Below are 227,546 nucleotides of genomic sequence, written 5' to 3'. Positions count from 1 at the left end.
TACCTGGTTCCCAACACGCTGGGAACGACCGAGCTTGCTGCCGACCCCGGCGCAGTGCATCCGCTGGAGTCCATCATCCCGCGCCAGGTGCAGGCCATCGCGGCGCGCCTGGATTATTTTGTGGCCGAGAACGCCAAGACCACGCGCGCCTTCTTGAAGCTGCTGGGCAGCAGCACCGCACTGGCCAAGCCCATCCAGGAAATCCAGATCAGCGAACTCAACGTCAACACGCCCCCGGCCGCCCTGCCCGCCTTGCTGGCACCGCTGCTGGAAGGCCGCGACGGTGGCCTGATCTCGGAAGCCGGTGTGCCGGCGGTGGCCGACCCCGGCGCCAACCTGGTGCGCCTGGCGCATCAGCACGGGATCACCGTGCGGCCGCTGGTGGGACCGTCGTCCCTGCTGCTGGCGGTGATGGCCAGCGGACTGAACGGCCAGAGCTTCGCCTTCAACGGCTACCTGCCCACCGACGCCGAAGCCCGCAGCAAGCGCATCCGCCAGTTGGAGGACCGCTCCCGCAAGGAGAAGCAGACCCAGCTGCTGATCGAAACGCCCTATCGCAACGGTGCCATGCTGGAAGCGCTGGCGCAGTCCTGCCAGCCGGGCACGCTGATCTGCGTGGCGACCGATCTTTCGCTGCCCACCGAAACGGTACGCACGCAGAGCGCCGCGCAATGGAAGGCCGCGCTGGCGGCCAACAAGGCACCGGACTTCCACAAGAAGCCGACGGTGTTCCTGCTGCTGGCTGAATAAGCATCACAAAAAAAACAAAGGCCGGTTGCATCAGCAACCGGCCTTTTGCTTGAATGCTGCGGAATCGCTCAGCGCAACTGCGACAACGGCGCCGACATCAAGGTCTTGGCAAAGCCCGCACCGAAGGCCACACCGAATTTCTTCAACACGCGTTCGGAGAGATTCTCGGTCTGGGTGTAGTCCACCACATCCTCGGCCTTGATCACATCGCGCGCCACGCTGTCGACCGTCCCATAGCCATCGGCCAGGCCCAGTTCGACTGCCTTGGAGCCGGTCCACACCAGGCCCGAGAAGGTGTCCGGCGTTTCCTTCAGGCGCGTGCCGCGGCCCTGGCGCACCACTTCGATGAACTGCTGGTGGATCTCCTGCAGCATCGATTGCGCGTATTCACGCTGCTTGGGGCTCTGCGGGCTGAAGGGATCAAGGAAGCTCTTGTTCTCGCCCGCCGTCAGCAGGCGGCGCTCCACGCCCAGCTTGTCCATCAGGCCGGTGAAGCCGAAGCCATCCATCAGCACGCCCACCGAACCGATCAGGCTGGCCTTGTTGACGTAGATCTTGTCGGCCGCCACGGCGATGTAATAGCCGCCCGAAGCGCACATCTCTTCGACCACCACATAGATCGGCTTCTTGGGATAGGCCTTGCGCAGGCGGGTGATCTCGTCGTTGATCATGCCGGCCTGCACGGGGCTGCCGCCGGGGCTGTTGATCTTCAGGATCACGCCTACCGAGTCGCTGGCCGCAAAGGCTTTATCCAGCGCCGGAATGACCACCCCGGCCGAACCCTGGCCTTCGGATTCGATGGTGCCGCGAATCTCGACCAGGGCGGTATGGGTGCCCAGCGGTTCGCTCTCGATCTTGTTGTAGGTGAAGGCCATCCAGCCGCCCAGCACGATCACCACCAGGATGGCGATGCGGAAGAAGATGCCCCAGCGGCGGCGGGCGCGCTGTTCCTTGACGGCGAACAGGGCCAGCTTTTCCAGGACGTCGCGCTCCCAGCCGCTCTTCTTGTCCTCGCGCACGCTGGCGGGGATGGAGGAAGACGGTGCTGCGGGCGGCGGGGAAGCCGGGGAAGAAGACTGGGGGGGACGGTCTTGCGGGTTGTCAGATTCGTTGTTGCTCATAGGCTCACTCTGGGCAGCGCCATCGCGCTACGCTGGTTTTTCCGCGAAGCTCATGCCTCGACGGGCTGGACGATGTCATCCGGACGCCAGAACACCTGGCCGTCGCGTTCCACCGCCATGATCTTACGCAAATGCGCACCGGTACAAGGTCCGCCTGCGCATTTTCCGGTATCGGGCGCATAAACCGCGCCATGTGTTGCGCACATGAGATACAGGCCGCTGGATTCAAAGAATTCCCCTTCCGCCCAATCCAGTTCGATGGGCACATGGGCGCAACGATTCAGGTAGCCGTACACCACGCCGCCATAGCGCACCACGAAGCCGGTGGTCTCATCCCCGTGTACCTGCACCGGGAAGCGCTTGCCCAGGCCGCCCTCCTGGAGGGCGGCTGAGGGGCAGATGAAGATTTCTTCAGGCGTCGTCATGGCAAGCCGCCTCAGGCGTGCTCATTGAGCCATTGATGCAGCTCGCGGATGGAACGGGCTGAATAAAGCGGCGCCAAGGTCTGCAGCTGCTGCGGCGGATGCGCGCCGAACTCCACGGCCACGCCCTTGGCTCCGGCGTTGATGGCCATCTGCAGGTCGTGGGTGGTGTCGCCGATCATGACGGTGCGGTGCATGTCCTGGCCCAGTTCGCGGGTCAGTTCCTGCAACATGGCCGGATGCGGCTTGGAGAAGGTTTCATCGGCGCAGCGCGTGGCATCGAATTTGGAGAGCAGGCCGGTGCTGTTCATGGCCCGGTTCAGCCCCACCCGGCTCTTGCCGGTGGCCACGGCCAGGAAATAGCCCTGCTGCGACAGGTCGGCCAGCATCTCGGGCACGCCCTCGAAGAGCGTGAGGTCCTTGTCCTGGCCGAGATAGTGATGGCGGTAGCGCTCCACGATGCGCGGATAGTACTTCGGGTCCACATCGGGAATGGCGGCCTGCATTGCGTCCTGCAAGCCCAGGCCGATCACGTAGGACGCCGCGCTCTTGTCGGGAATGGGCAGCCCGAGGTCGCGCGCGGCCGCCTGGATGCAGCGCACGATGGTCGAGGTGCTGTCCATGAGGGTGCCGTCCCAGTCGAAGACGATCAGGTCGAATTGCTTTCTTGCCATGTGCTGAGCTCTTTCCGCTGGCATGCTGCCGGTTCGATTGCCATGATGGCAATTGCCAGATGAGCATGCGTTTCTGTTAATGCCGGGCAGAAAGTATCACATCCCGGCCGTCTGCGCGCATCCCTTCACTCTTCGGTTCCGGCCAACATGTTGTGGGGCAGCAGGTCACCCTCGGCACCGCCTTCGAGGCTGCGCAGGAAGCGCGCGCATTCCTCGGGCAGGCCGGCCTTGAGGGTGACGGTCTCGCCGCTTTCCGGATGGCGGAAACTGATGCGCCAGGCATGCAGGAACATGCGCTTGAAGGCCACGCGATTGCCATCGGCCTTCTGCAGCGACTTGTTCAACGTGAAATCGCCGTACTTGTCATCGCCCACGATGGGAAAACCGCTGGAAGACAGGTGCACCCGGATCTGATGGGTGCGACCGGTCTTGAGTTCAGCTTCCAGCAAGGCAAATTCACCGAAACGGCGCAACAGCGAGAAGATCGTATGCGAAGGCTGGCCATCGGCCTGCACCCGCACGCGGCGCTCGCCATCCGGGGTGCTGTACTTGAAGAGCGGCAACTTCACGTGCTGGCGGGCATTCTTCCAGTCGCCCTGCACCAGCGTGAAATACCGCTTGTCGGTGGTACCTTCGCGCATCTGGTCGTGCAGGTTGGTCAGGGCCGAACGCTTCTTGGCGATCAGCAGCACGCCCGAGGTATCGCGGTCCAGGCGGTGCACCAACTCCAGGAACTTGGCCTGCGGGCGCGCTGCGCGCAACTGTTCGATCACGCCATAGCTCACGCCCGAGCCGCCATGCACGGCCACGCCGGCCGGCTTGTCGATGACCAGCATGTGGCTGTCTTCCAGCAGGATGCGGAATTCGGCCCCGGGGACCACCTGTTCTTGTTTCTCGGCAACTCGTATTGGCGGCACGCGCACCACATCGCCTTCGGCCAGGCGATAGGTCTGGTCGATGCGGCCCTTGTTGACGCGCACCTCGCCCGAACGCAGGACACGGTAGATATGGCTCTTGGGAACACCCTTGCAGATACGCAGCAGGAAATTGTCAATCCGCTGCCCGGCTTCTTCGTCGGAAATGGTCAGCAACTGCACCTGGGGAAGGTTCTGCGAGGCGGCTTCGCTCCGGGAGGCAGGCGCGGTTGCGGCGCTTTCAGAAGCCCCCCTAGAAAATCTCGCTAAGTCCTTCATTTTGAATATATAATCGTTCGACGCTGAACAAAAAATCAGCGTCAGTAGAATAAAAAGGAACATTCTACACAAGAGGAGACTTCGTCAGCCTCGCTCATTTGCAAAATAGACGGAGGGGGCCCCGAAAACCACGACGCGCGGCATCGCAGACGCAATAAAAGCGCTGCAACGGTTGACAATACAGCCGATCATGCCGCTTGCCTGGTCCACGTAAAGGCCTCGAAACGAGTACGCACCTTCCCTGCGCGATTCCAGTTTGCACCGCAGTTGCAATCGGACAGCGCGCCTGGAAGTGGAACAGAATTGTTTGGATCATCAGGATAAAAGTCTGGCAAGACTCGCATCCGGTGTTCCGGTTCAGGTCCGCAGCGCACAGCCCCCGGCAAAGCAGTATCTTGCAGCGCAACCGGCGGCAGGCTCATCCGCCCGCCCCTCTTGCAGCGCATTGCCCGGGCCAATGCCGCAGTCCTGGCCGAAGCACCGCGAAGCTTGCCGGTTGATGCAACAGAACCCGATCGCCGTCGCCAACCCATCACCATGTTACGTTTGGCTCCACAGACCAGCTTACCGTCCGCAGTTGCCTGCGCGACCGCCTATGGCGGAGCGCGCGGCGCGGATACGGTGCTGCCCGGCGTTCCCGTCTGCCGCATCCGCGCCCCCTTGTGCTGGAGCGCCCGCTAAGGCGCACTCACACAATCAAGGCAATTCCCTCCCCAATCACTTCGTTCTCGCGTACATCCCCTGTACTTTTGGCCCGCTACCACATACGGACGGGCCATTTGAAGGATCTTCGGATCCCGGAGTGAAAACATGAAACGTATGTTGTTCAACGCCACGCAGCAGGAAGAACTGCGCGTAGCGATCGTTGACGGTCAGAAGCTGATCGACATCGACATCGAAACCACCGGACGCGAGCAGCGCAAGTCCAACATCTACAAGGGCGTCATCACCCGCATCGAGCCCTCGCTGGAAGCCTGCTTCGTCAACTACGGCGAAGAGCGCCACGGCTTCCTGCCCTTCAAGGAAGTGGCCCGCACCTATTTCAAGGAAGGCATTGACGTCCGCAACGCCAGCATCAAGGAAGCGCTGCGCGAAGGCCAGGAAATCATCGTCCAGGTCGAGAAGGAAGAACGCGGCAACAAGGGCGCGGCCCTGACCTCGTTCATCTCCCTGGCCGGCCGCTACCTGGTGCTCATGCCCAACAACCCGCGCGGCGGTGGCGTCTCGCGCCGCGTCGAAGGCGAAGACCGCCAGGAACTGCGCGAAACCATGGACAAGCTGGACCTGCCCAGCGGCATGTCCGTCATCGCCCGTACCGCCGGCATCGGCCGCAACGTCGATGAACTGCAGTGGGACCTGAACTACCTGATGCAACTCTGGCGCGCCATCGAAGGCGCCGGCCAGTCCGGCTCGGGTGCCTTCCTGATCTACCAGGAATCGTCACTGGTCATCCGCGCCATCCGCGACTACTTCCAGCCCGACATCGGCGAAATCCTGATCGATACCGACGACATCCACGACCAGGCCCAGCAGTTCATGGCCCACGTGATGCCGGACATGGTCCATCGCGTCAAGCGCTACCGCGACGACGTGCCGCTGTTCTCGCGCTTCCAGATCGAACACCAGATCGAGACCGCCTACTCGCGTACGGTCCCGCTGCCTTCCGGCGGCGCCATCGTCATCGACCACACTGAAGCGCTGGTGTCGGTGGACGTGAACTCGGCGCGCGCCACCCGTGGCAGCGACATCGAGACCACCGCCTTCAACACCAACCTCGAAGCCGCCGATGAAGTGGCCCGCCAGTTGCGCCTGCGCGACCTGGGCGGCCTGATCGTGATCGACTTCATCGACATGGAGAACTCCAAGAACCAGCGCGAAGTGGAAGGCCGCCTCAAGGACGCCCTGCACCACGACCGCGCCCGCGTTCAGATGGGCAAGATCTCCCGCTTTGGCCTGATGGAACTGTCGCGCCAGCGCCTGCGTCCGTCGCTGTCCGAGGGCAGCCACGTGACCTGCCCGCGTTGCAACGGCACCGGCCACATCCGCGATACCGAATCCTCCGCCCTGCAGGTGCTGCGCATCATCCAGGAAGAGGCGATGAAGGAAAATTCAGCCGCCATCCACGTGCAAGCGCCGGTGGACGTAGCCGCCTTCCTGTTGAACGAGAAGCGTGGCGAAATCCTGAAGATCGAGACGCGCCATCGCGTCACGGTCATCATGATCCCCAACAAGCACCTGGAAACCCCGCACTACAAGATGGAACGGATCAAGCACGACGATCCGCGCCTGGACGACGCCCAAGCCAGCTACACCATGGCCGAGCAAGCCGATACCGATATCGGCTACAGCAAGCGCCAGAAGGAAGAAGTGCGTCCGCGCCAGGAAGCCGTGGTCAAGGGCATCACCCCCGACCAGCCGGCCCCGATCGTCGAGCGCAAGGCCCCGGAACCGGTGGCTGCCCCCGTACCACCGCCGACCCTGGCCCCGGAATCGGGCCTGCTGGGCAAGATCTTCGCCTTCTTCCGCAAGAAGCCGGTCGCACCGGTGGAAGTGCCTGCGCCGGTGGAAGCCAAGGCCCCGGCCAAGCGCGAAGGTGATCGCAATGGCCGTGGTGGCGACCGCAATGGCCGCAACCGCAACCGTGGTGAACGCGGCGAGCGCAATGCTGAGCAGCGTGCCCCGCGTGGCCCGGCTGCCGTCGAACTGAAGACCGGCGACGCCGCTGAAGCCAAGCAAGCCCGTGCACCGCGTGGTCCGCGCGAGCCCAAGGAAGGCCGCGAACCGCGTGAAGGCCGTGAAGTGCGCGAGGGCCGCGAGCCGCGCGAAGCCCGCGAAGGCCAGGAACCGAAGGAAGCCCGCCGCAACGAGCCGCGTGAAGCCCGTGAGCCCCGCGAACCGCGCGAAGGCCGCGAGCCGCGCGAGGGTCGTGAAGGCCGTGAACCGCGCCAGCCGCGTGAACCGCGCGCCCCGCGTGCTGAACGCAAGGACCTGAAGGCCGAGGAAGGCCTGCCGCTGGAAGTCGCACTGGCTGCCGGCGCAGCCACCGCAGGCGTAGCAGTTGCCGCCGGTGCCGTGGCCCTGTCCAATGACGAGCAAGCCGCCCAGGTGGAAGCTGCGCAAGTCGAAGGCTCCGAAGCCACTGAAGGCGTCGAGGGCGCGGAAGCTGCCGAAGGCGGCACCGAACCCCGTCGTCGTCGCCGTCGTGGCGGCCGCAACCGTCATCGTCGCGAACGTGATGAAAACGGCAATGTGATCGACAACGGCGAAGGTGAAGGATCGGAGCAATCCGAAGCCGCCGAAGGCGTAGAGACGGTGGTCGTGGCCAGCGCCGCTGCTGCCAGCGTGAACGTCGAGACCGTCGCCGAGACCCCGGCTGCTCCCGTGGAGGTGGCGCAAGCCGCTGTGGCGCAGGCCTCCTTCGCTACCTCCCCGGTGCCGGAACAAGCCCCGTCTGAGGCTGCCGTGCACGTGGAAAGCGGCGTGAACTCGGTCGAAGCCGTGGCCGCAGCCGCTGCTGAAGCGACCCAGGCCGTGTTCTCGAACCAGCCGGCCATCGAACCGGCGGCCCCGTCGATCGATGCCAGCTTCGCCCCGACCCCGGCCTTCGAGCCGGTGCAAGCCCCCGCTGCGGCTCCTGCCGCATCGGAAGCCCCGGTCGAGGTGGTGCATGCTGCTCCTGCAGCACCGGCCGTGCCGCAACAGATCAGCCTGCTCGACGCCGTTGAATCCAGCCCGGCACCGGTGGCCGTCGAACCGGCTCCGGTCGTGGCGCAAGCCGCACCGGCAGCCGCTGCAGCCCCTGCACCCGCAGCGGCAGCCAGCACCGGCAACGGCGCCCGCTCGGAGTCGCTGGAGCAGATGCTGTCGCAAGCCGGCCTGACCCTGGCCACGACCGATCCGGTCAAGCTGCGCGCTGCCCAGGAAGCCGCGGCTGCCTTCGTCCCGGCACCGCGCGTGCCGCGCGAACGCAAGCCGCTGCCGCCGCAGTCGACCGAACCGCTGGTGCAGGTCGAAACCCGCCGTTGATAAAGCATCCGGCCACCCTGCCGCAGGGTGGCCCGGAAGCTGGACATCGTGGCAATGATCAAGGGAGCTCAGGCTCCCTTTTTCATGTCTACAGGTTTTCGAATGAAGCCTTTGCCTTCACCGTCCATCGGCAACAGACCTCCTATTTCGGCACAGTTGCCACCTCGCCGCCGCGATACAGTCACGGCAGTCCACGACCACGCTGCAAGCCAGACGCCAGCGGGGCCGCACGGCGGGCGGCAGCTGGCGCGAGATTCAGTCGTACGCATACACTATATGCATGATCGTGCATCTGCGCGCCAGCCGCAGGCGTGCTATCGTTACACACCTTTTATCGCCAGATCGTATGAACAAGCGCGTCATCCCCATCGTCGATGTCCGGCAAGCCCCGACTGCTATTGCGGCCGGCCTGCTGACGCCGGTCGCGGTCGAGCCGACCGGCTGGCTGGGCGACAGCCTGGGACGTCCGCTGCACGACCTGCGCATTTCGGTAACTGACCGCTGCAATTTCCGCTGTGTCTATTGCATGCCCAAGGATGTCTTCGACAAGCAATACCAGTTCCTCCCGCACTCCGACCTGCTGACCTTCGAAGAGCTGACCCGCGTGGCGGCCCAGTTCGTGGCGCATGGCGTGCGCAAGATCCGCCTGACCGGTGGCGAGCCGCTGCTGCGCAAGAACATCGAGACCCTGATCGCCATGCTGGCCGCCCTGCGCACCCCGGACGGCGAAGAAATCGACCTGACCCTCACCACCAACGGCACGCTGTTGAAGCAGAAGGCCCAGGCGCTCAAGGCGGCCGGGCTCAGGCGCGTGACGGTGTCGCTGGATTCGCTGGATGACGAGAGCTTCCGCCGCATGAACGACGTCGACTTCCCGGTGGCGCGCGTGCTGGAAGGGATCGAAGCGGCCCACGCCGCCGGCCTCGGCCCGATCAAGATCAACATGGTGGTCAAGAAGGGCGTCAACGACGACCAGATCCTGCCCATGGCGCGCTACTTCAAGGGCAGCCCGGCCATCCTGCGCTTCATCGAATACATGGACGTGGGCTCTTCCAACGGCTGGCGCATGGATGAAGTGCTGCCCTCGCGCGAAGTGGTCCGCCGCATCGCCGCCGAGATGCCCTTGGAAGTGGCCGACCCCAACTACACCGGCGAGACCGCCGAGCGCTGGCGCTATGTGGATGGCAGCGGCGAGATCGGCGTGATCTCCAGCGTGACCCAGGCTTTCTGCCAGGATTGTTCACGCGCGCGCCTCTCTACCGAAGGCAAGGTCTACACCTGCCTCTTCGCCAGCGAAGGCCATGACCTGCGCAGCCTGGTGCGCAATGGCAGCAGCGATGCCGAGATTGCCGGTGCCATCGCCGCCCTCTGGGGCCAGCGCGGCGACCGTTATTCCGAGCTGCGCAGCGCCATGCAGGCGACCCCGGCGCGCAAGGTCGAGATGTCTTACATCGGCGGCTGATCAGGCACGCCTGCCCTGCTCCTTCATTTTCCGTCCCATGTCTTCCCCCGCCACCGCCGCCAGCCACATCACCGGCCTGGTCCTATCAGGCGGGCGTGGCACGCGCATGGGCGGCGTGGACAAGGGCCTGCAAGTCCTGCATGGCAAGCCGCTGGTGCAGCATGTGCTGGAACGCCTGGCCCCGCAGGTCGGCACCCTGGCGATCAACGCCAACCGCTCCCAACTGGAATACGCGCGCTTCGGCTATCCGGTCTGGCACGACCTGCAGGGGGATTTCCCCGGCCCGCTGGCGGGTCTGCAATGCGGCCTGGCCCATTGCCATACGCCGCTGCTGGCCACCGTTCCGTGCGACTCGCCGCTGATCCCCTATGACCTGGTGGCACACCTGTACGACGCCCTCAGCGCCAGCGGCGCACAGGCCGCCATCGCGGTTACCGAGGGCGTACACGGACGCCAGCGCCATCCTGTCTGCTCGCTGCTCCAGGCGACGACGCGCGCGTCGCTGGACGCCTTCCTGGCCGCCGGCGGCCGCAAGATGGACCGCTGGTTTGCCAGCCTTGATTGCATCGAAGTGGATTTCCCCGACGAGCGCGCCTTCAGCAACATCAATACCGGGCTGGATTTGCAACAGCTCGAAGCAGAACAATGACCGAGACCCACACCGCCACACTCCACGACATCGTCAGCTGCATCAGCGGCTATGACCCCAACGCCATGACGGTGGCGCGCGCGCAAGCCGTGATCCAGGAATTCATCACGCCCATCGAGGCCGTGGAAAAGCTGGCCATCCGCAGCGCCCTCTCGCGCGTGCTGGCACGCGACATCATTTCCCGCATCGACGTCCCGGCGCACGACAACTCGGCCATGGATGGCTATGCCCTGCGTGGCGAGGACGTGGCCGCGGGCCAGCAAGTGCGCCTGCAGATCGTGGGCGCCGTACATGCCGGCGAACAATTCGCCGGCAGCGTCGGCCCCGGCCAGTGCGTGCGCATCATGACCGGCGCACCCATGCCCGAGGGCTGCGACACCGTGATCCCGCAGGAACTGACCACCGACGCCGACGCGCAAGGCGTGACCCTGCCTGCCGGCCGCGTGCGTCCCGGCGACAATCGCCGCCTGCGGGGCGAAGACCTGGCCCTGGGCAGCGTGGCGCTGCCGCGCGGGCGCGTGCTACGCCCCTCCGACATCGGCCTGCTGGCCTCGCTGGGCATCGCCGAAGTGCCGGTGCAGCGCCGTTTGCGCGTGGCCTTCTTCTCCACCGGCGACGAATTGCGTTCGGTCGGCGAGCCGCTCGATGCCGGCTGCGTCTATGACTCCAATCGCTACACCCTGCACGGCATGCTCACGCGCCTCGGTTGCGAGGTGCTGGACATGGGCGTGGTGCCGGACGATCCGGCCGCCCTGGAAGCGGCTTTCCGCAGTGCCTGCGAAGAAGCCGATGCGGTCATCACCTCCGGTGGCGTCTCCGTTGGTGCGGCGGATTACACCAAGCAGATCATGGCCAGCCTGGGCGAGATGACGTTCTGGAAGATCGCCATGCGCCCCGGCCGTCCGCTGGCCTTTGGCCGCATCCGCTCGCGCGGGCGGGAGGCTTACCTGTTCGGTTTGCCGGGCAATCCGGTGGCGGTGCAGGTGAGTTTTTCCTTCTTCGTGCGCGATGCACTGCTGCGCCTGGCCGGTGCTGAAGCCAGGCCGCTGCCGCGCCTGCGGGTGAAGACGGCCACGGCCATTCGCAAGAAGGCCGGCCGCACCGAATACCAGCGCGGCATCCTGGCCCCGGACGAGAATGGTCAGTGGCAAGTGCGGCTGACCGGCATGCAGGGTTCGGGCATCCTGCGCTCGATGTCGGACGCCAACTGCATCATCGAACTGGAACACGAACGCAGTGATGTGGCTGCCGGCGAAGAGGTGGCGGTGGTGCTGTTCGACGGCCTGGTGTGATGGTTTTTCAGGCGCAGATGAAGAAAAAGGGACGGCAAGCCGTCCCTTTGTGTTTTCCAGCCTCCTGAGCCTCGTCCGCTAGTGAAGGAAAAGGCCAAAAAGGCCAATCAGACGCCCTCGGCATCCTCACCCAGATCCAGCTCCCCGGTACCCAGCAGCTTCTGCGCATTTTCCACCGGCAGCGCCTCCACCGACTTGAGCTTGCGCGTCATCTGGCGGGTGCGGGTCTCGGCCTGGTCGATGTTCTTGGCCGCGCGCTCCAGCGCCGTCTTGGTGGCCGCCAGCACTTCGCCAAACTTGCCGAACTCGGTCTTGACCGCGCCCAGCACCTGCCACACCTCCGACGAACGCTTTTCCAGTGCCAGCGTGCGGAAGCCCATCTGCAAGCTGTTGAGCAGCGCCGACAAGGTCGACGGGCCCGCAATGGTGACCCGGCAGGTGCGCTGCAATTCATCCGACAGACCTGGTCGGCGCATCACTTCCGCATACAGCCCCTCGGTGGGCAGGAAGAGGATGGCGAAGTCGGTCGTCAACGGCGGCGACAGGTATTTCTCGGCAATCGTCTTGGCCTCGCCGCGCACGGCCCGCTCCAGCTCGCGGCCGGCCGTGGCCACGCCCTCGGCATCGGCGCGCTCGGCGGCATCGACCAGGCGTTCGTACTGTTCCTTGGGGAATTTGGCGTCGATGGGCATCCAGACTTGGCCGGCGTCTTCCTTGGCACCCGGCAGGCGGATGGCGAACTCCACCCGCTCGCCGCTGGCCGGGACGGTTTCAACGTTCTTGGCGTACTGGTCCGGAGTCAACATCTGCTCCAGCAGGATTTCCAGCTGCACTTCGCCCCAGGTGCCGCGCGTCTTGACGTTGGTCAGCACACGCTTCAAGTCGCCCACGCCGGTGGCCAGCTGCTGCATTTCGCCCAGGCCCTGGTGCACCTTGTCCAGCCGGTCCGAGACCAGCTTGAAGGATTCACCCAGCCGCTGCTCCAGCGTGGCATGCAGTTTCTCGTCCACGGTCTTGCGCATCTCTTCCAGCTTTTGCGCGTTGTCGTTCTGCAGGTCCTTGATCCTGGCTTCCAGCGTGGCACGTACCTCGGCCATGCGCTGGGCGTTCGACTCGGTCAGCGCCGAGAGTTGCTGGTGCAAGGTATCGCCGAAACGCTTGAGCGAGACCGCCTGCTCTTCACGGTTCACCTGGGCCTGCAGCGTGATGGACTGGCGCATGCTTTCCAGCTGCTGCGTGTTGCTTTCGTTGAGCTTGACCAGCTGCTGCGCAAAGCCATCGATCTGCTGGTTCTGCAAACCCGCCACGCTGGTCAGTTGCGTGGCCAGCGTCTGCTGCAGGTGGGCAAAGTTCGCGCCCAGTTCCTGGCGCGTGTTCTGGGCACTGGCCTGCACCTGGCTGCGCAGCTCGCGCTCGATGCGCTCGCCGGTGTCCTGCTGGTGGCGTTGCAGGTCCTGCTTGACCTGCAGCAGCGCGTCTTCGATCACCAGCGCAGTGTCGTCCTCCTGACGCTGGCTGCCGCGCAGCAGGATCAGCACTTGCAGCACGACGCCGACCACGACCAGGCCGGTGAGGATCATTTCAAAAAGGGACATGGAACCCATCCAGTGCGTGTTACTCGGGCTTGTTACTCGGGCTTGTTGCGCATCCAGTCGGCCGTCTGGTAGAGCGCGGCCAGCAGGCGCTTCATCAGGTCTTCCGGCAGGCCGACGTCCTGCATGGCCCAGGTCATGCAGCGCAGCCACTGGTCGCGCTCGGAGATGCCGATGGGGAAAGGCAGGTGGCGTGCCCGCAGGCGCGGATGGCCGAATTTTTCCATGTACAGGCTGGGACCGCCGGTCCAGCCGGAGAGGAACATGTAGGTCTTCTCGCGCGAGCCCTCCAGCGAAGGCGGATGCAGTGCGCGGATGCCGGCGAACTCCGGTTCCAGGTCCATCAGGTCATAGAAACGGTCGACCATCTCGCGCAGCTTTTCTGCGCCGCCGATGAGTTCGAACGTGGTCGGTTGGTTGGGATCTTCGATTTGCATAAGACCGCCATGATACCGCAGCCGGCCTGCCGCGTCGGGCCGCCCGGCTGCGATTGCCAGCCTTGTTTGACCTGGATCGGATCAGGCCTCGCGCAAGGTCTGCAGCGGCGGACGGCGCAACACGTGGCGCAATCCGGCCCAGCCCCCAAGGGCCGAGCAAGCCGCGCCCAGTCCCATGCCCGCTACCCACACCAGCGGACTGAAGCTCCACTCGAAATTGAAGACGTAATGCGCCAGCGCCCAGCCGATGCCCGCCGCGCCGCTGGCGGCCAGCAGCCCGGCCAGCGAACCCACCAGCAGCACCTCGATGCGCTGGGCGCGGGAGAGCTCCTGGCGGGTCGCACCAAGGGCACGCAACAGGCCAGCTTCCCGTACACGTTCATCCTGGGACCCTGCCAGTGCAGCGTACAGTACCAGTACACCTGAACACAAAGTGAACAGGAACAGGAACTCTACAGCTGCAATCACTTGACCGACCACTTCCTGGATCTGTGCCAGTACACTTCCTATGTCCACAACGGTCAGATTGGGGAAGTCGCGCGCCAGCGTATTGCCCAAGGCCTCCTGCTGTGGCGTCAGGTGTACCGCCGTGATCCAGCTTTGCGGCGTATCGCGCATGAGCGTCGGGTTGAGGATGACGAAGAAATTCACCCGCAGCGATCCCCACTCCAGCTTGCGCAGGCTGGTCACGGGGGCCTCCACCAGTTGTCCGGCGATGTCGAATTGCAGCTTGTCCCCCAGCTTGATGCCCAGGGTCTGTGCCAGTCCGCGTTCCACCGAGGCTTCGGGTTGGCGGTCGTCGTACCAGCGCCCGGCCACGATGCCATTGCCGGGCGGGATGTCACGCATGGTCGAGAGATTGAATTCGCGATCCACCAGCCGCTTGGCACGGTCTTCCTGATAATCCGCCGCCGAGATCGCACGGCCATTGATCTGCACCAGCCGCCCGCGAATCATCGGATACAGCGCCGCATCCTGCACCCCGCCCTGGCGCAGCGCCTGTTGCACGGCGTCGCGCTGGTCCGGCTGGATGTTGATGATGAAGCGGTTGGGGGCATCGGCCGGCGTGGCCTGCTGCCATGCGCCCACCAGGTCGCCGCGGATCACGGTCAGCAACAGCAGCGCCATCAACCCCAGGCCCAGCGCCACCACCTGCATGACGGCCGCCGCCGGACGACGCTGCAAGCCGTCGATGGCAAAGCGCCAGCTCTGGCGATCCACCATGCCGCGCAGCGAACGCAGCGCGCGCAGGCACAGCCAGGCCACCAGCGCGAAGAGACCAAAGCCGCCGAGGAAGCCGGCGATGGTCAGCAGCCCCAGCTTGAGATCGCCCGCCTGCCACAGCAGCAGCCCGGAAAACACCAGCGTGCCCAGCACATAAGTGCCCACCGTGAGCGCCTGCGGTGCACCCTGGTCGCGGCGGATCACGCGGTTGTGCGGCACGTTGCGCAATTGCAGGATGGGGGGCAAGGCAAAACCGACCAGCAGCAGCAAACCGGTGGCCACGCCCTGCAGCGCGGGCGCCCAGCCCGGTGGCGGCAAGGCGGTCGGGAGGAAGTTGCCCAGCCATTGCAGCAGGGCGAAGTGGGCGGCAAAGCCGACCAGCATGCCGATGAAGCTGGCCGCCAGTCCGATCAGAATGAATTCGGTCAGGTAGAGCGTGGTCACCTGCGCCTGGGTCATGCCGAAACAACGCAGCATGGCGCAGGCATCCAGGTGGCGCAGCATGAAGCGGCGCGCTGCCATGGCCACTGCGAGCGCAGCCAGCATGGCCGACAGCAGCCCGACCAGCGACAGGAATTGCTCGGCACGGTCCAGCGTGGCGCGCATTTCCGGACGGCCGTTTTCCAGCGATTCCAGGCGCACGCCGCGCAGCTTGTCAGTCTCGATCTGGCCTTCGATCTGCTGCTGGTAGCGCTGCACGGCCTCGGGCGGCCCGGCGATCAACAGGCGGTAGGTCACGCGCGAACCCACCTGCACCAGGTGCGTGGCGGCCAGGTCGCCGTCATTGAGCATCACGCGCGGCGCGAAATTGACGAAGGCGCTGCCGCGATCCGGTTCCATGGCGATGACGGCGGCGATCTTCAGGGGCAGGTCACCGAGCTGCAGGGTGTCGCCGACCTGCACGCCCAGTTGCGACAGGATCTGCGGATCCACCCAGACCGTACCCGCTTGGGGGATGCCCTGGGCGGGCCGGTCGCGGCCATCGCCGCCCTGCAGGCGCAACTGGCCGCGCAAGGGATAGCCGGTGGTCACGGCCTTGATGGAGGCCAGTACCGAGCGCGCCGCATCGCCCTGCCCGGCTTGCGCCATGCTGGGAAAGACCTGGGTCTGCGCCTGCTGCAGGCCTTGCGTAGCGGCCTGTTGCAGCCATTGCGGCGCCAGCGGCTGGTCGGCCGCAATCAGGAGGTCGGCCCCCAGCAGCTGGTGCGCATCGCGCGTCATGCCGGCGCGCATGCGGTCGACGAAGAAACCGACCGAGGACAATGCCGCTACCGCCACGATCAGTGCGATCAGCAGGAAACGGAGTTCACCGGTGCGCCAGTCGCGCAGGGTCATGCGCAATGCTTGTTGGAACATGCAGGGCCAGTCGTCAAGAAATCAGGAATCAGGGATCAGGAAAAACCAAACGCGACGTTCAGCGCAGCCACAGCGCCGCCACGCCCACCGCCAGCAGCACGCAGAAGGCCCCCAGCATGCGCAGGCGGCGGCGCATGGCATCCATGGTGGCAACCAGTTGTGCGTTCTGCTCGGCCAGGGTGTTGATCAACTGGCTGGCTTCGAGCTGCTCGGCTTCCAGCTGGACGATGCGCTGGGCCAGCTGGCCGACGTCGCCGGTGACCGGCGCGGGCGGCGCGGCATCGACTGCGGTCTTGGCCTTGCGGGTGCGCGACCACAGGTCACACGCGCCCTTGACGATGCCGGGGGTGGCCTGGACCACGTCGCCCCAGGGAATCAGTTTGATGGCGGACAGCCAGCTCAATCCCATCTGCGCTACTCCTGAAAAAGATTTGGATAAGGAAAATCAGATACGGCTTGTTGCAATTTCGTTGCAGAAACGGGCGAACCGGCCTGCTCCGTCTTCTTCTAAGACAGGCAAAATGTCATTTTATCCCGACAAGCTGCAAGCCCTCCGCAAGTCGCCACGATGACCCTGCCGACCGGGAGCATGCAGCCTCGTCCCCTGAGAAACCGGAGTCCTGTCCCATGAAAGCCCCCCTGTCCCTGCTGGCGGCCGCCCTGCTACTGTGTGCCGGCAGCGCCTTCGCCGCCGATTGCACCAAGGCTGCCACCCAGGCCGAAATGAATGCCTGCGCCTCGCAGACCCTGACCCAGAACGATGCCGATCTCAATGCCACCTACATGGCCTATCGCGACAAGCTCAACAAGGCGCAGCAGAACCAGTTGCGCGAAGTGCAGCTGGCCTGGCTGAAGTATCGCGACCTGTCCTGCCGCTTTGAGAGTTCGGCCAGCGCCGGCGGGTCCGCCGCTTCACTTGCGCTGCAAACCTGCCTGGCCGACAAGACCCGCCAGCGTGCGGACGAACTGAAGAATCTGGCGGGCTGCCAGGAAGGCGACCTCAACTGCGTGCGCTAGTCAGAACATTAACTTTCATGCTGTAATGCTCGCGTCTGAAGAATCAGACCGATCAGACCCACGAATCCACCTTGCCCCAGGGAGTCTCTCATGAAAAAAATGTTCTTCGCCATGACCTCGTTCGCACTGGCCGCCCCGCTGCTGCTGGGTTCCCCCGCCATGGCCCAGAATGCGCAGCAGGACAAGATGAAGCAATGCAACGCCGACGCCGCCGGCAAGAAAGGCGATGAGCGCAAGGCCTTCATGTCCTCCTGCCTGAAGAAGGAACAGCCCAAGCCGGCCACCCAGCAAGACAAGATGAAGCAATGTAACGCCGACGCCGCCGGCAAGAAGGGCGATGAGCGCAAAGCCTTCATGTCGTCCTGCCTGAAGAAGGACAAGTAATTTCCCTTCACCTCCCCGCCAGGCCGGTGGGGATGCCCAACAAAAAACCCGCAAGCTGCCTTGCGGGTTTTTTGTTGTCTGCGGGCGGGCCGGAGACTGTTCAGTGCTGTGTGCGCTTGAAGAAGAACAGCCCGGCACCCACCAGCATCAGCACACCGCCGAAGAAACGGTTCTGCGCCTTGATCGCCTTCTGGCTGCGGAAGAAGCGTTGCAGGCGGCTGGCCGCAAAGGCGTAGCCGTGCATGACCACCAGGTCCACCGCCACCATGGTCACGGCCAGCACCAGCAGCTGCAGCCACAGCGGGCGTTCGTGATCGATGAATTGCGGCAGCACCGCCACCATGAAGACGATGCCCTTGGGGTTGGTGGCATTGGTGAGGAAACCCGTCATGCAACGCTGCCACCAGTGCTGGCCGCGCTGCGCGCGCGCCACGGCGTTGGCGTTGTCGAGGGCTTCGCCTTCCTGCTCCGAAGGCACGCGCGCACGCCACTGCGAGAAGCCCAGGTAGATCAGGTACAGGGCACCGGCAATCTTGACCACGTTGAAGGCGGTTTCAGAAGCCACCAGCAGCGAACCCACACCGGCACCGGCGATGATGAGGACGACCACCAGGGCAATCTCCAGGCCCAGGATGGTGGCGGTAGTACGGCGCAGGCCGTAATTGAGACCGTGGCTCATGGAGAGCACCGCACCCGATCCGGGCGAGATGGCGATGACACAGGCGGCGAGGAAAAATGCAAACCAGGTTTGATAGGCCATGAGAAAACTCGATGAGGCAACAGGAAAGAAGGAACGGCAAAGACCACCGGCAAGGCACGCGGTGCAGCGGAGAAGCCCGCAAGCAGCGCTGAAACACCGCTGCACCAACGTGCCAACCATTATAAGCAAAGCAGCAACGAATGCTTACAAATCCACGATGAATTGAAACACTTTCACGTCGTCTTTCACGTCGACGGCTCGTTATAGGAAGCAAGGCGACACGACATGATGAAGCGATTACGCAAAATCAAGCGCCGAGCGTAACAACCACTTTCTAAAGGAAATTGCCATGAAAACCAAATCCGTCATCGTCGCTTCCCTGCTGAGCGCACTGGCCCTGCCGGTGTTCGCACAGACCGGCAGCGCTGCGCCGGCCGCGCCAGCAGCAGCTACGGCCAAGGCGGAAGCCGGCAAGACCGACACCGCGCCCAAGGCCAAGACCACCCATCACGCCAAGCACAAGAAGTCCGAAAAGTCGGAGAAGAAGGCTGGCGCCAAGAGCGAAGCCAAGACCGACACCAAGGCCGCCACCGATACAGCGACCAAGAGCAAGTAAGACCGTACCGGGCCAGTCCCGGTACAGATAGCAGATACAAAGCAGTAACGTAGCAGACACGCAGCACACACCGTACGCACCGTACTACTGACGCAAACAGACACTTGTCTCTGAAAGGACATCACCATGAATACCAAGACCATCATCGTTGCCTCCCTGCTGTCGGCCCTGACCCTGCCGGTGTTCGCCCAGACTGGCGCAGCAGCCGCGCCGGCCGCCCCGGCCACCACCGCAACCGCCCCGGCCAAGGCGGAAGCCGCCAAGACCGAGACCGCACCGAAGGCCAAGGCCAAGGCCACGCATCACGCCAAGCACAAGAAGTCCGAGAAGTCGGAGAAGTCGGAGAAAAAGGCTGACACCAAGACGGAAGCCAAGGCTGAGAAGAAGGAAGCCGGCACTGCCGACACCAAGACAGCCGCCACCGACACGGCCGCCAAGACCAAGTAATCAAGGCCAGACCGTACCGGGCCAGCGCCCGGTACAGATAGCAAACACTTGGCAGACACATCGCACACACCGTGCACACGTATTACTGACACTGACCAGACACCCGTCGTTGAAAGGACATCACCATGAAGACCAAGACCATCATCGTTGCCTCCCTGCTGTCGGCCCTGACCCTGCCGGTATTCGCCCAGACCGGCGCCGCCGCTGCCTCGGCCGCTCCGGCTGCCACCACCGCTGCTCCGGCCAAGGCGGAAGCTGCCAAGACCGAGACCGCGCCGAAGGCCAAGTCGGAACATCACGCCAAGCACAAGAAGTCGGAAAAGAAGGCTGAAGGCAAGACCGAGAAGAAGGCCGCCAAGAAGGAAGCCGCAGGCACCGAAAAGCCGGCCGCTGACGCCGCCGCCAAGTAAGACGTCCGCAAGGAGCAGCAACCCGGGCATCGGATCGATCTGCTGCCCGGACATGTCAGGGATGACAGGGATATCGCCCCCGCACCTTCAGGTCCGGGGGCGATATTTTTTATATCATTTAAATTGTTTGCATCGCTTCGGCTACCGAGCCAGGCCGATACGCCCGATGCGGATCAATCCTGCTGCCACCGCAAGGCGACGCGTTCTCCCGCATGCGCAAAGTGCGCACAGTCCATGCCCACGCCCGCCGCGAACAGCAAGTCTTCTCCCGCCCACACCAGCGGCAGGTAAGGCCGCTCCCACGCAGGTACATCCGCGCTCTGGTACTGCTGCTTGAGGCTGCGCGCCGGACGATTCTGCGCCAGCTTGATGCGCTCTCCCCCGCTGCGTCCACACACCAGCAGCGATTGCGCACGCAGCCACGCGGCATCAAAGCCGGGCCGCGCATCGCCAGCGGAAACGGGCTCGAACTGCAGGGTGCCGTGGAAGACCGGTACATGGACCTGCGCCTGCCCGCTCCAGCGCAGCGACAGTGACGCGCCCTCATCAGGCAGGCTGCGGCGCGGGGCCAGGAAGACGCGCTCGCGGTAGCGATGCACTTCGCCGTCAGGGTGGGAGACGCACAGCTGCGCCTCCACATCGGCTTCCAGCAACTGGCTGCGCATCTCCTGCATCCACGCGGCCGATGGCATGCGCATGCCGCGCAGTGCGAACCAGTGACGCATCAGGTTCAGGAAACGCTGCTCGCTCAGGGCGCGCAGCGCAGGCATGCGCAGATGATCGTCTTCACGGCATTGGGCCAGATCCTGTTCGGCCACTTCGCGCAGCAGTTCCTGCGCGCCCTGCGCATGCCCGGCCGCACGCGCCAGGCGCTGCTGGTAGCCCGGGAAGACCTGGCCCAGCGCTGGCATTACCTGATGGCGCAAGGCATTGCGGGTATAGCGCGGATCACTGTTGGATTCATCCTCGATCCAGGCGAGCGACCAGGCGCGTGCGCCTTCTTCCAACTGGGCGCGCGGGATGGCCAGGAAAGGCCGTGCGACCAGCGTATCGGCATCGCCCAGCAAACCGGGCGCGGCATTGCATTGATCCATGCCGGACATGCCCGCCAGCCCGCTGCCGCGCAGCAGTTGCAGCAGCACCGTTTCGGCCTGGTCATCGAGGTGATGTGCGGTCAGCAGCAGGCGCGCGCCGTGCGCCCGGCACAGCCGTCCCAGCGCGGCATAACGCGCCAGCCTTGCCGCTTCTTCCACGCCGCTGTCGGCCACCCGTTCCAGTTGCACGCGCTCGTGCGCGCAGGTGAGGCCGCGCTGCGCACATACCTGCTCGGCGTGCGCCAGCCAGGCATCCGCATTGGGTGACAGCCCATGATGCACATGCAGCGCCACCACGCGGGCGCCGCTTTCACGCTGCCACTGAGCGGCCGCTTCCAGCAGCACCGTGGAATCGAGTCCACCGCTGAAGGCTACGGCCAGCGTGTCCTGTGCGGGATCGAAACCGGTTGCGGCCAGCGTGGCCTGCAGTGCCTGCAGCAGCTTGCCGGTGATCTTGCCGGAGGAAGGAGAAGAAGGATGTTCGGACATGGGAAACCGGCGCCAGAAAAGACAAACGCCAGCGAAGCTATCGCTGGCGCCTGGGAGGACAGGAATGCGAACCGGAAATTATTCGGCCGAATTCAATTCCTTGAACTTGCCATAGGCCATCAGCTTTTCGTGACGCGCGGCCAGCAGGTCCTTGGTCTTCATGCCCTGGAACTGGCGCAGCGAATCCGACAGCGCGCGCTTGAGCAAACCGGCCATCTGCTTGGGATCACGATGGGCGCCGCCCAGCGGTTCGTTGACGATCTTGTCGATCAGGCCGATGGCCTTCAAGCGATGGGCGGTCAGGCCCAGCGCTTCGGCCGCATCGGCGGCGCGGTCGGCGGTCTTCCACAGGATGGAAGCGCAGCCTTCCGGCGAGATCACCGAGTAGGTCGCATATTGCAGCATCAGCACCGAGTCACCCACGGCGATGGCCAGCGCGCCGCCGGAACCGCCTTCACCGATGATGGTGGCGATCAGCGGCACCTTCAGTTCGGCCATCACGTACAGGTTGTGGCCGATGGCTTCGGACTGGCCGCGCTCTTCGGCATCGATGCCGGGGAAGGCGCCTGGGGTGTCAACGAAGGTAAAAATCGGCAAACCGAACTTTTCGGCCACTTTCATCAGGCGCATCGCCTTGCGATAGCCTTCCGGCTTGGGCATGCCGAAGTTGCGCATGGCGCGTTCCTTGGTGTCGCGCCCCTTCTGGTGACCGATCACCATGCAAGCCTGGCCGTTGAAACGGGCCAGGCCGCCGACGATGGACTGGTCGTCCGCAAAGGTGCGGTCGCCATGCAGTTCGTGGAAATCGGTGAAGATCTCGCGCACGTAGTCCATGGTGTAGGGACGCTGCGGATGGCGCGCAATCTGCGAGACCTGCCAGGGCGTGAGCTTGGCGTAGATGTCCTTGGTCAGCTGCTGGCTCTTCTTGACCAGGCGCTCGATCTCTTCGGAGATGTCGACGGCCGAGTCATCCTGTACAAAACGCAACTCTTCGATCTTGGCATCCAGCTCGGCGATGGCCTGCTCGAAGCCCAGAAAAGTCGTTGTCGATTTACTCATTGTGTTCCTTTTTCAACAAGTCCGATCATCTGACAGGGACGCCGGCCCGGTGCGGGTTGCGGCTCGATGATCCCCGGATGCATCGGTTTGCCTTCAAATCTTGGGAGGTGCGGAGTATACACCAGCACGGCGCCAGCGCAGCAGCGCCGGACGCACCCTCTTCCCCTTGGATCAATAATCGGAGGGCAGCGGGTCCAGGCTGCGCCACAGATACCAGGTCGCCACGGTGCGCCACGGTTCCCAGTTCGCGGCGACTTCCCGCGCATCGCTGCGCGAGACGGGCTCGCCCGAGAAATAGCTGATGCTGATGCCCTTGAGCAATCCCAGGTCATCCAGCGGCAGCACGTTCGGGCGCAGCAGATTAAATATCAAAAACATCTCGGCTGTCCAGCGGCCGATCCCACGGATCTGGATCATCTCGGCAATGACGGCTTCGTCTTCCATCTCCGCCCATTTGTCGGGATGTACCGTCTTGGCCTTGAAGTGGGCCGCCAGATCGAGGATGTATTCGGCCTTGCGCTTGGACAGGCCGCAGGCCGCCAGCCCTTCCGGACCGGTGCGCATCACCTGGCCCGGCGTACAACGCGGACAGGCTTCCAGGAAGCGCTGCCAGACCGCATTGGCGGCCTTGGTCGAGATCTGCTGGCCGATCACCGAACGCGCCAGCGTGGTGAAGGCGTCGCCACGCACCGTCAGTTGCAGATCCCCGAACTGCGGGATGATCTTGCGCATGATGCGGTCGCGCTTCATCAGCTCGGCCTTGGCCTCTTCCCAGTAGGCCGGCACGATCATGCCGGGATCGGCCTCGCTGGCTTTTCGGTTGGTATTCAAATCAAGCTCTCCGCCATTCGGTCAGGCCGCCCGGTTTGTCTTCCAGAATGATGCCGGCCGCGGTCAGCTCGGCACGCAGGCGGTCGGCTTCGGCGAAGTTCTTGCCCGCCTTGGCCGCCTTGCGCGCTTCGATCAAGGCTTCGATCTCGGCTTCGCCCAGACCGTCTGCCGCTGCCACGCCGCCCTTGAGGTACTCGCCCGGCTCGCGCTGCAGCAGGCCGAGGATGCCGGCCAGCGCCTTCAACTGGCGCGCCTGCGCCGGGGAACGGTCGCGATTGACTTCATTGGCCAGCTCGAAGAGCACCGATATCGCCACCGGCGTGTTGAAGTCATCGTTCAAGGCCTCTGTGAACCTTTGTGCATGGGCTTCATCGGCCAGCAGCGCGCCCGCTTCCGGCGGCACATCCTTCAAGGCCGTGTACAGGCGGGTGAGCGCCTGGCGGGCATCGTCCAGATGGGCATCCGAGTAGTTCAGCGGGCTGCGATAATGCGCGCGCAAGATGAAGAAACGCAGCACTTCCGGATCGTACTTCTTGAGCACGTCGCGAATCGTGAAGAAGTTGCCCAGGGACTTGGACATCTTCTCGTTGTCGATGCGCACGAAGCCGTTGTGCATCCAGTAGTTCACGAAGGTGTGCTGGTGCGCACCCTCCGACTGGGCGATCTCGTTTTCATGATGCGGGAACTGCAGATCCTGTCCGCCGCCGTGGATGTCGAAATGGTCGCCCAGCAGGTCGCTGGACATGGCCGAGCACTCGATGTGCCAGCCCGGACGACCACAGCCCCAGGGCGAGTCCCACTTGGCTTCGTCCGGCTCGCTGGGCTTGGCGGCTTTCCAGAGCACGAAGTCCAGCGGATAGCGCTTGCCGGTGTTCACATCCACCCGTTCGCCGGCGCGCAGGTCGTCCAGCGACTTGCCGGAGAGCTTGCCGTAGCCGGGGAAATCGCGCACGGAGTAATTGACGTCGCCATCGCTGGCCTTGTAGGCCAGGCCGTTCTTTTCCAGCTTGCCGATCAGGTCCAGCATCTTCGGCACGTACTTCGTCGCACGCGGTTCATGGTCGGGACGCTGCACGCCCAGGGCGGCGGCATCCTCGTTCATGGCATCGATGAAGCGATTGGTCAGCTGGGCGATGGTCTCGCCGTTCTCGGCGGCACGATGGATGATCTTGTCGTCAATATCGGTGATGTTGCGCACGTAGGTCACGGCATAGCCGGAGGCGCGCAGCCAGCGCTGCACCATGTCGAACACCACCAGCACGCGCGCATGGCCAATATGGCAATAGTCATACACGGTCATGCCGCACACGTACAAGCGCACCTTGCCGGGTTCGATCGGGGAAAAGGTCTGCTTATCACGCGCCAGCGTGTTGTAAATCTTGAGCTCGCTCATGGGATGGGAATTCTGGGGTTGGCGTTGCCGCTGTGGGCGACGGGTTCATGCACTACCTGGGGCCGGCACCGTGTAAAAGCGTGGCGCTGGCAGGCCCCTGCCTGGGTTTCATTGTTCTAGCAGCAGTTGCAACATGAACGGGTCACGGTAGCCAAACCTCTTTTTGTCTTACTTGTTTGATATAAAATGCCAGCTTTCTTCGAATTTCTTCGAGTATAGCATCGATAAAACCATGGCCCCAGAATCACAAGAAGAGACATCCATTCATGGTTTGCGCGGTTTGATCAGCAAGACTGCCCACAAGACGGCAGTGTTGTCGAGCCTGGTGGCAGCCCTCTTCGGGGTGCCCGCCACGCTTGCGCATGCCAGTGAAATGTCTGACATCAACAAGCTGATGCGGGCCGGACAGTATGCCGAAGCACTGACCAAGACCGATGCCGTGCTGGCCAAACACCCGCGCGATGCGCAACTGCGTTTCACGAAGGGCCTGATCTTAGCAGAACAAAACCGTTCTGCCGAGGCCATCGCGGTGTTCACCAAGCTCACCGAGGACTTCCCCGACCTGCCTGAGCCGTACAACAACCTGGCCGTGCTGTATGCGGCCGACGGCCAGTACGACAAGGCGCGCGCGGCGCTGGACATGGCCATGCGCACCAATCCGACCTATGCCACCGCACTGGAAAACCTGGGCGACGTCTATGCCAAGCTGGCCAGCCAGGCTTATGACAAGGCGCTGCAGATCGATCCGGGCGCCAACGTGCCGCAGCCCAAGCTGACCCTGCTGCGCTCGCTCAACGGCAACACCACCGGTGGCACCGTGCCGCGCCTGGCGTCGGCCGCAGCAGCCCAGCGCGACGCCAAGGCCAAGGCCGAAGCGGCAGCGGCAGAACAGCAGGAACGCAATCGCGCCCTGGCGGCCGAAAAACTGGCGCAGCAGGCAGCGGCCGACAAGGCCGAAGCGGAAAAGACGGCCATCTCCAAGGCCACCAGCGAGAAGGAAAAGGCCGCAGCCGACAAGGCGGCCGCCGAGAAAGCCGCTGCCGACAAGGCTGCCGCGGACAAGGCCGCCACCGAGAAGGCGGCAGCAGACCGCGCCGCCGCCGAGCGTGCCAAGGCCGAGAAGGCGCGCGCCGAACAGCTGGCAGCCGAACAGGCGCGTGCGCAGAAGGCCGCCGCCGACAAGGCCGCCGCCGAGCAGAAGCAGAAGGAACTGCAAGCGCAGAAGGACAAGGAACACGCCGACAAGCTGGCCCGCGAACAAGCCGCCCGCGCCGAGAAGGACAAGGCCGCCCAGGCGGCCGCCGAGAAGGCGCAAGCCGACAAGCTGGCTGCGGCCGAGAAGGCCAAGGCGGAGAAACTGGCGGCTGCAGAGAAGGCCAAGGCCGAGAAACTGGCGGCAGCAGAAAAGGCCAAGGCCGACAAGGCCCGTGCCGACAAGGAAAAGGCCAAGGCCGAAGCCAGCGCCGAACAGGACAAGGCCACCGTGCTGGCGGCCTTGAATGGCTGGGCCAAGGCCTGGAGCGACAAGGACGTGCGCAGCTACCTGGGCCATTACGCCAGCGACTTCGACACGCCCCGTGGTGCCTCCCGCAAGGAATGGGCCGAAGAGCGCCGTGCCCGCATCGAGGACAAGGGCCGCATCAGTGTCAAGGTCAGCAACGCCACGGTGAGCATCAATGGCAACATCGCGACCGTGCGCTATCGCCAGATATATAATTCGGATCGGCTGACGGTGGACAGCCGCAAGACCCTGATTTTCGTCAAACAGGGCAATCGATGGCTGATCAAACAGGAACGATCGGGAGGGTAATTGGTGGCTAGCGCTTTGCAAGGGCGTCCCGCGCGCATGCTGGGACGCCTGTTGATGTTGTGCCTGGCGGGTGTGCCTGCAATGGGCAGCGTGGCATCCTCGTCTTCCATCCCGCCGCCGGCCAATACGGCCGGCGCGCCTGTGGCCAAGCCGGATCCGGAAGCCCTGCTCATCGATATCTACAAGGACCTGGGTGCCAACCGCCTGCGCGAAGCCCAGGCCAAGGCCGACGCGCTGGTGGCGGCCTATCCCACCTTCCGCCTGGGCCACCTGGTACGCGGCGACCTGCTGTTGATGCATGCCCGTCCAGTGCGCAATTTCGGCGCCATGGCCGACGGCCCCAGCGACAAGCTCAAGGAACTGCGCGATGAAGCCATGGTGCGCATCCGCTCCCTGCAGGAAAAGCCGGACCCCAAGCTGATCCCCAAGGCGGTGCTGCAAGTGGGCGAGGACCAGAAGAACGTGCTGGTGGTCGACACCACCCGTTCGCGCATGTACGTCTACGAGAACCAGGGCGGCGAACTGAAGTTCCAGAACGACTTCTACATTTCCCAAGGCCGCTTCGGCGCCAACAAGACCAAGTCCGGCGACCAGCGCACGCCCATCGGCGTGTATTACGTGAACAATCGCATCCCCGGCCCCAAGCTGCCCGATTTCTATGGCACCGGCGCCCTGCCGCTGTCCTATCCCAATGAATGGGACAAGCGCAACGGCCGCAGCGGCTATGGCATCTGGCTGCATGGCACGCCCTCGGACAATTTCAGCCGTCCACCGCTGTCCTCCGATGGCTGCGTGGTACTGGCCAATCCGGACCTGCAAAACCTCTATTCCACCGCCGAGGTCGGCAAGACCGTGGTGGTCATCAGCCAGCACGTGCAGTTCGTCGACAAAAACGAATGGGCCCGCCAGCGCGACGCCGCCTCCTCCATGCTGGAACAGTGGGGCCAGTCGCTGGAGAATGCGGATGCCGACAAGGTGCTGTCGTATTACTCTCCGGAATTCCGCTCGGCCCAGGGCGAGAACCTGGCCACCTGGTTCGGCCGCCAGCAGAAGAGCCTGAACGGTGCGCGCTATACCAGTGTCAAACTGCGCGATGTCAGCCTGTTCCGCTATCCCGGCACACCGGAAGACATGATCGTCAGCACTTTCACCCAGGAAAGTGCGGTCGGCAAGAGCAAGAACGCGATCCGCAAGCGCCAGTACTGGGTGCGTGAAGGATCGCAATGGAAAATCATTTACGAAGGCAACGCATGATCCTCTCCCGTCGTCATCTGCTGCGCATGGCCGCAGCATTCTCCCTGTCGGCCACGCTGGCCGCCCCTGTGCTGGCGGCCGATGCACCGCGCGTGCTGCTCAAGACCAGCATGGGTGACATCACCCTGGAACTGAACCCCGAAAAGGCCCCGGTCTCGGTCGACAATTTCCTGAAATACGTCAAGAAGGGCCAGTACAACGGCACCGTCTTCCACCGCATCATCAACGGCTTCATGATCCAGGGCGGCGGCTACGACCAGAACATGCGCGAGAAGGCCACCGAGGCGCCCATCAAGAACGAGGCCAATAACGGATTGAAGAACGAGGTTTATACTGTGGCCATGGCGCGCACGTCGGCACCGCATTCGGCAACGGCCCAGTTCTTCATCAACGTGGCGGACAACCGCTTCCTGAACTACCCCGGCCAGGACGGCTGGGGCTACGCCGTGTTCGGCCGGGTCATCGCCGGTACCGACGTGGTCGACAAGATCAAGCAGGTGCGCACCGGCGCCGGCGACGTGCCGGCCACGCCCGTGGTGATCGAATCGGCCACCCTGGTCAAGTAAGGCCGGCCTGCCGTCACGCAGCCAAGGCGGGCCCAAGTCGCCCGCCGGTTTTTTTCATTCCCCCACAAGCAAAGGATTCATCATGGCAGTTCTGCTCACCACCAACCACGGCACGATCAAGATCGAACTGGATGCCGAGAAGGCCCCCAAGACCGTTGAGAACTTCCTGGCCTACGTCAACGCCGGCCACTACAACGGCACCATCTTCCACCGCGTCATCGACGGTTTCATGATCCAGGGCGGCGGCTTCGAACCCGGCATGAAGCAGAAGGAAACCCGCGAGCCGATCGAGAACGAAGCCAAGAACGGCTTGAAGAACGAGCCCTACACCCTGGCCATGGCCCGCACCGCCGCGCCGCACTCGGCCTCGGCGCAGTTCTTCATCAACGTCAAGAACAACAGCTTCCTGGACTACCCGGGCCAGGACGGCTGGGGCTACTGCGTCTTCGGCAAGGTCGTCGAAGGCACTGAAGTGGTCGACAAGATCAAGGGCGTCAAGACCACCCGCGCCGGCATGTTCGCCGACGTGCCTGCTGAAGATGTGGTGATCGAGAAGGCAGAAGTGGTCTGAGCCTGATCCGGACCGCTGACTTCACCGACCATGACTGATTTCCAGTTCATGCAGAAAGCGCAACCGACGGTTGCGCTTTTTGTTTCCGACCTCCATTTGCAAGCCGCCCTGCCCCGCACCACGCAAGCCTTTCTCTCCTTCCTGCAGAGCCATGCAGTATGGACGCAGCAACTGTACTTGCTGGGTGACGTGTTCGAGTACTGGGCCGGTGACGACGACCGTACTGCTCCCTACAACCAACTGATTGCTGACGCATTGAGAACTGTACAGGCGCAAGGCGTGCAACTGTACTGGATGGCGGGCAACCGCGATTTCCTGGTCGGCCAGGCATTTGCCGATGCCGCCGGGCTGACGCTGCTCGACGACCCGCACGTCATCACCGCCGCCGGCCGTACGCTGGCCCTGGCCCATGGCGACGCGCAATGCACCGATGACCATGCCTACATGGCCTTCCGCGCCCAGGTGCGGCAACCGGCCTACCAGCAGCAGTTCCTGGCCATGCCGCTGGCGCAGCGCAAGGCCATCATTGAAGGTATCCGCAAGAACAGCCAGGACGCCAACCAGAGCAAGGACATGGCGATCATGGATGTGAATGCCGGTGCCATTGATGCGCTCTTCGCGCAGACCGGGACCGATATCCTGATCCACGGCCATACGCACCGCCCTGCCCTGCATCGCCTGGACGGCGGCAAGCTGCGCTATGTGCTGCCGGATTGGGAATACGACGTGGAAACGCCGCGTGGCGGCTGGATCAGCCTGACGGCCGACGGCGCGCTGCACCGGCATGATGTCAACGGCGACGAGATCGCCTGATCCCGCACAGTTCACTGTCTCATCACCTCATCGCTGCGGCACAGGCCGTGGCGAACGACGCAGCCGGTTTGACCCCGGCTGCGTCCCTGCTCCTCAATCGACCAGCCGGTTCAGTTGCGCGGCGTCGAATTGTCCGGCCTCTTCAAGGCGTCGACACCCTATCCCCGCACCCTGCAAGGCGGCCAGCACGGCTTCCAGTTGCTGCTCCTGGGTGGCGACCTGGTTGATGAGCCCATGCAAGGCCTTCGACAGCGGATCATCGCCATTGGGCATGACGCCATAGGCCGCAAACAGGCGCGCTGCGGCCTGCTCACGCCCGGACGGTACGACATTGCGCTCGACGATGCGCGCCGGGTTGCCCACGGCGGTGGCGCCGGCCGGCACTTCCTTGGTGACCACCGCATTGGAGCCGACCTTGGCGCCATCCCCGACCGTAAATCCGCCCAGCACCTTGGCGCCGGCACCGATGATGACACCGCGTCCCAGCGTCGGATGACGCTTGGCTCCCTTGGCCAGCGACGTACCGCCCAGGGTCACGCCCTGGTAGATGGTGGAATCGTCACCAACAATGGCAGTCTCGCCGATCACCACGCCCATGCCGTGATCGATGAACACACGGCGGCCGATGGTCGCACCGGGATGGATCTCGATGCCGGTCAGCGTGCGGCCGACCTGCGAGATGAAGCGGCCCAGCCACTTCAGGTCGGCCTTCCAGCAAGCCTGGGCCCAGCGATGCAGGATCACCGCATGCAGGCCCGGATAACAGGTCAGCACCTCCCAGCTGTTGCGTGCGGCGGGGTCGCGCTCGCGGATGCTGGCGATGTCTTCTCTGAGTCGGTTGAACATGGTGTGCTTCCTGAAACGTTGAATGAAAACGGCTACTGAAGTGAAATTGAAGTGATCCAACAATGGAACGGCAAAAAAAATCGCCGGACGCGAAGTCCGGCGATGGTGTCATGCGGGATGACCGGACTTACTTGGGCAAGCGCTGGCGTCGCGCCTCGTACAGACAGACGCCGGACGCCACGGAGACGTTGAGGCTCTCGACCGAACCGAACATGGGGATGTTGACCAGCACATCGCAGGTCTCACGGGTGAGACGGCGCATGCCTTCGCCTTCGGAACCCATCACCAGTGCGGTGGGACCGGTGAAGTCGCCTTCGTAGAGGCCCTTCTCCGCATCATCGGAAGTGCCGATGATCCATACACCGCGCTCCTTGAGGTCGCGCATGGTGCGGGCCAGGTTGGTGACGGTGATGTAGGGCACGGTGTCGGAGGCACCGCTGGAGACCTTCATGGCCGTGGCATTCAGGCCCACGGCGCGATCCTTGGGAGCGATCACGGCATGCGCGCCGGCACCATCGGCCACGCGCAGGCAGGCGCCCAGGTTGTGCGGATCGGTGATGCCGTCGAGGATCAGCAGCAGCGGCGGACCGACCACCGCATCCAGCAGTTCATCGAGGGTGCGCGCCAGCGACAGCGCAGCGGCCTTGGCTACCACGCCCTGGTGACGGCGCGTACCGACCATCGCGGCCAGGCGCTGGTCGTCGGCCTGGATGATGCGTACATTGGCTTCCTTGGCGGCATGCAGCAAATCCAGCATGCGGCGGTCGCGGCGCTCGGCATCCACGTAAATCTCGTCCACCGAGGAAGCCTCGTGGCGGATACGGGAGGTCACGGCATGGAAGCCGAAAATCATTTTGCTCTTCATAGATCCTGCTTGTGTCTTTCGTCTTGCTTGGTGGGGCATGTGCCCCGCGTTCCATCAAACCCGGCCTGCGCAAACCGCAGGTCCGGGGACATGCTCATCGCTTCTTCTTGCCCTTGGTGTAGCCCTTGGATGCCGCGCGCTTGCGGTCGGCTTCGCCGGGGCGTGCCGTGGCGGCGCGCGCGGCACCAGCCTTGGCCTTGGCGCCACCCTTGGGCTTGCTGCCCGCTGCAGCCGCAGCTGGCTTGGCGGCAGCGCCCTTCTTGCCGCGCGCGGCAGGCTGAACTTCAGCCTGGGCTTGCCTGCCACCACCGGACTTGCCACGCGCGGCGTTTTCAGCGCGCTTGGCTTCATTCTTGATGAGGGTGCGGATGCCCGGCTCGTTGACCAGTGCCAGGTCGATCTTGCGTGCATCCAGGTCCACGCGGCTGACCTGCACGGTGACGCGATCGGTCAGCTGGTAGCGGATGCCGGTGCGCTCGCCGCGCAGCTCGTGGCGCGCTTCGTCGTACTGGAAGTAATCGGCACCCAGTTCGGTGACGTGCACCAGGCCTTCGATGTACAGGGCATCCAGTTGAACGAAGATGCCGAAGGTGGCCACGCCGGCGATGGTGCCGGTGAATTCCTCGCCCAGCTTGTCGCGGATGAAGTAGCACTTGAGCCAGGCTTCCACATCGCGCGAAGCCTCATCGGCACGGCGCTCATTGGCCGAACAGTGCAGGCCCAATGCTTCCCAGATCGCCAGGGCGCTCTCGCCACGCGGCTTCTTGCCGGCGGCCTTGTCGGCGGCACGCTGCTGCGCCTGCGCCTTGCGGGCGGCGGGCGAGATCGAGGTGTTCAGCGCCGTGCTGTCGATGCCCTTGGGCTCATAGCGCTTGCCCTGCAGCACGGCCTTGATGGCGCGGTGCGTCAGCAGGTCGGGATAGCGGCGGATCGGGCTGGTGAAGTGCGCATAGGATTCATAGGACAGGCCGAAGTGGCCGATGTTGTCGGGGCTGTAGACCGCCTGCTGCATCGAGCGCAGCAGCATGGTCTGGATCAGCACCGCATCGGGACGCGCCTTGACCTTGGGCATGAGCTCGGCGTAATCGGACGCGCTGGGGGTGTCGCCACCGCCCAGGGTCAGGCCGATCTGCTTGAGGAAGGTGCGCAGCTGCGTCAGCTTTTCCTTGGTCGGACCGGCGTGGATGCGGTAGAGCGCCGGATGATCGTGGCGCTTCAACAGGTCGGCCGCGCAGACGTTGGCGGCCAGCATGCATTCCTCGATCAGGCGGTGCGCATCATTGCGGGTGCGCGGCAGGATCTTCTCGATCTTGCCGGCGGCGTTGCAGACGATGTAGGTCTCGGTGGTCTCGAAGTCGATGGCACCGCGTGCCTGGCGTGCCGTCAGCAGCGCCTGGAAAACTTCGTAGAGGTGCGTCAGGTGCGGCACCAGGCCGATGCGGCGCGCCGCTTCCGGGCCCTTGGTATTGGCCAGGATCGAGGCCACTTCGGTATAGGTCAGGCGGGCTGCCGAGTGGATCACGGCCGGATAGAACTGGTAGGCCTTGATCTCGCCCTTGGCGGTGATGACGGCATCGCACACCAGGGTCAGGCGGTCCACGTCCGGGTTCAGCGAGCACAGGCCGTTGGAGAGTTTTTCCGGCAGCATCGGGATCACCCGGCGCGGGAAATACACCGAGGTGCTGCGCTCGAGCGCATCCACGTCCAAGGCGTCGTTGGGCTTGACGTAGTGGCTCACGTCGGCAATGGCAACGATCAGGCGATAGCCCTTGGTGCGGCCGATCTTGACCGGTTCGCAGTAGACGGCATCATCGAAGTCGCGTGCGTCTTCGCCGTCGATGGTGACCAGCGGCACGTCGCGCAGGTCGACGCGATCCTTGAGGTCGGCGGCCTTGACTTCGCTGGGCAGCTTGGAAGAGAGCTTCTTGGCGGCTTCCGAGAATTCGTGCGGCACGCCGTACTTGCGCACGGCGATTTCGATTTCCATGCCGGGGTCGTCGATGTCACCGAGGATCTCGACGATCTTGCCCACCGGCTGCGTGTAGCGGGAAGGATGTTCGGTCAGCTCCACACTGACCACCTGCCCGGCCTTGGCCTTGCCCGGGGGGCCTGCCAGCAGCACGTCGTGGCCGATGCGCTTGTCTTCGGGGGCGACCACCCAGACGCCGTTTTCATTGAGCAGACGGCCGATCACGTGGGTGTTGGCGCGCTCCACCACTTCGACGATGGTCCCTTCGGGGCGGCCACGGCGGTCGGTGCCGGTGATGCGGGCCTGCACGCGGTCGCCGTGCATGACCTTCTGCATTTCCTTCTCGGGCAGGAACAGGTCATCGGTGCCTTCATCGGGCAGCAGGAAACCGAAGCCATCGCGGTGGGCCGAAACACGGCCCAGGATGAAGTCCGGCGAATGGGTCAGCTTGTAGTGTCCGGCGCGATCCGGCTTGATCTGGCCGTCGCGTTCCATGGCGTTGAGGCGGCGCGTGAGGCCATCCATTTCTTCAGGCTTGACGCCGAGCGCGGCGGCCAGCGCGGCAGCATTTTGCGCGCCCGAGGAAGTACGCAGGATGCCGAGGATCTCTTCCCGGCTGGGAATGGAATAGGGGAATTGGCTCAAAAGTTTCGTTTCGCGCAATTGTTATAAATGCCAAGGCGAAAGTCGCCCAGGCGGACGGATGTGCCTAGTGTAACGGAGTTGCGGCCATTTACCTAACCGCAATACGAAGCTTAAAAAGGGGCGAAGCATCGTATTGCAACGAAAATGATGGAACGGCATCAAAAAAGTTGTTGACATCGCCTTCAGACCAACTATAATCACGGTCTTCGCTTTACAGCGCAGCCCACGTGGCGGAATTGGTAGACGCGCATGGTTCAGGTCCATGTGCCGCGAGGTGTGGGGGTTCGAGTCCCTCCGTGGGCACCAAAATAGAAAAGGTCGATTGACGAAAGTCAGTCGGCCTTTTGTATTTTGGGGTCCACGAGCAAGGCGCTTGCGCGCCTTGCGGGAGGGACGAGAAAGTCCGGCCTTGCAAGGCCGGACGGGGTCGCGGAACGTGACCGAGGTCCTCCGTGCGCAGCAAAACAAAAAAGGCCGATTGACGAAAGTCAGTCGGCCTTTAGTTTTTTGGGGACCGCGAGCAAGGCGCCTGCGCGCCCTGCCCTGGTTTTCTTATCCCTTCAAACGAAACACGCTCACGGTCTCACTCAAGCCCGCCGCCTGCTCCTGCATCTGCCGCGCCGCCGCAGCCGCCTGTTCCACCAGCGCCGCATTCTGCTGGGTCGCTTCGTCCATCAGGTTGATGGCCTGGTTGACCTGCTCGATCCCGTCACTCTGCTCCTGCGAAGCCGAGGTGATTTCGGCCACGATGTCGGTCACGCGGCGCACGCTGGCCACCACTTCTTCCATCGTCGAACCAGCCTGCTCGACCAGCTTGCTGCCCGCCTCCACCTTGCCCACCGAGTCACCGATGAGTTCCTTGATCTCCTTGGCGGCACTGGCCGAACGCTGCGCCAGGGTACGCACCTCGGAGGCCACCACCGCAAAGCCGCGCCCCTGCTCGCCTGCGCGCGCTGCTTCCACGGCGGCATTGAGGGCGAGGATATTGGTCTGGAAAGCGATGCCATCGATGACCGCAATGATGTCCACGATCTTGCGCGAGGAATCGTTGATCGAGCCCATGGTGGCCACCACCTCCGACACCACCGAACCGCCCTGCACCGCCACCTCCGATGCCGACACCGCCAACTGGTTGGCCTGGCGCGCGTTATCAGCGTTCTGCTTCACGGTCGAGGTCAGTTCTTCCATGGCCGAGGCGGTCTCTTCCAGCGAACTGGCTTGCTGCTCGGTGCGATTGGACAGGTCCAGGTTGCCATCGGCGATCTCGCTGGAGGCCGTGGCGATGGTATCGGTGCCTTGGCGCACCCGGGTGACGATGCCCACCAAATTGTCATTCATTTCCTTGAGTGCGCGCATGAGCTGGCCGGTTTCATCCTGGCCGCGCACCTCGATATGGTTGTCCAGCTGCCCCTTGGCCACGCGGCTGGCCACGTCCACCGCCTTGTGCAGCGGTGCCGTGATCGAACGCGTGATGGCCCACGCCAGGGCCACGCCCAGCAGCAGCGCGACTACGCCCAGCACGATCATGAGCGTACGCGCATTGCGGAAGAGACTATCGATTTCTGCGGTCTGGTTCTTGATGCGGTCGGACTGCATCACGGCCAGCTTGTCGATGGCAGCCAGGTAGACGCGCGTACTCGGCAGCAGCAGCTCGTCCACCGCCTTGCGCGCCCCCTCTTCGTTGCCTGCGTCTTTTTCCTTGAAGACCTGCGCATTGGCCGCCAGCACCACCTTGCGGCGTTCGTTGATCTCGGCCAGGGCAGCACGCCCGGCATCATCGGTGATCAGTTCTTCCATCCGCTTGACCAGCTCATTGTTCTTGCTGATGGTGGCACCGATCTCCTGCTTGTAGAACTTCTGCTGTTCGACATCCGGATTCTTGGCCGCGGCCACGATGCGGCCGACGTTGAGCTCGATGGAGCGATAGAACGTGATGACCAGCCTTTCCTTGACCAGCGCGTCATTGACCATCGTGTCATTGAGGTTTCCCACCGCTTGCAGCCGCCCCACGCCAATGGCGGCAATCACCAGCATCAAACCCAGAATCGCGGCAAAACCCAGCCCCAGCCGGGTGCCGATCGTCATGTTCTTCATTGTTTCCCCATCTCCCATTGCACGAGACGCATGCGGATCGCAGCGCCTTCCCTCGTTCTCCGCATCGTATGCGGATACGTGATTATCGGCCAGACGATAGCCTCCTTGAGATGCGACGGGTCAAATCCATGAAAATCTTTTATCATTCACCAAAAACGCTACCAACCAGTAGCCACCGCCGCAACGTGATTCCGTTTGCGCGGGCCGAAGTCAAACCCATTGAAGAAGAACAGCAACGCAATGCCCCAATTCGACAAGTCCCTGGTCTGGTTCCGCCGCGACCTGCGCCACACCGATCATGCTGCCCTCTACTACGCGCTCACGCAGAGCCAGTCCGTGTGGTGCGTGTTCGTCTTCGATACCAACATCCTCGATGCCTTGAAGGCCGATGGAGTGGAGCAGGATCGCCGCGTCGACTTCCTGCTGGCCAGCGTGGCCGAGCTGGATGAGGCCTTGCGCAAGGCCGGCGGCGGGCTGATCGTGCTGCACGGATCGGCCGCCACATGCATTCCGGACCTGGCCGCCGAGCTGGGCGTGCAGGCGGTCTTTGCCAACACCGACTATGAGCCTGCGGCCATCGCGCGGGATGCGGCCGTAGACAAGGCCCTCAAGAAACACGGCGCACAACTGCTGAGCTACAAGGACCAGGTGATCTTTGAAAAGGACGAAGTACTGACCCAGTCGGCCAAGCCCTTCTCGGTCTTCACGCCCTACAAGAATGCGTGGATGGCCAGGCTGGCGGCCGCCGGTGGCGACTTCTACCTCAAACCCTATCCGGTCGAGAAATACTTCAGGGCCTTGGCCAAGCCGCCAGGCAAGGCGCATCACGGACTACCTTCGCACAAGGCCCTGGGCTTCCAACCCAGCAACCTGCAGGAACTGAACATTCCGACCGGCATGTCCGGTGCCCAGTCCCTGCTGGAGGACTTCCTGGGCCGTATCGGCGCCTACGGCACGGCGCGTGATTTTCCGGCAGTGAAGGGGCCATCCTACCTGTCGATCCACCTGCGCTTCGGCACGGTCTCCATCCGCACGCTCGCGCGGGCCGCGATGCAGGCCATGCATGCCGGACAAGGCGCGGCGGGTGCGGCGGTCTGGCTGTCGGAGCTGACCTGGCGCGATTTCTACTTCATGATCCTGCACCACCATCCGCGCGTGACGGCCAAGGCCTTCAAGCCCGAGTACGATGCGATCAAATGGGAGCACGGCAAGCACGCCGAAGAACTCTTTGCCGCCTGGTGCGAGGGACGCACCGGCTATCCGCTGGTAGATGCCGCCATGGCGCAGATCAACCAGACCGGCTACATGCACAACCGCCTGCGCATGGTGGTGGCCAGTTTCCTCACCAAGGACCTGGGGATCGACTGGCGCTGGGGTGAGAAATATTTTGCGCTCCATCTCAACGACTTCGACCTCTCGGCCAACAATGGCGGCTGGCAGTGGGCGTCGTCTTCAGGCTGTGATGCGCAGCCCTACTTCCGCATCTTCAATCCGGTCACGCAATCGGAGAAGTTTGATCCGGAAGGCAAGTTCATACGCCGCTACCTGCCGCAACTGGCCAAGCTCTCGGACAAGCGCATCCATGCACCGTGGACGGCCACACCCGATGAGCGCATGTCGGCCGGCGTGACGCTGGGAACGAACTATCCGCGCCCCATCGTGGATCACGCCGAGGCGCGCGAACGCACGCTGGAACGCTATGCCGTGGTCAAGAAAACGGAAAAGGCCGAATAAGCGCGCCGCGCTACTTCAAGCACCACAAGCATGGCAAGCATCACAAGCACGGCAAGCAAAAAAAAACGGACCTGCGGGTCCGTTTTTGCATGCGGCCGGCCCATGCCAGTCATTCCGACATCACCGGCTCGACCTTCTTGTCCTGGTCAAAGCGGATGGGTGGCACGCGCCGCACCATCCACAGCCCTGCCAGCGCGGCCACGATGGCAATGGCGATGCCCATGTGAATGGCCCCGACCAGCGCCTCGCGCGCCGCTTCCAGCAAGGCCGAGCCATCATGTCCGGCCTGCATCAGCTGGGCCAGCAGCACCGACTGGATGTCATGGTTGACCAGCACTTCCGGATCACTGAAGTCCTTGAGCCATTGCGCCGCGTGGTCTCCTTCCAGGGCCTTCTGCACGCCTGCGCCATACATCTGGCTCACCAGCGTGCCGGTGATGGCCGTCCCCAGCATGCCGCCGATCATGCGCAGTGACTGCAGCAAGGCAGTGGCGATGCCCAGGTGCTCGCGTGCGGCAGCCTGCTGGGCAAACACGGTGAGATTGGGCAAGACCAGGCCCAGCCCGAAACCACCGGCCAGCATCACTGCCAGCAGGAAGCCATTGCCGGTCGTGCGATCACACAGCACCACACCCAGGCAGGACGCAGCGATCAGTGCAAAGCCCAGGTTCATCATCAGGTTGGGATTGGGAATGCGCGTGATGATGCGGCCATTGACGATGCTGGCCACGGTAATACAGGCCACCAGCGGCGTGATGAGCAGCCCGGCTTCACGCGGGCTCAAACCGAATCCGCCCTGGAACAGCAGCGGCGCATACATCAGCAGAGAGAACATGGCAAAGCCGGCCAGTACCGACAGCAGGAACAGGCTGGCCAGCGCACGGTCACGCAGCATTTCAAAGGGCAGGATGGGCTGCGCGGCGCGCTGCTCCCACTTCCAGAGCGCATAAAAGGCCGCCACCGAAAGCGCCAGCAAGAGCAGCATGCTGCCGGTGATGCCGCGCTTGGGCAGCAGTTCGACCAGCAATTGCAGGCTGCCCAGCGAAAGCGAGATCAACAGCGCACCCGGCCAGTCCAGCCGCATCTTGCCCGCGTGCTGCATGTGGCGGATGTGGGGTACGAAGCGCCAGACGAAAAACAGCGACAGCACGCCGATGGGCAGGTTGCAATAGAACACCCAGCGCCAGCCCAGCCCTTGCGTGAGGAAGCCGCCCAGCGAAGGACCGACTGCCGTGGCGATGCCGAAGGAGGCCGACAGGATGATCTGCCAGCGCAAGCGCACGCGCGGATCGGGAAACAGGTCAGCGATGGAAGCGAAACAGGTGCCCACCAGCATGCCCCCGCCAATGCCCTGCAGCCCGCGCGCGAGCACCAGGAACAGCATGCTGTTGGCCATGCCGCACAAGGCGGAAGCACCGACGAAGACGATGATGGAGGCAATCACGAAAGGCTTGCGCCCGAAATAATCGCCGAGCCGTCCGAAGATGGGCACGGTGATGACCGAGGTCAGCAGATAGGCCGTGGCGACCCAGGCATAGAGTTCAAAGCCCTTGAGTTCGGCCACGATGGTCGGCAGCGCAGTGCCGACGATAGTCTGGTCCAGGGCCACCAGCATGATGACGAAGCAGATGCCCAGCGTGGCCAGCAGGGATTCGCGGAACGGCAGGACTTGGCCGCTGGAGTGGGCGGCGTCGGTGTGTAGGGCCATGTGCGGAGAACGAATGTCCGAAGTTGCGCGCGTGCGCCAATCCGACATTCTAGCGCTGAGCGGCATGGCCTGCCTTGCGTGCTACAGCAGCAGTTCGTAGCGCTGCTCGTTGAGCTTGACGCCCCAATGCGAGCCGATGCGCTCCTCGGTGAGGATGAATCCGTGACGCTGGTAGAGGTTGTGCGCGGCGTGCAGGCCCTCGAAGGTCCACAGGTAGATCGAGGGGAAATCGCACTGCGCGCAGAAGCGGATGGCCTCGCTCAGCAGGGCATCGCCCACGCCGCGTCCACGCAATTTTTCGGAAGAGATGAACCAGCGCAGCCAGGCGCCCTGCTGCTGCCCATGCTGGCCGTCGATGGTCAGCGAACCTTCGACGCGGCCATGCACGGTGGCCGTCCAGAAGCCGTCACGGCTGTCGTCGTAGCGGCTCATGAAGGCCGCCAGTTCAGTGGCGATGCGGGCTTCGAAATACACGCCGAAGCTCCAGTTTTCGGTGTAATACGCCGCGTGCAGCTCGGCTACACGCCCGATGGCGCCTGGCAGATAGCCGCGCCGGATGTGGATGTCGTCCATGGCTTGCCTCCCCAAGATGGGCGGCGCTGGCCGTGGCACCACCCGGTGCGCCAACGGCGGCCGGGCGGCGTGCTGCACGATCAGTCGCCAGCGATGGTCATGTTTTCCAGCAGGATGGAACCCGTTTCCTTGCTGCCGCGAATGAGCGTGTCGTTACCCACGCCCACGATCTGGCGCAGCATGTCCTTCATGTTGCCGGCGATGGTGATTTCTTCCACCGGATACTGGATCACGCCATTCTCGACCCAGTAACCCGAAGCGCCACGCGAATAGTCGCCGGTCACGTAGTTCACGCCCTGCCCCATCAGCTCGGTCACCAGCAGACCTGTGCCCATCTTCTTCAACATGCCCTTGAAGGTATCGGCCTTGGTGGTCAGGTCCGAGCGCAGCGTCAGGTTGTGCGAGCCACCGGAGTTGCCGGTGGTCTGCATGCCCAGCTTGCGGGCCGAATACGTCGACAGGAAGTAGCCCTGCACCACGCCATCCTTGATGACCTCGCGCTTGACGGTACGCACGCCCTCTTCATCGAAGGGCGCCGAACCGACACCGCCGACCACGTGCGGATCTTCCAGGATCTGGATGTGCTCGGGGAAGACCTGCTGGCCCAGCGAATCGAGCAGGAAGGTCGACTTGCGGTACAACGCACCGCCCGACACCGCCTGCACGAAAGCCCCCAGGAGACCCGCTGCCAGCGGCGCTTCGAACAGCACCGGGCACTTGCGGGTCGTGAGCTTGCGCGCGTTCAGGCGGGCCAGCGCGCGCTCGGCGGCGTAACGGCCGATGGCTTCGGGCTTGGCGAGTTTCTTCGGATCGCGTTTGGAGGAATACCAGTCATCGCGCTGCATGCCCGCGCCCTTGCCGGCGATGGGGGCCACCGAGATGGTATGGCGCGAGAACGGATAGCCGCCCATGAAACCACGGCTGTTGGCCGCGACGAAATGCGAGTGCTGGACGTAGACGCCGGCCCCTTCGCTGTTGGTGATGCGCGGGTCGGTCTCGAGGGCTGCGGTCTCGCAGCGTTGGGCCAGCGCCACAGCTTCTTCGGCGGAAATGTTCCATGGCGAAAACAGTTTCAGGTCGCGCGGGGCCATTTCCAGCATCTCGGCGTCGGGCAGGCCGGCGCAATCATCGATGGCGGTGAAGCGGGCGATGTTGTAGGCGGCCTCGACCGTTTCCTTCAGCGCCTGCTGCGAAAAATCCGAGGTGCTGGCATTGCCGCGCCGCACCTGGCGGCCTTCTCCGAGGAACACCGTCACGCCGATGCCCTTGTCCTTGTTCTGCTCGATGGTCTCGATCTTGCCCTTGCGCACCGCTACCGAGAGGCCACTGCCTTCGCTGATGTCGACGGCGGCGTCCGAGGCGCCCTTGTCCCGGGCATAACGCAAGACATCCTGCGCCAACTGCTTCAACTGGTCCTGACTGTGCGTGAATGGGGTATCGCTCATGAGCCTGTTTTCTCTGAAATGCGGGTAAAGCGGTTATCATAGCAGTCGTTAAGCTTTATTTCTCGAAGTCACGATATGCCCAATGCCAACCGCGGTGCTGTCGGATTCCAATCCAGCGAATTCGAACAGGAATACGACCGCCCCTCCAAGTCCCAGCTCAAGCGCGAGATGGATGCCCTGCAAAAGCTGGGCGAATCGCTGGTCAATGAACCGCGCGACCGCGTCAAGCGCGTCCCCATGCCCGAAGACGTGCGCGACGCCATCCTCGAATGCCAGCAGATCAAGGATCACGAAGGCCGTCGCCGCCAGATGCAGTACGTGGGCAAGAAAATGCGCACGCTGGAAGCCGACGAGATCGCCATCATCCAGAAGACCATCGACAGCTGGCACGGCGCCTCCAAGGCTGAAACCGCCGCCATGCACGCCCTGGAACGCCGCCGCGAAAAGCTGCTGGCCGATGACCAGGCGTTGACCGAACTGCTGAACCGCCATCCCGAAGTTGACGTGCAGCACATGCGCACGCTCATCCGCAATGCCCGCAAGGAGCAGGCGGAAAACAAGCCGCCCAAGGCCTACCGCGAAATCTTCCAGATCCTCAAGCAGTTGCAGGCCGACGCCGCGCGCGCCAAGAACGAAGCCGCCGAGGATGAGGCCGGCGAGCAGGATGACGATGAACGTTGAGGCCGTCACGCCCGTCGTCCGTGAGGTGCTGCGGGTCGGGCTGGTCTCCATCTCCGACCGCGCCTCGGGTGGCGTCTACCAGGACCAGGGCATCCCCGCCCTGCAGGAATGGCTCAGCAAAGCGCTCACCAGCGCTTTCGAAGTCGAGACCCGCCTGATCCCCGATGAACGTGCACAGATCGAACAGACCCTGGTGGAGCTGGTCGATGTGGCCCGATGCGACCTGGTGCTGACCACTGGCGGCACCGGCCCGTCGCGCCGCGACGTCACGCCCGAAGCCACGCTGGCCATCGGTACCAAGGAAATGCCGGGCTTTGGCGAACAGATGCGCCAGATCAGCCTGCAGTTCGTGCCCACCGCCATTCTCTCGCGCCAGGTTGCCGTCATCCGCGAGACCGACGGCCATGCCGCGCTGGTCCTGAACCTGCCCGGCCAGCCCAAGTCCATCCGCGAAACACTGGAAGGGTTGAAGGACCAGGACGGCAAGGTCAAGGTGCCCGGCATCTTCGCCGCCATCCCCTACTGCATCGACCTCATCGGTGGTCCTTACATCGACACTGATGAGAGCGTCTGCAAGGCCTTCCGGCCCAAGTCGGCAATCCGCCCTGCCAGCAAGTAACAGCAGCCCGGCGGCCCGCACGACCATGCGGGCCCGCCTTCCCCTCAGTTAGGACACTTCCCCTCCTCCGGCCCACCGCACAGCGTGGCCGCATTGAGCAGATCCAGATACTGCTGCAGCCCGGCCGGCGAGATCCGGTACGGATATTGTTTCAGCGCATTTTCGGTCGGCGGACGCCAGCTGAACTGCACGACAAACAGTTGCTGCTTGCCCTGGTACACCGCCAGTACAGTTCCCTCGCCATAGGGCGCAACTGGCCCGGTACGGTCGCAGAAGCCGCCGCTGACAGAGACGGGAATATTGTTGGTGCTGCCATCCTTCTGCGCCATCGCCACGAAGCGGCCCGGGCAATTGCGCTGGGCGCCCTGCATTACTTCAGTCAAGGCCACCTGCGCCACGGTGAGGTTGCGCGCCTGGATGTTGGCCACGAGGCCGGCATCGGGATAGCCACGGCGCTGCACGCCCATGTAGCCCTCGCGCCAGGAGTCATGGGCTTCGTTGGGCGGCAGGAAGTCGACGACATAATTGCCGTCCGGGTCGCCGTCCATGTAGGCCAGGCGCCAGCCCGGCGGGGGCGAGATCATCAGGTTTTCGCCGCGTGGCTGGAACAGCCGGCCTTCGGCTTCGGCATGTCCGGCCAGGGGCACCATGGCCAGCAGGGAGGCCAGCAGCGGGGCCAGCAGGCGGCGCGATGGGATGCACTTCATGGGTTTTCCTTTTGCAGCGCCGCCATCGCAGCGGCGTTCATCGTATGATGTGAGCCCATTGCAGCGCAGACGCTGCGCATGACAAGGGGCAAGGCCGTATTGTGCTCCCGTGCAGGGACAGACACAAATGCCGCGCCCCGCCCTTTCATCCACCGACCGCAACAGGAACCGCACGCTTATGTCCGCCCCCCTTGAGACGATACAGATCGATACCGCCCCCAACCCCACTGCCTCCGTCATCTGGCTGCACGGCCTGGGTGCCGATGGTTCGGACTTCGTACCCATCGTGCGCGAGCTGGACCTGTCCGGCTGCCCACCCATCCGCTTCATCTTCCCAACCGCGCCGACCATGCCGGTGACCATCAACGGCGGCTACGTGATGCGCGCCTGGTACGACATCTTCGCGCCCGACCTGGTCCGCCGTGAAGACGAACCCGGCCTGCGCGCCTCGCAGGCCGCCATCGAAGCGCTGATCGCCCAGGAACGCGCGCGCGGCATCCCCGCCGAGCGCATCGTGCTGGCCGGTTTCTCGCAGGGCTGCGCAATGACCTTGCAGACCGGCCTGCGCCATCCGGAGCGCCTGGCCGGCCTGATGTGCCTGTCCGGCTACCTGCCGCTGGCCGCCACCATCGAAGCCGAACGCCAGGCTGCCAACCACGACACGCCCATCTTCATGGCCCACGGCACCATGGATCCGGTGGTGGTGCTGGAACGCGCCGTCAAGTCGCGCGAATTGCTGACCCAGCTGGGCCACAAGGTCGAGTGGCATGACTATCCGATGCAGCATTCGGTGTGCGGTGAGGAAGTCGAGGATATTGGCGCGTGGCTGGCCAAGGTCCTGGCCTGAGTCCGATCACGCAGCACCTGCACCTGCAATGACAACGCCCCCGCACGATGCACTCGTGCGGGGGCGTTGTCGTTTTCCCTGCGCGGTGTCAAGCGCAGGGCAGCCTTGCAATTACTTCAGGCGGAACTTCAGTTCTTCGCCAGCCTGGCGCATCGCGGTCTGCACGGCCGGGACCTTGGCCAGCACGTTCAACAGACCGAAGTCGTGGATCATGCCGTTGTAACGCACGCTGGTCACGGCCACGCCGGCGGCTTGCAGCTTGCGGCCATAGGCTTCGCCTTCGTCACGCAGCACGTCGTTTTCGGCGGTCTGGATCAGGGTCGGCGGCAGGCCGGCCAGTTGCGCCGGGGTCGCATTCAAGGGCGAGGCGGTGATTTCCTTGCGCTTGGCGGCATCGGTGGTGTAGCTGTCCCAGAACCACTTCATCATGTTCTTGGTGAGGAAGTAGCCATTGGCGAACTGGTTGTAGGAAGCAGTCTCGAAGTTGGCATCGGTCACCGGCCACAGCAGCACTTCCGAACGCAGCGCGGGGCCACCCTTGTCCTTGGCCATCAGGGCCACGACAGCGGCCATGTTGCCACCGACGCTGTTGCCGGCCACGGCCAGGCGCTTGCCGTCAACCTTGATTTCCTTGCCGTGCTCGGCCACCCACTTGGTGGCGGCATAGGCCTGGTTGATGGCCACGCCGTAGCCGGCTTCCGGCGACGGGGTGTAGTTCACGAACACGGCCACGGCACCCGAGTTGGCCACCAGGTCACGCACCAGGCGTTCGTGGGTCGGGAAGTCGCCCAGCACCCAGCCGCCGCCGTGGAAGAACATGAAGGCCGGCAAGGTCTTGGTCACGCCCGCCGGACGCACGATGGTCAGCTTGATCTGCTGGCCGTCGGCGGTGATGGTCTTTTCCGAGACGTCTGCCTTGGGCAGCTCCAGCTTCACGCTAGCTTGCGCACCCACCAGCACGGCACGTGCATCCTGCGGCGAGAGCTGTTCCAGGGGCTTGCCACCGCCGGCTTCCAGCGCCTGCAAGAAGGATTGGGTGGTCGGTTCCACGCCGGCATCACCGGCGGCATAGGCGTTGCCAAAAACGAGGCCAATGGCGGCGACGGCGGCGAGTTGCTTGAACGAGGTCATGATCTTCTTCCTTTTCTCTAATCTCAGATGAGCGAATCGGTGGGGTTCACCGGGTAAGTGCTGCGAGGGAACTGCATGTTTGTTGCTTTGCTACCGGGTACTGCTGTACTGCTGTCCTGCTGTACTGCTCCGGCCGTTGCCGGCCAGGAAAACTGTCAATGCGAGAAAAACATAAATACCTATTAAATAGCAAACTACTTAGTTGGCGCTATTGGCTCTGGGTATAACTGCGGCTCCACGAATGATGCGATTGCACCACTTCCGTTGCCTGGCGACTGCCGATGCCAGTTGCCAGCGATTTTTCCCGAGCGACCTGCCAACAATATACTGAACTATTTAATAGTGCACTATATATTTAACTTTCAAAAAGGGACTTGGCATCGTCGCCGCGTCCCTCGGACCTGCCCTGCTCACTCGCCCGTATTCTTGTGCAAGCGGGCCCGCAAGGCCATCAACTCTTCCTTCATGGCGGTCAGTTCCGCCGCCGTCGACTCGGTCGCCCGCAATACTTCACGGGGCAGCTCGACCGCCTGTTCGCGCAGCTTGTCACCGTCTGCGGTGAGCGAGACGACCACTTGCCGTTCGTCGCTGGCCGCACGTTCCCGGGTCACCAGGCCTTGTGCCTCCATGCGCTTGAGCAGCGGGGTCAGCGTGGCCGAATCCAGTACCAGGCGTTCACCGATGTCCGACACCGTCAACTGGTCCTGCTCCCACAACACCATCAGCACCAGGTACTGCGAATAGGTGATGCCCATGTTGCGCAACAGCTTGCGATAGAGCTTGCTCATCGACAGCGAGGTCGAGTACAGCGCAAAACACAACTGGGCATCCAGCAGCGGGGCCGACTTGCGTTTGTCTGTTTTCGAATTCATGCAGCGCAGTTTAACGAGGCCAAAATTAAATAGCAAGCGATTTAATAAAAAAATTTACGCATTGTCGTCGCAGCTTTGCCACGCCCCTTCCTCGCACAAACAGCAGCGCGATTGCGCACCATCGCGAAGCACGCCTGCACAAGGAGGAAGGACGGGTGCGCGACGTCGCACGCCATCGCCCGCTTCGCAGCCATCCGGCGGGAGGCCTGCCCCGCCTGCTTTCCCGGCCCGTGATAGGAGTTTTCCGACCGACGCGAAGCTGCCGCCATGGCACGCTTCCTGCATGTCTTCGTCGTTGTATACATTGACGTATCCGTGCTTGCCTTCACCGTATCCATCGCCCAAGCTGGCCCGATGGCCATGGCAGGCGGGCTTGCCGCCCAAGCCGGTTGCGCTCGATCCGTGATGACTTCTGAAAGGAAAAACGAATGAACCAGCGTGTCTCCCGTTTCCTGCTGTCCGCAATGTCCTCGGCCGTGCTGGCCGCCTGCAGCCTGCCCGCATGGGCGGTGACGCTCAACATCTCCCTGGATGCCGACCCCGGCAAGCTCGATCCCACGCAGTCTTCCATGCTCAACGAACGCATCGTCTACCAGAGCATCTTCGACAAGCTGGTGGACCTGGATGGCGAGGGCAAGATCATCCCCATGCTGGCCGAGCGCTGGACCGTGTCCGAGGATCAGAAGACCTACACGCTGTTCCTGCGCAAGGGAGTCAAGTTCCAGGACGGCACGCCCTTCGATGCCAAGGCGGTGGAATTCAACCTGTTGCGCGGCCAGGAAAAAACCTCCCTGCGCCGCAATGAACTGAAATACGTCAGCAAGATCACGGTGGTGGATGACCACACCATCAAGCTGGACCTGTCCACGCCCTTCGCGCCCTTCCTCTCCATCCTCACCGACCGCGCGGGCATGATGTCGTCACCCGCAGCAGTGAAGAAATACGGCGAAGACTACGTCAACCATCCGGTCGGCACCGGGCCCTTCGTCTACGAAGGCCGCCTCAAGGGGGCCACCATCACGCTCAAGAAGAATCCCGACTACTGGCGCGCCGGCCTGCCCAAGGTGGATGAAGTGGTCTACAAGATCATGCCGGACGTCAATGTGGCCTTCAACAACCTGCGCAGCGGCCAGGTCGACATCAGCAACCGCTTCCCCTACAAGGAAATCACCAACGTCCCCGCCAACGCCAGCTACACCGTGCTCAACAAGCCGTCGCTGGGCTTCCGCGGCTTCTACATGAACACCGGCAAGCCCCCCTTCGACAAGAAGGAAGTGCGCGAAGCCGTCGACATCCTGATCGACCGCAACGCCATCGCCAAGGTGGTCTACAACAATGCCGTGGCGGCCGGCCATTCGCCCTTCTCCAAGGCGCAGTTTGCCAATGGCCCCAGCGACGTGCCGCCCAAGGTCGACCTGGCCCGCGCCAAGGCCCTGCTCAAGGCGGCCGGCAAAGAAAATGGCTTCAGCTTCAAGCTGACCCTGCCGACCACGCCCGATGAATTGCAGGTCGGCCAGATGATCCAGGGCATGCTGCGCCCGGCCGGCATCACCGTCACGCTGGAGAAGACCGAACTGGCCACCCAGATCGAGGCCGGCAAGGCGGGCAACTTTGAAGGCCTGTTCGTGGGCTGGAGCGGGCGTCCCGATCCGGACCAGAACATCTACGACTTCGTCACCACCAATGGCTCGCTGAACTACTCGCACTTCGGCGCCAAGGAAGTGGACGACCTGCTGCACCAGGCCCGCGTGGAAGGCGACCAGGCCAAGCGCAAGTCGCTCTACGACCAGGCCATGGCGATCCTGGTCAAGGAAGTGCCCTACATCTACACCGTGCATGACAACGTGCTCTTCGGCATTGCCAAGTCGGTCAAGGGCTTCCAGTACGTGCCGGATGGCGTGATCCGCACTGCGACCGTTTCCAAGTAAGCCACATGGCCACGACGATCAAGCTGCCCAAGCTGGCCCGGCGATTGCTGCTGTCGATCCCCACCCTGCTGCTGGTGAGCATGGTGGTGTTCTCTCTGCTGGCGGTGCTCCCGGGCGACCCGGTGGCCGCCATCCTCGGCATGGAAGCCACGCCGGAAGCGGCGGCCGCGCTGCGCCTGAAACTGGGCCTGGATGATCCGCTGCTGGTGCAGTACGGGCGCTGGCTGTGGGCGGTGCTGCATGGCGACCTGGGCCGCTCCTTCATCGACAACACCCCGGTGGCCGATGCCTTGTGGCAGCGCCTGCCGGTGACCATCGAACTGGCCATCGGCAGTTTCCTGGTGGCCGTCATCATTGCGGTGCCGGCCGGCATCCTCTCGGCGGCACGCCCACGCGGCTGGGCCAATGCCATCGGTACCCTGGTCGCGCTGTTCGGCATGTCGGTGCCGCACTTCTGGCTGGGCATGCTGTTCATCATCCTCTTTGCGGTCAAGCTGGGCTGGCTGCCGGCCTCGGGCTTCGTGCCGCTGTCGGTGGACTGGCACGCCAACCTGATCGCCATGATCATGCCCATGGTCGTGACCGGCCTGCGTGAATCGGCCATCCTCATGCGCATGGTGCGCAGCAGTTTGCTGGAAGTGCTCAACGAGGATTACATCCGCACCGCCTTCTCCAAGGGCCTGCGCGACTGGCAGGTGGTGCTGGGCCATGCGCTGCGCAATGCCATGATCCCGGTGGTCACGGCCAGCGGCCTGATGGTCTCCGGCATGCTGGGCGGACTGGTCATCACCGAAAGCATCTTTGGCATTCCCGGCATGGGCAAGATGATCGTCGACGCCATCTTCCAGCGCGACTACGTGACTGTACAGGCCGGTGTACTGGCCGCCACCGTGATGGTGGTCATCGTCAACCTGTGCGTGGACCTGCTCTACAGCGTGATCGACCCGCGCATCGCCCGCTGATTGCCCGTCCAGCGCATCCAACCATGACGTCTCCCGACATGAACCCTCCCTCCCCTGCGCAGGCCCTGCCGGCGCTGCCCCGCTGGCGTACCCTGCGCCGCTTCAGCCGCAACCGTCTGGCGGTGATCGGTGCGGTGATCATCGCTGTACTGGTACTGTTGGCCATCACTGCACCGGTACTGGCCCGGTACGATCCGATTTTTGATCAGGACTACGGCAACCTGCTGTCTGGTCCCAGTGCCGAGCACTGGCTCGGTACCGATGACCTGGGCCGCGACATCTATACCCGCATGCTCTACGGTTCGCGCATCTCCCTGCAGGCCGCGCTGATCTCGGTCGGGCTGGCCTTTTCATTGGGCGTGCCCATCGGCATCGTCAGCGGCTACTATCGCGGCGCGGTCGATGCCATCGTCATGCGCGTGGTCGATGCGCTGCAGGCCTTTCCTTCGCTGATCCTGGCGCTGGCGCTGGCGGCGGCGCTGGGGGGCGGTTTCTACAATGCCATGGTGGCCGTCGGCATCGGCTTCACCTCGTCCTTCGTGCGGCTGGCGCGCGGGCAGGCCATGACCATCCGCAACCTCGACTACGTGATGGCGGCACGCTCCATCGGTGCCGGGCACCTGCGCATCATGTGGCGCTACATCCTGCCCAATTCCCTGGCGCCCCTGGTGATCCAGGCCACCTTCGCCATGGGCACGGCCATCATCGCCGAAGCCGGGCTGTCCTATCTCGGCCTGGGCGCCAAGCCGGAAGACCCGAGCTGGGGTTCCATGCTGCACATTGCCCAGGGCTACCTGAACACCACGCCGATGCTGGCCATGTGGCCGGGACTGGCGATCTTCCTGGTGGTGCTGGGCTTCAACCTGCTGGGCGATGGCATCCGCGAAGTGTTCGACCCCAAACTGAGCCGCTGAGGAACCACCATGCTCACCATCGAAAATCTCAAGATCGAATTCAAGAGCCACGGCCGCCGCGTTGCACCCGTCGATGGCGTCTCCTTTTCGCTGGGCCAGGATGAAACCGTGGGCCTCTTGGGTGAATCCGGCTGCGGCAAGAGCGTCACCGCCCTGTCCATCCTGCGCCTGTTCCCCATGGCCAGCCAGGCCAGGCTGTCGGGCGCGATCCGCTTTGGCGAGCGCGACCTGCTGCAGGCCGATGACGCCACCCTGCGCAGCATCCGCGGCAAGGAGATCGCCATGATCTTCCAGGAGCCGATGACCTCGCTGAACCCGCTGCATCGCATCGGCGACCAATTGGGCGAGATGCTGCGCATCCACACCTCGCTGTCGCGCCAGGCGATCGACGCCAAGGTCATCGCCATGCTGGAACGCGTGGGCCTCTCGCGTGCGGCGCAGCTGGTGGACGAATATCCGCACAGCCTTTCCGGCGGCATGCGCCAGCGCGTCATGATTGCCATGGCCCTGCTGTGCCAGCCGCGCCTGCTGGTGTGCGATGAACCGACGACCGCGCTGGACGTGACCATCCAGGCGCAGATCCTCGACCTGATGCGCGACCTCAAGCGCGAGCAGAAGACTTCCATCCTCATGATCACCCACGACTTGGGCGTGGTGGCCGAGATGTGCCAGCGCGTGGTGGTGATGTATGCCGGCCAGGTGGTGGAGCAGAGCAGCGTGGAAGACCTGTTCGACCGCCCCGCCCATCCTTACACGCATGCCCTGATGCGCGCGCGCCCGGCGCTGGACGCCACGCCCGGTGCGTCCTTGACCGCCATCCCCGGCAGCGTGCCACCGCCCGGCACCATCGCGCAGGGCTGCCGCTTCGCCGCCCGCTGCACCCGCGCCCAGGACATCTGCCGCCAGGAGATGCCGGTACTGGAAAACCTGGGCGATGGCCACAGCGTGCGCTGCTGGTATCCGCATTGAAGGCCTGATCATGACGACACTACCTCCCCTGCTCGAAGTCCACGGGCTGAAAAAATATTTCGCTTCCGGCAGCAGCACCGTCAAGGCCGTTGACGATGTCTCCTTCAGCCTGGCCGAAGGACAGACCCTGGGCCTGGTCGGCGAATCCGGCTGCGGCAAGTCCACCACCGGTCGCAGCGTGCTGCGCCTGATCGAACCCAGCGAAGGCAGCGTGCGCTTCATGGGCCAGGAACTGACCTTGCTTCCCGAGGGCCAGTTGCGTGCCATGCGCCGGCACATGCAGATGGTGTTCCAGGATCCGTATGCCTCGCTGAACCCGCGCATGACCATCGGCGAAGTGCTGGAAGAACCGCTGATCGTGCACAAGCTGCACGACCGCGCCACCCGCAAGCGCGGGGTAGCCGAAGCGCTGGACATGGTCGGCCTCAACCCGGCCTATGCAGCACGCCATCCGCATGAGTTCTCCGGTGGCCAGCGCCAGCGCGTGGGCATCGCCCGCGCCATCATCACGCGGCCCAAGCTGGTGGTGGCCGATGAAGCCGTGTCGGCCCTCGATGTCTCGATCCAGGCGCAGATCCTGAACCTCCTGCGCGAGCTGCAGCAGGAGCTGGGGCTGACCTATCTTTTCGTCTCGCACGACCTGGCCGTAATCCGTCATGTCAGCGACACCATCGGCGTGATGTACCTCGGACGCATGGTCGAATCGGGCAGATGTGAAGAGGTCTACACCCAGCCGCGCCATCCCTATACGCAGGCGCTGCTGTCAGCCATCCCACGTGAACATCCACGCCAACATCGTGAACGCATCATCCTGCAGGGCAGCATCCCCAATCCGGCCGCCCCGCCTTCGGGCTGTCATTTTCATCCACGCTGCCCGTCCTGCATGGAAATATGCAAGACCGAAGCGCCAGCGGCCGTCAAGGTCAGCGCTACCCATACTGTGGCCTGCCACCTGAGCCGCCCTGAGCTGAAGCTGCACCCCACGTAATACGCAAGCCAAACGATAAAATACGCCCCTGAACCAAGAACGAGAGACCGCCATGCCCGCCTTCCCCGACTTCAGCAGCAACCACTATCCCTACTTTTCGCGCCGCAGCGCCGTCTATGCCCGGCGCGGCATGGTAGCGACCTCGCAGCCACTGGCCGCGCAGGCCGGGCTGGAAGTCCTGCAGCGCGGCGGCAACGCCATCGATGCGGCCATCGCAGCAGCTGCGGCATTGACCGTGGTGGAGCCGACCGCCAACGGTATCGGCGGCGATGCCTTCGCCTTGGTCTGGCATGGCGGCAAGCTGCATGGTTTGAATGCCAGCGGCCCGGCGCCGCAATCGATCTCCGCCGACAAGCTCACCAGCGCCGGCCTGAAGGACGTACCCAAGTACGGTGCCCTGCCGGTCACCGTGCCCGGCACGCCCAGTGCCTGGGCCGCCATGGCCAAGCGCTTCGGCAAGCTGGCGCTGACCGATTCCATGGCCGGCGCCATCACCCTGGCGCGTGAGGGCTTCCCGGTCTCGCCGATGGTGGCGCATGCCTGGCAGGTCGCGCAGCAGAACTTCAAGCGCGAGTTCAAGGAGCCGCATTTCCAGTCCTGGTTCGATACCTTCTGCATCGAAGGCCAGGCACCGCAAGCCGGCCAGCTGTGGCGCTCGGCCGGCCATGCCGCCACCCTGCAGGCCATTGCCGAGGACAATGCCGAGGGCTTCTATCGCGGTGCCCTGGCGGAGAAGATTGCCGCCTTCCTGCAGCAGGCCGGCGGCTACATGCAGGCCTCCGACCTGGCGGCGTTCCAGCCGGAATGGGTGGACCCCATCGGCGTGAATTATCGCGGATATGACGTTTGGGAAATCCCGCCCAATGGCCACGGCATGGTGGCCCTGATGGCGCTGAACCTGCTGAAGGCCTACGACTTCTCCGAGCGCGACACGCTGGCGACCTACCATCGCCAGATCGAAGCCATCAAGCTGGCCTATGCCGATGGCCTGGCCCATATCGCCGACCCGGCGCACATGAAGGTGACGGTGGAGCAGTTGCTCTCGGACGCCTATGCCGATGAACGCCGCAAGCTGATCGGCCCGCGCGCCACGCTGCCGGTGGCGGGCGACCCTTCGCGCGGCGGCACGGTGTACCTGTGCACCGCCGATGCCGAGGGCAACATGGTGTCCTTCATCCAGAGCAACTACATGGGCTTCGGCTCGGGCCTTGTAGTACCGGGCACCGGCATCGCGCTCCACAATCGCGGCAACAATTTCACGCTGCAAGCCGGGCATCCCAATGTGCTGGCCGCGGGCAAGCGTCCGTACCACACCATCATCCCCGGCTTCATGACGCGCAATGGGCAGGCAGTCGGTCCCTTCGGCGTGATGGGTGGCTTCATGCAGCCGCAGGGACACGTGCAGGTGGTGATGAACACCGTCGACTTCGGCCTCAATCCACAAGCCGCGCTGGATGCACCGCGCTGGGAATGGGAGAAAGGAAACAAGGTCAGCATCGAGCACACCACGGCCGAACATCTCTTCCGTGGCCTGGGCGGGCTGGGACACGAAGTGTCGTGGTCGGGCAACCAGCTCGGCTTCGGTCGCGGCCAGATCATCTGGCGCAATGACGAAGGCGTGCTCTGCGGCGGGACCGAACCGCGTACCGATGGCAGTGTGGCAGCCTGGTAAAGAAAGCCCATCGTGAAAAGCCTGGCCGCTCCCTCCCCCGCCGCTGACGCCGTTGCGCTCGCCCCTGATGCCGAGGGCGAGGACGCGCTGGTGCGCAATGGCTCCCTGCCCGAGTATGTCTATGCCCAATTGCGGCAGGACATCTTCGACATGCGCCTCTTGCCTGGCGACCAGATCACCGAGACCGAGATTGCGGCGCATTTCAAGGTCTCGCGCACGCCGGTGCGGCAGGCGCTGCAACGCCTGCAGAACGATGGCCTGATGCAGGGCTATGTGCGCGGGGGCTGGGAGGTAGTGCCGATCGATTTCAAGCGTTTTTCCGATCTTTATGAAATGCGCAAGCTCATCGAGACGCACGCCGTGCGCCGCCTCTGCGCCCAGGGCGCAGACCAGTCCGTGCTGGCCGGGCTGCGCGCGACCTGGTGTGTGGCCGCCGAGGCACGGGAACCGGACGGGCCCAAGGCAGCCCAGCTCGATGAGGTCTTCCACCAGAGCCTGGTGCGCGCGGCCGGCAACCAGGAGATGGCCGAGTCATTCGACCGTCTTACCGACCGTATCCGCATCGTGCGGCGGCTGGATTTCCTGTATGGCGATTGCCTGCACTCGACCTACGAGGAACATGCCGCCATCCTCGACAGCATCGCCGCCGGCGACGCCGAGGGCGCGATGCGCCTGATGGGCGAGCACATCGATGGCAGCCATGCGGAGGTCAACCAGATCACCTTGCATCGGCTGCATAGCGCGCGGGCCACCGCGACCACCAAGCCGCCAGCGTATGTGTCGGTGCGGGTGCGGCGGTCGTTCTGAGGGTATTGTAGATTCAATGTGCGACTGTCAAGCTGCGTCGCACGCCTTCTGCATCGGCGCAGTACCGCCTCGCATTGGTCGACTTCAACCGATTAATACGACGGCATGCAAAATTTTCGACTTCTTCTGGCGTATTACCTCTCGATTGTGAGCAGGACCTTGAGACAGTAGTAAAGTCACCGGTCTCGCCAATCGGAGGCGAGACTTGGGCACAAAACGAGTTTCCTGACACCAGAGGTCAAGATCATGTCGGCAGATGAAAAGAGCAAGACCATCAATGACGAATTGTTCGAGCTCTGTGAGAAGCTGTATTTCCACGAAGTAGATACTCGCGACAAGGTGAACGCGCGGCTCCAAATGCCATTCGCCATCGGAGTCGCAATGGCGGGCATCCTGAGCTTCATGCTGCAGAACCTTGACCGGGCGGCCTCGGGAACTTGGCTGTATGTATTTTACGGATGCTATTTCTTCTCGGGCTCCTTCATCTTTCTTGGCACCTGGTATTTCATCAAAGCCGCATGGAGTACCGAGTATCAATTTGTAGCGCCTGGCGTGTTCTGGACGAACTACAAAGCAGAGTGTTACTACTCCTATGAGCATCTCGAAAACGCCGACGAGCTTGCCAGGAACGCGTTTCGTTCGATGTTATCCGACCAATACGGCCGCACATCATCAGCGAATGCGATTGCCAACGACATGAGGGCTTACCATCTGCATCTCACGCTGAAATTTCTCATTCATGCCGGAATGTATGCCATGTTTGCCTTGATGGTGTTTTACTTTTCCGGATTGAACAAGCAGGAAAAAGACTCACCTGTACGGGTATTGATCACCGCGCCCATCACACTGGAGAAGTAAATGAGCGAAACCAAAAAGATTCCACCGCCCCCACCGCCGCCTCCCATTCGATACGTTCAAGATAATCGCCCCCCTGCTCCACTCAAACCGGTGCCGTCCAAGCCATCTTCGGCGCCTCGATAGCCCGCCGTCGGATGCCTCCTCGCTCTGATCAGGCGAAGGTCAGCCCGAGCTTTATCGATGCAAGCTCAGCTGTCCCCGGCACGCCGGCTCTCTCCTGTCCAATGCTGACCTGCGCTGAAAGCGCGCCGACGCTGTGTTAGGCTTCCCGCCTGACTTCAATTTGCCAAGCGGGGAGACACACATGAAAGTTGCCGTGATGGGCGCAGGTGCCGTGGGATGTTATTTCGCCGGGATGCTGGCGCGGGCCGGACACGAGGTGGTCCTGGTGGGCCGGCCACAACACGTGGAGGCCTTCAATACCAAGGGCCTGCGGCTGGAAGCCAAAACCTTCGATGCGACCATCCCCGTCAAGGCCAGCACCGATCCGGCCATCGTGGCAGGTGCCGACCTGGTGCTCTTCTGCGTCAAATCCCCCGATACCGAAACCGCCGGCGCGCAACTGCGTGCGCATCTTGCCCCCGATACGCTGGTGCTGACGCTGCAGAACGGCACTGACAATGCCGAGCGCCTGCGCACGGTGATCCCGCAACCGGTCTCGGCGGCCGTGGTCTACGTCGCCACGGAAATGGCCGGACCCGGACACGTCAAGCACCACGGCCGTGGCGAGCTGGTGATCGAACCGGCCGCACGCAGCCAGCAAGCCGCCGAGGCGCTGATTGCGGCCGGCGTGCCGACCGAGATTTCCGACAACGTGCGCGGCGCGCTGTGGTTGAAACTCATCATCAACTGCGCCTACAACGCTCTCTCTGCCATCACGCAGCTGCCCTACGGCAAGCTGGTCGAAGGCGTGGGTGTGCCGGAAGTGATGGGCCACCTGGTCAGCGAATGCAAGGCCGTAGCCGCCGCCGAGGGCGTGACCCTGGCCGGGGATGTGGATGTGGCCATCCGCAAGATCATCGAGACCATGCCCACGCAATTCTCTTCCACTGCGCAGGACGTGGCGCGCGGCAAGCCCAGCGAAATCGATCACCTCAACGGCTACATCGTGCGGCGTGGACAGGCGCATGGCATCGCAACGCCGGTCAACCTGACCGTGCATGCGCTGGTCAAGCTGATCGAGAGCAAGGCGCGCTGAAAGCGGGCCATGGGTTCAACCGAAGAGCCGGGCGTCGAAACGGAAGAGCTTTTTTTCCAGCACCTTGACGCTGGCCATCTGCGCATGCAGCGGATTGAGCAAGAGATTGAAATCGGTCGGGCTCACCACCGATGGCACCTTCATCACCAGTTGCTTGCCCTGTTCAATCCAGTGCTGGCCGATGGCGGCGGTGCTGGCCGGGTCGCGCGCGATGTCGGACCAGTCCGGCGGCAAGCCAGGCACATAGGCCTTGCGCACTTCGGTGTCTGGTATCTCCAGCACGATGAGGAAGTAGTTGGCCCGCGGCATCAGCCCGGCCATGTGCACCAGCGACTCCAGCAAGGCCGTCGAAGCGCTGCAGCAGGTGTAGAGCACGCGCAAGCCGCGCGGATTCCAGCGGCCGCCGCTGAGCGCGGCGCCATTGCCGGACAAGTCATCGGCCGCATAGTGCCCCGGCTTGTCCTTGGCCAGCCGGTATACCTTCAAGCCGCCACCCCGAAGGCGATGCGGGCCAGGATGTCGCGCACCCGGTCATAACCCGGCTGGGTATCGAGCACTTCCAGCGGGGTCAATCCCCCCAGCGCCGCATTGCCGCGACGCATCCACTGCGCAGCCAGGTCCGCATCCTCGAACACATCGGCCGCCTGCTCACGGATGTAGAGCACACGGGCGATGCGGTCGGACTCGGAACCGGAAAGGCGTTCCTTGCGGGAAATCTTGCGCAGGATGGTGGAACTGGGCAGCCCCAGGCCGGACAGCAAGGTCTGCAAGGGAATCTGCAACAGCTCCCGGGCGACGCGCTCGGCAATGATGGCGTCCATACCGTCGCGGATGGTGCGGCCCTGGCTGATCGGATCCATGCGGGCAAACCGTTCGAAGTCGCGCGGTTTGGCACCCAATCCGGGGGAACGCTTGCTGGCGGCGGCCTCGACCGTAGCACGTGTTGCCATGTTCAACCTCTCATTTGGTCAGATGCAGACTCTCATCTTAGAAGCTTCCCAAATGAGCGTCAATCTCCCATCAAATGAGAGTTGCCTGCCGTCACCGCAACATGGCCGACATCGCCGACAAACTGTTGAGCACCCGCACCGCATATTCCGCCGTGGGGGCATCGAATTCGACGGTGACGTTGTCAGTACGCTCAAGTATCGGCAACTGGCTGAAGAGATCCGCCAGCGCCACCGTCTGCGCCTGCAGGCGACAACGCAGCGGGCCGCGCAAGGGCAGTACCGGCATGGCCGCCGGGTTGGCCAGCAGCGCAGTGACAGCCTGGCGGGCGCGCTCTTCCAGCAGCGCGCAGGATTGCCCGGGCGTGAGCGAATCGCCGCTGTTGGCGCCATAGGCCTTCTTGGTTTCGGCAAAGATCGCATGCGGGAACAAGGGCTGATTCTCTTCGATGAAGGCATCGTCACCGCTGCCGAAAATCACCGGCACGCCATGTTCGGCCGCCAGTGCGCCATACAGCCCGGCCTCGCCCAACTCCTGCCCGCCCAGCCATACACGGGCGAAGGCAAAGCTGTTGGTGGTGTGCGCCAGGATGCCGCGCCCTTGTGCACGCGAGTGGTAACCCACCAGCATGACCGCATCGATATCCTGATCCACGCCGCCCATCATGCCCAGCACGCGCGGCTTGCCCAGTACCATGCGCGCATCCGGATGCAGCAGGTCCGGCAGCAGGTTGCGGAAGCCGCCATGCGAATCGTTGACCTTGATGGCCGTCGCGCCGGCCGCCAATGCGCCTCGGATGACGGCATTGGCCTCTTCGGTCATCCAGCGCCGGGCGCGTTCATATTCGCCATTGCCGGCGCGGGTCTGCTCGGTGTGGAAGACCCCGGCCACGCCTTCGATGTCGACGGAAACCAGGATGTTTGCACGCTTGTTCATGAGGCGGTCTTTCAGGGGAAGCAATTCAGGAAGCCAGGCGCTCGCGCAGGCTCAGGCGTACATGGCCATCACGCCCGCGCAAGGTCTCGGCCGCAAAGAGCGCATGCACGATGGCTTGTTCGATGCAATCAGCGGCGGCATGGAACAGCGGGTCCAGCAGATGATCGGCCAGCAGCGCCAGGTGCAGGCAATCGGCATCGGCCTCGATGGCCTGGGCGGTCGAGAAGGCCAGCGCAATATCGCCGCTGCCATGGCCGTAGGCCGACCCGGTGCGCGCCAGTCCTGCCCCGGCGCGGATGGCCAGGCGCTTCAACTGCCGCGCATCCAGCGGCGCATCGGTAGCCAGGATCATGATGATGGAGCCCTTCTCGGGCGCGGTATCGGGTGTTTCGCTGGCAGCCAATCGCGCACCCAGCGGATCGCCTGCCAGGATCAGTTCGGGCAGGCGCCCGAAGTTGGAGAGCACCAGCGCGCCGACGGTATAGGACTGCCCCTGTGAATCCAAGGTGGCCACGCGCGAAGCGGTACCGATACCACCCTTGAGGCCAAAGCTGGACATGCCCCGCCCCGCCCCGACCGCGCCTTGCGCGACCTCGACCGACAAGGCCGCCATCGCCAACTCAAAATGCGCTGGCTGCACGGCCATGGCCTGCAGGTCGTTGAGATAGCCGTCATTGCATTCCAGCACCAGCCCGTTGACCGTGGGCAGGCTGCGCCCGCATTCCGGATTGGCGCGCACGGTGTGGGCGATTTGCGCATTGAGCAGCGCCCCCACGGCAAAGGTGTTGGAAAGCGCGATGGGCGTTTCCAGCAAACCCAGTTCTTCCAGCTGCACCAGCCCCGCACTCTTGCCGAAACCGTTGATGACGGCCGCCGCCGCCGGCAGCTTGTGGGTGAAGAGATTGCCGCCATGCGGCGCAATCACGGTCACTCCGGTCTGCACCGCACCGGCATCGAGGGTGCAGTGACCCACGCGCACGCCCTCCACATCGGTGATGCTGTTGCGCGCACCGGCGGGCAAGCGGCCGATATGTGGCACCTGCAGCGGCACCTGCGGGTTCATCATCAGCGCTGGTCGATCTTGGGATCGAGCGCGTCGCGCAAGCCGTCGCCCAGCAGGTTGAAGGCCAGCACGGTCAGGAAGATCGCGATGCTGGGCACCAGCGCCACGTGCGGCGAGGTGACCATGTCGGCGCGGGCTTCGTTCAGCATCAGGCCCCACTCGGGCGTGGGCGATTGCGCGCCCAGGCCGAGGAAGGACAGGCCGGCCGCCGTGATGATGGAGGTACCGATGCGCATGGTGAAATACACCACGATGGCCGAGATGGTACCGGGGAAGATGTGCTTCCACATGATGGTGGTGTCGGACGCACCGATGCTGCGGGTGGCCTCGATGTAGGTCAGGTTCTTGAGCTGCAGCGTATTGCCGCGCACCAGGCGCGCAAAGGCCGGGATGCTGAACACCGACACCGAGATGATGACGTTGATCATGCCGCCGCCCAGGATGGCGACGATGCCGATGGCCAGCAAGATGCCGGGGAAGGCGAACAGCACGTCGCAGATGCGCATGACGATGCGGTCCCACCAGCCTTCATAGTAGCCGGCCAGCAGGCCGAACACAGTGCCGATCACGGCACCGATGGCCACCGAGAAGAAGCCCGAGGCCAGCGAGATGCGCGCCCCCATCAGGATGCGGCTGAAGATGTCGCGGCCCAGCGAATCGACCCCGAACCAGTGGGTCCAGGTCGGTGGCGAATTGAGGGCATCGTAGTCGAAGAAATTCTCGGCGTCGAAGGGCACGATCCAGGGAGCCAGGATGGCAATGAGGATCAGCAGCAGGATGAACACGCCCGCGTAAACGGCCAGGCGCTGCTTCTTGAACTTGCGCCAGAACTCGCGCCAGGGGGTGCGGATCTTCTGGCCGGAAGCGGCGACGGCGGCCGGATCGGGCGGCGGCAGCGGTGCGCCGGTTTCGGAGGTAGTGGCCAGAGGCGAATTGGAGAGCGACATGATTCCCCTCACTTGAAACGAATGCTGGGGTTGATCACGGCATAGAGCACGTCCACCACCAGGTTGATGAAAATGAATTCCAGCGAGAACAGCAGGATCTCGGCCTGGATGATGGGGTAGTCACGCATCTCGACGGCATCGACCAGCAGGCGTCCCATGCCCGGCCAGTTGAACACCACCTCGACCAGGATGGAGCCGCCCAGCAGGAAACCGAACTGCAGGCCCATCATCGTCACCACCGGGATCAACGCATTGCGCAGGCAGTGCTTGATGACCACCACGGTCTCGGTCAGGCCCTTGGCACGGGCGGTACGGACGAAGTCTTCCTGCAAGATCTCGATGAAGGAAGAACGGGTAAAGCGCGCCATCACCGCGGCCACTGCCGCACCCAGCGTCAGTGAGGGAAGGATGTAGTGGCGCCAGGTTTCGTCACCGACCGTGGGCAGCCAGCCCAGCTCGACCGAGAAGACCTGCATGAGCAGGATGCCCAGCGAGAACGCCGGGAAGGAAATGCCGGAGACCGCCAGCGTCATGCCCAGGCGATCCGGCCACTTGTTGCGCCACACGGCCGAGGAAATGCCGATGATCAGACCGAACAGCACGGCCCAGATCATCGCCACGATGGTCAAACACAAGGTGGGCCAGAAGCGCGCGGCGATCTCTTCGGAGACCGGGCGCTTGCTGCGGATGGAACGGCCGAAGTCGCCGTGGGCGGCATTGATGAAGAAGTTGACGAACTGCTCCGGCAGCGGCTTGTCCAGGCCGAGGTCGGCACGCACCAGGGCGACCGTCTTTTCATCGGCTTCGGGACCAGCGGCCAGGCGTGCCGGGTCACCCGGCAGCAGGTGCACGAACAGGAAAACCAGCACCGCCACCAGCAACAGCGTGGGAATGAGGCCTAACAGGCGTTTGATGACATAGGAAAACATGGGACTCTCTGAATAAGGCTGCCCGTCGCTGGTGTGTCCACACCCTGCGGTGGAGTCGCTCCCTGCGCTGCCGGCTTGCATGGCAACGCATCGTGAATCTGTGGGGGAGGATGGCCAGCCACCCTCCCCGCTTCATTGCTGCTCTTTTCTGCTCGTTACGACGATGCAGAGAACCTGCCCGGTGCTGCAAAACTGCATGACGCGGTCTCACAGCACTGCATTTTTGCATCGGCCCGCAAGGGCCGAAAACACAGCGCCTGCTTACTTGGTGAACTCGATGTTCTCAAATTCGTAAGCCTGGTCCGGCATGATGTAGATGCCCTTGAGGTTCTTGGCGCGGGCATACAGCAGCTTTTCGGTGACCAGGAAGGCCCACGGTGCGTCCTTCCAGACTTCCTGCTGGGCGTCCTTGTACAGCGCTTCCTTTTCCTTGCGGTCGGAGACGGTCAGGGCCTTGGCGATGTCCGCATCGACCTTGTCGCTCTTGTAGTAAGCGGTGTTGAACAGGCGCGGCGGGAAGGATTCCGATGCCAGCAGCGGACGCAGGCCCCAGTCGGCTTCACCGGTCGAGGACGACCAGCCGACGTAGAACAGGCGGATCGGCGCGGTGGCCGGATCCTGCCAGCTTTCCACACGCTCCACGCGCTGGCCGGCTTCCAGGGCCTGGATCTTGGTCTTGATGCCCACTTGCGCCAGCTGCTGCTGCAGGAACTGGATCACCTTCATGGCGGTGGTGTGGGTGTAGGCCGACCACAGTTCGGTTTCGAAGCCGTTCGGATAACCGGCTTCGGCCAGCAGGGCCTTGGCCTTCTTCACGTCATAGGGCCAGGGACCGGTCTTGAAGGCGTAGTCCACGCCTTGCGGCAGCACGCCATCCATCGGGGTGGCATAGCCATTGAAGGCAACCTTGGCCAGGGCATCCTTGTTGATGGCGTAGTTGATCGCTTCGCGCACCTTCGGATTGTCGAACGGCTTCTGCTTGACGTTCATCGACATGTAGCGCTGGATGATGGAGGGACCGGCGATCACGTCCAGGTTGCCCTTGCCCTTGAGCAGGTCAGCCTGTTCGTAGGGCAGCGGATAGGTGAACTGGGCTTCGCCGGTCTGCAGCATGGCCGAGCGCGAGTTGTTGTCCACCACCGGCTTCCACAGGATCTCGTCGACCTTGGGGTAGCCCTGCTTCCAGTAACCGTCGAACTTGGCCACCTTCACGTAGTCGGTCTGCTTCCATTCCACGAACTTGAAGGGACCGGTACCGACCGGGTGGAAGGCGATGTCCTTGTTGCCGTACTGCTTCAGCGCAGCCGGGGAGATCATCGCGGCCGACGGGTGCGCCAGCACGTTGATGAAGGCCGAGAACGGTTCCTTCAACACCACCTTGACGGTGTAGTCGTTGAGCACTTCGGTCTTGGCGATGCGGTTGAAGAGGTTGTAGCGCTTCAACTTGTTGTCCGGGTTGGTCACGCGGTCGAAGACGGCCTTGACGGCGTCGGCCTTGAAGACGGTACCGTCATGGAACTTCACGCCTTGCTTCAGGCGGATGGTGTATTCCAGGCCATCCTTGCTCACCAGGTAGCCTTCGGCCAGCACCGGGATCAGCTTCATGTCCTTGTCGAAGCCATAGAGGCCCTGGTAGAAGGACTTCATCACCGACAGCGACAGCGTATCGTTGGCGTCATACGGGTCCATCGTGGTGAAGGTCGACGCTACGGCCACGGTAGCGGTCTTGGCGGCGAAGGCATTGGCCGCGCCGAATTGCAGGGCGGCGCCCAGGGTACCCAGGGCCAGCCATTTGGCGGCGCTCATTGCTTTGTTTTTTGCGGATGCGGACATCGGTCTCTCCTGATCAGTGACGCTTGAGTGGTTACAGCTTGGTTGAGATTACTGCGCTGACTGCATTTACCAAATTACAGATACGACTGAGGGAACATCACGCCAGCGCTCAAAAAGCGCCGGCAATACGGTGCTGGGCCACGAAGTGCCCCGGAGCCACTTCCCGCAGCGGCTCCACCTTGGGCTCATCGCCCACCAGCCGGATCGGGCTGGGAATTTCATCGGTCATCAGTTTCTTGCCCGGCTGGCGCAGGGTCGGATCGGCCACCGGCACGGCCGCCATCAGCTTGCGCGTGTAAGGGTGCTGGGGATTTTCGAAGATGGCGCGGCGCGGTCCGATCTCCACGATCTGCCCCAGGTACATCACCGCCACCCGATGGCTGATGCGTTCCACCACCGCCATGTCGTGCGAGATGAAGATGAAGGAGATGCCCAGCTCGGCCTGCAGGTCCAGCATCAGGTTGACGATCTGGGCTTGGATCGATACGTCCAGCGCCGATACCGATTCATCGGCGATGACGATCTTGGGGTTCAACGCCAGTGCGCGGGCGATGCAGATGCGCTGGCGCTGGCCACCGGAAAATTCGTGCGGATAGCGCTGGCCGTGCTCAGGTGTCAGGCCCACGCGGGTCAGCAGCGCATCCACGCGTTCCTGCGCACCCTCCTTCAGGCCGTGCACCAGCATCGGCTCCATGATGGAGTAGCCCACCGTCATGCGCGGGTCAAGCGAAGCGAAAGGATCCTGGAAGATGAACTGGATATCGCGGCGCAGCTCGCGCAGTTCCGAACGCGGCAGTTGCGCCAGGTCGCGGCCACCGAACTCGACCTTGCCGCCGGCGATGTCGACCAGGCGCAGCAACGAGCGCCCGGTGGTGGACTTGCCGCAACCGGATTCGCCGACGATGGCCAGGGTCTCGCCGGAATAGAGATCGAAGCTCACCTTCTCGACCGCATGCACGCGCTGCTTGACGCGGCCGAAGATGCCGCTCTTCACGTCAAAGCGTGTGGTCAGGTCGCGCACCTTGAGGATGGGCTGGCGCTGCGCGGCAATCTCCGCCTGGGCCTGCAGTTCACTGGCGATCAGGTCGGGACGCACCTCGGCCTGGGGCGCGATGCCAAAGCGCAGCGGCTTGTCGGTGCCGCGCATGGAACCCAGGCGCGGTACGGCCGCCAGCAGGGATTGGGTGTAGGGATGCGCAGGAGCGGCAAAGAGTGGCTTGACCTCGTTCTCTTCCACCTTCTCGCCACGGCACATCACCACCACGCGGTCGGCCACTTCGGCCACCACGCCCATGTCGTGGGTGATGAAGATCACACCCATCTGCATCTCCTGCTGCAGCGAACGGATCAGTTGCAGGATCTGGGCCTGGATGGTCACATCCAGCGCCGTGGTCGGTTCATCGGCAATGAGCAGCGAGGGCTTGCAGGACAAGGCCATGGCGATCATCACGCGTTGGCGCATGCCGCCGGAGAGCTGGTGCGGATGACGGCCCAGCACGCGCCTGGCTTCAGGAATGCGCACCATCTCCAGCATGCGCAGCGCCTCGGCCTGGGCGGCGGCACGGCTCATCCCCTGGTGCAGGCGGATCGATTCAGCAATCTGCTCGCCGACGGTGAAGACCGGATTGAGCGAGGTCATCGGTTCCTGGAAGATCATGGCGATCTCCGCGCCCCGGATGCTGCGCATGGTGGCGTTGTCGGCCTGCGCCAGGTCCAGCGACTGGCCGCTGCGGCGCAGGAACTGCATGCTGCCGCTGGCGATCTTGCCGCCGCCGTGTTCGATCAGGCGCATGATGGCCAGCGACGACACCGACTTGCCCGAGCCCGATTCACCGACGATGGCCAGGGTCTCGCCCTGGTTGACGTGGAAGGACAGGTCGCGCACCGCATCGACCGTCCGTTCGGAGGTGGCAAAGCGGACATTGAGCTGACGGACATCCAGCACGCGTTGGGACTGTTGCATCTTGATTCTCTCCTGCTCGGCCGCTTCAGGCCGGTGCTGCGTAAATGGCGGTGACCGGGGCCAGTTCGCCACAGCCCCAGGCGCGATACATGCCTTCGGTATTGAAGGGCAAGGCCAGGTTGCCATGGCGGTCGATGGCGATGAGGCCACCGCGTCCGCCCACCTTGGGCAAGGTCTCGAAGACCACGGCGCGGCTGGCGTCTTCCAGCGACTGGCCGGCATAGGCCATGCGCGCGCCGATGTCGTAGCAGGCGGCGGTGCGCATGAAGGCTTCGCCGGTGCCGGTGGCCGACACGGCCACGGTGGCGTTGTTGGCATAGCAGCCGGCCCCGATGATGGGCGAATCGCCTACGCGGCCGGGCTGCTTGTTGGTGATGCCGCCGGTCGAGGTGGCCGCAGCGAGGTTGCCGAACTGGTCCAGCGCGACGGCACCGACGGTGCCGAACTTGTTGTCGGGGTCGATGGGCTCCTTGGGCTCGGCGGCTTTTTCCGCGAAGGCGAAGGAGGAGGCATCGTGGTCCAGCATCGCGCGCGACTGGCCGCGCACGCGCTGCCATTGTTCGTGGCGCGCATCGGTATGAAAGTAAGCGGGTTCGACCGTGACCGCACCGTGGCGCGCCGCAAAGGCTTCGGCGGCGGGGCCTACCAGCAGGACGTGTTCGCTGTTTTCCATCACCGTGCGTGCGGCCAGGATGGGGTTGCGCAGCTTGGTCACGCAGGCCACCGCGCCCGAGGCGAGGTCGGCACCATTCATGACACAAGCGTCCAGCTCATGCTTGCCTTCGCTGGTGTAGACGGCACCATGGCCGGCGTTGAAGAGCGGGCAGTCTTCCAGCAGGCGCACGGCTTCGGTGACGGCTTCCAGCGCCGAACCGCCGGCGTTGAGCACGGCCTGGCCGGCCGCGACGATGTCGGACAGGGCCTGGTGATAGCGGGCCTCGTCCTCGGCCGTGAGCGAAGCGCGCGTGATGGTACCTGCGCCGCCATGGATGGCAATTACCGGAGTGGTCATGCGTTGGTCTTTCCTTTGATTGGAGCGCGCTTGGCAGTGGCCCGCACGGGCTTGCCGACCGGCGTGGCGCCGCCGCGCTGTTGCTGCTGGGCCAGGTACAGCCAGGGCAGCACGAATTCAGTCATTTGCGTAGCCGCCTGCACCGAGCGGCGTGCGCGATGCGCCACCGCATCGCACAGGGCCTGGATCAGGATCAGTGCGGCCGCATCCGAAGTGGGCGCCAGGCGGCCATGGGTCTGGGCATACAAAGCGACGTCGGCCAGCGGCACCAGCGGCGAGCCGGGCGTATCGGTGAGTGCGATCACCCGTGCCCCCTTCTCCACCGCGCGCTGGGTGAGCCAGACGGTGTCAGCCGCATAGCGGGGGAAGACCATGGCAATCACCAGGTCATCACTGTCGAGCTTGAAGAACTGGCGCGCCGCCTGCGAGGGGCCGCCCGCCATGGCCACCGAGCTGACGGTGCGCACATAGGGTTCCAGCGTATGGGCCATCAGGCCGGACAGATAGGCCGAGGCACCAAAGCCGGTGATGAAGATGCGCTGCGCCGAGAGGATCATCTCGACCGCCTGCTCGCAGTGTTCAGGCGTGAGCATGCGGCGCGTGGCCTCGATGTTGGCGATGTCGCTGTCGAAGGCGGCGGCCATGATCTCGGCACTGGTAGCGGTACGCTGGACCTGCTCGCGCAGTTTTTCCACCGGGGCCAGGGTGGTCGCAAAATCGGAAACCAGCGCGGCGCGGAAAGAGGCATAGCCGTCGAAGCCCAGCGCATGGGCGAAGCGGTTGGCGGTGGCCACCGAGATGCCGGCCGCTTCCGAGAGTTCGTCGATGGTCATGGTGGCGGCGCGGAAGGGATTGCCCAGCACGTAGTCGGCCGTCTTGCGGTGCGACTTGGACAATTGCGGATACAGCTTGCCCACGGCCTGCGCTACCGCACCGGCTCCCTGCAAACTGATGTTCTTCGGCTGTTGTGTCACCGCCCGCTACCCCGTCGTCATTGAATCCACCGCTCCCTGCAAACAAAGCGCAAAAGAAATAAATCGTTCAAATCATTTATTTCGTTTATCTCGTTTGCAGGGAGCCCTGCCACCACTGTTCTTGTCCTGTTGCGCCCGCTGGGGCGGACGTCTTTATCATCGCGCAGGACTTGTCATTTGCATCAGTCCCGCCGAAAAAATGTAAATATATTTTCATTTTCCCCGCGAGTAAAGAAAAAATACTTTCAAAAACCGAATATCCTTATAACGCACCAGAAGCACGCGATTGCCCGCATGAAATGCACCAGATGTGCGCCGGATCAACGAAGATTCATTGCGCAGCGCACCAAAAATGACAGGCCGAAGGCCGATCCGAAGACGATAAAATACGCCCCTTCCCCCAGCCCTGCCCGCTCATGAATATCCGCTTTCTTGAAACCTTCGTCTGGCTGGCCCGCTTGCGCAATTTCCGGCTCACCGCCGAGCGGCTGCACACCACGCAGGCCGCCGTCTCCAGCCGCATCGCCTCGCTCGAACAGGACTTCGGCGTGCGCCTGTTCGACCGCAGCGCGCGCGAAGTCGCGCTGACGGCCGATGGCAGCAAGGCGCTGGTGTATGCCGAACGCATGGTCAAGCTCATGCGCGAGATGAAGGACGACATGTCCGACCGTGAAGTGTTTGCCGGCGTCATTCGCATCGGCGTGATCGAATCCATCGTGCACAGCTGGTTTCCGGATTTCCTCGGGCGCCTGCATAAAGCCTTTCCGCGCCTGCAGATCGAGATCGTCAGCGACACCACCATCCACCTGCACGAGCAGTTCAGCAAAAGCAACCTGGACCTGGTCCTGCAGGCCGAGCCGGTGATCGGGCCGCAAGTCAGCAACATCGCGCTGTGCGAATTCCCCATGCGCTGGGTCGGCAGCCCCAAGCTCGACATCGGCAGCGAGACGCTCTCGCTGGCCGACCTGGCGGCCTTCCCCATCATCAGCTTCGCCCGCAATTCGGGGCCGCATGCGGTGATCGAGCGCTTGTTCTCGGGCAGCGAGCGCGGTGAGCGCACGCTGCACATCAACTGCATCGCCTCGGTGGCCACCATGATCCGGCTGGCCACCGATGGCTTCGGCATCACGGCCGTGCCACCGGCCATCATCCAGCGCGAGCTCAACGAAGAGAGCCTGCACCTGCTGCGCGTGGATACCGAGTTTCCGGCGCTGGCGCTGATCGCCTGTTTCCGCGCCGATCATGAAAACCCGCTGACCGAAACCGTGGCCCGCATCGCGCAGGAAACGGCGTCCGACTTCGCACTCAATTGGGGCCAGGAGATTGCGCGGCTGCCCGCCCCGCCCGGCTGAGGTCGCCCGTCCTCCCGCCTGCACGCTGGCCTGCGCGCCGATGAGCGGGCGCGCCTGGACAGCACCATCCTGAAGCAAACGGCGCCCTGCTTTTGCTCATAAGATTTTTCAATCAAGGCCGTTCAGATTTTCTTGTTGGACAGCGCCCGCCCTGCATCCCCATACTGAATTCAGACCGGCGCCTTTGGGCTGGCTCCGGAATGCCCAGCCCTGCAATGCCTGCAGCCGCTCCCATCCCAACCATGCAGAACACGACACGGCGCCGTCACGCGGACGCCGGCCACACTTGAGGAGGTTTTCCATGTCCTATTCCCCATCCGCTGCGGCCACCGCGGTGCCCGCGGCCAGCAGCAGCGCCAGCCTTGAGGCCACCTACGGCAAGATCGCCTGGCGCCTGATTCCCTTCCTGGTTTTCCTGTTCGTGCTGGCCTGGATCGATCGCGTCAACGTCGGCTTCGCCAAACTGCAGATGCTGCAGGACCTGCAGTTCTCCGAGGCGGTCTACGGGCTGGGCGCGGGCATCTTCTTCATCGGCTATTTCCTCTTTGAAGTGCCCAGCAACCTGCTGCTGGAAAAAATCGGTGCCCGCAAGACGCTGGCCCGCATCACCATCCTCTGGGGCCTGGCTTCGATGGCCATGGCCTACGTCACCACGCCGACCAGTTTCTACATCCTGCGCTTCCTGCTGGGCATCTTTGAAGCCGGCTTCTTCCCCGGCGTGGTGCTGTATCTGACCTACTGGTTCCCGGCCAAGCGCCGTGCCCGCGTCAATGGCCTCTTCATGACCTCGTTCGCCATCGCCGGTGCAGTCGGCGGCCCCATTGCCGGGCTCATCATGAGCGGCATGGAAGGCGTGGGCCACCTGGCCAACTGGCAATGGCTCTTCATCATCGAGGGCATTCCGTCCATCCTGGCGGGCTTCGCCGTGCTGGCCTGGCTGCCGGAAAAGCCGGCCAATGCCAAGTGGCTCAGCGATGCTGAAAAAACCGCCGTCACGCAAGTGCTGGCCGCCGAGAACAGCGCACCGGGCAAGCATTTTTCTTTCAAGGACGCCTGTGCCAACTACCGCGTCTGGATCTGCGCCGCCGTGTATTTCTGCGTGGTCAGCGGCAATGCCACCATCGCCTTCTGGGCGCCGTCCATCATCAAGGAAATCGGCGTCAAGGGTAACCTGCAGATCGGCCTGATCTCGGCCATCCCCTTCGTGGCCGGCACGCTGGCCATGGTGTGGAACGGCTTCCACTCCGACAAGACCGGCGAGCGCCACCTGCACAGCGCCATCGCCACGCTCATCGCCTGCATCGGCTTGCTCGCTACCGGCATGACGCTGGGCAATGCGACGCTGGCCCTGTGCTCGCTGACGCTGGCCGCTATCGGCATCCTGGCAGCCTTCCCGGTGTTCTGGTCGATTCCCGGTGCGTTCCTGGCCGGCACGGCTGCGGCCGGTGGCATCGCCCTGATCAACTCCATCGGCAACCTGGCCGGCTTCGTGGCCCCTTACATGATCGGCGCATTGAAGACCAGCACCGGGTCGCTCTCGTCGGGCCTGTATTTCGTGGCCGCCCTTGAATTCCTCGCCAGCTTCCTGGTGGTGGTATTCGTCAAAAAACACTGATGATGCACTGATCTCCCCCTCTGGCTGGCCGCCTCCCCGGCCAGCCTCCCCTGAATCACCCTGTAGGAACAGAAACTCATGAAGCTGACCTTTACCCTCCCCGACCAATCCACCCTCCAGGCCGACATCGACACGCTGGTCATTGCCGGCTGGGCCGGCCGCGACATGGCGGCCATCGAGCATCACATCGAAGAACTGGAAGCCCTGGGCATCTCGCGTCCCAGCGCGGTGCCGCTGTTCTATCGCGTCTCGGCCAACCAGCTCTCGCAGGCTGCGCAGGTGCAGGTGCTGGGCGAGGCGTCTTCCGGCGAAGTGGAGACCTTCGTCTTCAACTGCGGTGGCCAACTGTATGTCTCGATCGCCTCCGACCACACCGACCGCAAGCTGGAAGCGCACAGCGTGGCCTTCTCCAAGCAGGCCTGCGTGAAGCCCGTGGGCAGCAGCGCATGGAAGCTCTCGGAGGTGGCCGAGTACTGGGATGAACTGGTGATCCGCTCCTGGATCGAGGAAGACGGCGCCACCAAGCTCTACCAGGAAGGCACGCTGGCCTCGCTGCGTACCCCCGGCGACCTGATCGCGCGCTTCACGCAAGGCGGCGCCACCCTGCCCGAGGGCTGCGGCATGACCTGCGGCACCGTGGGGGCCATCGGCGGCATCCGTGCTGCGGCCTCCTTCACCATGGAATTGTTCGACCCGCGCCGCCAGCGCGCCCTGCGCCACCATTACGTGGCCGAGTCGCTGGCCGAAGTGGCCTGATTTTCCAGGGCGGTCCAGCCGGGCCGCCCATGTGCCTTTGTTGGATGCGCCAGGCAATGCGATACTTGCGCATCTGCGAAATGTCTTCGTCCGACCAAACGACTTCCTCATCATGCCGAGCACACTCTCCCAACTGGCCGCCGACCTCGATGCCGGCCGCATCACTTCCCTGCAACTGACCGAACAAGCCCTGGCCCGCATCGCCGATCCGGCGGGCGAAGGCGCGCGCGTCTTCACCAGCGTCTACGCCGAGCAGGCGCGCGCCGCCGCCCGCGCTTCCGACACGCTGCGCGCGGCCAAACTGTGCCGCTCGCCGCTGGAAGGTGTACCGGTCTCGGTCAAGGATCTGTTTGATGTCGCCGGCGAAACCACGCTGGCCGGCTCGGTCGTGCTGCGCGGCAAGCCCGCTGCCAACGCACATGCGGCGGTGGTGCAGAACCTGCTCAAGGCCGGTGCCATCGTCATCGGCAAGACCAACATGACCGAGTTCGCCTACTCGGGCCTGGGCATCAATCCGCATTACGGCACGCCGCAAAACACCTGGGAGCGCAATGTCGAAGGCGGCCGCATTCCCGGCGGTTCTTCTTCCGGCGCGGCCATCTCGGTGACCGATGGCATGGCCTTCGCGGCGGTCGGGTCCGATACCGGCGGCTCCGTGCGCATCCCCTCGGCACTGAACGGCCTGACCGGATTCAAGCCTACGGCCGCACGGGTGTCCATGCAAGGTGTACTGCCACTGTCCGCTTACCTGGACTCGATTGGCCCGCTGGCTGTATCGGTAGAATGCTGCGCCATCATGGATGCTGTACTGGCCGGTGAAACGTATGTGCCTGTGGTCCCGCACCCGCTGCGCGGCCTGCGCCTGCTGGCCCCGACCAACGTGGTGCTGGACGCCATGGACGAGACCGTCGGCAAGGCCTATCGCGCCGCCCTGGACAAACTCGCCGCCGCCGGTGCCGTCATCGTCGAAGCCGAAGTACCGGCCTTCAACGCCCTGGCCGCCATCAACGCCAAGGGCGGCTTCACCGCTGCCGAAGCCTACGCCTGGCATCGCGCCCTGATCGCCGAGAACGCCGCCGGCTACGACCAGCGCGTGGTCTCGCGCATCCTGCGCGGCAAGGACATGAGCGCCGCCGACCTGCTCGACGTGCTGCACGCCCGTCCGCGCTGGATCGCCCAGGTGCAGGCGCAACTGGCCGGCTACGATGCGCTGGTCATGCCGACCGTCCCCATCGTTGCGCCCCGCATTGCCGAACTGCAAGCCAGCGATGATGCCTATTACGCCGCCAACGGCAAGATCCTGCGCAATCCGACGCTGATCAACTTCCTCGATGGCTGCGCCGTCTCCCTGCCCTGCCATGCGCCGGGCAGCGCCCCGGTCGGGCTGTCGCTGGCGGCGGCCGGCGGTGAGGACAAGCGCCTGCTGTCGATTGCCCTGGCGGTGGAAGGACTGCTGGCCGCCTGATCCCCGGATTTGCTCCCTTGACAAGGCTTGCGTGCGCGCAAGCCTTTTTTGTGTGCGCTTTTAGCCGCATTTACATGCTGTTACCGACAAGTCCTGCCCGGTAGGGAACAATCCGCCTTGCCAGACGCCGAATCCACGGAATTTTCATTAGAATGCGCTTTTGCAGCGCAAGATGGCCCCCAGGCGGGCCGCTGCGCTGGATGAACAGACAACAACCCTCCGGCATCAGCCACGACCACTCATCTGCATGGCAACCAAAAAAACAACCCCGTCCGATTACAGTGAATCATCGATCCGTGTCCTCAAGGGACTGGAGCCGGTCAAGCAGCGTCCGGGCATGTACACGCGCACCGAGAATCCGCTGCACATCCTCCAGGAAGTGATCGACAACGCCTCCGACGAAGCGCTGGGCGGCTACGGCAAGAGCATCGTCGTCACCATCAACGCCGACGGCAGCGTCAGCGTCGAGGACGATGGCCGCGGCATCCCGGTCGGCCTGCACCCGGAAGAAAAGGTCCCGACCGTCGAGATCGTCTTCACCCGCCTGCATGCGGGCGGCAAGTTCGACAAGGGGTCGGGCGGCGCCTACGCCTTCTCCGGCGGCCTGCACGGCGTGGGCGTCTCGGTCACCAATGCGCTGGCCACGCGCCTGGAAATCACGGTCTGGCGCGAAGGCGGCGTGCACACGCTGGCCTTCTCGGGCGGCGACGTCATCGAGAAACTGAAGTCGCGCACCGCCACCCGCGAGGACAAGAAGTCCGGCACCCGCGTGACCGTCTGGCCGGATGCCAAATACTTCGACTCGGCCACCATTCCGCTGGGCGAGCTGCAACGCCTGCTGCGCTCCAAGGCGGTGCTGCTGCCGGGCGTGAAGGTCACGCTGGTCAACGCCAAAACCGGCGACACCCAGAACTGGCAGTACGATCAAGGCCTGCGCGGCTACCTGATGGAGCAGCTGGCCCAGACCGGCAGCGGCGAAACCTTGATCCCGCTGTTTGAAGGCGAACAGTTCGCCGGCAAGGATGCCGAAGGCTTCGCCGAGGGCGAAGGCGCCTCCTGGGTGGTGGCCTGGACCGAAGAAGGTGCCGTGGTGCGCGAGTCCTACGTCAACCTGATCCCCACCTCCAACGGCGGCACCCACGAATCGGGCCTGCGTGAAGGCCTGTTCTCGGCGGTGAAGAGTTTTGCGGAGATGCATTCGCTGCTGCCCAAGGGCGTCAAACTGCTGGCCGAAGACGTGTTTGCGCGCGTCTCCTTCGTACTCTCGGCCAAGGTGCTGGACCCGCAATTCCAGGGCCAGATCAAGGAGCGCCTGAACTCACGCGATGCCGTGCGGCTGGTCGCCGGCTACTCGCGTCCGGCGCTGGAGCTGTGGCTGAACCAGCACGTGGAATACGGCAAGAAGCTGGCCGAGTTGGTCATCAAGCAGGCCCAGAGCCGCCTGCGCTCGGCGCGAAAGGTCGAAAAGAAGAAATCTTCAGGCGTGGCCGTGCTGCCGGGCAAGCTGACCGATTGCGAATCCTCGGATGTGACGCGCAATGAAATTTTCCTGGTGGAGGGTGACTCCGCCGGTGGCTCGGCCAAGATGGGCCGCGACAAGGAATTCCAGGCCATCCTGCCCTTGCGCGGCAAGGTCTTGAACGCCTGGGAAACCGAGCGCGACCGCCTCTTCGCCAACAATGAAATCCACGACATCGCCGTGGCCATCGGCGTCGATCCGCATGGCATCAACGACACGCCGGATCTGTCCGGCCTGCGCTACGGCAAGATCTGCATCCTGTCAGATGCAGACGTGGACGGTTCACACATCCAAGTGCTGCTCCTGACGCTGTTCTTCCGCCACTTCCCCAAGCTGATCGAGAACGGCCACATCTGCGTGGCGCGCCCGCCGCTGTATCGCGTGGATGCCCCGGCACGCGGCAAGAAGCCGGTGCAGAAGCTCTATGCGCTGGACGATGGCGAACTCGAAGCCATCGAAGACAAGCTGCGCAAGGATGGCTTGAAGGAAGGCGCCTGGAGCATCTCCCGCTTCAAGGGCTTGGGCGAGATGAACGCCGAGCAGCTGTGGGAAACCACCATGAACCCGGACACCCGCCGCCTGCTGCCGATCAGCTTCGGCGAGCCTGGCGTGCAGACTTCCGAAGAGCGTTTCAACATGCTCATGGGCAAGGGCGAAGCCGCTTCCCGCCGCGCCTGGATCGAAGAGCACGGCAACGAAGCCGAAGCGGACATCTGACATGCGCCGCGCCGCGTTCCTGCACACCAGCGCTGTCGCCGCCCTCCTGGGCGCGGCGGCGCTGCTCTGCGCCGGACCGGTACAGTCGCAGCAAGTGGTCCGGTACACCGATGCCGATGGTGTACAGCACATGCGGGTGGAAGCAGCGGACAGTGGCCGGGACAGTACCGGTACGGCTGCCGCTGCAAAGAAGTCCAAGACCATTGTGTACCGGTACACCGATGCCGATGGCGCGGTGCACTTCTATGCCCAGACCCTGGACGACCCGGACAAGCTCATGGCCAGCAGTGCATCGCTGCTCAATCATCCCGGCAGCAAGGAAGCGGTGACGCCGGCCGATCCGCCTTTCGTCAAGACCATGCTGGCCCATCGCGATGCCCGCAAGTACGACAGCCTGCTCACCGAAGCGGCCAGCGACTTCGGCCTGGATGCGGCGCTGCTCAAGGCCGTCATGACGGCCGAATCCGGCTTCAATGCCACGGCGGTGTCCAGCAAGGGTGCGGTGGGCCTGATGCAGATCCTGCCCGATACTGCCGAGCGTTACGGCCTGCAGGGCGATCGCCGCAAGACGCTGCACCAGAAGCTGACCGACCCGAAGATCAACATCCGCCTGGCCGCGCGCTACCTGCGCGATCTGATGGCAATGTTCCCGCAGCACGTGGAACTGGCCATTGCCTCCTACAACGCCGGGGAAGGCGCGGTGCAGAAGTATGGCAACAAGATCCCGCCCTATCCCGAGACCCAGGGCTATGTGCGGCTGGTGTCGCGTTTCTATGAACTGTACCGGCCGGGGCAGCCCATGCCGCTGGCGCAAGCCGCGCGCAACGATGCCGCGGGCGGACCGCGCCTGAAGGTGACACTCCCTCCTCGGGTCCCCCCCAGCGGCCAGTAGGACCAGTAGCACCCAACAAGACCAAGAAATCCATCATTTCGGGGAACGGCAGCAATGATCATCGCAATTGATTTAGGCACCACCAATAGTCTGGTCGCCGTCTGGCGCAACGGCCAAGCAGAAATCATTCCCAACGGACTGGGAGAAAACCTCACGCCATCCTGCGTCGGCATTGATGACGACGGCGGCCTGCTGGTCGGCAAGGCCGCGCAGGAGCGGTTGCAAACCCACCCTGAATTGAGTACCTCCCTCTTCAAACGCTACATGGGCAGCGACAAACGCATCGCGCTGGGCAACAAGGTATTCCGTCCGGAAGAGTTGTCCTCGATCGTCCTGCGCGCACTCAAAGCCGATGCCGAAGCATTCCTGGGCGAGCCCGTGACCGAAGCCGTCATTACCGTGCCCGCCTATTTCAGCGATGCCCAGCGCAAGGCCACCCGCCATGCTGGTCAACTGGCTGGTCTGAAGGTCGACTCCCTGCTCAACGAGCCCACAGCTGCAGCGCTGGCCTTTGGCATGCACCAGCAACAGGCCGAGAGCAAGTTCCTCATCTTCGACCTGGGCGGCGGCACCTTTGACGTCTCCATTCTCGAACTCTTCGATGGCGTCATGGAAGTGCGCGCCACCGCCGGCGACAACTTCCTCGGCGGCGAAGATTTTCTGCAGGCGATGACGCTGGACTTCCTCAAACGCAGCGGCCTGGGACAACGCTTGGGTGGCATCGCGCTGGATCCACGCCAGTCCCGCAAACTGCGCGAAGAAATGGAACGCGGCAAGCGCGCGCTCTCGGAACAGGCGACGACCACCCTGCGGGTGCATTACGAAGGCGAGGAATATCGGTGTGAACTGGACGAAGACACCCTGGCCCGCCTGGCAGAATCTTTGCTGGAGCGACTGCGCCTGCCAGTGGAACGCGCCATGCGCGATGCCCGCATCCGCACCCATGAACTGGACAAGGTGGTGCTCGCTGGCGGTGCCACCCGCATGCCGCTGGTGCGCAAACTGGTCTCGCGCTTGTTTGGCAGATTCCCCGACATCACGGTCAATCCGGATGAAGTCGTGGTGCTGGGCGCGGCCGTGCAGGGCGGACTGAAGATGCGCGACGCGGCCCTGCAAGAGATCGTCTTGACCGATGTGGCCCCTTATTCCCTGGGCATCGCCACCTCGCGACAAGTCGGGCCCAGCCACTATACCCATGGGCATTACCTGCCCATCATCGAACGCAACACCGTCATTCCTTCCTCACGCGTGCAGAATGTGGCGACCATTCGCGACAACCAGGAAGAAGTCGATGTCCATATCTACCAGGGCGAATCTCGGCTTGTGGCCGATAATATCTCGCTGGGCCAGATCAGCGTACCCATTCCCAAGCGCAAGGCGGGCGAAGTATCACTGGATATCCGTTTTACCTACGATATCAACGGTATCCTCGAAGTGGAAGTCAAGGTGCTGGGCAGCGATGAGGTCCACAAGCTGGTGATCCTGGAGTCGCCCGGTGTGATGACGCAGGCCCAGATTGAGCAGCGTCTTGCCGAACTGAGCGAACTGAAGATCCATCCGCGTGACCAGATGCAGACGCGTACCTTGCTGGCTCGCGCCGATCGCATCTATGAGCAATCGCTGGGCGAACGCCGCCAGTTCCTCTCGCAGGTCATCGCGCACTACCAGGCCGTGCTCGAAACGCAGGACAGCCATTTGATCCGCAAGGAGCACGTCCAGTTGGACCAGATGCTGGACCAGATCGAGCAGGAGAGTGCGCTGTGATGTACGCAGAATGGAACAAATGGGCCTGGGATCTGCTGCAACTTGCGCCGACCACCGATACTCGTGCAGTTAAGCGCGCTTATGCGGCCGGCCTGAAGACCACTCGACCAGATGACGATGCTGAACGCTTCCAGAAGCTGCGCCAGGCGTATGAACTTGCACTGAATCTGGCCCAGTCAGCACTGGAAGACGACGGCGTAGCCGCCCAAGCGGAAAGCATCGCGCCAACGGCTGCAGCCGCATCAATACAGCCCGCACCGCCGGAGCCGGACTCATCGGCCGCGCCCATCAACATCGTCACGCTGCCAGCCTTGCCCCCGGCAGCGGCTGCGCCAGTCATTTTCCAGGCCAGCCGTACGCCGGCGCAAAGCTGGGAAGACTTCCTGCGCGACTATGCCAATGCCTTCGCCGAAAGTCTGCATTACAGCCTGGCCAATGCATTGACCAAACATACGCGTGGCCAGGACTTCGACAACCTCGATTTTGCCCAGGCTTTCGAACTCGAAGCTGCACGTTACTGCGCGCAGCCGGATCCAGACCCGGATCTGATCGAAGGTCTCAATGCCTTTTATCGCTGGGAAGAAAACCCATCTCATCTAAATGCCCTCCAGCCCGGACTGACTTGGCCTATCCTGTCGGAACTGCGCGCCTTGCGCATGCACCAGCATCTGGTCAAACTCAAGACCGAGGCGGCGCGCGCCCTGCTGGCCGACAGCCCGCCGACATGGAGCAGCAAACTCTACAATCGCCGCTTCACCGAAGAAATGCAGCAGTTGATCCAGCACATGCGCTGGAATTGTCCTGAGATCCTGCACCGCAAGCTCAATGCCGAGGTGATCGCCTGGTGGGAGCCGCGCCTGACGCGCAAGCGCCTGCAAGGCCAGCATTTGCTGGCCTCTATCGTGCTGGGCATCGTTTTCTCGGCGATGCTGTTTTCATCGCTGGACTTCAGCAAGCTGGATGATTATTTACAGCAGGCGGTAGGACGAAACAACTACTACATCGGTGGCTGGTTGCTGGGTCAGTTGTTGTTCCTGGTGCTGGTATGCCTACAGGTGTTCGGAAACCCGTCCCGATCAGAGCGCCTGGGTCAGATAGTGAGGTCGCGCAACGGGCAACTGTTTTGGATTATCCCTGCCGCCCTGCTGGACCTGCTCCTGATGACACTTCAGCACAGCGGTCCTTGGGTACTGCTACCTTTGTGCCTGGGGCTATCGGTAGTAGCGCTGTACGTGATCTGCATCGGTACGCCGCGCCAGAATGACGGCATTGGCCTGCTGAAACTCATCGGTCTATTCATCGGCATGTGGTTGGTCTTCAATGCCTACACCCTTATCTTTGGGCCCATGTTCCTGCCCTGGGCCTACCTGCTGGTCATCGGGGGCGAGTATTATTACCGGCTGCTGGATGCGCCTTGCAAGCACCTCACCAAACTGCGCGCAGGCTGGCTGCTCCTGAGTGTGCTGACGGTAGCCGGCGGCGTGAGCCACGGTCCTGAAAGCTCAGTGGCACTGATGCTCATCAGCTGGTCATTGGCTGTGATGGGAATGGTTTTGTCCGATATCTATGCGCATTCGCGCACACTGCCTTTCCTGTGTGTCTTCACGTATTTCATGGTGAACAAGTTTGCCAATCTCTTCGTATTGACCGAGATGGTCGGGATGCGCGAGATGTCGATCCCCATGACAATGCTGGTGACGACCATGGTCTTTACCATCTGCAACCTGTTGAGCCGAGCCGTCTCCAAACGCGCCTTTTCCTGAGCAGGGGCATGATTGCTCCATGCTGATGCACCACTTATGCAAGAACCTTACAAAGACTGACCAATGACAGAACAAGCCAACCTGTTTGACCAGACACCATCGGCCCCGGACGGCGACACCCTGACGCTGTCCACCTTCGCCGAGCGCGCCTATCTCGATTACGCGATCTCGGTGGTCAAGGGCCGCGCCCTGCCTGATGTCGCCGACGGCCAGAAACCGGTACAGCGCCGCATCCTCTACGCGATGAACGAACTGTCGCTGAACTCGGCGGCCAAGCCGCGCAAGTCCGCCGCCGTGGTCGGTGACGTGCTGGGCAAGCTGCACCCGCACGGCGACCAGTCGGTGTATGACGCGCTGGTGCGCATGGCGCAGGATTTTTCACTGCGCTATCCCCTCATCGACGGCCACGGCAACTTCGGTTCGCGCGATGGCGATGGCGCAGCGGCGATGCGCTACACCGAAGCACGCCTGACCCCCATCAGCAAATTGCTGCTCGACGAAATCGACATGGGCACGGTGGATTTCCAGCCCAACTATGATGGCTCCACCGAAGAGCCGCGCCTCTTGCCGGCGCGCCTGCCCTTCCTGCTCTTGAACGGTGCCTCCGGCATTGCCGTGGGCATGGCCACTGAAATCCCCTCGCACAACCTGACCGAAGTGGCCAAGGCGGCCGTGGCGATGATCCGCAATCAGAAGATCACGCACGCCGAGCTGATGGAATTGATCCCCGGCCCGGACTTCCCCGGTGGCGGCCAGATCATCACCCCGAAATCGACCATCGCCGAGATGTACCAGAGCGGCCGTGGCAGCCTGAAGGTGCGTGCGCGCTGGAAGATCGAAGACCTGGCGCGCGGCCAGTGGCAGGCGGTCATTACCGAACTGCCGCCGGGCGTTTCCTCGCAGCGCGTGCTGGAAGAAATCGAAGAGCTGACCAACCCCAAGCTGAAGCTGGGCAAGAAGTCGCTCACGCCCGAACAGCAGGCGCAGAAGGCTGCCATCCTGGGCCTGCTCGATGCAGTGCGCGACGAATCCGGCCGCGAAGCGCCGGTGCGCCTGGTGTTCGAGCCCAAGTCCAAGAACCAGGACCAGACCGAGTTCATGAACACGCTCCTGGCACAGACCTCGCTGGAGACCAGTGCCTCGCTGAACCTGGTGATGATCGGCGGCGATGGCCGTCCGCGCCAGAAGAATCTGACCGATATCCTCACCGAGTGGATCAGCTTCCGCTTCGACACGGTGACCCGCCGCACGCAGTTCCGCATGCAGAAGGTGGACGACCGCATCCACATCCTGGAAGGCCGGGAAGCGGTGCTGTTGAACATCGACAAGGTCATCAAGATCATCCGCGAATCGGACGAACCGAAGCCGGCCCTGATGGACGCCTTCAAGCTCTCCGACCGCCAGGCCGAAGACATCCTGGAAATCCGCCTGCGCCAGCTGGCGCGACTGGAAGCCATCAAGATCCAGCAGGAGCTGGCCGAACTGCGCAGCGAGAAGACCACGCTGCAGGACCTGCTGGACAATCCGTCCTCGATGAAGCGTCTGGTCATCAAGGAAATCGAAGGCGACGCCAAGACCTACGGCGATGCCCGCCGCACCATCATCGAAGAAGCCGAGCGTGCCACCTTCGAGCAGAAGGTGATCGATGAACCGGTGACGGTGATCATTTCGCAGAAGGGCTGGGTGCGCGCGCGTACCGGCCATGGCCACGATGCGACGCAGTTCACCTTCAAGGCCGGTGACGGTCTCTATGGCGCGTTTGAATGCCGCACCGTGGACAACCTGCTGGCCTTCGGCTCCAACGGCCGGGTCTACACGATTGCGGTCAATGCGCTGCCCAATGCGCGCGGCGATGGTGTGCCTGTCACCACGCTGATCGAACTGGCCAGCGGCAGCAGCATCCAGCACTACTTTGCCGGTCCGGCCGATACCACGCTGTTGCTGGCCTCTGATGCGGCGGCTGGTTTCATCGCCAAGGCGTCCGACATGTTTGGCCGCGTCAAGGGCGGCAAGAGCTTCTTCACGCTCGATGAAGGTGCGCTGCCGCTGGCACCGACGCCGGTGGCCGCCGACGCCAGCGCCGTGGCCTGCGTCTCGGCCAATGGCCGCCTGCTGGTGTTTGGCCTGGACGAGATGAAGACCCTGTCTTCCGGTGGCCGTGGCGTAAACCTGATGGAGCTGGAAAAGAACGAAAAGCTGGTTGCCGCACAGGCCATCAGCCAGAAGGGTGTCGTGGTCAACGGCACCGGCAACATGAGCAAGCCCAAGGAGATCGCCTTGAGCGGCGAGAAGCTGCTGGCGCACGTGGGCAAGCGCGCACGCAAGGGCCGCGTGCTGGAGTCGCGCATCAAGGCGACGGGGTTGCGTTCGCAGGGTTGATGCCCGGTTTCTTTTTGCGGTGAAGTCGCCCCCTGTGCAGTTTGGCAGGGGGCGATTTTTTGATGGCTTGCACAACTGATTGCTTCGTGGGCAAGGGGTGGTCGAAGCAATTCGAATGCGGGGTGGAGTTTGGGGTGATGGCGTGGAAGAGCCAACACCTGCTGGGGAGAATGCGCGCTCCCAAAGCGGATTCGTATCACTGCCCCGGAAACATTGGTCCTCTTTCAAGCGACTCCCGAACGAAGATCTGCAAGGCCCCGCGCCTGCCAATGACGACCGGAAATATTATTTAAATGATTTATGCCAGCAACAGGCAACATCAGTGAGCCAACCATGAACAAGATCAAGACAGCGGTTTCTCACCACGAGCGTGAAATCGCCGAACTGCGCGCGAACCCTCTGCTGGCCATCGAGTACCTGAAGGCTGCTTTGGAGTCACTGGACAGTCCGGATGATCGCCCTGCCGCGTTGCTGGCACTGCGCGCCATCGGCGAAGCGTATGCCAATGGCGGCACCTGAAACCACTTCACCCAATCGCCACCGACACCCGATACACCAACACCCCCAGCAATCCAAACGCCCCCGCCAGCATGCAATAAGGTGCCCAGCGTTGCGCGCGTTGACCATAGCCGATCAGCAGCAGTGCGATGCTGATGAGCGGTATCCAGGTAGAGGGGCTGTTGAAGTCCATGATGATTGCTCCCGGTTGATTCCATCGCTATTCATGCGGGCACGGCAGCGTTGCGTGCCCTCCTCCATCACGCCATCTGGCTGATGGTCTTCCTGAACCGGCCCAGTGCAGCTACAAACAGGACCAGGCCAATTGCCAGGATAGCCAGCAGTTGCGGCCAGATCACTTCCAGGCCAGCGCCCCGGTACAGTATGGCTTGCCCTGCCGCTACAAAATGCGTCGTCGGGGCCGCCAGCATGATGTCCTGTACCGGTACAGGCATGCTCTCGCGCGGCGTGGAGCCTCCCGACAGCAGCTGCAGCGGCAACAGCACCAGTACGGTGAGCATCCCGAACTGCGGCATCGAGCGCGCCAAGGTCGCCATGAAAATGCCCATCGACGTAGTCGCAAACAGGTGCAGCACCGTCACCAGCATGAACAGCGCCAACGAGCCCTCGATGGGGACCTGCAAGGCCCCGCGCACGATCAGCAGCAGCGACATCAAGGCCGCCAGCGCCACGACCGAACCCATGGCCCACACCTTGGCCAGCATGATCTCGGCCGGACTCACCGGCATCACCAGCAGGTGTTCGATGGTGCCGTGCTCGCGCTCGCGAATGAGCGCCGCCCCCGTCAGGATGATGGAGAGCATGGTGACATTGTTGATGATCTCCATGAGCGAGCCGAACCAGGACTGCTCCAGGTTGGGATTGAAGCGCATGCGCAAGGCCAGCCCCACCGGCGTACTGCCGATGGCCTCGCTACGCTGGACGAATTGCGTGACCTCGTTGCCGACCATCTGCTGGATGTAACTGTTGCCGGTGAAGGCCTGGCTCATGCGCGTGGCATCCACATTCAGCTGCACCGCCGGCGCGCGCCCGGCCAGCACGTCGCGCTGGAAATCCGCGGGGATGTCCAATACGAAGGTGTAGTCCCCCGCATCCAGCCCGGCATCGGCCTGGCGCGCCGTCACCAGCCGGGCCACCTTGAAATGCGGCGGATAGAACAAGGACGCAATGCGCGCCGACAGCGGCGAGCCATCGTTGTCGACGATGGCAATGGCGGCATTGTGCAGGCTCTCCGGCATGGCCGTGGCAGCCACGTAGATGGAGAGCGTGAAGGTATAGGCGATCAGGACCAGCATGGCCGGATCACGCAACAGGCTCCACAGCTCCTTGATGCCGAGGCGGAAAATGTTGGACAGGCTGGCAGGCGCGCGCCGCATCTCATTGCTCCTGCTTCTTCAACAGCCACACCGACAAACCCAGGATCACCGGTGCGGCCAGCACCAGCGGCCAGAACGAGGCCCCCAGGTCGCCTACCGACAGTGCCTTGCTGAACACGCCACGGCTGATGGTGAGTAAATGCGTGGCCGGATAGACCTGCCCGATCAGCGCCCCCATGCCTTCGAGCGAAGAGACCGGATTCAAGAGCCCGGCGAACTGCACGCAGGGAATGATGGTGCCGATCATGGTCACGAACAGGGCGGCAATCTGGCTGCGCGTAAAGGTCGAGGCCAGCAGGCCAAAGCCGGTCGAGCAAATGATGAACACCAGCGCCGCCAGCGTCAGCGTGGCCAGACTGCCCTTGACCGGCACTCCGAACACGGTCACCGCCAGCAGCGTCAACATGGCGAAATTGAGCATGCCCAGCACCAGGTAAGGCAGCTGCTTGCCCAGCAGGAATTCGGTGCGCGTGACCGGCGTGACGTAGAGATTGAGGATGGAGCCCAGTTCCTTCTCGCGCACCACCGACAGCGCCGTCAGCATGGCCGGGATCATCATCAGCAACAGCGGAATGATGGCCGGCACCATGGCCGGGAGGCTCTTCACGTCCGGGTTGTAGCGATAGCGCGTCTCGATGGTGGCCGGCTGCGCCAGGCGCTGGCCCAGCCGGTGCGTGGCCATGTCGGCCAGCCACAGTTGATGCATGCCCTGCACATAGCCGCGCACGGTCTCGGCACGCGTGGGCATGGCGCCATCGACCCATGCCCCCACTTCCACCGGCTTGCCGCGCGCGATGTCGCGGGCGAAGCCGGGCGGGATTTCGATGGCCAGCGAAATCTCGCCGCTGCGCATGCGCCGGTCCAGGTCCTGGTAATCGCGGATGGGCGGCTGCTCGATGAAGTAGCGCGAGCCCGAAAGGTTGAGCGCATAGTTCTGGCTCAGGCCGGTCTGGTCGCGGTCGAGCACCGCGTAGCTGAGGTTTTCGACATCGAGGTTGATGCCATAGCCGATGATGAACATCAGGATCACCGTGCCCAGCAAGGCCAAGGTGGCGCGCACCGGATCGCGCCGCAGTTCCAGGCTTTCGCGCTGGCTGTAGCTGAGCGCACGGCCCAGGCTGGTGCGCAGGCGACTGGCACCAGCAGGAGCGTGGTCCGGGGCCGATGTGACTTTTACTTCCGGCGCAGGCGTCGTTGCGCCCTTCCCCGCCGCCTCTTCCAGGTAGGCAATGAAGGCCAGTTCCAGGCTCGCCGCCCCGCGCTGGCGGATCAGCTCCTCCGGCGTAGCGCTGACCAGTACGCGGCCGGCGTGCATGAGCGAGATGCGGTCGCAGCGCTGGGCCTCGTTCATGAAATGGGTGGAGATGAAAATGGTCACCTGGTCGCGCCGCGCCAGGTCGATCATCAATTGCCAGAACAGGTCGCGCGCAATCGGGTCCACGCCCGAGGTCGGTTCATCCAGGATCAAGAGCTCCGGCTTGTGCACCATCGCCACGGCCAGCGAGAGTCGCTGGCGGATGCCCAGCGGCAGGCTCTCGGGCAGGCTGTCCATCACCTCCAGCAGGCCGAAGCGCTGCGCCATCTCTTCGGTGCGGGCGGCAATCTGGTCGTGCGGCACGCGATAGAGCCGTGCATGCAGCACCAGGTTCTGGCGTACGCTCAGTTCGCCATAGAGCGAAAAGGCCTGCGACATGTAGCCCACGCGCGCACGCGTGGCCATGTCGCGCGGATCGACGGCCTGGCCGAACAGCCAGGCCTGGCCTTCGCTGGCGGGCAGCAGGCCGGTCAACATCTTCATGGTGGTGGATTTGCCGCAGCCGTTGGAGCCGAGGAATCCGAAGATCTCGCCACGCCGGATGCGGAAGTCCACATGATCCACCGCCACGAAATCGCCGAAGCGCATGGTCAGGCCGCGCGCTTCGATGGCGATGTCCGCTTGCCGCGCCGGGTCCAGCGGAGTCACCCGCACGGGCTGGTGGCCGCGCCGTTTGTCCGGTGGCAGCAAGGCGATGAAGGCCTCTTCCAGTGCCGCCGTGCCGGTACGCGCATGCAGCTCGGCTGGCGTGCCGGTGGCCAGGACCTGGCCGTCATCCATGGCCACCAGGAAATCGAAGCGGTCCGCTTCTTCCATGTAGGCCGTGGCCACGATGACGCTCATGCCGGGCCGCTGCTGGCGTATGTGCGCGATCAGGTCCCAGAACTGCGCACGCGAAAGCGGATCGACGCCGGTCGTCGGCTCGTCCAGGATCAGCAGGTCAGGATCGTGGATCAGCGAACAGCACAATCCCAGCTTCTGCTTCATGCCGCCGGAGAGCTTGCCGGCCGGGCGCGCCAGGAAAGGCGCGAGGCCGGTACCGGCGGTGAGTGTATCGATGCGCTGGCGGCGCTCCTGCGCGGACTGGCCGAACAGGCGTCCAAAGAATTGCAGGTTCTCTTCCACCGACAGCGTCGGATACAGGTTCTTGCCCAACCCCTGCGGCATGTAGGCGATGCGCGGGCAGACCGCTTCACGATGCCCGGTGCGGCGCATGTCGCCGCCAAGCACCTCCACGTCGCCGTCCTGCAGGGCGCGTGCACCGGCCACCAGCGACAGCAGACTGGATTTGCCCACGCCATCCGGCCCGATCAGGCCGACCATGCAACCGGCCGGAATCTCCAGCGAGATCGCCTGCAGGGCCGGCTTCTGGCCATAGCGCAGTGATACGCCCGACAGGCGCGCCACCAGGCTTGGGCCATGGGTCCCTGTCATTGCGGGACCTTCACCGCCAGCGTGGCGGCCCAGTCACGCGCATTGTCGGTGCGCACCCAGGCCACGCCGGGCAAGCCGGTCTTGACCAGGGTCAGGTGCTGGCGCAGCAGCGCCGGATCGATCTGCGCCTTGACGCGAAACATCAGCTTCTGCCGCTCGCTGGCGGTCTCCACCGTCTTGGGGGTGAACTGGGCGGTGCTGGCCACGAATGAAATCCGCGCCGGGATCACGTATTGCGGGGCGGCGTCCAGCACGATGCGTGCTTCGCTGCCCAGCGCCAGCTTGCCGGCCACGGTCTCGGGAACGAAGAAGGTCATGTAGACATCACTCAAGTCCACCAGGTTGAGCAGCTTGCCGCCACCGCCCAGCACTTCGCCCGGCTGCGCGATGCGGTATTGCACGCGCCCGGCGCGCGGCGCGACGAGGGTGCTATCGTCGATGTCGACCTTGATGCGCTGGACCGTGGCCACGGCTGCGGTCACCGTGGCGCGTGCGCCGCTGACCTGGGTGCGGGCCGCCGCCACGGCGGCCTGGGCGGCGGTCACCTGCGCTTGGGCGGCGGTGACGGCCGCTTCCATGCCCAGCACGCGGGCACGGTCATCATCCACTTCCTGCAGCGAAGAGGCGCCCTCCTTGACCAGCACCTCCGAGCGCGCCAGCCGACGCCGTGCCGCATCCAGCTCGCTGGCGCGCTGCGCGGCCAGCGCCAGTGCGGCCTGATGATCGCTCTCGCGCACGGCCACCTGGGCCTCGGCACTGGCCACGGCCGAGACCGACTGCTGCTGGCGTGCCTGGGCTTCGTCGCGCTGGGCCTCCAACGAGAGCACCTGCATGCGGGCCAGCGGCTGGCCGGCGCTGACGAAGTCGCCCTCATTGACGAGGATGGCATCGACCCGGCCGCCCAGCTTGGTGGCCACGTCCACCTCGGTGGCTTCGATGCGGCCGTTGCCGCTGGCCAGTCCCTCGCCGGGGCCGCTGTGATGCAGGCGCAGCCAGGCATAGGCCGCACCGCCGGCGAGGATCACGGCCAGCGCAGCGGCCAGCAAAGGTTTCTTGGCGTGAGGGAGCGTCATGGTCGAGGTCCGGAAGAAAGGGGGAAGGCCGTGGGCGCATTGCTGTCGCCACCCAGCGCGGCATACAGCGCCACCGACGAGGACAGCAGCGCACGCCGGATCTGCACCCGCTGCTGGCGTGCGCTCAGCAGGTCGCGCTGGGCATCGAGCACGTCGAGGAAAGGCGCAGCGCCGTTGTCATAGCGCAGCGTGGACAGGCGCGCCCGCTCGGTCTGGACTTGCACTGCGGTCTCGGCGATGGCCAGTTGGCGAGTGAGCCACTGGCGCGCGGCGAGCGCATCGGCGACGTCGCGGAAGGCAGACTGGATGGCTTTTTCGTAATTGGCCACGGCCAGGTCGCGCCGTACTTCGGCCAGGTCCAGGTTGTTGCGCAGGCGGCCGGCCGTGAAGATCGGCAGCGACAGGCTGGGCGAGAAACTCCAGGCATGGCTGCCATCGCGGAACAATCCACTCAGTTCAGCGCTGGCCGTGCCGAGGTTGCCGGTGAGCGAAATGCTGGGAAAGAAGGCCGCACGTGCGGCACCGATGTTGGCGTTGGCCGCTTGCAGGCGGTGTTCGGCAGCGGCCACGTCAGGGCGGCGCGTGAGCAGCAGCGAGGGCGTACCCGGTGGCAGCTCCGGGAACACCGCATCCAGGGCCGGCCGGGCCTGGCCGACTGGCAGCTCCACGGTTGAACCTGCCAGCAGCGTGAGGGCATTCAAACGCTGCGCGCGTTGCTGCTCCAGTTGTGCACCCAGGGCCTGCGCTTGCGTGAGCAGGGTTTCGATCTGGGTCAGGTTCAGGCGCGAGGTGGCCCCCACCTCGACCCGGCGCGCAAAGATGCGGTAGCTCTCCTGGCGGCTGGCGATGGTGTCGCGGGCGATGGCCAGGCGTTCGTCGATCTCGGCCAGCTCCAGCCAGGCATCGGCCACCTGGGCCACCAGGCTCAGGGCCGCAGCCCGGCGCGTGGCTTCGCTGGCCAGCGCAGTTTGCAGCGCGGCGTCATCCAGGCTGCGCAGGCGGCCCCACAGGTCCAGCTCCCAGCTGCTCAGCCCCACACCGGCTTGATAGGCGCTGCCCACCAGCGGACGGCCGGTCAGGTTGAGGTCGGCGGGGGTACGCGAGCGGTCCAGGCCTGCCTGGGCGCCAACGGCAGGGAACAGGTCGGCACGCTGGATCCCGTAGAGCGCCCTCGCCTCTTCGACCCGCAAGGCCGCCGCGCGCAGGTCGCGATTGTTGGCCAGGGCCTGGGCGATGATGGCTTGCAGTTGCGGATCGCGGAACCAGGCTTGCCAGCCGAGTGCCGGCACGGCTTCACCCGCGTCATCGGCCTGCTGCGGATAGCGCGCCGCCACCGGCGCGGCAGGCCGCTGGTAGTCCGGCGCCATGGACTGGCAGGCCGCCAGCAGCAGCGGCAAGGCAGCCAGCAGGGGGCGGATTCGCAGAGAGGGCTCGCACATCGTTTATCTCGGCTCGGGCGGGAAATGTGGTGACGCAATGCTTCGTCTTGTGTGTCCACATTATGAAGAGGCCTGCTGAAAACCCGATTGATGTACGTCAGGTTACTGACTGATGAGTCGGTAATTTATGAAGGATGTGACGGGGATAGGCCGGGGGTGGCCGTTTGCGGGGGGATGTGCGAAAAGTGCGAAAAGTGCGGGAAGCGCGTGGGGCAACGCGGCCTTACTGCGGCACGCCCACCTGATCCACGTAATGCTGCGCCTCGGCGACGACGGCAGTGAACAGGGTCCGCAGCTCGGGCAGGCTGGCCACGGCGCTTTGGGGTGGTTCGGCACGGGACTGTACCTCGACGGCCTTGAGCATCTCAGTCAGCACGCCGGCACCGACCAGGGCCGTGGTGCTCTTGAGGCTGTGGGCTTCGCGTTTGACCTGGACCGCATCGTCCTGCTGGATGGCTGCATCCAGCCGCGCGAAGGTGGCCGGTGCGCTCTTGAGGAAGGTGCCAAACATGTGCCGGCAGGCGGCAACATCCCCGCCCATGGCATCGAGCAAGGGTTCGGGGTTGATGTGCTGGTATTGATGGTCGTTCACGCGTTTCTCCCTGTGGCCGACGCAATATACGCAAGATATTGCTCCTGTGCCAATTTCTTTTGAGCAGCTGGTCCGGCGATGCCGGGTCGTGAGCGGTGACTGAACTGCGGTGCAGAGTGTGTAACGTAACCAAGCAGGTAAGCGGCGTCAATCACAACCATGTCAATGGACGCAAAAAAACCGCCCGGTGAAACGGGCGGTGATGGTGAGGCGGCTGCCTTAAATGGCTGCCGCCCGGTGCCAGGTCGGTGATCAGGCGGCGCGTTCCAGACGCTGCACGTTGCTGTCCTCGACGGCACCGATTTCGATCTTGCGCGGCTTCAGTGCTTCGGGGATTTCACGGACCAGCTCGATGTTGAGCAGGCCGTTTTCCAGGTTGGCACCGACCACCTTGATGTGGTTGGCCAGCTGGAAGCGCTGTTCGAAGTCACGGGCGGCGATGCCACGGTGCAGGAAGTTGACCTGCTTGTCTTCCTTCTGCTTGCGGCCGGTGATCTTGAGGGTCTCGTTTTCGGTCTCGATGTCGATTTCGCTGCGGGCGAAACCGGCTACGGCCATGGTGATCCGGTACTTGTCTTCGGCCACCAGTTCAATGTTGTACGGGGGATAGCTGGGCTGATCAGCGCGCTGGGCGTTGTCGAACATCTGGGCCAGGCGATCGAAGCCGATAGCGGTACGGTACAGGGGGGAGAGATCAAAAGTACGCATAAAAATATCCTTTCAGTTAAGCGATGTTTTCGTCGCAGACCTCAACGTCGAGCATCTGCTGGTACCGATCTAGGGATGGGAATTTTGGTTTTCAAGGGATTTTTAGAAAAAATTTGAGCCCTCTTTTGTATCGCCATACGATACGCGATTTTTCCCTCCAAGCAAGCCGACATCGCGACACGCGTGTCATTGCACCATCGAAAAGCCAGACGCTGTCACGGCATTGCCTACCGTAGGATCCTGCTCCTATCCGGTCTCGATTTTTTCCTAGAAAAAGTCAGAGCATCTTTGAGATTGCCTGCCTATTCAGGCGGGCAATGCGCCATCAGCAGACTTGTTTGGCATGCTCGCTCCTCTTTCAACTTCATGCGATCACGCAGAGACAAAAAGATGAGCTACAGAAATTTGGCACCAGAAAGCTGGCTTCCAGCAAACGTGCTGTTACTGAACATGTCCCTCCCCCATGCAAAACAACTGTCCCCGGCATGGTTAGTAACGGCGTCGCCCATTACCCCGGCACCAAGGTCCTGAACATGTTCTGGCGCGCTTTCATCCGTGAAGGGGATACCGTGATTCCTGGCGGAGGCCTGGTCCAGCCGACAGCACAAAGTCCTCGGATTCGGTATAGCGGGAAGTTGGCTTGCTTCGAAGGTGATCCTGTTTACTGCAATTCCTGCAATAGCTGGGGAACTACTCAATGTGTTCAGCCATTTCGTCCGCACAAGGGGCCCGACGGCAGGCAAGTCAATCTTGATGGTGACCTATGCCTTTGCAAATGCCCTGAACCGCCCAGACTCAAAGCCTTGCATAGCGATGTCCGGATGGGATTCGAGGGTGAGCTCCGCCACGCATCCAGCTCACATCCTGGCGGCCGGCAAGACGACTTCTCCCTTGCCGCTCTCTACGATCAGCGTTTTCTAGTTCAACACGCACACAGCGGCGCACCAATGGCAAATGTCAGATACAGAATCACGCTGGCTGACGGCAAAACCTGTATCGGTCTGACAAACGAAGACGGATTCACTGAAACGGTGTCCTCCGATACCGCGCAGCACGTCAAACTTGAGGTCCCTTTTTATGACGACAACCCAAACACTCTTGACCCCTGCCTCGGATCCGACACCTGTCGTTGTTAATACGCTGCCTGAACTGAGCGGTCCACAATGGGTAACACGATTTCCCGGCAGCAATCGCACAAACGATCTGAATAGCAGTTTTCGTCAATCTGCAGAAGACTTCATCGTAGCGTTGAAAGCTGCAGGAGCGAATGTCAGAATATCGGCCACTTACAGGCCGCGTGAACGCGCTTACCTGATGCACTATTGCGTGAAGATTTCGAAGGGGCTGATTTCACCTGACAGGGTTCCCAAGATGAGTGGCGTTGAAATAGAGTGGGATCACGGTGATGAACGTGCCTCCAAAAACGCTGCGGCAGAAATGGCCAGAGGCTACACAATCGTTCATCCGCCCGCTTTGACCTCCCGGCACACGGAACGTGCCGCCATCGATATGACGATCACGGGAATCATCGGAAAGACGATGCTTGACGCATCTGCGCAAGCTGTTGAAGTCACCGACAATACCGTGCTCTATCGCGTTGGCGCGTCCTACGGATGCCACAAGCTCATTCCCGACCCGCCACATTGGTCCGATAACGGGACGTGATAAGCGATGAAACTGGTACCAATCATCTATTTGCTAGTGCTCTCCCCGCTGGCACAAGCGCAAATCGCCATCGGCTTCTACAAACAAGAAAGGGACGGTCTGAGCCTCTATACGACAGCCCCACTGACCGCGATTCACAGGATTGCGCTTTGTGCCGATCCGTCTGATAACCCGTCAGATTGCCATTGGCTCAAACCAAAAGAGTTCAAGCAAGCTGAACCAGTGGATGATGTCATGGCAGAGCAGACAGTGATGCACTACCGCATGAGCAGGCACATCAGTCCTGGTATCAAGACAGGACAGGGCATCGCGATCATCAACGCTGAGCAGGTCAGGCGCTCTGCCAACAGCAGCTTCATCGCAATCGCCCAGCGCAAGCACTACAAGATTCTGATTTGTACGGGTGTTGAAGGAATCAACCTTGAGCTGCTCGATGGCCCGCGCAAGCTTCACAACCTGTATTTCTATCTCGGTTACGATACCCTTCCGACTTGTGAAGATACCGGGCCGGTCGACGACAAGGGTCAGTAAAGCGGAATATCAAATCGTTACCAGACACAGAAGACGTGGTGAAAGCCTTCCTCGGCACAATGGCAACAACAGAAGATGCCTCATGGATTTTTATGTTGTCGCTCTTTTGCAGGTCTCGGCTGCAGTCCTTCATTTTGAAAAGCGGTTCCGTCATCGGAACATATCGACCATTCTTCTGGTCGTCTCCGCTCTGCTGGCTCCACTGCTTTTGATCGCCGGGTTTTACTTTGCAATGCGACCCGTCGCGTAAGAGTCACCGTATTTCGAATGCGTCTTACGTCTGCCAGCGCCTTGAAAACTGACGATCCAGCTCCATTGCAACACGCTCGCGCTCATTGCGCACCGCCTGCGCGCCCGCTGCCAAACCCTCCATGGCCGTAAAGCGCAGGTCATGCAGCCCGATGGTCGCCAGCGCCACCTTCAGGTAGGGCGTGAGGAAATCCGGCTGTCGTGCAAACGCGCCGGTGAAGCGCCCGCCGGACACCACCACCACATGGACCGGCCGGTCGCGCAGCAGGCCGGCCTTGCCGTCCGGCGTGATGGCAAAGGTGCGGCGCACCCGCACCACGTGATCGATCCAGGCTTTCAGCACCGACGGGACGGTGTAGTTGTGCATGGGTGTGCCGATCACCACCTGGTCGGCCTGCTCCAGCTCGTCGATGAGACGATCCGACAGGGTCAGCGTGCCCTGCCCCGCATCGCTGCCGTCGAAGGCAACCGGGGAGCCCAGGGCATCGGCATAGGCCGCATCGACATGCGCAATCCCGCTGGCATAGAGGTCGCGCAGGATGACCTCCGCCTGTGCATGCTGTGCAGCCAGGCGCTCGACGATCTGGCGCGACAGCCACCAAGTATTGGAAGCCGCCTGGCGCGGCGAGGCAAGCAGATGCAGGATCTTCACGCGGCACCTCCGATGGCCTTGCCGAAGCGCAGTGCGCCGGTCAGCATGCCCTGGCGGAAATAGAAGCGCTGTGCCAGCGCATTGGCCATGCCGGTATCGAGCACCAGGCGCACGCAACCGGCCTGGGCCGCCACATCCTCCAGCGCAGAGAGCAGCCGTTCGCCCCAGCGCTTGCCGCGCTCAGTACTGGCGGACACCAGGTCATCGACATAGAGGAAGGGACCATAGACCAGGTTCTCCTGGAAGCGGTAACCGGCCAGGGCAACTACCTTTCCTTGCTCCCAGGCGGCCAGGATGCGGTAGCCCTGAGAGGCGGCACGGCCGATGCGCGCAAGGAATTCGTCGCTGTCGCGCAGGTGCGGACGCAGTTCGTGCATCACCGCAAAACAGGCCAGCTGGTCGGAGACGATATCGGCGTGGCGCAGGGCGACGTCGGTGAGGCGCCAATCGGGCGCAGGAGTGATCTCGGAAAATGGGTCCATGGTAGGAGCATCGATGCCATCAGAGTGGAAGGAGCTTCATCCTAATGAGCCGATGGCATAATCGGGAGATCCAAGAAATGACATTTTGACTGGTCCATGATGTCCCATCCTCCCTCATCCTTGTTCCGACTCGACAGCAGCACCGGCGAAGCTTACTACCGCCAGATCTACACCCGCCTGCGCAGCGCCGTGGCTGACGGCCTGCTGCAGCCGGGGGATCGCATCCCCTCGGCGCGGGCGCTGGCCGCTGAACTGGGACTGGCACGGGGCACGGTGGAGGCCGCCTACTCGCTGCTGGCCGCCGAAGGCTACGTGGAGGCGCGCGGACAAGCCGGGACGGTCATTGCCGCCGGGGTCCGCCCGGCCGTGCAGGCAGCGGCCAGCAAGGCAACAGCGTCGCGCCCGCGGACCGTCGCGGTACCGGCGCGTCATCCTCTGCTGCCGGAAGAGGGACAGGACGAAGCAAAAGGCCCGCGCCCCTTCCAGATGGGCATCCCGGCGCTGGACGCCTTTCCGCGCAAGATCTGGGCACGCCTGGCCGCACGGGCGGTGCGGGCTACGCAAGCCGCCGACATGCTCTATCCCTCCCCGGCCGGACTGATGGCGCTGCGCACGGAGATTGCGCGCTACCTGCAACTGTCACGCGGTATCGATTGCCGGGCCGAACAGGTCTTCGTCACCTCGGGCTATCGCGACAGCCTCAACCTGATCACGCGCACCCTGCTCCAGCCGGGCGACAAGATCTGGGTGGAAGACCCCGGCTATGCACCAAGCGCCGCGCTGCTGCGCGAGGCCGGCATGCAGCTGGCTGGCATACCGGTGGACGCCGAGGGCATGCAGGTCGAGTACGGACTGCGCCACGCGGCCCGCGCACGCGCCGCCGTGGTCACGCCGGCGCACCAGAGCCCGACTTGCGTGGCCCTGTCGCTGCCGCGCCGCCTGGCCTTGCTGGAATGGGCAGCGCGTGAGCAGGCCTGGATCGTGGAAGATGACTATGACGGCGAATACCGTTACGTCAGCCGCCCCTTGCCCGCACTCAAGAGCCTGGACCGCGAGGATCGCGTCCTCTATGCCGGCACCTTCAGCAAGGTGCTGTTCCCGGCCATCCGCCTTGCCTACCTGGTGGTGCCGCGATCGCAGGTGGAGCGCTTCAGGCGCAGTGCGCAACTCTTCTCCGGAGCCGCGCCGGCCCTGACGCAGCATATCGTCGCCGACTTCATGGCCGAGGGGCATTTTGCCCGCCACATCCAGCGCATGCGGCGCCTCTATGCCCATCGCCGCACCATGGCCATCGCCGGACTGGAAGGCGTATTGCATTCCCACGTCCGAATCGATTCGCCGCCCGGCGGCATGCATCTGTTATTGCGCCTGCAGGGCCGCCGCTCGGACCGGCTGCTGGCCGAAAAGATGCGCCAGCACGGCATGTTCAGCCGCGCCCTGTCGGAGTGCCTGCTGGCACCGCGCGCCGGTGTGGCGCCAATGATCATGCTCAGCTTCACCAATATCGACAGCCGCCGCCGCGCCGCCGAGCTGGCACGGCGCATCCTGCCCCTGCTGGCGCCGGCCTGACATGGACCAGTTCAAATATCATTGCTGGCATTGATCGACTGGTCCATGCAGGGTCATGATGCATTCATGATGGAGTAAAGCGCCGCGCCTCAGGACGACTTCAACGCCGCCACCAGCGTGCGCAGCGCGGTCTGCAAGCGCGGCTCCTTGAGCCGTGCATGCAGTCTTACCTGTGCCAGAGGCAGCTTGGGCAAGCCCAAGCGCTCGCCCACCTCCACCGCACCAGGCGGGGCGCTGCGGTGGAGCAGCGCCGACACCGCCAGGCCCGCGCTGACCGCTGCCCCCACGGCAAGGATGCCGCCACCGACGAAGACCTCCACCCACGGTATGCCGGCCGCATCAAGCCGCCGCAAGGACAGCTCGCGGATGCGGCAGGCCGAGGAAAACGTCGCCACCCGCAAGGCCGGACCGGCCCAGCATTGCGCATCGGGATGGGCGAACCAGCCGATGCGTTCTTCCATGACCAGCTTGCCGCCCTTGTCCTGCGGTTCGCGCCGCACGATGACGGCATCGAGCTCGCCGCGCTCGTAGGCCGGCATCAGGTCATGCGAAGAACCCACGCGCACCTCCACCACCACGCCGGGATCAACCGCATGCACCTGCGCCAGCGCACGCGGCAAGGTGGCACCGGCCACATGGTCGCTGATGCCGACCGAAAAGCGGACCGGTCCCTGGTCCAGCTGTTCCAGCGCGCGGTCATGCGCCGCCAGCAGGCCACGCGCGGCCGGAAGGAACTGCTGCCCCTCGGCCGACAGGCGCACCTGGCGCGGCGTGCGCTCCAGCAGGCGACGGCCCAGGCGCTGCTCCAGCTTCTTGAGCTTGAAACTGATGGCCGATTGCGTGCTGTCCAGCGCCTCGGCCGCACGGGTGAAGCTTTGCAGATCGGCGGCCAGGACGAAAGCCTGGACGGCGTCCAGATCCAGCGGTTTATCCATGATGCAGGGCCCTCGCGGTGCAGATTCAATGATGACGAATTTCAATCATTGAAATCATCAATCAGTGGTTTTTCAAATGATTGCTCCAGCATAGCATGCAAGGCATGGAGAGCAAGCGCTCCGCCATTTTCAACAACCCGCAAGGAGAACATCATGCCCCTGGTCCGCATTTCCGTATTGCGCGGCAAGTCCCGCAGCGATCGCCGCGCCATCGCCGACAACATCTACGAAGCCCTGCGCGAGAGTTTCAATGTGCCCGAGGAAGACCGCTTCATGGTCATTACCGAACACGATCCGGAAGACCTGGTCTTCAGCCGCAGCTACATGGGCATGGCGCGTACGGATGATTTCGTGCTGATCCAGCTGACGGTCAGCAATACCCGTAGCCAGGCGCAGAAGAACGCGCTCTACGCCTCCATCGTGGCGCGCCTGCAGCAGGACCCGGGCATCGCGCCGGATGACGTGATGATCAGCCTGGTCGAGGGCGACAAGGGCAACTGGTCATTCGGGCGCGGACTGGCGCAGTACGTGATGTAGCGCCACCGGGCTCAGCGCCTGCAGGCCGCGCTGCGGCCTGCTAGGATGTCGCTCATCGTCATCACTGCGCGGCTGCCGCGCCTCCTCCATGCCCCCTGCGACATCCTGCCTGAGGCAGCCCCTGCGACCTCTCGCCCGTGGCCTGGCAGTCCTGCTGCTGGCCGCCGGACTGACTGCCTGCTCTTCCTCCAGCAAGTACTACGATCCCAACAAGAGCAATCGCACCGAGACGGGGTTTCGCAACAACTACCCGCAACCCGAACGCGGCTCCTTCTGGAAATGGCAGTGGGAACGCCTGACCCAGGGCCTGCCCAAACCGCCCGAGAACAATTACCAGTTCCCGGTCGTCAAGCCCGACCTGGCCTGGCTCAAGGCCAACCGCGACAGGCCCAGCGTGACCTGGATCGGCCATGCCACGGCGCTGGTGCAACTGGGCGGCAAGAACGTGCTGACCGATCCGATGTTCTCGCAGCGGGCCTCGCCCTTCTCTTTCATCGGGCCGTCCCGCAAGGTGCCGCTGCCGGTACAGATCAGCGAGCTGCCGCACGTCGACGTGGTGGTGATCTCGCACAACCACTACGACCACCTGGACCAGGCGAGCGTGGAGCAACTGAATCTTCAGGCGGGCGGGCCGCCGCTGTTCCTGGTGCCGCTGGGGGTGCGTGAGTGGTTCCTGGCGTTGGGCATCACCAACGTGAAGGAAATGGACTGGTGGGACAAGACCGTGCTGGACAACCTGGACATCTACTTCGTCCCGGCCACGCACTGGTCGGCGCGTGGCGTGTTCGACCGTTCAGAGACCTTGTGGGGTGGCTGGGTGATCCAGGCGGCGCAGCAAGCGGGTGGCGAGCCCTTCTCCGTCTATTTTGCGGGCGATACGGGTTATTCGAAGGACTTCCGCGACATCGGCGAACGCTTCGGACGATTCGACCTGGCGCTCATCCCCATCGGTGCCTACGCGCCACGCTGGTTCATGCAGAACCAGCACGTGGACCCGGCCCAGGCCGTCCTGATCCATGAGGACGTGCGGGCCAAGCGTTCGATAGCCATCCACTGGGGGACCTTCGAACTGGCCGACGACCCGCTCGACGAACCGCCCAAGGAACTGGCCAAGGCCCTGCGTGAGGCGGGGTTGCCGCAGGAGCAGTTTGTTGCGCTCAAGCATGGGGAGACTTTGAAGCTCAGCGACTAGCCCAAAATTTTCTGAAAAACCTCATTAAAATCGAGCGACGTTACTAGCCTTGTTATATGTTCGGGATATGCTCCGCGTTCACCTAAAGACTGAGAAGAATGTGTGTCAATCAGGATCAGACGATATGAGAGATAGATCAGCGTTCACTGTAGAAAGCGGAGAACCGATAGTTCCGGGAAATTCATTGCCCAAACAATCTTCGCTCCACCGAAAAGCAGACTGTCGGGAGTGGAGTAACGTCGAAGGTTACATTCCAGTGACGCCACGAGACGCCGAATTTCTGCTGGAGTTGCTCAATAGCGAGTCAGAGCCGAATGAGAAGATGATTCGCGCGGCAAATCGTCACCGGCCTTGATATAAAAAAAGCTGGACCTGATTACAGGTCCAGCTTTCATTTTGTGTGGCGGGGACAACGTCGTTATCCACCATTCCCTCGCCAATCAATCCACGATGAACAACTTCGCCCCCACCGCCGTCGACGACCGGTGCGGCTCAGCCCCGTCAGCCACCTGGTAGCTCATGCCCGGCTTGAGGACAAAAGTGCGGCCATCCTCCAGCTCGGTATGCAGCTCCCCTTCCAGGCAGAGCAGCACATGCCCTTTCACGCACCAGTGGTCAGCCAGGTAACCGGGCGTGTATTCGACCATGCGCACGCGCAGGTCGCCGAACTGGCAAGTGCGCCACCAGGCGGTGCCGGTGACGCCGGCATGCTCGGTGGCGGGGACCTGGCTCCAGTCCGTAGTGCCGAAGGGCAGATTGGCGATCTTCATCCGTGAACCGATCGGCCCTGCTTACAGCTTGGAAGCGATCAGCTTGCCCAGGCGCTCCACACCGGCGCGGATCTGCTCCGGCGGCACCGTCACGAAGGACAGGCGCAGCGTGTTCTTCTGCGCCACGTTGGCGTAGAACGGTGCGCCGGGGACGAAGGCGACCTTCTCCTGTTCCACCGCCTCGTTCAGCAGCGCGCTGGCATCCAGGTGCTCGGGCAGGGTCACCCAGATGAACATGCCGCCTTCCGGCTTGCTCCAGCTGCAGCTGGCCGGGAAGTACTGTTGCAGCGCGTCCAGCATGGCCTGGCACTGGTCGCCATAGAGCTTGCGGATGGTCGGCACGTGCTGGTCCAGGAAGCCGTCCTTGATGGCTTCGTACACCACCATCTGGGTCAGCTGCGCAGTGTGCAGGTCGGTGGCCTGCTTGGCTTGCTCCATCTTCAGGATCAGCGGGCGCGGTGCCACCACGTAGCCCAGGCGGATGCCGGGGGTCAGCACCTTGGAGAAGGAGCCCATGTAGATCACGCCCGACGGATTCATCGACAGCATCTTGGGCAGCGGCGCATTCTGGTAGCTCAGGGCACCGTAGGGATCATCTTCGATCAGCGGCAGGCCCAGGCGGGCACAGGTTTCCACCAGCTTGAAACGGCGCTCGGTGGGCAGGGTGCGGCCGGTCGGGTTCTGGAAATTGGGCAGCGAATACAGCATGCGCGCGCCACCGGCGATGGCTTCGATGGTCTCGGGTTGCAGGCCGAATTCGTCGCTGGGCACCGACTCGAACTTGGCGCCATACAGCGAGAAGGCCTGCAGTGCGCCCAGGTAGCTGGGAGTCTCGACCAGCACCTTGCTGCCTTCGTCGATCATCACCTTGCCCAGCAGGTCCAGGCCTTGCTGGGAACCGGAAACCATCAGCACCTGTTCGGCGGTGATCTGGGCGCCATTGGTGGAGAGCGATGCGGCGATCCATTCACGCAGCGGCAGGTAGCCATCGGTGGGGCCGTATTGCAGGGCCATCTTGCCTTGCTGGCTCAGCACGCGGTCGAAGGCAGCCTTCATGTGCTCGACCGGGAAGGTCAGCGGCGACGGCAGGCCACCGGCGAAGGAGGTGATGTCGGGACGCATCGTCACCTTGAGGATTTCGCGGATGGCCGAGCTCTTCATGGCTTCGGCGCGCTGGGAGAACTGCCACTGCAGCGGTGCGGGATTTTCGAGTTTCATACGGGTCGTTCAGTCTGTGTTCTGTGTGTAAGGTCGTGCGGCCGGGCGGCTACTGTGGCCGCCCCGGCCCTGTCATGCAAGGCGATCAGGCGATCTCGGCGATCATCTCGATTTCGACGCAAGCGCCCATGGGCAGCTGCGCCACGCCGAAGGCCGAACGGGCGTGCTTGCCGGCGTCGCCGAAGACTTCGCCGATCAGCTCGGAGGCGCCATTGGTCACCAGGTGGTGCTCGGTGAATTCGCCGGTGGAATTGACCAGGCTCATCAGCTTGACGATGCGCTTGACGCGGGTCAGGTCACCGCCACAGGCCGCCTGCAGGGTGGCGATCAGGTCCACCGCCACGGCGCGTGCGGCCAGTTTGGCGTCGTCGGTGCCGATGTCGCGTCCCAGCTGGCCGACCCATACCTTGCCATCCTTCTTGGCCAGGTGGCCGGAGAGGAAGACGGTATTGCCGGTTTGTGCATACATCACATAGGCTGCTGCCGGGGTGGCCACGGCGGGCAGTTCGATGTTCAATGCTTTCAGCTTTTCATAGACGGACATGCGGTACTCCCTGTTGGACAGCGCCCGCTTGCGGCCAAAAGGCAGTTGGCTCGCGCGTTGCGCGTTGACAAAATGTGAAAAAACAAGTGTTCGATTATCTCAAAAAACTGCCGCTTTAGCCCGTACCAGCTGAACTATTTCGGCTCGCAAACCCGGTCAGAGCTGCGTCAGCGGCTTCCTGCCCCCCTGGCTGCGCGGCCTTCAGCGGCGCACCGCCATGCGGCGGCCGATGGCCACCACCACGATCACGGCCAGGGCAAAGAGCATGTTGCTCGCATCCAGCGCTTCGTGGGCGATCACCGCCGCGCCCAGCAGGCTCATGAAAGGTTGCAACAATTGCACCTGACCCACACGGGCGATGCCGCCCAGGGCCAGGCCCTTGTACCAGAAGAAAAAGCCGATGAACATCGAGAACAGCGATACGTAGGCAAAGGCCAGCCAGGCCGGCGACGAAGCGCTCACGCCGTACTGCCAGCCCAGCCACACCGACACCGGCAGCATCACCGGCAAGGCCACCACCAGCGCCCAGGCAATCACGTTCTGGCCGCCCATGGTCTGCGCCAGGCGCCCGCCTTCGGCATAGCCCATGGCGGCGGTGACCACGGCGGCAAACAGGGCGAAATCAGCCAGATGGAAACTGCCGCCCCCTTCGCGCAGGGCAAAGGCGATCACGATGCCGGAGCCCGCCAGCGCGGCCAGCCAGAAACCCTTCGAAGGCCGCTCACCGAAGCGCAGCGCGCCAAACAGGGCCGTGGCCAGAGGCAGGAGGCCGACCACCACGGCACCATGGGCGGCCGGGACGTAACGCATGGCAATCGAAGAAAACAGCGGGAAACCCACCACCACGCCCAGGGCGGTGATGATGAGGCCGCGCAATTGCTGCCGGGTCGGACGCGGGGCCTTGATCCAGGCCAGCAGCACGAGGGCGCAGACGCCTGCCACAACCGCACGGCCGAAGGCGACGAAGGCCGGGTTGAGCTCGGCCACTGCAATGCGCGTAAAGGGCAGCGTGAGGCTGAAGATGGCCACGCCGATCAGGCCCAGCCACATGCCGCGGCTTTCGTGGCGGGCCGTAGCGGTACCGGGCGCTGCTGCGGGATGACTGGTCTTGCTGCTGGCTTGCATGAGGGTCCCCCTGGGTTCAAAACGCGTTATTGATATTGATGTAAATAATTTCCCTGCCCTGCCTCTGCTACAGCCAGATCGCCAGCGCCGAATAAAGTGTCAGCAGGATCATGACCGCCGCAAAGATCGCGCGCCACCGGGGCTGTTCGAGATAGCGCCGCAAGAGCGCACCGGCACCGGCCCACACCGATACGCAAGGCAGGTTGATGGCACAGAACACCGCACAGTAGATCAGGATGGCCAGCCATCCGGACTGCTTATGCAACAACGGCATGAAGGCCGAAGCACCGGTGATGGCCATCACCCACGCCTTGGGATTGGCGAACTGGAACATGGCGGCCGCCCGGAACGACATCGGCCGCACCGCCCGCTCACCCGCCCCGGAGACGGCCATGCGGCGCAACTGCCAAGCCAGGTAGAGCAGGTAAGCGCAGCCCAGCGCCTTCAACAGCAGCACCACCTGCGGCAGCGCCACCACCAGTTCGCCTATACCGAATGCGCATACGGCCAGCAGCACGCCGAAGCCGAACGTGATGCCCAGCATGTGCGGCAGGGAACGACGGAAGCCGAACCAGATGCCCGAGGAGGTCAGCATGATGTTGTTCGGTCCCGGTGTGATGGAGGAGACGAAAGCAAACGACATCAGCGGCAGCAAGGCTTCGATCATGCGTTTCTCCTTTGCGCAGCCTGCGCCAGCGACACCACTTGTGCCGGCGCCAGCAGTGCATCGGCGGCCTCGCTGGAGCGCGCCAGGACACCGGCAAACACGTCATGGTCGACATTGCCGCCGGAGAGCGTGACACCGATCTTCTTGCCGCGCAGCCGCGTGCGCAGTTGCAGGGCCGCCGCCAGCGCACAGGCGCCCGCGCCCTCGGCCACGTTGTGGGTGGCGATGAAGGCCAGCTTCATGGCGTCCATCACTTCGTCGTCGGTGACGGCCACAACCTCATCGACCTGCGACAACATCACCTGCAGCGACGCCTCATCCGGTACGCGACAGGCCACGCCATCGGCGATGCGGGTCGAGACCGGCGCTTCGATCTTGCGGCCGGCTTCAAAAGAGAGCTTGTAGGCCAGCGCATGCGCCGAGACCACGCCGATGATGCGTGTCTTCAACCCCAGTGCATTGCGGGCCGCGACCGCGCCGCACATTCCCGAGCCCTGGCCGATGGGCACCAGCACCACATCCAGCGCGGGCTGGGCGGCCAACAGTTCCATCCAGTAGGTCGACACGCCCGCCACCAGGTCGCGATGGAAGGAAGGGATCATGTGCAACTGCTGCTCGCGGGCCAGGCGCTGGGCGTGTTCGCGACTGTCCTGGAATTCGCGGCCATGTTCGACCAGGTCCACGCCGAGCGCGCGCATGGCGGCGTTCTTCTCGCGGCTGTTGCCTTCGGGCACCACAATCGTGGCGGGGATGCCGAAGCGGCGCGCCGACAGGCCGACCGACTGGCCGTGATTGCCGCGTGTGGCGGAAATGACGCCGGACAGTTGCGGCTGCTGCCGGGCCAGGTGATGCAGATAGACCATGCCGCCGCGCACCTTGAAGGCACCGGTCGGCGCATGATTCTCATGCTTGACCCACACCTCGGCACCCAGCGCCTGGTTCAGCAGCGGCCAGCACAGTTGCGGGGTCGGGGCCATGCCGGCATAGACGATGCCGGCCGCCTGCTCGATCTCGCCCAGGCCGGGCAGCAGGTCGCTGGCCGTGCGGGTAACTTGGCTGGCTTGGATGGACAGGCTGGTCATGACGATGGTCTCCTCGAAAAGATGCGAAACAAGAGCAGTGATCGCAGCGCAGTCCAGCGCATTTCCACCAGGCCACTTACTCTTGCATTGGCTGATATCCTAGCCGACAATACCAGTACAGTACCTATACACTTTTCCAAATAGTTTCAAACATTGTCACGGTAAAATGACCAATACAGTCAAGCATCTGCGCAGCATCCCCGCCAAGACAGTTGTCCCTGACAGCGGCCTGCCCGGCTGGCCCCTGCTCATTCGCGAGGGCGGCGAATCCCTGGTGGAGCAGATCGTGCGCGGCGTGCGCGCGCGCATCGACGACAAGCTGCTGCGGGGCGGCGCGCGCATGCCCTCGATCCGGCAGTTTGCCGATGCCCATGAGATCTCGCGCTTCACGGTGGTGGAAGCCTTTGACCGGCTGGTGGCGCAGGGTTACCTGGAGTCGCGGCGGGGCTCGGGTTTCTACGTCAAGGAGCGGGTGGCCATTGCCAACGGCTACGGCAACATGGCCGCACAGGCCGAAGCGGTCGCCGAGGCCGAGCGCGGACTGGATGTGGTCTGGCTGGTACGCAACATGTTCCGCCAGATGCCGCCGCACAAGATGCCCGGAGGCGGCCTGCTGCCGCCGGACTGGCTCGACGGCGAACTGATCGCCAATGCCCTGCGCGCCATCAGCCGCGACAATCCTTCCCTGCTGCTGGGCTATGGCACGCCGCTGGGATTCCTGCCGCTGCGCCAGCAGTTGCAGCTCAAGCTGGCCGAACTGGAGATCGCCGCAGCACCCGAGCAGTTCGTGCTGACCACGGGCGTGACGCAAGCCATCGATACGGTGGCGCGGCATTTCCTGCGGCCGGGGGATGTGGTGTTCGTGGATGATCCTGCGTGGTTCCTGATGTTCGGTTCCTTTGCGGCGCTGGGTGCGAAGATCGTGGGCATCCCGCGCCTGGCTGACGGCCCGGACATCGCCCAGTTGCGCGAACTGGCGGAGATCCACAAGCCCAAGCTGTACGTGATCAACTCGGTGCTGCACAACCCGACCTCCACTTCCCTGTCGGCCGCCAAGGCGTTCCAGGTGCTGCGCATCGCCGAGGAAAATGACTTCATCATCGTCGAGGACGACATCTATTGCGACATGCATCCGGGCTCGGCGGTACAGGCGGCCACACGCATCGCGGCGCTGGACCAGCTGCAGCGGGTGATCTACCTGGGGGGATTTTCCAAGACGCTCTCGGCCAACCTGCGTGTGGGCTTCATCGCCACCTCGGCCGAACTGGCGCGCAGCCTGGCTGACCGCAAGCTGCTCTCAACCCTCACGACGGGCGAGATCGGCGAGCGGATAGCCTACCGGGTGCTCTCCGAAGGGCACTACCGCAAGCATGCCGAACGCCTGCGCGCACGCTTGAACGGTGCGCGCGACAAGGTGATGCGCCAGCTTGAGCGCATGGGCATGGAGGTGGGCGACCCGCCCCCCTGTGGCATGTTCCTGTGGGTGGAGACCGGCCGCGATACCAATGTGCTGACCGAAGAGGCAATGGAAGAAGGATTCCTGCTGGCGCCGGGCAGCCTGTTCTCCCCCGCCCAGCTGCCCTCCACCCGCATGCGCATCAACGTGGCCGGGATGTCGGACCCCGGCATCTGGCGCTTCCTGGAACGGGCGATGGATCGGTAACCATCGCCCTTCCTGTGCTTGCCCCTCAGGCCGTCAGCGCATCAGCGCATCAGGCCGTCACCAGGTGGATGCGGGCGATTTCCTGGTTGCTGGCGTTGTAGAAGGCATAGTCGGTCGAACCGGGGAAGTAGACGTAGTGGTCCGAGCCGTTGGCCATGATCTGCAAGCTCTCGGAGGTACTCATCTTGACCGTGAGGATCTTGGAGATGCCAGTACCCGCCATGCCCATCTGACGTACATCATCGGCCGTGATGATCACGTTGGTGCCGCTACCCGCACTCACATCCAGCGTGGTGATGCCGGTGACCTTGCTGGAGAAATTGCTCAGGTTCAGTGTGGACCCCAGGTCGGCAAAGTGCAGCGTCGTCACACCTGCGCCACCGCTGATGCTGTTGATATTGGAGGTGCCGGTGGTCTGGTTGACCATGTCGCTCTGCGCGCCCCCAGCACTGTGCGAACCAGCACTGACGTTGATGAGGTTGTTGCCGCTGCCGACCGTGACGGTATTGGTGCCGCCATCGACCACGTTGAACACATCGGTCCCTGAACTCGCCCCACCGCCGCTGAGCACGTTGGTGGTGGCCGTGCCGCGTGCGGAAAGGATGTTGGCCCCGCCGTTGCCGGTCAGGGTGCTGTTGACGCTGGCGCTGCCTTCCAGATTGGCAATGCCGATATAGATGTCGCCGCTGGCATCACCCGAACTGCCGCTGCCCGATGCGAGGCTGGCGTTGATATCCCCGCTGATCGAATACAGGTAGCTCACGGTATCGCTGCCCCCGGCCCCGCCGTTGAAGGTATTGGCCGCACTGCTGGCGTAGAAGGTATCGCTGCCGGCACTGCCCGTGACGTTCTGGATGTTGACGTAGGTATCCCCCGCCGCGTAGCCGCCGCTGCCGGTGCCGTGGAACAGGTCCACCACGACCGGCGTGCTGCCCGAGCGCGCGTAGTTGACCGTGTTGTTGCCCGTCCCGCCGTTGAAGCTGTTGGCCACGCTGCTGGCATAGAAGGTGTCGTTGCCGGAGCCGCCGATGAGGTTGGCGATGTTGGTGAAGGTATCACCGGCCGCATAGGCGCCGATGGCGGCAATGGTGTTGGTGAGGTCCACCGTCACGCCACCGGTATCGTACTCGTAACTCACCGTATCGACCCCGCCACTGCCGCCATCGAACTTGTTGAACTGGGTACTGGCCTTGAAGAGGTCATTGAAGGCGCTGCCGATGACGTTGTCGATGTTGACCAGGGTATCTCCCTGTGCATCGCCGCCGGTGCCGGTGCCATTCTGGAGATCGATGGTCACCGCCGAGCCCGAACCGGCATAGGACGCATAGGTGGCGCCACGATTGGTGAGAGCCGCCGTGATGGTGTCAGCACCACCGCCGCCTTCCAGCACCGATTGGGTACCGGACGTGGCGAAACCGGTCAGGGTGTCGTTGAAGGCGCTGCCGACCACGTTCTCGATGTTGACGTAGGTATCACCCTGCGCGTAGTTGCCGCTGCCCGCCCCCGTGGACAGGTTCACGGTCACGCCAGTGGTGCCGTCGCTACTGGTGGAGAGCGAGTAGTTCACCGTATCGGAACCACCCGCGCCGCCATTGAGCTTGTTGGCATTGACGCTGGCGAAGAAAGTATCGCTGAGGCTGCTGCCGATCAGGTTGTCGATATTGTAGAGCCGGTCACCGGCAGCATCGCCGCCCGTGCCCACGCCGGTCTGCAGGTTGATGCTCACGCCCGCTGTGGAACCTGCGTAGGACGCATACGTGTCGGCCCGGTTGGCGATCACCGCCGTGATGCTGTCGGCGCCCTTGCCACCGGTCAGTACCGAGGAGACGCCTGGGGTCGCAAAGCCGGTCAGGGTATCGGCAAAGTCGCTGCCGATCACGTTCTGGATGTTGCTGTAGGTATCGTTCTGGGCGAAGTTGCCCGAGCCGGTGCCCGCGCTCAGGTCCACCGTGACGCCGGTGGTATTGCTGCTGGTCGAACGGGCGTAGCTGACCGTATTGGAGCCAAGGCCGCCTTCGAGCGCGTTGCCGGCGGCACTGGCGATGAAGGTATCGTCAAAGTTGCTGCCGGTGAGGTCCTGGATATTGACCAGGGTGTCGCCCGCCGCATAGCCGCCCGAGGTGCCGGTGCCATCGGTAAAGTTCAGGTCCACCGTGACCGCCGCATTGGAACTGGCGTAGCTGACGCGGTTGTGCAGCGAGCCGGTACCGCCGTCGAAACGGTTGCCCAGGGCGCTGGCGACGAAGACATCGTCGTAGATGCTGCCGGTCAGGTCCTGGATGTTGGTCAGGGTATCACCTGTGGCATAGCCGCCCGAGGTACCGGAGCCGTCGGCAAAGTTCAGGTCCACGGTGACGGCCGCGTTCGAGCTGGCATAGCTGACCCGGTTGTGCTGGGTGCCGGTGCCGCCGTCGAAGTTGTTGGCCACGCTGCTGGCCACGAAGGTATCGTCGAAGGCACTGCCGGTCAGGTCCTGGATGTTGGAGAGCTTGTCACCGGCCGCATAACCGCCCGAGGTGCCGGTGCCATCGGTAAAGTTCAGGTCCACCGTGACGGCCGCGTTGGAGCTGGCGTAGCTGACCCGGTTGTGCGTGCCGCCGCTGCCGTCGATGACATTGGCCACGCTGCTGGCCAGGATGGTGTCGTTGAAGGACGAACCGATGACGTTGGGGATACCGCTGTAGCTGTCGCCCTGGGCGAAGCCACCGGTGCCGGTTCCCCCGGCCAGGTCGACCGTGACCGCCGCAGTCGAATTGACGTAGCTGACCGTATCGGAACCACCGCCACCAGTGAAACTGTTGACGTTGTTGTCGGCGATGAAGAGATCGGCATAGCTGCTGCCGATGACGTTCTGGATGTTGCTGTAGGTATCGCCTGCCGCAAAACCGTTGCTGCCCACGTGCTGGAACAGGTCCACGGTGACGCCGACGCCGTCATTGGCGCGCGCATAGCTGACCGTATTGGTCCCGGCACCGCCCTCGAAATTGTTGGCGGCGGCACTGGCCACGAAGGTGTCGTTGAAGTCACTGCCGGTGAGGTCCTGGATGTTGACCAGGGTATCGCCCGCTGCATAGCCACCGGAGGTACCGGTGCCGTCAGTGGAGTTCAGGTCGACCACCACGCCGGCGGTCGAATTGGCATAGCTGACGCGGTTGTGCAGCGAGCCGGTACCACCGTCGAAACGGTTGCCCAAGGCGCTGGCGACGAAGACATCGTCGTAGATGCTGCCGGTCAGGTCCTGGATGTTGGTCAGCGTATCGCCGGTGGCATAGCCGCCCGAGGTGCCGTTGCCGTTGGTGAAGTTCAGGTCCACCGTGACGGCCGCGTCGGAGCTGGCATAGCTCACGCGGTTGTGCTGGGTGCCGGTGCCGCCGTCGAAGTTGTTGGCCACGCTGCTGGCCACGAAGGTATCGTCGAAGGCGCTGCCGGTCAGGTCCTGGATGTTGGAAAGCTTGTCACCGGCCGCGTAGCCGCCCGAGGTGCCGGTGCCATCGGTAAAGTTCAGATTCACCGTGACGCCCGTATCCGAACTGGCATAGCTCACGCGATTGTGCGTACCGCCGCTGCCGTCGATGACATTGGCCACGCTGCTGGCCAGGATGGTGTCGTTGAAGGAAGAACCGATGACGTTGGGGACACCGCTGTAGCTGTCGCCCTGGGCGAAGCCACCGGTGCCGGTTCCGCCGGCCAGGTCGACCGTGACCGCGGCTGTCGAATTGACGTAGCTGACCGTATCGGAACCACCGCCACCGGTGAAACTGTTGACGTTGTTGTCGGCGATGAAGAGATCGGCGTAGCTGCTGCCGATGACGTTCTGGATGTTGCTGTAGGTATCGCCTGCCGCAAAACCGTTGCTGCCCACGTGCTGGAACAGGTCCACGGTGACGCCGACGCCGTCATTGGCGCGCGCATAGCTGACCGTGTTGGTCCCGCCACCGCCCTCGAAATTGTTGGCGGCAGCGCTGGCCACGAAAGTGTCATTGAAGTCGCTGCCGGTGAGGTCCTGGATGTTGACCAGGGTATCGCCCGCTGCATAGCCACCGGAGGTACCGGTGCCGTCAGTGGAGTTCAGGTCGACCACCACGCCCGCATCCGACCTGGCATAGCTGACGCGGTTGTGCGAGCTTGCCGTGCTGGTGCCGCCATCGAATCGGTTGGCCGCATTGCTGGCCACGAAGGTGTCATCGAAGCTGCTGCCGGTGAGGTCCTGGATGTTGGTCAGCGTATCGCCGGCCGCATAGCCGCCCGAGGTACCGGTACCGTTGGTGAAATTCAGGTCCACCGTGACGGCCGCGTTGGAGCTGGCATAACTGACCCGGTTGTGCGAGGAGCCGCCGCCGTCGAAGTTGTTGGCCGCCAGGCTGGCGACGAAGGTATCGTCGAAGCCGCTGCCGGTGAGATCCTGGATGTTGGCGAGCTTGTCGCCGGTGGCGTAACCGCCGGAGGTACCGTTGCCATTGGTGAAGTTCAAGTCCACCGTCACGCCCGCATCCGAACTGGCATAGCTGACGCGGTTGTGCGAGCTGGCCGTACTGGTGCCGCCATCGATGCTGTTGGCTTCGCTGCTGGCGATGATCAGGTCGTCCAGCGAGGAGCCGACCACGTTCTGGATGCCGGTGTAGGTGTCGCCTGCGGCAAAGCCGCCGCTGCCACTGCCGGTGACCAGGTTGACGGTCACCGCTGCCGTCGAGAAGGCGTAGCTGACCGTATTGGAACCGAGCCCGCCGGCAAAGACATTGGTGTTGCTGTCGGCGATGAAGGTGTCGTCGTAGGCCGAGCCGATCACGTTCTGGATGCCGCTGTAGGTATCACCACCCGCAAAACCGTTGCTGCCGGTGCCATGGAACAGGTCCACGATGACGCCGTTGCCGTCGCTGGCCTTGGCATAGCTGACCGTATTGGTGCCGCCTCCGCCGACGAAATCATTGGCGGCCAGGCTGGCGATGAACGTGTCGTTGGCGGTGCTGCCGGTGACGTTCTGGATGTTGACGTAGGTATCGTTGTCGGCATAGCCGCCGCTGCCGCTGCCCAATACCAGGTCCACGATGACGCCCGCGTTCGATGCGGCATAGCTGACGCGGTTCGACCCGGCCCCGCCGTCGAAGTTGTTGGCCGCGGCACTGGCCACGAAGGTGTCGTTGCCGACCCCGCCGGTGAGGTCCTGGATGTTGGAGAGCTTGTCGCCCTGCGCGTAGCCGCCGGAGGTGCCGGTGCCGTCGGCGTAGTTCAGGTCCACCGTCACTGCGGTGGTGGAGGCGGCATAGCTGACGCGGTTGTGGTTGGAGCCCGCGCCATCAAAGGTATTGGCGTCGGCGCTGGCCACGAAGGTGTCGTCGTAGGCGCTGCCGATCAGGTTCTGGATGTTGCTGAAGGAGTCGCCTGCGGCATAGTAGCCGCCGGTGCCGGTGCCAATCGCATTGGTCAGGTCGATCGTCACGCCACCGGTCGAGAAGATGTAGCTGACCGTATTGGAGCCGCCGCCGCCATTGAAATTGTTGACGTCGGCGCTGGCGATGAAGGTATCGTTGTAGGCGCTGCCGATCAGGTTCTGGATATGCGCCAGCACATCGCCCTGGGCATAGCCGCCGAAGGTGCCGGTGCCGTCCGTATGGGTCAGGTCGACCGTGACTGCGGCGTTGGAACTGGCGTAGCTGACCGTATCCGAGCCACCCAGTCCGCCGTTGAAATTGTTGGCGGCAGCACTGGCGATGAAGGTGTCGGAATAGGAGCTGCCGACGATGTTCTGGATGTTGGTGTAGGTATTGTTCTGGGCGTAGCCGCCGCTGCCGCTCATGGTGATCATGTTCACCGTGACCGCACCGGTGGAGGCCCCGTAGTTCACCGTGTCGGAACCACCGCTGCCACCGTCGAAGTGCACGCTGTCCACACCGGCGATGAAGACGTCATCGAAGGCTGAGCCGATCGCATTCTGGATGTGGTTGTAGCTGTCGCCCTCGGCATAGCCACCGGTGCCGCGTCCGGAGACGAAGTTGATCGACACCCCGGCCGTCGAGCCGGCATAGCTGACCGTATCGCTGCCGCCGCTGCCGCCATCGAAACTGTTGACGTCCGCACTGCCCACGAAGGTATCGTTGTAGGCGGTACCGATGATGTTCTGGATGCGCACGTAGCTGTCACCCGCCGCCGCCCCGCCGCTGCCCACCCCGCTTTGCAGGTTGACGTTCACCCCGGCGTTGGAGCTGGCATAGGACACCGTGTTGGATCCCAGCCCGCCATCGAAACGATTGGCCTCGCCACTGGCGACAAAGACGTCGTTGTAGTCGCTGCCGATGACGTTCTGGATATGTGTATAGGTGTCGCCCTGCGCGTATCCGCCGGTGCCGGTGCCGGTGACCAGGTTGACTGTTACGGCACTGTTCGATGAAGTGTACGACACTGTATCGGACCCGCCGCTGCCACCGTCGAGCCGGTTGACTGCTGCATTGGCCACGAAGGTATCGTCGAAGGCGCTGCCGCGCAGGTTCTGGATGTTGCTCAGCTGGTCGCCCTGGGCATCGCCGCCGGTGCCGGCACCAGTCACCAGGTTGACCGTCACACCGGCCGAGGAACCGGCATAGCTGGCGGTGTTGACGTTGGTGCCGGTGCTGTTGACGCCGCCCACGATCTGGTCGGCCCCGGCCCCGCCCTGGAAGAAGGTATTTCCGGTCCCGCCGATGAGCACGTCGTTGCCGCTGCCGCCGTAGAGCAGGTCATTGGCATTGCTGCCATAGACGGTCACGCCGCCGTTGCCGGCATGGATCTCGTGCGGCAGGCCCTGGGCCGGCAGCACCAGCACCGGGTCGCCGGTGGCCGGATCGAGGTAGCTCAGGTCGCCATAGGCGGTGGCATCCTTGACGGCCACATGGCGCGTATCGTTGAGGGTGAGCTGGCCATTGGAGGTGGCCACGACGGTGCTGAAGCTCAGGTCGAAGGCCTGGTGTACCGGTGAGGCTGAATTGGCTTCCACCGTACTGTACTGGAACTGTATCGGGAAGTCGGTCTGGCCGGCAGCCACCGTCATCTGGAAGCGTCCGCCACCAAGGTCGGTGCCGTTGACGATGGTCATGCCTGCCGGCACGCCCGAGACCGTCACCGACAGCACCGTACCGTTGCCGGTGATGGTGACATCGAAGACCTTGATGAAGGTGCCGGCATTGTTGCCTGCCGCGTAGATGGTACGCACGCTGTCAGGGGCATTGATGACCTGGGTACTGAACTGCAAGGGCAGCCCCGCATCCGTGGCCGAGACAGGAATGCCGCCGCTGCCGTAAAGCGTGTCGCCGGTCTGTGTGGTGGTGGCCAGGTTGACCAGCTTGATCGCCATGGACGGCTGGGACGGATCGACCACAATGGTGGAGGGCTTGGTACCAGGGCGTTCCGGTGGCAGCTGCGGTTCGGTCGGCTTGACCGGCGCATCATTGGAATTCGGATTGATCTGGGGCGAAAACACCGGAGGCGTATTGGACACCAGGTTTTGCGCGGCCGCTGCCGTGGCCCCGACGGTGGTGTGGGTGGTATCGCCACCGACGACCGCGCCGGCCGAGGTGGAAGACTTGGACGTGCCGCTGCTGGTGGTCAGCGAGGCTGAATTGTCGCTGATGATCTGGGCGAACTGGGTCGCGCCTTCATTGCCGATGCTGGCCGAGTTGCGGTCCACCGTGACCTGCTGGGCCGGTGCCACGTTGGGCGGGGCGACCACCGGATCGGAATTGAGCACCCGCGACTGATCATTGGGCTTGAGCGAGATCTTGCCGACGGTATCGAGCAGCTTGCCGGTATCGGCGCTGATGTCGTTGAACTTGACCTTGGACTTGTCGTCCATGGCCTCCATGGCACCGCCGGCCAGCACCACCTTGGTGCCATCGGCCATGTGCAGCACCATGTCCACATCGACCACCTGCACGTGCTGCACGGCCGCGCGGTTGGCGCTGACCTGGAAGCTGCCGGCCTGGTCGGGCATGACCACGCGCACGGGTCCTGCCACTTTGTCCGCGGAGTTCGCTTGTGATGAGCTTGCGGTTGCCATGTTTCCTCGCTATCGAAGATGGTTCGGATGTCGAATCTGAATCTGAATCTGAATCTGAATCAAAATCTGGATCTGGTTCAAGGTGAACCTGCCAGGCAGGATCACTGCAAAATCTGGTCGCGCGGTCCATCTGCCACGATGCGCCCGCCATCGATGACGATGATGCGGTCCACGTGGCGCAACAGCGCCGGGCTATGGGTGGCCACCACCAGCGTGCGCGGGCCTGCATAGGCCGCCAGCCGCTCGATGATGCGGGCCTCGGTCTGCTGGTCCACGCCGGTGGTCGGTTCGTCCAGCAGCAGGATGCGCGGGGTGCAGGCAATCACGCGCGCCAGGGCCACCATCTGGCGCTGGCCACCGGAGAGATTGCCGGGCGCCTTGATGGCCTGGTCCAGGCGCAGCTCGCCGCGCGCGATCAGGTCATCCAGCGAAGACACCGCCAGCGCCGCTTCGTAGACCTGCCCCGGCACGCGGTCACCCACGAAAATGTTGGCCGCCACCGTACCATCGAAGAGGAAGGGTTCCTGCGGCTTGAAACCGATACAGCGCATGCGTACCTCGGGCGCATAGGCCGTCACGGCCACGCCATCGATGAGGACATGCCCCTCATCGGGCTTGTGCAGGCCGGCCAGGGCACGCAGCAGCGTGGACTTGCCGGAGCCCGAGCGGCCCACCAGGCCGACTTTCTCGCCAGGCTGGATGGTCAGCGAGATGTTCTTCAGGGTGGCGTTTTCTTTCTGGTCCAGGTGCAGCAGCAGGTTGCCGACCTGGATCAGGCCGCGCATTTCCTGGCGCAGTACATCGGCGGTCGGGGTCTGCTCCTGCTCTTCGAAAAGCTGGTCGAATTCGGCGCGGGCGCGGCGGAACATCTCGATGCGGCCCAGCAGTGCCGCCAGCGACGACAATACCGTGGTGGCGCGGCTGATCAGCAGCGAGCAGGCAATCAGCGCGCCGACGGTGAGCAGGTTGTCCTCCACCAGATAGACGCCCACCACCAGCGTGGCCACCGAGATGAAGGTATAGCCCACGGTAGAAATGGCATAGCTGGTATTCATCCAGAAGCGGCTCTTGGCCTGCGCCACGGCATTGGCGCCGGCATCGGCCAGGAAGGCGCGCATGAGGCGGTCCTGCAGCGGGGTGGTCTTGAGCGTCTCCATGCCGTAGACGATGCTGGCCAGTTTATCGACCTTGCCGGTACCGGCCTTCATGGCCGCGTGCGCATAATCATTGGCCGGGACTTTGAGCAGCAGCTGCATGCCCACCAGCAGCCCGCCGCCTACCAGCAGTACCCACACCATGTGGCCGCCGATCAAGCCCAGCACCACCAGGTACAACGCCAGGAAAGGCAGGTCCACCAGCAGCAGCATGTAGTTCGACGAGAGCAGGTCACGTGCGGCCGAGAGATCACGGTAGCGCGCCAGCACCACGCCCACCGGCGCCTGCACCTTGGCCGTGAGCAGACGGCGTGCCGACACCTCATCGAATTGCCCATCCAGGCGACCGGCCAGCTGCTCGGTGTAATACACGCGGATGATGCGCAACACCAGCTCCAGCCCGATGAAGAGCAGCATGCCCAGCGTCAGCGCCCAGAGCGTTTCCGGGATGTGGTTGCCCAGTACCTTGTCGTAGATCAGCCGCGAATAGAGCGGCATGAGCAAACCCAGCAGGTTGACCAGGATGCCGGCTACGATGATTTCGACGAAGCGGCTGCCATAGGCGCGCAGCAGCGTCAGGTAAGTGGGATCGGCGCGCAGGTCCGTACGGACTTGCGGCTGATCGATGTGGACCTGTTCGCTGGCGTTCATGGTGCGCGGTGATCGTCGTCAGGCCGGCATCAGGCCTGGCCGCCGCGATTGGTCGCGGTGAGTTCGCGGATCGCTTCGCGCAGTTCCAGGCGCAAGTCCTTGACCATGGTCTGGCGGCCGATGCGCATTTCTTCGATGACGGTCTGCCAGTTGATGTTCTGGCGCATCAGCGCTTCGGTGATCGAGGTCAGCGATTGCGGGATGGCGCCCAGGTTCTTGACGCGGTCGTTCTGCGTGGCCATGTGCTTGGCCAGGTCGATCTGCAGCTGGCGTGCCGAGAGTGCATCGCGCGCCATGTTGCTGGAGTTCTCGCCGATGGTGTTGCCCAGCTCGTTCAGGCGTGCCGCCACGGTGGCCTGCAGTTCGCCCTGGTACTGGATGGCGCCCATCTCGTCGGCCAGGCGCACCGAAATCTGGTTCAGCAGTGCCGGCAGCTGCGCGATGTTCTGCGCGTTCTTTTCGTTCATGTTGGAAATTTCGCCCTGCTGGGTCTGCAGCGAATTGAGCGCCGACGACAGCGCCAGCTGGCCGGCCTGGATGGTGGTGACGATCTGCGGCAGCACTTCGAAGGTGCGGTTGGCGATGTCGCCGTTGACCGAGAGGCGTTCTTCCAGCGAAGACAGGCTGTCGGAGAGATCGCGCGCCGAGGTGATCTTGGTGTTGATCAACTGGCCGACGTTGCGGATCTCTTCCAGCGTCTGCTGCGCGGTCTCGTGCATGCGCGGGCCGAAGGCGACCAGCTGGCGCAGGCTGCGCGATTCTTCCATGCTGTCGTTGAAGAGCTGGACGATGTTGTTCAGGCGGTCGTTGAGGCCTTCAAGCTTGATGCCGGCCTGCAGCGACGCTTCCGAGCTGTTGCGGGCGGCCATGATGGATTCGCGCTGCAGCACCATCAAATCTTGCAGGAATTCGGCGAGGAAGGTTTCCGACACGCCCTGGCGCTGGGTGGCCGCCGGGCCGCTCATGTCGTGCACCACGTGCTGCACCATGTCGCTGATGCATTCGCGCGCGCGCGTGACCAGCTTCTTGCTGGCCGCACGCAGCGGCGTCAGGGTCAGGCCCAGTGCGAGCGAGCCGATCAGGCCGAACATCGAGGCCGAGAAGGCGGTACCCATCGACGCCAGCGGCTTTTGCAGGTCGGCCACCAGGTGCATGAAGGAGGCATCCATGTCGCCGGCGGTGCTGGCCTTGCCGAAGCCATCGATCAGCGCAGCGGTGCTGACCAGGGTTTCCAGCAGGCCGATGAAGGTACCGAGCAGGCCCAGCGCGATCATGAAACCGGTCAGGAATTGCGGGAACTCGGTCTTGGCATCGAGGTGCGCGCGCAGGTCGTGCAGCGAGCCTTCGATGGTTTCCTGTTCGATACGGGAAGTCAGCCGGCCCTTGGTGCTGGCCACCGACACCAGCACCTGGCCGATCTCGGTGCCTTCGAATTCAGGGGCCTTGACCAGGCTTTCCATCGATTCGCCCGCCTTGGTGCGGTCGTAGAACTGCATCAGCTTGTCGTATTCCCAGTTGACGCGATAGAGGTTGTAGACGATCAAGCCGATACCGAACACCGCCACCGCGATGATGAACAGGTTCAGGAAGGGATTGATCTGGATCGCGTGCCCCACGAATCCCCGGAACAGGAAAGCGCCCAACAGCAGCAGGAGCGTCGGGATGGCGGCAAGTGCGTAGAACTGGCGAAGGTTTTTCATACGTGCGATGTTCCGGAAAAAAGAACGCAGGGAAAGTGGATGGTGCAGAAAACGTCAACCGCCGAAAAGCCTTGCTGGATGCAGCTTTGCGGCGAACAAAAAGTCGCTGCGGGGATGGCGGCGCAGTTCATCGCGGCTCCCGCAGGGCACCCTGGCCGAAGCGCGACAGCGGCGACATCAGGTACTGCCACACCGTGCGGCGGCCGACGATGATGTCGGCGCTGGCGGTCATGCCGGGCATCAGCGCCAGCTTGCGCTGCAGTTCGCTATCACCGCGCTGGACGGCGATCTTGATGCGATAGCTGCGCTCGCCGCGTGGATTGTTTTCGTCCGGGACGGTGTCGGCGCTGATCTCGGTGACCACGCCTTCCATGGCACCGTAGACGCCATAGTCATAAGCCGAGACCTTCACGCGCGCCTTGGCACCGGCAGCCAGTTCGGCGCGATCGGTGGGAGAGATGCGGGCTTCGATGACCAGCTTGTCGTCGCTGGGGGTCATCTCGATGATGGGGTCGCCCGGACGTACCACGCCGCCCACGGTATTGATCATGACGCGGTTGACCACGCCATCCATGGGGGCCTTCACCTCCGAGCGCGAGACGCGGTCATTGCGTGATTTGATTTCTTCCTGCAGGCGCGCCAGTTCGGTTTCCGCCGCAGTGAGTTCGGCGCGGGCATCCGAACGGAAGCGCGAGGACGCTTCGCCCATCTTGGCCTGCGATTCGGCGATGGCCGCTTTCAGGCGCGGGATCATGGCGTCGTTGGCCGAGAGCTTGCTCTGCGCGTCCTGCACGCGGGCGGCAGCCTGGATGTCTTCCAGCTGCGAGGCGGCATTGCGTTCGAGCATGTTGTGGATCAGCTTGTACTGGCGCTGCGCCAGGTCCAGTTCGCTGGCCTGGCTTTTCTGGCGGCTGAGCGCTTCGCCCAGTTCGGCCTGGCGTTGCGCGGCCTGCTCGCGCAGCACCGACATTTCCTGCATGAGCTTGGCAGAGCGCGCAGCAAAGGCGGCTTGCTCGCTCTGTACGGCGGGGTCATCGCGCTCGAGGTCGGCCGGCATCTGCAGGCTGGCGGCACCGGCCGCTTCGGCCGAGAGACGCGCAATCTTGGCGCGCAGGCCGAGGATCTTGACACGGCCTTCGCCGAGATCGGCATTGGCACGTACGTCGGCAATCGAGATCAGGGTCTGGCCCTTCTTGACCACGGCGCCTTCGCGCACCAGGATGGCCGAGACGATGCCGCCTTCCAGGTGCTGGATGACCTGGTTGTGTTCGGAGGCGACGATGCGCCCGCTGCCGCGCACCACCATATCAATCGGGGCCAGCATCGACCAGATCACCAGCAAGGCCAGCAGCAGCGCGCAGGCCAGCACCGCCAGGCGCGGGCGTGGCATGGCCTGCAGCTCACCCAGGCGACGGTCCAGTCGCGGCGCCACGCGGCGCATGAAGCCCTTGCTGCGGGAACGGATCCCGTGGCCGGTGCCGGGCTTGAGCGAGAGCGTCATTTTGCCGAGGCCTGGTATTGCACGATCACGCGGGCGTCATTGCCGCTGCCGTTTTCATCGGTGGCCACGCGGCTGGTCACGCGCTCCTTGTCCACGCCGGCATCGATGAGATAGTTGCGGACCGCCACGGTGCGATAGTAGGCGCGGCGCCGGCTCTCGCTGTAGGCACCGCTGCCGATGACGCCGGTGACCACGATCTTGCCCTGGCTGGACTTGGCGCGGCGTACCCAGTCGCCGATGCTCTTGTCGAGCGCCTTGGACCCTTCGTCGTTCAACTGGGTGGAGTCGGCGTCGAAGTTCAGGGTCACCGCTTTTTCGTTGGCATCGATGCGCAGGCCCGGTGCGACTTCCTTGTCATTGGGTTCGGTCTTGACCTGGATCGCATTGGGGCTGGAGGGTGCGGCGGCGCTGCGCAGGCTGCCGTTGTCGGACTGCAGGGGCGGCGCGGCCAGCTTGGCCTTGAGGCTGGCCACTTCGCGCTTCAACTGCTCGATCTCCTGCGCCTTCTCGCGCTCGCCGGGCGTTTCGGCACTGTTGGTACTGGTGTTGTCGGCGGTGGCGATGGTGTCGGTCTTCTTGGCCTTGGATTCACCCACGACCTGCACCTGGCCTTGCGAGATCAGCTTGCTGACCTTCATCTGCGCCAGCTTCTGCGAGTAGTAGAACAGCGTCACCACGAACACCACCACCACGAAAATCATCACCAGCACCACGTTGGACAGCGCGTCCACGAAGCCTGGCCAGAAATTCTGTTCCTTGCCGCCCTCCATCATTCCCCCGTCTTGTTCGACGCCCGCGTGGGCAGGGTTTCCAGTGCAGTTGCGCGACCGGTGTTGCGCAGGATCTGGTAGCTCAGGTCAGCCTGCTGGAACAGCAGGTTGGCAAAATCCATGCGCGCCTGGTAGGCCTGCTGGTAGGCGTCCAGCACGTCCAGCAATTGCTTGCTGCCGGTGGAGAGCTGTTCCAGGAAGACATCGGCCACGTTGGCATTGGTCAAATAGGCCTGGCGCGAAATCTCCATGCGCTTTCTCACCGCCCCCAGGGTGCGGTAATTGATCTCGATCTGCTCACGCAATTTGCGTTCCAGGTCCAGCGCGGTATTGCTCTTTTCCACGTACTTGGCACCGGCCTGCTTGCTGTAATACAGGTCGGAGCCGCCATTGAGCAGGTTCATGCTCACCACCATCATCAGGCGGCGGTCGGTGGTCAGCTGCAGGCTGTTGTCGGTGGTATCGATGGCACCGCCCGCACCGCGGGTCTTGGTCTGGGTCCATTCCAGGGCCACCGTGGGCGAGAACTTGGCGCGCGCCGACTTCAGTTCCTGGTTGGCCGCTTCCACGTCGCGCCGCGCGGCGCGCACGCCGGGGTTGGTCTCGTAGACATCCTGCAGGGCCAGCTTGGAGGTGTCCGGCACGGTCGGCATCATGTGGTCCGGCACTTCGATCTGCTCGATCTTGCGGCCGGTGATCTGGTTCAGCGACACCATGGCGCTTTCCAGCGCCCCTTCGGCCTCGGCCACGGCGGACTGGGCCGTGAGCGAACGGCCGCGCACGCGCTCGAAGTCGATACGGCTGGCGCCCCCGCCTTCGAGGCGCTTGTTCATGTAATTCAGCAAGGCGCCCATGCGCTGGGCATAGCTGCGCGAGAACGACAGCGTGGCATAGGCGCGCATGACGTCGTAATACGCCTTGATGGCGTTGTAATACAGGGTCTCGCGGGCGTCGTCGCGACGCAGGTCGGCGGCGTCGGCCAGGGCGCTGCTCTTGCGGTAGTCGTAATACGAACCGGGGGCGAAGATCGGCTGGCGGCCGATCAGGGTCACGTCCCAGCGCTTGTGGTACGAGGCGCGCTGGATCAGCCCGGTATTGGGGTCGATCACCGAGGACGGCGAAGAATATTCATTGCCCTTCTGCGCGCGCACATCCAGGGTCGGGCCCAGCTGGCCAGCCGTCGCCTTGGAGGCATAGCGTGCCTGGTCGGCTTGCGCGGCGGTGGCGGCGTAGCTGTAGCTGTTGTTGAGCGCAAGGTCGAGCACGCTGCGCAGGCTCAGGTCCGGGACCGGCTCACCCTCGGTGACGATGCTGATCTGCGGCAGGACGATCTGGTTGCCCGAGAAACCTGGATCGGACTGGCGCAGCAACAGCAGGATTTCATCCTGGGTCGAGGGCGGCGGGGTATCGGCCGGCAAACCCGGCAGACGATAGTCCGTCGCCGCTGGCCCGGCCGGATCGGCACCCAGCCGGATCTGCGGCGGCGCATCCAGTTTGTTGTCGAAGGAACCCGGCGTGGCCGGAGTGGCTTGCACGGTGGCTGCGGCGCCAGCGGCCGGCGGCTTGTCAGCCGCCTGGGGCGCAGAATGCGCGGCCAAGCCCAATGAAACGCCCAGTATGAAACGCTTGCTCTTGAGAACTCTCATCAACACGATCAGCCGGTATCCCACCGGCCTCCCCTACCCAACCCACATCCCAGGAAAGAATCGTCAGCCCTCTGCGATTCCCGTCATCAAACCGGGGCACTCCTGTTCTTTTTCTTGGGGGAGCTCCGGCTTGTACATCCGTTCGATCAGCCTGATCGAATTTGTTACCATTTTGTTAAAACAATTTTATCACCGGCGGATTGCAACTCAATTACAAATAACCCGGAAAAATCGTTTAATTTCAATTGACTTGATAAAAGTTAACTCCGGCAATTATGGTCAGCTTGTTGACTTCGTGCCATCAGGAAATACCGCAATACTCACGAACTGATCAAAAATGACAAAAATTGCGGTTGAAAAACCACAAGTCTCTCCCTATATCCTGCCCACAGACGATTACCTCTGCCTATTTCACTCATCCATTTCTTCAATAAGGACAACCACATGGCAACCGAAAAACAGACCATGGGCTTCCAGGCCGAAGTCAAGCAACTGCTGCAATTGATGATCCACTCGCTGTATTCGAACAAGGAAATCTTCCTGCGCGAGCTGGTCTCCAATGCCTCGGATGCGGCGGACAAGCTGCGCTTCGAGGCCATCAACAATGGCAGCCTGTTCGAGGACGATCCGGAACTGAAGATCAAGATCAGCTTCGACAAGGCGGCGCGCACCATCACCATCTCCGACAACGGCATCGGCATGAACCGGGATGAGGCCATCTCGCACCTGGGCACCATCGCCAAGTCGGGCACCAAGGAATTCTTCTCGCGCCTGTCGGGCGACCAGCAGAAGGACGCCGCCCTGATCGGCCAGTTCGGCGTGGGCTTCTACTCGGGCTTCATCATCGCCGACCGCATCACGGTCGAGACGCGCCGTGCCGGCACCCCTGCTTCTGAAGGCGTGCGCTGGGAATCCGAAGGCGCAGGCGACTTCTCCATCGAGCAGATCACCAAGCCGGGCCGCGGCACCGACATCATCCTGCACCTGCGTGAAGGTGAAGATGAATTCCTCTCTGCATGGCAGCTCAAGTCCATCATCCGCAAGTATTCCGACCACATTTCCCTGCCCATCCTGATGAACAAGGAAGAATGGGATGAGGAAAAGAAGGAAACCGTGCAGAAGGACGAGCTGGAGACGGTCAACCAGGCCAGCGCCCTGTGGACCCGCAGCAAGTCGGAAGTCACGCCCGAGCAATATGAAGAGTTCTACAAGCACGTCTCGCACGACTTCGGCGCTCCCCTGGCCTATACCCACAACCGCGTGGAAGGCCGCAGCGAATACACCCAGCTGCTCTACATCCCGGCGCGCGCCCCGTTCGACCTGTGGGACCGCAACAAGCGTGGCGGCATCAAGCTCTACGTCAAGCGCGTGTTCATCATGGACGATGCCGAGCAGCTGATGCCGGTGTACCTGCGCTTCGTCAAGGGTGTGATCGATTCGGCCGACCTGCCACTGAACGTCTCGCGCGAGATCCTGCAGGAGTCGCGCGATGTGCGCGCCATCCGCGACGGTTCGGCCAAGCGCGTGCTGAGCCTGCTGGAAGAGCTGGCCAACAGCGAAGACCAGGCGCAGAAGGACAAGTACACCACCTTCTGGACCGAGTTCGGCCAGGTGCTCAAGGAAGGTATCGGCGAAGACGCGACCAACAAGGAGCGCATCGCCAAGCTGCTGCGCTTTGCTTCCACCCACAATGACAGCGATGTGCAGAATGTTTCGCTGGCCGATTATGTGGCCCGCATGAAGGAAGGCCAGGACAAGATCTACTACGTCACTGCCGAGACCTGGCAGGCCGCCAAGAACAGCCCGCACCTGGAGATCTTCCGCAAGAAGGGTGTGGAAGTGCTGCTGCTGACCGACCGCGTGGACGAATGGATGCTGTCCTTCCTGACCGAATTCGAGGGCAAGGAACTGGCCTCGGTGGCCAAGGGTGGCCTGGACCTGGGCCAGCTGGAGAACGAAGCCGAGAAGAAGCAGCACGAAGAAACGCAAGCCGAGTACAAGGAACTGGTCGAGAAGATGAAGACCGCCCTGGGCGACAAGGCCAAGGAAGTGCGCGTGACCTTCCGCCTGACCGATTCCCCGGCTTGCCTGGTGGCCGACGAGAACGAACTGTCGGGCAACCTGGTGCGCATGTTGAAGGCAGCCGGCCAGGCGGCACCGGAATCCAAGCCCACGCTGGAAATCAACCCGGACCACCCGCTGGTGCAGCGCCTGAAATACGAAGAGGCGCGCTTCGACGACTGGTCGCACATCCTGTATGACCAGGCCCTGCTGGCTGAAGGCGGTGCACTGGCCGATCCGGCCAGCTTCGTCAAGCGCTTGAACGACATGCTGCTGGCCATGGCCGCCAAGTAAGTTCGTTCATATGCCGGACCATGCCGACAGGCCGTGATGGCCTGGCTGGCAGGAACGCCGCCTGCGGGAACTCCCGCAGGCGGCGTTTTCATTCATATCGGCTTGCAGCCACGATGCTGGCTGGTTAACATCGGCCTATGGAATTGCACTTCATCAATCCCCGCAAGAATGCCCTCGCCTACCTGGTCAAGATCCTCTCCGGCTGCCTGATCCTGTGGTACGGACTGCGCGCGCTGGGTATCGAGGAGCCCTACTGGGCGATGATTTCGCTCATCATCGTGACCGAACCGGACATGACGGTGGCCAAGGCCAATTTCCGCGCGCGGCTGATCAACACGATTTCCGGCTGCATCGTTTCCTGCATCGCGCTGGTGATATTCGGGCCGACCTTCCTGGCCATGCTGGTGGCCCTGACCGCAGCGGTAGTGGTGGCCATGCTGCTGCAGAACTATCCGAGCAACTGGCGGCTGGGACCGGCCACCGTGGTGATCCTGCTCTCGGCCGCCTTCACCGGCAATGGCCTGAGCCAGGAACTGCACCTGGCCTTGATGCGGGTGGGGGAAGTCATCGTCGGAAGTACGGTGGCATTGTTGCAAACGGTGGTCTACATGTGGTTGCTGAAATCCAAACAAACGTCCGTCAACAATGACACAACGTCATCCTGAAGAGCCTTTATTGCAAGGTCCCCGCGTAGTCCTGCGGCGATGGCGAGCGGAGGATCGCGAAGCGCTGGCGGCGATCAACGCCGATCCGGTGGCCATGCAGCACTTCCCCCAATGCCTGACTCGAGCAGAGAGCGATGCCTTGGCCGACAAGGTAGAAGAGCATTTCGTCCAGCATGGATTTGGCCCATGGGCGTTGGAAATCCCTGGCGTCAGTGAAATGGCCGGGGTCGTTGGCTTGATGCAAGTCGGATTCGAGGCGCATTTCACGCCTGCCGTCGAAATCAGCTGGCGGCTGGCCCCTGCGCTTTGGGGGCGGGGCTATGTCACGGAGGCAGCGCGCTGCGCGCTGGATTTCGGCTTTCTGAAGCTGGCGCTGCCTCGGATCGTTGCTTTTACGGTACCTGCCAACGCCCGTTCGCTAGCGGTGATGCAGCGACTGGGCATGCGCTCGGAAATGAAGGATGACTTTCTCCATCCGCGCTTGCCAGCAGGTCACGCATTGAGCCTGCACAGGCTCTACCAGATCGATCAGGGAACGTGGCGCGATTGGCGACGTGGCGAAGATTTCCCTCTGATTTCCTGACAAAAAAAGCAGGGCCGCAGCCCTGCTTCTTCATACGCTTCGCAAAAATCAGTGCGTCACGCGGGTGGTGCGTCCGTTGGAGAGCAGACGGACACGTTCGCCGATGCGGAAAGGTTCATCTGCATCCTGGGTGATGGCGCGCAGCTCGCCGTTATCCAGGCGCACGGTGATTTCCAGGCCGGGACGGTTGTTCAGGTGGGCTTCGGCCTGGTTGCCCAGGACGCCGCCGGCCAGTGCGCCGACGATACCGGCAGCCAGGGCACCATTGCCGCCGCCGATGTTGGAACCGGCCGCGATGCCGCCCAATGCGGCGCCGCCGAGAGTACCGACGCCGGTCGAGCCCTTGTCGATGGTCACGTTGCGGATAGACTCGACCACGCCCATGCGCACGGTCTGCTCACCCTGCGCCTGGCGGGTGTTGTAGACGCTGGCCGAGTTGGGGGTCACTGCGCAGCCGGCTACCAGGGAGCCCAGGGCTGCGATCACAAGCAATTTCTTCATACTAAAAACTCCGACTGAGAACTATTGGCCCGTTTCCGGGCAGCGGGGGGATTCGAGCGTCCGCGCGAACGCAACATGATCGCGCATCTCGCCCGCAAGCACACATTCCTTTACATCTTAATACAAAGAGGCTGCGCGTCGGCAATCGTTCCCGCAAGGACTTCTTCAGTAGGCGATATGCCAACGCCGGTACAGGAAAGCCAGCACGAACAAGGGCCCCACCAGCAGAAACCGCAGGTCCTCGAAGAAAGATGGCTTCTTGCCCTCGATGCGATGGCCGATGAACTGGCCGATCCAGGCCAGCACGAAGACCGACGCCGACACCGGCAGGACAGCGCCCAAGGGTAGCCGCGCCAGCACCACCAGCATCACCGCCGACATGGCCAGCATGCCCACGGCAAAGGGCGGCGACAGGCGCAGGTACCAGGCCAGCACAGCGGCGGCCACCAGCAGCGCCACGGCCGGTGAAACGATCCAGCACAGGCCCAGCAGCGAAAATACGATGGCCGGCACACAGATGCAGTGGATCAATTCATTCATCGGATGGCGATGGCTCTCGGCATAGCGGGCCAGCAGCACATCGATGCGGCGCGGGGAGACGGTGCTGGTGCTATCCATGAGAGCTCCTCGTTCAATGAGCGGGCGTAGCCTCAGCGGCCGCCGGAGACGTCGATGAAGGTGCCGGTGGCATAGGAAGACTCCTCCGACAGCAGCCACAGGATGGCGTTGGCCACTTCCTCGGCGGTGCCGCCGCGCTTCATGGGGACGGCATCCTTGAGCCGGTCGACACGGCCCGCTTCGCCACCGCTGGCGTGGATGTCGGTATAGATCAGGCCGGGACGCACGGCGTTGACGCGAATACCCTCAGCCGCCACTTCCTTGGCCAGGCCGATGGTGAAGGCGTCGATGGCGCCCTTGGAGGCGGCGTAGTCCACGTATTCACCGGGGCCGCCCAGCTTGGCGGCCATCGACGACAGGTTGACGATGGCCCCACCCTGCCCGCCGTGGCGGGTGGACATGCGCTTGACCGCCTCGCGCGCGCACAGCAGGCTGCCGGTGACGTTGGCCACCAGCACCCTGGTGATGCGTTCGGCGCTCATGGTGTCGAGGCGGGACTGGTGTTCGAGGATACCGGCGTTGTTGACCAAGGCGGTGACGCGGCCCAGCTCCTGGTCGGTGGTGGTGAACAGGCGCAGCACGTCCTCTTCTTTGGAGACATCGCCGGCGACGGTGATGGCGCGGCCGCCGGCGGCGCGGATCTGCCCGGCCACCGAATCGGCGGCTTCGCGGTTGGAGACGTAGTTCACGCACACGGCGTAGCCGCGTTGGGCTGCCAGCAGTGCGGTGGCCGCGCCGATACCACGGCTGCCGCCGGTGACGATGATGACTTTATCTGTCATGTTCAGTTTCCCTTGATATGAATGGCCCGGCACGTGACGCCAAGGCAGCTTACGCTAAGATGTGAATTCTTGTGCATTTTGCCGCAAGCCTGACGCCTCTGCAGCCGCGCCATTGTGCACGCACTGCGATGCGGCTGGTGCTTGCTGAAATTCTTTTCATCCCGGCCGTTTCCATGCCTGCTCGCCCTTCCTCTGCCGCCGCCACCTGCTCTGCCACTGATGCTTCCCCCGATGCCGATACAGCCACGACGGATCCCTTGCTGGCCAGCTTTGCGCCGGTAGTGGCGTCGGACACGCGCATCCTGATCCTGGGCAGCTTGCCGGGAACGGCCTCGCTGGCGATCCGGCAGTATTACGGGCATCCGCGCAATGCGTTCTGGCGGCTGGTGGGCGACGTGATCGGGGCGGACCTTTACGCGATGGACTATGACGCCAGGCTGGCCACCTTGCTGCAACATCGCATCGGCCTGTGGGATGTGATCGCCCAAGCCAGGCGTATCGGCAGTCTCGACAGCGAAATCAGGGATCACAGCGGCAATGACTTGCTGACGCTGATCGCCAGGCTGCCTGCACTGGAGACCATCGCCTTCAATGGTGGCACCGCCGGCAAGATCGGGATCAAGGCGCTGGGTACCAAGGCGCAGGACTATCGGGTGGTGGTGTTGCCGTCGAGCAGTCCGGCGCATGCGGCGTTGGGGTATGAGGACAAGCGTGCGCGCTGGCTGGACGCACTGCGCTGATCATCGCCGCAGAGGCTGCCGGCCGGGCCTTAAAGATAGTGATAGCGACAAGCGATGATATTGAGCTGATCGTCAGTGGCTTCGTACACCAGTCGGTTCACATCATCAATGCGGCGCGACCAGAATCCTTGCAGATTGGCTTTCAAGGGCTCAGGTTTGCCTATCCCTTCGAAGGGGGCGCGTTGCGCTTCGCGAATGAGCTGATTGATGCGTTTGAGGGTCTTTCTTTCTTGCGTTTGCCAGTATTGGTAGTCCTCCCACGCTGCTGCCGTGAACATGACGCGTCGACTGGCACTCATTGCTCATCCAGCTTCTTTTCCTCGACCTTGGCGGCGCGAAGTTGGGCAATCGACCGCTCCAGGTGGGCGACGTTGGAGGGCGAACGCAGCAGGTGAACCGTTTCCATCAGGCTATCGAAGTAGTCTTGCGACATCAGCACCGCATTGGGAGCATCGCGCCGGGTGATCAAGGTCACATCGGCATCTTCGACGACGCGATCGATCACGTTCTTGAGGTTGCTGCGGGCGTCAGTAAAGTGGACTGTGCGCATGGGTAGCCTCCTGCGGTGAACGAAAGCTGCATCGTAGCACATGTACATATTATGGTACATGTGCTACTACCCTTTAATCACTTCCTGAGGAACAGGTAGTCATAAAACTCCCCCGAAAACCCGCCATTGAAAATCAAATACTGCAACGCCTTCGCGAAAAACACGATGGCGCAGAAGACGATGGCCAGCTTCAGGCAGAGGATGAGGTTCTTGAGCATGGCGCAAGTTTAATGGAGCACAGACCGCCAGCGCATCACCGCCACGGCAAGCGGACGAAAAAAAACCGCCCGGCCAGATGGCGGGCGGTGCGGAGAGCAAGCCTTGTCGCGGGATTCAGAACGCCGGCACCAGCGATCCCTTGAACTCGGTCTCGATGAACTTGCGCACTTCCTCCGACTGGTAGGCCTGCACCAGCTTCTTGGCCCAGGGCTTGTCCTTGTCTTCGGCACGGGTGGCGATGATGTTGGCGTAACGGCCGCGCGGATCTTCCACCGCGATGGTGTCCTTCTGCAGGGACAGGCCGGCTTTGTAGGCGTAGTCATTGTTGATTGAGGCCGCCGCCAGGTCGTCCAGCGAGCGTGGCAGTTGCGCCGCATCCAGTTCGATCAGCTTGAGCTTGCGCGGATTGTCGATGATGTCCAGCGGGGTGGCATTGACGCCGTTTTCACCCACGCCCGGCTTGAGCTTGATCAGGCCGGCCTTCTGCAGCAGCAGGAGGGCGCGGTTGCCGTTGGAAGGATCGTTCTGGATGCCGACCTGCGCCCCATTGGGCAACTGGTCCACCGATTTGAACTTGCGCGAGTAGATGCCCAGCGGCGCCGTGATGGTCAGCCCGACCGGCACGATCTTGTAGCCGCGCGCAGCGATCTGGCTTTCCAGGTAAGGACGGTGCTGGAAGGCGTTGGCGTCAAGGTCGCCGGAGGCCAGTGCCGCATTGGGTTGGAGATAGTCACTGAAGACCACGGTCTGGATCTCCAGTCCGTCGCGGGCAGCAACTTTCTTGACCACCTCGAAGATGGCTTCGGCACTGCCGACCGAGATACCGACCTTGATCTTGTTCTTGTCCTGCGCGCTGGCGCCATGCGGCGCCAGGACCAGGGCCAGCGCAGCAGCGGCGGCGATGCGCTTGATGATTGCAGCCAATGGCATGGGAACTCCGGAAATGATGAGGTCCGCATCCTCACATACGTGCGGGGCCGGCAGAAGGAATGAATTTGCATGTCGATATGCGCAAAGCGCGCAGCGGCCGCTGGCAGGCCCTCAAGGCAAGGTATCATTCGGCATCCGCAGGCGGCCTCCCCGGCTGCCGCGCCGTTTCATTCATATCATGCTCATCCGAAGAAAATCCATCGAAGCCCAGGCCAATACCAAGGCCGGCCCCAATCGTCGTCGCCAACAGCTCGAAGCCGACGCCAGCAAACCGCGCAAACCCAAATATGCCCCCGTGACGCTCTCCGAACTGGAAGGCGTGCGCTACCTGCATTTCGGGACCGAGTGGGTGCAGGGTGCGATGCGCATCCGCAAACCAGACTGGATCGAACTGGAATACGCCCAGCAGATGATGGCGTGGATGCTCTTCAACCGCACGCCCCGCCACATCGTGCAGCTGGGCCTGGGCACCGGCGCACTGACCAAGTTCAGCTACCGGCAATTCCCGCAGGCGCAGGTGACGGCGGTGGAGCTCAATCCTGCCGTCATCGCCATCTGCCACAGCATGTTCAAGCTGCCCGAGCCGGATGAGCGTTTGATGATCATCGAAAGCGATGCCATGGACTTCATCGTCCATGCCGCCACCCACGGCATCATCGATGCACTGCAGGTCGATCTCTACGATGCCACGGCGCGTGGGCCGGTGCTCGACAGCCCCGAGTTCTACCAGGCCTGCTATGACAGCCTGGCGCCCGGGGGCGTGATGACGGTCAACCTCTTTGGCGACCACCCGAGCTATGCCAAGAACCTGCGGGCCATGGAATATGCCTTCGATACCGTGGTCTCGCTGCCGGAAGTCCACGACGGCAACGTGGTGGCGCTGGCCTTCAAGGGCGCGGTGCAATTCGATTTCCCCGAACTGTATGCCCGCGCCGCCTTGATCGAGAGCCAGACCAAGCTGCCGGCCAAATCCTGGGTCAACGGGATCAAGGCGGGCTTGTAAGAAAGTGGCATCAAAAAACCAGGCCGGGCGTGGTGCCGATGCCCAAGAGATAAAATATTTTCATCTTTTCCCAAAAAAAGCTTGCACCACCCCGACCTCCCTCCTATAATGCGCTCTCTCTTGCAGCACTGAGGCAACAACGAAGTGCAGCAACGGGGCGTTAGCTCAGCTGGTAGAGCAGCGGACTCTTAATCCGTAGGTCCACAGTTCGAATCTGTGACGCCCCACCAATAACGAAAAGCACCACGAGCGATCGTGGTGCTTTTTTCGTTTCTGCGCGTCTTGTGCGTAATTCTGCGTGCTTCTGTGAACTGCCTGTCTCAGGCTCCTCGTCAATCGCGCTCAGCGCCCCTCGCGATCACATCCAGCGTTTCACGCGCCCCGCCCTCACACCCGCTTTTTTGCCGCCTGCGCTTACTCCCTGGTCTGCGCGGAAGTGGCCGGGCCAGACTCCCCTGCGCTTGCGCCCTGCGCCGAATCCGCCGACGCCTTGCGTTGACGCCCCGGCCGGATACGCTTGACTTCGCTGGCCGATGGCAGGTCACGCTTCTTCTTGCCCGACTTCGACATCTGCGACAAACCCGTCAAGAGCTGCACCAGCGAACTGCGCAGGGTGGCATCCACGGCGCGATAACAGGCAATGAGCTCACTCTCCTGCTGGGTGGGCGTCGACCCGCGCACACCGGTGAGCACATAGGTGACATCCACTCCGATCTCGCCCAGGCCGTGCAGATAATAGGCGTCCGGGGCGGTCTCGCCGATCTCGTACTTGATTTGCGTGCGTGCTGTGATGTCGAGCTGGTCGGCTACCGATTTCTGGGTATGGCCACAGCGGCCCCGCTCTTCAGCCAGGCGATCACCAAGTATTGTCAAAAATTCAGTTTTATTCGATGACATATGAAAAGGACCTCTCCTAGAATGTTGCTTTCAGTCCAACAACGAGGAGACATCTTATGGCACACAGGCAACAAAACGAACGCAAGCCCGCAAAAGGAGCGACGCGTCTGGTGAATTTTCGATTAAATGAGGCGGAATTCGAGGAAGCCACCCTCCTGGCGCAACAAACTTACCGCTCGCGCGCGCTGTTCTTGCGCACGATGTATTTGCTGGGACTGCAGGCATATCGCCGCCAGCATCCGGCGGACTGATTCCGTGCGTGGGGCGCGCGCATAACTCGAAAGGAGATGGGGGCTGCCGCCGGCATCAGAGGATGCCCAGCCGCAGCAGGAAATCTTTCACCGCCACCAGAACCTGATCCGGCTGCTCCCGATGGGGGACGTGGCCGCATTGCGCCAGCACCTGGAATTGGCCCTGCCCGGGGAACGCGCACGGCAGGCCGGCGATCATGCGCGGATGCGCGAGGGTGCCGAATTCATCCAGGTCACCATGCAGTGCCAGCACCGGGCAGGTGAGCCTGGCCAGCATGGGCGCCAGCGACCACTGCGCAAAGGAAGGCGAGAGCCAGGTATCGATCCAGGCCGAGAGCACCCAGCGCGCCTGCTGCGGGTCGTTGCCGTGGTATTTCGCCAGGCGCGCCAGCTGGTCCTGGTCGGCAAAGCTGGCGCGAGCATCGCGGATGCCTTCCAAGGTGCGCTCCTCGACGAAAGCCTGCGCAGATTCGGTGATCACGGCCAGCACGCGTTGCGGCATCTGCGCCGCAGCGGACACGGCCATGCCACCTCCCACGCTATGGCCGAACAGAACGGCTTGCGCCACGCCGAAATGCTGCAGAACGGCCTGCAGGGATCCATGGGCTTCGGCCGCGATGAAGTCGGGAGACAGCGCCTCGCTGCGCGCAGTGGACCGCCCGAATCCTGCACGATCGTAGGCGATCACGGGCAATCCCGTCGCTTGCGCCAACCGGGCAGGGAAATCACGCCACAAGGCCACCGCGCCCAAGGAATCGTGCAGCAGCACGACCGGTGTGCGCCCAGCCTGCGCCCCGCCCCACAAGACGGCGTAAAGGAGTGCGCCCTCTTGCTCGATGAACTCTTCCTGCCGTTCTGACATGGATGCTCCTCGTCTCGCGCCGGCCACGTCGGACAGACCTGGCGTAGCCGCGCGAACAGGAAATAAAAAGGCGCACCGGGGGGTGCGCCTGAATCAGCCTTCAAGGGGGTATGGCTCCCCCTCAATATACCGGACACGCTATCAGCTTGCGCGACGTGCGAGCCCCAGTATCACGCTTGGCGCATGGCTGATGCCGCGTCGCTCGCAGCCCTCAGTGATGCGCGCCGCCGCCCAGATAGGCAGCCTTGACCGCCGGGTCGTTCTGCAGCTTGTCGGCGGGTCCGTGTACGGAGATCTTGCCATTCTCCAACACATAGCCATAGTCCGCAACATTGAGCGCAGCAGCGGCAAACTGCTCCACCAGCAGCATGGTCACGCCCTGCTCCTTGAGCCGCAGGATGATGCGGAAGACCTCGTCCACCAGGATCGGGGCCAGTCCCATCGAGGGCTCGTCCAGCAGGATCACTTCGGGATTCAACATCACCGCGCGCGCCATGGCCAGCATCTGCTGCTCGCCGCCCGACAGGGTACCGGCCAGCTGCGTCTGCCGTTCTTTCAGGCGCGGGAACAGCTCCAGCGCGCGCTCCAGGTCGTGCGCGATATCGCCCTTGGGGCGAGCCCGCGTAAAGCGCGGGAAAGCGCCCAGCAGCAGGTTGTCGGTCACGCTCATGGTGGCGAAGACGCGACGACCTTCGGGCGAATGCGCCAGGCCGTAGCGGGCGATGCGATGCGAATCCAGGCCGGTGATGTTCTTGCCGCCGAGCGTGACTTCCCCGCCCTTCGGTTTGATCATGCCGGAAATGGCGCGCATGGTGGTGGTCTTGCCGGCGCCGTTGGAACCGATCAGGGTCACCACCTTGCCCTTGGGGACGTCCATCGAAATGCCATGCAGCACCTCGACCTTGCCGTAAGCGGCGTGCAGATTGGAAATGGTCAGCATGTTCAGGCTCCCGCGGGGCTGGATGTGTTGTCGTGGGCATCGCCTGCGCCACTGCCGAGGTAGGCTTCGATGACCTTGGGGTCAGCCTGGACCTGGGCCGGCTTGCCTTCGGCGATCTTCTGGCCGAAGTCGAGCACCGTGACGGTATCGCAGATCGACATGACCACGTCCATGTGGTGTTCGATCAGGATGATGGTGATGCCGGCTTCGCGGATCTTGCGGATGATGGCGACGAGCTCCTTGATGTCCGGCGCGGTCAAGCCGGCGGCCGGCTCATCGAGCAGCAGCAGGCTGGGGTTGAGGCCCAGCGCACGGCCGATTTCCAGCAGGCGCTGCTTGCCGTAAGGCAGGTTGCGCGCCTCCTCGTTGGCCAAGTTGGCCAGGCCCACAAACTCCAGGATGGCGGCGGCGCGTTCACGTGCGGCTTGCTCTTCGCGCACGTAGCGCGGCGTATTGACCATCACGTCGACCACGTTGCTGTTGAAGGTGTGGTGCAGGCCCACCAGCACGTTTTCAGTGGCCGTCATTTCACCGAACAGCTGCACGTTCTGGAAAGTGCGCGCCACGCCGCCCAGGGCGATGGTCGAAGGCGTATTGCCGGAGATCGGGCGCCCGTCGTATTCCACCACGCCATCGGTCGGCCGGTAGATGCCGGTCAGCACGTTCATCATGGTGCTCTTGCCCGAGCCGTTGGGGCCGATCAAGCCGTGCACGGTTCCCTTGCGCACGTCCAGGTCAACCCGGTTCAGCGCCTTGAGGCCGCCGAACTGCATCAGGATCTGGTTCACCTTCAGCAGGGTTGCACCCTCATCCTTGACGGAATCGGTGGTGATGACGGCACGCTCCTTGTCACCGGCGATCTGCTGTGCCACCGGCACGTGCTTGGTCAACACGCGACCGAACAGGTTGCGGCAGAAGCCGACGATGCCATCCTGCAGGTAATACACGACAAACAGCGTCATCAGACCGAAGATGGTCAGGCGCCAGTCGGTGATGTTTTCCAGCTTGTAGGAGAAGGCGGCCATGGCGATGGTCGCCACCACCGGCACGGCGATGCCGCGCGCGGTCTTGGTCCCCTTGGCCAGCTGCACGCCGGCGCCGATGACCACGATCACGGCCAAGACGGTGGCGATCTGGCGGAACAGCGCGATGTCCGACAGCAGGCTGGGCAGCATCACCACGATCAATGCGCCGATCAGCGAACCGATGCGCGACTTGCGGCCACCCATGATCACCGCCAGCAGGAACAGGATGGTCAGTTCGAAGTTGTAGGTATTGGGCGAGATGTACTCTTCCGAATACGCATACAAAGCCCCCGACAGACCGGCCAGCGCCGCACTGATGATGAAGGCATAGACCTTGTAGCGATACACCGACACGCCCATGCAGTCCGAGGCGATCGGACTGTCGCGCAGCGCCTGGAAGGCACGGCCGAGGTTGGACTTGAGGATGCGATGCACCACCAGCATGGAGATGACCATCAGGATCGCCACCAGGTAGAAGAACTGCACTTCGTTCATCTTCTCGCCACCCAGCATCGGCTTGGCGACCTTGATCCCGAGCGGACCTTCGGTGAGGAAGGTCATCTCGTTGATCAGGATCTGGATGATGGTCCCGAAGGCCAGCGTCACCATCGCCAGGTAAGGGCCGGTCACCCGCAGTGCAGGCAGCGCCAGGATGGCACCGAACACGGCCGTCACTGCAATGGCCGCCGGGATGGTCACGAAGATCGGCAGGCCCAGCTTGAAGAACAGCACGCCGGCGGCGTAGGAGCCGATGCCGAACAGGCCCGCATGGCCCAGCGAGACCTGGCCGGTGTAGCCGACCACGATATCGAGCCCGAACAGCAGGATGGCGTAGATGAGGATGGTTTCGATCAGGTGCAGGTAATACGGGTTGTGCACCACCATGGGAATGCCGCCCAGCGCGGCGATGCCCAGCAAGGACAGCAGCAGGATTTTCTTGTTCATGGTGTCAGACCTTCTTGATCGCAGTTTTGCCGAAGAGGCCCGCAGGTTTCACCGCCAGCACCAGCAGCAGCAGCACCAGTCCCGGTACTTCCTTGTAGCCGGTCGAGATATAGAAACCGGTCACGGTTTCAGCCACGCCCAGGATCAGGCCGCCGACGATGGCGCCCATGCCCGAAGTCAGGCCGCCAATGATGGCCACCGCGAAGGCTTTCAGCCCCAGTGCCGCGCCCATGGTGGCGCCGGTCAGCGTCAGCGGCGCCACCAGCACGCCAGCGAAGGCGGCCGTGGCCGAAGACAGGGCATATGAAAAAGTGATCACCATGCTGGTATTGATGCCCATCAAGCCCGCCGCATCGCGGTCGTTGGAGGTGGCCACCACAGCCTTGCCATAGATCGACTTGCGATTGAACAATTCGACCGCCGCCATGATGAGCAAGGCACCGATCACCACCAGCACCTGCATCGGCTGCACGTTGGCACCGAAGACCTGGAAGGGCGTGCCGGAGATGGGCGACGGGAACGGCAGGTCGTCCTTGCCCCAGATGTTCTCGGCGACGTTCTTGAAGATGATGGCCAGCGCGATGGTGGACATGATCCAGCCGAATTCGGACTTGATCTTGATGGCCGGACGCACGCCGATCCATTCCACGAACATGCCCTGCAGGGCACCGAAGACCAGCACGATGGGGATCATCAGCCAGTAATTGAGATAAGGCCCGCCGTGGATGTTGCCCACCACGGAGAGCCCGACCAGCGCGCCCAGCATCAGGGCTTCACCCTGGCCGAAGTTGAGCGTGCCGGACGTGGCAAAGGTCAGTTGGTAACCGAAGGCGATCACGGCATAGATCATGCCGAGCGCGATCCCGGAGAAGACCAGTTGTAAGAGGATGTCCATTGTATTTCCCAAGAAGCGGCTACCGCCGGGTGGCGGCGTAGAGCTGCAACGATCCCGCGGCAACCGCCCCCGGTGCCGTTAGAAATTCGTCAACAGATCGTGTGAAAAAGGCCAGCCCCCGGATCGCAAGGACTGGCCTCTTCGACTGCGTTACGTGAAGTGAAGCGAGTCGGTTCTTATTTGCCGAGGATGACGCGGCCGTTCTTGACCTCGCCCATCACGACCATGCCCGCCTTGATGGCTTCGTGATCGTCACGGGTGAACGGCTTGTCATAGGTGGTGACCACGCCTTCGACCTTGGTATTGAGGTTTTCCAGTGCAGCACGGACCTTGTCGCCATCGGTGGTGCCGGCCTGCTTGATGGCAGCGGCCAGCAGCAGGATGGAGTCGTAACCCTGGGCAGCCGAGACGGCCGAAGGCATGCGGTCAACCTTGTAGGCCTTCTGGTAAGCCTCGATGAAAGCCTTGCGCTTGGGCGTGTTGCCGTCCTGGATGAAGGTTTGCGGCATGCGGGCACCGTTGCCGTTCTTGCCGGAGTTGTCGATGAAGTTGCCCATCGACAGCGGCCAGCTGCCGATGATGGGCACCTGCCAGTTCAGCTTTTCCATGCCGTTGGCGATCTGCGCCAGTTCCGGGCCGATGCCGTAGGTCAGCACGGCTTGTGCGCCGCCCTGCTTGGACTTGAGCAGCTGGGCCGTCATGTCCACGTCCTTGATGTTGTACTTTTCGACGGCCACCGGGGTGACCTTCTTGTCGGCCAGCACTTTTTCCAGGTCTTCACGGCCGAGCTGGCCGTAGTTGGTGGAGTCGGCCAGGATGGCGACCTTGGTGAATTTCTGCTTGTCGACGGCTTCGTCGGCGATCATCTTGGCCTGGATCTTGTCAGCGGCCGAGGTGCGGAAAATGTAGTTGTCCTTTTCCTTCTCGAACTGCTTGGTGATCACGGTGCCGGTGGCCACGTTGTTGATCACCGGGATCTTGGCTTCCTGGTAGAAGCGCTGGGAGGCCAGTGCCACGCCGGTGTTGATGAAGCCGACGGTGGCGACCACCTTTTCCTTGTTGATCAGTTCCTGGGCGATCTGCACGCCGCGTTCGTTCTTGGCCTCATCATCGCGCTCGACCAGTTGGATCTGGCGGCCCAGCACGCCGCCGGCCGCATTGATCTCGGCTACGGCCAGCTTGACGCCATCACGCATGGACACGCCCATCGGGGCAGAGCCACCGGTGTAAGGGCCGGAAACGCCGATCTTGATCGGATCCGCAGCCTGCGAAGTGAGCGCCAGGCTCATCAGGGCAGCGGCAACAAAGGCTTGGGTCTTGTAGCTCATGTCATCCTCCAGAATGTAATTGTTGGCTAGCACGCGAGCGGGCATAGCGCTTTTGGAACCCGCTCCGTGTGAACGAATTCTCCGCTCCCCTTCGCTCTGTGGCGAATCCTTGCGGGAGTGTCGGGGCCGATTCTGTCCCAGTTTCCTTGCGCCAAACTTACAAGCTTGTCAGGAGCTGTCGCAGCTTCTCAGGCAACGCGGTGGATTTCTCTTTCTTGAAATCGACCCAGACGATTTTTGCGGCACCATCAGCATAAATGATCTGTTCATCGGCAGCGTCGCGGATGACATACGTAGTTTCCACACTCGTGCGCCCCAGGTGCCCGGCGCCCATCTGCACCAGGATGCTGGCGGGATACTTCATCTGGCGGCGGAAATTGCAGTGCGCATTGACGATCACCGGCCCTTCCTCGCCTGCGATGGTGGGCCCGAATACCTCTTCCAGCCACTCGATGCGGCACTGCTCCATGAAGCGAAAATAGAGCGTGTTGTTGACGTGGCCGAAGGCGTCCATGTCACCCCACCGGATGCGTTGCTGCGAGACGTACAGGGGCTTGCTTGCGGCGGCTTCGTGACTGCTCATCGTGGGTCCTTTCCCGGTTTGATTCATCAATGAATGTAATTTTTTTCATGCGCGGTGTGCGCGACCTGTCGCATTTACGACGAAGTGTCGACCCGCATCTGCCGGGACTTCCTGCTTCATTATCGAGTCACCCTGCTCGCCAATACGCCCTCACCGCAGTGACCGCGCATAACAAAGGGTTATCAGGCCACGCCAATACGGTATGAGCCCCGTGCAGAAAATCCCATAAAATACGGCACCTCCGGAAACCTTCCGGTGCGGCGCGATTTTCCGGCAGGACAGTCCGCTTGCAGTGCATTGTTTCAGATATGAACGTTAGAAGTTGAATAAAAAGGACAGCGAAATGGTCCTTCCCTCTAGCGTTCCTTCGAAAAATACTTAACAATAGCACGATCGTTCGAAAAACAGGCAGTTCACATAACACGGGACACCCATGACTTCTTCTCAAGACTTGCTCGCACAATACGGCCCTCGCGAATCGATGGAATATGATGTCGTCATCGTCGGCGGCGGCCCCGCAGGCCTGTCGGCGGCGATTCGCCTCAAGCAGCTGGCTGCGCAACAGAACCGGGAAGTCTCGGTCTGCGTGCTGGAAAAAGGCAGCGAAGTCGGCGCCCACATCCTTTCCGGCGCGGTAATGGACCCGCGTGCCTTGACCGAACTGATCCCCGACTGGAAGGAACAAGGCGCCCCCCTGAACACGCCGGTGACTGAAGACCGCTTCCTGTTCCTCTCCGAGAGCAAGGCCTACAAGACCCCGAACTGGTTGTTGCCGACCTGCTTCCAGAATCATGGCAACTTCGTGATCTCGCTGTCCAACGTCACCCGCTGGCTGGGCCAGCAGGCCGAGGCGCTGGGCGTGGAGATCTTCCCCGGTTTCCCGGCAGCCGAAGTGCTGTACCACGAGGACGGCTCGGTCAAGGGTGTGGCCACCGGCAACCTGGGCATCAACAAGGAAGGCGAACCGACCGTTGACTTCCAGCTGGGCATGGAGCTGCACGCGAAATACACCTTCTTCGCCGAAGGTGCGCGCGGCCACCTGGGCAAGCAGCTCATCGCCAAGTACAAGCTCGACGCCGGCCGCGATCCGCAGACCTATGCCATCGGCATCAAGGAGCTGTGGGAGGTGAAGCCCGAAGTGCACCAGCCCGGCCTGGTGGTCCACACCGCCGGCTGGCCGCTGGCCAATGACACCTACGGCGGTTCCTTCCTGTATCACCTGGAGAACAACCAGGTCGCCGTCGGTTACGTGGTGGGACTGGCTTACCAGAATCCGTATCTCTCGCCCTTCGAGGAATTCCAGCGCTACAAGACCCATCCCGAGATCCGCAAGTTCTTCGAAGGCGGCAAGCGCATCTCCTATGGCGCCCGTGCGATCACCGCCGGTGGCGTGCAATCGCTGCCCAAGCTGGTCTTCCCCGGTGGTGCGCTGCTGGGTTGCGATGCGGGCTTCCTCAATGCCTCGCGCATCAAGGGCAGCCATGCCGCGATCAAGAGCGGCATGCTGGCCGCAGACGCCGCCTTCGCGGCGCTGGGTGAGAACCGACAGTCCGATGAGCTGGCAGCCTACCCGGCCGCCTTCGAGGCCTCCTGGTTGAAGGAGGAGCTGCACAAGGCGCGCAACTTCAAGCCCTCGATGAGCAAGGGCCTGATCACCGGCACCCTGCTGGTCGGCATCGATCAGGTGCTCTTCGGTGGCAAGGCGCCATGGACCCTGCGCCATACCCACGCCGACCACGAATGCCTGCGCCCTGCTTCGGACTTCGCACCGATCGCCTATCCGAAACCGGACGGCAAGCTGACCTTCGACCGCCTGTCTTCGGTGTTCATCTCCAATACCAACCACGGCGAAGACCAGCCCGCGCACCTGACGCTGAAGGACAAGAACGTTCCGGTGCAAGTGAACCTGGCCAAGTACGCCGGTCCGGAATCACGCTACTGCCCGGCAGGCGTCTATGAATTCGTGAAGAACGAAGACAATTCCGATCGCCTGCAGATCAACGCGCAGAATTGCGTACACTGCAAGACCTGCGACATCAAGGACCCGACGCAGAACATCGTGTGGGTCACGCCGGAAGGCGGCGGCGGGCCGAACTACTCGGGCATGTAAGCGCCCTGCCCCGTCTGGCAAAAACGAAAGCCGCATCCTTGTCGGGATGCGGCTTTTTTCATCGGGTCAGTGCTGGCCTCAGATACCGGCCGGACGTTGCGGCGGCGTCCAGCTGCCATTGACGATCTTCTCCAGCCAGAACATGCCGATCACGGTCTTCACATCGGTGATCTGCCCATTGCGCACCTGCTCCAGCAGCTCGGCCAGCGGGGCCTTGTAGATGTCGAGGAATTCACCTTCGTCCAATTCACGCTCGCCCTCCTTCAAGCCCCGCGCCAGATACAGCACCAGGTGTTCATCGGAGTAGGCGATGGCATTGTGAATGGTGCAGACGTACTGCCATTCGGTGGCGGTATAACCGGTTTCTTCCTTCAGTTCGCGCTTGGCGCAATCCAGCGTATCTTCGCCCGGATCGATCTTCCCGGCCGGGAATTCGATGAAGACGCGGTCCAGCGGATAACGGAACTGGCGCTCCATCAGCACGCTGCCGTCATCGAACAGCGGCAGCACGGCGACCGCGCCAGGATGCTTGATGTATTCGCGGGTGCTTTCCTTCCCGTCCGGCAGCACGATGGTGTCCTTCTGGACCTTGAGGAAATGGCCGTCGTAGACCTGGCGACTGTCTTTCTGCGTCTCTTTGAGATGGGCGTCCATGATATGAGCGAGGGAATAAGGGAGTGAGGGGAAGAGGAAAAAACCAATGGCCGCGCCGGCAGGCAGCACCCAATAAAAAAGGCGCCGGTCCGTGACCGACGCCTCATTCAGGCTGCTTCAGGCGTGCTGCTTGCGCAGGTAGCGCATCACGTAGCCGGGGTAAGCCAGCACCAGGAACAGGCAGCCGGTGATGGCATAGAATTCCCAGCCCTGGGTGAAGACGTTGCCGATGCCCGCTTCCAGCAGGTGGGCCACCATGCCGACAGCGAAATACAGCACCACCAATTCCACCAGGCGCAGCCAGATCGGCTTGACCCAGGAAGCGTCCTTGCGGAGCGGAACCAGGCCGAACAATTGCTGGTTGAAGAAAGGCAAATTGGCCGCCAGGGCGGCCAACAGGATGACGATCCAGCTGAACAGGGAAACGTTCATTCCCCTGTTTCCTTACGCCACGACCTTGCTGAGGAAGGTCGCCAGGGTGCTGACGATGGCATTGGTGCAGGCATCCATCAGGTGACCCGGCCACAGGCCGATGGCCAGGGCGGCAATGCCGTTCAAGCTCAGCACGACACGCATTTCCGGCGTGGCGACGATCTTGCTGGTGTCGGTGGGCTCATCGAAGTACATCACCTTGACCACACGGATGTAGTAGAAGGCACCGATCAACGAGAAGACCACGGCCAGCACCGGCAGCCAGATCTGGCCAGTGGCCATGGCGGCCTGCAGCACCGACAGCTTGGCGTAGAAGCCCACCAGCGGGGGGATACCGGCCAGCGAGAACATCATGATCATCATCACAGCAGCGAACCACGGGCTGCGCTGGTTGAGGCCCTTGAAGTCTTCCAGCGTATCGGCTTCGAAGCCCGAGCGCGACAGCAGGATGATGACGCCGAAGGAACCCAGGGTGGTGATCACGTAGGTCACCGCGTAGAACAGCGAAGAGCTGTAGGCGTTGACGGCCGAGAACAGGTTGCCGTCGACCACGCCCGACATCATGCCCAAGAGCATGAAGCCCATGTGCGAGATGGTCGAGTAGGCCAGCATGCGCTTGATGTTGGTCTGCGCGATGGCGGTGACGTTACCGAGGATGATGGACAGCACGGCCAGCACCATCAGCATCTGCTGCCAGTCCACGGCCAGCGGCAGCATGCCTTCGACCAGCAGACGGAAGGTGATGGCGAAAGTCGCCAGCTTCGGTGCGGCACCCAGCAGCAGGGTCACCGGGGTGGGCGAACCTTGGTAGACGTCAGGCACCCACATGTGGAAGGGTACGGCACCCAGCTTGAAGGCCAGGCCAGCCACCACGAACACGATGCCGAACACCAGCGGGGTGCGGTCAACGGTACCCGAAACGATGGCACGGAAGACTTCGTTGAGTTCCAGGGCACCGCCGGTGGCGCCATACAGCATCGACATGCCGTACAGCAGGAAACCGGAGGCCAGTGCGCCCAGGATGAAGTACTTCATGCCGGCTTCGGTGGAAGCCGCGTGATCACGGCGCAGGGCCACCAGTGCGTACAGCGACAGCGACATCAGTTCCAGGCCCAGGTAGATGGACAGGAAGCTGTTGCCGGAGATCATGACCATCTGGCCCAGCAGCGCGAACAGCGCCAGGGCGTAGTATTCGCCGCCCAGCGGACCACCGGTGATGCCGCGTGCGGTGTTGTACTGGCGCGAGTAGATGAGCGTAACGCCCACACCCAGGTAGGTGAACAGCTTCAACAGGTTGGCCAGCGGATCGGACACGAACATGTTGTTGAACGTGTAGACCGTAGCGCCCGTGTTGAGGTCGGCAAAGGTCAGTACCGCACACACCACCAGCGCTGCCAGGGACAGCAGATAGGTGATGACGCGCTTGCTTTCCGGCAGGAACATATCGATCAGCAGGATCGCGGAAGTCGCGATCAGCAGAAATATTTCCGGATAGACAGGGATCAGATTCATGTTATTCATTTAGTTACTACCGCTTGTGTACGCCCGCTTGTGTCGCGACCTTGATCGCGCCGCCCGACCGGCAATGCCACACCGGCTCGTCTCGTTACTCGTTGTTGCCCAGCTTGGTTGTTGGCGGGACGCGAGCGCCCCGCCCTTCACTTCTGCAGCGCAGATCAGTTGATCTTGGAGACCGCCACGTGCTTCAGCAGGTCGGTCACCGAGGTCTGGATGCTGTCGGTGATGATGCCGGGATAGATACCCATGACCAGGGTAGCGATCGCCAGCAGGCCCAGGATGAAGAACTCACGGCCATTCACATCCACCAGCTCGGCCACGTGATGGTTGGTCACGGCGCCGAAGATGACGCGCTTGGCCAGCCACAGCGAGTACGCCGCGCCCAGGATCAGGGCGGTGGCGGCCAGCAGGCCAATCCAGAAATTGAACTTCACTGCACCCAGGATCACCATGAATTCGCCGACGAAACCGGAGGTGGCCGGCAGGCCGCAATTGGCCAGCGAGAACAGGATGAAGAAGAAGGCGAAACGCGGCATCTTGTTGACCACACCGCCGTACTGGGCAATCTCACGGGTGTGCATCTGGTCATACAGCACGCCGATACACATGAACATCGCGCCGGAGACGAAACCGTGCGAGATCATCTGCACGATACCGCCCTGCACTGCCATGTCGTTGAACATGAAGAAGCCCAGGGTGACGAAGCCCATGTGGGCGATCGACGAGTAGGCGACCAGTTTCTTCATATCCTGCTGGACCAGGGCCACCAGACCGATGTAGATCACGGCCACCAGCGACAGGAAGATCATGAAGCCCGACAGCGCATGGCTGGCGTCCGGCAGGATCGGCAGCGAGAAGCGCAGGAAACCGTAGGCACCCAGCTTCAGCATGATCGCGGCCAGCACGATGGAGCCACCGGTCGGTGCCTGCACGTGGGCGTCCGGCAGCCAGGTGTGCACCGGCCACATCGGCACCTTCACGGCAAAGGCAGCCAGGAAGGCGAAGAACAGGATCTTCTGTTCCATCATCGACAGCGGCACCTGATGCCAGGTCGGGATCTCGAAGCTGCCGCCCGACACGTAGTACAGGTAGATCAGGGCGATCAACATCAGCAGCGAACCGAGCAGCGTGTACAGGAACAGCTTGAAGGCTGCATACACGCGGTTGTCGCCGCCCCAGACGCCCACGATGATGAACATCGGGATCAGGGTCGCTTCGAAGAAGGCGTAGAACAGCATCGCATCCAGCGAGGAGAACACGCCGATCATGATGCCGGAGAGGATCAGGAAGGCACCCATGTACTGGGCCACGCGCTTCTGGATCACCACCCAGCCGGCCAGCACCACGATGACCGTGATGAAGGCGGTCAGCGGCACGAACCACAGCGAGATGCCGTCCAGGCCCAGGAAGTAGCTGATGCTGAAGCGGTCGATCCAGGGCGTCTTTTCGACGAACTGGTAACCGTGCGCCAGCGGATCGAAGTGCTGGATCAGCGGGAAAGTAACGACCAGGCCGACCAGCGAACCGAACAGCGCCAGCCAGCGGGTCAGGCCCGGATTGCTGTCGCGGCCCAGTGCCAGGACGAGGATGCCGAAGACGATCGGTACCCAGATCGCGAGGCTCAAGATGGGAAATGTTGACTGCATCATGGTTGTTATTTACTCGGACAGCTTATTTGGCGAACGGGAACGGCATGAACCACACCAGGAAACCCAGCACCCCGATGATCATCACGAACGCATAGTGATAGATGTAACCGGACTGCCAGAGACGCGTGAATTTCGAGAACCAGCCGACGACCTTGGCGCTGCCGTTGACGAACAGGCCGTCGATGATGCCACGGTCGCCCACGGTGGACAGTCCGCTGCCCAGCAGGCGGGCACCGCCGGCAAAGACGACTTCGTTGAACTTGTCCATGTAGTACTTGTTGTCCAGGATAGTGTAGATGATGCTGAACTTTTCCTTGAACCAGGCCGGCACGCGCGGATTGATCATGTAGCAGTAGTACGCCACGACCACACCGGCGATGGCCAGCCACAGCGGCGCGCTGGTGAAGGCGTGCAGCACCATGGCCACCGGGCCGTGGTATTCGTGGGCCAGTTCTTCCATGACCTTGTGGTTTTCACCGAAGAAGATCACGCCCTTGAAGAAGTCGCCATACAGCATCGGCGAGATCGCGAAGAAACCGACGATGACCGAGGGAATGGCCAGCAGGATCAGCGGCAGGGTCACCACCAGCGGCGACTCGTGCGGCTTCTGGCCCGGGGCCAGGCCGTGATGATGCTCATCGTGGCCGTGATCGTCGTGCGCATCGTGGGCATGGTCGTCATGCACGCCATGGGCGGCAGCCGGAGCGTGGTGATCGTCATGGCCGTGCGCCTGGCCGAAGCGCTCCTTGCCATGGAAGACCATGAAATACATGCGGAAGGAGTAGAAGGCCGTCACGAACACGCTGGCCAGCACGGCGAAGTAGGCAAAGCCCGAACCCGCCAGGTGCGACTCGGCCGCGGCTTCGATGATCGAATCCTTGGAGTAGAAGCCCGAGAAGAACGGGGTACCGATCAGCGCCAGCGAACCCAAGAGCGAAGTGATCCAGGTGATGGGCATGTACTTGCGCAGGCCGCCCATGTTGCGCATGTCCTGGTCGTGGTGCATGCCGATGATGACCGAACCGGCGCCCAGGAACAGCAGTGCCTTGAAGAAAGCGTGGGTCATCAGGTGGAACACGGCCACCGAGTAGGCCGAAGCACCCAGTGCCACGGTCATGTAACCCAGCTGCGACAGCGTGGAGTAAGCCACCACGCGCTTGATGTCGTTCTGCATGGTGCCCAGGAAGCCCATGAACAGCGCCGTGATGGCACCGATCACCAGGATGAAGGACAGCGCGGTGTCGGACAGTTCGAACAGCGGCGACATGCGGGTGACCATGAAGATACCGGCCGTCACCATGGTGGCAGCGTGGATCAGCGCGGAAATCGGGGTCGGGCCTTCCATCGAGTCCGGCAGCCAGACGTGCAGCGGGAACTGGGCCGACTTGCCCATGGCGCCCACGAACAGGCAGATGCAAGCCACGGTCAGCAGCATCCAGTCGGTACCCGGCAGGGTCAGCTGGGCCAGCTCGGCGCGCTTGTCAAAGACTTCGGTGTAGTTCATCGAACCGGCGTAAGCCAGCAGCAGGCCGATACCCAGGATGAAGCCGAAGTCACCGACGCGGTTGACCAGGAAGGCCTTCATGTTGGCCTTGATGGCGGTCGGGCGGGTGTACCAGAAACCGATCAGCAGATAGGACACCAGGCCCACCGCTTCCCAGCCGAAGAACAGCTGCAGGAAGTTGTTGCTCATGACCAGCATGAGCATGGAGAAGGTGAACAGCGAGATGTAGGAGAAGAAGCGGTTGTAGCCCTCATCTTCAGCCATGTAGCCGATGGTGTAAATGTGCACCATCAGGGACACGAAGGTCACCACGCACATCATCATCGCGGTCAGGCTGTCGACCATGAAGCCGATCTCCAGCTTGAGGCCGGCCACCGTCATCCAGTTGTACAGCGTACCGTTGTAGGTGGCGCCGTCCAGCACTGCGAGCAGGGTCTGGAGGGAGATGATGGCGGCAATCAGCACGCCCAGGATGGTCGCGGTATGCGACACCTTGCGGCCAACCACGTTGCCGAAGAATTTGGTACCCAAGAGGCCGGCGATGGCCGAGCCTGCCAGCGGCGCCAGGGGTACAGCAAGAAGAAGATGTGGGTTAAGTTGCCCAGCCATGATGAACCTTATCGCTTATTGGCTGCCCCGCCCGCAGCGCTGCTGCAAGGGGGCCTCCCATCTTTAAATGAAATTCAAACCAGAACGCAAAAACAGGATGCTGCGGATGCCGACTCAGCCCTTGAGGCTGTCGAGGTCTTCCACGTTGATGGTATCCAGGTTACGGAACAGCACCACCAGAATCGCCAGACCGATGGCGGACTCGGCCGCAGCCACGGTCAGGATGAAGAACACGAAGATCTGTCCGCCCGCGTCACCGAGGTAATGCGAGAAAGCAATGAAGTTCATGTTGACCGCAAGCAGCATCAGTTCGATGGCCATCAGCAGGACGATGACGTTCTTGCGGTTCAGGAAAATGCCGACGATCGAGATCGCGAACAGGATCGCGCCGATGATCAGGTAGTGGGAGAGCGTGATTGCCATGATTCTTGTTCGCCCTTCTTAAGATTGTTGACCCGCGGCCGGCTTGTCGGCCGCTGCAGCGGCAGCTGCGGGCGCATTGCGGGTGGATTCGGCCTTCATGCTGACCAGGCGCACGCGGTCCGATGCCTTGACCTTGACTGCCTGGGCCGGATCGAAGTACTTGCTGTCCTTGCGCTTGCGCAATGTCAGGGCCACGGCGGCGACGATGGCCACCAGCAGGATCACGGCCGCGATTTCAAAGGCGTAGACGTATTCGGTGAAGATCAGCTTGCCCAGCGGCTTGGTCTGGCCCAGCGTGTCGGAGACGGCCGGCACCTGCGATTCATAGACCCAGAAGCTGTTGAGCAGAACCGCCGCCATTTCCAGCACGATGATCACGCCGATGGTGGCCGCCAGCGGGAAGTAACCCCAGAAGCCCTCGCGCAGCTTGTCCATGTTGATATCGAGCATCATCACCACGAACAGGAACAGCACCATCACCGCGCCGACATAGACCAGCACCAGCACGATGGCCAGGAACTCGGCCTTGAGCAGCATCCAGAGGCCGGCCGCCGAGAAGAACGACAGCACCAGGAACAGCGCCGCATGCACCGGGTTGCGGGCCGTGATGACGCGAACGGCGGCGATTACCACCAGCACCGCGAACACGTAGAACAAGACAGTTTTAAATTCCATAATCAACCAGAAGTTGGTTCATTCAATCAGCACGGGGACCACACAGCAGGCCATCCCATCGCAATACATCCAACACGTTGCCGCAAGCCCTGCACCACCCTGCCCGGCCGCCCCGTATTACGCAGGGCCGCCTGGCAGCACCGATCAACGGTAGGCGGCGTCGGCTGCACGTGCAGCGGCGATTTCGTTTTCGTAACGGTCGCCCACTGCCAGCAGCATTTCCTTGGTGTAGTACAGGTCGCCCCGCTTTTCACCGTGGTATTCCAGGATGTGCGTTTCGACGATCGAGTCGACCGGGCAGGACTCTTCGCAGAAACCGCAGAAGATGCACTTGGTCAGGTCGATGTCGTAGCGGCTGGTACGACGGGTACCGTCTTCACGCTGCTCGGATTCGATGGTGATGGCCATCGCCGGGCAGACCGCTTCGCACAGCTTGCAAGCGATGCAGCGTTCTTCACCGTTGGGATAACGGCGCAGCGCGTGCAGGCCGCGGAAACGCGGGGACATCGGCGTCTTTTCCTCGGGGAACTGCACGGTGATCTTGCGCTTGAACAGGTAGCGACCGGTCAGGGCCAGGCCCTTGAACAGTTCGCGGAGCATCAGGCTGCCGAAAAAATCCTTAATAGCTTCCATTTTTAGCCTCAGCCTTCCAACTTATTTCCAGATATTCCAGGGCGACTGGATCCAGATCGCCACGACCACCAGCCAGACCAGGGTCAGCGGGATGAACACTTTCCAGCCCAGACGCATGATCTGGTCATAGCGGTAGCGCGGGAACGATGCGCGGATCCACACGTACAGCGACAGGAAGAAGAAGGTCTTCAAGCCTAGCCAGATCCAGCCCGGGATGAAGTCCAGCGCGGACACCGGAGCCGACCAGCCGCCGAAGAACAGCAGTGCGGTCAGGATCGAGATCAGGATCATCGCGGCGTATTCAGCCAGGAAGAACATGGCGAAGGACATGCCCGAGTACTCGATCATGTGACCGGCCACGATTTCGGATTCACCTTCCACGACGTCGAACGGGTGACGGTTGGTTTCAGCCACGCCGGAGACGAAGTAGATGACGAAAATCGGCAGCAGCGGCAACCAGTTCCACGACAGGAAGTTCAGGCCCATGGAGGCGAAGTGGCCCTGGGTCTGACCCATGACGATATCAGTCATGTTCAGGCTGCCAGAAACCATCAGCACCACGACCAGGCAGAAGCCCATGGAGATTTCGTAGGACACCATCTGTGCCGAAGCACGCATCGCACCGAGGAAGGCGTACTTCGAGTTCGAAGCCCAGCCGGCGATGATGATGCCGTAGACTTCCATCGAAGTAATGGCCATCAGGTACAAGAGGCCCGCGTTGACGTTGGCCAGCACGTGTTCCGGCGAGAACGGCACGACCGCCCAGGCGGCCAGCGCCGGCATGATGGTCATCACCGGTGCCAGGTAGAACAGTGCCTTGTTGGCCTTGGACGGGGTCGAGATTTCCTTGAAGATCAGCTTGACGGCGTCAGCAATGGGCTGCAGCAGACCAGCAGGACCCACGCGGTTCGGGCCCAGGCGCACGTGCATCCAGCCGATCAGCTTGCGCTCCCAGTAGGTCATGTAGGCCACGCACACCAGCAGCGGCACCATCACCACCAGGATCTTGACCAGGGTCCACACCAGCGCGAACAGGGTCGGACCCAGCAGCGCCGGTCCCACGTTGTTGATTTGGGCGATCAGGTGATCCATTTTTACGCTTTCTCCACGACGATTGCGCCAAACATGCCGCCCAGTGCAGCGGTGGAGGCGTGCGCAGCAGCCACGCGCACCACGTTTTCCGGCAGTTTCTTATCGATGGCGGCGGTCAGCGCAGCGCTGCCCGAGCCTTGCTTGACATTGACCTTGTCGCCTTCGACCACGCCCAGCTTGGCGGCCAGGGAAGCCGACAGCCATGCCTTGGGTGCCTGGCCGTCGCGGGTTTCCAGCAGCGGCGGCGAACGGCGTGCGATTGCGTCGGCAAAGTAGATGGGCACATCGGCCACACGCTCGACACCACCCGCCGCAGCTTGCACAGCCTGCGCTTGCACGCTGGCGATGTTGTTCAGGCGGGCCGACAGGTCGGTTTCCCTGCCCAGCAGCTCGTCGCGGATGGATTCGGCGGTTTCGTAATCGAAGTTTTCCAGTTCCAGCAGGTTGCCCAGCACGCGCAGGACCTTCCAGCCCGGACGTGCATCGCCGGCCGGCTTGACGGTACCGTTGAAGCTCTGGGCACGGCCTTCGGCATTGACGAAGGTGCCGGCGGTTTCGGTGAAGGGCGCGATCGGCAGCAGCACGTCGGCGTAGTCGGCACCGTGCTGGTAGGCCGACATCACCACGACCATCTCGGCCTGGTTCAGGGCGGCACGCGCAGCTTGCGGATCGTAGCTGTCCAGTTCCGGCTCGGCGTTGAGCAGCAGGTAAGCCTTGCGCGGCTGTGCGAATGCGGCAGCGGCGTTGGCGCCCTTGCCCGGGGTCGGCACGGCGTTGGCCAGGTAGCCGCCGACGGCGTTGCCGCCATCGGTCAGCACACCCAGCTTGGCACCGGTCTGTTCGGCGATCCACTGTGCGGCTGCATGCAGTTGCGCAGCTTGCGGATGCTGGACGGCGGCGTTGCCGAGGAAGAGGCCACGGCCTTCACCGGACAGCAGGCTGGCAGCGGTTGCCTTGGCAGCGTCCGATGCCACCACGCCAGCGTAGGCGGCAGGAGCAGCCACACCCTTGGCTTCAGCCACGGCCACGGCCACTTCGGCGAGGGCGGACAGCCATGCCGAAGGAGCGGCGATGATCTTGTTGGCGATCGGCATCAGCAGATCGTCGTCGGTGGCGTGCAGCACGCTGACCTTGGCACCGCTCTTGGCGGACTGGCGCAGGCGGGCCGACAGCAGCGGATGATCCTTGCGCAGGAAGGAACCGATCACGAAGACGCGGTTCAGCTGCGAGAATTCGACGATGGACATGCCCAGCCACGGCTTGATCTGGCCATCCAGGCCGAAGTCGGACTGGCGCAGGCGGAAGTCGACGTTATCCGAACCGACACCGCGCACCAGCTTCTGCAGCAGGCTCAGTTCTTCCAGCGTGGAGTACGGGGTAGCCAGCGCGGCGATGGAATCGGCACCGTGCTCATGACGGATGTTGCGCAGGCCATGGGCGACGTATTCCAGCGCGGTCTGCCAATCCACTTCCTGCCACTTGCCGTCTTGCTTCAACATCGGCTTGGTCAGGCGTTGTTCGCTGTCCAGCGCTTCGTAGGCGAAACGGTCCTTGTCGGAGATCCAGCACTCGTTGACTTCTTCGTTTTCGAAGGGCAGCACGCGCATGACCTTGCCATTCTTGACCTGGACGATCAGGTTGGCACCAACGCTGTCGTGCGGGCTCACCGACTTGCGGCGCGACAGTTCCCAGGTACGGGCGCTGTAGCGGAACGGCTTGGAGGTCAGCGCACCGACCGGGCACAGATCGATCATGTTGCCCGACAGTTCGGAGTCCACGGTCTTGCCGACGAAGGTAGTGATCTCGGAATGTTCACCGCGGCCCAGCATGCCCAGCTCCATCACGCCGGCCACTTCCTGGCCGAAGCGCACGCAGCGGGTGCAGTGGATGCAGCGGTTCATTTCCTTCATGGAGATCAGCGGACCGACGTCCTTGGGCTCCACGACACGCTTTTCTTCCTGGTAGCGCGAGGAGGAACCGCCGTAACCGACGGCCAGATCCTGCAGCTGGCACTCACCGCCCTGGTCGCAAATGGGGCAATCCAGCGGGTGGTTGATCAGGAGGAATTCCATCACGCCCTTCTGGGCCTTGACGGCCTTGTCGCTGGCGGTGCGCACGATCATGCCGTTGTTGACCGGCGTGGCGCAGGCAGGTAGCGGCTTCGGGGCCTTTTCGACCTCGACCAGGCACATGCGGCAGTTGGCCGCGATGGATAGTTTCTTGTGATAGCAGAAGTGAGGGATGTACGTGCCGATCTTGTTGGCAGCGTCCATGACCATGCTGCCTTCTTGCACTTCAACCTTCTTGCCGTCTATTTCGATTTCAACCATGGCTGTTTGCCCAAGCTAAATATTCTTTGCCAACGATGCCGGCGGAAGGCTTATCGCATCCCGCCCGGCATCCCCTGCCCTGTTCAGATGTAAGCCGGAACCAGGCAGTGTTTGTGCTCGATGTGGTATTCGAACTCTTCGCGGAAATTCTTCACGAACGCGCGCACCGGCATCGCCGCAGCATCACCGAGCGCGCAGATGGTGCGGCCCTGGATGTTGTCGGCCACCGAATTGAGCACGTCCAGATCTTCCATCTTGCCGTGACCGTTTTCGATACGCTCCACCATGCGGTACATCCAGCCGGTGCCTTCGCGGCACGGCGTGCACTGGCCGCAGGATTCTTCATAGTAGAAGTAGGACAGGCGCAGCAGCGACTTGACCATGCAGCGCGTCTCGTCCATCACGATCACCGCGCCCGAACCCAGCATCGAACCGGCCTTGGCGATGGCGTCGTAATCCATGGTGGTGTCCATCATGACGTCGCCACGGATCACCGGTGCGGACGAGCCACCCGGGATGACGGCCTTGATCTTCTTGCCGCCGCGCATGCCACCAGCCAGTTCCAGCAAGGTGGAGAACGGCGTGCCCAGCGGGATCTCGTAGTTGCCCGGACGCTCGACGTCACCCGAGATCGAGAAGATCTTGGTGCCGCCGTTGTTGGGCTTGCCCATCTCGGCGTAGGCCTGCGGGCCTACCTTGAAGATGAAGGGAACGGCCGCGAAGGTCTCGGTGTTGTTGATGGTGGTCGGCTTGCCGTACAGGCCGAAGCTGGCCGGGAACGGCGGCTTGAAGCGCGGCTGGCCCTTCTTGCCTTCCAGCGACTCCAGCAGCGCGGTTTCTTCGCCGCAGATGTAGGCGCCGTAACCATGGTGCGCGTGCAGCTGGAAGCTGAAACCGGTGCCGAGGATGTTGTCACCCAGGAAGCCGGCCGCACGGGCTTCTTCCAGGGCTTCTTCGAAACGCTCGTACTCGGCGAAGATCTCACCGTGGATGTAGTTGTAGCCGACCGTGATGCCCATGGCATAGCCGCCGATGATCATGCCTTCGATCAGCGCGTGCGGATTGTAACGAATGATGTCACGGTCCTTGAAAGTGCCCGGCTCACCTTCATCTGTATTGCAGACGAGGTATTTCTGGCCAGGGAACTGGCGCGGCATGAAGCTCCACTTCAGGCCGGTAGGGAAACCCGCACCACCGCGGCCACGCAGGCCCGAGGCCTTGAGGTCGGCGATGACTTGTTCCGGAGTGATCTTCTCGTTGAGGATGCGCTTGAGCGAATCGTAGCCGCCGCGCTTGACGTAATCCTCGAGATGCCAGTTCTCGCCATTCAGGTCGGCGAGGATCAGCGGTTTGATGTGGCGGTCGTGCAGGCAGGTCATTTCTTCAGTTCCTCCAGCAGCGCGTCGATCTTTTCGTTGGACATCCAGCTGCACATTTGATGGTTGTTGACCAGCATGACCGGAGCGTCGCCGCAAGCGCCCATGCATTCGCCTTCCATCAGCGTGAACTGGCCGTCGGCCGTGGTTTCGCGATAATCGATGCCCAGCTTGTGCTTCAGGTGATGGGCAGCGCGCTCGCCACCCGACAGCAGACACGGCAGGTTGGTGCACACGGTGATCTTGTGCTTGCCCACCGGGCTGGTGTTGAACATGTTGTAGAAGGTCGCGACTTCCTGCACGGCCACGGCGGGCATGCCGATGTAGTCGGCAATTTCCTGCTGCAGCTCGGCCGGCAGCCAGCCATGCTCCACCTGAGCGATGCGCAGCGCGGACATGACCGCAGACTGGCGCTGGTCCGCCGGGTATTTCGCGAGTTCGCGATCGATTTTCTTAAGGGCTTCTTGACTTAACAGCATATCGTTGGCCATCCATGCGCATCATTACTGCGCGGTTATTGGATATTCCCCAAACCTGACGGGCTTCCTGAAGAAGCCCGCCTTGACTCTTGCTTTTCGACTTATCGGTCGATTTCCCCGAACACGATGTCTTGCGTACCAATGATGGTGACCGCATCGGCAATCATGTGACCCTTGGCCATTTCGTTCAGGGCTTGCAGGTGGGCAAAGCCCGGGGCACGGATCTTCAGGCGGTACGGCTTGTTGGCACCGTCGGAGACCAGGTAGATACCGAATTCGCCCTTCGGATGCTCGACGGCAGCATACGCCTCGCCGGCAGGCACGCGGAAGCCTTCGGTGAACAGCTTGAAGTGGTGGATCAGGTCTTCCATGTTGGACTTCATGTCCGCACGTTTGGGAGGCGCGATCTTGTGGTTGTCGGTAATGACCGGACCCGGATTGTTGCGCAGCCACTCCACACATTGCTTGATGATGCGGTTGGACTGGCGCATTTCAGCCACGCGCACCAGGTAACGGTCGTAGCAGTCACCGTTCTTGCCGATGGGGATGTCGAAGTCCAGCAGGTCATACACTTCGTAAGGCTGCTTCTTGCGCAAGTCCCAGGCGATGCCCGAACCACGCAGCATCGGACCGGTGAAGCCCATCTGCAATGCACGTTCCGGCGAGACCACGCCCACGCCCACCAGGCGCTGCTTCCAGATACGGTTGTCGGTCAGCAGGGTTTCGTATTCGTCGACATAGGTCGGGAAACGATTGGTGAAGTCTTCGATGAAGTCCAGCAGCGAGCCCTGACGGTTTTCGTTCAGTTCGCGGATGGCCTTCTCGTTGCGCACGATGGAAGCCTTGTACTGCGGCATGCTGTCCGGCAGGTCGCGGTAGACGCCGCCTGGACGATAGTAGGCCGCGTGCATGCGGGCGCCGGAGACGGCTTCGTAGCAGTCGAACAGGTCTTCGCGCTCACGGAAGGCATACAGCAGCACGCCCATCGCACCCACGTCCAGCGCGTGTGCGCCGATCCACATCAGGTGGTTCAGCAGGCGGGTGATTTCGTCGAACATCACGCGGATGTACTGCGCGCGCAGCGGCACTTCGATGCCCAGCAGGCGCTCGATGGCCAGCACGTAACCGTGCTCGTTGCTCATCATCGAGACGTAGTCCAGGCGATCCATGTAAGGCACGGATTGCAGGAAGGTCTTTTGCTCGGCCAGTTTTTCGGTGCCACGGTGCAGCAGGCCGATGTGCGGGTCGGCACGCTGGATGACTTCACCGTCCAGCTCCAGCACCAGGCGCAGCACGCCGTGCGCGGCCGGGTGCTGGGGACCGAAGTTCAGCGTATAGTTTTTGATCTCTGCCATTATTTGATCCCGTAGTTTTCTTCACGAATGATGCGCGGGGTGATTTCGCGCGGCTCGATCGTTACGGGTTGATAGATGACGCGTTTCTGTTCGGCGTCGTAACGCATTTCGACATAGCCGGACACCGGGAAGTCCTTGCGGAACGGGTGGCCAATGAAGCCATAGTCGGTCAGGATGCGGCGCAGGTCGGGGTGACCGTCGAAGAGGATGCCGTAGAAGTCAAACGCTTCACGTTCATACCAGCCAGCCGAATTCCAGATCGGATCGACCGAGGCCACGATGGGCAGATCATCATCCGGCGCAAACACGCGCACACGCACACGCCAGTTGTGCGAGATCGACATCAGGTGCGACACCACGGCAAAGCGCGGACCGTCCCAGGCACCATCGCCATAGGTCGAGTAATCCACGCCGCACAGGTCGATCAGTTGTTCGAAACGGGTGTCGGCATGGTCGCGCAGCACGCGCATGGCCGACAGGTAGTCAGCGGCCTTGACCACCACGGTGACTTCACCGAGGGCCACAGTCAGGTTCTGAAGATACCCTCCAAGCGCATTACGCAGGGCGGCTTCGAGAGTTTCCAATTTTGTCGTCATACTGCCCTCTTAGCGCGCGATGGTGTTGGTGCGCTTGATCTTGTTCTGCAGCTGGATCACGCCATACAGCAGCGCCTCAGCCGTCGGCGGGCAACCCGGGACATACACGTCGACCGGCACGATGCGGTCGCAGCCACGCACCACCGAGTACGAATAGTGGTAATAGCCACCGCCGTTGGCACAGGAGCCCATGGAGATGACCCAGCGCGGCTCCGGCATCTGGTCGTAAACCTTGCGCAGCGCCGGCGCCATCTTGTTGCACAGGGTGCCGGCCACGATCATCAGGTCGGACTGGCGCGGCGACGGACGGAACACCGCACCGAAGCGGTCCAGGTCGTAACGCGACGCACCGACGTGCATCATTTCAACCGCGCAGCACGCCAGACCGAAGGTCATGGGCCACAGGGATCCGGTACGGGTCCAGTTGATTACCTTATCCAGCGAGGTGGTAACAAACCCCTCATTCAATACGCCTTCAATAGACATGGCTTACTCCCAATCCAGGGCACCCTTTTTCCAGATGTACCAAAATCCGACAACAAATTCAGCGATGAAGACCATCATCGTGACGAAACCTTGCCAGCCCAGCTCACGCATGGACACGCCCCAAGGGAAGAAGAAGGCGGTTTCCAGGTCAAACAGGATGAACAGGATGGCGATCAGGTAGTAGCGCACATCGAACTTCATGCGCGCATCTTCGAATGCTTCGAAACCGCATTCGTAAGGAGAAGTTTTTTGAGCGTCCGGCTTGTGCGGACCAAGAAGACGACCGAGGAGCTGGGGAGCGACACCGACACCGATGCCGACAAGAATAAACAGGAGGACTGGGAAGTAATTTTCGAGGTTCACGATTGGCCGCTATGCGTTGGTTTATCGATGGGAATGATTCTCAATATCAATCAGAAACTTCCTCGACAAAAAGCCAGCTCAGGCACTAGGACCTTCGCTGGCTTTTCATTTCATTTCTATGGTGCCGACGACGAGACTCGAACTCGTACAGCTTTCGCCACTACCCCCTCAAGATAGCGTGTCTACCAATTTCACCACGTCGGCTTGAAGCAGCTATTGTACCTTCATTTGTTACTCTTGTTCAATGCACAATCAGCAAAAAAGAAAGATTCTTCCTACTTTATTCTTCGATTATTCCAGAATCCGCAAAGGCTTATTTCGGAATCTGATTCGACTGGTCGCCCGGCTTTGCAGCGTCGGTCGGCGCAGCCGGTGCGGCGGGTGCAGCCTGCTGGGCAGGAGCGGCCGGCACCTGCAGATTATCCATCACGCTGCCGCTTTGCGCAGTGTGGTGATTGCCGATGAAGGTCAGGCCCAGGGTGGCCACGAAGAAAATGCCGGCGGCCACGGCCGTCGACTTCGACAGGAAGTTCGACGAGCCGGTCGCACCGAAGAGGCTGCCCGACGCGCCGGAGCCGAAGGCAGCGCCCATGTCAGCACCCTTGCCGTGCTGCAGCAACACCAGACCGATGATCGCCAGCGCTGCCAGCACCTGAACTACAACCACAACCAAAAACAAAGTATTCATTTAAACAAGTCCACTCTTGATGTTTCAATCGCCTGCTGCATCTGCGTCAAAGTATCGCTTCCGCAACTGACAAACCCCTTACTCTACTTCAGGCCGCTGCCTTGATGATGGCCAGGAAATCCGCCGCCTTCAATGCCGCACCGCCGATGAGACCGCCATCGATGTCAGCCATGGCCAGCAACTGCTCGGCATTGTCCGGCTTCATGCTGCCGCCGTACAGGATACGTACCTTGGCTGCCGCTTCCGCACTCTTGGCACCGAGACGCGCACGCAGCATCGCATGCACTTCCTGCGCCATTTCCGGCGTGGCGGTCTTGCCGGTACCAATCGCCCAGACCGGCTCGTAGGCCACCACGATGCGGGCTGCCTCTTCCACGCTCAGCGCTGCCAGAACGACGTCAAGCTGGCCACCCACGATTTCATTGGTCTGGCCGGCTTCGCGCTGCTCCAGCGTTTCACCCACGCAAACCACCGGCACCAGGCCGGCCTTCAATGCTGCTACCGTCTTGGCCGCCACCGCTGCGTCGGTCTCGCCGTGATAGGCGCGACGCTCGGAGTGACCCAGGATGACATATTGCACACCGAATTCCTGCAGCATCGCTGCAGACACCTCGCCGGTGTAGGCACCGGCAGCGTGCGCGGACATGTCCTGCGCACCCAGTGCCACGGCCGAACCAGCCACCGCACCCTGCACCTGCGCCAGGTAAGGCGCCGGCACACAGACGGCCACATCGCACACATCAGCCGGCAGGCTTTCCTTGATTCCAGCCACCAGGGCTGCATTGGCAGCCAGGCTGCCATTCATTTTCCAGTTACCGGCTACGAGTTTGCGACGCATAGGCTGATTTCTACGAGATGGGTGTCAATTTGGATAACCTCGTATTGTAGCCGGTACGGGCGCTTGGCGCAAAGCCGGACTGTCGCGGCCGTGCGTCCCACCCTCCCCCGCTCACAGTTCCAGCATGATCTTGCCGATGTGGGCGCTCGATTCCATCATGGCATGGGCCTGTGCCGCCAGCTCCAGCGGGAAACGATGATGGATCACCGGCTTGATCTTGCCGGCCTCGATCAGCGGCCACACGTGCTGGCGCAGCTTGGCCGCAATCGCCGCCTTGAAGGCGACCGGGCGCGGACGCAGGGTCGAGCCGGTGATGGTCAGGCGGCGGCGCATGACTTGCCCCATGTCCAGCTCACCCTTGGATCCACCCAGCTGGGCGATGAAGACCAGGCGGCCATCATCGGCCAGGGACTTGATCTCGCGCGGCAGGTAGTCGCCGCCGACCATGTCCAGAATCACGTCCACACCTTTGCCGCCAGTCAATTCCTTGACCACAGCCTCGAAATCCTCGGTTTTGTAGTTGATGGCCCGCTCTGCACCCAATTCTTCACATGCTCGGCACTTGTCGGCACTGCCGGCCGTGGCAAACACGCGATGCCCCAGCGCACGGGCGATCTGGATGGCCGTCACGCCGATGCCGGAAGAGCCGCCCTGCACCAGCAAGGTTTCTTCACCTGACAATTGGCCACGGTCGAAGACGTTGCTCCACACAGTGAAGTAATTTTCCGGCAGGGCCGCCGCCTCCAGCGCGCTCAATCCTTTGGGCACCGGCAGGCACTGGGCCAGCGGCGCCGCGCAGAACTCGGCATAGCCTCCGCCCTGCACCAGCGCACAGACCAGGTCGCCCAGCTTGAACCCGCTGTCGCCCAGGTCGCCGGCGACGATCTCACCGGCCACTTCCAGGCCCGGCAGCTCCGAAGCACCAGGCGGCACCGGATAGTTGCCGGTGCGCTGGAATACGTCCGGACGGTTCACGCCCGCCGCATGCACCTTGATGAGCACTTCACCTGCCTTCAACTCCGGCACGGGCCGCTCACAGGCCTGCAATACCTCGGGGCCGCCAAATTGCTTGATCTCGATTGCGCGCATGTGTCCTATCCTTCAATTCAATGGGGTGTGATGGGTCTCAGAGCGAAGCCGCCGCCCGCGCCGCCGTGTCATACAGCCCGGAAGCATTGCGCAGCAGCTGGGCCGCCTCGCCGATGGCCTGGTTGGGAATGCCGCTCTCGGCCTGTACCTCGATGAGGCAGCGCTCGCGCACCTCGCGGTACTTCATGCACAGCGCCTGCCCGGCCGGGGTGGTCGAAAACAGCAATTCCTTGCCGGCCTTCTCGCTCTTGACGTAGCCGGCCTTGACCAGCTTCTTCAAGGCATAGGTGACCACGTGGGTGTCCTCGACGTTCAATACGAAACAGATATCGGCCAGTTTTTTCTTGCGGTCCCGATGGTTGACGTGATGCAGCAGGGAGACCTCAATGGCCGTCATGTCCTTCGCACCGGCGGCGGCCATGCAGCGCACCATCCAGCGGTTGAAGGCATTGCTGGCCATGATGAGGGCATATTCCAGCTCGGAGAGCTCGGCACTGCGTTCGGAAACCAGGTGCTGCGACGACACGATCTTGGTCGGGCGCGGTGCCGGGTCGGCACCGGGCAATTCAGTCTGGACGGGCTTGGACGTCTCGTTGTTCTCTTGGCTCATGGGAAGCGTGGGGCTCAGGACGACAGAATGGCAACACTATAGCGCAAAGATTAAATAAATAATTTATCGACATATTGTTTATATTTTCTTTGAAATGTAATATCCGCAAAAAAGCAGGGCATCACCAGACGCACCTTGACCCCGGCAGCGGCATGGCCGGGTTCTCAACAAAAATCTCAGCCGAGGCGAGAGACACATGCAGCCACCCCAGCTCCACCCTTTGGGCGACCGCGCACTGCTCTGCAGTTTGCCGGCCCCCGCCACCCTGCCCCAGCAGCAACGCATCTGGGCGCTGGCCACGCTGGCCAGTGAATGGGAAGAAGTCAGCGAAGTCGTGCCCGGCATGAACAACCTGACCCTGATCACCAAGCGCCCCGTCATCGATCTGGATACCCTGTCGCAGCGCGTCCTGAAGAGCTGGCCCAAGCTCGGCAGCTCGGCCAGCGAAGGCCGCATGGTCGAGATCCCGGTGGTCTATGGCGGCAGCGCCGGTCCGGACCTGGACAACGTGGCCCGTCACACCGGCCTGTCGACCAGGGAAGTGATCGAACGCCACAGCCACGCCGAATACGTGGTGTATTTCCTCGGCTTCCTGCCCGGCTTCGCCTACATGGGCGGGCTTGACGCCAGCCTGGCCACGCCGCGCCACACCACGCCGCGGGTGAGCATCCCGGCCGGGTCGGTAGGCATCGGCGGGGAACAGACCGGTATCTATCCGATGGCCTCCCCCGGCGGCTGGCAACTCATCGGCCGCACCGCCCTGCAACTGTTCGATCCTTCCCAGCAACCGCCGACGCTGCTGCGTCCCGGCGACCGTGTACGCTTTACCGTGGAGCGCGTGGCCTCATGATCGACATCATCCAACCCGGCATGCTGGCCTCGGTGCAGGACATGGGCCGCAGCGGCCATCGCAGCCTGGGCATCCATCCCGGCGGCGCCCTCAATACGCTGGCGCTGGCCAGCGCCAACCTGCTGGTCGGCAATCCGGTCGATGCGGCCGGACTTGAAATCACCATGGGCGTGGCCGAACTGCGCTTCACCCGCGACACCCGCATCGCCCTCGGTGGCGACGATATCGGGGCCACCCTCGATGGCAAACCCATCGCCGCCTGCTGGAGCATTCCGGTGCGCGCCGGCAGCGTGCTCAAGCTGAGCCTGGCGGCCGCGGATTCCCCCGAGCAGGCGCCTCGCCACAGCATGCGGACCTACCTCGCTGTGGCCGGTGGTATCGATGTGCCGGTAGTGCTGGGCTCACGCAGCACGGACCTGAAAGCCGGCTTCGGCGGCCACCAGGGGCGTGCCCTCAAGCGTGGCGACAAGCTCCCCATCGGCGACGCCAGCGCCGCCTCTGCCGCGGTCCATGGTCCGGCCTTCGGCGTGCGTTCCCCGCGCTGGAGCGGCCTGGCCCTGCGTGCCGATGAACACAGCCAGCACGTCACCCTGCGCGTGCTGCCCGGCCCCGAATTCGATCAGTTCAGCAAGACCTCGCGTGAAGCGCTGTGGTCCGACACCTGGCGCGTCACACCCAACAGCAACCGCATGGGCTATCGCCTCGAAGGTCCGGAACTCAAGCGCAAGCAAGGCCGCGACATGCTCTCGCATGGCGTGGTGCCGGGCGTGATCCAGGTGCCGCCCTCGGGCCAGCCCATCATCCTGATGGGTGATGCCCAGACTACCGGCGGCTATCCGAAGATCGGCGTGATCATCGGTGCCGACCTGTGGAAGCTGGCACAAGCCCCGCTGAATGCCACCCTGCGGCTGGAACCCTGCGAGCTGGCCGATGCCCTGGCCGCCGCCGAAGAACAGCAGCGCTATCTCGATTCCATCCGCGCCACGGTCGCCGCCCTGGACTGGTCGCGCGCCACGCTCTACAAGAAATAAGGGAACGCCATGCATATCGATCTCAATGCCGACCTCGGCGAAGGCTGCGACACCGACGAACAACTGCTGACCCTGGTCAGCTCCGCCAACATCGCCTGCGGCTGGCATGCGGGCGACGCCAGCACCATGCGGCGCAGCGTGCGCTGGGCGATCCAGAATCACGTAGCCATCGGCGCCCACCCCAGCTTCCCCGACCGTGAAAACTTCGGCCGCAGCGCCATGCAATTGCCGCCCGAGGACATCATCAGCGGCATGCTTTATCAACTCGGCGCGCTCGACGCCATCGTGCGCGCCGAAGGCGGCCGCATGACCCACGTCAAGCCGCACGGTGCGCTCTACAACCAGGCCGCCAAGGATGCCGTGCTGGCCAATGCCATCTGCGCCGCCATCCGCACCTTCAATCCCGAACTGAGCCTGTATGGCCTGGCCGGCAGCGAACTGATCGCCGCCGCCCGCCATGCCGACCTCAATGCGGTCGAAGAAGTGTTTGCCGATCGCGCCTATGAAGCCGATGGCAGCCTGGTCGCACGCAGCAAGCCCGGTGCCATGATCGAGAACGATGCCGAGGCCATCGCCCAGACCCTGATGCTGGTCAAGCAAAAGAAGGTCAAGGCCATCGACGGCAGCCTGGTCGAAGTCAATGCACAGACCGTGTGCCTGCACGGAGATGGCGCGCACGCACTGGATTTCGCGCGCCAGATTCGGGCACGCCTGCACGCCGAGCAGATTGCCGTGCGCGCGACGGTATGAAGGATTTTTCCAGCGTCCTCGCAAGACGCAGGAAAGTAGGCACCTGCACTTGAACACGGGGTGCCGCAAGCTGTAGTTCGTTTCCGAAAACAACAAGAAAAGCCGCCAGCCTGAGGCCCGCGAGGTCGCAGGAAAAGTCACGCCCCTGCCCTTTGCAAATTCACGCAAATCCAGTCTGGGCGCGGCTTTGCGCGACATCGCTGGCACGGACCTTGCACCATGGTGGCAGGATTTTTCCTCATTCACATAGGGAGTTTTTCATGGAGAGTACGACACTGTTGCCGCTGATCGGGATACCGATCGTCGTGGCCGGTTTTGCCTTGCGTTTCAACCCGCTGCTGGTAGTCACGGTCGCGGGTCTCACCACCGGCCTGTCGGTCGGCATGGACTTCGGCATGCTGCTGGAGACCTTCGGCGAGAAGTTCGTCAACAGCCGTTCGCTGGCGACCTTCCTGCTGATCCTGCCGATCATCGGCCTGTTGGAACATTACGGCCTCAAGGAACGCGCCCAGGCGTGGATCTCCAGCATCGCCAGCGCCACCTCGGCGCGCATCCTGATGCTTTACTTCATTCTGCGCGAAGGCACGGCCGCACTCGGCCTGATCTATCTCGGCGGCCAGGCGCAGACGGTGCGCCCGCTGCTGGCACCGATGGCTGAAGGCGCAGCGGTCAACGCCTATGGCGAAGACCTGCCGCAACACATCCGCGACAAGATCAAGGCCCATGCCGCCGCCTGCGACAACATCGCCGTGTTCTTCGGCGAGGACATCTTCATCGCCTTCGGCGCGGTGCTGCTGATGGATGCCTTCCTGAAGGAGAACGGCATCACCAACATCGAGCCGCTGCACATCGGCCTGTGGGCCATCCCCACGGCCCTGTCGGCGCTGGTGATCCACATGTTCCGCCTGACCCGCCTCGACGCCTCCATCCGCCGCGATGTCGATGCGTGGAAAGCTACCCAATCCGCTGCCAAGGTATCCGCATGAATACGCTCATCTCGATCAACCGCATCTACTACCTCATCGGCATCATCGTCATGATGCTGACCGTGATGACCCTGCGCGACAAGGGCAACCCCAAGCGTTTCACGACGGCCCTGTTCTGGTTCCTGTTCGGCGCCGTGTTCCTGTTCGGCGACCTGCTGGTGGAAAACCTGGGCAAGTCCATGGCTCACCGCATCATCGGCGGCACCGTCATCATCATCTCGCTCATCGCCGGCACCGGCCTGCTCTCCATGGGCAGCTATGCAACCTCCACGCATGAAGAGCGCGTGACCTCCTCCAAGCGACTGGGCAACTGGCTGTTCTTCCCGGCGGTGCTGATCCCGGTCATCACGGTGGCCTGTACCGTACTGCTCAAGGGTGTCTCGGTCGGCGGCCTGATGCTGCTGGACCAGAAGCAGCTGACCCTGGCCGCCCTGTGCGTAGCCTGCGTGTGCGCGCTCATCGCCGGTTGCGTGCTTACCCGTGGCACGCCGCTGCAGGCAGTGCGCCAGTCGCGCCGCCTGGTGGACTCCATCGGCTGGGCCGCGATCCTGCCGCTGATGCTGGCCATGCTCGGCGGCGTCTTCGTGGCTGCCAAGACCGGTACCTCGGTGCAGCAGGTGGTGAGCCTGTTCGTCAATCCGGACAATCGCTTCCTGGTGGTGGTGATCTACTGCGTGGGCATGGCGCTGTTCACGATGGTGATGGGCAATGCGTTCGCCGCCTTCCCGGTGATGAGCGCGGGCATCGCGCTGCCCTTCCTGATCCTGGGGCATCACGCCGATCCGGCACCGCTGGTGGCCATCGGCATGTACTCGGGCTATTGCGGCACGCTGATGACGCCCATGGCCGCGAACTACAACATCGTGCCGGCCGCGCTGCTGGAACTGAAGAACAAGTACCAGGTCATCAAGGTGCAGATCCCCACCGCACTGACGCTGCTGACCGTGAACGTGTTCCTGATGTACTTCCTCGCCTTCCGCTGACCTGAACGGATGGCCGGACCTGGCCGCATGCGCTGTTGCGGCCAGGTCGCCCCACTTGCTTCAAGGAGTCCCCATGCAACTCACTCTCGACCGGGCCGAACAATTTGCCCGCATGCCGCTGGCCTACCTGCGCCAGGAATATCCCAACCACATCATGCACGTGCTCAACGGCCCCGAAGACGTGCTCTCGCCGCGCGCCATGCATCCGGTCTTCTATGGCTGCTACGACTGGCATTCGGCCGTGCATGGCTTCTGGCTGCTGCTGCGCTGCGTCCAGCGCTATCCTCAACTGCCCCCACGCAGCGATATCGAGGCCATCTTCGATGAGCACTTCACGCCGGAATTGATGGAGCGCGAGACCGACTATTTCCGTGTCGGTGGCCGCGCCTCATTCGAACGTCCCTACGGTTTCGGCTGGATCCTTGCGCTGGACCAGGAACTGGCGCAATCCACACTGCCGCGCGCCGCCGCATGGCGTGCCGCGATGCAGCCGCTGACGCTGGAGATCCGCCGCCGCCTGCTGGACTACCTGTCCAAGCTGAGCTATCCGATCCGGGTCGGCACGCATTACAACACCGCCTTTGCCCTGGCGCTGTCGCTGGACCAGGCCCGCCACATCAAGGATGGCGAACTGGAGCAGGTGATCCTGGCCAGCGCACAACGCTATTACGGCAAGGACACCGACTACCCCGCCCACTACGAACCCGGCGGTGACGAATACATCTCCGGCGCACTGACCGAAGCCCTGCTGATGAGCAAAGTTCTCCCGGCGCAGGAGTTCGCGACCTGGTTCGATCGGTATCTGCCGCGCGTGTCGGAAGTCGAACAGATCATGCAGCCGGCCCACGTCTCCGACCCGACCGATCCCAAGATCGCGCACCTGGACGGCCTGAACCTCTCGCGCGCCTGGTGCATGAAAAACGTGCTGCGTCACCTGCCAGCCCACCACGCTGCGCGCAGTGCCATCGAGGCGTCGATCCAGCGTCACATCGCGGCGTCGATCGACCAGGTGGTCGGCAGCCACTACAGCGGTGGCCACTGGCTGGCCAGCTTTGCCATGCTGGCGCTGGAAGACTGATCCACACCTCGTGCTCCTGCGAAAAAGCCCTCGCTCCCGATGACGGAAGCGAGGGCTTTTTGCTGGAACGCAGGCTGAATCTACTCAGCCACTTCCTTGCGCAAGGCCTGCTGCCCAGGCTGGGTCGGCATGGTCGCCGAGATCACGCGCGCACTGCGCTTGAAGGTGAAATACGCCCAGGCCCAATCGGCCATCACCATGATGCGATTGCGGAAGCCGATCAGGAAATACACGTGCACGAACAGCCAGAACAGCCAGGCCGGATACCCCGAGAACTTGAGCTTGCCGACCATCGCAATGGCAGCCCGGCGACCGATGGTGGCCAGCGATCCGTAGTCCTTGTAGACGAAGCTCTCGGCCGGCTGCCCGGCAATGTGATGCTTGATGTTGCGCGCAGCTACGCGGCCCATCTGCTTGGCCGCCGGTGACACGCCTGGCACCGGCTTGCCCTCCGACTGTGCGGCAGCCAGGTCACCGATCACAAACACTTCGTCGTGACCACCAATACAGAGCTGCGGCGTGACCGGTACACGACCAGCACGGTCCACCGGTACACCCAGTTTCTTGCCCAGCGGCGAGGCCGCTACACCCGCCGACCAGATCACCGTGCGCGTGGCCAGGCTCTGCTCGCCATCGAAATTGGCGTAGCGCACGCAGGTCTCGTCGATATGCACCACACGGCAACCGGTGCGCACATCCACCCCGAGCTTGTGCAGCTGCTCGCGGGCTTTCTCGGAGAGGTCCGCAGGATAAGCGCCGAGCACGCGCTCCGAACCTTCCACCAGCACCACGCGGGCCGAATGCGGATCGATGTTGCGGAATTCGCCCGAGAGCGTATGGCGCGCGATTTCCACCAGCGTACCCGCCATCTCCACGCCCGTGGCGCCGCCGCCGATGACGGTGAAGGTCAGCCATTCCTGGCGGCGGCGCGCGTCGGTCTCGCGCTCGGCATGCTCAAAGGCCATCAGGATGCGCTTGCGGATTTCGAAGGCATCTTCCAGCGTCTTCAGGCCCGGTGCCAGCGTGCTCCATTCATCGTGACCGAAGTAGCTATGCGTGGAGCCTGCCGCCACGATGAGGTAGTCATAGGCCAGCACGCTGCCGTCTTCCAGCGTGACCGATTTGCCGGCGGTATCGATCCCGGTCACCGCCGCCATCAGCGTGGTGAGGTTGCGCTGCTGCGCCAGGATGGCGCGGATCGGCGCACTGATGGCCGGGGCCGACAGCCCGGCCGTAGCCACCTGGTACAGCAAGGGCTGGAACAGGTGGTGGTTGCTGCGATCGATCATGGTGATGCGCACATCGGCGTGGGCCAGTTCACGCGCTGCGGCCAGACCGCCGAAGCCGCAACCGATGATGATGACGTGGGGCATTGCCTTCCTTTCAAAAGTAACGTGTTGTTCTGTCCGCGCAAGCCGGTCATGAGAATCTGACCTGGCTGCACAGCTGTCCCCTACTCTCTATTCGGAACTGCATCTCTGCAGGTCTGCCTGCTGGCAGTGCCACGCCTTCCCCCTGATGAGCGCGGCATACCGGAACCTTGATGTCCCTCAAAGCAGACGGACAGAATCGCACACTTTTGGTTCGAAATCACTTGGGCAGATTGTCCGTATCCTGTTGCGCACGCCAAAAAAAATCCCCCGGCCTTGCGGCACGGGGGATTTCCTTGTTGCCTGTGCAGGCAGAAGGGATTACTGCGCTTCTTGCGGAGCGGCAGCGTCGCCTTCTTCAGCCTGGGCAGCCTTCATCGACAGCTTCAGGCGGCCGCGGTCATCGGTTTCCAGAACCTTGACGCGCACTTGCTGGCCTTCCTTGAGGTAGTCGGCCACGGCGTTGACACGCTCGTTGGCGATCTGGCTGATGTGCAGCAGACCATCCTTGCCCGGCAGGACCTGGACGATGGCGCCGAAGTCCAGCAGCTTCAGGACGGTGCCTTCGTAGATCTTGCCCACTTCCACGGAAGCGGTCAGCTCTTCGATGCGGCGCTTGGCTTCCTGGCCAGCCGACGCATCCACGGAGGCGATGGTGACCACGCCTTCGTCGCTGATGTCGATCTGGGTGCCGGTTTCTTCGGTCAGCGCGCGAATGACGGCGCCGCCCTTGCCGATCACGTCACGGATCTTTTCCGGGTTGATCTTGATGGTGATCAGGCGCGGTGCGAAGTCGGACAGCTCGGCACGGCCGGCCGGCACGGCTTCCTGCATCTTGCCCAGGATGTGGTGGCGGCCTTCCTTGGCCTGCTCCAGCGCGACCTGCATGATTTCCTTGGTGATGCCCTGGATCTTGATGTCCATCTGCAGGGCGGTAATGCCGTTGGCAGTACCGGCCACCTTGAAGTCCATGTCGCCCAGGTGATCTTCATCGCCCAGGATGTCGGTCAGCACGGCGAACTTGTTGCCTTCCTTGATCAGGCCCATGGCGATGCCGGCCACGTGGGCCTTCATCGGCACACCGGCGTCCATCAGTGCCAGGCAGCCGCCGCACACCGACGCCATCGAGGAGGAACCGTTGGACTCAGTGATTTCCGAGACCAGGCGCACCGAGTAGCTGAACTCGTCAGCAGCCGGCAGCGCGGCGATCAGCGCGCGCTTGGCCAGGCGGCCGTGGCCGATTTCGCGGCGCTTCGGGGTGCCCACGCGGCCGGTTTCGCCGGTGGCGAACGGAGGCATGTTGTAGTGGAGCATGAAGCGGTCGGAGTATTCACCCAGCAGGCCGTCGATCTTCTGTTCGTCGCGTGCGGTACCCAGGGTCGCGATGACCAGGGCTTGCGTTTCGCCACGGGTGAACAGGGCCGAACCGTGGGTACGCGGCAGCACGCCGGTACGGATCGAGATCGGACGCACGGTGCGGGTGTCGCGGCCGTCGATGCGGGGTTCGCCTTCCAGGATCTGCGAACGCACGATCTTGGCTTCCAGGTCGAAGAGGATGGAACCGACTTCGGCAGAATCAGCGGCCACGCCGTTGTTGGCAGCGGCTTCAGCGACCAGGGCTTCGTTGACCTGGGCGGTCACGGCCTTGAGCTTTTCGGTACGGGCTTGCTTGTCCTTGGTCTGGTAGGCTTCGCGCAGCGGGCCTTCGGCCAGTTGCGAGACGCGTGCGATCAGGGCTTCGTTCTTGGCCGGGGCGGTCCACTGGACTTCCGGCTTGCCGCCTTCACGCACCAGGGCGTGGATGGCTTCGATGACGGCCTTGGACTGGTCGTGACCGAACACGACGGCACCCAGCATGACTTCTTCGGACAGCTGGTCGGCTTCGGATTCCACCATCAGCACGGCGGTTTCGGTACCGGCCACCACCAGGTCCAGCTGCGAGGACTTCAGCTGCGAGGTGGTCGGGTTCAGGACGTACTGGCCGTCGATGTAACCCACACGGGCTGCGCCCACCGGGCCATTGAAGGGGATGCCGGCCAGCGACAGGGCTGCCGAGGCACCGATCATGGCGGGGATGTCCGGATCGATTTCAGGGTTCACCGACAGCACGTGGATGATCACCTGCACTTCGTTGAGGTAGCCTTCCGGGAACAGCGGGCGGATCGGACGATCGATCAGGCGCGAGGTCAGGGTTTCCTTTTCGGAAGGCTTGCCTTCACGCTTGAAGAAACCGCCGGGGATGCGGCCGGCTGCATAGGTCTTCTCGATGTAGTCGACCGTCAGGGGGAAGAAGTCCTGGCCGGGCTTGGCTTCCTTGCGGGCCACCACGGTGGCCAGGATGACGGTGTCTTCCACCGACACCACCACGGCGCCAGAAGCCTGGCGAGCGATTTCGCCGGTTTCCAGGGTCACTTGATGCTGACCGTACTGGAAGGTCTTGGTTACTTTATTGAACACGGTATTTCCTTTCTTTTATGGAGCCGGCCCCGACTGTGTCCGCGGTGCACGGCTTCCTTTTGCCGACAGATTTTCAGGCGCTGTCGTTCACCTCACCACAGTGGCCGGCGAAACCGGTCACTCACGACGAACGCGGCATTGATCACACAAACAGCCTGCCGCGATGAAACGATGATGCATTCCTGCCCCGAGGGAGGGTGTTTTGCGAGGGTGCTTGCCCCGGCTTATGCCTGAGCTTGCGGAATCGCAAAAAACAAAATGCCCGCGTCAACGAGTGACGCAGGCATTTCGTGGTGGTCCGGGGCGCAAACCCCGGGACCCAGACGCGGAGTCAAATTACTTGCGCAGACCGAGTTTCTCGATCAGGGCGCGGTAACGGTCAGCGTCCTTGTTCTTCAGGTAGGACAGCAGGCTCTTGCGACGGTTGACCATCTTGATCAGGCCACGACGGGAGTGGTGATCCTTGACGTGGGCCTTGAAGTGGCCGTTCAGGTCGTTGATGCGTGCAGTCAGCAGCGCCACTTGCACTTCCGGAGAACCGGTGTCGTTCGTGCCGCGGGCGTTTTCGGAGATAATGGCAGCCTTGGCTGCTTTTTCGATGGACATTGCTTTTACCTTTCACAAGCGGTGTGCGGAGCGTCGGAAATCCCTGCCCTGCATACCGTGAACAAAAATGAGAATCCGGTCAAACCGACCGGACGCGAAATTATATAGCAAAAAACCATTCCGACCAACTTTGGCAAGCATAGCCGCACGATTGCTGCCGATGACGCTGCGTCCCTGCCACAGCCAGCCGGAATGACAACTTACCCAGGAGTCGACATGCCTTCCCCCGTTTCCCTCATGCAACGCGCCTGCCCCAAGCTGGTGGCCGCCCTGCTGGCCGCCGCTGCCCTGTCCGGATGCGCCTCGCTGCTGCAACCGCCGGTGCAGCCGGGCGAGCCCGAAGAACAGGTCGTGGCCCGCCTGGGTGCGCCCACCAATGTGTATCCGGATGGCAACGGCCGCGTCTTTGAATACGCTGCCGGTGCTTTCGGCCAATACCAGTACATGGCCCGCATCGGCCCCGATCATCGCTTGATTTCCTACGAGCAAGTGTGGACGCTGCAGAATTTCCACGCCATCCGTCCCAAGCAGGACACCAAGCTGGATGTGCTGCGCCGCGTGGGCCGTCCCACTGAAGTGACGCGCTATGCCCGCATCCCCTTCGAGGCGTGGAACTACGGCTTCAAGGAAAGCGGCGTCTGGAATTCGCAGATGACCGTGTATTTCAACGACCAGGGCATCGTGGAGAAGATCGAGAACGGTCCTGATCCGCGTTTCGATGATTCGCGTTTCCGCAACTGAGCACGCGCATCCCCTGCCTCACACCTGCACGATCAAGAAAGAAGAAAGGCTGCCCGGATCACTCCGGGCAGCCTTTATTTTTCAGCGCAAGAACTGCAGCGTACTTACACCACCGTCGCCAGCGCCAGCGTGAACAGCAGGGCCAGCACCGAGACCAGGGTTTCCATCACGGTCCAGGTCTTGAAGGTCTGCGGAACCGTCATGTTGAAGTATTCCTTGACCAGCCAGAAACCGCCGTCATTGACGTGCGACAGGATCAGCGAGCCGGCACCGGTAGCCAGCACCATCAGCTCCGGACGCACGCCACCGACGGTGGAGACGATGGGCGCCACGATACCGCAGGCGGTAGTCATGGCCACCGTCGCCGAACCGGTCGCCACGCGGATCAGCGCCGCCACGAACCAGCCCAGGATCAGCGGCGACAGATGCGCATCGGTAGCGATGCCAACGATGGCCTTGGAGACACCGCCGTCCATCAGGATGCGGCCAAAGCCCGCACCCGCACCGACCACCAGCGTGATACCCGCGATGGGTGCCAGGCACTCGTTGGTGAATTTCAGGATCTGGTCGGCGCCGAAGCCACGGGCGCGGCCGAAGGTCCAGAAGCTCACCAGGGTGGCGATCAGCAGCGCGATCACGGAGTTGCCGATCAGGCGCAGGAAATCATTGGCGAAGGTCTTGGGTGCAAAGAACAGGTCCGCCCAGCTGCCGATCAGCATCAGCGCCACCGGCAAGAGGATGGTGAAGAGCGTGATGCCGAAGCCCGGCAGTTCGCGGTCCTTCTTGCTGTCATCGACGAATTGCGAAATCAGCGGATTGTCCGGATTGGGGATCACCACCTTGGAGATCAACTTGCCGAAGATCGGACCGGCGATGATGGCCGTGGGAATACCGACGATCAGCGCATACAGGATGGTGCGGCCGATATCGGCACTATACGCGGTCACTGCCAGCAGGGCTGCCGGGTGCGGCGGGATGAGGCCGTGCACCACCGACAGGCCGGCCACCATGGGAATGCCCACCAGCACCATGTTGGTCCCGGTACGCTTGGCGACGTTGAAGGCGATCGGCACCAGCAGCACGAAACCGACTTCGAAGAACACCGGCAAGCCGACGATGAAGGCCACCGTCATCATGGCCCAGTGCACGTTCTTTTCACCGAAGGCCTTGATCATGGTGTTGGCGATACGCTCGGCACCGCCCGACTCGGCCATCATCTTGCCCAGCATGGTTCCCAGGCCCACCACCAGCGCGATGTGGCCCAGCGCATTGCCCACACCGGTCTCGAAGGCCTTGACGATATTGCCCATGGGCATGCCCACGGCCAGGCCCAGCACCAGCGACACCACGATCAGCACGATGAACGGGTTCATCTTGAATTTGGCGATCAGCACGATCAACGCGATCACCGCTACCAGTGCATAGACCAGTAGCGCACTTCCTTGTACAGCCTCCATCTGTTGCTCCTCTTCAGAAGGTAAAAGACACCGCCGGCGATACGGCACCCCTGCCGGCAAACATGAACTGCGAAACCTGCAAAGCTTTCAAACCTTCAAAAGCTTTAAATTTTTTATATCTTTTAAATCTTTTAAATCTTTTATGGCGTTTGTTGCTCTTGTTGTTCTTGTTGTTCTTGTTGTTCTTGTTGTTCTTGTTCTTCTTGCCCTGCTTGCCCTACTTTCGGGGGACAAGGCGGCCAGGCGCCGCCCTGCCCTGGCGGCATCAGCGCTTGAAGGCCACGCAATCCACCTCGACCTTGCAGTCCACCACCATGCTGGAGACCACGCAGGCACGTGCCGGCGGATTGGCGCCGAAGTATTCCTTGAAGACCTTGTTGAAGGACTGGAAGTCGCGCGGATCATCGAGCCACACGCCACAGCGCACCACGTGCTCGGGGCCGTAGCCGGCTTCCTTCAGGATGGCCAGCACGTTCTGGATGGCCTTGTGCGACTGCGCCACGATGCCGCCGTCGATCACTTCGCCGTTCTCCATGGCCACCTGGCCCGAGACGTACAGCCAGCCATCGGCGGCCACTGCGCGTGCGAACGGCAGATGCTGGCCACCTGTGCCGCTGCCACCTTCCACACCAAATCGTTGAATGCTCATTGCTGCTCCTTTATTGAACTCGGATTGAACTCAGACGCGAATCTGAAAAAATGAATCTGAAAAAAAGAATCTAAAAAGCGATTTGAAACTTGAAGTTGATAATCGCCCCCTGACGTTTTCTGCAACTCAGGCTGACGTTTTCTGCACCGTGCGCGCCAGGAAGCGTCCGGCACGCGCGCTGGTGGATTGCTTGTCCTGGCCGCGATAGGCCAGCTGCCCGTTGACCCACACCGCATCGATGCCATGCGCCGGCTGCATGGGATCAGTGAAGCTGGCAGCATCGCGGATGGTCTCGGGATCGAACAGCACCAGGTCGGCGTGATAACCCTCGCGCACGAAACCGCGCTGCGCCAGGCCGAAGCGCTGCGCCGACAGGCCGGTCATCTTGTGCACGGCGGTGGCCAGCGAAAACAGTTTCTGCTCGCGGCTGTAATACCCCAGCACGCGCGGGAAAGCGCCCCACAGGCGCGGATGCGGCAAGGGATCATTGGGCAGGCCGTCGGAACCGACCACGGTGGCCGGATGCGAGAGGATGCGATTGACATCGTCATCCGACATGCAGTGGTAGACGGCCCCGGCCGGCATCAGCCGGGCGGCAGCGGCATGCAGGTCCACACCCCAGTCGGCGGCGATCTGCTTCAACATCTTGCCGCCCTGCTCCGGATGCGGCTCCGACCAGGTGACCTGGATGTCGTAATCGGCGGTGACCTGCTTCAAGTCGAGCGTAGAAGAGCTGGCGGTGTAGGGATAGCAGTCGCAGCCCACATGCTGGTGGCGCGAGGCGGCTTCCAGTGCCTGCAGCACTTCGCTGCTGCGGCCCCAGTTCTCCACACCCGCGCACTTGAGGTGCGAGATCACCACCGGCACGCGCGCATGCTTGCCGATGCGGAAGGCTTCCTCCATCGCATTGAGGATGTCGGCGAATTCGCTGCGCAAGTGAGTGGCGTAGAGCCCGCCAAATTCGGCCAGCGGCTCGGCCAGGGCCAGCACTTCTTCCGTGGGCGCATTGATGGCATTGCCGTAGGCGAGGCCCGTGGAAAGCCCCAGCGCACCGTGCTCCAGCGCCTCGCGCAATTGCGCGCGCATGCCGGCGATTTCCGCATCGCTGGCCGCACGGTCGAGACGGTCCATGTGGTTGTTGCGCAGGGCCGTGTGACCGACCAGCGCAGCCACGTTGATGGCCGGCTGCGCGGCATTGACGGCCTCGACATAGCTGGCAAAGCTCGGATAGTGGAAGGCCTCGGACTTGCCCAGCAGGTTCATCGGGTCCGGCGGATCGCCCTTGAGCGTGACCGGCGCGGCACTGATGCCGCAATTGCCGACCACCACCGTGGTCACGCCCTGCGACAGCTTGGGGAACATCCCGGGGGTGCGGATGACGTTGGTGTCGTCATGCGTGTGCGCATCGATGAAGCCGGGCGAGAGCACGCGTGCGCTGCCATCGATTTCCTGGTCGGCCTGCCAGCCAGAAAGCTGGCCGACGGCGACGATGCGGCCATCGCGCACGGCCACATCGGCGGCTACCGGTTCGGCGCCGCTGCCATCGATGACCAGGGCATGGCGGATCAGGGTGTCGCAGTGCTGAAGGCCGCGCGGCGATTGCGGAGTGGATGTCATGTCAGTCTCCCAGTGGCTGGTGCAAGTCGCCGCCGCCGCGATGGGCATCGAGCACGTACTTGAGGCGGCGCAGGCGTTCCTGGCTGCTTTCCTTGTGCAGCAAGGCCAGCTCCAGCACCAGCATGTCCAGCGTCGCCATCATGGCGTAGCGCGACGAGGACGGTTTGAAAATCAGGTCGGTTTCCAGCGTCTTGATGGGCAGCAGCACATCGGCCATCTTGGCCAGGGGCGAGCCGAGTGCCGTGATGGCGATCAGCTTGACGCCGTATTCGCGCGCCACCTCGCAACTGGCCAGCAGCTCGGGCACGCTGCCGGTGGTCGAGAAGACCAGCAGCACGTCGTCCTTGTCGAGGGTGGCCGCCACCATCTTCTGCAGTACCGCATCGTGATAGGTCGCCACCGGACGGCCCAGGCGCACCAGGCGATAGCGCGCCTCGTCGGACATCATGGTGGAGCCGCCGCCCATGCCGAAGCAGTAGATCATGCGCGCGCCCAGCAGCAGGTGCGCGGCTTGCATCAGCATGTCAGGGTTGAGCATGGCGCGGTTCAGTTCCAGCACCGCGTGGATGTCGCGGTAGACCACGTCGGCCAGTTCCGGCGGCTGTTCGGAGGGCAGCGTCTTGGCCCCATCGAAGAAGCGCTGCCCCACGGCCACCGCCTGGGCCAGCAGGAACTTGAATTCGCGCACGTCGCGGCAGCCCATGGCCTTGGCAAAGCGCGTCACGCTGGCCACCGACACGCCCGCCTTCTCGGCCAGCTCGCCGATGCTGGCGCTGGCAGCGGCGGCCAGATCACCCAGGATCGCTTCAGCCACTTTCTGTTCGGCCAGGCGCAAGGTACTGCTGCGCTCGGTGATGCGGGAAATGATGTCCAATGTCTGCGCCATGGGAAGGAAAATTCAGTCTGCGGGAATGGGCGGGCGATCAAGCCGGCGACCCCGGAAGGCGCCGCGGAAACAATTTATGTTATTTACTAACACGGCGTAAACATAGTAAATTCAAGGCTATTATTACGTCAATCCTAATTTCACAGGAATTAAAGCGATGAGTGATACAAACTACCAAGGCCAATTCCAGGCCGGCATGATCGACCCGCTCAACAAGGGCCTGGGTGCGCTGGCGCAGCCGCTCGCCCCGCAGCAGGCGGGCCAGGTGCGCTGGAACCTGCTCAATGAAGACATCAGCTTGCCGGCCGCGGTGTTGTATGAAGAAAAGATCGCCCACAACCTGAAGTGGATGCAGGACTTCGTCGGCCAGTACCAGGTCAAGCTGGCCCCGCACGGCAAGACCACCATGGCCCCCAAGCTCTTCGCGCGCCAGCTCGATACCGGCGCCTGGGGCATCACCCTGGCCACGGCCCACCAGACCCTGGCCGCCTATCATCACGGCGTGCGCCGCGTCATCATGGCCAATCAGCTGGTGGGCAAGCGCAATATGGCCATCATTTCGGAGTTGCTGGCCGATCCCTCGTTTGAATTCTTCTGCCTGGTCGACTCCGCCGCGCTGGCTGACCAGCTGGGCCGCTTCTTCGCCGAGCGCAAGCAGACCCTCAACGTCCTGCTGGAACTGGGCCCGGCAGGCGGGCGCACCGGCGTGCGTGACGACGCGCAGCAGCAGGCGGTGCTGGCCGCCATCGGCCGCTGGGACAGCCTGGCTCTGGCCGGTGTGGAGGTATATGAAGGTGTGCTCAAGGAAGAGGCCGACATCCGCCGTTTCCTGCAGCGCGCTGTAGCCTGCCTGAAGGATCTTTCCGCACGCGGGCAACTGGCGCGCCGCCTGGCTCAGGGCCCGGCAGTCCTGACCGGAGCCGGTTCAGCCTGGTATGACGTGGTCGCCGAGGAATTCGGCCAGGCCGACATCGGCGCTGCGCTGGACGTGGTGCTGCGCCCAGGCTGCTACCTCACCCATGACGTGGGCATCTATCGTGCTGCGCAATCGCAGATCCAGGTGCGCAATCCGGTGGCGCACAGCATGCGCAGCCAGCTGCAGCCGGCACTGCAGCTGTGGGCTTACGTGCAATCCATCCCCGAGGCGGACAAGGCCATCATCGCCCTGGGCAAGCGCGATGCGGCGTTCGATGCCGGCCTGCCGGCCCCGGTCACGCGCTTCCGCCCGGGCCAGGATACGCAGCCGCAAGCCACCCCGGCGCACTGGGAAGTGACCGGCATGATGGACCAGCACGCCTACCTGAAGATTGCCGAAGGCGACGACATCCAGGTGGGCGATATGATCGCCTTCGACATCTCGCACCCCTGCCTGACCTTCGACAAGTGGCGGCACCTGGTGGTGGTGGACCAGCGCTTCGATGTGACCGACATCGTGCAGACCTTCTTCTGATCGGCGTCGAGGAAAGAACAGCCCATGAACAAACCCATCCTCGCCTACGGCGAAGCCATGGTGGAATTCAACCAGCGCATCGACACCCCGCGCCAGTACCTGCAAGGCTTTGGCGGCGATACCTCCAACTTCGCCATCGCGGCAGCCCGGCAGGGCGCCGTGTCGGGCTATATCAGCGCCGTCGGGGATGACCACTTCGGCCAGGACCTGCTGGCGCTGTGGCGGCGCGAGCAGGTCGACGTGCAGCACGTGGCGGTGCAAGCCAATGGCAGTACCGGCCTGTACTTCGTCACCCACGATGAGCAGGGTCATCACTTCCACTACCGCCGCGCCGGCTCGGCCGCCAGCCGCTACGGCGTGAACGACTTGCCATTGCAAGCCATCGCCGCCGCCGGTGCCCTGCACCTCTCAGGGATCAGCCTGGCCATCAGCGAGAGTGCCTGTGACGCCGGCCTGGCCGCCATGGCGCATGCGCGTGCGGCCGGTGTGACCACCTCGCTCGATACCAACCTGCGGCTGCGCTTGTGGCCGCTGGAACGCGCCCGGGCGAAGATGGCCGAAGCCTTCCGCCTGTGCGATGTCTGCTTGCCGAGCTGGGAAGATGTGTCGATGCTGACCGGCCTCAACGACCGTGATGCGATCGTCGATCACTTGCTGGATTACGGTGTGAAGCTGGTGGCCTTCAAGCTGGGCCATGAAGGCTGCTATGTGGCCACGCCCGAGCAGCGCCGCATGGTCGCGCCGTATCCGGTGCAGGCGCTGGATGCGACGGGTGCAGGCGACTGTTTTGGCGGGGCCTTCATGGCCGAGCTGATTGCCGGGCGTGATCCCTTCCAGGCCGCACGCTATGCCAACGTCGCGGCCGCCCTCTCCACCACCGGCTACGGCGCGGTGGAACCCATTCCCGGCCGTGACCAGGTGGAAGCGGTGCTCAGGGACGCCGCCTGATCAGGCCCGGCATCGTGGCGCGCCGCTTCACTGCCGGCGTGCCACGAACAGCATGCCCGCCACCGGCTGGCGCACTTCCTCGCGCAATACTTCATCATTCTGGTACACCGCTGCCAGCCCGTGCGCCTGCAGCAGCGTGCGCACGTAATCACGGCCATGGCGGTAGCGTCCGCTGGCATGCAGGCAATAGCCATCGGCCACCGCATCCTGGGGGGTGAGCACCTCTACCGTGAAGACGAAATGGCCGCCCGGCCTCAAGACCGTGGCGACCGCCTTGAACACCTTCTCCAGGTCACCGAAATAGATCATCGTATCGGCCGCCGTGACCAGGTCGCAACTTTGCGGGTGGCGCAGCAGGTAGTCGGTAATCTCGGCCTTTTCCAGCTGGTCGTAAAGGCCGGTCGCCGCCGCCTTCTCCAGCATCTTGCCAGCCAGGTCGACGCCGGTCAGGTGATGCGAATAGGGCCGCAGATGTTCACCGCACAAGCCGGTCCCGCAGCCGATGTCGATGGTGGCAAACTGGCGCGCCGCTTGCGCCACCCGACCCACGCCTTGCCCGATCAGGCTGGGGCCGCGATAGCCCAGGCTATGCAGCAGGTTGGTTTCGAAGGTCTCGGCGTAGCGGTCGAAGTGCGATTCGATGTAGCGATCCGAGGCGCGCGTGGGCACATCCCGCTGTGAGCAGGCGGCCAGCATGTGGGCCGCAATCGGATTGTCGGGTTCGCTGGCCAGCCAGGCGCGGTAGGCTTGTGCGGCTTCTTCCAGCCGACCGAGGAAGTAGAAGGAAATCCCGACCATCTCCCAGGACTTGCCTTCCATCGGCGGCAACACATAGGCGCGGCACTGGTAATGCGAGGCCTGCATCTTGTCGCCTGCGGCCTCGAAGAGATTGCCCAGGTGCAGCAGCGACGGCAGGAATTCCGGCGCGATCTCCACGGCGCGCTGGAAAGCGGCAATGGCCTCCTCGTTGCGGCCCTGCTGCATCTGGGCAGCACCCAGGTTGTTCCAGACCGTGTGGTCATCGGGCGTGATGTCCAGTGCCGCACCGTAGGCCCCGGCAGCGGCCTCGAACTCGCCGACGGCAAAGAACACATTGCCCAGGTCGTTGTGCCAGGCGGCATTGTCGGGTTCGAGGGCGCTGGCCAGTTCCAGCTTCTCTACCGCTTCGGCATGACGTCCGGCCTGGTGCAGCCAGATGCCATAGAAGTGCAGCGCCACCGGTTCAATGGGGTCTTCCTCCAGCACGGCCTCATAGACGGCCCGAGCTTCGTCCAGGCGGCCGGCCATGTGGGCGTCGATAGCCGCATTCAGGCGCGCCGCGTGCGGCGACAGGGTGGACGTACTGTGCTGCGGCTCAGGCATGGACTGCTCTCCCTCGTAAAGCGCATCAGGCACGGGACGACATGTCCGTGGCCTTTACATTTTCTTTACAAGTCTGCAGCAGACTGCCCTTTCGGGCAATACCTGATTCTCCGTGTTGGCTGCCAGATACTACAGGGAAGCCAGGCTGTGGCCGATGCTCCCCAGGCGGCGCAGGGCCTGGTCCAGTTCGCGCGTGAAGGGATGGCCGCAGCAAATGCGCAGGAAGTGACCGTAGCGGTTGGAGTTGGAGAAGATCGCCCCGGGGGAAACGCCCACCCCTTCCAGCAGGGCGCGCTCGAACAACTGCTGGGAACAGACCTGCACCGGCAGCTCCACCCACAGCCCCACGCCGCCATTGGGGACGTTCAGGCGCGTGCCTTCCGGGAAATAGGCTGCGATCGATTCCGCCATGCGCTCGCGCTGTTCCTTGAGCAACTGGCGCAGGCGCCGCAGGTGGCGGTCATAGGCGGGGCTGGCGATGAAGTCGGCAGCGGTGACCTGAGTCCACTCCTCGTTGGCACGGGTGTGGGTGAACTTGAGCATCTTGACCCGCTCATGCCAGCGCCCGCCATTCATCCAGCCCAGCCGCATGCCGGGGGCCAGCACCTTGTTCAGCGATGCGCAGTAGATCACGTTGCCGTTGCGGTCGCGGCTCTTGAGGCTGGAGGGCGGCACGTTGCCATCAGCCAGCTCGGTATAGGCGTCGTCTTCGATCAGGGGCAGGCGCAATTCTTCACACAGGCGCACCAGCTTGTCCTTGTGTTCGTCGGGCATGATGCAGCCCAGCGGATTCTGCAGGTTGGGCACCACCACCACGCCCTTGATGTTGCCGTAGGTGCGCACAGCCAGCTCCAGCGCTTCGACCGAGATCCCGGTGTGCGGGCTGGTCGGAATTTCCAGCGCCTTCATGCCCAGGTTTTCCAGCGCCTGCAGCAGGCCGAAGTAAGTCGGCGACTCCACCGCAATCGTGTCGCCCGGCCCGGCCACCGCGCGCAAGGCCAGGTTGAGCGCTTCGATGCAGCCGTGGGTGACGACCACTTCTTCATGGTCGATGCGCATGCCGTGATGCAATGCGCGCCGTGCCACCGCCTGCCGGAAGGTCGCATTGCCGTTGTGCGGCATGGCGCTGGTGAGCAGCTCAGGCCGCTCGCGCAGGGCGCGCATGGCAGCCTGCTTCAGGGTTTCCACCGCATACAGTTCGGGCGCACAGGTCATGCCGGAGAGATCGATGCGCGGCGCGCCGCTCTGGCGCAGGGCGATGTACTTGGAGACCTTTTCGTGGATGCCCACGTACTGCTCGGGATCGATGGCCATCAGGCTCTTGGGCTCCTGCACTGGCCGGATCGCCGAGCGGCGCGGCTGGCGCACGAAGTAGCCGGAACGCGGACGCGCTTCCAGCCAGCCGCCCTCTTCCATATGCCGCAGCGTCTGCAAGGCCGTCGACAAACTGACCTGGTGCTGGCGCATCAGGTCGCGCACCGAGGGCATGCGGTCGCCCGCCACCAGGGTGCCGGACTGGATGGCCCCCTGGTAGTGCTCGGCCAGGCGCCGATACAGGGGTTGACGCCCGGTGTCGGGGGTGGCGGCAAGGGCCGCCGGCGGCGTGCCCGGCGGCAGCGCCGCAGGCTTCATGTCGGGGAGGTGGAGGCGGGTATCCATAACAGTCATCATCTTATCGAGGGCCAGACCAGAACAGATACAGAGTAGGCGAAAAGCAGGGGTAACAGAGCAAAAAGCTGCGGCCTGTTACGCAGCAGAGTGAATTTCCCTGTGCCTGTTGCGCCTGCGCTGCCGTCCCTAGACTGCAGGCAGGCCCATTCGACAAGGAGAACACCATGCCCGCTCGCACCACCACCCAGACCCTGCCACTGGCTGCCGGCCAGCACCTGCAACTGTGGCTGCCTGCCGGTAGCCAGCTGCTGTGCCAGGCGCCGCACATGCGCGTGACCGAATCGGCGCAATGGCAGGCGGACCGCCTGGTCAGCCGCCAGACCCGGCTCAACGACGGGGAAAGGATGGTGCTGGCGCAGGAAGGCTGGGTCGGCGTGCTGGCGCCGCAAGGAGGCGAGCTGCTGTGCCTGCGTCCGCTGGCGCGGGCATGGTATACCCCCTTGGTCGCCCTGTTCCGACTTCCGCGCGGCGGACGGAATGCGCCGGGATGGGAAGCGGGCCGGTGAAAGACGCGGTCACGAACACGCGGATAGGTTGATGAAAATTAACTTTCAATCAACAAATCCGCATCATCCGCGCTTTTCGAGCAATAAAGTTGCGCAAAAGAGGGTGAACTGACGGTGGAAGAGCTGCAGCAGTTTCCGTAAAACTATTACACTTCATCATCAGCAAAAGATGAAGTGTCATGCAGAACGAATCCTCCCTCGCCCGCTCCGCCCCGGCTTCCATCCCGGCCCTTTCTGAACAAGAGACTTTCGACCTGACGCCTGTTTCCTTGTGGAAAGAAGACTACAGTGGCTTGAAGCGCCTGTTCGACCAGTGGCGCGCCGACGGCGTGACCGACCTGCGCAGTTACCTCACCCAGGATCCCAGCCGCGCCCAGGCCTGTGCCATGCAGATCCGCGTGGTCGACGTCAACCGGCGCACCCTGGAATGGTATGAAGCGCGCGACCTGGCTCACCTGGTGGCCAACCTGGACAAGGTGTTCCGGGATGACATGATCGATACCTTCATCGATGAAATGGTGCAGCTCTGGAATGGCGGCACCACCTTCTCCAGCTATACCGTCAACTACACCCTGGGCGGCAAGCGGCTGGACATCCAGCTCTCCGGGCGCATCATGCCCGGCAGCGAAGAGAACTGGGACTACGTGCTGCTGGCCATCGAGAATGTCACCGAGCGCGAGACCGCCCGCAAGAAGCTCTCCCGCAGCGAAAACTATGCGCGCGGCCTGTTCGAATATTCACCCATTTCGCTGTGGGTGGAAGACTTCAGCGCGGTCAAGCGCCTCTTCGACGACCTGCACCGCATCGGCATCACCGATTTCCGTACCTTCACGGATGTGCATCCGGAGTTCGTGGAACGCTGCATGCAGGAAATCCGCGTCATCGATGTGAACCTGCAGACACTGTCCATGTTCGGCGCCCCGGACAAGGCCACCCTGCTCTCGCGTTTGTCCGACGTGTTCCGCGACGACATGCGTCCGCATTTCAATGAACAGTTGATCGAGCTGTGGAACGGCAACCTGTTACACCACAGGGAAGTGGTGAACTACTCGCTGACCGGCGAAACCCTTCACGTCCACCTGCAGTTTTCTGTCTTCCCGGGACACGAAAACAACTGGGACCTGGTGCTGGTGGCGCTCACCGACATTACCGCCCGCAAGAAGGCCGAAGCCTACCTGGAATTCCTCGGCAAGCACGACGAACTGACCAAGCTGCACAACCGTGCCTACATGGTCGATGAACTGAACCGGCTGGAGCGCAAGGGCCCCTTCCCGGTCAGCGTGATCGTGGCCGATCTCAATGGCTTGAAGGAAGTCAACGACGAGCTGGGCCACGCCACCGGCGACGCCCTGCTGCGCCGCGTGGGCGAAGTGCTGGGCAAGGCGGTGGAACGTCCCGGCAGCGTGGCGCGTACCGGCGGTGACGAATTCGCCATCCTGCTGCCGGCCACCGACGAACGTGGCTGCCAGTTGCTCATGGACCAGATCCAGAAACTGGTCGAAGTGAACAACCAGTACTACTCGGGCGTCGCGTTGAGCCTGTCCATGGGCGCGGCTACCGGTGTTCCCGGCGAGCGCCTGGAACAGGTCGTGCAGCGTGCCGACAGCTTGATGTATGAAGCAAAACGCCATTACTACGCCAGCACGCCGGGCCTGGAACGCCGTCATCCTGACGACTGACAGGGACACCGAGACCGTGTCCGCGCCCTCTTCCTGCCCGCATGAAGAACTGGCCCTGGCAGCAGGCGCGGAAACGCTGGCGGCCGATATCCTGCGCAGCGCACCCGCCCAGCCGGTCCATACGCTGGTGCTGCATGGGGCCGGGCAAGGCGATCGCCAACGCCAATGGCCGCTGCGGCAGGCCCTGGCTGCACGCGGCTGTGCCAGTGCCGCCATCGACTTTTCCGGCCACGGCCACAGCAGCGCCCTGCTGCCCAATTCCCTCTCCAAACGCCTGGATGAAGCGCAAGCTGCGCTGGACCGCTTTACCCTCGCCCCCCGCACCATCGTCGGTGTGAGCATGAGCGGCGAAATCGCCCTGCGCCTGGCCTGCCGCGCGGAGAACGAGATTGCCCATGTGGTCACGCTGGTCGGCGCGCTCTACGATGCTGCCGCCTTTACGCTGCCTTTCGGGCCGGCCTTCAGTGCGGCTTTAAGGCGCCCGCACAGTTGGCGGGATGCCGAAGTGCTGCAGATGATCCGCCATTATCGAGGGCGGCTCACCCTGGTCCGCGCCAGCGAGGATGCCGTCATCCCGGCCGAGATCGCCGAACTGATCCGCCAGCACGCCACCGCTGCCAGCGCATGCCGCATCATTGATTTGCCGGGCGTGGACCATCGCGTGAGCGAACGCAGCGCGCAGGATGCCGCATTGTGCGCACGGCTGGCCGCGCTCATCACCGACTGAAGCTGCTGGAAGAAAATCGGCCTGGTTCAGGCCATGGTGGAGATCAGGCCGCCGACGACGTTCTGGTTGACGATGTCTTCGACGATGGAACCGGTCAGGTCAGGCTGGGACTTGAGCAGCAATGACAACTCCGAACTGAGCCCCTGCCCTGCAAACATGCCCGAACCATCATAGACGCCCGAGGTGGCGTCCGGCATGACAATGCTGCCCAACACCCCCTGGTAATAGCTCTGGCTGGCCTGGTTCTGGGTCAGGTCGGTGGAGGTGCCGGCCGAGGAGCCGGCATTGACGATGGCATCGAACAGCCCCGCAGCGTTGTAGGTCAGGCCGGAATTGCCGGAAGAACCGCCGCCCAGGGTCACGATCACGGAAGCCTCCGACGACAGCTCGACCGCCTGCGCCACGGCAGCAGGGTTGCTGGCCGCAGTGACGGGGTTGGGGGTGCCGCTGGACGCGCTGCTGCCCAGGCCGTAAGGATCCAGGCTGCCCAGCGTGACCGAGGTGGAGGATGTGATCGCCATGTTCATACCATCAACGCGCGATATGCATTAACGCGCCTACCATCGGATTTTAGGAAACTGTGGGCCGCTCGGCAAGGCAGACGTGGCGGCGGGGACAGGCCGATGCCCCGCGCAATGAAAAACACCCGGCCGGAGCCGGGTGTTTCTTGTCCTGCAGGAAGAGGATCAGCGAACCTCAGCAGGCATGACGGGCATCAATGCGGCGCATCGCCATGCTCATCCTTGGTCTGGACGATACTGACCGGCTTGCCCTTGAGGCGGCGCCAGATGTAGACGCCATAGCCGGACAGGCCATACAGCACGAACAGCCCGAACAACACCTTGGACGGGTCGCTGGAAATGAGCACCAGCGCCACCACCACCAGCAATGCCGCAATGAAGGGCACCGGCTTGCGGAAGTTGACATCCTTGAAGCTGTAGAACGGCACGTTGGTGACCATGGTGATGCCGGCGTACAGGGTGATGACCCAGCCGTACCAGCTCAGGTCAGTGCCGGCAAAGCGCAGGTCATCCATGAGCCAGACGAAACCTGCCACCAGGGCCGCTGCCGCCGGGCTGGGCAAGCCCTGGAAGTAGCGCTTGTCGACCACGGCGATGTTGGTATTGAAGCGGGCCAGGCGCAACGCGCCGCCGGCGCAATACACGAAGGCTGCCAGCCAGCCCAGCTTGCCCATGCCGCGCAGCGACCATTCATAGACCACCAGCGCCGGCGCGGCACCGAAGGAAACCATGTCGGAGAGGCTGTCGTACTGGGCGCCGAATTCGCTTTGCGTGTTGGTCATGCGGGCCACGCGGCCATCCAGGCTGTCGAGCACCATGGCCACGAAGATGGCGATGGAGGCGTAGTCGAACTTGAGGTTCATGGCCATCACGATGGCGTAGAAACCGCAGAACAGCGCCGCCGTCGTGAAGGCGTTGGGCAACAGGTAGATGCCGCGCGAGCGCCGCCGTGCCACTACCTGCCCGGCCTCGTCCAGTTGCGCGGCCTTGGGGCGGCGCAGCGATTTCGGGAAGGGAATGCCGGCTTTGGCCTTGCGTCGTCGTAATGTGGGCATCGATGTCTATCAGTGAGGAGGACGGAAATCGCAGCACGCAGTCTGCGCTCGGGCCTCATCCGTGACGCCGCTGCAAGCACAGGCTGGCGCACGGCACGGTGAGGCCTTCATGGTGTGATCAGAGTTCGGCCAGAATGGTTTCGGTGGCCGAGACCTTTTCACCGACGGTGACCTTGGGCGTGGCCGTCAGCGGCAGGTAGACGTCCACACGCGAACCGAAACGGATGAAACCGTAGCGCTGGCCACGGGCCAGGGTGTCGCCCGCCTTGACGTAGCACAGGATGCGGCGTGCGATCAGGCCGGCCACCTGCACGCAGGTCACGCTGTGACCGCTGGTGGTGGTGATGGCCAGGGCATTGCGCTCGTTTTCCAGCGAGGCCTTGTCGAGGTCGGCATTGACGAACTTGCCGGGGAAATACTGCACCTTCTCGATCTTGCCATCCACCGGGGCGCGGTTGGAGTGGACGTTGAACACGTTCATGAAGACGCTGATCTTCAGGGCTTCACGGTCGGTGTAGGGATCGTGGGCGCGGGCCACCACGACGATGCGGCCATCGGCCGGGGACAGCACGGCATTGGCGGCCTGCGGGATCACGCGCGGGGGATCGCGGAAGAATTGCAGCACGAACAGCGCGATGATCCACAGCGGGAAGGACCAGGCGCCGCAGAAATAGGTTGCCAGCGCTGCCACGACCACGGCGATGGTCAGGAAGGGCCAGCCTTCACGGGCGATGATGGGATGGGGATAGTGGTTATTGTTCAATGTTGCTCCAATGATCGCGCAGTGCTCGCGGAAAGTTCAAAAGTAAAAGCGTGCCTATTCTAGTCCAGCGCCCGTTAAAAGCAATGAAATGCACCGCCATCGGACCGGTGGCGGTGCATCTCGGGTCATCCGGGACAATTTTTCGTGAACCAGGCCGGGGCATTGCCCGGCACCGGTTCAGCGCGGCTGCGGGCGGGAGAAGCTCAGCTTGAGTTCGTTGCGGGCCACACCGCGTGGACCGGTCAGTTGCATCTGCCCGATCAGGATCGTCACTTCCGCATCGGCATAGTCCAGCCCGGTGACTTCGGTGACCTGGCGCAGGTCGCCCTGGCGGCGTTCCTGCGGCTCGTCGGCGATGATGCCCGGCGGCTCCTTGGCCAGCGGTGCGCAAGCCTTCACATCATTGACCAGGCGCTGGTAGGCGCGGCCCATGTCGGCCGGCGTGGCATAGCGCCAGATGCAGGTATAGACCGTGGAATTGTCGGCAACGGCGCAGCTTTGGGCACCATCGAGCATGAAGTTGGACAGATAGACGGGGCCGCGCTTGTCGCCCTTCATGACGGAATCGGGGCCGTCTTTCTTCCAGCCGTCAAAGTGCGATTGCGATTGCTGGTGGATGGCGCGCAGGTCGGCGCAGATGTCGGCGTGCGCGGTGCTGGCCACCAGTGCGGTGAGCAGCGGCAGGAGCAGCTTGGTGATGGTCCGCATGATGAGATGCTCTTCTTGAAACGGAAAGGGAGGCCGATTATAGCCTCCCTCTCCTGCCAACCCGAGCGGGTTGACGATTCTTGACACGGCCCCTGGCGGGACCAGCCGCATTACTTGAAGCGCACCTTGCCCACCAGGCGCATGTTCACGGTCGATTCACCCGGCTCGAAGCTGGGTTCGGCCACCGTCGTGCTTTCCTGGGCCATGTCGGCGCGCATGGCCTTGGCCATCATCGGGGCGGGGGCCGCCGCGGCGTAGTTGCCGGAGCCCTCGAAATCCACGGTCTCGATCACCGCATCCGACGGAGCACGATGCATGGCATCGGCGATGAAGCCGATCCGCTCCTCCAGGTTGCGATAGGTGGCATTGACCAGGGTGGCGTCCAGCTTCTTGGCGGCCGCCGGGCTCAGGCCGAACTGCAGGCCGTTCAGGCTCATCAATGCCTGGGCAGAGGAGACGGTCTTGGGCAACGCGGCCAGGTTCTCGGTCGTCATCTCCAGATATTGGCCGACGCGCCATCCCACCACCTGGCGTGCCTTGGCCGGCTGGCGGGGTTGTTGCGGCGTGACTTGCGGCGGTTCGGCATAGACCGCGTAGGTGTAATAGCCATAGCTCTTCAGGGCGGCCTGCGGGTCCTGGCGCTTGAGCAGCTCGATGCCCTGCTTCATCTTCTGGTTCACGCGGGAGGCGGCGGCGGCCTTGTCCTTGTCCTGCTCTTCGACCTGCAGGGTGACGCGCGCCTGGTCATTGGGCACGCTGATCTCGCCATTGGCTGGCACCACGACCATGGTGCCGGTGGTCGGGACCGGAGCCGGCGCGCTCATGGCGGTCTGCGCCTGGGCAGCGATACAGGCGGTGGCCAGGACGGCACCCAGCATCAGTTTGCGGGAAGGTGTCATAAGGGATCCTCTTTATTCTTGGTCAGTGACGGGGGTGATGATAGCTTCATATCGAAAGCATCTACCCTGCACTTCGACGACCGCCACCAGAGATTGGTTCTTGGCCAAGTGCAACAATGCGTAACACAATGACAATTCAAGCGCCCTCGCCTTCCCTGGGAACGAAAAAAAACGCCACGGCGAACCGTGGCGTTTTCCTTGACTGCTGCTTGAGGCGGCAGATCAGTTCTTGGTCTGGTCGACCAGCTTGTTGGCCTTGATCCAGGGCATCATGGCGCGCAGCTTCTCGCCCACGATTTCGATCTGGTGTTCGGCGTTGATGCGACGACGCGACATCAGGGTCGGTGCACCGGCCTTGTTTTCCAGGATGAAGCTCTTGGCGTATTCGCCGGTCTGGATGTCTTCCAGGACCTTCTTCATGGCAGCCTTGCTCTCGGCGTTGATCACGCGCGGGCCGGTCACGTACTCGCCGTATTCGGCGTTGTTGGAGATCGAGTAGTTCATGTTGGCGATACCGCCTTCATAGATCAGGTCGACGATCAGCTTGAGTTCGTGCAGGCACTCGAAGTAGGCCATTTCCGGCGCGTAGCCAGCTTCGACCAGGGTTTCGAAACCGGCCTTGATCAGTTCCACGGTACCGCCGCACAGCACGGCTTGTTCGCCGAACAGGTCGGTTTCGGTTTCTTCGCGGAAGTTGGTTTCGATGATGCCGGCACGGCCGCCGCCGTTGGCGGTAGCGTACGACAGGGCCAGGTCACGGGCCGAGCCGGACTTGTCCTGGTGCACGGCGATCAGGTGCGGCACGCCGCCACCCTGGCTGTAGGTCGAACGCACGGTGTGGCCGGGGGCCTTGGGGGCGATCATGATGATGTCCAGGTCAGCGCGCGGCACGACTTGGCCATAGTGGATGTTGAAGCCGTGCGCGAAGGCCACGGTCGCGCCTTGCTTGGCGAAGGGAGCGACGTTTTCTGCATAGACCTGGCCGATGTTTTCGTCCGGCAGCAGGATCATGATGACGTCGGCGTCCTTGACCGCGTCGTTGACTTCGGCGACCTTCAGGCCAGCCTGTTCAGCCTTGTTCCACGATGCGCCACCCTTGCGCAGGCCGACGGTCACCTTGACGCCGGAATCCTTCAGGTTCAGGGCGTGGGCGTGGCCTTGCGAACCGTAACCGATGATGGTCACGTTCTTGTTCTTGATCAGGGACAGGTCTGCGTCTTTGTCGTAGAAAACTTTCATGATTTTTTCCTATGTTCCGAGTAACTCGAATTTGAATGTATGTAGGTGTGTGATGCGTACTGCTGGCGCGGTCGATCAGATCTTCAGGATCCGTTCGCCGCGGCCGATGCCGGAGCCGCCGGTACGGACCGTTTCCAGGATCGCGGTGCGATCCAGGGCGTCGATGAAGGCGTCCAGCTTGCTCTTGGCGCCGGTCAGCTCGATCGTGTAGGTCTTCTCGGTGACGTCGATGATGCGGCCGCGGAAGATATCCGCAGTGCGCTTCATCTCTTCCCGTTCCTTGCCCACTGCGCGCACCTTGATCAGCATCAGTTCGCGCTCGATGTGCGCGCCTTCGGTCAGATCGACGACCTTCACCACCTCGATCAGGCGGTTCAGGTGTTTGGTGATCTGTTCGATCACATCATCCGAACCCGAGGTCACGATGGTCATGCGCGACAGGGTCGAATCTTCGGTGGGTGCAACGGTGAGCGTTTCGATGTTGTAGCCGCGTGCGGAGAACAGGCCCACGACACGGGACAATGCGCCGGCTTCGTTTTCCAGCAGCACAGAAATGATATGGCGCATGTTAGAGATCCTCCGAACCCAGCAACATTTCAGTCAAACCCTTGCCCGCCTTGACCATCGGCCAGACGTTTTCGGTTTGATCCGTGATGAAGTTCATGAAGACCAGCCTGTCCTTCATGGCGAAGGCTTCGCGCAGCGCGCCGTCGACATCGCCCGGTTTCTCGATTTTCATGCCGACGTGGCCGTAGGACTCCGCCAGCTTGTTGAAGTCCGGCAGCGAATCCATGTAGGACTCGGAATAGCGCGAACCATAGTCGATCTGCTGCCACTGGCGCACCATGCCCAGGAAGCGGTTGTTCAGGAGAATGATCTTGGGCGTCAGGTGATACTGCTTGCAAGTCGCCAGTTCCTGGATGCACATCTGGATCGAGGCTTCGCCGGTGATGCAGGCCACCGTCGCATCGGGGTTGGCCATCTGCACGCCCATGGCGTACGGCAGACCCACGCCCATGGTGCCCAGGCCACCGGAATTGATCCAGCGGCGCGGCTTGTCGAAACCGTAGTATTGCGCGGCCCACATCTGGTGCTGGCCGACGTCGGAGGTGATGAAGGCATCGCCCTTGGTCACTTCCCACACCTTCTGCACCACCGATTGCGGCTTGATGAATTCGTCGGAAGTGGCGAACTTCAGGCAGTCACGCTTGCGCCATTCGTTGATCTGCTTCCACCAGGCATCCAGCGCCGCGCCGTTCTGGCGGGTCTCGGCCGAATCCAGCTGCGAGAGCAGTTCCTGCAGCACGTCCTTGACGTTGCCCACGATGGGGATGTCGACCTTGACGCGCTTGGAAATCGACGACGGGTCGATATCGATATGAATGATCTTGCGGGCATTCGAGGCGAAGTGCTTCGGGTTGCCGATCACGCGGTCATCGAAGCGCGCGCCGATGGCGATCAACACGTCGCAGTGCTGCATGGCCATGTTGGCTTCGTAGGTGCCGTGCATGCCGGGCATGCCCACGAACTTGTCGCTGGACGAACGATAGGCACCCAGGCCCATCAGGGTGTTGGTACAGGGATAACCCAGGCGATCAACCAGCTTGTTCAGCTCAGGCGAGGCATTGGCCAGGATGATGCCGCCGCCGGTATAGATCATCGGGCGCTCGGCCGACAGCAGCAGCTGCAGCGCCTTGCGGATCTGGCCCGAGTGGCCCTTGTCGACCGGCTTGTAGGAACGCATTTCCACCGCCTTCGGGTACTCGTAGGCGCAGGTATGCATGGTGATGTCCTTCGGGATATCGACCAGGACCGGGCCGGGACGGCCGGTGGTGGCGATATAGAAGGCTTTCTTGACGGTCTCCGCCAGGTCCTTCACATCCTTCACGAGGAAGTTGTGCTTCACGCAGGGGCGGGTGATGCCGACGGTATCGCACTCCTGGAACGCGTCCTGGCCGATGGCGGTCGACGGCACCTGGCCGGAGATCACCACCATGGGAATCGAATCCATGTAGGCCGTGGCCAGGCCAGTGACCGCATTGGTCACGCCGGGGCCGGAGGTCACGATGGCCACGCCGACTTTTTGCGAGCTGCGCGAATACGCATCAGCGGCATGCACGGCGGCCTGTTCGTGACGAACCAGGATGTGCTGGAATTTGTCTTGCTTGAAGATTGCGTCGTAGATATAGAGGACGGCGCCACCAGGATAGCCGAAGACGTGTTCAACACCCTCTTCAGCCAGGCAACGGACGAGTATATCCGCGCCGGTGAGTTGCTCAGCACTCATGCTGCTTCCTTTCAAGGTCCATTGGAAATTGATCGGATGTTCTCTCCTGACGGAATCGCATTCATCGTCTTGCTGGCGGCATCCCTTCATTGTGCGGTCACGCCGTTTCTGCGCTCCAACCGTAGTGGAGTTTGAAACGTCGCTCAACGCGACTCGTTCAGCCTTGGATCAAGATCGACTTTTACAGATTCCTCGCGCTTGTGGCACGGGTTAGAACAAACAAGCTTTAAACCTATAAAGCGTTTCCTCGAACCGGCACAACCTTATGTGAAGCACCGGCAAGGAATAAAAACGCCCCAGATGTGGGAGGCGGGAAACAGGACAGTAATGGCTTGCATCATTTTGGTCAAGCGAATTCCGGTGAAATCGTTGTCAATACTCGCGTTCCCGCGCCGGGTCGAGGATAAACTTCAGGACAAAAGGGGCCACATTTGCTAGCATTCGGTCTGCTTTTTGACGATTTCTTGCATTTTTCGCATCCTGGCTGGTCAATATGCAGGATTTTTCCTGAATTGATCGGTGACCCATCCGGCACACCGTATTGCATGGCAACTGACAAAGAACTCTCCGATTTTCTTGAAAGTGTCGAACGCCGCGCCTTCAAACAGGCGGTGTATGCCGTGCGCAAGGATGAAGCCGCGTTGGACATCGTTCAGGATGCAATGATCAAGCTGGCCGAGAAATATGGCGACAAGCCGGTCGATGAGCTGCCGATGCTGTTCCAGCGCATCCTGCAGAACACCATTCATGATTTCTTCCGCCGCGAAAAGGTACGCAATACCTGGGTGAGCCTGTTCTCCAGCTTCGGGGGCAATGGCGGCGACGGCGAGGGCGGCGATGATTTCGACCTGCTCGAGAGCCTGGAATCGGAAGACGGCTCCCAGGCCGCCGAATCCAGCGCGGACAAGGTCGAGCGCGAGCAGACGCTGAACCTGATCGATGCCGAAATACAAAAACTGCCAACGCGTCAACGGGAAGCATTCCTGATGCGTTACTGGCAGGACATGGACGTGGCGGAAACAGCCGCCGCCATGGGTTGCTCCGAAGGTAGCGTCAAAACCCATTGCTCCCGCGCAACACACGCGCTGGCTCAAGCTCTCAGAGCCAAAGGAATCTCATTATGAACAACAAGGAAATGCAATTCGCCTACAAGGTGAAGCTGGCGCTTGACGCCAATCTTGACAACCTGTCCGACGACACGTTGCAAAGCCTGTCGGCCGCCCGCCGCGTGGCCCTGGCCCGCAAGAAGCAGGCACCGATCCACAAACGCGTGGAGCAGCCGGTGCTGGCCGGCGCCTTCGGTGGCGCCATGATGTCGCCCGAAAAACCGTCGTGGTGGAGCCGCCTGGGCGTGGCCGCCCCGCTGCTGGTGGGCATCATCCTCTTCGCCGGCATCTACCAGCATGAAAACGCCAAGCGCGTGAGCTACCTGGCCGACATCGACGCGGCCGTACTGTCCGACGAGCTGCCGCTGTCGGCTTACCTGGATCATGGTTTCAACGCCTTCCTGGCAGAAAAGGGACAATAAGACGATGCAAAAGACCACCGGCACTCCTGTGAAGGCTACCGCCCGCTTCTCGCGCATTGCGCTGGCGCTGGCGGTGCTGGCCGGTGGTTTGAGCTGCGCCTGGACCGTGGCGCAGAACGCGCCCGCCACCGCACCAGCACCGTCGGCCACACCCGCGGCCGCGCCCGCACCTGCTGCCAGCCCTGCTGCAACGGCACCGGTGACCGGTGCGTCCGGTACCGCGACAGCGCCTGCCGCACCGGCCGCCGCCCACGCCAACAAATCCGCCGGCAAGGGCGCCGCACGCAAGCCCGAGAACAAGCTGGCCTGGGCCAATCTCTCGCCGACCCAGCATCAGGCACTGGAACCGCTGACCGGCGAATGGCCGCGCATGAGCGAGTTGCAGAAGGAAAAATGGCTGGAGATCGGCAAGCGCTACGCCAAGATGAAGCCGGAAGAACAGCAGCGCCTGCATGAACGCATGCGTGACTGGGTCAAGCTGACCCCGGCTGAACGCAGCGCTGCCCGCACCAATTACGCCCGTGCCAAGAAGCTGGATGCGGAAGAAAAGCACGAGCAATGGGCCAAGTACCAGCAACTGTCTGAAGAGCAGAAAAAGAAGCTGGCCGAATCCAAGCTGCCCAAGCGGGTAGCCAAGCTGCCGACCTCGCCCTCAGCCGCCGCACCGACCATCCAGCTGCCCGCCGAGGCCCTGGATCGCTCCCTGCCGGTCACCCCTGCCCAGCTGCCCGCTCCGGCCGCCGCTCCTGCGCCTGCCCAGGCACCGGGCTCGCAGGCCACTCCGGTGCCGGCGATCGCTCCTACCGCCTCGACGCCTGCGACCGTGGCAGTCAGTGCTGCGGTCGCGCCTGTGGCCGGTACGACGAGCGACGGCAAGTAAGCCAGTCCATCCACTTCCTGATTCCATCACCCGCCACCGGCGATGATTTGAAACCGCCCCTTTGGGGCGGTTCGCATTTGGGCCCTCGCCAAGCGCGGCCGAATGCCGCCGAGCCCGGACCTCCCCTGCTTCGTGCGGCGCCTTCTTGCTCTGGCTCAAGCCCTTACATAGGCAAGCGCGCCTGATTGCATTACCATCTGGCGGCCGCAGCGCACGCTGCACGCACGGATTCTTCACGCCACCCTAGCCAGAACGGAACGAACAGGAACATGCCGGAACTCACCACGCCCTCCCTGCGCCGCCGCATGAGCAGCATGCTGTATGAATCGATGCTGCTGTTCGGCGTGCTGTTCATGTCCGGCTGGCTGTTTTCGACCTTGCTGCAGCAGCGCCACGCGCTCTACCTGCGCCATGCGCTGGAAGGCTGGCTGTTCCTGGTGCTGGCGGTGTACTTCATCTGGTTCTGGACGCACGGTGGCCAGACGCTGGCCATGAAGACCTGGCGTTTCCGCGTGGTCGACCGCGACGGCCAGCCCGTGCGCCTGTGGCGCGCCGCCTTGCGTTTCGTGCTAGCCTGGCTGTGGATCCTGCCGGGACTGGCGCTGGCATCGCTGGCGCGTGGCCAAGCCTGGCTGCTGGTACTGATCCCCGCAGCCAACCTGCTGCTCTGGGCCATGACATCGCGCCTGGATCCGGGCGGCCAATTCCTGCACGACCGCCTGGCCGGTACCCGCCTGGTCGATGCCGTGCCGGTGACCAAAGCCGCAGCAAGCGCCCAATCCAAGTCATGAAGCCGACATGAGCGCTTCCCCGCGCTCTGTTATGCTCTCGGGCGAACGCATGCACCCGCATGCCCCTGTACCTGATCGCCCCGACTGACGCCCGCATGATTTCACGCATCTCCAGAACCCTGCTCCTCATCCAGTTCGGCATCGCGGTCCTGTTCTATTTCCTGCTACGGCATTTCGATTGGCCCATCGTGGCCGCCGCCGCCGGGGGCGTACTCATCGTGCTGCTGCTGCGCGCCCAGATCACTGCCAACAGCTTCTTCCTGACCTGGCCGTATCGCGGCCGCACCTCCAATCCGGTCGAGATCACCTGGCTGCAGGTGGCCACCCTTTTCCTGCGCGAATTCCGCGCCACCATGCTGTGCTCCTCCTGGGCCATGCCCTTCCTGCGCTTCGACCAGTTCAGCTATCCCGATACGACCTCCCTGCCGGTCCTGCTCATCCACGGCTATGGCTGCAACAGCGGATACTGGCGCTGGATGAGCCTGGAACTGCGCCAAGCCCACATCACCCACTACGCGCTGGACATGGAGCCGGTCTTCGGCAGCATCGATGAATACGCGCCGCTGGTCCATGCGGCCGTGCAGCGGGTACAGGCCGAAACCGGCCAGAAGAAGATCGTCATCGTCGCCCACAGCATGGGCGGACTGGCGGCCCGCGCCTACCTGCGCGACCATGGCTGCGACAGCGTGGCGCGCGTCATTACCCTGGGCTCGCCACACCACGGCACGGCCATCGCCAACTTCGGCATCGGCATCAACTGCGGGGAAATGAACTGGCTGGGCCGCTACGAAGAAGGCCGCAGCAGCGAATGGCTGCAAAAGCTGGCAGCCACCGAGGAGGCCGATGCCCTGGGCCACATCGTGTCGATCTATTCCCAGCACGACAACATCGTCTCGCCGCAAAGCTCGGCCCACCTGGAGGGCGCCTGGAACATCCCGGTCATCGGGATCGGCCACGTGGCGCTGGCGCTGGAACCCTCCATCCACAAGATAGTGATCGACCTGATCCACAACGCCCGCGACTGAAGCCCACAAAGCAAGATGCCGTCCGGCGGGCGCGGGACGGCATCTTGTGTGCGACGGCGCAGGCGCAGCCAGTGGCTGCGACCTGGAACGGATTACTTCTTGGAAGCGTCCTGCAGCTGCTCACCGGCCTGCTGCATCTTTTCACCGGTCTTCTGGGCCAGGTCCTTGGCGCCTTCCTTGGTCTTCTCGTAAGCTTCCTTGGCATCGGCCTTGGCCTTGTCCATGGCGCCATCGAGCTTGGAGCCGGATTCGGCTGCCTGATCCTTGGTCTGGCCGGTCACTTCATCGAGCTTCTTGCCGGCTTCCTGCACGGCACCGTCGATCTTCTTGCCCAGGGCCTCGGCCGGACCCGGCTCTTCCTTCTTCTGGCAGGCGGCCAGCAGGGTAATGGCGGCAAGGCTGACGGCAACACCGGCCAGCAGTTTGGACATCTTGTTCATGTTTTCATCATTTCCGTTCATGTTTGACGATCCCGATGTGTCGGGATTTGAGGGGAAGATAGCACAGCAGCCGGCCTCGTCCTGTGGCTGCCAAATTTGCTTACATTTCTTGCAAATCCGTCGATCATCGCGAAACATCGCTGAACATCAGCATTTCCTCTTCCGAAAAGCCGGCGGCGCGCCGCGCTTCCAGATTGAAGGGGCCGCGCAGGGGCGGTGCGCGGTGGCGCTGGCACAGTGCGGCGAAGGTCGTCACGGGATCGAGCTGGCGCTGCTCGCACAGCCAGTTGAACCAGCGGTTGCCAATCAGCACATGGCCGACTTCGTCGCGCATGATGATGTCCAGGATCTCGGCGGCCGCCAGGTCACCGGCCTGCGCCAGCTTGGCACGCACCGGCGGGGCAGCATCCAGCCCGCGGGCTTCCAGCGTGCGCGGCACCAGGGCGATGCGCGCCAGGACGTCGTCCTTGGTGGATTCGGCCATGTCCCACAGGGCATTGTGAGCGGTGAAGTCGCCGTAGTCGTGACCCAAGGTCTTCAGGTGATCGGCCAGCAAGCTGAAGTGATAGGCTTCTTCATCGGCCACCAGCAGCCAGTCTTCATAGAAATCCCGGGGCATGCCGGCAAAGCGCCAGACCGCATCGAGCGCCAGGTTGATGGCATTGAACTCGATATGGGCCAGGGCATGGATCAGCGCCGCCCTGCCCTCGGGCGTGCCCATGGAACGATGCTTCACCTGCAGCGGCGAGACCAGCTCGGGCCGCGCCGGCCGGCCGGGGATCCCGGCGCCGGATTCGGTGGCCGCCAGGTCCTCCGTTTCCAGCGATAACTGGCCAGCCTGCCAGGCGGCGCGCAGGGCGCGTACGGAACTGCACTTGACGGCGGGCCGGGTTTCCTTCAGGCAAGACAGCGCGGCGCTACGCAGGCGGGTGAATGAAAAGACTTCATCTGGGGACGAGACGTGATCCAAGGAACTGACTTTCAGGGAAGGTAAAATACGCGGTTGAGGATGCCGCCTTTGTCTCCATATGAAGACAAACGTCCACCAATGCAAGGCAAGGACAAGGCAAAGGGCTTCGGCATCGCCCACCGACCAGCAGGTAACGAGGAGACAATTTTATTATGGCGATCTACCAATTGGCGCAGGACATTCCCGAGATCCACGAGACCGCCTTCGTGGCCGAGTCGTCCACGGTGGTGGGCAAGGTCAAGATGGAAGCCCATTCCAGCGTCTGGTTCAACGTCGCCATTCGTGGCGACAATGAACTCATCACCATTGGTGAGAACAGCAACGTGCAGGAAGGTGCGGTATTGCATACCGATCACGGCTACCCGATGGTGATCGGCAAGAACGTCACCGTGGGCCACCAGGCCATGCTGCATGGCTGCACCATCGGCGAGGGTGCCTTGATCGGCATCCAGGCGGTGGTGCTCAATGGCGCCAGGATCGGCAAGAACTGCCTGATCGGGGCCGGTGCCCTGGTGACCGAGGGCAAGGAGTTTCCCGACAACTCCCTGATCATCGGCGCGCCTGCCAAGGCAGTTCGCCAGTTGAGTGAAGAAGATATCGCGCGCATGCGGGCTGGCACCGACAGCTACGTGCAGCGCGCGCAACAGTTCAAGACCCAGCTCAAGCGCATTGCCTGAGCGGTCAAGCAAAGGAAACGATGAAAGACACGCTGCAAAAATTCCTGGTCGACAACGCGCCCGTTCGCGGCGAGCTGGTCGAGATCTCCGACACCTGGCGTCAGGTGCAAGCCCGCCGCGACTATCCGGTCGCAGTGCGCACCCTGCTGGGCGAGATGCTGGCGGCTTCCGCCCTGCTGTCGGCCAACCTGAAATTCAACGGGATGATCGTCATGCAGATCCATGGCGACGGCCCGGTCAAGCTGCTGGTGGTCGAATGCGACTCCGAGCTGCAGCTGCGCGCCACCGCCAAGCTGGCCGATGATGCCGAGATCGCTGACGACGCGACGCTGACCGACCTGGTCAATGCCAATGGCCAAGGCCGCTTCGTCATCACCCTCGACCCCAAGGACAAGCTGCCCGGCCAGCAGGCCTACCAGGGCGTGGTCCCGCTGGACGGCGAGAGCGTGGCCACCGTCATCGAGAATTACATGCTGCGTTCAGAACAGCTCGATACCAAGCTGTGGCTGGCCGCCGATGAGAAGGTCTCGCGCGGCCTGCTGCTGCAGAAGCTGCCTTCCATCGGCGGCAATGCTGCCCCGACGGCCAAGCCGGAAGGTGAGCTGGAAGACTGGAATCACATGGTCATGCTGGGCGATACCTTGAAGCGCGAAGAACTGCTCTCCACCGACATCGCCACGCTGATGCATCGCCTGTTCTGGGAACAGACCATCCGCGTCTTCGATCCGGTGCATCCGCAATTCCACTGCTCCTGCTCGCGCGAGAAGGTCGGCAACATGCTCAAGATGCTGGGCCAGGAAGAAGTTGCTGAAGCGCTGTCACAGATGGAAAAACTGGCCATCGACTGCGATTTCTGCGGCCAGCATTACGAGTTCGATGCGGTCGATTGCGCACAACTGTTCGTGGCTGATGTGGGTGGGGCGAGCGAGGCGAGTGACGCGCGGCATTGAGCGGGCGCGAGTGGGTGGAGCAGAAGAATTTCGGGATAATCGGAGAAAACAAGGTTCCGGCAAAAACCGGCAGCGGTATTTCAAATGGCCAGGTCTATAATCACCGAATGACTTCCGCCACCCACCTCCTCGCCGACAAATACCCTGTGGCCCGCGACGCCGGCCCGTCCGCCATCGGCCCGCGGACAGAGGAAGAGCAAAAGCTTCTGGCGCTGATCGACGAGGGCCTGCGATCCGGCCCCGCGATCGACATCACCATTGACGAGCTCGCCAGTCAACTGCGCGAGCGCATCCGTAACAAGACAGCATGAGCGGTGCGCATGCGCATCCGTTTATCTCCGGTCGCACAACGCGACATCCTCGACATCACCGACTATTACACTGAACTTTCGCGCCGCCTGGGCGAACGCTTCACGGAAGAACTTACCAGCACCTTACGCAGCCTGACAAGGCAACCAGGCATGGGATCACAGCGCTACGCCCATCTTCTGCCGGATCGCTCGCTGCGGATGTGGCAGCTGGATCATTTCCCTTACCTTCTCTTCTATCGTGCGCGCGATGAAACCTTCAGTCTGCTGCGCGTGCTGCACGAACGCCGCGCCCTGTCAGCGGATTCCCTGAGCTACTGAGCCCCGACTTGCTCAGCATCCGGCACCAGCAAGGCCATCTGCTCCGCATCCAGATAAGTCCACTCCCCTTCTTCCAGTTCCAGCGACTCCAGCTGCAAGCCACCGATGGCGGTACGCCGCAAGGCACTGCAATGATTGCCGGCGGCCGCCAGCATGCGCTTGACCTGGTGATACTTGCCCTGCTCCAGCACGATTTCCAGCAGGTTCTCGCCCAGCTGGCGGCAGCGGGTCGCGGCCAGCGGCGCCGGTTCGTCATGCAGCTGCACGCCCGCTTTCAGTTGCGCAATCAGTGCCTCCGTTACCGGCTCGGCCGTCGTGGCCGCATACACTTTTGGCACGTGGCGCTTGGGCGAGGACTGCGCGTGAATGAAAGCGCCATCGTCCGACATCAGCAGCAAGCCGGTCGTATCGTGATCCAGCCGGCCCACGGGCTGCACGTCGCGCCAGGTGAACTGTTCCGGCAGCAGCGTCAACACGCCCGGATGGTGGCTGGGCTTGCGCGAGCATTCGATGTTCTGCGGCTTGTTGATGGCGATGTAGACGTGTTCGCGGTATTCCCACTCTTCCTCGAAGATGGTCAGCACCAGGCCATTGGTATCGGGTGTGGCGCGGTAATCGTCCACCACCTCGCCATGAATCGACACTTCACCGTCCTCGATCAACTCACGGCAATATTTGCGCGAACCGAAACCCTGCGATTGCAGGATGCGGTCCAGGGTCAGCTTGGCCATGTCAGCCCTCTCCTTGTTCGTTTTGTTCTCGCCGGCCGGCCTTGGCCTGCTTCGGCTCCAGGATCTGGCGGGCGATGCCGCGCAGGATGTTGACCTCTTCGGTCTCCAGCTGGGCGCGCGAGAACATGCGTTTCAAGCGCGGCATCAGCTTCTTGGGGTTGTCGGGATTGAGGAAATCGATGGCCACCAGCGCCTGTTCCAAGTGCGCGAACATGCCCTCGATGTCGGCCACGCTGGCGCTCTGCCCATGGAAGCCCACCTCGCCCGGCGCGCGCGCATCGCCGCTGGTCTGCATGGGACCACCCTGCACTTCCAGCTCGGTCATGCGGCATTCATAAGCCAGCACCTGCACCGCCTGCGACAGGTTCAGCGAGGAATAGTCCGGGTTGGCGGGAATATTGAGCAAGGCATTGCACTTCTGCACCACCTCATTGGGCAGGCCAAAGCGTTCATTGCCGAACAAGAGTGCCGCATTCAGGCCGGTGTCACGGGAAAGCTGCCCCGCCAGTTCGCGCGGCGACACCACTGGCGGCGAGAATTCGCGCAAACGGGCGCTGACGGCGGCAGCGAAGTTGCATCCTTGCAACGCTTCTTCGACACTGCCGACGATGCGTGCATTTTGCAACACATCGAGGGCACCGCTGGCGAAGGCAATGGCTTCATCTTCCTTCACCGCGTCCGGAAAGCGCGGATTGACCAGCACCAGCTCCGAAAAGCCCATGGTCTTGATGGCCCGTGCGGCCGAGCCGATGTTGCCGGGACTGCTGGTATTGACCAGCACGAAACGCAAACGGCTGAAAAGAGATTGTCCTGACACTTGCTTGTTCATTTAAAATAGCGGGATTCGCGCCCCAGGATCAGATATTGGCAAAACGCCAATGTTGCAGCAAGGCTGTCAACCCAGGTCGACTTCGTTAGCCGACTTGACCGACGCCACTGCCCCTGGACTGCCTGGCAAACCCGCAAGCATAACAGCCGCGGGCGGCGCAACGCTCATTAATTTCATCGTCGCACTGGTTTGACTGCCGGGTTTCGCCTGGCCAGCTGTTCCGCATGCTTGTCGCGGAAGGCCGGCTGGTCGGCCATGGCGACGATGAGCAACGCAGCCATCGTCTTCGGTGGCCGCAATTTTAACGGAACCATCGGAATGATCATCCCACCCATGCTCAATACGGCGATCAAGGCAGCCCGCCGCGCCGCTACCATCATCAACCGCGCGTCCTTCGACGTGTCGCTGCTGAAAGTGTCGAAGAAGTCGCACAACGACTTCGTCACCGAGGTGGACAAGGCAGCCGAGGATGCGATCATCGACGTGCTCAAGAACGCCTACCCCGACCACGCCATCCTGGCCGAGGAATCGGGTGCATCCGACAACCTGCACGATGAAAACGAAAACGTCTGGATCATCGATCCCCTGGACGGCACCACCAACTTCATCCACGGCTTCCCCCAATATTGCGTCTCGATCGCCCTGCAACAGCGTGGCATCATCACCCAGGCCGTGGTCTACGACCCGACCCGCAACGACCTCTTCACCGCCTCCAAGGGCGCTGGTGCCTACCTGAACGAAAAGCGCATCCGCGTGGGCAAGCGCGACAAGATCGCCGATGCCTTGATCGGTACCGGCTTCCCCTTCCGCGACCTCGATGGCTTGAACGAATACGTGACCATGTTCAAGGTCATGACCGAGCACAGCGCCGGCCTGCGCCGCCCGGGCGCAGCTGCCCTGGACCTGGCCTATGTGGCCGCCGGCCGCCTGGACGGCTTCTTCGAGAAGGGCCTGAAGCCCTGGGACATCGCCGCCGGCTCCCTGCTGGTGACCGAAGCGGGCGGTATCGTGGGCACCTTCAAGGGTGACTCCGACTACCTCTACAAGGGCGACGTCATTGCCGGCAGCCCGAAGATCTTCGCGCAGCAAGTGAACCTGCTGTCCGAATTCGCCTGATTGGCCTGATCGCCCCTCCTGCACGACCCCGTCTCCTCATTGCGTCCGGCATTGCTGCTATAGTGCGGCTACCGGCGCAGACCGAGGAGACGACATGAACATTCCTTCCCAGCAAGCCAGCAACGACCAGGCCACTTGCGCGTTGCCACCCGGCTACCACAGCGTGACCCCCTACCTGATCGTGAAGGCCTCCGCCGACGCCATCGCCTTCTACCGGCGCGCTTTCGGTGCGGCCGAGATCATGCGGCTCGACGGTCCGCACGGCAAGGTCTGGCATGCCGAGATCCAGATCGGCAATGCCCGCGTGATGCTGGCCGACGAACATCCCGAACTGGGATTCCTCAGTCCCCAGACCCTGGGCGGCGCGGGCGTGAGCCTGCTGGTCTACGTGGCCGACGTCGATGCCGTCTTTACCCAGGCGCTGGCCGCAGGAGCAGTCCAACTGCGCCCGGTGCAGACCCAGTTTTATGGCGATCGCTCCGGCACCCTGCGTGATCCTTTCGGCCATGTCTGGTCCATTGCCACGCATATCGAAGACCTCAGCAATGAAGAAATCTGCGCGCGTTCGCGCGAGATGCTGGCGCGCCGCTGCAAGAAGCTGGCCGACGAAACAAACTGACCCAACCTGACCCACCCCGCACGCCAACCCATGCCCTTTGCCCTCAGCGACAACCGCAAGATCCATTACCAGGTCGAGGGCAACGGCCCTCCCCTGCTACTGCACCACGGTTTCACCAGCAGCCTGGAAGCCTGGCGCTTCTTCGGCTTCACGGCAGTGCTGCGCGAGCACTACCAGGTCATCCTGTTCGATGCCTTGGGCCACGGCCAGAGCGACAAGCCGCATGATCCCGCCGCCTATACGCAACGGCAGCGCTGCCGCGATGCGCTGGCGGTGCTCGATGCAACGGGTGTGGAGCGCGCCCATTTCTTCGGCTATTCCCTGGGGGGCTGGGTCGGCTACGGCCTGGTGCGCCATGCGCCGCAGCGCCTGCGCAGCCTCATCCTGGGCGCAGCCCATCCGTATGAAGATCGCAGCTGGGATGGCTTCCGGGGCATCGACGGACGCGATCCCGAGGCCTTCATCGCCACCTTCGAGGGCCTGCTCGACGAGCAGATCTCGGCACAGGTGAAGATGCTCATCCGCGCCAATGACCTGGTGGCCCTGGCCGCTGCGGCCCAGCAGCCGCGTCCCTCGCAGGAAGACCTGCTGGCCGGCATGGACCTGCCCTGCCTGCTTTTCTGTGGCGACGCCGATGCGCGCCATGCGGCCGTACAGCGCACGGCTGCGCTCTTGCCACAAGGGGAATTCGTCAGCCTGCCTGGCGTGACGCACTTCGGCGGGCTGATGCAAAGCGCCCTGGTTTTACCGCCGGTGCTCGATTTTTTGATGCGTCACAAAGGATGAGCTGAGCATCCCCGACTGCACAAAATAAATCACGTAGGCCGCCAGATGCGCTGTTATACTGCGGCCTGCGCGGCGTATAGCCAGTCAAGTCCGCGCCCTCCTCAAGTTCCAACCCGTTTGCCTGCGACTGGCGCCCGTACGGGACCACAGGCCAAACCCAATTTCAGAGTCTCATGTCATTTTCCGCGCTCGGCTTGTCCGACGAAATCGTTCGTGCCGTTTCCGAACAAGGCTATACCTCCCCCACCCCGATTCAGGCCCAAGCCGTTCCCGCAGTGCTCTCCGGCGGTGACCTGCTGGCCGGCGCCCAGACCGGCACCGGCAAGACTGCCGGCTTCACCCTGCCGCTGCTGCAACGCTTGTCCGCCATGCCGCGCCAGAAGATCAACGGCCACCTGCCCATCCGTGCGCTGATCCTGGCGCCCACCCGTGAACTGGCCGCCCAGGTCGAAGAAAGCGTGCGCCAGTACGGCAAGTATTTGCCGCTGACCTCCGCCTGCATCTTCGGCGGCGTCGGCATCAATCCGCAGATCACCTTGCTCAAGCGCGGCGTGGACATCCTGGTGGCCACGCCCGGCCGCCTGCTGGACCACATGCAGCAAGGCACCGTGAACCTGCAGCACATCCAGATCCTGGTGCTGGACGAAGCCGACCGCATGCTGGACATGGGCTTCATCCGCGACATCCGCAAGGTGCTGGCCGCGCTGCCGCCCAAGCGCCAGAACCTGCTGTTCTCGGCCACCTTCGCCGACGAGATCAAGAAGCTGGCCGACAGCCTGCTGAACAACCCGGCCCTGATCGAAGTGGCGCGCCGCAATTCCACCGTGGAAGTGATCGCCCAAAAGATCCACCCGGTCGACCGCGACAAGAAGCACCCGATGCTGGCGCACCTGATCAAGACCCACCAGTGGAAGCAGGTGCTGGTCTTCACCCGCACCAAGCACGGCGCCAACAAGCTGGTCGAACAGCTGGCCCGCGATGGCATCACCGCCATGGCGATCCACGGCAACAAGAGCCAGTCGGCCCGTACCAAGGCCCTGGCCGAATTCAAGGACGGCAAGCTGACCGCCCTGATCGCCACCGACATCGCCGCCCGTGGCATTGACATCGACCAGTTGCCGCACGTGGTCAACTATGACCTGCCCAACGTGCCGGAAGATTACGTCCACCGCATCGGCCGTACCGGCCGCGCCGGCGCCACCGGTGAAGCCGTGTCGCTGGTCTGCGTGGATGAGCGCGACCTGCTGCACGACATCGAGCGTTTCATCAAGCGCGAGATCCCGGTGGAAGTGATCGCCGGTTTCGAACCCGACCCGACCGCCAAGCCGCAACCGATCCAGCTGCGCAGCGGCCAGGGCCGTCACCAGAACGGTGGCGGACGCGGCGGCCAACGCAGCGCCCCGCGCAAGCCGGCCGGCAACGGCAATGCGGCAGCGCCCAAGCCGGCCGGCAACGCCGGTCACGGCCAAGCAGCCAAGCCGCGCGCAGCGGCCAACGGCAATGGCAACGGTAACGGCAACGCCGCCCGTGGCCAGGGTGGACGTGGCAATGGCGGCGGCAACGGGGGCAATGCGGGCAACGGCGGCAACAATGCCAACCGCGCCCCCAAGCCTGCCAATGCCAACGGCCAGCCGCGCAATGCCGGCCAGCAGCAGCGCCAGGGTGGCCCGCGTCCGTCGGCCCTGACCCATGGTGGCCAGCGCGCCGCGAGCAAGTAAGTCCGCAGCCAGCCCCTGCTGATCAACAGCGTTCATCGTCCATCACAAGAAAAGGAACGACATGAGTGTGACCGTCATCAAGGCCGACCTCGGCAACGCCGCCCACGCGGCAGCGCTGTTCGAGACCCTCAATGCCTACGCTTGCGACGCCATGGGCGGCGGCAAGCAGCTCTCCGACTACGTGCGCGAGAACCTGGCCGCCGAGCTGAAGAAACGTCCCACTGCCCATGTCTTCCTGGCCTTCGATGGCGATACCCCGGCAGGCCTGGCGACCTGCATCGAAGGTTTCTCGACCTTCGCCTGCAAGCCGCTGCTGAACCTGCACGACCTGGCGGTGATGCCCGCGTATCGCGGCCAGGGCGTGGCCCGGCTGCTGCTGGCAGCAGTCGAGGAAGAAGCCCGCAAGCTGGGCTGCTGCAAGCTCACGCTGGAAGTCCTGGAAGGCAATGCGGTGGCGCGTTCGCTGTATCGCTCCTGCGGCTTCGAGGGATACGAACTCAAGGCGGAAACCGGCAAGGCGATGTTCATGCACAAGCCGCTGGCTTGAACGCTGACTGACTGAGTACAAAAAAATGCCCGCATCATCGATGCGGGCATTTTCGTTTTTGGGGCTGATACTTCACTGCCCATCAGCTCCTGTGCTTCAGGCCCGGCCCTGGACGGGCTCGGGATGAAGAATCTTTCATCCAGCCGCTTGGCCGCGCCCAGTACGGGGCCCGGCCATGGACCATCAAGCCGCCATCGCCATGCCGCGCGACTTGCCGGAGCTGAGATAGCTGGCAATGGAATCCTGAGTCACCTCACCCACATAGCTGCCATCGTTGGCGATGACCGGCATCCAGCTGGTGCTGTGCTTGTACATCTTGGAGAGCACCACGCGCAGGTTCTCGTCCGGATCGGCATTCATGGTGAAGGGACGCACCATATCCTCGGCCACCCCCGTGTTGCCACGCACGTCGCGGCGGGTCAGGTAACCCAGCGCACGGTTGTCGGCATCGATGATGGTCAGGTAGCGCGAATCCTGGTCATCCATCAGCGCCAGCGCCTGGTCGCAGGACACATCCGGCTGGGCCGTGGCCGGGGTGGTCGCGGCCTCGCCGGCACGCACCAGCAGCAGGCGCTTCAAGGTGTGATCCTGGCCCACGAAGGCGCTCACGAAATCATCCTTGGGACGGGCCAGCAAGGTGTCCGGGTTATCGAACTGCACCAGCTTGCCGGCGCGGAACACGGCCACCTTGTCGCCCAGCTTGATGGCTTCGTCGATGTCGTGGCTGACCATGATGACGGTCTTGTTCAGCTGGCGCTGCATCTGGAAGAACTCGTTCTGGATCGATTCGCGGTTGATCGGGTCGACCGCGCCAAACGGTTCATCCATCAGCAGCACAGGGGCATCGGCCGCCAGTGCGCGGATGACGCCGATACGCTGCTGCTGGCCGCCGGACAACTCACGCGGATAGCGCTTCAAGAATTTCTTCGGGTCCAGCGCCACCATGGCCATCAGTTCGGTGGCACGCTCCTGGCAGCGCTTCTTGTCCCAACCCAGCAGGCGCGGGACGATGGTGATGTTTTCTTCGATGGTCATGTTGGGGAACAGGCCGATCTGCTGGATCACGTAGCCGATATGGCGGCGCAGTTCCACTTCATCGATGCCGGAGGTGTCCTGGCCGTCCAGCAGCACGCGGCCGGAGGTCGGGTTGATCAGGCGATTGATCATCTTGAGGGTGGTGGTCTTGCCGCACCCCGACGGGCCGAGGAAGACGCAGATCTCCCCTTCAGCCACCTTCAGGCTGACGGCATCCACCGCCTTGACCTGCGTGCCATCCTTTTGAGTGTAGGTCTTGCTCAGTTGGTCCAGTTCGATCATTTTTGTACTCCTTTCGGTGTCAGGATTTTCTGCAGACGTTGCAGCAGGGTGTCCGCGATGATGGCCAGCACGCTGATCATCACCGCGCCCACCACGAGTTTTTGCATGTTGCTCTGGCTGATCGCATGCAGGATCAGCACGCCCAGCCCGCCGGCGCCAATGACGGCCGCAATGGCCATGACGCCGATGTTCATCACCACCGCCGTGCGCACGCCGCCCAGGATCACCGGCACGGCCAGCGGCAGGTCCACCATGCGCAGGCGCTGCCAGAAGGTCATGCCGATGCCGATGCCGGCTTCCTTGATGCCGGCTTCGATGTTCTCCAGCGCCAGGTAGGTGTTGCGCATGATCGGCAGCAGCGAATACAGGAACACGGCGGTAATGGCCGGCAAGGGGCCGATGCCGGCGCCGAATTGCGAGAACACCGGGATCATCAGGCCGAACAGCGCAATGGAAGGCAGCGTCAGCACGATGGTCGCCAGCCCCATCAGGGGACCGGCCAGCCAGCGCACCCGCACGATCAGGATGCCCAGCGGCACACCGATGGCAATGGCCAGGCTCACCGCGATGCCCACCAGTTCAAGGTGTTGCAGGGTCAGGTCAAGGATGTTGCGCCAGTCCGAATGCAGGTATTGGAAGATGTTCATGGTCCCCTCCTCAGATCAGGCCGGCTTGCTTGAGGAAATCAGATGCCACCTTGGCCACCGGCTCCTGGTCGATGTCGACGCGCTTGTTCAGTTCGGTCATGGTCGCCGTGTCGATCTTGGCGGCCAGGGCGTTCAACTGCTCGGCCAGCTTGGGGTTCTTTTCCAGGATGTCCTGGCGCACCACCGGGGTGGCCTTGTAGGCGGCAAAGTATCCCTTGTCGTCATCCAGCAGCTGCAGGTCGAAACCCTTGATGCGGCCATCCGAGGCATAGGTCAGGCCGACGAACAATTGTTCGTTCTTCAGGGCCGTGTAGACCAGGCCGGGGTCCATCTGCTTGACTTCGCTGCGATCCAGCTTGAAGCCATACAGCTCCTGCATCGGGCCCAGGCCGTCGGGACGGGAGGCGAATTCATAGTCCACGCCCAGCAGGTGCTGTTTGCCGCCTTCCTTTTCATCCTCGTTGATGCGGTTGGCGAGATCCTGCAGTGAACGGATGTGGTACTTCTCGGCCATTTCACGCGGCATGGCGAAGGCATAGGTGTTGTTCAGTTCCGACTGGTTCAGCCAGGTCAGCCCGCGCGGGGCGTCCAGGTCCTTGACCTTCTGGTAGATCTGGTCGGGATCAAGCTTGTCCTCGATGTGGTTGTAGACGATCAGGGCGGTGCCTGTGTAATCCCAGACGATGTCGATCTGGCCGCTCTCCAGCGCCGAGCGCATCAGCGTGGTGCCAAGGCCGTTCTTGAGGTCGGTGTCGTAGCCCTTGGCGCGCAGGTATTGGGCGGTCATGTCCGAGAGCAGCAACTGCTCGGTGAAGTTCTTGCCGCCGATGACCAGGTTCTGGGCCTGGGCACGCGCCGTGCCGAACATGGCCAGGCCCAGCGCCAGGGCGCACAAGGCATATTTCGCGATGGTCTTCTTTGTCATGCTTTCCTCTCTACCGCTGTGCCGGAAAGGGCTGGCGTGCGGTCGTTCTTGTGATGGGAATGAGCTGCCGGATCAGGTGCGCAGCCCGCGACGCGCCAGGTAGAAACCCGACAGCGAGGTCACCAGGGCATCCAGCACCAGCGCCAGCAAGGCGGTAGCGGCAGCGCCCAGCAGCAGCTGGCCGTGATTGTTCAGGTAGATGCCGGGGAAAATCAGGCCACCCAGGCTCTCGCCGCCGATCAGCATCGACAGCGGCGCGGTACCAACGTTGATCGCCAGCGAAGTACGCACGCCACCCACGATGATGGGCAGCGCATTGGGCAACTCCACGCGCAACAGGATCTGGTGCGGCTTCATGCCGATGCCGCGCGCAGCTTCCTTCATGGCGGCCGGCACGTTCTTCAAGCCCTCGTAGGTGTTGCGCACGATGGGCAGCAACGACGCCAGCCACAGGGCCAGGATGGTCGGGCCATTGCCGATGCCGAAGGCGGCCAATGCCAGCGCCAGCACGGCGATGGAGGGAATGGTGTTGCCGATGTTGAAGATCTGGATGAACTTCTCTGCACTGCGTTGCGCGCCCGGGCGGGACAGCGCGATACCAGCCGGAATGCCGGTGAGCAGGGCCAGCGCCATCGAACTGAAGACCAGTTCCAGGTGCTTGCCGGTGTAGTAGACCAGGTCACCGCGATACTTCTGGATGACGTCCGGACCGATCCACCAGACCAGGCCTGCAATAACCAGCGCAAAACCGAGCGCGCCGGCGAAGACGTGACGAACACGTGTCATGTTACCCCCTGTTGGTATAGCCGAGGCGACATGACGCCGCGACGACGGGTTTCTGGGATCAAGTTTTAAGAGGTTCGCTTGCCCCGTTGGGCGTATCGTTTGGATGCGAACCGAAAGCTACAAGGGCAGCGATGAAACCGAAGCGATGAAGCCAGCCTCGGCATAGTGCACACCGGACAGGGATGGGAACGGTTCACCGTGGAGAACGGGAGGGCGTTCGCGCTGCCAGCCGGAAATTCGGACAACCCGCACACTGCGGATCGGACACTGCTAAGAGTCGTTGTTGAACAAGTGATCTCGCGACCAAGATGGCGCGAAGAAACGATAGTTTAAAGCAATCGCTTAATGCTGTCCAGCAATGTAGCAATGTGAATCGATAACTTACAGATCTGAAGCACTTTTAAAAGTTCCGAACGGCGGTCAATATGTCGTTAAAAGCGGTCATCCTGAAAACCGCCAGCTCGGCGCTATCCCTTGCCACAAGCGGCTCCCGCCGAGCTTGACTATTGAGCAACATGAAGCAAAAAAAATCGCCGGACCTCTTGTCGAGACCGGCGAAATTTTTTAAAAATGCGGAATTGATGCCTGCTCACTAAAATTCGGATTCCCGCTCAATGGTTCACTTATCGGTTCCGTGCTATGCCGCTATAAGACCGATTCTATAGAGTCCCCAACTTAACCTTTTCCTCTATTCAAAGAGCCACGCATTGAGATCCGGAATGGGCAACGCCTTCCCAAACTCACGAACGAAACAAAAATATTTCCTTTCGAGTTACTATTTCTTGACAATCTCGTCGCTTGGGGGCGACGAGAAGACACAATTCTTGGCTAGTGGCGTCTACCCTAGAAATCATATATATGCCTTATGACCTAAATAAGCGACTTGTAATCGGAGTTGCCTCAAGTGCGATGTTTGATCTGACCGAATCTGATTCCGTTTTCAGAGAAAAAGGAGAGGAACAATACAGAATCTTTCAAGAATCGAATTTAAATAACCCGCTACCAAAGGGAATCGCTTTTTCTTTTATAAGACGGTTACTGTCCCTCAACGATCTAAGCAGCGACCCAATTAATGATCCTCTGGTGGAAGTAGTTCTTCTTTCGAAGAACGATCCGGACACTGGCCTAAGAGTTATGAGGACAATTGCGCACTATGAGCTCGGCATCACGCGTGCGATTTTCATGCAAGGCCAAAGTCCATATGAGTATATTCCCGCACTCAATATATCCCTTTTCCTTTCTGGGAATCGGTCAGACATCGATGCTGCAATTAAGCTAAATCTACCTGCTGGTCATGCGATGAAATCATCGGTCGTCGATGATGATGATGATGATGGACTGAGGATCGCATTTGACTTCGACGGTGTACTAGCCGATGACGAATCCGAAACCGTGATGCAAGAAACCAGAGATCTACAGAAATTTCATAGTCACGAGACGCTGAATGTTATGCAGCCTCACAATCCCGGCCCTCTTAAGGAATTTCTGATTAGGATATCGACGATCCAGTCTGTAGAAGAGAACCGCAAGAGGAGCGATCCAAGGTACGAAAACCGTCTTCGGGTGTCTATCGTTACCGCTCGCAATGCTCCCTCTCACGAAAGGGCGCTGAATACTCTAAAAAGTTGGGGGGTCATGGCGAACGATGCATTTTTCCTCGGAGGGATAGAGAAAGGTAAAGTACTTGGAGTTTTGCGGCCACACATCTTTTTCGACGACCAATCCGGCCACTTAACATCAGTTGCTCAAGTCGCACCTTCAGTGCATATCCCTTTCGGAATAACGAACAGAAATTCGTGATTTTCAATTACATAATCATTACCAGCGCAATAGAAGTGAATTCAGGGAAAATCAGATTTGCTAGGAGAGGACCTTCTAGAAATCTAATTAATTAAATAATTTCAGTTAGAAAATAATTCGAAAAAAAAATCAGGGGAGGTTGTTAATGAGAGCATTTTTAAACTGGTTGGCTGCGGCCGCTTCACTCATCGGTCTATTTTTCACCCTTTATCCCTACAAAGATAATTTATCTCCTCTGCAAATATTTGTCCTAGTCGTAATTTTAATCATCTTCACTGGGGCAGCATTTTTTGATATTCGCGAAGCCCGCCGACGAGGAGTGAAAAAATATTCGGACAATATTGCCATCAATAAATATATGCATTCCATGCTAAAAAAGAGCGGCTTTTGTGAAATTTGCTCTCGCGATGCGAGCTGGATTTCCGATGACCTTATATGGCCCCTTTTGGAAGAAAAATCCAAAAATGGAGAGATAACGTTCTTCGTGCACAAGACCACCCCAGACTTACAAAGGCTGGCAAAAGCCGGTGCAACGATAATCGAATACGGATCATTTGGTTTTGATCCACTTACCAGATTCACAATCGTAAATGCAGGTAATGCAACATCTTCTTACGTCGCCATAGGCAGCAAGAAGCCAAACGAGCCACATGTAATTGAGGAACTAGATTCATCTCATCCAACTTACGCTTTGGCTCTCGATTTGGTCCGGACCATAAAAAAATTCAAATGATCAACTTACGAAAAACCAAAAGCTTGTCAAGAATCGTCCGTGAATGGGACTCCATTGCAGCAATTAGAGACGAGCAAGTTCGGACCGGCAAGGATCACAGCGCAAATTTCGTTCTTGCTCCCGCAATTCTAAATACTTTACCCAGAGTTCGATCATTAGTTGACATTGGATGTGGCACTGGCTGGCTGACCCGACGCGCAGCACAATACGCCGAAGTAATCGTGGGCATTGATCCAAGTCATGAGTCAATCTGCATTGGAAAAATCAACAATAAGGACGAACGCATTAGATATATTCCGGAGGCTGTAGAAACCTTTTCAAAAAAGAGTAAAAAATTTGATCTCGCCATTTCCAACATGGCGGCAAGCAGCTCCCCTGAGCTGCAATCTTTTATTTCTGCATCACGAAAAATCTTAAAAAGGAATGCATTGTTTATTTTTACCATCCCTCATCCATGCTTTTGGCCACTATATTGGGGATATGCTTCCGATCCACGCTTCAACTATCAGAAATCATTTGCCGTCGAAGGCGATTTCAAAATCCAGAGTGAGAACAGCAATATGATGACCACTCACTTCCATCACCCGCTTGATCAATATCTCTCAACCCTTCTCGCAAGTAGCTTTCATATCGAGGAAGTCACAGAACTTACAGGACGAGGCTTTCGCCTCCCCAGGTTTATTTTGATAAAGGCTCGGGCGGTTTGAATCACCCAGAAATCGATGGCAAATATCAAGCTATCGACCCCGACCAGGAGCGCTGTCAGCGCATGGCGCCAAACACCTTGCCGAGAATGGCGCTGCCGGTGCCGACCGGATCCTTGCGGATGGCTTTTTCTTCCTCGCCGATCATCAGGAACAGGCCATCGAGCGCACGCTGGGTGACATAGCCTTCCACGGTGCCCTGCTCTGCGCTCACCAGCCCGGATTTGGCGACCTGGCCCATGACGGCGTTGTAGCGTCCGGAGAGGCCATTCTTGTCGGTGATCTGCTTGACGATGGGCAGGAACTTCACGGCCAGTTCGCCCGAGGTTTTCTGGCGGAAGAAGTCGGTGACGGAAGTATCGCCGCCGGCCAGGATGTTCTTGGCATCGGCGACCGACATCGACTTGACCGCATTGACCAGCAGCGGCTTGGCCATCGGCACGGCCGCCTCGGCGGCGTGGTTCATGTCGGCCACCAGGCCATCGACCTGGCCGCCCATGCCGGTCATGCGCAAGAGCGGCATGGCCTGCTCCAGGGCACCGGGCAACTGGATCTTGACCTTGTCATTGCCGAGGAAGCCATTGGGCCGCCCCAGGTTGGCCACGGCGGTATTGGCGCCCTTCTCCAGCGCGGCCTTCAGGCCGGCGGTAGCGTCCTGGTTGCTGAGGTCGGAGAGTGAAAAGGCGAAGGCGCCGCAAGAGGCCAACAAGAGACTGGCCGCCAACGTGCGGCGCAGTGCGAAAACGGGGGACATGGGGAACGGGGAAACGGACATGCGCGACTCCAGGGTTCAGGATGCCGGGATGATAGCAGCCCGGCCCGCTGCCCACGCTCACTTCCCGCGCGACAGCTCCAGCCCGGCGTTGTGCGGCAGCCTGCCGCTGATCGGCACCGAAGCCACCGAGAACAGGCCGATGACCAGGAAGGCTGGCCAGAAATCAGCCTCGACGATGGTGGCATGGCCCTGCAGGTGGTTCGACAGTTGCAGCACGATCCCGGCCACCGTCACGCCCAGGCCCAGCGAGACTTGCTGGATGACGCTGGCCAGGCTGGTGACGCGGCCGGCGTCGCGGCTGTCGATGTCAGCATAGGCGATCGAGTTGAGGCAGGTGAATTGCAGCGCCGGGAACACGCCACCCATCAACACGATGGTGACGATGAGCAGATAAGGCGTATGCATGCTGAAGATGCCGTAAGCCGCCAGCGCGATGCCGGCAAACACCGCATTGACCATCAGCACGGTACGGAAGCCATAACGACGCAGCACCCGGCTGGCCAGCAAGCGAATGAAGAGCGAACCGAATGCCGAAGCACAGGTGATGCTGCCCGCCTGGAAGGCGGTCATGCCCAGCCCTTCCTGCAAGGCCAGCGGCAGCAGGAACGGCACCGCACCCAAGCCGATGCGAAACAGCGAGCCACCCACCACGCTGGCATGCAGCGTGGGGATGCGCAGCAGGCGAAAGTCCAGCAGCGGATACGGGATCTGGGTGGAATGGCGGTAGTACATCACCAGCGCGACGGCACCGATGGAACACATGGCCACCGGCGTGGCGCCATCGACCAGGTGGCTGCCGAAGAGCGACAGACCCAGCATGATCATGGCCGCCCCCACCGAGGTGAGTACAAAACCCTTCACATCGAGTGGTGCCGGATCGTCTTCCTTGAAATTCTGGATGAAGCGATGCGACAGGTACAGGCCCAGGAAGCAGAACGGGATGTTGATCAGGAACACCCAGCGCCAATGGAAATAGGTCGTGAGGAAGCCGCCCAGGAGTGGCCCGACCACCGGCCCCAAGAGCGCCGGCAGGGTGAGGTAGCTGACCGCCTTGACCAGCTCGGATTTGTCCACCGAACGGGCGATGATGACCCGCCCCACCGGCACCATCATGGCCCCGCCGATGCCCTGCAGGAAGCGCGCCGCCACGAAGGTCACCAGGGAACCCGAGACGGCACACAGGATGGAGCCGGTCATGAAGACGATCATGGCCCAGCTGAACACCTTGCGCGCGCCCAGCTTGTCGGCCATCCAGCCCGAGATCGGGATGAACACGCCCAGCGCCGCGACATAGGCGGTCATGGCCAGTTTCAGGGTGATCGGGTCCTGGTTGAGATCCCGTGCAAGCGCGGGGAGCGAGGTGGCCAGCACGGTGGCGTCCATGTTTTCCATGAACAGCGCACAGCCGACAATGAGCGGAATGAGCAGCGAGGGTCGCACGGTAGGCAACGGGGCAACAAGGCGGATGACAGTGGCGAAATTCCAGGGAGGCTCTTCGTTTCACGGCCTCCTGAAGGGGAACAGTTTATACCAGTTGGCCTTTTCTTGCGGGCAAGCCGTCGGATTGCCACAACGATGTGAAGACTTTGGCCGACAAGCAGCCGCCCTCTGACAAGTTGCTTCACCCTGCGCAAAGGGCACTTTACGGATGTGCCCATGTCACAATGCAGCACGGCTGATCGTGCGCAACAATCTTCATATCACCGTATTTCCTGCCTCACCCTCATTTGGAGCCTGGATGAACAACAACATCAACAACAACACCCACAGCAAAACCCTGGGCTATCTGCTCTGGATCTTCGGATTTCTCGGCGCGCACCGCTTCTACTACGGCAAACCCGTCACCGGCACGATCTGGTTCTTTACGCTGGGCCTGCTGGGCATCGGCTGGATCGTCGACCTGTTCCTGATCCCGTCCATGGACCGCGAAGCCGACCGCCGCTTCGTGGCTGGCGAGATCAATTATTCGGTGGCCTGGCTGCTGCTGACCTTCCTGGGCATCTTCGGCGTCCATCGGATGTACATCGGCAAGTGGATCACCGGCATCGTCTACTTCTTCACCGGCGGCTTCTTCCTGCTGGGCGTGCTCTACGACTTCTGGACGCTCAACGCCCAGGTCTCCGAACGCAATCACGGCGCACGCGCCTGATCCCGCCGGCAGCCTGCCCGGCTGCCCTACTTCTTCTTCAATGCCTTCATGCGCTTGGCGGCCAGCTCCACGGTGTGGAGCTGCTCCTTGCGCTTCATCGATTTCCAATCCTTGATTTCATCCCGGGTGCGGCCGCAGCCGGTACAGACTTCGTGCTTGAGCTTGCACAGCGAGACACAGGGGCTCTTGACGTCTTTTGCCACTTCCGGATTCCACTTCATTCATGTTCAACCAGTGCTGACTGTACTGCAATGCCGGAAAGCCTGCTGGCGCCGCGCCCCATGAAAAAGGCCCGCATCCTTGCGGATGCGGGCCAGCCCACGACTACCTCTGCTACGGTTACTACTTTGCTACAGGTGTTGCAGCCGCCTGCTTTCCCCGAGTACCAGTCTTTCAAGCAAGCGACTGGACGGGAGTATCCGGGTTTATGGCGCCCATGGGCATAGGAAAACTCTGAAAAATCGGCTTTGATTTGTGCTGGACTACTATTCCGTTTTGCCGGATGGCTCCTTCTTATCAGATTTGTCCGATTTTTCCGATTTGTCTTGCTTGAAGCGCGTCACCAGCAACTGGTTGATGCGATTGCCCTCGATGTCCACCACCTCGAACTTGAAATCCGAGAAGAGCACGAAATCGGTCTTCTTCGGAATCTTGCGCAGCATGTACATGATGAAGCCCGACAAGGTCTCATAGCCCACCGGGTTGGGATATTCGTCGATGTCCAGTTCGTTCATGACATCGTTCAAGGGCGTCAAGCCATCCATGAGCCAGGAGTTCTCATCGCGCCGCACGATCTGCTGCTCTTCCTCGGTGATGGCCAGCAGGTTGCCCATCAAGACGCCGGTCACGTCGGTGATGCTGATGATGCCAACGACCAGGGCATATTCGTTGACCACGATGGCCAGGTCTTCATCCATGGCCTTCATGCGTTCCAGCACTTCCCACAGGTTCAGGGAGTCGGGGATGGACAGCGGCGTATGCACCAGGCCCTTGTCGGCCAGGGAGAATTGTTCACCCTTGAGCAGGCGCTTCAGCACATCCTTGCTGTCGATATAGCCCAGCACCGCGTCGATGTGGCCATCGCAGACCAGGAAGCGTGAATGCGGGTGATCGATGATCTTCTGGCGGATCATGTCTTCGCTGTCGGTCAGCAGGAAATAGACGATGCTGTCGCGCGGCGTCATGGCCGAGGGCACGTAGCGGCTTTCCAGCTCGAACACGTTCTCGATCAGGTGATGCTCTTGCGTCAGCAGCACCCCGGCCTGCGCGCCCGCATCGACCATGGCGTGGATCTCGCTGGGGGTGATCACGTCCTGGCGCACCTGCGGCAGACCAAACAGCGTGAAGATCCACTTCGACAGACTGTTGAAGAACCACACCAGCGGCCTGAACAGCGTTTCCAGCAGCAGCATGGGCTGCACCAGGGCGACCGCAGCGCGCTCCGGGGCGGCCATGGCCAGGCGCTTGGGCATGAGGTCGGCAAAGAGGATGAAGAAGGCCGTCACCACCAGGAAGGACATGGCGAAACTGATGTTTTCCAGCATCGGGCCGACGTAGAAGGTGCTGACGATCTCGCGCATGTGCGGCGTGAGCGCCGGCTCGCCCACCACACCGCCCAGGATGGCCACGGCGTTCAGGCCGATCTGCACCACCGTGAAGAAATTGCCCGGCTGGGCTTGCAGCGAGAGGACACGGTCGGCGTTGTGTACGCCTTCCTTGGACATCATCTCAAGACGGATCTTGCGCGAGGCGGCAATGGAGATCTCGGCGCAGGAAAGAAAGGCGCTGACCACGACCAGGAGCAGGATCAGCAGCAGACTGGTGAATATGCTCATGTTGTTCATGTTGTTCTTATCTCATTGATTTGACGTGACATTCTCTCGCGCAACGGGGAGAAAAAGCAAATTCACGCCAATCAAGGGCGCAATGAAGCATCCTGCCGGCCACGCGGCAGGGTCCTCCACCACAACCATCGGTCATCGCCTCAATAGACGTCGCGCCGGTAACGCCCTTCTTCGGCCAGCGCCTGCAGGACGTGTTCGCCCAGAATCTCCTGCAGCGCCAGGGCCACGCCGCCGGCCATGCCCTGCAGGCTGCCGCAGACGTAGAGGCTGGCGCCTTCTTGCACCCATTGCCGCAGGACATCAGCGGCTTCGCGCAGCTTGTGCTGCACATAGATGCGCTCGGGCTGGTCGCGCGAGAAGGCCAGGTCCAGCCGTTGCAGCCAGCCTTGGGCCTGCCAGTCCTGCAGTTCCTGCTGATGGAAGAAATCGTATTGACGCGAGCGCTCACCGAACAACAGCCAGTTGCGCCGCTGCCCCGCCGCCACACGCTCGCGCAGATGCGCACGCAGGCCGGCCAGGCCGGTGCCGTTGCCGATCAGGATCAGCGGGCGATCATCGCCAGGACCATGGAAACTGCGGTTGCTGCGCACGCGCAGGGCGATCTCCTGCCCTGGCTGTGCATGCAGCCCCAGCCAGCCGGAACCCAGGCCGGCGCGGCCGTCGGGCAGGTGCATCAGGCGCACCATCAGTTCCAGCGCACCATCGGCGGGCAGCGAGGCAATCGAATAGGCGCGATGCGGCAGCGCCGGCAAGGCGGCCAGCAATTCCGGATCTGGCAGGCTGCGCACTGCGGCGAGCTGGCCGGCCTCGTGCGGCAGCAGCCGCGTGGCCAGTGCAGCACGCAGGGATTGGCCCTGGCGGCCGATCGCATCGAGGAAGGCATCCACGGCAGCCACGCTGTTCTGCGGCCCGATCTCGGCGATATCACCGGCCTGCCACTCTGGCGAGGGCAGGTCGAGCGGCGTCAGGCTCAGGTGAAACACCGGATCCCCCTGGCTGCCCGGATTGAGCACGCGCCGGTCGGCCAGGCGCCAGCGGCCATAAGCGGGTGCGCTCCAGTCGGCTTCATCGCTGTGGCCGCTCAAGACACCCAGTTGGTGCTGCCAATGCCGCAGCGCGCCTTCATCGCCGTTGTCCACCTCGATGGCATCGAACAGCGGCTGCGCGTGGCGGCGGCACAGCCAGGCGTGCAGCGCATGGCCGAACGCGCAGTATTGCTGATAACTGCGGTCGCCCAGGGCCAGCACGCCGAAACGCAGGTCCGGCAAAGCGGCGCTGTCGCTGCTGCCCAGCTGGCGGGCCAGTGCGGAGGCATCGTCGGGAGCATCGCCCTCGCCTGTGGTGCTGGCCACGAACAGGGCCAGGCGCGTCGCCTGCAGGTCGGCATCGGTCAACTGTCCGGCCGGCAGCACGCGCACCACCAGGCCACCTGAGCGCAAACTTTGCGCGGTCTGCCAGGCCAGTTGCTCAGCTGTACCGGTCTGGCTGGCAAAAACCACCAGTACGGTTTGCGGGCCAGTGGCCTGTACAGTGCCCCACTCGACTTGCTGCAACTGCTGCGCGCGACGATGCCGGAGGAAGGTCATCACGCAGAACACCAGGTAAGTCAGCGCCACCAGCGCGGCCATCAGGTAACGGGTCTGCATGGTCTGGCTCACTCCAGCATGGCGGCCAGGGCCGGGGTGAGGGTCTCGCGGAAGACATCGTCTTCGCGGGTGATGAAAAGAGCGGCAATCCCGCGTTCACGGGCAAAGGACAGTCCGGCCTCCTCCCCCAGTACAGTCAACACGGTCGCCAGGGCATCGGCCACCATGCATTGCCGGTGCAGTACCGTGACAGAGGCCAGTGCACTGCGCACAGGTGTACCGGTACGGGGATCGATGGTGTGCGCATAGCGCTGGCCATCGTGATCGACGTAGCGGCGATAGTCACCCGAGGTGGCGATGGCCAGGCCGTGCAAGGCCACGACCATGGCGGGGCTGTCATCCTGGGGCGGGCGTTCCAGCGCCACCCACCAGGGTTGGCCATCGGCCTTGACGCCCTCGCCCACCAGCTCGCCGCCAACCTCGGCCAGCCAGCTCACGCAGCCGCACTCGCGCAGCGCCTGCGCGACCAGGTCCACCGCGTATCCCTTGGCGATCCCGGAAAAATCCAGATGCACGCCCCCTGCCTGCTGCACCTTGCGCCCTGCCCGGTCAAGCAGGATGCGCTGCCAGCCACAGCGCTGGCGGGTCGATGCCAGCAGGGCCGGGTCAGGCAGGCGCAATGCGTCCCGCGGCACGCTGCCCGCGCCGAAACCCCACAAGTCCACCAGCGGACCGACCGTGGGATCGAAGGCACCGGCGCTATCTGTGGCCATGGTCAGCGCGGCGTCCAGCACGGTGAAGAAGTCCTCCGGCAAGGCATGCCAGCTGCCGGCAGGGGCGCGGTTGAAACGGCTGATGAGGGAATCGGCTTCCCAGGTACTCATCTCGTCGATGACCCGCTGCAACCGGGACGCGATGGCCGCTTCAACCGTCTCCTGCGTGAGGCTGCGCGGGGCCAGTGCCTGCACGCTCCAGGTGGTGCCCATGGTCTGGCCGGACAGGCGCCGCAGCGCCACACCGGGCGGCAGGATGGACGGGGCTTGCAGGTCGACGGGGATCAGGACGCGGTGGGACATCGTCATCTTCGGCAATGAAAACGGCGCCTGCAATACAGGCGCCATCGGGGTCAATCAAATGCAATCAAAGGCAATCAAGCGATCAGGGCAGCACTTCGATGGTGGCGATGTAGGTCGCGCGACGCTGGGTGGCCTGCGGCAGCGAGGTCTTCTGGTCGGAGACGCTGGCTTCCATCCAGTACATGCCCGGGCCGGTCCACTTCACGCTGAATTTGCCCTCCGCATCGGTCTTGACCTTGCTGTCTTGCAGCTTGTCGCGATAGCGGATGCCGCCGGGCACCAGTTCCACTTCCACATCCGAGGCCGGCTTGCCATCGAGCAGCAGCTGGAAGGTCGCGGTGTCGCCCGCCACCAGGTCGGTGGGATGGGTTACCGGTTGCAGCTCCAGGCCCACGCCGGTCGGGGCCAGCGCAGCCTTGCTCGGCTTGCCGGCAGTGACGAAGGTTTCCACCCGGCTGTTCATCTGGGTCACTTTCAGTTCGGTGGCATTGGCCGGGATTTCCTTGGCCAGGGTCTCGGCGGTGCCGCGCCAGCGTTTCTGCTGGCCATCCACCTTGTAGCTGGCGAAGACGCCGTTGTTGACCACGGCGATCTTGTAGGTGCCGGGCTGGCTCAGCTGCACGTCAAAGGTGCTGCGGTACTTGCCGGTGGCGGCATTGACGGCTTGCACCGGCTTGCCATCGGGACCGGTCACGACCAGGCCATCCAGGCGCAGCGGGAAGTGCTCGAAGTAGAACAGGTCATTGGAGACGGCGGCATCCACCGTGACCCAGGCTTCATTGCCCGAGAGGACGGTCGCCGAGGGCAGCAGCCACTGGCGATGCGCGTGGGCCGACAGCGGCAGGCTGATGGCCAGGGCCAAAGCGGCGATCTTCATGGAGCGGCCGGCGAAGTGCTTGAGGGAAAACGACATGGCAGGTTCCTTGTTCTGGTTGATCTTGTTGGGGAGTCAGAGATGGCAGGCCATCAGGGCTTCAGTTCCAGCGCCACGGCACCCAGCTCGCTGGTGCCTTGGGCCTTGGCGCTCTGGGCCGACTTCGGCGGCCACTGGAACGGCACCTTGACCAGCTCGCGGCCGCCGACTTCACGTGCGGCTTCCACCATCAGCAGATAGTCGCCGGGCGCCAGGTTGGCGATGGGGCCCTTGCCGGAGCCGAAATTGAGTTTCTGTACACCCGGTGCACGGGTTGCACCGCTGACGCCATCGATGGGCATCTGCTGCTCACGTCCGCTGCGGCGCCACCACTGGCGCATGTCCTTCAACCACTTCTCGCCTTCCTTGTCTTTTTTCTTCACGTCGTACCACACCGCCAGGTTGGCGGCCACGCTCTGGTCGGCGCGTTCGATCCAGGCGGCCAGATACGGACGGTGATATTCGGCCACGTTCAGGGTCGGGATTTCGATGTTGACGTTCATCTCCGCTGCACCCGCCGGGGCGGCAGTGGCAAACAGCGCCGCCATGGCCAGGGCCAGGGCAGTCGGTTTCAACAGGGCGGACTTGCTACGCTTCATGGGACCTCGCTAAAGAAAACAGAATGACTGGCTGCAAGCCGCAAGGGCCTGTCTGGCTAAGGGAAACGACGAATTCAGTGAATGAAGACCAGCGCCAGCAGCAAGGGCGCTACCAGCCCCAGCGCCACCAGCGGCCAGGTGGCCGGGCGCTTGCCGGCATGCATCTGCAGCAGGAACAGGCCGGTGATGCAGAACACCAGGCAAGCCACCGCAAACACATCGATGAACCAGCTCCAGGCCGTCCCCGTATTGCGGCCCTTGTGCAGGTCATTGAAATAGGAAATCCAGCCGCGGTCGGTCTTCTCGTATTCGACCTGGCCATCCTCCAGCGCCACGCGCAGCCAGGCGTCCCCGCCCGGGCGCGGCAGGGCCACGTAGACTTCATCGGCCGACCATTCGGCACTCTGCTGGTCCACCGTCACCGCCAGTTCACGGCCGACCCAGTCGCGCACGGCAGGCGGCAACGCGGCCTTGCTGCCGCCCTTGGCATCGGCCGCTTCCGCCTGTTGGCGCAGCGGGGCCAGCAGCGATTCGGGTAGCAGGGCCTTGCGATGGGTAACCTGCGGCTTGGCTTCAATCTGGGCGGCGTGGTTCAGCGTGAGCCCCGTGGCCGCGAACACCAGCATGGCCACCAGGCAGATGCCGGAGCTGATCCAATGCCATTGATGCAGGTGCTTGAGCCAGAAGGCACGGCGTTTCTGGTCGGCAACGGCAGGCAGGGGATGGGCGGCAGCGGGCTTCATGAGACGGCAGCGGAATCGGGAAGGAGGAACAGGGCGAGGCCCCTCGGATCTCGCACCAAATAATAATAATTCTCAATTATATCTGGACTCGTCCATACCTCGCTAGCCGCCCGGCGTACTTTTACTTTGCGATACATGCGGATACAAAGCCCGCCAAGAAGCCAGCCCCGCCGCGATACGCAGCGCCGGTGCCAGGGAGGCCGGCAGCATGGGACCGTGGGCCAATCCCGGAAAACTTTGCCACTGCACCTCTAGACCGTGCCGGTCGCGCAGCCGGCCGGCCAGTTCCGGCAAAGCCTGCGGCGGCATGGCTGCGCGCGCGGCCAGCATGGCGCGGGCTCGTGGATCGTCAGCCTCCGTGGGCATGCGCTCGCGCCGTTCCGCCTCCCCCGCCATCAACCACAGCCGGGCACCGGGCGCTCCCGGAAAAGCCTGCTCTTCCTGCAGGATCACACCACCCTGCCACCACAGCGAGGGACTGGCCGCGATATAACGGCTGAACAGGCCCGGCCGGGTGAACAAGGCGTGCAGCACGAACAGGCCGCCATAGGAGTGGCCCCACAGGCTCAGCTGCGTGGCATCCAGTGCCACCTGCTGGCGCACTTGAGGCAGGATGCGATCCTGCAGCAGATCCAGGAACACCGTCGCGCCGCCGCCACGTCGTCCGCGCGAGGTTTCCTCGTCGAACTGACCGGCAGGGATGGGCGGCGTGTAGTCATACGCGCGGGCAGCCACGTCGAAGCGCAGCGCCGTGTCGTAGCCGACGGCCACGATGACCGGCGGCGAGCCATCCTGCAACGCCTGCAATTGCGGCTCGTCGATGGCCGCCAGCGCCGCGTTGCCATCGAGCAGCACGATGGCCGGATAGCCCTGCGGCGGTGGCGGACGCAGCGGCACCCCCACCGTGATGCGGTAGCTGCGCTGACCATCCACGGAACCCAGCGTGAAGCGACTGAAGCGGTACCAGGCCGAGCCCGTGTCAGCGATGGTGGGACCCAGCGGATGCGACAGATCCGGCTGGGCCTCGGCCCAGGCGGGCAGGCAGGCAAGCATCGCCGCGCCAAGGATACGCCGGCGGCCCGGCAGCAGCGGCTCCATCAGAAGCGCTGGGTCAGGCTGACCCACAGGCGGCGGCCGTCGCCGACAGTGTTGAAGCTCTGCTCGTCCAGTCGCTTGTCGGTCAGGTTGTAGATGGCCGCGCTCACCGATGTGCGCTGGTTGACCGCATGCGTCACGCCGAGATCGGCCAGCGTATAGGCCTTGTACTCCTTCACGCCCGAGGACGAGATGGTGGTCCCGGCCGTACCCACGCGCGCGGCGGCGTTGACTTCCTTGCCGTGGTAGTTCAGCGCGGTCCACACCGTCCAGGCATCAGCCGGGTTCCAGTCCGCGCGCAGGTTGAACATGTGGCGCGGCGTGCGGGCCAGCGCATAGCCATCGTAGCTGCCGCCCTTCTGGCGCGAATCGGTGAAGGTGTAATTCGTCTTGAAAGCCAGGCTGCGCGTGGCCTGCCAGCGGCCGCTCAGTTCCACGCCCTTGATGGTGGCGCGATCCACGTTGTAGCTATACCAGAGACGGTAATTGTTGTTGGCCGACCAGCGGGCGATGGAGCCATCGGCGTTGTAGACCAGGGCATTGCTGACCTTGTCCTTGAAGTCGGTGTAGAACAGCGTGGCACCGCCGGAGAGGCCGGTGTGGTTGTCCCACAGGGCGCCCAGCTCCCAGCTGGTGCTGGTTTCCGGCTTGAGGTCGGGGTCGCCGATGATGACGCCGCAGGTGCCGGTGGGACCGACGGTGCAGCCCGCACCACCGGTCGTGTAGGCGTAGCCCGGCGCGATGGTACGAATGTCCGGTGCCTTGAAGCCGCGCGAGACCCCGCCCTTGATGGTCAGCTGCTCGCTGCCATGCCACACCGCGTAGAGGCGCGGGCTCCAGTGGTTGCCGTAGACCTCGTGGTTGTCCAGGCGCAGGCCGCCGGTCAGGGCCAGGCGCTCGGTGAGCTTCCACTCATCCTCCACGAACAGCGCCTTCTGGGCAATGCGGAATTCCTGCACGCGCGTGCTGCTCACGCCCGGGTTGACGTCGGTGAGCGTAGCCTCGTTCCACTGCCCGCCCAGCACCATCCAGTGCGCGCCCAGGGGCATGGACAGCTTGCCGTCCAGCACCAGATTCTCGATCTTTGGCGCGCGCGTGGCCTGGGTGTAGCGATCGCTGCCGACGGGACTCTCGGTATAAGTTTTGCGTTGCGCCTTCTCGTAGGCGATCGAGACATCCGACGTAGCCCAGCCGTAGCGGCCCGTATGAGACAGTGCCATGTGATCGCGCGGGTTTTCCGTATAGCTGTCGGCGGTACTACGGGTCGCGGCCAACGTGTGATAGCTGGAGGCGTCGCGACGCACCTGGGATGTGCCGATCTCGGCCAGGATGTCGTGATTCTTGTTGGGCGTGAGCGCCAGGCGCGCGGTGAAATCGGTATCGAGCGCCTTGGTATTGCCGTTGAGGATGCGGTCTTCCTGGCGCTTGTAGACCTTGCCCCACAGTTGCAGGCCCAATACTTCGCTGGCGATCGGGCCGTTGACGTAGAACTGGCCCTGATAGGCGTCACCCGAGTCGCCATGCTGCTGCAGCGTGGTGTCGACGCTCACCGAGCCGCCCCACTGCCGCGCCACTTTCTTGGTGATGATGTTGATGACGCCGCCCATGGCATCGGAACCATAGAGTGAAGACATCGGTCCGCGTACCACCTCGATGCGCTCGATGGCCTCCAGCGGCGGAATGTAGGACTGCTCGAAGCCGGAATTGCCATTGGTCCGTGCATCGCGCGTGCTCTGGCGCTTGCCATCCACCAGGATGAGCGTGTAGGCACCGGGCAGGCCGCGAATGAAGATGTCCTTCTCGCTGGCGGTACCGGTAATGGTGACGCCCTCGACATCACGAAGGGCATCGGTGAGATCGCGGAAAGGACGCTTCTTGAGCTCCTCCTGGCTGATGACGGTAATGCTGGCCGGCGCGTCCACCACCTCCTGTTCGAAGCCGGTGGCGGTGACCACCACTTCCTTCAGACCGGCCCCTGCATCCTGGGCCACGGCCAGGCCGGAACCAGCGACATACAAGGCCAGCGCCGCCGCGACCGCCTGCGCCACGCGCGTAACGGACAGCGCGCCAGGCGCAGGAAGGTGATGATGCGGATGATGCATGATGAATTCCCCTGTGGTGATGACGAGCCAGGGTCCGGGCGCAAGGCCGCCCTGCAGGCGGCAACGGCAGCCCGCATCGACGCGGATGCATGGGAAGGCGAACGGGACCGGCACGGCCCGGACCATGGCGAGTGATTTGCGAATGAGAATTATATTCATTTAAAATTGACAAAAGTTTGTCAAATTGTGGCAAGTCGCACGGTGCGTGCGCCTCATCCGGGCGCATTGCGCGCACCGCCGTCATCAAGGGGAAGGAACAAGAACATGCACGCGCAACGTCACGTCCTGGTGGTGGACGATCATGCGGACATCAGCGAGCCGCTGGCGGCTTACCTGCGCCGACAGGACATGCAGGTCAGCCTGGCAGCCAATGCCGCGCAGGCACGGGCGTTGCTGCAGGCGCAGGCATTCGACCTGGTGGTGCTGGATGTGATGATGCCGGGCGAGGACGGTCTGTCGCTGTGCCAGAGCATCAGCCAGCAGCATGGCACGCCGGTGATCCTGCTCACTGCGCTGGCGGCCAGCAGCGACCGCATCCGCGGCCTGGAGACCGGTGCTGACGATTACGTAGTGAAACCCTTCGATCCCCATGAGTTGCTGGCCCGCATCCGCAGCGTATTGCGCCGGGTGGCACGACCGTTGCAGGTCCCGGCCAAAACGGCCGGTGCGGGCACCGTGCAGCGCTATGTCTTCGACACCTGGACACTCGATGTGCAACGGCGCGAACTGCGCGACCGCGACGGCACCCTCGTGACCCTCTCCAGCGTGGAATATCGCCTGCTGCGGGCGCTGGTGGAGCATCCCAACACGGTCCTGTCGCGTGACCGCCTGCTGGACCTGACCGCCGGCAGCGACGCACTGGCCTTTGACCGCAGCATCGACAGCCAGGTCAGCCGTCTGCGCAAGAAACTCGAACCCGATCCGCGCAAGCCCGGTCTGCTCAAGACGGTCTGGGGCAATGGCTACCTGCTGGCCGCGCGCGTGAGTGCCGACCCGGCCACGCCATGAGGGCCTGGCCGCGCAGCATGACCGCACAGTTGCTGGCCCTGCTGCTGCTGGGCCTGGTGACGGCACACCTGATCGGGCTGGTGCTGGTGCAACCGAATGGCACGCGCATCCACGTCATCTCGCGCGACCAGATGGCCGAGCACGCCGCCGTGGCCTGGCGCCTGGCTCAGTTGCCGGCGGCGCAAGCGCAGGAGGCACTGGCACGTGCCAGCGACGGCGACTCGCGCTACCGACTCGATCCGGATCCGCAGATCGATGCCGCCCATGAAGAGGGCGGCGACCAGGACCTGCTGCGCCAGCGGCTGCAGGCGCAACTGGGCCTGCCGCCAGAGGCGCTGCGCATCAGCCTGCGCGAAGCCGACGACGGCCCGGCCTTCCTGCGCATCGCGCTGCGTACGCCAGCGGGCCTGTGGGTCAACACGCAGCAGCAGCCCTTGATCACGCAGGGCTGGGTCCGGCCACTGCGATTTTCAGTCCCCGTAAGTACCCTGCCGGTGTTGCTGATCGTGGCCTTGTTCCTGCGCCGCATCCTGCGTCCGGTCAACGCACTGGCCCAGGCGGCAGAACGGGTGAGCCGCGGCGAGGAGGTGGCGCCACTGCCGCTGACCGGCCCGCAAGAAGCGCGCGAGGTCACCGCGGCCTTCAACCTGATGCAGCAACGTCTGCGCCGTTTTGTCGAGGACCGCACCCGCATGCTGGCGGCCATCAGCCATGACCTGCGTACGCCGATCACCTCATTGCGCCTGCGTGCGGAACTGGTCGACGACACTGCCCTGCGCAAGGCGATGATCCGTACCCTCGACGAGATGCGGGTGATGGTGGAAGAGACCGTGCGCTTCGCACGGGATGATGCACATACCGAAGTCACGCGGGAAATCGACCTGGCCGATTTGCTGCAGGAACTTGCGCAGGAGCACGCCGAGCAAGGCCATGATGTACAGATAACTGTGCAGAAAAATGCGCGGAAGATAGTACAGGACAACGCAAGGCACCAAACCGTGGCGCGGCACGCCGGCCCCCTGCCCTATCGCTGCCGGCCTGTGCATCTCAAGCGGGCGCTGTCGAACCTGGTGGACAACGCCGTACGCCACGGCCAGCGGGCGAGATTGTCATTGAGCATGGAGCAAGACGGCAGCCTGTCCATCCTCGTCGATGATGACGGCCCCGGCATTGCGGAGGAACACTTGCAGGAAGTCTTCAAACCCTTCGTACGCCTCGATCCGGCACGCTCCGGCAGCAACTTCGGCCTGGGCCTGGCGATCGCCCGGTCCTGCATCGAGGCCCATGGTGGCCGGCTGGAACTGCGCAACCGCCGCCAGCCGGGCGACCATGGCCTGCAAGCCTGCATCAGCCTGCCGGCCTGAACCGGGGCGATGCACAGGCCTCAGCGCAGCAGCTCGTAAGGCCCGCCCTTCTCCAGCGCACGCTGGTAGGCCGGGCGCGCATGGATGGCTTCGAGGAACTTGAGCAGGTTGGGATAGCGCCCGTCGAGTCCGCCACGCGCGCGCATGCCCTCCACCGGGAAACTCATCTGGATGTCGGCCCCGGTGATGCTCTTGCCGGCGAACCAGCCGTCCTTCTCCAGTTCGGCCTCCATGTAGCGCATCTGCCGCTCGACCTGCGGTGCCACCACGCGGCTGCGCATGCCCTCGCCCAGCATCCGGGCGATCGGGCGGATCAGGGCCGGCACGGCCTTGGGCATCTTGCTGAAGATCAACCCCAGCAGCAGCCAGGGCATGGCCGAGCCCTCGGCGAAGTGCAGCCAGTAGCGGTAACGCAGGCGCTCGGGCGTGCCTGGCGCGGGCAGGAGGCCGCTGTCGGCGCCGTAGCGTTCGAGCAGGTATTCGACGATGTTGCCCGACTCGGCCACCGTCAGCTCGCCATCGGTGATGACGGGCGACTTGCCCAGCGGATGCACCTTCAGCAGCTCCGGCGGGGCCAGCATGGTCTTGGGGTCGCGCTGGTAGAACTTGATCTCGTAGTCCAGGCCCAGCTCTTCCAGCAGCCACAGCACGCGCTGGGAGCGGGAGTTGTTCAGGTGATGCACGGTGATCATGGCGCGGTCCTTGTAAAATGCGAAGCGACAACTCTAACACCATCAAGAAACCCGCCCCATGGCCGTCACGCCTCTTTACAAACAATTTGCCGACCAGCTCGCGGCCTCCATCCGCGAGGGCGTCTTGCGCCCGGGCGAGCGCATCGCCTCGGTGCGCATCGCCAGCCAGCAGCACAAGGTCAGCGTCACTACCGTGGTGCGCGCCTACGAACTGCTGGAAAGCCGGGGCATCATCGAGAGCCAGCCGCAGTCCGGCTACTTCGTGCGCGAACAGGCCGAGGCCCCGCCCCCTCCCGTGCTCAAGACGCCCTCCCAGGCCGATCACCCGGCCTGGCAGGAATCCACCGAGGTCGACGTCAGCCGCCTGGTGCTGGCGACCCTCAAGACCATCCAGCAGGACGGCACCGTGCCGCTGGGCTCACCCTATCCCAATCCGGCGCTGTTTCCTTCGCACCGGCTGGCGCAATATGCCGGCCGCATCGCGCGCCACGCCAGCCAGTCCAGCGTGTTCGACGACCTGCCCCCGGGCCACCCGGACCTGCTGCGCCAGATCGCGCGCCGCTATCTGGAAAACGGCCTCAAGGTCGATCCCGAAGAAATCGTCGTCACCGTCGGTGCCACCGAAGCCATCAATCTCTGCCTGCAAGCCGTGGCCCGTCCCGGCGACACCATCGCGGTGGAGACCCCGACCTTCTACGC

General features: G+C 62.8%; 211 protein-coding genes, 3 tRNA genes and 1 pseudogene (2 of these 215 cut by a window edge). 88 read left to right on the top strand and 127 right to left on the bottom strand.

Annotated elements, in window-relative coordinates; translation table 11 throughout:
• A protein-coding gene (locus CEJ45_RS06155) for an SAM-dependent methyltransferase (RefSeq protein WP_088754291.1) crosses the window boundary here: on the top strand, positions 1-750 show its 3' portion. 15 nt of this gene lie to the left of the window's left edge; only the last 750 of its 765 coding nucleotides appear in the window; its start codon lies off the left edge, out of view; the stop codon is at positions 748-750.
• A 68-nt stretch (positions 751-818) separates the two neighbouring features.
• On the opposite strand, the gene CEJ45_RS06150 is transcribed toward CEJ45_RS06155, so the two are convergent.
• From CEJ45_RS06150 to rluC, 4 genes are all read right to left on the bottom strand, one after another.
• Positions 819-1,871: a S49 family peptidase gene (locus CEJ45_RS06150; protein WP_088754290.1), complete on the bottom strand. Its 1,053-nt coding sequence runs from the start codon at positions 1,869-1,871 to the stop codon at positions 819-821.
• A gap of 50 nt (positions 1,872-1,921) precedes the next feature.
• Entirely contained in the window at positions 1,922-2,296 is a 375-nt protein-coding gene (locus tag CEJ45_RS06145) for a Rieske (2Fe-2S) protein (RefSeq protein WP_034332207.1), read from the bottom strand.
• 11 nt (positions 2,297-2,307) lie between these two features.
• Positions 2,308-2,967: an HAD-IIIA family hydrolase gene (locus CEJ45_RS06140; protein ID WP_088754289.1), complete on the bottom strand. Its 660-nt coding sequence runs from the start codon at positions 2,965-2,967 to the stop codon at positions 2,308-2,310.
• Positions 2,968-3,092: 125 nt separating this feature from the next.
• Positions 3,093-4,160 (bottom strand): 23S rRNA pseudouridine(955/2504/2580) synthase RluC, encoded by a 1,068-nt coding sequence (rluC, locus tag CEJ45_RS06135; protein ID WP_088754288.1) that lies wholly within the window; start codon positions 4,158-4,160, stop codon positions 3,093-3,095.
• Positions 4,161-4,970: 810 nt separating this feature from the next.
• Here rluC and CEJ45_RS06130 point away from each other — a divergent pair.
• The 4 genes from CEJ45_RS06130 to moeA all read left to right on the top strand — a co-directional run bounded on the left by CEJ45_RS06130 (position 4,971) and on the right by moeA (position 11,589).
• On the top strand, positions 4,971-8,186 hold the full coding sequence (locus CEJ45_RS06130) for an Rne/Rng family ribonuclease (RefSeq protein ID WP_088754287.1): 3,216 nt from the start codon (positions 4,971-4,973) through the stop codon (positions 8,184-8,186).
• A 346-nt stretch (positions 8,187-8,532) separates the two neighbouring features.
• Positions 8,533-9,648, top strand: a complete 1,116-nt coding sequence (gene moaA, locus CEJ45_RS06125) for a GTP 3',8-cyclase MoaA (RefSeq protein WP_088754286.1) — start codon at positions 8,533-8,535, stop codon at positions 9,646-9,648.
• Between the two features lie 37 nt (positions 9,649-9,685).
• Positions 9,686-10,297, top strand: a complete 612-nt coding sequence (gene mobA / locus CEJ45_RS06120) for a molybdenum cofactor guanylyltransferase MobA (protein ID WP_088754285.1) — start codon at positions 9,686-9,688, stop codon at positions 10,295-10,297.
• Positions 10,294-11,589: a molybdopterin molybdotransferase MoeA gene (gene moeA / locus CEJ45_RS06115; protein ID WP_088754284.1), complete on the top strand. Its 1,296-nt coding sequence runs from the start codon at positions 10,294-10,296 to the stop codon at positions 11,587-11,589. The genes mobA and moeA overlap by 4 nt, the downstream gene beginning before the upstream one ends.
• 107 nt (positions 11,590-11,696) lie before the next feature.
• On the opposite strand, the gene CEJ45_RS06110 is transcribed toward moeA, so the two are convergent.
• The 4 genes from CEJ45_RS06110 to CEJ45_RS06095 form a co-directional block, all read right to left on the bottom strand.
• On the bottom strand, positions 11,697-13,184 hold the full coding sequence (locus tag CEJ45_RS06110; RefSeq protein ID WP_241517286.1) for a DNA recombination protein RmuC: 1,488 nt from the start codon (positions 13,182-13,184) through the stop codon (positions 11,697-11,699).
• 32 nt (positions 13,185-13,216) lie between these two features.
• Positions 13,217-13,618, bottom strand: coding sequence for a group II truncated hemoglobin (locus CEJ45_RS06105; protein WP_013233882.1), 402 nt, complete (start codon positions 13,616-13,618; stop codon positions 13,217-13,219).
• 81 nt (positions 13,619-13,699) lie between these two features.
• Positions 13,700-16,198: an ABC transporter permease gene (locus tag CEJ45_RS06100; protein WP_088754283.1), complete on the bottom strand. Its 2,499-nt coding sequence runs from the start codon at positions 16,196-16,198 to the stop codon at positions 13,700-13,702.
• Between the two features lie 58 nt (positions 16,199-16,256).
• Positions 16,257-16,607, bottom strand: a complete 351-nt coding sequence (locus CEJ45_RS06095; RefSeq protein WP_088754282.1) for a hypothetical protein — start codon at positions 16,605-16,607, stop codon at positions 16,257-16,259.
• Positions 16,608-16,825: 218 nt separating this feature from the next.
• On the opposite strand from CEJ45_RS06095, the gene CEJ45_RS06090 reads away from it, so the two are divergent.
• A complete protein-coding gene (locus CEJ45_RS06090; RefSeq protein WP_088754281.1) occupies positions 16,826-17,215 on the top strand; it encodes a lysozyme inhibitor LprI family protein in 390 nt (129 codons plus the stop codon).
• Positions 17,216-17,305: 90 nt separating this feature from the next.
• Complete coding sequence (locus CEJ45_RS06085) at positions 17,306-17,599, top strand: PsiF family protein (protein WP_088754280.1); 294 nt, start codon at positions 17,306-17,308, stop codon at positions 17,597-17,599.
• Between the two features lie 100 nt (positions 17,600-17,699).
• Here CEJ45_RS06085 and CEJ45_RS06080 read toward each other — a convergent pair whose 3' ends face one another.
• Complete coding sequence (locus tag CEJ45_RS06080; RefSeq protein ID WP_034339732.1) at positions 17,700-18,359, bottom strand: LysE family transporter; 660 nt, start codon at positions 18,357-18,359, stop codon at positions 17,700-17,702.
• A gap of 289 nt (positions 18,360-18,648) precedes the next feature.
• On the opposite strand from CEJ45_RS06080, the gene CEJ45_RS06075 reads away from it, so the two are divergent.
• From CEJ45_RS06075 to CEJ45_RS06065, 3 genes are all read left to right on the top strand, one after another.
• On the top strand, positions 18,649-18,915 hold the full coding sequence (locus CEJ45_RS06075) for a hypothetical protein (RefSeq protein ID WP_088754279.1): 267 nt from the start codon (positions 18,649-18,651) through the stop codon (positions 18,913-18,915).
• Between the two features lie 126 nt (positions 18,916-19,041).
• On the top strand, positions 19,042-19,362 hold the full coding sequence (locus CEJ45_RS06070) for a hypothetical protein (RefSeq protein ID WP_088754278.1): 321 nt from the start codon (positions 19,042-19,044) through the stop codon (positions 19,360-19,362).
• A 125-nt stretch (positions 19,363-19,487) separates the two neighbouring features.
• On the top strand, positions 19,488-19,772 hold the full coding sequence (locus tag CEJ45_RS06065) for a hypothetical protein (protein ID WP_088754277.1): 285 nt from the start codon (positions 19,488-19,490) through the stop codon (positions 19,770-19,772).
• A gap of 173 nt (positions 19,773-19,945) precedes the next feature.
• On the opposite strand, the gene tilS is transcribed toward CEJ45_RS06065, so the two are convergent.
• The 4 genes from tilS to cysS all read right to left on the bottom strand — a co-directional run bounded on the left by tilS (position 19,946) and on the right by cysS (position 24,638).
• The gene (tilS, locus tag CEJ45_RS06060) at positions 19,946-21,355 is read right to left on the bottom strand and encodes a tRNA lysidine(34) synthetase TilS (protein ID WP_088754276.1); all 1,410 of its coding nucleotides are present in this window, start codon (positions 21,353-21,355) and stop codon (positions 19,946-19,948) included.
• Between the two features lie 78 nt (positions 21,356-21,433).
• Positions 21,434-22,414: an acetyl-CoA carboxylase carboxyltransferase subunit alpha gene (locus CEJ45_RS06055; protein WP_008327848.1), complete on the bottom strand. Its 981-nt coding sequence runs from the start codon at positions 22,412-22,414 to the stop codon at positions 21,434-21,436.
• 171 nt (positions 22,415-22,585) lie between these two features.
• The gene (locus CEJ45_RS06050) at positions 22,586-23,245 is read right to left on the bottom strand and encodes a DNA-3-methyladenine glycosylase family protein (RefSeq protein ID WP_088754275.1); all 660 of its coding nucleotides are present in this window, start codon (positions 23,243-23,245) and stop codon (positions 22,586-22,588) included.
• A 1-nt stretch (position 23,246) separates the two neighbouring features.
• Positions 23,247-24,638: a cysteine--tRNA ligase gene (gene cysS / locus CEJ45_RS06045; RefSeq protein ID WP_088754274.1), complete on the bottom strand. Its 1,392-nt coding sequence runs from the start codon at positions 24,636-24,638 to the stop codon at positions 23,247-23,249.
• A gap of 232 nt (positions 24,639-24,870) precedes the next feature.
• Here cysS and CEJ45_RS06040 point away from each other — a divergent pair, with 232 nt between their 5' ends.
• The 5 genes from CEJ45_RS06040 (at position 24,871) to CEJ45_RS06020 (ending at position 29,652) form a co-directional block, all read left to right on the top strand.
• Positions 24,871-26,448 (top strand): YybH family protein, encoded by a 1,578-nt coding sequence (locus CEJ45_RS06040; protein ID WP_088754273.1) that lies wholly within the window; start codon positions 24,871-24,873, stop codon positions 26,446-26,448.
• Between the two features lie 36 nt (positions 26,449-26,484).
• A complete protein-coding gene (locus tag CEJ45_RS06035) occupies positions 26,485-27,702 on the top strand; it encodes a L,D-transpeptidase family protein (protein WP_088754315.1) in 1,218 nt (405 codons plus the stop codon).
• Complete coding sequence (locus CEJ45_RS06030) at positions 27,699-28,268, top strand: peptidylprolyl isomerase (protein ID WP_088754272.1); 570 nt, start codon at positions 27,699-27,701, stop codon at positions 28,266-28,268. The genes CEJ45_RS06035 and CEJ45_RS06030 overlap by 4 nt, the downstream gene beginning before the upstream one ends.
• An 82-nt stretch (positions 28,269-28,350) precedes the next feature.
• Positions 28,351-28,839 carry a peptidylprolyl isomerase gene (locus tag CEJ45_RS06025; protein WP_013233868.1) on the top strand — a complete coding sequence of 163 codons (489 nt, stop codon included), beginning with the start codon at positions 28,351-28,353 and terminating at the stop codon, positions 28,837-28,839.
• Between the two features lie 30 nt (positions 28,840-28,869).
• Positions 28,870-29,652, top strand: coding sequence for a UDP-2,3-diacylglucosamine diphosphatase (locus CEJ45_RS06020; RefSeq protein WP_088754271.1), 783 nt, complete (start codon positions 28,870-28,872; stop codon positions 29,650-29,652).
• Positions 29,653-29,745: 93 nt separating this feature from the next.
• On the opposite strand, the gene cysE is transcribed toward CEJ45_RS06020, so the two are convergent.
• From cysE to rnr, 3 genes are all read right to left on the bottom strand, one after another.
• Positions 29,746-30,498: a serine O-acetyltransferase gene (cysE, locus tag CEJ45_RS06015; protein ID WP_088754270.1), complete on the bottom strand. Its 753-nt coding sequence runs from the start codon at positions 30,496-30,498 to the stop codon at positions 29,746-29,748.
• A gap of 127 nt (positions 30,499-30,625) precedes the next feature.
• Positions 30,626-31,363: a 23S rRNA (guanosine(2251)-2'-O)-methyltransferase RlmB gene (gene rlmB, locus CEJ45_RS06010; protein WP_013233865.1), complete on the bottom strand. Its 738-nt coding sequence runs from the start codon at positions 31,361-31,363 to the stop codon at positions 30,626-30,628.
• Positions 31,364-31,457: 94 nt separating this feature from the next.
• Complete coding sequence (rnr, locus tag CEJ45_RS06005) at positions 31,458-33,977, bottom strand: ribonuclease R (RefSeq protein WP_088754269.1); 2,520 nt, start codon at positions 33,975-33,977, stop codon at positions 31,458-31,460.
• A 221-nt stretch (positions 33,978-34,198) separates the two neighbouring features.
• Between rnr and CEJ45_RS06000 the strand changes: the two genes are divergently transcribed.
• A tRNA-Leu gene (locus tag CEJ45_RS06000) sits at positions 34,199-34,283 on the top strand.
• 246 nt (positions 34,284-34,529) lie between these two features.
• Here the strand turns inward: CEJ45_RS06000 and CEJ45_RS05995 are convergent.
• Positions 34,530-36,071: a methyl-accepting chemotaxis protein gene (locus CEJ45_RS05995; RefSeq protein WP_088754268.1), complete on the bottom strand. Its 1,542-nt coding sequence runs from the start codon at positions 36,069-36,071 to the stop codon at positions 34,530-34,532.
• Between the two features lie 240 nt (positions 36,072-36,311).
• On the opposite strand from CEJ45_RS05995, the gene CEJ45_RS05990 reads away from it, so the two are divergent.
• Positions 36,312-37,805 carry a cryptochrome/photolyase family protein gene (locus CEJ45_RS05990; RefSeq protein WP_088754267.1) on the top strand — a complete coding sequence of 498 codons (1,494 nt, stop codon included), beginning with the start codon at positions 36,312-36,314 and terminating at the stop codon, positions 37,803-37,805.
• 109 nt (positions 37,806-37,914) lie between these two features.
• On the opposite strand, the gene CEJ45_RS05985 is transcribed toward CEJ45_RS05990, so the two are convergent.
• The 3 genes from CEJ45_RS05985 to pmbA form a co-directional block, all read right to left on the bottom strand.
• The gene (locus CEJ45_RS05985; protein ID WP_088754314.1) at positions 37,915-39,513 is read right to left on the bottom strand and encodes an MDR family MFS transporter; all 1,599 of its coding nucleotides are present in this window, start codon (positions 39,511-39,513) and stop codon (positions 37,915-37,917) included.
• An 81-nt stretch (positions 39,514-39,594) separates the two neighbouring features.
• Positions 39,595-40,086, bottom strand: a complete 492-nt coding sequence (locus CEJ45_RS05980; protein WP_088754266.1) for a GNAT family N-acetyltransferase — start codon at positions 40,084-40,086, stop codon at positions 39,595-39,597.
• 80 nt (positions 40,087-40,166) lie between these two features.
• Positions 40,167-41,531, bottom strand: coding sequence for a metalloprotease PmbA (pmbA, locus tag CEJ45_RS05975; RefSeq protein WP_088754265.1), 1,365 nt, complete (start codon positions 41,529-41,531; stop codon positions 40,167-40,169).
• A 75-nt stretch (positions 41,532-41,606) separates the two neighbouring features.
• On the opposite strand from pmbA, the gene yjgA reads away from it, so the two are divergent.
• Positions 41,607-42,212: a ribosome biogenesis factor YjgA gene (gene yjgA, locus CEJ45_RS05970; protein ID WP_088754264.1), complete on the top strand. Its 606-nt coding sequence runs from the start codon at positions 41,607-41,609 to the stop codon at positions 42,210-42,212.
• Positions 42,202-42,831, top strand: a complete 630-nt coding sequence (mog, locus tag CEJ45_RS05965) for a molybdopterin adenylyltransferase (protein WP_088754263.1) — start codon at positions 42,202-42,204, stop codon at positions 42,829-42,831. The genes yjgA and mog overlap by 11 nt, the downstream gene beginning before the upstream one ends.
• 44 nt (positions 42,832-42,875) lie before the next feature.
• Here mog and CEJ45_RS05960 read toward each other — a convergent pair whose 3' ends face one another.
• The gene (locus CEJ45_RS05960) at positions 42,876-43,538 is read right to left on the bottom strand and encodes a hypothetical protein (protein ID WP_088754262.1); all 663 of its coding nucleotides are present in this window, start codon (positions 43,536-43,538) and stop codon (positions 42,876-42,878) included.
• Between the two features lie 178 nt (positions 43,539-43,716).
• Here CEJ45_RS05960 and CEJ45_RS05955 point away from each other — a divergent pair, with 178 nt between their 5' ends.
• Positions 43,717-44,385 (top strand): alpha/beta hydrolase, encoded by a 669-nt coding sequence (locus CEJ45_RS05955; RefSeq protein ID WP_088754261.1) that lies wholly within the window; start codon positions 43,717-43,719, stop codon positions 44,383-44,385.
• A gap of 111 nt (positions 44,386-44,496) precedes the next feature.
• Here CEJ45_RS05955 and CEJ45_RS05950 read toward each other — a convergent pair whose 3' ends face one another.
• Positions 44,497-45,516 carry an alpha/beta hydrolase gene (locus tag CEJ45_RS05950; RefSeq protein ID WP_039786511.1) on the bottom strand — a complete coding sequence of 340 codons (1,020 nt, stop codon included), beginning with the start codon at positions 45,514-45,516 and terminating at the stop codon, positions 44,497-44,499.
• A 410-nt stretch (positions 45,517-45,926) separates the two neighbouring features.
• The gene (locus CEJ45_RS05945; RefSeq protein ID WP_088754260.1) at positions 45,927-46,388 is read right to left on the bottom strand and encodes a MarR family winged helix-turn-helix transcriptional regulator; all 462 of its coding nucleotides are present in this window, start codon (positions 46,386-46,388) and stop codon (positions 45,927-45,929) included.
• Between the two features lie 267 nt (positions 46,389-46,655).
• Between CEJ45_RS05945 and CEJ45_RS24795 the strand changes: the two genes are divergently transcribed.
• From CEJ45_RS24795 to CEJ45_RS05895, 10 genes are all read left to right on the top strand, one after another.
• Positions 46,656-46,820, top strand: coding sequence for a hypothetical protein (locus CEJ45_RS24795; RefSeq protein WP_158214894.1), 165 nt, complete (start codon positions 46,656-46,658; stop codon positions 46,818-46,820).
• Positions 46,817-48,316, top strand: a complete 1,500-nt coding sequence (locus CEJ45_RS05935) for an ABC transporter substrate-binding protein (protein ID WP_088754258.1) — start codon at positions 46,817-46,819, stop codon at positions 48,314-48,316. The genes CEJ45_RS24795 and CEJ45_RS05935 overlap by 4 nt, the downstream gene beginning before the upstream one ends.
• A 5-nt stretch (positions 48,317-48,321) precedes the next feature.
• Positions 48,322-49,278, top strand: a complete 957-nt coding sequence (locus CEJ45_RS05930) for an ABC transporter permease (protein ID WP_088754257.1) — start codon at positions 48,322-48,324, stop codon at positions 49,276-49,278.
• Positions 49,279-49,316: 38 nt separating this feature from the next.
• Positions 49,317-50,192, top strand: coding sequence for an ABC transporter permease (locus CEJ45_RS05925; protein WP_229296842.1), 876 nt, complete (start codon positions 49,317-49,319; stop codon positions 50,190-50,192).
• A 9-nt stretch (positions 50,193-50,201) separates the two neighbouring features.
• A complete protein-coding gene (locus tag CEJ45_RS05920) occupies positions 50,202-51,161 on the top strand; it encodes an ABC transporter ATP-binding protein (RefSeq protein WP_088754255.1) in 960 nt (319 codons plus the stop codon).
• Positions 51,162-51,171: 10 nt separating this feature from the next.
• Positions 51,172-52,149: an ABC transporter ATP-binding protein gene (locus tag CEJ45_RS05915; protein WP_088754313.1), complete on the top strand. Its 978-nt coding sequence runs from the start codon at positions 51,172-51,174 to the stop codon at positions 52,147-52,149.
• 52 nt (positions 52,150-52,201) lie between these two features.
• On the top strand, positions 52,202-53,821 hold the full coding sequence (locus CEJ45_RS05910) for a gamma-glutamyltransferase family protein (RefSeq protein ID WP_088754254.1): 1,620 nt from the start codon (positions 52,202-52,204) through the stop codon (positions 53,819-53,821).
• Positions 53,822-53,833: 12 nt separating this feature from the next.
• Positions 53,834-54,628, top strand: coding sequence for a GntR family transcriptional regulator (locus CEJ45_RS05905; RefSeq protein ID WP_088754253.1), 795 nt, complete (start codon positions 53,834-53,836; stop codon positions 54,626-54,628).
• Between the two features lie 246 nt (positions 54,629-54,874).
• Positions 54,875-55,486: a hypothetical protein gene (locus tag CEJ45_RS05900; RefSeq protein WP_088754252.1), complete on the top strand. Its 612-nt coding sequence runs from the start codon at positions 54,875-54,877 to the stop codon at positions 55,484-55,486.
• Between the two features lie 304 nt (positions 55,487-55,790).
• On the top strand, positions 55,791-56,684 hold the full coding sequence (locus CEJ45_RS05895; RefSeq protein ID WP_088754251.1) for a ketopantoate reductase family protein: 894 nt from the start codon (positions 55,791-55,793) through the stop codon (positions 56,682-56,684).
• Between the two features lie 15 nt (positions 56,685-56,699).
• Here CEJ45_RS05895 and CEJ45_RS05890 read toward each other — a convergent pair whose 3' ends face one another.
• From CEJ45_RS05890 to CEJ45_RS05845, 10 genes are all read right to left on the bottom strand, one after another.
• Positions 56,700-57,170, bottom strand: coding sequence for an RES family NAD+ phosphorylase (locus CEJ45_RS05890; protein WP_088754250.1), 471 nt, complete (start codon positions 57,168-57,170; stop codon positions 56,700-56,702).
• On the bottom strand, positions 57,167-57,634 hold the full coding sequence (gene parS, locus CEJ45_RS05885) for a type II RES/Xre toxin-antitoxin system antitoxin (protein WP_088754249.1): 468 nt from the start codon (positions 57,632-57,634) through the stop codon (positions 57,167-57,169). Before parS ends, CEJ45_RS05890 begins: the two co-directional genes overlap by 4 nt.
• Positions 57,635-57,725: 91 nt before the next feature.
• On the bottom strand, positions 57,726-58,568 hold the full coding sequence (locus CEJ45_RS05880) for a M55 family metallopeptidase (protein ID WP_088754248.1): 843 nt from the start codon (positions 58,566-58,568) through the stop codon (positions 57,726-57,728).
• 25 nt (positions 58,569-58,593) lie between these two features.
• Positions 58,594-59,634: a DmpA family aminopeptidase gene (locus tag CEJ45_RS05875; protein WP_088754247.1), complete on the bottom strand. Its 1,041-nt coding sequence runs from the start codon at positions 59,632-59,634 to the stop codon at positions 58,594-58,596.
• A complete protein-coding gene (gsiD, locus tag CEJ45_RS05870) occupies positions 59,634-60,578 on the bottom strand; it encodes a glutathione ABC transporter permease GsiD (protein WP_034337513.1) in 945 nt (314 codons plus the stop codon). The genes CEJ45_RS05875 and gsiD overlap by 1 nt, the downstream gene beginning before the upstream one ends.
• An 8-nt stretch (positions 60,579-60,586) precedes the next feature.
• Positions 60,587-61,507 carry a glutathione ABC transporter permease GsiC gene (gene gsiC / locus CEJ45_RS05865; RefSeq protein ID WP_088754246.1) on the bottom strand — a complete coding sequence of 307 codons (921 nt, stop codon included), beginning with the start codon at positions 61,505-61,507 and terminating at the stop codon, positions 60,587-60,589.
• A gap of 261 nt (positions 61,508-61,768) precedes the next feature.
• Entirely contained in the window at positions 61,769-63,313 is a 1,545-nt protein-coding gene (gene gsiB, locus CEJ45_RS05860; protein WP_370516282.1) for a glutathione ABC transporter substrate-binding protein GsiB, read from the bottom strand.
• A 136-nt stretch (positions 63,314-63,449) separates the two neighbouring features.
• Complete coding sequence (locus CEJ45_RS05855) at positions 63,450-65,303, bottom strand: dipeptide ABC transporter ATP-binding protein (protein WP_088754244.1); 1,854 nt, start codon at positions 65,301-65,303, stop codon at positions 63,450-63,452.
• Between the two features lie 25 nt (positions 65,304-65,328).
• Positions 65,329-66,315 carry an isoaspartyl peptidase/L-asparaginase family protein gene (locus tag CEJ45_RS05850; protein WP_088754243.1) on the bottom strand — a complete coding sequence of 329 codons (987 nt, stop codon included), beginning with the start codon at positions 66,313-66,315 and terminating at the stop codon, positions 65,329-65,331.
• The gene (locus CEJ45_RS05845) at positions 66,312-67,289 is read right to left on the bottom strand and encodes a MurR/RpiR family transcriptional regulator (protein ID WP_088754242.1); all 978 of its coding nucleotides are present in this window, start codon (positions 67,287-67,289) and stop codon (positions 66,312-66,314) included. Before CEJ45_RS05845 ends, CEJ45_RS05850 begins: the two co-directional genes overlap by 4 nt.
• Positions 67,290-67,705: 416 nt before the next feature.
• Between CEJ45_RS05845 and CEJ45_RS05840 the strand changes: the two genes are divergently transcribed.
• From CEJ45_RS05840 to CEJ45_RS05795, 10 genes and pseudogenes are all read left to right on the top strand, one after another.
• Positions 67,706-68,641 (top strand): LysR family transcriptional regulator, encoded by a 936-nt coding sequence (locus CEJ45_RS05840; RefSeq protein ID WP_088754241.1) that lies wholly within the window; start codon positions 67,706-67,708, stop codon positions 68,639-68,641.
• A 301-nt stretch (positions 68,642-68,942) separates the two neighbouring features.
• Positions 68,943-70,256 carry an MFS transporter gene (locus CEJ45_RS05835; protein WP_088754240.1) on the top strand — a complete coding sequence of 438 codons (1,314 nt, stop codon included), beginning with the start codon at positions 68,943-68,945 and terminating at the stop codon, positions 70,254-70,256.
• Between the two features lie 78 nt (positions 70,257-70,334).
• Entirely contained in the window at positions 70,335-71,012 is a 678-nt protein-coding gene (locus CEJ45_RS05830) for a DUF2848 domain-containing protein (RefSeq protein WP_088754239.1), read from the top strand.
• Positions 71,013-71,124: 112 nt separating this feature from the next.
• Positions 71,125-72,477 carry an amidase gene (locus tag CEJ45_RS05825; RefSeq protein WP_088754238.1) on the top strand — a complete coding sequence of 451 codons (1,353 nt, stop codon included), beginning with the start codon at positions 71,125-71,127 and terminating at the stop codon, positions 72,475-72,477.
• A gap of 247 nt (positions 72,478-72,724) precedes the next feature.
• Positions 72,725-74,713 (top strand): DNA topoisomerase IV subunit B, encoded by a 1,989-nt coding sequence (locus tag CEJ45_RS05820; protein ID WP_088754237.1) that lies wholly within the window; start codon positions 72,725-72,727, stop codon positions 74,711-74,713.
• A 1-nt stretch (position 74,714) separates the two neighbouring features.
• Complete coding sequence (locus CEJ45_RS05815) at positions 74,715-75,605, top strand: lytic transglycosylase domain-containing protein (RefSeq protein ID WP_088754236.1); 891 nt, start codon at positions 74,715-74,717, stop codon at positions 75,603-75,605.
• A gap of 54 nt (positions 75,606-75,659) precedes the next feature.
• On the top strand, positions 75,660-77,369 hold the full coding sequence (locus CEJ45_RS05810) for an Hsp70 family protein (RefSeq protein ID WP_088754235.1): 1,710 nt from the start codon (positions 75,660-75,662) through the stop codon (positions 77,367-77,369).
• On the top strand, positions 77,369-79,132 hold the full coding sequence (locus tag CEJ45_RS05805; RefSeq protein ID WP_088754234.1) for a J domain-containing protein: 1,764 nt from the start codon (positions 77,369-77,371) through the stop codon (positions 79,130-79,132). The genes CEJ45_RS05810 and CEJ45_RS05805 overlap by 1 nt, the downstream gene beginning before the upstream one ends.
• Positions 79,133-79,195: 63 nt before the next feature.
• A complete protein-coding gene (gene parC / locus CEJ45_RS05800; RefSeq protein WP_088754233.1) occupies positions 79,196-81,511 on the top strand; it encodes a DNA topoisomerase IV subunit A in 2,316 nt (771 codons plus the stop codon).
• Positions 81,512-81,844: 333 nt separating this feature from the next.
• Positions 81,845-82,024 (top strand): annotated as a pseudogene (locus CEJ45_RS05795) (transcriptional regulator); the annotation flags it as partial.
• A gap of 13 nt (positions 82,025-82,037) precedes the next feature.
• Here the strand turns inward: CEJ45_RS05795 and CEJ45_RS24790 are convergent.
• From CEJ45_RS24790 to CEJ45_RS05765, 7 genes are all read right to left on the bottom strand, one after another.
• Positions 82,038-82,202: a hypothetical protein gene (locus tag CEJ45_RS24790; RefSeq protein ID WP_157845743.1), complete on the bottom strand. Its 165-nt coding sequence runs from the start codon at positions 82,200-82,202 to the stop codon at positions 82,038-82,040.
• 67 nt (positions 82,203-82,269) lie between these two features.
• On the bottom strand, positions 82,270-83,406 hold the full coding sequence (locus CEJ45_RS05790; protein ID WP_088754232.1) for an ABC transporter permease: 1,137 nt from the start codon (positions 83,404-83,406) through the stop codon (positions 82,270-82,272).
• Position 83,407: 1 nt separating this feature from the next.
• Positions 83,408-86,155, bottom strand: coding sequence for a ribosome-associated ATPase/putative transporter RbbA (gene rbbA / locus CEJ45_RS05785; protein ID WP_088754231.1), 2,748 nt, complete (start codon positions 86,153-86,155; stop codon positions 83,408-83,410).
• Entirely contained in the window at positions 86,152-87,228 is a 1,077-nt protein-coding gene (locus CEJ45_RS05780) for an HlyD family secretion protein (RefSeq protein WP_088754230.1), read from the bottom strand. Before CEJ45_RS05780 ends, rbbA begins: the two co-directional genes overlap by 4 nt.
• Positions 87,225-88,667, bottom strand: a complete 1,443-nt coding sequence (locus tag CEJ45_RS05775; protein ID WP_187697635.1) for an efflux transporter outer membrane subunit — start codon at positions 88,665-88,667, stop codon at positions 87,225-87,227. The genes CEJ45_RS05780 and CEJ45_RS05775 overlap by 4 nt, the downstream gene beginning before the upstream one ends.
• 223 nt (positions 88,668-88,890) lie before the next feature.
• Positions 88,891-89,259, bottom strand: a complete 369-nt coding sequence (locus tag CEJ45_RS05770) for an Hpt domain-containing protein (protein WP_088754229.1) — start codon at positions 89,257-89,259, stop codon at positions 88,891-88,893.
• A gap of 252 nt (positions 89,260-89,511) precedes the next feature.
• A complete protein-coding gene (locus CEJ45_RS05765) occupies positions 89,512-89,967 on the bottom strand; it encodes an Hsp20 family protein (RefSeq protein ID WP_088754228.1) in 456 nt (151 codons plus the stop codon).
• Between the two features lie 1,077 nt (positions 89,968-91,044).
• On the opposite strand from CEJ45_RS05765, the gene CEJ45_RS05760 reads away from it, so the two are divergent.
• Together CEJ45_RS05760 and CEJ45_RS05755 are read left to right on the top strand one after the other, a co-directional pair.
• Positions 91,045-91,632, top strand: coding sequence for a hypothetical protein (locus CEJ45_RS05760; protein WP_241517285.1), 588 nt, complete (start codon positions 91,045-91,047; stop codon positions 91,630-91,632).
• 6 nt (positions 91,633-91,638) lie between these two features.
• Positions 91,639-92,163 (top strand): hypothetical protein, encoded by a 525-nt coding sequence (locus CEJ45_RS05755; RefSeq protein WP_088754227.1) that lies wholly within the window; start codon positions 91,639-91,641, stop codon positions 92,161-92,163.
• A gap of 274 nt (positions 92,164-92,437) precedes the next feature.
• Here the strand turns inward: CEJ45_RS05755 and CEJ45_RS05750 are convergent, their stop codons facing one another.
• The gene (locus tag CEJ45_RS05750) at positions 92,438-93,064 is read right to left on the bottom strand and encodes an FMN-dependent NADH-azoreductase (RefSeq protein ID WP_088754226.1); all 627 of its coding nucleotides are present in this window, start codon (positions 93,062-93,064) and stop codon (positions 92,438-92,440) included.
• Positions 93,061-93,546, bottom strand: a complete 486-nt coding sequence (locus CEJ45_RS05745) for a GNAT family N-acetyltransferase (RefSeq protein WP_088754225.1) — start codon at positions 93,544-93,546, stop codon at positions 93,061-93,063. Before CEJ45_RS05745 ends, CEJ45_RS05750 begins: the two co-directional genes overlap by 4 nt.
• Before the next feature lie 96 nt (positions 93,547-93,642).
• Between CEJ45_RS05745 and pdxR the strand changes: the two genes are divergently transcribed.
• On the top strand, positions 93,643-95,115 hold the full coding sequence (gene pdxR / locus CEJ45_RS05740; RefSeq protein WP_088754224.1) for a MocR-like pyridoxine biosynthesis transcription factor PdxR: 1,473 nt from the start codon (positions 93,643-93,645) through the stop codon (positions 95,113-95,115).
• Between the two features lie 89 nt (positions 95,116-95,204).
• Here pdxR and CEJ45_RS05735 read toward each other — a convergent pair whose 3' ends face one another.
• Positions 95,205-96,050 (bottom strand): LysR family transcriptional regulator, encoded by an 846-nt coding sequence (locus CEJ45_RS05735; RefSeq protein ID WP_088754223.1) that lies wholly within the window; start codon positions 96,048-96,050, stop codon positions 95,205-95,207.
• 153 nt (positions 96,051-96,203) lie between these two features.
• Between CEJ45_RS05735 and CEJ45_RS05730 the strand changes: the two genes are divergently transcribed.
• Positions 96,204-96,587: a tautomerase family protein gene (locus tag CEJ45_RS05730; RefSeq protein ID WP_088754222.1), complete on the top strand. Its 384-nt coding sequence runs from the start codon at positions 96,204-96,206 to the stop codon at positions 96,585-96,587.
• An 88-nt stretch (positions 96,588-96,675) separates the two neighbouring features.
• On the top strand, positions 96,676-97,779 hold the full coding sequence (locus CEJ45_RS05725) for an MBL fold metallo-hydrolase (protein ID WP_088754221.1): 1,104 nt from the start codon (positions 96,676-96,678) through the stop codon (positions 97,777-97,779).
• Between the two features lie 440 nt (positions 97,780-98,219).
• Here CEJ45_RS05725 and CEJ45_RS05720 read toward each other — a convergent pair whose 3' ends face one another.
• The 6 genes from CEJ45_RS05720 to CEJ45_RS05695 all read right to left on the bottom strand — a co-directional run bounded on the left by CEJ45_RS05720 (position 98,220) and on the right by CEJ45_RS05695 (position 103,185).
• Positions 98,220-98,549 (bottom strand): DHCW motif cupin fold protein, encoded by a 330-nt coding sequence (locus CEJ45_RS05720; RefSeq protein ID WP_088754220.1) that lies wholly within the window; start codon positions 98,547-98,549, stop codon positions 98,220-98,222.
• A gap of 21 nt (positions 98,550-98,570) precedes the next feature.
• Entirely contained in the window at positions 98,571-99,767 is a 1,197-nt protein-coding gene (locus CEJ45_RS05715; protein WP_088754219.1) for an aminotransferase-like domain-containing protein, read from the bottom strand.
• A gap of 85 nt (positions 99,768-99,852) precedes the next feature.
• On the bottom strand, positions 99,853-100,311 hold the full coding sequence (locus tag CEJ45_RS05710) for a RidA family protein (protein WP_039786637.1): 459 nt from the start codon (positions 100,309-100,311) through the stop codon (positions 99,853-99,855).
• Between the two features lie 201 nt (positions 100,312-100,512).
• On the bottom strand, positions 100,513-101,436 hold the full coding sequence (locus CEJ45_RS05705) for a DMT family transporter (protein ID WP_088754218.1): 924 nt from the start codon (positions 101,434-101,436) through the stop codon (positions 100,513-100,515).
• A gap of 67 nt (positions 101,437-101,503) precedes the next feature.
• A complete protein-coding gene (locus CEJ45_RS05700) occupies positions 101,504-102,103 on the bottom strand; it encodes a LysE family translocator (protein WP_088754217.1) in 600 nt (199 codons plus the stop codon).
• Positions 102,100-103,185, bottom strand: coding sequence for a threonine dehydratase (locus CEJ45_RS05695; protein ID WP_088754216.1), 1,086 nt, complete (start codon positions 103,183-103,185; stop codon positions 102,100-102,102). Before CEJ45_RS05695 ends, CEJ45_RS05700 begins: the two co-directional genes overlap by 4 nt.
• A 166-nt stretch (positions 103,186-103,351) precedes the next feature.
• On the opposite strand from CEJ45_RS05695, the gene CEJ45_RS05690 reads away from it, so the two are divergent.
• A complete protein-coding gene (locus tag CEJ45_RS05690) occupies positions 103,352-104,848 on the top strand; it encodes an aminotransferase-like domain-containing protein (RefSeq protein ID WP_088754215.1) in 1,497 nt (498 codons plus the stop codon).
• 49 nt (positions 104,849-104,897) lie between these two features.
• Here CEJ45_RS05690 and CEJ45_RS05685 read toward each other — a convergent pair whose 3' ends face one another.
• From CEJ45_RS05685 to CEJ45_RS05660, 6 genes are all read right to left on the bottom strand, one after another.
• On the bottom strand, positions 104,898-112,808 hold the full coding sequence (locus CEJ45_RS05685) for a beta strand repeat-containing protein (RefSeq protein WP_088754214.1): 7,911 nt from the start codon (positions 112,806-112,808) through the stop codon (positions 104,898-104,900).
• Between the two features lie 167 nt (positions 112,809-112,975).
• The gene (locus CEJ45_RS05680) at positions 112,976-114,679 is read right to left on the bottom strand and encodes a peptidase domain-containing ABC transporter (RefSeq protein WP_088754213.1); all 1,704 of its coding nucleotides are present in this window, start codon (positions 114,677-114,679) and stop codon (positions 112,976-112,978) included.
• Positions 114,680-114,708: 29 nt separating this feature from the next.
• Positions 114,709-116,379, bottom strand: a complete 1,671-nt coding sequence (locus tag CEJ45_RS05675) for a biopolymer transporter ExbB (RefSeq protein ID WP_088754212.1) — start codon at positions 116,377-116,379, stop codon at positions 114,709-114,711.
• A 127-nt stretch (positions 116,380-116,506) separates the two neighbouring features.
• Positions 116,507-117,880: an HlyD family type I secretion periplasmic adaptor subunit gene (locus CEJ45_RS05670; protein ID WP_088754211.1), complete on the bottom strand. Its 1,374-nt coding sequence runs from the start codon at positions 117,878-117,880 to the stop codon at positions 116,507-116,509.
• Entirely contained in the window at positions 117,877-118,650 is a 774-nt protein-coding gene (locus CEJ45_RS05665; protein ID WP_187697639.1) for an OmpA family protein, read from the bottom strand. Before CEJ45_RS05665 ends, CEJ45_RS05670 begins: the two co-directional genes overlap by 4 nt.
• Positions 118,650-120,185, bottom strand: a complete 1,536-nt coding sequence (locus CEJ45_RS05660; protein ID WP_241517284.1) for a TolC family protein — start codon at positions 120,183-120,185, stop codon at positions 118,650-118,652. Before CEJ45_RS05660 ends, CEJ45_RS05665 begins: the two co-directional genes overlap by 1 nt.
• On the opposite strand from CEJ45_RS05660, the gene CEJ45_RS25090 reads away from it, so the two are divergent.
• The 4 genes from CEJ45_RS25090 to CEJ45_RS05645 all read left to right on the top strand — a co-directional run bounded on the left by CEJ45_RS25090 (position 120,166) and on the right by CEJ45_RS05645 (position 123,899).
• Positions 120,166-120,627 carry a hypothetical protein gene (locus CEJ45_RS25090; RefSeq protein WP_241517283.1) on the top strand — a complete coding sequence of 154 codons (462 nt, stop codon included), beginning with the start codon at positions 120,166-120,168 and terminating at the stop codon, positions 120,625-120,627. The genes CEJ45_RS05660 and CEJ45_RS25090 overlap by 20 nt on opposite strands.
• Before the next feature lie 113 nt (positions 120,628-120,740).
• Entirely contained in the window at positions 120,741-122,651 is a 1,911-nt protein-coding gene (gene htpG, locus CEJ45_RS05655) for a molecular chaperone HtpG (RefSeq protein ID WP_088754209.1), read from the top strand.
• A gap of 137 nt (positions 122,652-122,788) precedes the next feature.
• A complete protein-coding gene (locus CEJ45_RS05650) occupies positions 122,789-123,316 on the top strand; it encodes an FUSC family protein (protein ID WP_088754208.1) in 528 nt (175 codons plus the stop codon).
• Complete coding sequence (locus CEJ45_RS05645; protein ID WP_088754207.1) at positions 123,297-123,899, top strand: GNAT family N-acetyltransferase; 603 nt, start codon at positions 123,297-123,299, stop codon at positions 123,897-123,899. Before CEJ45_RS05650 ends, CEJ45_RS05645 begins: the two co-directional genes overlap by 20 nt.
• Positions 123,900-123,947: 48 nt before the next feature.
• Here the strand turns inward: CEJ45_RS05645 and CEJ45_RS05640 are convergent, their stop codons facing one another.
• The 3 genes from CEJ45_RS05640 to CEJ45_RS05630 all read right to left on the bottom strand — a co-directional run bounded on the left by CEJ45_RS05640 (position 123,948) and on the right by CEJ45_RS05630 (position 125,800).
• A complete protein-coding gene (locus tag CEJ45_RS05640; protein ID WP_088754206.1) occupies positions 123,948-124,400 on the bottom strand; it encodes an outer membrane lipoprotein in 453 nt (150 codons plus the stop codon).
• A gap of 165 nt (positions 124,401-124,565) precedes the next feature.
• Complete coding sequence (locus CEJ45_RS05635; RefSeq protein ID WP_088754205.1) at positions 124,566-125,018, bottom strand: Mpo1 family 2-hydroxy fatty acid dioxygenase; 453 nt, start codon at positions 125,016-125,018, stop codon at positions 124,566-124,568.
• A gap of 32 nt (positions 125,019-125,050) precedes the next feature.
• A complete protein-coding gene (locus tag CEJ45_RS05630) occupies positions 125,051-125,800 on the bottom strand; it encodes an SDR family oxidoreductase (RefSeq protein ID WP_088754204.1) in 750 nt (249 codons plus the stop codon).
• A 257-nt stretch (positions 125,801-126,057) separates the two neighbouring features.
• Here CEJ45_RS05630 and CEJ45_RS05625 point away from each other — a divergent pair, with 257 nt between their 5' ends.
• Positions 126,058-126,540, top strand: coding sequence for a DNA-deoxyinosine glycosylase (locus tag CEJ45_RS05625; RefSeq protein ID WP_088754203.1), 483 nt, complete (start codon positions 126,058-126,060; stop codon positions 126,538-126,540).
• Positions 126,541-126,569: 29 nt separating this feature from the next.
• On the opposite strand, the gene CEJ45_RS05620 is transcribed toward CEJ45_RS05625, so the two are convergent.
• The 4 genes from CEJ45_RS05620 to CEJ45_RS05610 form a co-directional block, all read right to left on the bottom strand.
• A complete protein-coding gene (locus tag CEJ45_RS05620; protein WP_088754202.1) occupies positions 126,570-126,839 on the bottom strand; it encodes a Txe/YoeB family addiction module toxin in 270 nt (89 codons plus the stop codon).
• Positions 126,836-127,090, bottom strand: coding sequence for a type II toxin-antitoxin system Phd/YefM family antitoxin (locus CEJ45_RS05615; RefSeq protein WP_088754201.1), 255 nt, complete (start codon positions 127,088-127,090; stop codon positions 126,836-126,838). Before CEJ45_RS05615 ends, CEJ45_RS05620 begins: the two co-directional genes overlap by 4 nt.
• Before the next feature lie 77 nt (positions 127,091-127,167).
• Complete coding sequence (locus CEJ45_RS24900) at positions 127,168-127,308, bottom strand: hypothetical protein (protein WP_167386284.1); 141 nt, start codon at positions 127,306-127,308, stop codon at positions 127,168-127,170.
• A gap of 115 nt (positions 127,309-127,423) precedes the next feature.
• Entirely contained in the window at positions 127,424-128,239 is an 816-nt protein-coding gene (locus CEJ45_RS05610; RefSeq protein ID WP_088754200.1) for a MetQ/NlpA family ABC transporter substrate-binding protein, read from the bottom strand.
• Between the two features lie 178 nt (positions 128,240-128,417).
• Here CEJ45_RS05610 and CEJ45_RS05605 point away from each other — a divergent pair, with 178 nt between their 5' ends.
• Both CEJ45_RS05605 and CEJ45_RS05600 read left to right on the top strand, forming a co-directional pair.
• A complete protein-coding gene (locus tag CEJ45_RS05605; protein ID WP_088754199.1) occupies positions 128,418-129,242 on the top strand; it encodes a class I SAM-dependent methyltransferase in 825 nt (274 codons plus the stop codon).
• A 154-nt stretch (positions 129,243-129,396) separates the two neighbouring features.
• Positions 129,397-129,472 (top strand) — tRNA-Lys (locus tag CEJ45_RS05600).
• A gap of 184 nt (positions 129,473-129,656) precedes the next feature.
• On the opposite strand, the gene CEJ45_RS05595 is transcribed toward CEJ45_RS05600, so the two are convergent.
• Entirely contained in the window at positions 129,657-130,115 is a 459-nt protein-coding gene (locus CEJ45_RS05595; RefSeq protein WP_229296841.1) for a helix-turn-helix domain-containing protein, read from the bottom strand.
• 80 nt (positions 130,116-130,195) lie between these two features.
• On the opposite strand from CEJ45_RS05595, the gene CEJ45_RS05590 reads away from it, so the two are divergent.
• Positions 130,196-130,390 carry a hypothetical protein gene (locus tag CEJ45_RS05590; protein ID WP_088754198.1) on the top strand — a complete coding sequence of 65 codons (195 nt, stop codon included), beginning with the start codon at positions 130,196-130,198 and terminating at the stop codon, positions 130,388-130,390.
• A gap of 55 nt (positions 130,391-130,445) precedes the next feature.
• Here the strand turns inward: CEJ45_RS05590 and CEJ45_RS05585 are convergent, their stop codons facing one another.
• The 6 genes from CEJ45_RS05585 to CEJ45_RS05560 form a co-directional block, all read right to left on the bottom strand.
• Entirely contained in the window at positions 130,446-131,252 is an 807-nt protein-coding gene (locus CEJ45_RS05585; RefSeq protein ID WP_088754197.1) for an alpha/beta fold hydrolase, read from the bottom strand.
• Positions 131,253-131,463: 211 nt separating this feature from the next.
• Positions 131,464-132,192 (bottom strand): ABC transporter ATP-binding protein, encoded by a 729-nt coding sequence (locus CEJ45_RS05580; RefSeq protein WP_088754196.1) that lies wholly within the window; start codon positions 132,190-132,192, stop codon positions 131,464-131,466.
• Positions 132,193-132,194: 2 nt separating this feature from the next.
• Positions 132,195-134,162, bottom strand: a complete 1,968-nt coding sequence (locus CEJ45_RS05575; protein WP_088754195.1) for a branched-chain amino acid ABC transporter ATP-binding protein/permease — start codon at positions 134,160-134,162, stop codon at positions 132,195-132,197.
• Positions 134,163-134,166: 4 nt separating this feature from the next.
• On the bottom strand, positions 134,167-135,057 hold the full coding sequence (locus CEJ45_RS05570) for a branched-chain amino acid ABC transporter permease (protein ID WP_039786681.1): 891 nt from the start codon (positions 135,055-135,057) through the stop codon (positions 134,167-134,169).
• Between the two features lie 176 nt (positions 135,058-135,233).
• A complete protein-coding gene (locus tag CEJ45_RS05565; RefSeq protein WP_088754194.1) occupies positions 135,234-136,385 on the bottom strand; it encodes an ABC transporter substrate-binding protein in 1,152 nt (383 codons plus the stop codon).
• Positions 136,386-136,542: 157 nt separating this feature from the next.
• Positions 136,543-136,968: an acyl-CoA thioesterase gene (locus CEJ45_RS05560; protein ID WP_088754193.1), complete on the bottom strand. Its 426-nt coding sequence runs from the start codon at positions 136,966-136,968 to the stop codon at positions 136,543-136,545.
• A 433-nt stretch (positions 136,969-137,401) separates the two neighbouring features.
• Between CEJ45_RS05560 and CEJ45_RS05555 the strand changes: the two genes are divergently transcribed.
• Entirely contained in the window at positions 137,402-139,078 is a 1,677-nt protein-coding gene (locus tag CEJ45_RS05555; RefSeq protein WP_088754192.1) for an electron transfer flavoprotein-ubiquinone oxidoreductase, read from the top strand.
• A gap of 78 nt (positions 139,079-139,156) precedes the next feature.
• On the opposite strand, the gene CEJ45_RS05550 is transcribed toward CEJ45_RS05555, so the two are convergent.
• From CEJ45_RS05550 to CEJ45_RS05450, 21 genes are all read right to left on the bottom strand, one after another.
• On the bottom strand, positions 139,157-139,732 hold the full coding sequence (locus CEJ45_RS05550; RefSeq protein WP_088754309.1) for an NUDIX domain-containing protein: 576 nt from the start codon (positions 139,730-139,732) through the stop codon (positions 139,157-139,159).
• 117 nt (positions 139,733-139,849) lie between these two features.
• The gene (locus CEJ45_RS05545) at positions 139,850-140,164 is read right to left on the bottom strand and encodes a DUF2818 family protein (RefSeq protein WP_088754191.1); all 315 of its coding nucleotides are present in this window, start codon (positions 140,162-140,164) and stop codon (positions 139,850-139,852) included.
• A gap of 12 nt (positions 140,165-140,176) precedes the next feature.
• Positions 140,177-141,685, bottom strand: a complete 1,509-nt coding sequence (gene nuoN / locus CEJ45_RS05540; protein WP_088754190.1) for an NADH-quinone oxidoreductase subunit NuoN — start codon at positions 141,683-141,685, stop codon at positions 140,177-140,179.
• Positions 141,686-141,840: 155 nt separating this feature from the next.
• On the bottom strand, positions 141,841-143,331 hold the full coding sequence (locus CEJ45_RS05535; RefSeq protein WP_088754189.1) for an NADH-quinone oxidoreductase subunit M: 1,491 nt from the start codon (positions 143,329-143,331) through the stop codon (positions 141,841-141,843).
• Between the two features lie 22 nt (positions 143,332-143,353).
• Positions 143,354-145,444 carry an NADH-quinone oxidoreductase subunit L gene (nuoL, locus tag CEJ45_RS05530; protein WP_088754188.1) on the bottom strand — a complete coding sequence of 697 codons (2,091 nt, stop codon included), beginning with the start codon at positions 145,442-145,444 and terminating at the stop codon, positions 143,354-143,356.
• Between the two features lie 114 nt (positions 145,445-145,558).
• Entirely contained in the window at positions 145,559-145,867 is a 309-nt protein-coding gene (gene nuoK / locus CEJ45_RS05525; RefSeq protein WP_013233782.1) for an NADH-quinone oxidoreductase subunit NuoK, read from the bottom strand.
• An 18-nt stretch (positions 145,868-145,885) separates the two neighbouring features.
• Complete coding sequence (locus CEJ45_RS05520) at positions 145,886-146,542, bottom strand: NADH-quinone oxidoreductase subunit J (RefSeq protein ID WP_088754187.1); 657 nt, start codon at positions 146,540-146,542, stop codon at positions 145,886-145,888.
• A 144-nt stretch (positions 146,543-146,686) separates the two neighbouring features.
• A complete protein-coding gene (gene nuoI / locus CEJ45_RS05515; protein ID WP_008327661.1) occupies positions 146,687-147,175 on the bottom strand; it encodes an NADH-quinone oxidoreductase subunit NuoI in 489 nt (162 codons plus the stop codon).
• 21 nt (positions 147,176-147,196) lie between these two features.
• On the bottom strand, positions 147,197-148,267 hold the full coding sequence (gene nuoH / locus CEJ45_RS05510) for an NADH-quinone oxidoreductase subunit NuoH (RefSeq protein WP_088754186.1): 1,071 nt from the start codon (positions 148,265-148,267) through the stop codon (positions 147,197-147,199).
• A 2-nt stretch (positions 148,268-148,269) separates the two neighbouring features.
• A complete protein-coding gene (gene nuoG / locus CEJ45_RS05505; RefSeq protein ID WP_088754185.1) occupies positions 148,270-150,597 on the bottom strand; it encodes an NADH-quinone oxidoreductase subunit NuoG in 2,328 nt (775 codons plus the stop codon).
• 83 nt (positions 150,598-150,680) lie between these two features.
• Positions 150,681-151,976: an NADH-quinone oxidoreductase subunit NuoF gene (nuoF, locus tag CEJ45_RS05500; RefSeq protein WP_008327658.1), complete on the bottom strand. Its 1,296-nt coding sequence runs from the start codon at positions 151,974-151,976 to the stop codon at positions 150,681-150,683.
• On the bottom strand, positions 151,973-152,464 hold the full coding sequence (nuoE, locus tag CEJ45_RS05495) for an NADH-quinone oxidoreductase subunit NuoE (protein ID WP_006712943.1): 492 nt from the start codon (positions 152,462-152,464) through the stop codon (positions 151,973-151,975). Before nuoE ends, nuoF begins: the two co-directional genes overlap by 4 nt.
• A gap of 89 nt (positions 152,465-152,553) precedes the next feature.
• A complete protein-coding gene (locus tag CEJ45_RS05490) occupies positions 152,554-153,807 on the bottom strand; it encodes an NADH-quinone oxidoreductase subunit D (RefSeq protein WP_088754184.1) in 1,254 nt (417 codons plus the stop codon).
• On the bottom strand, positions 153,807-154,403 hold the full coding sequence (locus CEJ45_RS05485; RefSeq protein WP_088754183.1) for an NADH-quinone oxidoreductase subunit C: 597 nt from the start codon (positions 154,401-154,403) through the stop codon (positions 153,807-153,809). The genes CEJ45_RS05490 and CEJ45_RS05485 overlap by 1 nt, the downstream gene beginning before the upstream one ends.
• 9 nt (positions 154,404-154,412) lie before the next feature.
• Entirely contained in the window at positions 154,413-154,889 is a 477-nt protein-coding gene (locus CEJ45_RS05480; RefSeq protein WP_006712940.1) for a NuoB/complex I 20 kDa subunit family protein, read from the bottom strand.
• Positions 154,890-154,892: 3 nt separating this feature from the next.
• Positions 154,893-155,252: an NADH-quinone oxidoreductase subunit A gene (locus CEJ45_RS05475; RefSeq protein ID WP_006712939.1), complete on the bottom strand. Its 360-nt coding sequence runs from the start codon at positions 155,250-155,252 to the stop codon at positions 154,893-154,895.
• Between the two features lie 119 nt (positions 155,253-155,371).
• Positions 155,372-155,456 (bottom strand) — tRNA-Leu (locus CEJ45_RS05470).
• A gap of 109 nt (positions 155,457-155,565) precedes the next feature.
• The gene (gene secG, locus CEJ45_RS05465; RefSeq protein ID WP_088754182.1) at positions 155,566-155,940 is read right to left on the bottom strand and encodes a preprotein translocase subunit SecG; all 375 of its coding nucleotides are present in this window, start codon (positions 155,938-155,940) and stop codon (positions 155,566-155,568) included.
• Positions 155,941-156,028: 88 nt separating this feature from the next.
• Positions 156,029-156,778, bottom strand: a complete 750-nt coding sequence (tpiA, locus tag CEJ45_RS05460) for a triose-phosphate isomerase (RefSeq protein ID WP_088754181.1) — start codon at positions 156,776-156,778, stop codon at positions 156,029-156,031.
• A 111-nt stretch (positions 156,779-156,889) separates the two neighbouring features.
• Positions 156,890-157,867: an NAD(P)H-quinone oxidoreductase gene (locus tag CEJ45_RS05455; RefSeq protein WP_088754180.1), complete on the bottom strand. Its 978-nt coding sequence runs from the start codon at positions 157,865-157,867 to the stop codon at positions 156,890-156,892.
• A 37-nt stretch (positions 157,868-157,904) separates the two neighbouring features.
• Positions 157,905-158,477, bottom strand: coding sequence for a winged helix DNA-binding protein (locus tag CEJ45_RS05450; RefSeq protein ID WP_229296840.1), 573 nt, complete (start codon positions 158,475-158,477; stop codon positions 157,905-157,907).
• Positions 158,478-158,673: 196 nt separating this feature from the next.
• On the opposite strand from CEJ45_RS05450, the gene pxpB reads away from it, so the two are divergent.
• From pxpB to CEJ45_RS05420, 6 genes are all read left to right on the top strand, one after another.
• Positions 158,674-159,327: a 5-oxoprolinase subunit PxpB gene (gene pxpB, locus CEJ45_RS05445; protein ID WP_088754179.1), complete on the top strand. Its 654-nt coding sequence runs from the start codon at positions 158,674-158,676 to the stop codon at positions 159,325-159,327.
• A complete protein-coding gene (locus tag CEJ45_RS05440; RefSeq protein ID WP_088754178.1) occupies positions 159,324-160,358 on the top strand; it encodes a 5-oxoprolinase subunit C family protein in 1,035 nt (344 codons plus the stop codon). The genes pxpB and CEJ45_RS05440 overlap by 4 nt, the downstream gene beginning before the upstream one ends.
• 9 nt (positions 160,359-160,367) lie before the next feature.
• The gene (gene pxpA / locus CEJ45_RS05435) at positions 160,368-161,108 is read left to right on the top strand and encodes a 5-oxoprolinase subunit PxpA (RefSeq protein WP_088754177.1); all 741 of its coding nucleotides are present in this window, start codon (positions 160,368-160,370) and stop codon (positions 161,106-161,108) included.
• A gap of 260 nt (positions 161,109-161,368) precedes the next feature.
• Positions 161,369-162,094, top strand: a complete 726-nt coding sequence (locus CEJ45_RS05430; protein ID WP_013233768.1) for a DUF969 domain-containing protein — start codon at positions 161,369-161,371, stop codon at positions 162,092-162,094.
• Complete coding sequence (locus CEJ45_RS05425; protein ID WP_088754176.1) at positions 162,091-163,077, top strand: DUF979 domain-containing protein; 987 nt, start codon at positions 162,091-162,093, stop codon at positions 163,075-163,077. Before CEJ45_RS05430 ends, CEJ45_RS05425 begins: the two co-directional genes overlap by 4 nt.
• A 73-nt stretch (positions 163,078-163,150) precedes the next feature.
• Positions 163,151-164,155, top strand: coding sequence for a DUF2891 domain-containing protein (locus tag CEJ45_RS05420; protein WP_088754175.1), 1,005 nt, complete (start codon positions 163,151-163,153; stop codon positions 164,153-164,155).
• A gap of 80 nt (positions 164,156-164,235) precedes the next feature.
• On the opposite strand, the gene CEJ45_RS05415 is transcribed toward CEJ45_RS05420, so the two are convergent.
• From CEJ45_RS05415 to rpsO, 3 genes are all read right to left on the bottom strand, one after another.
• Positions 164,236-165,528 (bottom strand): NAD(P)/FAD-dependent oxidoreductase, encoded by a 1,293-nt coding sequence (locus tag CEJ45_RS05415; protein ID WP_088754174.1) that lies wholly within the window; start codon positions 165,526-165,528, stop codon positions 164,236-164,238.
• A gap of 318 nt (positions 165,529-165,846) precedes the next feature.
• Positions 165,847-167,982 carry a polyribonucleotide nucleotidyltransferase gene (gene pnp, locus CEJ45_RS05410; RefSeq protein WP_088754173.1) on the bottom strand — a complete coding sequence of 712 codons (2,136 nt, stop codon included), beginning with the start codon at positions 167,980-167,982 and terminating at the stop codon, positions 165,847-165,849.
• Between the two features lie 336 nt (positions 167,983-168,318).
• The gene (gene rpsO / locus CEJ45_RS05405) at positions 168,319-168,588 is read right to left on the bottom strand and encodes a 30S ribosomal protein S15 (protein WP_006712917.1); all 270 of its coding nucleotides are present in this window, start codon (positions 168,586-168,588) and stop codon (positions 168,319-168,321) included.
• 216 nt (positions 168,589-168,804) lie between these two features.
• On the opposite strand from rpsO, the gene CEJ45_RS05400 reads away from it, so the two are divergent.
• A complete protein-coding gene (locus tag CEJ45_RS05400) occupies positions 168,805-169,329 on the top strand; it encodes a hypothetical protein (RefSeq protein WP_088754172.1) in 525 nt (174 codons plus the stop codon).
• Positions 169,330-169,433: 104 nt separating this feature from the next.
• On the opposite strand, the gene CEJ45_RS05395 is transcribed toward CEJ45_RS05400, so the two are convergent.
• The 4 genes from CEJ45_RS05395 to CEJ45_RS05380 all read right to left on the bottom strand — a co-directional run bounded on the left by CEJ45_RS05395 (position 169,434) and on the right by CEJ45_RS05380 (position 173,938).
• Entirely contained in the window at positions 169,434-170,786 is a 1,353-nt protein-coding gene (locus tag CEJ45_RS05395; RefSeq protein ID WP_088754171.1) for a GntP family permease, read from the bottom strand.
• Between the two features lie 265 nt (positions 170,787-171,051).
• Entirely contained in the window at positions 171,052-171,435 is a 384-nt protein-coding gene (locus tag CEJ45_RS05390) for a RidA family protein (protein WP_050468372.1), read from the bottom strand.
• 126 nt (positions 171,436-171,561) lie between these two features.
• Positions 171,562-173,052, bottom strand: coding sequence for an N-acyl-D-amino-acid deacylase family protein (locus tag CEJ45_RS05385; RefSeq protein WP_088754307.1), 1,491 nt, complete (start codon positions 173,050-173,052; stop codon positions 171,562-171,564).
• Position 173,053: 1 nt separating this feature from the next.
• Entirely contained in the window at positions 173,054-173,938 is an 885-nt protein-coding gene (locus tag CEJ45_RS05380) for a MurR/RpiR family transcriptional regulator (RefSeq protein ID WP_088754170.1), read from the bottom strand.
• A 157-nt stretch (positions 173,939-174,095) separates the two neighbouring features.
• Here CEJ45_RS05380 and CEJ45_RS05375 point away from each other — a divergent pair, with 157 nt between their 5' ends.
• The gene (locus CEJ45_RS05375) at positions 174,096-175,388 is read left to right on the top strand and encodes an amino acid deaminase (protein WP_088754169.1); all 1,293 of its coding nucleotides are present in this window, start codon (positions 174,096-174,098) and stop codon (positions 175,386-175,388) included.
• A 24-nt stretch (positions 175,389-175,412) separates the two neighbouring features.
• Positions 175,413-176,336, top strand: coding sequence for a sugar kinase (locus CEJ45_RS05370; protein ID WP_088754168.1), 924 nt, complete (start codon positions 175,413-175,415; stop codon positions 176,334-176,336).
• Positions 176,337-176,363: 27 nt separating this feature from the next.
• Here CEJ45_RS05370 and CEJ45_RS05365 read toward each other — a convergent pair whose 3' ends face one another.
• Both CEJ45_RS05365 and CEJ45_RS05360 read right to left on the bottom strand, forming a co-directional pair.
• Positions 176,364-177,698, bottom strand: coding sequence for a tetratricopeptide repeat protein (locus CEJ45_RS05365; protein WP_088754167.1), 1,335 nt, complete (start codon positions 177,696-177,698; stop codon positions 176,364-176,366).
• Between the two features lie 129 nt (positions 177,699-177,827).
• The gene (locus CEJ45_RS05360; RefSeq protein WP_088754166.1) at positions 177,828-179,357 is read right to left on the bottom strand and encodes an aminotransferase-like domain-containing protein; all 1,530 of its coding nucleotides are present in this window, start codon (positions 179,355-179,357) and stop codon (positions 177,828-177,830) included.
• 176 nt (positions 179,358-179,533) lie between these two features.
• Between CEJ45_RS05360 and CEJ45_RS05355 the strand changes: the two genes are divergently transcribed.
• From CEJ45_RS05355 to CEJ45_RS05345, 3 genes are all read left to right on the top strand, one after another.
• The gene (locus CEJ45_RS05355) at positions 179,534-179,875 is read left to right on the top strand and encodes a hypothetical protein (RefSeq protein WP_241517282.1); all 342 of its coding nucleotides are present in this window, start codon (positions 179,534-179,536) and stop codon (positions 179,873-179,875) included.
• Between the two features lie 179 nt (positions 179,876-180,054).
• Positions 180,055-181,554, top strand: a complete 1,500-nt coding sequence (locus tag CEJ45_RS05350) for a sensor domain-containing diguanylate cyclase (protein WP_088754165.1) — start codon at positions 180,055-180,057, stop codon at positions 181,552-181,554.
• A 16-nt stretch (positions 181,555-181,570) separates the two neighbouring features.
• Complete coding sequence (locus tag CEJ45_RS05345) at positions 181,571-182,281, top strand: alpha/beta hydrolase (RefSeq protein WP_241517281.1); 711 nt, start codon at positions 181,571-181,573, stop codon at positions 182,279-182,281.
• Between the two features lie 26 nt (positions 182,282-182,307).
• On the opposite strand, the gene CEJ45_RS05340 is transcribed toward CEJ45_RS05345, so the two are convergent.
• From CEJ45_RS05340 to CEJ45_RS05305, 8 genes are all read right to left on the bottom strand, one after another.
• Positions 182,308-182,802, bottom strand: a complete 495-nt coding sequence (locus CEJ45_RS05340; RefSeq protein ID WP_241517280.1) for a hypothetical protein — start codon at positions 182,800-182,802, stop codon at positions 182,308-182,310.
• 194 nt (positions 182,803-182,996) lie between these two features.
• The gene (gene pssA / locus CEJ45_RS05335) at positions 182,997-183,857 is read right to left on the bottom strand and encodes a CDP-diacylglycerol--serine O-phosphatidyltransferase (protein WP_088754162.1); all 861 of its coding nucleotides are present in this window, start codon (positions 183,855-183,857) and stop codon (positions 182,997-182,999) included.
• Between the two features lie 118 nt (positions 183,858-183,975).
• Complete coding sequence (locus CEJ45_RS05330) at positions 183,976-184,620, bottom strand: phosphatidylserine decarboxylase (RefSeq protein ID WP_013233751.1); 645 nt, start codon at positions 184,618-184,620, stop codon at positions 183,976-183,978.
• Between the two features lie 177 nt (positions 184,621-184,797).
• Positions 184,798-185,328, bottom strand: a complete 531-nt coding sequence (locus CEJ45_RS05325; RefSeq protein ID WP_088754161.1) for a vesicle formation protein — start codon at positions 185,326-185,328, stop codon at positions 184,798-184,800.
• A gap of 110 nt (positions 185,329-185,438) precedes the next feature.
• Positions 185,439-186,227, bottom strand: coding sequence for an SIMPL domain-containing protein (locus CEJ45_RS05320; protein ID WP_088754160.1), 789 nt, complete (start codon positions 186,225-186,227; stop codon positions 185,439-185,441).
• 222 nt (positions 186,228-186,449) lie between these two features.
• Positions 186,450-187,466, bottom strand: coding sequence for a ketol-acid reductoisomerase (gene ilvC, locus CEJ45_RS05315; RefSeq protein ID WP_034334512.1), 1,017 nt, complete (start codon positions 187,464-187,466; stop codon positions 186,450-186,452).
• Between the two features lie 75 nt (positions 187,467-187,541).
• Positions 187,542-188,033 carry an acetolactate synthase small subunit gene (ilvN, locus tag CEJ45_RS05310; RefSeq protein ID WP_008327594.1) on the bottom strand — a complete coding sequence of 164 codons (492 nt, stop codon included), beginning with the start codon at positions 188,031-188,033 and terminating at the stop codon, positions 187,542-187,544.
• Position 188,034: 1 nt separating this feature from the next.
• Positions 188,035-189,753: an acetolactate synthase 3 catalytic subunit gene (locus CEJ45_RS05305; RefSeq protein WP_088754159.1), complete on the bottom strand. Its 1,719-nt coding sequence runs from the start codon at positions 189,751-189,753 to the stop codon at positions 188,035-188,037.
• A 545-nt stretch (positions 189,754-190,298) separates the two neighbouring features.
• On the opposite strand from CEJ45_RS05305, the gene CEJ45_RS05300 reads away from it, so the two are divergent.
• The 5 genes from CEJ45_RS05300 to CEJ45_RS05280 all read left to right on the top strand — a co-directional run bounded on the left by CEJ45_RS05300 (position 190,299) and on the right by CEJ45_RS05280 (position 193,977).
• Positions 190,299-190,877 (top strand): RNA polymerase sigma factor, encoded by a 579-nt coding sequence (locus CEJ45_RS05300; protein ID WP_039786760.1) that lies wholly within the window; start codon positions 190,299-190,301, stop codon positions 190,875-190,877.
• Positions 190,874-191,281 (top strand): DUF3619 family protein, encoded by a 408-nt coding sequence (locus CEJ45_RS05295; protein WP_088754158.1) that lies wholly within the window; start codon positions 190,874-190,876, stop codon positions 191,279-191,281. The genes CEJ45_RS05300 and CEJ45_RS05295 overlap by 4 nt, the downstream gene beginning before the upstream one ends.
• Before the next feature lie 4 nt (positions 191,282-191,285).
• Positions 191,286-192,161 carry a DUF3106 domain-containing protein gene (locus CEJ45_RS05290; RefSeq protein WP_088754157.1) on the top strand — a complete coding sequence of 292 codons (876 nt, stop codon included), beginning with the start codon at positions 191,286-191,288 and terminating at the stop codon, positions 192,159-192,161.
• A 269-nt stretch (positions 192,162-192,430) separates the two neighbouring features.
• Positions 192,431-192,952, top strand: coding sequence for an RDD family protein (locus tag CEJ45_RS05285; RefSeq protein WP_088754156.1), 522 nt, complete (start codon positions 192,431-192,433; stop codon positions 192,950-192,952).
• A 95-nt stretch (positions 192,953-193,047) separates the two neighbouring features.
• Positions 193,048-193,977, top strand: a complete 930-nt coding sequence (locus CEJ45_RS05280) for a lipase family alpha/beta hydrolase (RefSeq protein ID WP_088754306.1) — start codon at positions 193,048-193,050, stop codon at positions 193,975-193,977.
• Positions 193,978-194,069: 92 nt separating this feature from the next.
• Here the strand turns inward: CEJ45_RS05280 and CEJ45_RS05275 are convergent, their stop codons facing one another.
• Both CEJ45_RS05275 and CEJ45_RS05270 read right to left on the bottom strand, forming a co-directional pair.
• Complete coding sequence (locus CEJ45_RS05275) at positions 194,070-194,417, bottom strand: hypothetical protein (RefSeq protein WP_088754155.1); 348 nt, start codon at positions 194,415-194,417, stop codon at positions 194,070-194,072.
• Between the two features lie 124 nt (positions 194,418-194,541).
• On the bottom strand, positions 194,542-195,387 hold the full coding sequence (locus tag CEJ45_RS05270) for a ferritin-like domain-containing protein (protein WP_088754154.1): 846 nt from the start codon (positions 195,385-195,387) through the stop codon (positions 194,542-194,544).
• A gap of 152 nt (positions 195,388-195,539) precedes the next feature.
• Here CEJ45_RS05270 and CEJ45_RS05265 point away from each other — a divergent pair, with 152 nt between their 5' ends.
• Genes CEJ45_RS05265 through CEJ45_RS05250 form a run of 4 tightly spaced genes read left to right on the top strand, consistent with a single transcriptional unit; the run spans position 195,540 to position 197,643 of the window.
• Positions 195,540-196,064: a gamma carbonic anhydrase family protein gene (locus tag CEJ45_RS05265; RefSeq protein WP_088754153.1), complete on the top strand. Its 525-nt coding sequence runs from the start codon at positions 195,540-195,542 to the stop codon at positions 196,062-196,064.
• Between the two features lie 20 nt (positions 196,065-196,084).
• The gene (gene hslO / locus CEJ45_RS05260; protein ID WP_088754152.1) at positions 196,085-197,014 is read left to right on the top strand and encodes an Hsp33 family molecular chaperone HslO; all 930 of its coding nucleotides are present in this window, start codon (positions 196,085-196,087) and stop codon (positions 197,012-197,014) included.
• A 14-nt stretch (positions 197,015-197,028) separates the two neighbouring features.
• Complete coding sequence (locus tag CEJ45_RS05255; protein ID WP_088754151.1) at positions 197,029-197,325, top strand: hypothetical protein; 297 nt, start codon at positions 197,029-197,031, stop codon at positions 197,323-197,325.
• A gap of 9 nt (positions 197,326-197,334) precedes the next feature.
• Entirely contained in the window at positions 197,335-197,643 is a 309-nt protein-coding gene (locus CEJ45_RS05250; RefSeq protein WP_187697633.1) for a type II toxin-antitoxin system RelE/ParE family toxin, read from the top strand.
• On the opposite strand, the gene CEJ45_RS05245 is transcribed toward CEJ45_RS05250, so the two are convergent.
• Both CEJ45_RS05245 and CEJ45_RS05240 read right to left on the bottom strand, forming a co-directional pair.
• Positions 197,637-198,374 (bottom strand): pseudouridine synthase, encoded by a 738-nt coding sequence (locus CEJ45_RS05245; protein ID WP_088754149.1) that lies wholly within the window; start codon positions 198,372-198,374, stop codon positions 197,637-197,639. The genes CEJ45_RS05250 and CEJ45_RS05245 overlap by 7 nt on opposite strands.
• Position 198,375: 1 nt before the next feature.
• Positions 198,376-199,203 (bottom strand): RNA methyltransferase, encoded by an 828-nt coding sequence (locus CEJ45_RS05240; protein ID WP_088754148.1) that lies wholly within the window; start codon positions 199,201-199,203, stop codon positions 198,376-198,378.
• Positions 199,204-199,521: 318 nt separating this feature from the next.
• On the opposite strand from CEJ45_RS05240, the gene CEJ45_RS05230 reads away from it, so the two are divergent.
• From CEJ45_RS05230 to CEJ45_RS05210, 5 genes are all read left to right on the top strand, one after another.
• A complete protein-coding gene (locus tag CEJ45_RS05230; RefSeq protein ID WP_006712869.1) occupies positions 199,522-200,319 on the top strand; it encodes an inositol monophosphatase family protein in 798 nt (265 codons plus the stop codon).
• Positions 200,320-200,413: 94 nt separating this feature from the next.
• Positions 200,414-200,938: a VOC family protein gene (locus CEJ45_RS05225; RefSeq protein WP_088754147.1), complete on the top strand. Its 525-nt coding sequence runs from the start codon at positions 200,414-200,416 to the stop codon at positions 200,936-200,938.
• A gap of 30 nt (positions 200,939-200,968) precedes the next feature.
• Positions 200,969-201,724 (top strand): alpha/beta fold hydrolase, encoded by a 756-nt coding sequence (locus CEJ45_RS05220; RefSeq protein WP_088754146.1) that lies wholly within the window; start codon positions 200,969-200,971, stop codon positions 201,722-201,724.
• A gap of 173 nt (positions 201,725-201,897) precedes the next feature.
• Entirely contained in the window at positions 201,898-203,442 is a 1,545-nt protein-coding gene (locus CEJ45_RS05215) for a DEAD/DEAH box helicase (RefSeq protein ID WP_088754145.1), read from the top strand.
• Between the two features lie 61 nt (positions 203,443-203,503).
• Positions 203,504-203,989: a GNAT family N-acetyltransferase gene (locus CEJ45_RS05210; protein ID WP_088754144.1), complete on the top strand. Its 486-nt coding sequence runs from the start codon at positions 203,504-203,506 to the stop codon at positions 203,987-203,989.
• A 183-nt stretch (positions 203,990-204,172) separates the two neighbouring features.
• On the opposite strand, the gene CEJ45_RS05205 is transcribed toward CEJ45_RS05210, so the two are convergent.
• The 4 genes from CEJ45_RS05205 to CEJ45_RS05190 form a co-directional block, all read right to left on the bottom strand.
• Positions 204,173-205,306, bottom strand: a complete 1,134-nt coding sequence (locus CEJ45_RS05205) for an ABC transporter ATP-binding protein (RefSeq protein WP_088754143.1) — start codon at positions 205,304-205,306, stop codon at positions 204,173-204,175.
• Complete coding sequence (locus CEJ45_RS05200; protein ID WP_088754142.1) at positions 205,303-205,953, bottom strand: ABC transporter permease; 651 nt, start codon at positions 205,951-205,953, stop codon at positions 205,303-205,305. Before CEJ45_RS05200 ends, CEJ45_RS05205 begins: the two co-directional genes overlap by 4 nt.
• A gap of 10 nt (positions 205,954-205,963) precedes the next feature.
• Complete coding sequence (locus tag CEJ45_RS05195; RefSeq protein WP_088754141.1) at positions 205,964-206,878, bottom strand: glycine betaine ABC transporter substrate-binding protein; 915 nt, start codon at positions 206,876-206,878, stop codon at positions 205,964-205,966.
• Positions 206,879-206,950: 72 nt separating this feature from the next.
• On the bottom strand, positions 206,951-207,664 hold the full coding sequence (locus tag CEJ45_RS05190; RefSeq protein ID WP_088754140.1) for an ABC transporter permease: 714 nt from the start codon (positions 207,662-207,664) through the stop codon (positions 206,951-206,953).
• Between the two features lie 858 nt (positions 207,665-208,522).
• Between CEJ45_RS05190 and CEJ45_RS05185 the strand changes: the two genes are divergently transcribed.
• The 3 genes from CEJ45_RS05185 (at position 208,523) to CEJ45_RS05180 (ending at position 210,904) form a co-directional block, all read left to right on the top strand.
• Positions 208,523-209,464: a 5'-nucleotidase gene (locus CEJ45_RS05185; RefSeq protein ID WP_088754139.1), complete on the top strand. Its 942-nt coding sequence runs from the start codon at positions 208,523-208,525 to the stop codon at positions 209,462-209,464.
• Positions 209,465-209,609: 145 nt separating this feature from the next.
• Complete coding sequence (locus CEJ45_RS24470) at positions 209,610-210,197, top strand: hypothetical protein (protein ID WP_141106961.1); 588 nt, start codon at positions 209,610-209,612, stop codon at positions 210,195-210,197.
• Positions 210,194-210,904 (top strand): class I SAM-dependent methyltransferase, encoded by a 711-nt coding sequence (locus CEJ45_RS05180; RefSeq protein ID WP_088754138.1) that lies wholly within the window; start codon positions 210,194-210,196, stop codon positions 210,902-210,904. The genes CEJ45_RS24470 and CEJ45_RS05180 overlap by 4 nt, the downstream gene beginning before the upstream one ends.
• Positions 210,905-210,959: 55 nt before the next feature.
• On the opposite strand, the gene CEJ45_RS05175 is transcribed toward CEJ45_RS05180, so the two are convergent.
• Complete coding sequence (locus CEJ45_RS05175; RefSeq protein WP_420913281.1) at positions 210,960-211,676, bottom strand: DUF4197 domain-containing protein; 717 nt, start codon at positions 211,674-211,676, stop codon at positions 210,960-210,962.
• A 57-nt stretch (positions 211,677-211,733) separates the two neighbouring features.
• Positions 211,734-213,068 (bottom strand): MFS transporter, encoded by a 1,335-nt coding sequence (locus CEJ45_RS05170; RefSeq protein ID WP_088754305.1) that lies wholly within the window; start codon positions 213,066-213,068, stop codon positions 211,734-211,736.
• Positions 213,069-213,414: 346 nt separating this feature from the next.
• On the opposite strand from CEJ45_RS05170, the gene CEJ45_RS05165 reads away from it, so the two are divergent.
• A complete protein-coding gene (locus tag CEJ45_RS05165) occupies positions 213,415-213,825 on the top strand; it encodes an NINE protein (RefSeq protein WP_088754136.1) in 411 nt (136 codons plus the stop codon).
• A gap of 26 nt (positions 213,826-213,851) precedes the next feature.
• Here the strand turns inward: CEJ45_RS05165 and CEJ45_RS05160 are convergent, their stop codons facing one another.
• The 9 genes from CEJ45_RS05160 to CEJ45_RS05120 all read right to left on the bottom strand — a co-directional run bounded on the left by CEJ45_RS05160 (position 213,852) and on the right by CEJ45_RS05120 (position 223,783).
• Complete coding sequence (locus CEJ45_RS05160) at positions 213,852-214,046, bottom strand: DUF1289 domain-containing protein (RefSeq protein ID WP_154132345.1); 195 nt, start codon at positions 214,044-214,046, stop codon at positions 213,852-213,854.
• Positions 214,047-214,310: 264 nt separating this feature from the next.
• Positions 214,311-215,660, bottom strand: a complete 1,350-nt coding sequence (gene paeA / locus CEJ45_RS05155) for a polyamine export protein PaeA (RefSeq protein ID WP_187697632.1) — start codon at positions 215,658-215,660, stop codon at positions 214,311-214,313.
• Between the two features lie 149 nt (positions 215,661-215,809).
• Positions 215,810-217,315: a sulfite reductase subunit alpha gene (locus CEJ45_RS05150; protein WP_187697631.1), complete on the bottom strand. Its 1,506-nt coding sequence runs from the start codon at positions 217,313-217,315 to the stop codon at positions 215,810-215,812.
• An 8-nt stretch (positions 217,316-217,323) separates the two neighbouring features.
• The gene (locus tag CEJ45_RS05145) at positions 217,324-218,331 is read right to left on the bottom strand and encodes an FAD:protein FMN transferase (RefSeq protein WP_088754133.1); all 1,008 of its coding nucleotides are present in this window, start codon (positions 218,329-218,331) and stop codon (positions 217,324-217,326) included.
• Between the two features lie 82 nt (positions 218,332-218,413).
• Positions 218,414-219,244 (bottom strand): DUF4198 domain-containing protein, encoded by an 831-nt coding sequence (locus CEJ45_RS05140; RefSeq protein ID WP_088754132.1) that lies wholly within the window; start codon positions 219,242-219,244, stop codon positions 218,414-218,416.
• A gap of 53 nt (positions 219,245-219,297) precedes the next feature.
• Complete coding sequence (locus CEJ45_RS05135) at positions 219,298-219,843, bottom strand: DUF2271 domain-containing protein (protein ID WP_088754131.1); 546 nt, start codon at positions 219,841-219,843, stop codon at positions 219,298-219,300.
• 74 nt (positions 219,844-219,917) lie between these two features.
• Positions 219,918-220,586, bottom strand: coding sequence for a PepSY-associated TM helix domain-containing protein (locus tag CEJ45_RS05130; protein ID WP_088754130.1), 669 nt, complete (start codon positions 220,584-220,586; stop codon positions 219,918-219,920).
• Positions 220,587-220,688: 102 nt separating this feature from the next.
• Positions 220,689-221,684 carry an alpha/beta hydrolase gene (locus tag CEJ45_RS05125; RefSeq protein ID WP_088754129.1) on the bottom strand — a complete coding sequence of 332 codons (996 nt, stop codon included), beginning with the start codon at positions 221,682-221,684 and terminating at the stop codon, positions 220,689-220,691.
• Positions 221,684-223,783, bottom strand: a complete 2,100-nt coding sequence (locus CEJ45_RS05120; RefSeq protein ID WP_088754303.1) for a TonB-dependent receptor domain-containing protein — start codon at positions 223,781-223,783, stop codon at positions 221,684-221,686. The genes CEJ45_RS05125 and CEJ45_RS05120 overlap by 1 nt, the downstream gene beginning before the upstream one ends.
• A 264-nt stretch (positions 223,784-224,047) precedes the next feature.
• Here CEJ45_RS05120 and CEJ45_RS05115 point away from each other — a divergent pair, with 264 nt between their 5' ends.
• Both CEJ45_RS05115 and CEJ45_RS05110 read left to right on the top strand, forming a co-directional pair.
• Positions 224,048-224,791: a response regulator gene (locus CEJ45_RS05115; RefSeq protein ID WP_088754128.1), complete on the top strand. Its 744-nt coding sequence runs from the start codon at positions 224,048-224,050 to the stop codon at positions 224,789-224,791.
• Positions 224,792-224,808: 17 nt separating this feature from the next.
• On the top strand, positions 224,809-226,155 hold the full coding sequence (locus CEJ45_RS05110) for an ATP-binding protein (protein WP_088754127.1): 1,347 nt from the start codon (positions 224,809-224,811) through the stop codon (positions 226,153-226,155).
• A gap of 20 nt (positions 226,156-226,175) precedes the next feature.
• Here CEJ45_RS05110 and CEJ45_RS05105 read toward each other — a convergent pair whose 3' ends face one another.
• The gene (locus CEJ45_RS05105) at positions 226,176-226,847 is read right to left on the bottom strand and encodes a glutathione S-transferase family protein (protein ID WP_088754126.1); all 672 of its coding nucleotides are present in this window, start codon (positions 226,845-226,847) and stop codon (positions 226,176-226,178) included.
• Between the two features lie 58 nt (positions 226,848-226,905).
• Between CEJ45_RS05105 and CEJ45_RS05100 the strand changes: the two genes are divergently transcribed.
• Positions 226,906-227,546: the start of an aminotransferase-like domain-containing protein gene (locus CEJ45_RS05100; RefSeq protein ID WP_088754125.1), read on the top strand. The gene runs 802 nt beyond the window's last position; only the first 641 of its 1,443 coding nucleotides appear in the window; the start codon lies at positions 226,906-226,908; its stop codon lies beyond the right edge, outside the window.

Origin of the sequence: Herbaspirillum aquaticum (genome assembly GCF_002213425.1) — a bacterium.
Classification (GTDB): Bacteria; Pseudomonadota; Gammaproteobacteria; order Burkholderiales; family Burkholderiaceae_D; genus Herbaspirillum; species Herbaspirillum aquaticum.
Note: the sequence above shows the minus strand (reverse complement) of the source record. Positions and strands in the feature narration are given on the sequence as shown.

Coding starts and splice junctions, on each gene's coding strand:
- CEJ45_RS06150 (WP_088754290.1), bottom strand. CDS start 1,871: ATGAGCAACAACGAATCTGACAACCCGCAAGACCGTCCCCCCCAGTCT.
- CEJ45_RS06145 (WP_034332207.1), bottom strand. CDS start 2,296: ATGACGACGCCTGAAGAAATCTTCATCTGCCCCTCAGCCGCCCTCCAG.
- CEJ45_RS06140 (WP_088754289.1), bottom strand. CDS start 2,967: ATGGCAAGAAAGCAATTCGACCTGATCGTCTTCGACTGGGACGGCACC.
- rluC (WP_088754288.1), bottom strand. CDS start 4,160: ATGAAGGACTTAGCGAGATTTTCTAGGGGGGCTTCTGAAAGCGCCGCA.
- CEJ45_RS06130 (WP_088754287.1), top strand. CDS start 4,971: ATGAAACGTATGTTGTTCAACGCCACGCAGCAGGAAGAACTGCGCGTA.
- moaA (WP_088754286.1), top strand. CDS start 8,533: ATGAACAAGCGCGTCATCCCCATCGTCGATGTCCGGCAAGCCCCGACT.
- mobA (WP_088754285.1), top strand. CDS start 9,686: ATGTCTTCCCCCGCCACCGCCGCCAGCCACATCACCGGCCTGGTCCTA.
- moeA (WP_088754284.1), top strand. CDS start 10,294: ATGACCGAGACCCACACCGCCACACTCCACGACATCGTCAGCTGCATC.
- CEJ45_RS06110 (WP_241517286.1), bottom strand. CDS start 13,184: ATGTCCCTTTTTGAAATGATCCTCACCGGCCTGGTCGTGGTCGGCGTC.
- CEJ45_RS06105 (WP_013233882.1), bottom strand. CDS start 13,618: ATGCAAATCGAAGATCCCAACCAACCGACCACGTTCGAACTCATCGGC.
- CEJ45_RS06100 (WP_088754283.1), bottom strand. CDS start 16,198: ATGTTCCAACAAGCATTGCGCATGACCCTGCGCGACTGGCGCACCGGT.
- CEJ45_RS06095 (WP_088754282.1), bottom strand. CDS start 16,607: ATGGGATTGAGCTGGCTGTCCGCCATCAAACTGATTCCCTGGGGCGAC.
- CEJ45_RS06090 (WP_088754281.1), top strand. CDS start 16,826: ATGAAAGCCCCCCTGTCCCTGCTGGCGGCCGCCCTGCTACTGTGTGCC.
- CEJ45_RS06085 (WP_088754280.1), top strand. CDS start 17,306: ATGAAAAAAATGTTCTTCGCCATGACCTCGTTCGCACTGGCCGCCCCG.
- CEJ45_RS06080 (WP_034339732.1), bottom strand. CDS start 18,359: ATGGCCTATCAAACCTGGTTTGCATTTTTCCTCGCCGCCTGTGTCATC.
- CEJ45_RS06075 (WP_088754279.1), top strand. CDS start 18,649: ATGAAAACCAAATCCGTCATCGTCGCTTCCCTGCTGAGCGCACTGGCC.
- CEJ45_RS06070 (WP_088754278.1), top strand. CDS start 19,042: ATGAATACCAAGACCATCATCGTTGCCTCCCTGCTGTCGGCCCTGACC.
- CEJ45_RS06065 (WP_088754277.1), top strand. CDS start 19,488: ATGAAGACCAAGACCATCATCGTTGCCTCCCTGCTGTCGGCCCTGACC.
- tilS (WP_088754276.1), bottom strand. CDS start 21,355: ATGTCCGAACATCCTTCTTCTCCTTCCTCCGGCAAGATCACCGGCAAG.
- CEJ45_RS06055 (WP_008327848.1), bottom strand. CDS start 22,414: ATGAGTAAATCGACAACGACTTTTCTGGGCTTCGAGCAGGCCATCGCC.
- cysS (WP_088754274.1), bottom strand. CDS start 24,638: ATGAGCGAGCTCAAGATTTACAACACGCTGGCGCGTGATAAGCAGACC.
- CEJ45_RS06040 (WP_088754273.1), top strand. CDS start 24,871: ATGGCCCCAGAATCACAAGAAGAGACATCCATTCATGGTTTGCGCGGT.
- CEJ45_RS06035 (WP_088754315.1), top strand. CDS start 26,485: ATGCTGGGACGCCTGTTGATGTTGTGCCTGGCGGGTGTGCCTGCAATG.
- CEJ45_RS06030 (WP_088754272.1), top strand. CDS start 27,699: ATGATCCTCTCCCGTCGTCATCTGCTGCGCATGGCCGCAGCATTCTCC.
- CEJ45_RS06025 (WP_013233868.1), top strand. CDS start 28,351: ATGGCAGTTCTGCTCACCACCAACCACGGCACGATCAAGATCGAACTG.
- CEJ45_RS06020 (WP_088754271.1), top strand. CDS start 28,870: ATGACTGATTTCCAGTTCATGCAGAAAGCGCAACCGACGGTTGCGCTT.
- cysE (WP_088754270.1), bottom strand. CDS start 30,498: ATGTTCAACCGACTCAGAGAAGACATCGCCAGCATCCGCGAGCGCGAC.
- rlmB (WP_013233865.1), bottom strand. CDS start 31,363: ATGAAGAGCAAAATGATTTTCGGCTTCCATGCCGTGACCTCCCGTATC.
- CEJ45_RS05995 (WP_088754268.1), bottom strand. CDS start 36,071: ATGAAGAACATGACGATCGGCACCCGGCTGGGGCTGGGTTTTGCCGCG.
- CEJ45_RS05990 (WP_088754267.1), top strand. CDS start 36,312: ATGCCCCAATTCGACAAGTCCCTGGTCTGGTTCCGCCGCGACCTGCGC.
- CEJ45_RS05985 (WP_088754314.1), bottom strand. CDS start 39,513: ATGGCCCTACACACCGACGCCGCCCACTCCAGCGGCCAAGTCCTGCCG.
- CEJ45_RS05980 (WP_088754266.1), bottom strand. CDS start 40,086: ATGGACGACATCCACATCCGGCGCGGCTATCTGCCAGGCGCCATCGGG.
- pmbA (WP_088754265.1), bottom strand. CDS start 41,531: ATGAGCGATACCCCATTCACGCACAGTCAGGACCAGTTGAAGCAGTTG.
- yjgA (WP_088754264.1), top strand. CDS start 41,607: ATGCCCAATGCCAACCGCGGTGCTGTCGGATTCCAATCCAGCGAATTC.
- mog (WP_088754263.1), top strand. CDS start 42,202: ATGAACGTTGAGGCCGTCACGCCCGTCGTCCGTGAGGTGCTGCGGGTC.
- CEJ45_RS05960 (WP_088754262.1), bottom strand. CDS start 43,538: ATGAAGTGCATCCCATCGCGCCGCCTGCTGGCCCCGCTGCTGGCCTCC.
- CEJ45_RS05955 (WP_088754261.1), top strand. CDS start 43,717: ATGTCCGCCCCCCTTGAGACGATACAGATCGATACCGCCCCCAACCCC.
- CEJ45_RS05950 (WP_039786511.1), bottom strand. CDS start 45,516: ATGACCTCGTTCAAGCAACTCGCCGCCGTCGCCGCCATTGGCCTCGTT.
- CEJ45_RS05945 (WP_088754260.1), bottom strand. CDS start 46,388: ATGAATTCGAAAACAGACAAACGCAAGTCGGCCCCGCTGCTGGATGCC.
- CEJ45_RS24795 (WP_158214894.1), top strand. CDS start 46,656: ATGGCACGCTTCCTGCATGTCTTCGTCGTTGTATACATTGACGTATCC.
- CEJ45_RS05935 (WP_088754258.1), top strand. CDS start 46,817: ATGAACCAGCGTGTCTCCCGTTTCCTGCTGTCCGCAATGTCCTCGGCC.
- CEJ45_RS05930 (WP_088754257.1), top strand. CDS start 48,322: ATGGCCACGACGATCAAGCTGCCCAAGCTGGCCCGGCGATTGCTGCTG.
- CEJ45_RS05925 (WP_229296842.1), top strand. CDS start 49,317: ATGAACCCTCCCTCCCCTGCGCAGGCCCTGCCGGCGCTGCCCCGCTGG.
- CEJ45_RS05920 (WP_088754255.1), top strand. CDS start 50,202: ATGCTCACCATCGAAAATCTCAAGATCGAATTCAAGAGCCACGGCCGC.
- CEJ45_RS05915 (WP_088754313.1), top strand. CDS start 51,172: ATGACGACACTACCTCCCCTGCTCGAAGTCCACGGGCTGAAAAAATAT.
- CEJ45_RS05910 (WP_088754254.1), top strand. CDS start 52,202: ATGCCCGCCTTCCCCGACTTCAGCAGCAACCACTATCCCTACTTTTCG.
- CEJ45_RS05900 (WP_088754252.1), top strand. CDS start 54,875: ATGTCGGCAGATGAAAAGAGCAAGACCATCAATGACGAATTGTTCGAG.
- CEJ45_RS05895 (WP_088754251.1), top strand. CDS start 55,791: ATGAAAGTTGCCGTGATGGGCGCAGGTGCCGTGGGATGTTATTTCGCC.
- parS (WP_088754249.1), bottom strand. CDS start 57,634: ATGGCAACACGTGCTACGGTCGAGGCCGCCGCCAGCAAGCGTTCCCCC.
- CEJ45_RS05880 (WP_088754248.1), bottom strand. CDS start 58,568: ATGAACAAGCGTGCAAACATCCTGGTTTCCGTCGACATCGAAGGCGTG.
- CEJ45_RS05875 (WP_088754247.1), bottom strand. CDS start 59,634: ATGATGAACCCGCAGGTGCCGCTGCAGGTGCCACATATCGGCCGCTTG.
- gsiD (WP_034337513.1), bottom strand. CDS start 60,578: ATGTCGCTCTCCAATTCGCCTCTGGCCACTACCTCCGAAACCGGCGCA.
- gsiC (WP_088754246.1), bottom strand. CDS start 61,507: ATGTTTTCCTATGTCATCAAACGCCTGTTAGGCCTCATTCCCACGCTG.
- gsiB (WP_370516282.1), bottom strand. CDS start 63,313: ATGAGCGCCGCCAAATGGCTGGCCCTGGGTACCCTGGGCGCCGCCCTG.
- CEJ45_RS05855 (WP_088754244.1), bottom strand. CDS start 65,303: ATGCAACAGTCCCAACGCGTGCTGGATGTCCGTCAGCTCAATGTCCGC.
- CEJ45_RS05850 (WP_088754243.1), bottom strand. CDS start 66,315: ATGACCACTCCGGTAATTGCCATCCATGGCGGCGCAGGTACCATCACG.
- CEJ45_RS05840 (WP_088754241.1), top strand. CDS start 67,706: ATGAATATCCGCTTTCTTGAAACCTTCGTCTGGCTGGCCCGCTTGCGC.
- CEJ45_RS05835 (WP_088754240.1), top strand. CDS start 68,943: ATGTCCTATTCCCCATCCGCTGCGGCCACCGCGGTGCCCGCGGCCAGC.
- CEJ45_RS05830 (WP_088754239.1), top strand. CDS start 70,335: ATGAAGCTGACCTTTACCCTCCCCGACCAATCCACCCTCCAGGCCGAC.
- CEJ45_RS05825 (WP_088754238.1), top strand. CDS start 71,125: ATGCCGAGCACACTCTCCCAACTGGCCGCCGACCTCGATGCCGGCCGC.
- CEJ45_RS05820 (WP_088754237.1), top strand. CDS start 72,725: ATGGCAACCAAAAAAACAACCCCGTCCGATTACAGTGAATCATCGATC.
- CEJ45_RS05815 (WP_088754236.1), top strand. CDS start 74,715: ATGCGCCGCGCCGCGTTCCTGCACACCAGCGCTGTCGCCGCCCTCCTG.
- CEJ45_RS05810 (WP_088754235.1), top strand. CDS start 75,660: ATGATCATCGCAATTGATTTAGGCACCACCAATAGTCTGGTCGCCGTC.
- CEJ45_RS05805 (WP_088754234.1), top strand. CDS start 77,369: ATGTACGCAGAATGGAACAAATGGGCCTGGGATCTGCTGCAACTTGCG.
- parC (WP_088754233.1), top strand. CDS start 79,196: ATGACAGAACAAGCCAACCTGTTTGACCAGACACCATCGGCCCCGGAC.
- CEJ45_RS24790 (WP_157845743.1), bottom strand. CDS start 82,202: ATGGACTTCAACAGCCCCTCTACCTGGATACCGCTCATCAGCATCGCA.
- CEJ45_RS05790 (WP_088754232.1), bottom strand. CDS start 83,406: ATGCGGCGCGCGCCTGCCAGCCTGTCCAACATTTTCCGCCTCGGCATC.
- rbbA (WP_088754231.1), bottom strand. CDS start 86,155: ATGACAGGGACCCATGGCCCAAGCCTGGTGGCGCGCCTGTCGGGCGTA.
- CEJ45_RS05780 (WP_088754230.1), bottom strand. CDS start 87,228: ATGACGCTCCCTCACGCCAAGAAACCTTTGCTGGCCGCTGCGCTGGCC.
- CEJ45_RS05775 (WP_187697635.1), bottom strand. CDS start 88,667: ATGTGCGAGCCCTCTCTGCGAATCCGCCCCCTGCTGGCTGCCTTGCCG.
- CEJ45_RS05765 (WP_088754228.1), bottom strand. CDS start 89,967: ATGCGTACTTTTGATCTCTCCCCCCTGTACCGTACCGCTATCGGCTTC.
- CEJ45_RS05760 (WP_241517285.1), top strand. CDS start 91,045: ATGACGACAACCCAAACACTCTTGACCCCTGCCTCGGATCCGACACCT.
- CEJ45_RS05755 (WP_088754227.1), top strand. CDS start 91,639: ATGAAACTGGTACCAATCATCTATTTGCTAGTGCTCTCCCCGCTGGCA.
- CEJ45_RS05745 (WP_088754225.1), bottom strand. CDS start 93,546: ATGGACCCATTTTCCGAGATCACTCCTGCGCCCGATTGGCGCCTCACC.
- pdxR (WP_088754224.1), top strand. CDS start 93,643: ATGATGTCCCATCCTCCCTCATCCTTGTTCCGACTCGACAGCAGCACC.
- CEJ45_RS05735 (WP_088754223.1), bottom strand. CDS start 96,050: ATGGATAAACCGCTGGATCTGGACGCCGTCCAGGCTTTCGTCCTGGCC.
- CEJ45_RS05730 (WP_088754222.1), top strand. CDS start 96,204: ATGCCCCTGGTCCGCATTTCCGTATTGCGCGGCAAGTCCCGCAGCGAT.
- CEJ45_RS05725 (WP_088754221.1), top strand. CDS start 96,676: ATGCCCCCTGCGACATCCTGCCTGAGGCAGCCCCTGCGACCTCTCGCC.
- CEJ45_RS05720 (WP_088754220.1), bottom strand. CDS start 98,549: ATGAAGATCGCCAATCTGCCCTTCGGCACTACGGACTGGAGCCAGGTC.
- CEJ45_RS05715 (WP_088754219.1), bottom strand. CDS start 99,767: ATGAAACTCGAAAATCCCGCACCGCTGCAGTGGCAGTTCTCCCAGCGC.
- CEJ45_RS05710 (WP_039786637.1), bottom strand. CDS start 100,311: ATGTCCGTCTATGAAAAGCTGAAAGCATTGAACATCGAACTGCCCGCC.
- CEJ45_RS05705 (WP_088754218.1), bottom strand. CDS start 101,436: ATGCAAGCCAGCAGCAAGACCAGTCATCCCGCAGCAGCGCCCGGTACC.
- CEJ45_RS05700 (WP_088754217.1), bottom strand. CDS start 102,103: ATGATCGAAGCCTTGCTGCCGCTGATGTCGTTTGCTTTCGTCTCCTCC.
- CEJ45_RS05695 (WP_088754216.1), bottom strand. CDS start 103,185: ATGACCAGCCTGTCCATCCAAGCCAGCCAAGTTACCCGCACGGCCAGC.
- CEJ45_RS05690 (WP_088754215.1), top strand. CDS start 103,352: ATGACCAATACAGTCAAGCATCTGCGCAGCATCCCCGCCAAGACAGTT.
- CEJ45_RS05685 (WP_088754214.1), bottom strand. CDS start 112,808: ATGCCCGACCAGGCCGGCAGCTTCCAGGTCAGCGCCAACCGCGCGGCC.
- CEJ45_RS05680 (WP_088754213.1), bottom strand. CDS start 114,679: ATGAACGCCAGCGAACAGGTCCACATCGATCAGCCGCAAGTCCGTACG.
- CEJ45_RS05675 (WP_088754212.1), bottom strand. CDS start 116,379: ATGAAAAACCTTCGCCAGTTCTACGCACTTGCCGCCATCCCGACGCTC.
- CEJ45_RS05670 (WP_088754211.1), bottom strand. CDS start 117,880: ATGACGCTCTCGCTCAAGCCCGGCACCGGCCACGGGATCCGTTCCCGC.
- CEJ45_RS05665 (WP_187697639.1), bottom strand. CDS start 118,650: ATGGAGGGCGGCAAGGAACAGAATTTCTGGCCAGGCTTCGTGGACGCG.
- htpG (WP_088754209.1), top strand. CDS start 120,741: ATGGCAACCGAAAAACAGACCATGGGCTTCCAGGCCGAAGTCAAGCAA.
- CEJ45_RS05650 (WP_088754208.1), top strand. CDS start 122,789: ATGGAATTGCACTTCATCAATCCCCGCAAGAATGCCCTCGCCTACCTG.
- CEJ45_RS05645 (WP_088754207.1), top strand. CDS start 123,297: ATGACACAACGTCATCCTGAAGAGCCTTTATTGCAAGGTCCCCGCGTA.
- CEJ45_RS05640 (WP_088754206.1), bottom strand. CDS start 124,400: ATGAAGAAATTGCTTGTGATCGCAGCCCTGGGCTCCCTGGTAGCCGGC.
- CEJ45_RS05635 (WP_088754205.1), bottom strand. CDS start 125,018: ATGGATAGCACCAGCACCGTCTCCCCGCGCCGCATCGATGTGCTGCTG.
- CEJ45_RS05630 (WP_088754204.1), bottom strand. CDS start 125,800: ATGACAGATAAAGTCATCATCGTCACCGGCGGCAGCCGTGGTATCGGC.
- CEJ45_RS05620 (WP_088754202.1), bottom strand. CDS start 126,839: ATGAGTGCCAGTCGACGCGTCATGTTCACGGCAGCAGCGTGGGAGGAC.
- CEJ45_RS05615 (WP_088754201.1), bottom strand. CDS start 127,090: ATGCGCACAGTCCACTTTACTGACGCCCGCAGCAACCTCAAGAACGTG.
- CEJ45_RS24900 (WP_167386284.1), bottom strand. CDS start 127,308: ATGCTCAAGAACCTCATCCTCTGCCTGAAGCTGGCCATCGTCTTCTGC.
- CEJ45_RS05610 (WP_088754200.1), bottom strand. CDS start 128,239: ATGCCATTGGCTGCAATCATCAAGCGCATCGCCGCCGCTGCTGCGCTG.
- CEJ45_RS05605 (WP_088754199.1), top strand. CDS start 128,418: ATGCTCATCCGAAGAAAATCCATCGAAGCCCAGGCCAATACCAAGGCC.
- CEJ45_RS05590 (WP_088754198.1), top strand. CDS start 130,196: ATGGCACACAGGCAACAAAACGAACGCAAGCCCGCAAAAGGAGCGACG.
- CEJ45_RS05585 (WP_088754197.1), bottom strand. CDS start 131,252: ATGTCAGAACGGCAGGAAGAGTTCATCGAGCAAGAGGGCGCACTCCTT.
- CEJ45_RS05580 (WP_088754196.1), bottom strand. CDS start 132,192: ATGCTGACCATTTCCAATCTGCACGCCGCTTACGGCAAGGTCGAGGTG.
- CEJ45_RS05575 (WP_088754195.1), bottom strand. CDS start 134,162: ATGAACAAGAAAATCCTGCTGCTGTCCTTGCTGGGCATCGCCGCGCTG.
- CEJ45_RS05570 (WP_039786681.1), bottom strand. CDS start 135,057: ATGGACATCCTCTTACAACTGGTCTTCTCCGGGATCGCGCTCGGCATG.
- CEJ45_RS05565 (WP_088754194.1), bottom strand. CDS start 136,385: ATGAGCTACAAGACCCAAGCCTTTGTTGCCGCTGCCCTGATGAGCCTG.
- CEJ45_RS05560 (WP_088754193.1), bottom strand. CDS start 136,968: ATGAGCAGTCACGAAGCCGCCGCAAGCAAGCCCCTGTACGTCTCGCAG.
- CEJ45_RS05555 (WP_088754192.1), top strand. CDS start 137,402: ATGACTTCTTCTCAAGACTTGCTCGCACAATACGGCCCTCGCGAATCG.
- CEJ45_RS05550 (WP_088754309.1), bottom strand. CDS start 139,732: ATGGACGCCCATCTCAAAGAGACGCAGAAAGACAGTCGCCAGGTCTAC.
- CEJ45_RS05545 (WP_088754191.1), bottom strand. CDS start 140,164: ATGAACGTTTCCCTGTTCAGCTGGATCGTCATCCTGTTGGCCGCCCTG.
- nuoN (WP_088754190.1), bottom strand. CDS start 141,685: ATGAATAACATGAATCTGATCCCTGTCTATCCGGAAATATTTCTGCTG.
- CEJ45_RS05535 (WP_088754189.1), bottom strand. CDS start 143,331: ATGATGCAGTCAACATTTCCCATCTTGAGCCTCGCGATCTGGGTACCG.
- nuoL (WP_088754188.1), bottom strand. CDS start 145,444: ATGGCTGGGCAACTTAACCCACATCTTCTTCTTGCTGTACCCCTGGCG.
- nuoK (WP_013233782.1), bottom strand. CDS start 145,867: ATGGCAATCACGCTCTCCCACTACCTGATCATCGGCGCGATCCTGTTC.
- CEJ45_RS05520 (WP_088754187.1), bottom strand. CDS start 146,542: ATGGAATTTAAAACTGTCTTGTTCTACGTGTTCGCGGTGCTGGTGGTA.
- nuoI (WP_008327661.1), bottom strand. CDS start 147,175: ATGGAAGCTATTAAGGATTTTTTCGGCAGCCTGATGCTCCGCGAACTG.
- nuoH (WP_088754186.1), bottom strand. CDS start 148,267: ATGGATCACCTGATCGCCCAAATCAACAACGTGGGACCGGCGCTGCTG.
- nuoG (WP_088754185.1), bottom strand. CDS start 150,597: ATGGTTGAAATCGAAATAGACGGCAAGAAGGTTGAAGTGCAAGAAGGC.
- nuoF (WP_008327658.1), bottom strand. CDS start 151,976: ATGACCTGCCTGCACGACCGCCACATCAAACCGCTGATCCTCGCCGAC.
- nuoE (WP_006712943.1), bottom strand. CDS start 152,464: ATGGCCAACGATATGCTGTTAAGTCAAGAAGCCCTTAAGAAAATCGAT.
- CEJ45_RS05490 (WP_088754184.1), bottom strand. CDS start 153,807: ATGGCAGAGATCAAAAACTATACGCTGAACTTCGGTCCCCAGCACCCG.
- CEJ45_RS05485 (WP_088754183.1), bottom strand. CDS start 154,403: ATGACGACAAAATTGGAAACTCTCGAAGCCGCCCTGCGTAATGCGCTT.
- CEJ45_RS05480 (WP_006712940.1), bottom strand. CDS start 154,889: ATGTCTATTGAAGGCGTATTGAATGAGGGGTTTGTTACCACCTCGCTG.
- secG (WP_088754182.1), bottom strand. CDS start 155,940: ATGAATACTTTGTTTTTGGTTGTGGTTGTAGTTCAGGTGCTGGCAGCG.
- tpiA (WP_088754181.1), bottom strand. CDS start 156,778: ATGCGTCGCAAACTCGTAGCCGGTAACTGGAAAATGAATGGCAGCCTG.
- CEJ45_RS05455 (WP_088754180.1), bottom strand. CDS start 157,867: ATGCGCGCAATCGAGATCAAGCAATTTGGCGGCCCCGAGGTATTGCAG.
- CEJ45_RS05450 (WP_229296840.1), bottom strand. CDS start 158,477: ATGAGCCAAGAGAACAACGAGACGTCCAAGCCCGTCCAGACTGAATTG.
- pxpB (WP_088754179.1), top strand. CDS start 158,674: ATGCAGCCACCCCAGCTCCACCCTTTGGGCGACCGCGCACTGCTCTGC.
- CEJ45_RS05440 (WP_088754178.1), top strand. CDS start 159,324: ATGATCGACATCATCCAACCCGGCATGCTGGCCTCGGTGCAGGACATG.
- pxpA (WP_088754177.1), top strand. CDS start 160,368: ATGCATATCGATCTCAATGCCGACCTCGGCGAAGGCTGCGACACCGAC.
- CEJ45_RS05430 (WP_013233768.1), top strand. CDS start 161,369: ATGGAGAGTACGACACTGTTGCCGCTGATCGGGATACCGATCGTCGTG.
- CEJ45_RS05425 (WP_088754176.1), top strand. CDS start 162,091: ATGAATACGCTCATCTCGATCAACCGCATCTACTACCTCATCGGCATC.
- CEJ45_RS05420 (WP_088754175.1), top strand. CDS start 163,151: ATGCAACTCACTCTCGACCGGGCCGAACAATTTGCCCGCATGCCGCTG.
- CEJ45_RS05415 (WP_088754174.1), bottom strand. CDS start 165,528: ATGCCCCACGTCATCATCATCGGTTGCGGCTTCGGCGGTCTGGCCGCA.
- rpsO (WP_006712917.1), bottom strand. CDS start 168,588: ATGTCCATCGAAAAAGCAGCCAAGGCTGCCATTATCTCCGAAAACGCC.
- CEJ45_RS05400 (WP_088754172.1), top strand. CDS start 168,805: ATGCCTTCCCCCGTTTCCCTCATGCAACGCGCCTGCCCCAAGCTGGTG.
- CEJ45_RS05395 (WP_088754171.1), bottom strand. CDS start 170,786: ATGGAGGCTGTACAAGGAAGTGCGCTACTGGTCTATGCACTGGTAGCG.
- CEJ45_RS05390 (WP_050468372.1), bottom strand. CDS start 171,435: ATGAGCATTCAACGATTTGGTGTGGAAGGTGGCAGCGGCACAGGTGGC.
- CEJ45_RS05385 (WP_088754307.1), bottom strand. CDS start 173,052: ATGACATCCACTCCGCAATCGCCGCGCGGCCTTCAGCACTGCGACACC.
- CEJ45_RS05380 (WP_088754170.1), bottom strand. CDS start 173,938: ATGGCGCAGACATTGGACATCATTTCCCGCATCACCGAGCGCAGCAGT.
- CEJ45_RS05375 (WP_088754169.1), top strand. CDS start 174,096: ATGAGTGATACAAACTACCAAGGCCAATTCCAGGCCGGCATGATCGAC.
- CEJ45_RS05370 (WP_088754168.1), top strand. CDS start 175,413: ATGAACAAACCCATCCTCGCCTACGGCGAAGCCATGGTGGAATTCAAC.
- CEJ45_RS05365 (WP_088754167.1), bottom strand. CDS start 177,698: ATGCCTGAGCCGCAGCACAGTACGTCCACCCTGTCGCCGCACGCGGCG.
- CEJ45_RS05360 (WP_088754166.1), bottom strand. CDS start 179,357: ATGGATACCCGCCTCCACCTCCCCGACATGAAGCCTGCGGCGCTGCCG.
- CEJ45_RS05355 (WP_241517282.1), top strand. CDS start 179,534: ATGCCCGCTCGCACCACCACCCAGACCCTGCCACTGGCTGCCGGCCAG.
- CEJ45_RS05350 (WP_088754165.1), top strand. CDS start 180,055: ATGCAGAACGAATCCTCCCTCGCCCGCTCCGCCCCGGCTTCCATCCCG.
- CEJ45_RS05340 (WP_241517280.1), bottom strand. CDS start 182,802: ATGGCGATCACATCCTCCACCTCGGTCACGCTGGGCAGCCTGGATCCT.
- pssA (WP_088754162.1), bottom strand. CDS start 183,857: ATGCCCACATTACGACGACGCAAGGCCAAAGCCGGCATTCCCTTCCCG.
- CEJ45_RS05325 (WP_088754161.1), bottom strand. CDS start 185,328: ATGCGGACCATCACCAAGCTGCTCCTGCCGCTGCTCACCGCACTGGTG.
- CEJ45_RS05320 (WP_088754160.1), bottom strand. CDS start 186,227: ATGACACCTTCCCGCAAACTGATGCTGGGTGCCGTCCTGGCCACCGCC.
- ilvC (WP_034334512.1), bottom strand. CDS start 187,466: ATGAAAGTTTTCTACGACAAAGACGCAGACCTGTCCCTGATCAAGAAC.
- ilvN (WP_008327594.1), bottom strand. CDS start 188,033: ATGCGCCATATCATTTCTGTGCTGCTGGAAAACGAAGCCGGCGCATTG.
- CEJ45_RS05305 (WP_088754159.1), bottom strand. CDS start 189,753: ATGAGTGCTGAGCAACTCACCGGCGCGGATATACTCGTCCGTTGCCTG.
- CEJ45_RS05300 (WP_039786760.1), top strand. CDS start 190,299: ATGGCAACTGACAAAGAACTCTCCGATTTTCTTGAAAGTGTCGAACGC.
- CEJ45_RS05295 (WP_088754158.1), top strand. CDS start 190,874: ATGAACAACAAGGAAATGCAATTCGCCTACAAGGTGAAGCTGGCGCTT.
- CEJ45_RS05290 (WP_088754157.1), top strand. CDS start 191,286: ATGCAAAAGACCACCGGCACTCCTGTGAAGGCTACCGCCCGCTTCTCG.
- CEJ45_RS05285 (WP_088754156.1), top strand. CDS start 192,431: ATGCCGGAACTCACCACGCCCTCCCTGCGCCGCCGCATGAGCAGCATG.
- CEJ45_RS05280 (WP_088754306.1), top strand. CDS start 193,048: ATGATTTCACGCATCTCCAGAACCCTGCTCCTCATCCAGTTCGGCATC.
- CEJ45_RS05275 (WP_088754155.1), bottom strand. CDS start 194,417: ATGAACAAGATGTCCAAACTGCTGGCCGGTGTTGCCGTCAGCCTTGCC.
- CEJ45_RS05265 (WP_088754153.1), top strand. CDS start 195,540: ATGGCGATCTACCAATTGGCGCAGGACATTCCCGAGATCCACGAGACC.
- hslO (WP_088754152.1), top strand. CDS start 196,085: ATGAAAGACACGCTGCAAAAATTCCTGGTCGACAACGCGCCCGTTCGC.
- CEJ45_RS05250 (WP_187697633.1), top strand. CDS start 197,335: ATGCGCATCCGTTTATCTCCGGTCGCACAACGCGACATCCTCGACATC.
- CEJ45_RS05245 (WP_088754149.1), bottom strand. CDS start 198,374: ATGGCCAAGCTGACCCTGGACCGCATCCTGCAATCGCAGGGTTTCGGT.
- CEJ45_RS05240 (WP_088754148.1), bottom strand. CDS start 199,203: ATGAACAAGCAAGTGTCAGGACAATCTCTTTTCAGCCGTTTGCGTTTC.
- CEJ45_RS05230 (WP_006712869.1), top strand. CDS start 199,522: ATGATCATCCCACCCATGCTCAATACGGCGATCAAGGCAGCCCGCCGC.
- CEJ45_RS05225 (WP_088754147.1), top strand. CDS start 200,414: ATGAACATTCCTTCCCAGCAAGCCAGCAACGACCAGGCCACTTGCGCG.
- CEJ45_RS05220 (WP_088754146.1), top strand. CDS start 200,969: ATGCCCTTTGCCCTCAGCGACAACCGCAAGATCCATTACCAGGTCGAG.
- CEJ45_RS05215 (WP_088754145.1), top strand. CDS start 201,898: ATGTCATTTTCCGCGCTCGGCTTGTCCGACGAAATCGTTCGTGCCGTT.
- CEJ45_RS05210 (WP_088754144.1), top strand. CDS start 203,504: ATGAGTGTGACCGTCATCAAGGCCGACCTCGGCAACGCCGCCCACGCG.
- CEJ45_RS05205 (WP_088754143.1), bottom strand. CDS start 205,306: ATGATCGAACTGGACCAACTGAGCAAGACCTACACTCAAAAGGATGGC.
- CEJ45_RS05200 (WP_088754142.1), bottom strand. CDS start 205,953: ATGAACATCTTCCAATACCTGCATTCGGACTGGCGCAACATCCTTGAC.
- CEJ45_RS05195 (WP_088754141.1), bottom strand. CDS start 206,878: ATGACAAAGAAGACCATCGCGAAATATGCCTTGTGCGCCCTGGCGCTG.
- CEJ45_RS05190 (WP_088754140.1), bottom strand. CDS start 207,664: ATGACACGTGTTCGTCACGTCTTCGCCGGCGCGCTCGGTTTTGCGCTG.
- CEJ45_RS05185 (WP_088754139.1), top strand. CDS start 208,523: ATGCCTTATGACCTAAATAAGCGACTTGTAATCGGAGTTGCCTCAAGT.
- CEJ45_RS24470 (WP_141106961.1), top strand. CDS start 209,610: ATGAGAGCATTTTTAAACTGGTTGGCTGCGGCCGCTTCACTCATCGGT.
- CEJ45_RS05180 (WP_088754138.1), top strand. CDS start 210,194: ATGATCAACTTACGAAAAACCAAAAGCTTGTCAAGAATCGTCCGTGAA.
- CEJ45_RS05175 (WP_420913281.1), bottom strand. CDS start 211,676: ATGTCCGTTTCCCCGTTCCCCATGTCCCCCGTTTTCGCACTGCGCCGC.
- CEJ45_RS05170 (WP_088754305.1), bottom strand. CDS start 213,068: ATGGAAAACATGGACGCCACCGTGCTGGCCACCTCGCTCCCCGCGCTT.
- CEJ45_RS05165 (WP_088754136.1), top strand. CDS start 213,415: ATGAACAACAACATCAACAACAACACCCACAGCAAAACCCTGGGCTAT.
- CEJ45_RS05160 (WP_154132345.1), bottom strand. CDS start 214,046: ATGAAGTGGAATCCGGAAGTGGCAAAAGACGTCAAGAGCCCCTGTGTC.
- paeA (WP_187697632.1), bottom strand. CDS start 215,660: ATGAGCATATTCACCAGTCTGCTGCTGATCCTGCTCCTGGTCGTGGTC.
- CEJ45_RS05150 (WP_187697631.1), bottom strand. CDS start 217,315: ATGCAGACCCGTTACCTGATGGCCGCGCTGGTGGCGCTGACTTACCTG.
- CEJ45_RS05145 (WP_088754133.1), bottom strand. CDS start 218,331: ATGTCCCACCGCGTCCTGATCCCCGTCGACCTGCAAGCCCCGTCCATC.
- CEJ45_RS05140 (WP_088754132.1), bottom strand. CDS start 219,244: ATGTCGTTTTCCCTCAAGCACTTCGCCGGCCGCTCCATGAAGATCGCC.
- CEJ45_RS05135 (WP_088754131.1), bottom strand. CDS start 219,843: ATGAAGCGTAGCAAGTCCGCCCTGTTGAAACCGACTGCCCTGGCCCTG.
- CEJ45_RS05130 (WP_088754130.1), bottom strand. CDS start 220,586: ATGAAGCCCGCTGCCGCCCATCCCCTGCCTGCCGTTGCCGACCAGAAA.
- CEJ45_RS05125 (WP_088754129.1), bottom strand. CDS start 221,684: ATGGAGCCGCTGCTGCCGGGCCGCCGGCGTATCCTTGGCGCGGCGATG.
- CEJ45_RS05120 (WP_088754303.1), bottom strand. CDS start 223,783: ATGCATCATCCGCATCATCACCTTCCTGCGCCTGGCGCGCTGTCCGTT.
- CEJ45_RS05115 (WP_088754128.1), top strand. CDS start 224,048: ATGCACGCGCAACGTCACGTCCTGGTGGTGGACGATCATGCGGACATC.
- CEJ45_RS05110 (WP_088754127.1), top strand. CDS start 224,809: ATGACCGCACAGTTGCTGGCCCTGCTGCTGCTGGGCCTGGTGACGGCA.
- CEJ45_RS05105 (WP_088754126.1), bottom strand. CDS start 226,847: ATGATCACCGTGCATCACCTGAACAACTCCCGCTCCCAGCGCGTGCTG.